Origin of the sequence: Reichenbachiella sp., from assembly GCF_039941815.1 — a bacterium.
In the GTDB taxonomy this organism is placed as follows: Bacteria; Bacteroidota; Bacteroidia; order Cytophagales; family Cyclobacteriaceae; genus Reichenbachiella.
In genome coordinates this window covers 1-230,686 of the sequence record NZ_JBDVDW010000065.1, presented here as the reverse complement: position 1 = coordinate 230,686, position 230,686 = coordinate 1, and the positions used below count along the sequence as shown (strand labels likewise).

At 41.2% G+C, this 230,686-nt stretch carries 216 protein-coding genes, 4 tRNA genes and 1 riboswitch; of the genes, 87 read left to right on the top strand and 133 right to left on the bottom strand.

The genetic code is table 11. From position 1 onward, the window contains the following. Window positions 1–109 precede the first annotated feature (109 nt). On the bottom strand, window positions 110–1,015 hold the full coding sequence (locus ABJF11_RS18150; protein ID WP_348121567.1) for a hypothetical protein: 906 nt from the start codon (window positions 1,013–1,015) through the stop codon (window positions 110–112). Between the two features lie 152 nt (window positions 1,016–1,167). Here ABJF11_RS18150 and ABJF11_RS18145 point away from each other — a divergent pair, with 152 nt between their 5' ends. Then, window positions 1,168–1,821 (top strand): toxin-antitoxin system YwqK family antitoxin, encoded by a 654-nt coding sequence (locus ABJF11_RS18145; RefSeq protein ID WP_348121566.1) that lies wholly within the window; start codon window positions 1,168–1,170, stop codon window positions 1,819–1,821. 187 nt (window positions 1,822–2,008) lie between these two features. Then, window positions 2,009–2,188: a PLDc N-terminal domain-containing protein gene (locus tag ABJF11_RS18140; RefSeq protein WP_348121565.1), complete on the top strand. Its 180-nt coding sequence runs from the start codon at window positions 2,009–2,011 to the stop codon at window positions 2,186–2,188. Window positions 2,189–2,215: 27 nt separating this feature from the next. On the opposite strand, the gene dnaE is transcribed toward ABJF11_RS18140, so the two are convergent. From dnaE to ABJF11_RS18120, 4 genes are all read right to left on the bottom strand, one after another. Beyond that, the gene (gene dnaE / locus ABJF11_RS18135; protein WP_348121564.1) at window positions 2,216–6,430 is read right to left on the bottom strand and encodes a DNA polymerase III subunit alpha; all 4,215 of its coding nucleotides are present in this window, start codon (window positions 6,428–6,430) and stop codon (window positions 2,216–2,218) included. Between the two features lie 611 nt (window positions 6,431–7,041). Beyond that, window positions 7,042–8,445 (bottom strand): rhodanese-like domain-containing protein, encoded by a 1,404-nt coding sequence (locus tag ABJF11_RS18130; protein WP_348121563.1) that lies wholly within the window; start codon window positions 8,443–8,445, stop codon window positions 7,042–7,044. 221 nt (window positions 8,446–8,666) lie between these two features. Continuing rightward, window positions 8,667–10,103 carry an aminotransferase class V-fold PLP-dependent enzyme gene (locus tag ABJF11_RS18125; protein WP_348121561.1) on the bottom strand — a complete coding sequence of 479 codons (1,437 nt, stop codon included), beginning with the start codon at window positions 10,101–10,103 and terminating at the stop codon, window positions 8,667–8,669. A gap of 94 nt (window positions 10,104–10,197) precedes the next feature. Continuing rightward, window positions 10,198–12,924, bottom strand: coding sequence for a TonB-dependent receptor (locus tag ABJF11_RS18120; RefSeq protein ID WP_348121560.1), 2,727 nt, complete (start codon window positions 12,922–12,924; stop codon window positions 10,198–10,200). 569 nt (window positions 12,925–13,493) lie between these two features. Here ABJF11_RS18120 and ABJF11_RS18115 point away from each other — a divergent pair. Continuing rightward, a complete protein-coding gene (locus tag ABJF11_RS18115; protein ID WP_348121559.1) occupies window positions 13,494–14,612 on the top strand; it encodes an acyl-CoA desaturase in 1,119 nt (372 codons plus the stop codon). Here ABJF11_RS18115 and thrC read toward each other — a convergent pair. From thrC to ABJF11_RS18035, 16 genes are all read right to left on the bottom strand, one after another. Beyond that, window positions 14,591–15,892, bottom strand: a complete 1,302-nt coding sequence (thrC, locus tag ABJF11_RS18110) for a threonine synthase (RefSeq protein ID WP_348121557.1) — start codon at window positions 15,890–15,892, stop codon at window positions 14,591–14,593. The two genes, ABJF11_RS18115 and thrC, sit on opposite strands and share 22 nt — an antisense overlap. A gap of 39 nt (window positions 15,893–15,931) precedes the next feature. Continuing rightward, entirely contained in the window at window positions 15,932–16,234 is a 303-nt protein-coding gene (locus ABJF11_RS18105) for a DUF1330 domain-containing protein (RefSeq protein WP_348121556.1), read from the bottom strand. Window positions 16,235–16,240: 6 nt separating this feature from the next. Next, on the bottom strand, window positions 16,241–17,158 hold the full coding sequence (locus ABJF11_RS18100; RefSeq protein WP_348121555.1) for a homoserine kinase: 918 nt from the start codon (window positions 17,156–17,158) through the stop codon (window positions 16,241–16,243). Window positions 17,159–17,169: 11 nt separating this feature from the next. After that, window positions 17,170–19,659, bottom strand: coding sequence for a bifunctional aspartate kinase/homoserine dehydrogenase I (gene thrA / locus ABJF11_RS18095; protein ID WP_348121554.1), 2,490 nt, complete (start codon window positions 19,657–19,659; stop codon window positions 17,170–17,172). 113 nt (window positions 19,660–19,772) lie between these two features. After that, window positions 19,773–21,041, bottom strand: a complete 1,269-nt coding sequence (ilvA, locus tag ABJF11_RS18090) for a threonine ammonia-lyase IlvA (protein ID WP_348121553.1) — start codon at window positions 21,039–21,041, stop codon at window positions 19,773–19,775. A 24-nt stretch (window positions 21,042–21,065) separates the two neighbouring features. Beyond that, window positions 21,066–22,391 carry a pyridoxal phosphate-dependent aminotransferase gene (locus ABJF11_RS18085; RefSeq protein WP_348121552.1) on the bottom strand — a complete coding sequence of 442 codons (1,326 nt, stop codon included), beginning with the start codon at window positions 22,389–22,391 and terminating at the stop codon, window positions 21,066–21,068. A 106-nt stretch (window positions 22,392–22,497) separates the two neighbouring features. Next, window positions 22,498–23,544, bottom strand: coding sequence for a ketol-acid reductoisomerase (gene ilvC / locus ABJF11_RS18080; RefSeq protein ID WP_348121551.1), 1,047 nt, complete (start codon window positions 23,542–23,544; stop codon window positions 22,498–22,500). 40 nt (window positions 23,545–23,584) lie between these two features. After that, a complete protein-coding gene (gene ilvN, locus ABJF11_RS18075) occupies window positions 23,585–24,121 on the bottom strand; it encodes an acetolactate synthase small subunit (protein WP_348121550.1) in 537 nt (178 codons plus the stop codon). Between the two features lie 30 nt (window positions 24,122–24,151). Beyond that, window positions 24,152–25,888, bottom strand: a complete 1,737-nt coding sequence (gene ilvB / locus ABJF11_RS18070) for a biosynthetic-type acetolactate synthase large subunit (RefSeq protein WP_348121549.1) — start codon at window positions 25,886–25,888, stop codon at window positions 24,152–24,154. Window positions 25,889–25,997: 109 nt separating this feature from the next. Then, window positions 25,998–27,668 (bottom strand): dihydroxy-acid dehydratase, encoded by a 1,671-nt coding sequence (gene ilvD / locus ABJF11_RS18065; protein ID WP_348121548.1) that lies wholly within the window; start codon window positions 27,666–27,668, stop codon window positions 25,998–26,000. A gap of 38 nt (window positions 27,669–27,706) precedes the next feature. Continuing rightward, window positions 27,707–28,597 carry a branched-chain amino acid transaminase gene (locus ABJF11_RS18060; RefSeq protein ID WP_348121547.1) on the bottom strand — a complete coding sequence of 297 codons (891 nt, stop codon included), beginning with the start codon at window positions 28,595–28,597 and terminating at the stop codon, window positions 27,707–27,709. Window positions 28,598–28,990: 393 nt separating this feature from the next. Then, window positions 28,991–30,076: a 3-isopropylmalate dehydrogenase gene (gene leuB, locus ABJF11_RS18055; protein ID WP_348121545.1), complete on the bottom strand. Its 1,086-nt coding sequence runs from the start codon at window positions 30,074–30,076 to the stop codon at window positions 28,991–28,993. Window positions 30,077–30,094: 18 nt separating this feature from the next. Then, entirely contained in the window at window positions 30,095–30,250 is a 156-nt protein-coding gene (locus ABJF11_RS18050; RefSeq protein WP_348121544.1) for a hypothetical protein, read from the bottom strand. Window positions 30,251–30,260: 10 nt separating this feature from the next. Next, a complete protein-coding gene (leuD, locus tag ABJF11_RS18045) occupies window positions 30,261–30,854 on the bottom strand; it encodes a 3-isopropylmalate dehydratase small subunit (protein WP_348121542.1) in 594 nt (197 codons plus the stop codon). Then, the gene (leuC, locus tag ABJF11_RS18040; RefSeq protein WP_348121992.1) at window positions 30,854–32,245 is read right to left on the bottom strand and encodes a 3-isopropylmalate dehydratase large subunit; all 1,392 of its coding nucleotides are present in this window, start codon (window positions 32,243–32,245) and stop codon (window positions 30,854–30,856) included. The genes leuD and leuC overlap by 1 nt, the downstream gene beginning before the upstream one ends. Before the next feature lie 18 nt (window positions 32,246–32,263). Beyond that, a complete protein-coding gene (locus tag ABJF11_RS18035; RefSeq protein ID WP_348121540.1) occupies window positions 32,264–33,430 on the bottom strand; it encodes a 2-isopropylmalate synthase in 1,167 nt (388 codons plus the stop codon). A gap of 141 nt (window positions 33,431–33,571) precedes the next feature. Here ABJF11_RS18035 and ABJF11_RS18030 point away from each other — a divergent pair, with 141 nt between their 5' ends. Together ABJF11_RS18030 and ABJF11_RS18025 are read left to right on the top strand one after the other, a co-directional pair. Further along, entirely contained in the window at window positions 33,572–35,119 is a 1,548-nt protein-coding gene (locus ABJF11_RS18030; protein ID WP_348121539.1) for a hypothetical protein, read from the top strand. Window positions 35,120–35,350: 231 nt separating this feature from the next. After that, window positions 35,351–35,752 (top strand): hypothetical protein, encoded by a 402-nt coding sequence (locus ABJF11_RS18025; protein ID WP_348121538.1) that lies wholly within the window; start codon window positions 35,351–35,353, stop codon window positions 35,750–35,752. On the opposite strand, the gene ABJF11_RS18020 is transcribed toward ABJF11_RS18025, so the two are convergent. Continuing rightward, window positions 35,724–36,233 (bottom strand): hypothetical protein, encoded by a 510-nt coding sequence (locus ABJF11_RS18020; RefSeq protein WP_348121536.1) that lies wholly within the window; start codon window positions 36,231–36,233, stop codon window positions 35,724–35,726. The two genes, ABJF11_RS18025 and ABJF11_RS18020, sit on opposite strands and share 29 nt — an antisense overlap. Window positions 36,234–36,338: 105 nt before the next feature. Between ABJF11_RS18020 and ABJF11_RS18015 the strand changes: the two genes are divergently transcribed. The 9 genes from ABJF11_RS18015 (at window position 36,339) to ABJF11_RS17975 (ending at window position 45,897) form a co-directional block, all read left to right on the top strand. Then, window positions 36,339–37,187 carry an AraC family transcriptional regulator gene (locus ABJF11_RS18015; protein WP_348121535.1) on the top strand — a complete coding sequence of 283 codons (849 nt, stop codon included), beginning with the start codon at window positions 36,339–36,341 and terminating at the stop codon, window positions 37,185–37,187. Between the two features lie 94 nt (window positions 37,188–37,281). Next, window positions 37,282–38,421, top strand: a complete 1,140-nt coding sequence (locus ABJF11_RS18010) for a DJ-1/PfpI family protein (protein WP_348121533.1) — start codon at window positions 37,282–37,284, stop codon at window positions 38,419–38,421. Between the two features lie 65 nt (window positions 38,422–38,486). Then, a complete protein-coding gene (locus ABJF11_RS18005; RefSeq protein ID WP_348121532.1) occupies window positions 38,487–39,719 on the top strand; it encodes a sialidase family protein in 1,233 nt (410 codons plus the stop codon). 374 nt (window positions 39,720–40,093) lie between these two features. Further along, on the top strand, window positions 40,094–41,272 hold the full coding sequence (locus ABJF11_RS18000; RefSeq protein ID WP_348121530.1) for an acetyl-CoA C-acyltransferase: 1,179 nt from the start codon (window positions 40,094–40,096) through the stop codon (window positions 41,270–41,272). 122 nt (window positions 41,273–41,394) lie between these two features. Next, entirely contained in the window at window positions 41,395–42,708 is a 1,314-nt protein-coding gene (locus ABJF11_RS17995) for a toxin-antitoxin system YwqK family antitoxin (RefSeq protein WP_348121529.1), read from the top strand. Window positions 42,709–42,778: 70 nt separating this feature from the next. Further along, on the top strand, window positions 42,779–43,723 hold the full coding sequence (locus tag ABJF11_RS17990; protein WP_348121528.1) for a phosphoribosylaminoimidazolesuccinocarboxamide synthase: 945 nt from the start codon (window positions 42,779–42,781) through the stop codon (window positions 43,721–43,723). A gap of 18 nt (window positions 43,724–43,741) precedes the next feature. After that, entirely contained in the window at window positions 43,742–44,119 is a 378-nt protein-coding gene (locus tag ABJF11_RS17985) for an STAS domain-containing protein (protein WP_348121526.1), read from the top strand. 42 nt (window positions 44,120–44,161) lie between these two features. After that, a complete protein-coding gene (locus ABJF11_RS17980; protein ID WP_348121525.1) occupies window positions 44,162–45,076 on the top strand; it encodes a ribonuclease Z in 915 nt (304 codons plus the stop codon). A 5-nt stretch (window positions 45,077–45,081) separates the two neighbouring features. After that, window positions 45,082–45,897 carry a queuosine precursor transporter gene (locus tag ABJF11_RS17975; protein WP_348121523.1) on the top strand — a complete coding sequence of 272 codons (816 nt, stop codon included), beginning with the start codon at window positions 45,082–45,084 and terminating at the stop codon, window positions 45,895–45,897. A 132-nt stretch (window positions 45,898–46,029) separates the two neighbouring features. On the opposite strand, the gene ABJF11_RS17970 is transcribed toward ABJF11_RS17975, so the two are convergent. After that, entirely contained in the window at window positions 46,030–47,121 is a 1,092-nt protein-coding gene (locus tag ABJF11_RS17970) for an o-succinylbenzoate synthase (RefSeq protein WP_348121522.1), read from the bottom strand. A gap of 89 nt (window positions 47,122–47,210) precedes the next feature. Between ABJF11_RS17970 and ABJF11_RS17965 the strand changes: the two genes are divergently transcribed. Beyond that, on the top strand, window positions 47,211–48,425 hold the full coding sequence (locus ABJF11_RS17965) for an S-adenosylmethionine:tRNA ribosyltransferase-isomerase (protein ID WP_348121521.1): 1,215 nt from the start codon (window positions 47,211–47,213) through the stop codon (window positions 48,423–48,425). Window positions 48,426–48,493: 68 nt separating this feature from the next. Here the strand turns inward: ABJF11_RS17965 and ABJF11_RS17960 are convergent, their stop codons facing one another. After that, on the bottom strand, window positions 48,494–49,303 hold the full coding sequence (locus ABJF11_RS17960; RefSeq protein WP_348121520.1) for an ion transporter: 810 nt from the start codon (window positions 49,301–49,303) through the stop codon (window positions 48,494–48,496). 224 nt (window positions 49,304–49,527) lie between these two features. Here ABJF11_RS17960 and ABJF11_RS17955 point away from each other — a divergent pair, with 224 nt between their 5' ends. Continuing rightward, the gene (locus ABJF11_RS17955; protein WP_348121519.1) at window positions 49,528–52,263 is read left to right on the top strand and encodes a triple tyrosine motif-containing protein; all 2,736 of its coding nucleotides are present in this window, start codon (window positions 49,528–49,530) and stop codon (window positions 52,261–52,263) included. Here ABJF11_RS17955 and ABJF11_RS17950 read toward each other — a convergent pair. From ABJF11_RS17950 to ABJF11_RS17925, 6 genes are all read right to left on the bottom strand, one after another. Next, window positions 52,260–52,718 (bottom strand): DoxX family protein, encoded by a 459-nt coding sequence (locus tag ABJF11_RS17950; RefSeq protein WP_348121518.1) that lies wholly within the window; start codon window positions 52,716–52,718, stop codon window positions 52,260–52,262. The genes ABJF11_RS17955 and ABJF11_RS17950 overlap by 4 nt on opposite strands. An 86-nt stretch (window positions 52,719–52,804) precedes the next feature. After that, a complete protein-coding gene (locus tag ABJF11_RS17945; RefSeq protein ID WP_348121517.1) occupies window positions 52,805–54,148 on the bottom strand; it encodes a PhoH family protein in 1,344 nt (447 codons plus the stop codon). Window positions 54,149–54,289: 141 nt separating this feature from the next. Continuing rightward, a complete protein-coding gene (locus ABJF11_RS17940) occupies window positions 54,290–56,128 on the bottom strand; it encodes a peptidase M61 (RefSeq protein WP_348121516.1) in 1,839 nt (612 codons plus the stop codon). An 80-nt stretch (window positions 56,129–56,208) separates the two neighbouring features. Continuing rightward, window positions 56,209–56,658, bottom strand: coding sequence for a GNAT family N-acetyltransferase (locus ABJF11_RS17935; RefSeq protein ID WP_348121515.1), 450 nt, complete (start codon window positions 56,656–56,658; stop codon window positions 56,209–56,211). Next, entirely contained in the window at window positions 56,655–58,253 is a 1,599-nt protein-coding gene (locus ABJF11_RS17930) for a M1 family metallopeptidase (RefSeq protein ID WP_348121514.1), read from the bottom strand. The genes ABJF11_RS17935 and ABJF11_RS17930 overlap by 4 nt, the downstream gene beginning before the upstream one ends. A 65-nt stretch (window positions 58,254–58,318) precedes the next feature. Next, complete coding sequence (locus tag ABJF11_RS17925; protein ID WP_348121513.1) at window positions 58,319–59,467, bottom strand: J domain-containing protein; 1,149 nt, start codon at window positions 59,465–59,467, stop codon at window positions 58,319–58,321. Between the two features lie 75 nt (window positions 59,468–59,542). Between ABJF11_RS17925 and ABJF11_RS17920 the strand changes: the two genes are divergently transcribed. Then, window positions 59,543–61,198 (top strand): VRR-NUC domain-containing protein, encoded by a 1,656-nt coding sequence (locus tag ABJF11_RS17920; protein WP_348121512.1) that lies wholly within the window; start codon window positions 59,543–59,545, stop codon window positions 61,196–61,198. 58 nt (window positions 61,199–61,256) lie between these two features. On the opposite strand, the gene ABJF11_RS17915 is transcribed toward ABJF11_RS17920, so the two are convergent. After that, window positions 61,257–61,805, bottom strand: a complete 549-nt coding sequence (locus ABJF11_RS17915; protein WP_348121511.1) for a DUF1697 domain-containing protein — start codon at window positions 61,803–61,805, stop codon at window positions 61,257–61,259. 81 nt (window positions 61,806–61,886) lie between these two features. On the opposite strand from ABJF11_RS17915, the gene ABJF11_RS17910 reads away from it, so the two are divergent. Then, window positions 61,887–62,405, top strand: coding sequence for a DinB family protein (locus tag ABJF11_RS17910; protein ID WP_348121509.1), 519 nt, complete (start codon window positions 61,887–61,889; stop codon window positions 62,403–62,405). Between the two features lie 86 nt (window positions 62,406–62,491). Here ABJF11_RS17910 and ABJF11_RS17905 read toward each other — a convergent pair whose 3' ends face one another. Next, window positions 62,492–62,974 (bottom strand): Mpo1-like protein, encoded by a 483-nt coding sequence (locus tag ABJF11_RS17905; protein WP_348121507.1) that lies wholly within the window; start codon window positions 62,972–62,974, stop codon window positions 62,492–62,494. Window positions 62,975–63,111: 137 nt separating this feature from the next. Here ABJF11_RS17905 and lysS point away from each other — a divergent pair, with 137 nt between their 5' ends. Both lysS and ABJF11_RS17895 read left to right on the top strand, forming a co-directional pair. Further along, window positions 63,112–64,851: a lysine--tRNA ligase gene (lysS, locus tag ABJF11_RS17900; RefSeq protein WP_348121505.1), complete on the top strand. Its 1,740-nt coding sequence runs from the start codon at window positions 63,112–63,114 to the stop codon at window positions 64,849–64,851. A gap of 158 nt (window positions 64,852–65,009) precedes the next feature. Continuing rightward, entirely contained in the window at window positions 65,010–66,032 is a 1,023-nt protein-coding gene (locus ABJF11_RS17895; protein WP_348121504.1) for an alpha/beta hydrolase, read from the top strand. A 68-nt stretch (window positions 66,033–66,100) separates the two neighbouring features. On the opposite strand, the gene eno is transcribed toward ABJF11_RS17895, so the two are convergent. From eno to ABJF11_RS17655, 48 genes are all read right to left on the bottom strand, one after another. After that, window positions 66,101–67,378, bottom strand: a complete 1,278-nt coding sequence (gene eno, locus ABJF11_RS17890) for a phosphopyruvate hydratase (protein ID WP_348121503.1) — start codon at window positions 67,376–67,378, stop codon at window positions 66,101–66,103. Further along, entirely contained in the window at window positions 67,375–68,487 is a 1,113-nt protein-coding gene (gene carA, locus ABJF11_RS17885; RefSeq protein ID WP_348121502.1) for a glutamine-hydrolyzing carbamoyl-phosphate synthase small subunit, read from the bottom strand. The genes eno and carA overlap by 4 nt, the downstream gene beginning before the upstream one ends. 120 nt (window positions 68,488–68,607) lie before the next feature. Further along, window positions 68,608–69,249: a 50S ribosomal protein L17 gene (gene rplQ, locus ABJF11_RS17880; RefSeq protein WP_348121500.1), complete on the bottom strand. Its 642-nt coding sequence runs from the start codon at window positions 69,247–69,249 to the stop codon at window positions 68,608–68,610. A gap of 1 nt (window position 69,250) precedes the next feature. Continuing rightward, complete coding sequence (locus ABJF11_RS17875) at window positions 69,251–70,240, bottom strand: DNA-directed RNA polymerase subunit alpha (protein WP_348121498.1); 990 nt, start codon at window positions 70,238–70,240, stop codon at window positions 69,251–69,253. A 35-nt stretch (window positions 70,241–70,275) separates the two neighbouring features. Continuing rightward, a complete protein-coding gene (gene rpsD, locus ABJF11_RS17870; RefSeq protein ID WP_348121497.1) occupies window positions 70,276–70,881 on the bottom strand; it encodes a 30S ribosomal protein S4 in 606 nt (201 codons plus the stop codon). A 23-nt stretch (window positions 70,882–70,904) separates the two neighbouring features. Further along, entirely contained in the window at window positions 70,905–71,297 is a 393-nt protein-coding gene (gene rpsK, locus ABJF11_RS17865) for a 30S ribosomal protein S11 (RefSeq protein WP_263052902.1), read from the bottom strand. A gap of 9 nt (window positions 71,298–71,306) precedes the next feature. After that, on the bottom strand, window positions 71,307–71,684 hold the full coding sequence (gene rpsM / locus ABJF11_RS17860) for a 30S ribosomal protein S13 (RefSeq protein ID WP_348121495.1): 378 nt from the start codon (window positions 71,682–71,684) through the stop codon (window positions 71,307–71,309). Between the two features lie 2 nt (window positions 71,685–71,686). After that, on the bottom strand, window positions 71,687–71,803 hold the full coding sequence (gene rpmJ, locus ABJF11_RS17855) for a 50S ribosomal protein L36 (RefSeq protein ID WP_348121493.1): 117 nt from the start codon (window positions 71,801–71,803) through the stop codon (window positions 71,687–71,689). A gap of 57 nt (window positions 71,804–71,860) precedes the next feature. Next, window positions 71,861–72,079, bottom strand: a complete 219-nt coding sequence (gene infA / locus ABJF11_RS17850; RefSeq protein ID WP_073122829.1) for a translation initiation factor IF-1 — start codon at window positions 72,077–72,079, stop codon at window positions 71,861–71,863. A gap of 11 nt (window positions 72,080–72,090) precedes the next feature. Beyond that, window positions 72,091–73,410: a preprotein translocase subunit SecY gene (gene secY / locus ABJF11_RS17845; protein ID WP_348121491.1), complete on the bottom strand. Its 1,320-nt coding sequence runs from the start codon at window positions 73,408–73,410 to the stop codon at window positions 72,091–72,093. Window positions 73,411–73,413: 3 nt separating this feature from the next. Next, on the bottom strand, window positions 73,414–73,860 hold the full coding sequence (gene rplO / locus ABJF11_RS17840) for a 50S ribosomal protein L15 (RefSeq protein WP_348121489.1): 447 nt from the start codon (window positions 73,858–73,860) through the stop codon (window positions 73,414–73,416). A gap of 29 nt (window positions 73,861–73,889) precedes the next feature. Then, window positions 73,890–74,069: a 50S ribosomal protein L30 gene (gene rpmD / locus ABJF11_RS17835; protein WP_348121487.1), complete on the bottom strand. Its 180-nt coding sequence runs from the start codon at window positions 74,067–74,069 to the stop codon at window positions 73,890–73,892. A 4-nt stretch (window positions 74,070–74,073) separates the two neighbouring features. Then, a complete protein-coding gene (rpsE, locus tag ABJF11_RS17830; protein ID WP_084373632.1) occupies window positions 74,074–74,592 on the bottom strand; it encodes a 30S ribosomal protein S5 in 519 nt (172 codons plus the stop codon). A 7-nt stretch (window positions 74,593–74,599) separates the two neighbouring features. Continuing rightward, window positions 74,600–74,950 (bottom strand): 50S ribosomal protein L18, encoded by a 351-nt coding sequence (rplR, locus tag ABJF11_RS17825; RefSeq protein ID WP_348121486.1) that lies wholly within the window; start codon window positions 74,948–74,950, stop codon window positions 74,600–74,602. A gap of 8 nt (window positions 74,951–74,958) precedes the next feature. Then, window positions 74,959–75,510, bottom strand: coding sequence for a 50S ribosomal protein L6 (gene rplF, locus ABJF11_RS17820; RefSeq protein ID WP_348121485.1), 552 nt, complete (start codon window positions 75,508–75,510; stop codon window positions 74,959–74,961). A 10-nt stretch (window positions 75,511–75,520) separates the two neighbouring features. Further along, on the bottom strand, window positions 75,521–75,916 hold the full coding sequence (gene rpsH / locus ABJF11_RS17815; protein WP_348121484.1) for a 30S ribosomal protein S8: 396 nt from the start codon (window positions 75,914–75,916) through the stop codon (window positions 75,521–75,523). Between the two features lie 75 nt (window positions 75,917–75,991). Continuing rightward, entirely contained in the window at window positions 75,992–76,261 is a 270-nt protein-coding gene (gene rpsN, locus ABJF11_RS17810) for a 30S ribosomal protein S14 (protein ID WP_348121483.1), read from the bottom strand. A gap of 1 nt (window position 76,262) precedes the next feature. Beyond that, window positions 76,263–76,820, bottom strand: coding sequence for a 50S ribosomal protein L5 (gene rplE / locus ABJF11_RS17805; RefSeq protein WP_348121482.1), 558 nt, complete (start codon window positions 76,818–76,820; stop codon window positions 76,263–76,265). Further along, complete coding sequence (gene rplX / locus ABJF11_RS17800; RefSeq protein WP_348121481.1) at window positions 76,813–77,136, bottom strand: 50S ribosomal protein L24; 324 nt, start codon at window positions 77,134–77,136, stop codon at window positions 76,813–76,815. Before rplX ends, rplE begins: the two co-directional genes overlap by 8 nt. 29 nt (window positions 77,137–77,165) lie before the next feature. Further along, window positions 77,166–77,534: a 50S ribosomal protein L14 gene (gene rplN, locus ABJF11_RS17795; RefSeq protein WP_348121480.1), complete on the bottom strand. Its 369-nt coding sequence runs from the start codon at window positions 77,532–77,534 to the stop codon at window positions 77,166–77,168. A gap of 3 nt (window positions 77,535–77,537) precedes the next feature. Then, window positions 77,538–77,795, bottom strand: coding sequence for a 30S ribosomal protein S17 (gene rpsQ, locus ABJF11_RS17790; RefSeq protein ID WP_348121479.1), 258 nt, complete (start codon window positions 77,793–77,795; stop codon window positions 77,538–77,540). 11 nt (window positions 77,796–77,806) lie between these two features. Further along, the gene (gene rpmC / locus ABJF11_RS17785; protein WP_348121478.1) at window positions 77,807–78,004 is read right to left on the bottom strand and encodes a 50S ribosomal protein L29; all 198 of its coding nucleotides are present in this window, start codon (window positions 78,002–78,004) and stop codon (window positions 77,807–77,809) included. A 34-nt stretch (window positions 78,005–78,038) separates the two neighbouring features. Continuing rightward, the gene (rplP, locus tag ABJF11_RS17780) at window positions 78,039–78,458 is read right to left on the bottom strand and encodes a 50S ribosomal protein L16 (protein WP_348121477.1); all 420 of its coding nucleotides are present in this window, start codon (window positions 78,456–78,458) and stop codon (window positions 78,039–78,041) included. Between the two features lie 33 nt (window positions 78,459–78,491). Beyond that, window positions 78,492–79,226, bottom strand: a complete 735-nt coding sequence (rpsC, locus tag ABJF11_RS17775) for a 30S ribosomal protein S3 (RefSeq protein WP_348121476.1) — start codon at window positions 79,224–79,226, stop codon at window positions 78,492–78,494. 2 nt (window positions 79,227–79,228) lie between these two features. Continuing rightward, entirely contained in the window at window positions 79,229–79,615 is a 387-nt protein-coding gene (gene rplV / locus ABJF11_RS17770; protein WP_348121475.1) for a 50S ribosomal protein L22, read from the bottom strand. Between the two features lie 11 nt (window positions 79,616–79,626). After that, window positions 79,627–79,902: a 30S ribosomal protein S19 gene (gene rpsS / locus ABJF11_RS17765; protein WP_348121474.1), complete on the bottom strand. Its 276-nt coding sequence runs from the start codon at window positions 79,900–79,902 to the stop codon at window positions 79,627–79,629. 3 nt (window positions 79,903–79,905) lie between these two features. Further along, window positions 79,906–80,730: a 50S ribosomal protein L2 gene (gene rplB, locus ABJF11_RS17760; RefSeq protein WP_348121473.1), complete on the bottom strand. Its 825-nt coding sequence runs from the start codon at window positions 80,728–80,730 to the stop codon at window positions 79,906–79,908. A gap of 11 nt (window positions 80,731–80,741) precedes the next feature. Further along, window positions 80,742–81,029 (bottom strand): 50S ribosomal protein L23, encoded by a 288-nt coding sequence (gene rplW, locus ABJF11_RS17755; protein ID WP_348121472.1) that lies wholly within the window; start codon window positions 81,027–81,029, stop codon window positions 80,742–80,744. Between the two features lie 4 nt (window positions 81,030–81,033). Continuing rightward, window positions 81,034–81,663 carry a 50S ribosomal protein L4 gene (gene rplD / locus ABJF11_RS17750; RefSeq protein ID WP_348121471.1) on the bottom strand — a complete coding sequence of 210 codons (630 nt, stop codon included), beginning with the start codon at window positions 81,661–81,663 and terminating at the stop codon, window positions 81,034–81,036. Window positions 81,664–81,665: 2 nt separating this feature from the next. Further along, entirely contained in the window at window positions 81,666–82,298 is a 633-nt protein-coding gene (rplC, locus tag ABJF11_RS17745; protein WP_348121470.1) for a 50S ribosomal protein L3, read from the bottom strand. Between the two features lie 181 nt (window positions 82,299–82,479). Beyond that, entirely contained in the window at window positions 82,480–82,785 is a 306-nt protein-coding gene (rpsJ, locus tag ABJF11_RS17740) for a 30S ribosomal protein S10 (RefSeq protein ID WP_084373615.1), read from the bottom strand. Between the two features lie 11 nt (window positions 82,786–82,796). Next, a complete protein-coding gene (gene fusA / locus ABJF11_RS17735) occupies window positions 82,797–84,902 on the bottom strand; it encodes an elongation factor G (protein ID WP_348121468.1) in 2,106 nt (701 codons plus the stop codon). Window positions 84,903–84,914: 12 nt separating this feature from the next. Continuing rightward, window positions 84,915–85,382 (bottom strand): 30S ribosomal protein S7, encoded by a 468-nt coding sequence (gene rpsG / locus ABJF11_RS17730; RefSeq protein WP_348121467.1) that lies wholly within the window; start codon window positions 85,380–85,382, stop codon window positions 84,915–84,917. A 15-nt stretch (window positions 85,383–85,397) separates the two neighbouring features. After that, on the bottom strand, window positions 85,398–85,778 hold the full coding sequence (gene rpsL / locus ABJF11_RS17725) for a 30S ribosomal protein S12 (protein ID WP_348121465.1): 381 nt from the start codon (window positions 85,776–85,778) through the stop codon (window positions 85,398–85,400). Window positions 85,779–85,896: 118 nt separating this feature from the next. After that, window positions 85,897–86,235 (bottom strand): DUF3467 domain-containing protein, encoded by a 339-nt coding sequence (locus ABJF11_RS17720; protein ID WP_348121463.1) that lies wholly within the window; start codon window positions 86,233–86,235, stop codon window positions 85,897–85,899. Beyond that, the gene (rpoC, locus tag ABJF11_RS17715; protein ID WP_348121461.1) at window positions 86,225–90,538 is read right to left on the bottom strand and encodes a DNA-directed RNA polymerase subunit beta'; all 4,314 of its coding nucleotides are present in this window, start codon (window positions 90,536–90,538) and stop codon (window positions 86,225–86,227) included. The genes ABJF11_RS17720 and rpoC overlap by 11 nt, the downstream gene beginning before the upstream one ends. 48 nt (window positions 90,539–90,586) lie before the next feature. Further along, entirely contained in the window at window positions 90,587–94,459 is a 3,873-nt protein-coding gene (gene rpoB, locus ABJF11_RS17710) for a DNA-directed RNA polymerase subunit beta (RefSeq protein WP_348121459.1), read from the bottom strand. A 147-nt stretch (window positions 94,460–94,606) separates the two neighbouring features. Then, window positions 94,607–94,984 (bottom strand): 50S ribosomal protein L7/L12, encoded by a 378-nt coding sequence (gene rplL, locus ABJF11_RS17705; RefSeq protein ID WP_348121457.1) that lies wholly within the window; start codon window positions 94,982–94,984, stop codon window positions 94,607–94,609. A gap of 40 nt (window positions 94,985–95,024) precedes the next feature. After that, window positions 95,025–95,555: a 50S ribosomal protein L10 gene (rplJ, locus tag ABJF11_RS17700; protein WP_348121455.1), complete on the bottom strand. Its 531-nt coding sequence runs from the start codon at window positions 95,553–95,555 to the stop codon at window positions 95,025–95,027. A gap of 53 nt (window positions 95,556–95,608) precedes the next feature. Further along, the gene (gene rplA, locus ABJF11_RS17695) at window positions 95,609–96,304 is read right to left on the bottom strand and encodes a 50S ribosomal protein L1 (protein WP_348121454.1); all 696 of its coding nucleotides are present in this window, start codon (window positions 96,302–96,304) and stop codon (window positions 95,609–95,611) included. 16 nt (window positions 96,305–96,320) lie between these two features. Further along, the gene (rplK, locus tag ABJF11_RS17690) at window positions 96,321–96,761 is read right to left on the bottom strand and encodes a 50S ribosomal protein L11 (RefSeq protein ID WP_348121453.1); all 441 of its coding nucleotides are present in this window, start codon (window positions 96,759–96,761) and stop codon (window positions 96,321–96,323) included. A gap of 2 nt (window positions 96,762–96,763) precedes the next feature. Next, window positions 96,764–97,321, bottom strand: coding sequence for a transcription termination/antitermination protein NusG (gene nusG / locus ABJF11_RS17685; protein ID WP_348121451.1), 558 nt, complete (start codon window positions 97,319–97,321; stop codon window positions 96,764–96,766). Between the two features lie 24 nt (window positions 97,322–97,345). Next, on the bottom strand, window positions 97,346–97,534 hold the full coding sequence (secE, locus tag ABJF11_RS17680) for a preprotein translocase subunit SecE (protein WP_348121450.1): 189 nt from the start codon (window positions 97,532–97,534) through the stop codon (window positions 97,346–97,348). Window positions 97,535–97,561: 27 nt separating this feature from the next. Beyond that, window positions 97,562–97,634, bottom strand: a tRNA-Trp gene (locus ABJF11_RS17675). A 113-nt stretch (window positions 97,635–97,747) separates the two neighbouring features. Then, entirely contained in the window at window positions 97,748–98,935 is a 1,188-nt protein-coding gene (tuf, locus tag ABJF11_RS17670) for an elongation factor Tu (RefSeq protein WP_348121449.1), read from the bottom strand. Window positions 98,936–99,140: 205 nt separating this feature from the next. After that, window positions 99,141–99,212, bottom strand: a tRNA-Thr gene (locus ABJF11_RS17665). 13 nt (window positions 99,213–99,225) lie between these two features. Then, a tRNA-Gly gene (locus tag ABJF11_RS17660) sits at window positions 99,226–99,298 on the bottom strand. Between the two features lie 45 nt (window positions 99,299–99,343). After that, window positions 99,344–99,426, bottom strand: a tRNA-Tyr gene (locus ABJF11_RS17655). A gap of 256 nt (window positions 99,427–99,682) precedes the next feature. On the opposite strand from ABJF11_RS17655, the gene ABJF11_RS17650 reads away from it, so the two are divergent. Further along, on the top strand, window positions 99,683–101,581 hold the full coding sequence (locus tag ABJF11_RS17650; RefSeq protein WP_348121447.1) for a M1 family metallopeptidase: 1,899 nt from the start codon (window positions 99,683–99,685) through the stop codon (window positions 101,579–101,581). Between the two features lie 66 nt (window positions 101,582–101,647). Here ABJF11_RS17650 and ABJF11_RS17645 read toward each other — a convergent pair whose 3' ends face one another. Next, window positions 101,648–104,191, bottom strand: a complete 2,544-nt coding sequence (locus tag ABJF11_RS17645; protein ID WP_348121445.1) for a M1 family metallopeptidase — start codon at window positions 104,189–104,191, stop codon at window positions 101,648–101,650. Between the two features lie 90 nt (window positions 104,192–104,281). Between ABJF11_RS17645 and ABJF11_RS17640 the strand changes: the two genes are divergently transcribed. Then, entirely contained in the window at window positions 104,282–107,227 is a 2,946-nt protein-coding gene (locus tag ABJF11_RS17640) for a DUF2723 domain-containing protein (protein ID WP_348121444.1), read from the top strand. 81 nt (window positions 107,228–107,308) lie between these two features. Here the strand turns inward: ABJF11_RS17640 and ABJF11_RS17635 are convergent, their stop codons facing one another. The 17 genes from ABJF11_RS17635 to sufB form a co-directional block, all read right to left on the bottom strand. Beyond that, window positions 107,309–107,692 carry a T9SS type A sorting domain-containing protein gene (locus ABJF11_RS17635; RefSeq protein ID WP_348121442.1) on the bottom strand — a complete coding sequence of 128 codons (384 nt, stop codon included), beginning with the start codon at window positions 107,690–107,692 and terminating at the stop codon, window positions 107,309–107,311. 156 nt (window positions 107,693–107,848) lie between these two features. Then, window positions 107,849–109,396 carry an NAD(P)H-hydrate dehydratase gene (locus ABJF11_RS17630; protein ID WP_348121440.1) on the bottom strand — a complete coding sequence of 516 codons (1,548 nt, stop codon included), beginning with the start codon at window positions 109,394–109,396 and terminating at the stop codon, window positions 107,849–107,851. 53 nt (window positions 109,397–109,449) lie between these two features. After that, complete coding sequence (locus tag ABJF11_RS17625; RefSeq protein ID WP_348121439.1) at window positions 109,450–110,667, bottom strand: NADH-quinone oxidoreductase subunit D; 1,218 nt, start codon at window positions 110,665–110,667, stop codon at window positions 109,450–109,452. Further along, window positions 110,664–111,167 (bottom strand): NADH-quinone oxidoreductase subunit C, encoded by a 504-nt coding sequence (locus ABJF11_RS17620; protein WP_348121437.1) that lies wholly within the window; start codon window positions 111,165–111,167, stop codon window positions 110,664–110,666. The genes ABJF11_RS17625 and ABJF11_RS17620 overlap by 4 nt, the downstream gene beginning before the upstream one ends. 1 nt (window position 111,168) lies before the next feature. Then, window positions 111,169–111,690: an NADH-quinone oxidoreductase subunit NuoB gene (gene nuoB / locus ABJF11_RS17615; RefSeq protein WP_348121436.1), complete on the bottom strand. Its 522-nt coding sequence runs from the start codon at window positions 111,688–111,690 to the stop codon at window positions 111,169–111,171. Between the two features lie 35 nt (window positions 111,691–111,725). Then, window positions 111,726–112,193, bottom strand: coding sequence for an NADH-quinone oxidoreductase subunit A (locus tag ABJF11_RS17610; protein ID WP_348121435.1), 468 nt, complete (start codon window positions 112,191–112,193; stop codon window positions 111,726–111,728). 162 nt (window positions 112,194–112,355) lie between these two features. Continuing rightward, window positions 112,356–114,578: an NADP-dependent isocitrate dehydrogenase gene (locus ABJF11_RS17605; RefSeq protein WP_348121434.1), complete on the bottom strand. Its 2,223-nt coding sequence runs from the start codon at window positions 114,576–114,578 to the stop codon at window positions 112,356–112,358. Window positions 114,579–114,785: 207 nt separating this feature from the next. Next, complete coding sequence (locus tag ABJF11_RS17600) at window positions 114,786–115,079, bottom strand: hypothetical protein (protein WP_348121432.1); 294 nt, start codon at window positions 115,077–115,079, stop codon at window positions 114,786–114,788. A 17-nt stretch (window positions 115,080–115,096) separates the two neighbouring features. After that, a complete protein-coding gene (gene panB, locus ABJF11_RS17595; protein ID WP_348121430.1) occupies window positions 115,097–115,915 on the bottom strand; it encodes a 3-methyl-2-oxobutanoate hydroxymethyltransferase in 819 nt (272 codons plus the stop codon). Window positions 115,916–115,996: 81 nt separating this feature from the next. Next, window positions 115,997–116,551 carry a thioredoxin family protein gene (locus ABJF11_RS17590; protein WP_348121429.1) on the bottom strand — a complete coding sequence of 185 codons (555 nt, stop codon included), beginning with the start codon at window positions 116,549–116,551 and terminating at the stop codon, window positions 115,997–115,999. 76 nt (window positions 116,552–116,627) lie between these two features. Next, the gene (locus tag ABJF11_RS17585) at window positions 116,628–117,044 is read right to left on the bottom strand and encodes a BrxA/BrxB family bacilliredoxin (protein WP_348121428.1); all 417 of its coding nucleotides are present in this window, start codon (window positions 117,042–117,044) and stop codon (window positions 116,628–116,630) included. A gap of 114 nt (window positions 117,045–117,158) precedes the next feature. Beyond that, a complete protein-coding gene (locus ABJF11_RS17580) occupies window positions 117,159–117,473 on the bottom strand; it encodes an iron-sulfur cluster assembly protein (RefSeq protein WP_348121427.1) in 315 nt (104 codons plus the stop codon). A gap of 3 nt (window positions 117,474–117,476) precedes the next feature. Beyond that, the gene (locus tag ABJF11_RS17575) at window positions 117,477–117,908 is read right to left on the bottom strand and encodes a SufE family protein (protein WP_348121426.1); all 432 of its coding nucleotides are present in this window, start codon (window positions 117,906–117,908) and stop codon (window positions 117,477–117,479) included. A gap of 2 nt (window positions 117,909–117,910) precedes the next feature. Continuing rightward, window positions 117,911–119,140: a cysteine desulfurase gene (locus tag ABJF11_RS17570; protein ID WP_348121425.1), complete on the bottom strand. Its 1,230-nt coding sequence runs from the start codon at window positions 119,138–119,140 to the stop codon at window positions 117,911–117,913. A gap of 5 nt (window positions 119,141–119,145) precedes the next feature. Beyond that, window positions 119,146–120,447 carry a Fe-S cluster assembly protein SufD gene (gene sufD, locus ABJF11_RS17565; protein WP_348121424.1) on the bottom strand — a complete coding sequence of 434 codons (1,302 nt, stop codon included), beginning with the start codon at window positions 120,445–120,447 and terminating at the stop codon, window positions 119,146–119,148. A gap of 11 nt (window positions 120,448–120,458) precedes the next feature. After that, complete coding sequence (sufC, locus tag ABJF11_RS17560; protein ID WP_348121422.1) at window positions 120,459–121,214, bottom strand: Fe-S cluster assembly ATPase SufC; 756 nt, start codon at window positions 121,212–121,214, stop codon at window positions 120,459–120,461. Between the two features lie 298 nt (window positions 121,215–121,512). Further along, entirely contained in the window at window positions 121,513–122,958 is a 1,446-nt protein-coding gene (gene sufB / locus ABJF11_RS17555; RefSeq protein ID WP_348121420.1) for a Fe-S cluster assembly protein SufB, read from the bottom strand. Between the two features lie 162 nt (window positions 122,959–123,120). Here sufB and ABJF11_RS17550 point away from each other — a divergent pair, with 162 nt between their 5' ends. From ABJF11_RS17550 to ABJF11_RS17530, 5 genes are all read left to right on the top strand, one after another. After that, window positions 123,121–123,939: a VOC family protein gene (locus tag ABJF11_RS17550; RefSeq protein WP_348121419.1), complete on the top strand. Its 819-nt coding sequence runs from the start codon at window positions 123,121–123,123 to the stop codon at window positions 123,937–123,939. Between the two features lie 87 nt (window positions 123,940–124,026). Beyond that, a riboswitch (SAM riboswitch) is annotated at window positions 124,027–124,137 on the top strand. A gap of 129 nt (window positions 124,138–124,266) precedes the next feature. Further along, entirely contained in the window at window positions 124,267–125,439 is a 1,173-nt protein-coding gene (locus ABJF11_RS17545; protein ID WP_348121418.1) for a PLP-dependent aspartate aminotransferase family protein, read from the top strand. 2 nt (window positions 125,440–125,441) lie between these two features. After that, complete coding sequence (locus ABJF11_RS17540; protein WP_348121416.1) at window positions 125,442–126,620, top strand: homoserine dehydrogenase; 1,179 nt, start codon at window positions 125,442–125,444, stop codon at window positions 126,618–126,620. Window positions 126,621–126,769: 149 nt separating this feature from the next. Then, the gene (locus tag ABJF11_RS17535; RefSeq protein WP_348121415.1) at window positions 126,770–127,390 is read left to right on the top strand and encodes a PAS domain S-box protein; all 621 of its coding nucleotides are present in this window, start codon (window positions 126,770–126,772) and stop codon (window positions 127,388–127,390) included. Between the two features lie 82 nt (window positions 127,391–127,472). Beyond that, a complete protein-coding gene (locus tag ABJF11_RS17530; RefSeq protein ID WP_348121413.1) occupies window positions 127,473–128,630 on the top strand; it encodes a tol-pal system protein YbgF in 1,158 nt (385 codons plus the stop codon). 1 nt (window position 128,631) lies between these two features. On the opposite strand, the gene ABJF11_RS17525 is transcribed toward ABJF11_RS17530, so the two are convergent. Together ABJF11_RS17525 and ABJF11_RS17520 are read right to left on the bottom strand one after the other, a co-directional pair. Continuing rightward, complete coding sequence (locus ABJF11_RS17525) at window positions 128,632–129,699, bottom strand: glycosyltransferase family 4 protein (protein ID WP_348121412.1); 1,068 nt, start codon at window positions 129,697–129,699, stop codon at window positions 128,632–128,634. An 18-nt stretch (window positions 129,700–129,717) separates the two neighbouring features. Further along, window positions 129,718–130,710, bottom strand: coding sequence for an NAD-dependent epimerase/dehydratase family protein (locus ABJF11_RS17520; RefSeq protein WP_348121411.1), 993 nt, complete (start codon window positions 130,708–130,710; stop codon window positions 129,718–129,720). A gap of 117 nt (window positions 130,711–130,827) precedes the next feature. Here ABJF11_RS17520 and ABJF11_RS17515 point away from each other — a divergent pair, with 117 nt between their 5' ends. The 19 genes from ABJF11_RS17515 to ABJF11_RS17425 all read left to right on the top strand — a co-directional run bounded on the left by ABJF11_RS17515 (window position 130,828) and on the right by ABJF11_RS17425 (window position 150,074). Continuing rightward, window positions 130,828–131,772 carry a polysaccharide biosynthesis protein gene (locus ABJF11_RS17515; RefSeq protein WP_348121409.1) on the top strand — a complete coding sequence of 315 codons (945 nt, stop codon included), beginning with the start codon at window positions 130,828–130,830 and terminating at the stop codon, window positions 131,770–131,772. Between the two features lies 1 nt (window position 131,773). Then, the gene (locus ABJF11_RS17510) at window positions 131,774–133,084 is read left to right on the top strand and encodes a hypothetical protein (RefSeq protein ID WP_348121407.1); all 1,311 of its coding nucleotides are present in this window, start codon (window positions 131,774–131,776) and stop codon (window positions 133,082–133,084) included. After that, complete coding sequence (locus ABJF11_RS17505) at window positions 133,077–134,825, top strand: ABC transporter ATP-binding protein (protein ID WP_348121406.1); 1,749 nt, start codon at window positions 133,077–133,079, stop codon at window positions 134,823–134,825. Before ABJF11_RS17510 ends, ABJF11_RS17505 begins: the two co-directional genes overlap by 8 nt. 1 nt (window position 134,826) lies before the next feature. Further along, window positions 134,827–135,591 carry an FkbM family methyltransferase gene (locus ABJF11_RS17500; RefSeq protein WP_348121405.1) on the top strand — a complete coding sequence of 255 codons (765 nt, stop codon included), beginning with the start codon at window positions 134,827–134,829 and terminating at the stop codon, window positions 135,589–135,591. 136 nt (window positions 135,592–135,727) lie between these two features. Beyond that, window positions 135,728–136,339: a sulfotransferase gene (locus tag ABJF11_RS17495; protein WP_348121404.1), complete on the top strand. Its 612-nt coding sequence runs from the start codon at window positions 135,728–135,730 to the stop codon at window positions 136,337–136,339. Further along, entirely contained in the window at window positions 136,336–137,409 is a 1,074-nt protein-coding gene (locus ABJF11_RS17490; protein ID WP_348121403.1) for a DegT/DnrJ/EryC1/StrS family aminotransferase, read from the top strand. Before ABJF11_RS17495 ends, ABJF11_RS17490 begins: the two co-directional genes overlap by 4 nt. Further along, a complete protein-coding gene (locus ABJF11_RS17485) occupies window positions 137,406–138,122 on the top strand; it encodes a WbqC family protein (RefSeq protein WP_348121402.1) in 717 nt (238 codons plus the stop codon). Before ABJF11_RS17490 ends, ABJF11_RS17485 begins: the two co-directional genes overlap by 4 nt. Window positions 138,123–138,261: 139 nt before the next feature. After that, on the top strand, window positions 138,262–139,071 hold the full coding sequence (locus ABJF11_RS17480; RefSeq protein WP_348121401.1) for a phytanoyl-CoA dioxygenase family protein: 810 nt from the start codon (window positions 138,262–138,264) through the stop codon (window positions 139,069–139,071). A 23-nt stretch (window positions 139,072–139,094) separates the two neighbouring features. Beyond that, a complete protein-coding gene (locus ABJF11_RS17475) occupies window positions 139,095–140,087 on the top strand; it encodes a hypothetical protein (RefSeq protein ID WP_348121400.1) in 993 nt (330 codons plus the stop codon). 16 nt (window positions 140,088–140,103) lie between these two features. Next, window positions 140,104–140,754, top strand: coding sequence for a class I SAM-dependent methyltransferase (locus ABJF11_RS17470; protein ID WP_348121399.1), 651 nt, complete (start codon window positions 140,104–140,106; stop codon window positions 140,752–140,754). Beyond that, window positions 140,751–141,224 carry a GNAT family N-acetyltransferase gene (locus tag ABJF11_RS17465; RefSeq protein ID WP_348121398.1) on the top strand — a complete coding sequence of 158 codons (474 nt, stop codon included), beginning with the start codon at window positions 140,751–140,753 and terminating at the stop codon, window positions 141,222–141,224. The genes ABJF11_RS17470 and ABJF11_RS17465 overlap by 4 nt, the downstream gene beginning before the upstream one ends. A 3-nt stretch (window positions 141,225–141,227) precedes the next feature. Continuing rightward, on the top strand, window positions 141,228–142,151 hold the full coding sequence (locus ABJF11_RS17460) for a hypothetical protein (RefSeq protein WP_348121397.1): 924 nt from the start codon (window positions 141,228–141,230) through the stop codon (window positions 142,149–142,151). Continuing rightward, window positions 142,148–143,245: a glycosyltransferase gene (locus ABJF11_RS17455; RefSeq protein WP_348121396.1), complete on the top strand. Its 1,098-nt coding sequence runs from the start codon at window positions 142,148–142,150 to the stop codon at window positions 143,243–143,245. The genes ABJF11_RS17460 and ABJF11_RS17455 overlap by 4 nt, the downstream gene beginning before the upstream one ends. A gap of 2 nt (window positions 143,246–143,247) precedes the next feature. Further along, window positions 143,248–144,162 (top strand): glycosyltransferase family 2 protein, encoded by a 915-nt coding sequence (locus tag ABJF11_RS17450; RefSeq protein ID WP_348121394.1) that lies wholly within the window; start codon window positions 143,248–143,250, stop codon window positions 144,160–144,162. 4 nt (window positions 144,163–144,166) lie between these two features. After that, window positions 144,167–145,117 (top strand): glycosyltransferase family 2 protein, encoded by a 951-nt coding sequence (locus ABJF11_RS17445; RefSeq protein ID WP_348121392.1) that lies wholly within the window; start codon window positions 144,167–144,169, stop codon window positions 145,115–145,117. 74 nt (window positions 145,118–145,191) lie between these two features. Then, window positions 145,192–147,060 (top strand): asparagine synthase (glutamine-hydrolyzing), encoded by a 1,869-nt coding sequence (gene asnB, locus ABJF11_RS17440; protein ID WP_348121391.1) that lies wholly within the window; start codon window positions 145,192–145,194, stop codon window positions 147,058–147,060. Continuing rightward, the gene (locus ABJF11_RS17435; protein ID WP_348121390.1) at window positions 147,057–148,229 is read left to right on the top strand and encodes a glycosyltransferase family 4 protein; all 1,173 of its coding nucleotides are present in this window, start codon (window positions 147,057–147,059) and stop codon (window positions 148,227–148,229) included. Before asnB ends, ABJF11_RS17435 begins: the two co-directional genes overlap by 4 nt. After that, a complete protein-coding gene (locus ABJF11_RS17430; RefSeq protein ID WP_348121389.1) occupies window positions 148,226–149,356 on the top strand; it encodes a hypothetical protein in 1,131 nt (376 codons plus the stop codon). The genes ABJF11_RS17435 and ABJF11_RS17430 overlap by 4 nt, the downstream gene beginning before the upstream one ends. A 40-nt stretch (window positions 149,357–149,396) precedes the next feature. Beyond that, window positions 149,397–150,074: a class I SAM-dependent methyltransferase gene (locus ABJF11_RS17425; protein WP_348121388.1), complete on the top strand. Its 678-nt coding sequence runs from the start codon at window positions 149,397–149,399 to the stop codon at window positions 150,072–150,074. Here the strand turns inward: ABJF11_RS17425 and ABJF11_RS17420 are convergent, their stop codons facing one another. From ABJF11_RS17420 to ABJF11_RS17405, 4 genes are all read right to left on the bottom strand, one after another. After that, window positions 150,075–151,196, bottom strand: coding sequence for a glycosyltransferase family 61 protein (locus ABJF11_RS17420; RefSeq protein ID WP_348121386.1), 1,122 nt, complete (start codon window positions 151,194–151,196; stop codon window positions 150,075–150,077). 14 nt (window positions 151,197–151,210) lie between these two features. Beyond that, a complete protein-coding gene (locus ABJF11_RS17415) occupies window positions 151,211–152,056 on the bottom strand; it encodes a 2OG-Fe(II) oxygenase (RefSeq protein WP_348121384.1) in 846 nt (281 codons plus the stop codon). Window positions 152,057–152,151: 95 nt separating this feature from the next. Beyond that, window positions 152,152–153,099, bottom strand: a complete 948-nt coding sequence (locus ABJF11_RS17410; protein WP_348121383.1) for a GNAT family N-acetyltransferase — start codon at window positions 153,097–153,099, stop codon at window positions 152,152–152,154. A 4-nt stretch (window positions 153,100–153,103) separates the two neighbouring features. Continuing rightward, window positions 153,104–153,979, bottom strand: a complete 876-nt coding sequence (locus ABJF11_RS17405) for a ChbG/HpnK family deacetylase (protein ID WP_348121381.1) — start codon at window positions 153,977–153,979, stop codon at window positions 153,104–153,106. A 151-nt stretch (window positions 153,980–154,130) separates the two neighbouring features. Here ABJF11_RS17405 and ABJF11_RS17400 point away from each other — a divergent pair, with 151 nt between their 5' ends. Genes ABJF11_RS17400 through ABJF11_RS17375 form a run of 6 tightly spaced genes read left to right on the top strand, consistent with a single transcriptional unit; the run spans window position 154,131 to window position 160,632 of the window. Further along, window positions 154,131–155,066, top strand: coding sequence for a polysaccharide deacetylase family protein (locus tag ABJF11_RS17400; RefSeq protein WP_348121380.1), 936 nt, complete (start codon window positions 154,131–154,133; stop codon window positions 155,064–155,066). After that, window positions 155,056–156,054 carry a GNAT family N-acetyltransferase gene (locus ABJF11_RS17395; protein WP_348121379.1) on the top strand — a complete coding sequence of 333 codons (999 nt, stop codon included), beginning with the start codon at window positions 155,056–155,058 and terminating at the stop codon, window positions 156,052–156,054. Before ABJF11_RS17400 ends, ABJF11_RS17395 begins: the two co-directional genes overlap by 11 nt. A gap of 42 nt (window positions 156,055–156,096) precedes the next feature. Then, the gene (locus ABJF11_RS17390; protein WP_348121378.1) at window positions 156,097–157,521 is read left to right on the top strand and encodes an MBOAT family O-acyltransferase; all 1,425 of its coding nucleotides are present in this window, start codon (window positions 156,097–156,099) and stop codon (window positions 157,519–157,521) included. Between the two features lie 3 nt (window positions 157,522–157,524). Continuing rightward, window positions 157,525–158,604 carry a hypothetical protein gene (locus tag ABJF11_RS17385; protein ID WP_348121377.1) on the top strand — a complete coding sequence of 360 codons (1,080 nt, stop codon included), beginning with the start codon at window positions 157,525–157,527 and terminating at the stop codon, window positions 158,602–158,604. A 1-nt stretch (window position 158,605) separates the two neighbouring features. Then, window positions 158,606–159,421, top strand: coding sequence for a glycosyltransferase family A protein (locus ABJF11_RS17380; protein WP_348121376.1), 816 nt, complete (start codon window positions 158,606–158,608; stop codon window positions 159,419–159,421). Beyond that, window positions 159,418–160,632: a hypothetical protein gene (locus ABJF11_RS17375; RefSeq protein ID WP_348121374.1), complete on the top strand. Its 1,215-nt coding sequence runs from the start codon at window positions 159,418–159,420 to the stop codon at window positions 160,630–160,632. Before ABJF11_RS17380 ends, ABJF11_RS17375 begins: the two co-directional genes overlap by 4 nt. Window positions 160,633–160,643: 11 nt before the next feature. Here ABJF11_RS17375 and ABJF11_RS17370 read toward each other — a convergent pair whose 3' ends face one another. Further along, a complete protein-coding gene (locus tag ABJF11_RS17370) occupies window positions 160,644–160,787 on the bottom strand; it encodes a hypothetical protein (protein WP_348121373.1) in 144 nt (47 codons plus the stop codon). A gap of 184 nt (window positions 160,788–160,971) precedes the next feature. Between ABJF11_RS17370 and ABJF11_RS17365 the strand changes: the two genes are divergently transcribed. The 5 genes from ABJF11_RS17365 to ABJF11_RS17345 all read left to right on the top strand — a co-directional run bounded on the left by ABJF11_RS17365 (window position 160,972) and on the right by ABJF11_RS17345 (window position 170,724). Then, window positions 160,972–162,411 (top strand): MBOAT family O-acyltransferase, encoded by a 1,440-nt coding sequence (locus tag ABJF11_RS17365; RefSeq protein ID WP_348121372.1) that lies wholly within the window; start codon window positions 160,972–160,974, stop codon window positions 162,409–162,411. Window positions 162,412–162,415: 4 nt separating this feature from the next. Then, a complete protein-coding gene (locus ABJF11_RS17360; protein ID WP_348121370.1) occupies window positions 162,416–163,549 on the top strand; it encodes a hypothetical protein in 1,134 nt (377 codons plus the stop codon). A 154-nt stretch (window positions 163,550–163,703) separates the two neighbouring features. Continuing rightward, on the top strand, window positions 163,704–169,451 hold the full coding sequence (locus tag ABJF11_RS17355) for a PKD domain-containing protein (protein ID WP_348121369.1): 5,748 nt from the start codon (window positions 163,704–163,706) through the stop codon (window positions 169,449–169,451). A gap of 274 nt (window positions 169,452–169,725) precedes the next feature. Beyond that, on the top strand, window positions 169,726–170,208 hold the full coding sequence (locus ABJF11_RS17350; RefSeq protein WP_348121368.1) for an Lrp/AsnC family transcriptional regulator: 483 nt from the start codon (window positions 169,726–169,728) through the stop codon (window positions 170,206–170,208). A gap of 6 nt (window positions 170,209–170,214) precedes the next feature. Further along, window positions 170,215–170,724, top strand: a complete 510-nt coding sequence (locus tag ABJF11_RS17345) for a phosphoribosyltransferase family protein (RefSeq protein ID WP_348121367.1) — start codon at window positions 170,215–170,217, stop codon at window positions 170,722–170,724. 17 nt (window positions 170,725–170,741) lie between these two features. Here the strand turns inward: ABJF11_RS17345 and ABJF11_RS17340 are convergent, their stop codons facing one another. Next, a complete protein-coding gene (locus ABJF11_RS17340; protein ID WP_348121366.1) occupies window positions 170,742–173,555 on the bottom strand; it encodes an insulinase family protein in 2,814 nt (937 codons plus the stop codon). Between the two features lie 94 nt (window positions 173,556–173,649). Further along, window positions 173,650–174,264: a DUF6134 family protein gene (locus ABJF11_RS17335; RefSeq protein WP_348121365.1), complete on the bottom strand. Its 615-nt coding sequence runs from the start codon at window positions 174,262–174,264 to the stop codon at window positions 173,650–173,652. Between the two features lie 114 nt (window positions 174,265–174,378). Between ABJF11_RS17335 and ABJF11_RS17330 the strand changes: the two genes are divergently transcribed. Then, window positions 174,379–174,789: a (4Fe-4S)-binding protein gene (locus ABJF11_RS17330; protein ID WP_348121363.1), complete on the top strand. Its 411-nt coding sequence runs from the start codon at window positions 174,379–174,381 to the stop codon at window positions 174,787–174,789. Between the two features lie 22 nt (window positions 174,790–174,811). Beyond that, window positions 174,812–175,858, top strand: coding sequence for a 23S rRNA (adenine(2503)-C(2))-methyltransferase RlmN (rlmN, locus tag ABJF11_RS17325; protein WP_348121361.1), 1,047 nt, complete (start codon window positions 174,812–174,814; stop codon window positions 175,856–175,858). Here rlmN and ABJF11_RS17320 read toward each other — a convergent pair. Continuing rightward, a complete protein-coding gene (locus ABJF11_RS17320) occupies window positions 175,855–176,454 on the bottom strand; it encodes a YigZ family protein (RefSeq protein WP_348121360.1) in 600 nt (199 codons plus the stop codon). The two genes, rlmN and ABJF11_RS17320, sit on opposite strands and share 4 nt — an antisense overlap. Before the next feature lie 2 nt (window positions 176,455–176,456). Then, window positions 176,457–177,581, bottom strand: coding sequence for a hypothetical protein (locus ABJF11_RS17315; RefSeq protein ID WP_348121358.1), 1,125 nt, complete (start codon window positions 177,579–177,581; stop codon window positions 176,457–176,459). Between the two features lie 102 nt (window positions 177,582–177,683). Here ABJF11_RS17315 and ABJF11_RS17310 point away from each other — a divergent pair, with 102 nt between their 5' ends. The 3 genes from ABJF11_RS17310 to ABJF11_RS17300 all read left to right on the top strand — a co-directional run bounded on the left by ABJF11_RS17310 (window position 177,684) and on the right by ABJF11_RS17300 (window position 179,451). Beyond that, window positions 177,684–178,079: an FdtA/QdtA family cupin domain-containing protein gene (locus tag ABJF11_RS17310; RefSeq protein ID WP_348121356.1), complete on the top strand. Its 396-nt coding sequence runs from the start codon at window positions 177,684–177,686 to the stop codon at window positions 178,077–178,079. A 1-nt stretch (window position 178,080) separates the two neighbouring features. Next, on the top strand, window positions 178,081–179,034 hold the full coding sequence (locus ABJF11_RS17305; RefSeq protein ID WP_348121354.1) for a GNAT family N-acetyltransferase: 954 nt from the start codon (window positions 178,081–178,083) through the stop codon (window positions 179,032–179,034). 114 nt (window positions 179,035–179,148) lie between these two features. Next, on the top strand, window positions 179,149–179,451 hold the full coding sequence (locus ABJF11_RS17300; RefSeq protein WP_348121353.1) for a hypothetical protein: 303 nt from the start codon (window positions 179,149–179,151) through the stop codon (window positions 179,449–179,451). Here the strand turns inward: ABJF11_RS17300 and ABJF11_RS17295 are convergent. Both ABJF11_RS17295 and ubiE read right to left on the bottom strand, forming a co-directional pair. Continuing rightward, window positions 179,448–180,224 (bottom strand): porin family protein, encoded by a 777-nt coding sequence (locus ABJF11_RS17295; protein ID WP_348121352.1) that lies wholly within the window; start codon window positions 180,222–180,224, stop codon window positions 179,448–179,450. The two genes, ABJF11_RS17300 and ABJF11_RS17295, sit on opposite strands and share 4 nt — an antisense overlap. Then, entirely contained in the window at window positions 180,173–180,895 is a 723-nt protein-coding gene (ubiE, locus tag ABJF11_RS17290; protein ID WP_348121990.1) for a bifunctional demethylmenaquinone methyltransferase/2-methoxy-6-polyprenyl-1,4-benzoquinol methylase UbiE, read from the bottom strand. Before ubiE ends, ABJF11_RS17295 begins: the two co-directional genes overlap by 52 nt. 203 nt (window positions 180,896–181,098) lie before the next feature. Between ubiE and yihA the strand changes: the two genes are divergently transcribed. The 3 genes from yihA to ABJF11_RS17275 are packed head-to-tail and all read left to right on the top strand — an operon-like array spanning window position 181,099 to window position 182,488. Further along, window positions 181,099–181,695, top strand: coding sequence for a ribosome biogenesis GTP-binding protein YihA/YsxC (gene yihA, locus ABJF11_RS17285; RefSeq protein WP_348121351.1), 597 nt, complete (start codon window positions 181,099–181,101; stop codon window positions 181,693–181,695). A 37-nt stretch (window positions 181,696–181,732) separates the two neighbouring features. After that, entirely contained in the window at window positions 181,733–182,170 is a 438-nt protein-coding gene (locus tag ABJF11_RS17280; protein WP_348121350.1) for a DUF5606 domain-containing protein, read from the top strand. A gap of 6 nt (window positions 182,171–182,176) precedes the next feature. Then, window positions 182,177–182,488 (top strand): hypothetical protein, encoded by a 312-nt coding sequence (locus ABJF11_RS17275; protein WP_348121349.1) that lies wholly within the window; start codon window positions 182,177–182,179, stop codon window positions 182,486–182,488. On the opposite strand, the gene fbp is transcribed toward ABJF11_RS17275, so the two are convergent. Further along, complete coding sequence (fbp, locus tag ABJF11_RS17270; protein WP_348121348.1) at window positions 182,485–183,498, bottom strand: class 1 fructose-bisphosphatase; 1,014 nt, start codon at window positions 183,496–183,498, stop codon at window positions 182,485–182,487. The two genes, ABJF11_RS17275 and fbp, sit on opposite strands and share 4 nt — an antisense overlap. Window positions 183,499–183,642: 144 nt before the next feature. Between fbp and ABJF11_RS17265 the strand changes: the two genes are divergently transcribed. Continuing rightward, complete coding sequence (locus tag ABJF11_RS17265) at window positions 183,643–184,929, top strand: aspartate kinase (protein ID WP_348121347.1); 1,287 nt, start codon at window positions 183,643–183,645, stop codon at window positions 184,927–184,929. On the opposite strand, the gene ABJF11_RS17260 is transcribed toward ABJF11_RS17265, so the two are convergent. Both ABJF11_RS17260 and ABJF11_RS17255 read right to left on the bottom strand, forming a co-directional pair. Continuing rightward, on the bottom strand, window positions 184,912–185,772 hold the full coding sequence (locus ABJF11_RS17260; RefSeq protein WP_348121345.1) for a fructosamine kinase family protein: 861 nt from the start codon (window positions 185,770–185,772) through the stop codon (window positions 184,912–184,914). The two genes, ABJF11_RS17265 and ABJF11_RS17260, sit on opposite strands and share 18 nt — an antisense overlap. Beyond that, the gene (locus tag ABJF11_RS17255; RefSeq protein ID WP_348121343.1) at window positions 185,769–186,230 is read right to left on the bottom strand and encodes a low molecular weight protein-tyrosine-phosphatase; all 462 of its coding nucleotides are present in this window, start codon (window positions 186,228–186,230) and stop codon (window positions 185,769–185,771) included. Before ABJF11_RS17255 ends, ABJF11_RS17260 begins: the two co-directional genes overlap by 4 nt. 184 nt (window positions 186,231–186,414) lie before the next feature. On the opposite strand from ABJF11_RS17255, the gene ABJF11_RS17250 reads away from it, so the two are divergent. Continuing rightward, complete coding sequence (locus ABJF11_RS17250; protein ID WP_348121342.1) at window positions 186,415–186,585, top strand: hypothetical protein; 171 nt, start codon at window positions 186,415–186,417, stop codon at window positions 186,583–186,585. Window positions 186,586–186,796: 211 nt separating this feature from the next. On the opposite strand, the gene ABJF11_RS17245 is transcribed toward ABJF11_RS17250, so the two are convergent. After that, window positions 186,797–187,879, bottom strand: a complete 1,083-nt coding sequence (locus ABJF11_RS17245) for a DUF6588 family protein (protein WP_348121341.1) — start codon at window positions 187,877–187,879, stop codon at window positions 186,797–186,799. A 211-nt stretch (window positions 187,880–188,090) separates the two neighbouring features. Between ABJF11_RS17245 and ABJF11_RS17240 the strand changes: the two genes are divergently transcribed. Genes ABJF11_RS17240 through ABJF11_RS17230 form a run of 3 tightly spaced genes read left to right on the top strand, consistent with a single transcriptional unit; the run spans window position 188,091 to window position 190,533 of the window. Beyond that, window positions 188,091–188,720, top strand: a complete 630-nt coding sequence (locus ABJF11_RS17240) for a peroxiredoxin (RefSeq protein WP_348121340.1) — start codon at window positions 188,091–188,093, stop codon at window positions 188,718–188,720. Window positions 188,721–188,758: 38 nt separating this feature from the next. Next, window positions 188,759–189,724: a ribosome small subunit-dependent GTPase A gene (rsgA, locus tag ABJF11_RS17235; protein WP_348121338.1), complete on the top strand. Its 966-nt coding sequence runs from the start codon at window positions 188,759–188,761 to the stop codon at window positions 189,722–189,724. Beyond that, entirely contained in the window at window positions 189,724–190,533 is an 810-nt protein-coding gene (locus ABJF11_RS17230) for a hypothetical protein (RefSeq protein WP_348121337.1), read from the top strand. Before rsgA ends, ABJF11_RS17230 begins: the two co-directional genes overlap by 1 nt. Here the strand turns inward: ABJF11_RS17230 and ABJF11_RS17225 are convergent. Continuing rightward, window positions 190,530–191,471: a glycosyltransferase gene (locus tag ABJF11_RS17225; RefSeq protein ID WP_348121336.1), complete on the bottom strand. Its 942-nt coding sequence runs from the start codon at window positions 191,469–191,471 to the stop codon at window positions 190,530–190,532. The two genes, ABJF11_RS17230 and ABJF11_RS17225, sit on opposite strands and share 4 nt — an antisense overlap. A 67-nt stretch (window positions 191,472–191,538) precedes the next feature. Here ABJF11_RS17225 and ABJF11_RS17220 point away from each other — a divergent pair, with 67 nt between their 5' ends. After that, window positions 191,539–191,919 carry a hypothetical protein gene (locus tag ABJF11_RS17220; protein ID WP_348121334.1) on the top strand — a complete coding sequence of 127 codons (381 nt, stop codon included), beginning with the start codon at window positions 191,539–191,541 and terminating at the stop codon, window positions 191,917–191,919. Window positions 191,920–192,013: 94 nt separating this feature from the next. Next, complete coding sequence (secDF, locus tag ABJF11_RS17215) at window positions 192,014–195,004, top strand: protein translocase subunit SecDF (RefSeq protein ID WP_348121332.1); 2,991 nt, start codon at window positions 192,014–192,016, stop codon at window positions 195,002–195,004. A 51-nt stretch (window positions 195,005–195,055) separates the two neighbouring features. Here the strand turns inward: secDF and ABJF11_RS17210 are convergent, their stop codons facing one another. Then, a complete protein-coding gene (locus tag ABJF11_RS17210; protein ID WP_348121331.1) occupies window positions 195,056–195,925 on the bottom strand; it encodes an alpha/beta hydrolase in 870 nt (289 codons plus the stop codon). A 226-nt stretch (window positions 195,926–196,151) separates the two neighbouring features. On the opposite strand from ABJF11_RS17210, the gene ABJF11_RS17205 reads away from it, so the two are divergent. The 3 genes from ABJF11_RS17205 to ABJF11_RS17195 are packed head-to-tail and all read left to right on the top strand — an operon-like array spanning window position 196,152 to window position 197,654. Continuing rightward, window positions 196,152–196,526 carry a response regulator gene (locus ABJF11_RS17205; protein ID WP_348121329.1) on the top strand — a complete coding sequence of 125 codons (375 nt, stop codon included), beginning with the start codon at window positions 196,152–196,154 and terminating at the stop codon, window positions 196,524–196,526. 31 nt (window positions 196,527–196,557) lie between these two features. Then, entirely contained in the window at window positions 196,558–197,352 is a 795-nt protein-coding gene (locus tag ABJF11_RS17200) for a DUF2520 domain-containing protein (protein ID WP_348121328.1), read from the top strand. Then, complete coding sequence (locus ABJF11_RS17195; protein ID WP_348121327.1) at window positions 197,352–197,654, top strand: hypothetical protein; 303 nt, start codon at window positions 197,352–197,354, stop codon at window positions 197,652–197,654. Before ABJF11_RS17200 ends, ABJF11_RS17195 begins: the two co-directional genes overlap by 1 nt. On the opposite strand, the gene ABJF11_RS17190 is transcribed toward ABJF11_RS17195, so the two are convergent. After that, entirely contained in the window at window positions 197,655–198,497 is an 843-nt protein-coding gene (locus tag ABJF11_RS17190) for a hypothetical protein (protein ID WP_348121326.1), read from the bottom strand. Window positions 198,498–198,525: 28 nt separating this feature from the next. Continuing rightward, complete coding sequence (locus ABJF11_RS17185) at window positions 198,526–199,014, bottom strand: lipocalin family protein (RefSeq protein WP_348121325.1); 489 nt, start codon at window positions 199,012–199,014, stop codon at window positions 198,526–198,528. A 216-nt stretch (window positions 199,015–199,230) separates the two neighbouring features. Between ABJF11_RS17185 and ABJF11_RS17180 the strand changes: the two genes are divergently transcribed. After that, window positions 199,231–201,840 carry an ABC transporter permease gene (locus ABJF11_RS17180; protein WP_348121324.1) on the top strand — a complete coding sequence of 870 codons (2,610 nt, stop codon included), beginning with the start codon at window positions 199,231–199,233 and terminating at the stop codon, window positions 201,838–201,840. Window positions 201,841–201,912: 72 nt separating this feature from the next. Beyond that, a complete protein-coding gene (locus ABJF11_RS17175; protein WP_348121323.1) occupies window positions 201,913–202,248 on the top strand; it encodes a helix-turn-helix transcriptional regulator in 336 nt (111 codons plus the stop codon). 5 nt (window positions 202,249–202,253) lie between these two features. Here the strand turns inward: ABJF11_RS17175 and ABJF11_RS17170 are convergent, their stop codons facing one another. Both ABJF11_RS17170 and ABJF11_RS17165 read right to left on the bottom strand, forming a co-directional pair. Next, window positions 202,254–202,700, bottom strand: a complete 447-nt coding sequence (locus tag ABJF11_RS17170) for a GNAT family N-acetyltransferase (protein ID WP_348121321.1) — start codon at window positions 202,698–202,700, stop codon at window positions 202,254–202,256. Between the two features lie 11 nt (window positions 202,701–202,711). Then, a complete protein-coding gene (locus ABJF11_RS17165; RefSeq protein ID WP_348121320.1) occupies window positions 202,712–204,025 on the bottom strand; it encodes a Na+/H+ antiporter NhaC family protein in 1,314 nt (437 codons plus the stop codon). A gap of 145 nt (window positions 204,026–204,170) precedes the next feature. Here ABJF11_RS17165 and ABJF11_RS17160 point away from each other — a divergent pair, with 145 nt between their 5' ends. Further along, a complete protein-coding gene (locus ABJF11_RS17160) occupies window positions 204,171–206,435 on the top strand; it encodes a UvrD-helicase domain-containing protein (protein WP_348121319.1) in 2,265 nt (754 codons plus the stop codon). On the opposite strand, the gene ABJF11_RS17155 is transcribed toward ABJF11_RS17160, so the two are convergent. Beyond that, entirely contained in the window at window positions 206,432–207,001 is a 570-nt protein-coding gene (locus tag ABJF11_RS17155; protein WP_348121318.1) for a hypothetical protein, read from the bottom strand. The two genes, ABJF11_RS17160 and ABJF11_RS17155, sit on opposite strands and share 4 nt — an antisense overlap. A gap of 158 nt (window positions 207,002–207,159) precedes the next feature. Between ABJF11_RS17155 and ABJF11_RS17150 the strand changes: the two genes are divergently transcribed. Then, window positions 207,160–207,831 carry a TetR family transcriptional regulator C-terminal domain-containing protein gene (locus ABJF11_RS17150; protein ID WP_348121317.1) on the top strand — a complete coding sequence of 224 codons (672 nt, stop codon included), beginning with the start codon at window positions 207,160–207,162 and terminating at the stop codon, window positions 207,829–207,831. Next, complete coding sequence (locus tag ABJF11_RS17145) at window positions 207,828–209,135, top strand: AarF/UbiB family protein (protein WP_348121315.1); 1,308 nt, start codon at window positions 207,828–207,830, stop codon at window positions 209,133–209,135. Before ABJF11_RS17150 ends, ABJF11_RS17145 begins: the two co-directional genes overlap by 4 nt. A 44-nt stretch (window positions 209,136–209,179) precedes the next feature. Here ABJF11_RS17145 and ABJF11_RS17140 read toward each other — a convergent pair whose 3' ends face one another. After that, window positions 209,180–210,640, bottom strand: coding sequence for an aminoacyl-histidine dipeptidase (locus tag ABJF11_RS17140; RefSeq protein WP_348121314.1), 1,461 nt, complete (start codon window positions 210,638–210,640; stop codon window positions 209,180–209,182). A gap of 445 nt (window positions 210,641–211,085) precedes the next feature. On the opposite strand from ABJF11_RS17140, the gene ABJF11_RS17135 reads away from it, so the two are divergent. Continuing rightward, window positions 211,086–212,024, top strand: a complete 939-nt coding sequence (locus ABJF11_RS17135) for a hypothetical protein (protein WP_348121313.1) — start codon at window positions 211,086–211,088, stop codon at window positions 212,022–212,024. Here the strand turns inward: ABJF11_RS17135 and ABJF11_RS17130 are convergent. The 6 genes from ABJF11_RS17130 to ABJF11_RS17105 all read right to left on the bottom strand — a co-directional run bounded on the left by ABJF11_RS17130 (window position 212,021) and on the right by ABJF11_RS17105 (window position 220,875). Next, the gene (locus ABJF11_RS17130) at window positions 212,021–212,254 is read right to left on the bottom strand and encodes a hypothetical protein (RefSeq protein ID WP_348121312.1); all 234 of its coding nucleotides are present in this window, start codon (window positions 212,252–212,254) and stop codon (window positions 212,021–212,023) included. The two genes, ABJF11_RS17135 and ABJF11_RS17130, sit on opposite strands and share 4 nt — an antisense overlap. Before the next feature lie 269 nt (window positions 212,255–212,523). Next, the gene (locus ABJF11_RS17125) at window positions 212,524–215,340 is read right to left on the bottom strand and encodes a ThuA domain-containing protein (protein ID WP_348121310.1); all 2,817 of its coding nucleotides are present in this window, start codon (window positions 215,338–215,340) and stop codon (window positions 212,524–212,526) included. Window positions 215,341–215,357: 17 nt separating this feature from the next. Continuing rightward, entirely contained in the window at window positions 215,358–218,348 is a 2,991-nt protein-coding gene (locus ABJF11_RS17120; protein ID WP_348121309.1) for a G8 domain-containing protein, read from the bottom strand. After that, a complete protein-coding gene (locus ABJF11_RS17115; RefSeq protein WP_348121308.1) occupies window positions 218,345–218,704 on the bottom strand; it encodes a T9SS type A sorting domain-containing protein in 360 nt (119 codons plus the stop codon). Before ABJF11_RS17115 ends, ABJF11_RS17120 begins: the two co-directional genes overlap by 4 nt. A 125-nt stretch (window positions 218,705–218,829) precedes the next feature. Then, complete coding sequence (locus ABJF11_RS17110) at window positions 218,830–220,614, bottom strand: tetratricopeptide repeat protein (RefSeq protein ID WP_348121306.1); 1,785 nt, start codon at window positions 220,612–220,614, stop codon at window positions 218,830–218,832. 96 nt (window positions 220,615–220,710) lie between these two features. Continuing rightward, a complete protein-coding gene (locus ABJF11_RS17105) occupies window positions 220,711–220,875 on the bottom strand; it encodes a DUF5522 domain-containing protein (RefSeq protein ID WP_348121305.1) in 165 nt (54 codons plus the stop codon). A 112-nt stretch (window positions 220,876–220,987) separates the two neighbouring features. Between ABJF11_RS17105 and rocD the strand changes: the two genes are divergently transcribed. Then, on the top strand, window positions 220,988–222,223 hold the full coding sequence (gene rocD / locus ABJF11_RS17100) for an ornithine--oxo-acid transaminase (protein ID WP_348121304.1): 1,236 nt from the start codon (window positions 220,988–220,990) through the stop codon (window positions 222,221–222,223). A 110-nt stretch (window positions 222,224–222,333) separates the two neighbouring features. Here the strand turns inward: rocD and ABJF11_RS17095 are convergent, their stop codons facing one another. Both ABJF11_RS17095 and ABJF11_RS17090 read right to left on the bottom strand, forming a co-directional pair. Next, complete coding sequence (locus ABJF11_RS17095) at window positions 222,334–222,750, bottom strand: CBS domain-containing protein (RefSeq protein WP_348121303.1); 417 nt, start codon at window positions 222,748–222,750, stop codon at window positions 222,334–222,336. Window positions 222,751–222,859: 109 nt separating this feature from the next. Further along, window positions 222,860–223,477 (bottom strand): uridine kinase, encoded by a 618-nt coding sequence (locus ABJF11_RS17090; RefSeq protein WP_348121302.1) that lies wholly within the window; start codon window positions 223,475–223,477, stop codon window positions 222,860–222,862. 193 nt (window positions 223,478–223,670) lie between these two features. Between ABJF11_RS17090 and ABJF11_RS17085 the strand changes: the two genes are divergently transcribed. From ABJF11_RS17085 to ABJF11_RS17065, 5 genes are all read left to right on the top strand, one after another. Beyond that, window positions 223,671–223,952, top strand: a complete 282-nt coding sequence (locus ABJF11_RS17085) for a hypothetical protein (RefSeq protein WP_348121301.1) — start codon at window positions 223,671–223,673, stop codon at window positions 223,950–223,952. Window positions 223,953–223,998: 46 nt separating this feature from the next. After that, window positions 223,999–225,873: an ABC-F family ATP-binding cassette domain-containing protein gene (locus tag ABJF11_RS17080; protein WP_348121299.1), complete on the top strand. Its 1,875-nt coding sequence runs from the start codon at window positions 223,999–224,001 to the stop codon at window positions 225,871–225,873. Between the two features lie 91 nt (window positions 225,874–225,964). Then, a complete protein-coding gene (locus ABJF11_RS17075; RefSeq protein ID WP_348121297.1) occupies window positions 225,965–227,200 on the top strand; it encodes a dipeptidase in 1,236 nt (411 codons plus the stop codon). A 181-nt stretch (window positions 227,201–227,381) separates the two neighbouring features. Continuing rightward, a complete protein-coding gene (locus tag ABJF11_RS17070; protein WP_348121296.1) occupies window positions 227,382–227,591 on the top strand; it encodes a hypothetical protein in 210 nt (69 codons plus the stop codon). 69 nt (window positions 227,592–227,660) lie between these two features. Next, complete coding sequence (locus ABJF11_RS17065) at window positions 227,661–227,846, top strand: PspC domain-containing protein (protein ID WP_348121294.1); 186 nt, start codon at window positions 227,661–227,663, stop codon at window positions 227,844–227,846. Between the two features lie 3 nt (window positions 227,847–227,849). Here the strand turns inward: ABJF11_RS17065 and ABJF11_RS17060 are convergent, their stop codons facing one another. Together ABJF11_RS17060 and nqrF are read right to left on the bottom strand one after the other, a co-directional pair. Next, window positions 227,850–229,004, bottom strand: a complete 1,155-nt coding sequence (locus ABJF11_RS17060; protein WP_348121293.1) for a formimidoylglutamase — start codon at window positions 229,002–229,004, stop codon at window positions 227,850–227,852. Between the two features lie 115 nt (window positions 229,005–229,119). Further along, on the bottom strand, window positions 229,120–230,424 hold the full coding sequence (nqrF, locus tag ABJF11_RS17055; protein WP_348121292.1) for an NADH:ubiquinone reductase (Na(+)-transporting) subunit F: 1,305 nt from the start codon (window positions 230,422–230,424) through the stop codon (window positions 229,120–229,122). Window positions 230,425–230,686: the final 262 nt, after the last annotated feature.

Genomic DNA, 230,686 nt, shown 5'->3' with positions numbered 1-230,686 from the left:
TCGAAATTTACAGATGGTTTTGATCAATAAATATAGGTCAATTTGGGGCATAAATAAAAAAAGCATTGAACAATAGATTCAATGCTTTTTAATTCGAAAAAATGGCTGATTACCTTACCATTTCTGCTCTAATTCTTTTCACTTCTGAGATGATATCCACAAGCATGTCCCTGTTGAGAGTGAAGTTAGGATCTCCCTCTGCGATTTTCTTGTCTATTTCAGCTAGATCTTCTTGATATAGTACTCTTAAGATGTCAAATTCTGCCACTACCTCAGCGATGGTGTCATCACTTTTGAGGTCTTTCAACAATCTTACTACATCATTAAGAGGTTCTTTCTGATCTATGATAATCTTCACCAAAGGTTCCAAAATCAAGTTTCTACTCGCCTCAGGAAGCAGGTCCTCAGGATAAGTGTCGATAACCATTACAGAAAGATAGAGTCCTTCGATATAGCTGCCAGACAATACCAAAGCGATGGTTTGCAGTCTGTCTGTAGCTTCTAATTTCTCTTCGGCAACATCCATGGCATAGTTGATCAGATTAGCCAGGGAATCTCTGTTACCCAAATTTTTCTCAAACCTCTCCATCAATTCCAACTCGAAGGCTGAAGCGATTCCGATTTGATCCGCCAATTTTTGGCAAGCTTCCATGTATTTCAAGGCATCTTGTACTTGATCATAAGAAGATAAATATCCTATATCGGTTGCATATGCACCCAGGTTCATAGCGGCTTTGTCAGTGGAGTTTTCATATTTACTCACATTTTCAATGCTATTAATTAAATCTCTATTGAAATCTGATCCTGTCGCTTGCAGCAGGTAAGGCACCTCAGATGGAGGAGGCATGTCGTGTACTACTTTGTCAATTTCCTCAATAAGCTGATTTTCAGCTTTATCAAAAGCTTCTGCTTCAATTTCAGCTGCTACTTTTTTGGAATTTCCCCCGCAAGAACAAATGAAAACGGTCAACGCAACTGCAAAGCACAGGTTGATGGTTTGTTTATAGTTGATCATAGTTTGTGTTTTATGAATTTCTCAATGCCAATTTTAATATATTTTTGAATGGATATAAAGCGCAGCTTGAAATAATTTGAACCGTTGCGTCCAATTGGAATCAATTTTGATGAAATATGTACTGTATCCACTAAATACCCGCTAAACAAATCATGAATTTGAAATTAAATTCCACATTTCTCATTTTTATTCTAACCCTTCAGAGCCTCACTTTGCTTGGTCAGGGAAAAACAGAGACCTTCTATGCAAATGACCAATTGAAGTTTAGTGGATGGCAAGATCAAAACGGAAAACAAGGTGAGTGGAAATACTATTACCCTTCCGGAAAAATTAATGCAATCGAAAATTTTAAGAATGGCGAACTTTTCGGCGTTTCGATAAGCTACAATGAGAACGGAATTGTCCAAAGCAAGGAACATTGGAGGAATGATTTGCAGGTGGATAGTGCTTTTTTCTACTATGATACCGGTCAGCTGAAAAGGGCAGGCAAATTCGATGAGGGACTTTACTCAGGTGTTTGGTTGTCTTATTATGAAAATGGACAACTTAAAAGTGAAGGCACTTATGCTAATGGCCTGCCTCATGGTTCATGGTTGGTCTATGCTGAAGATGGCGTGCTGACTCAGAAGGGAAACTACCACTTCGGTAGGGAAGACGGTTATTGGGAATTTTATGATGCGGAAGGTCGGTTAAATTATTCAGGCAAATACAAGAATGGCAAAGAGGTAGGCGAGTGGTTTGAGTATTCAAAAAAAGGGAAAAAGAAGCTCTTTTTTGATTATGGAGAAGAAGGGAGCACAGATTAAAATAAGTAATGCAGACAATTCACCCATGAATTTATCTGATCTGGATTGATCCCACTTTCATGACTACCAAGGTCAAGTTTGCAAGGGATAGATTGCAATATTGAGTGATTGACTCGGCTCAACAGGTAGTATGCTACCAAAAAAAATAATATATTAAGGTTCAATCAATTTCAACAAACCGTAATATATGATGGATACTTATTCTATTTTTTACCTCATCGGAGTGATCAGCGCAATCTGGGTGATCTATGAGGTACTGACAAAACAAAAAAGTATGAGCATGGGTAGTAAAGTGATCTGGATCATTTGTGCCCTCCTCTTCAGTATTATTACTGCTTTGGTTTATTATTTCACTAAGAAGAAATAAATATCATTAGCGATAGCTTGGCCTTGGCTAAGCTATCACCTTGTATTGTATCTCATCCATAGCTTCCAATCGTTCTAACAAACCGTTATCAGGTTCTATTTTTACCTTCCTGGATAGCAGATTGACTTGCATATTTTCTTCTTCATCTACAATGTCCAGTTTTAGCAAACTGCTACCTGCGTATTCCGTGGTCAATGATTTGATCTCTTTGATGAGATCTTCATTTACGTCCTGCAGTCTGATCCGGAGGTTCAACCCTTTAGTTTTCTCTTCTCGTATTTCGGTAAGCAAGTGCATAGATTTCACCTTCAGCTCCAATTCTTCTCCTTTCCATCGGTTTTGAACTCCGCATTGGAAATACAAAAACCAGCCGGTTTCGAAGTACTCTTTGAATTTCACGTAGTCGTCTGAGAAAAGAAAAAAGGTAAAGGAGTCTGTAAAGTCCTCCAATGTAATAGTGCCAAATGGCTTGCCTGTTTTGGTCACACGGTGACCCACGGCAGAGACTTGACCAGCGATTTTGATACTGCCCTTTTTCTGCAATTCTGTAAGGTCAGCATTGAGCTCTTTAATCGAAGTATTACAAAACTGATCGATTTCGAATTTGAACTGATCCAGAGGATGGCCTGAGATATATAGGCCAACTACTTCTTTTTCTATTCTCAATTTTTCCAGCTCAGTAAATGGCTCGACAGCGGACACAGTAGGAGTAGGGATGGAAACGCCCGAGTCCCCTCCAAACAATGAGGCTTGCGCACTGGCTTCTTCCAGCTCCATCTTGTTGGCATATTTGATAGCTTTCTCTATCAAACTCGGTTCTCCATCATCAGTGATTAGATATTGTCTTCTGTGATAGACCTCAAAACAATCAAAGCCACCAGACTGAGCTAATGCCTCAAGCGTTTTCTTGTTGACCGAGCGCAAGTTGATACGAGTGACAAAATCAAAGAAGTCCTCAAATTTTCCATTTTCGTCTCGCTCTTCAATAATCGAAATAGCCGCAGCCTCGCCTGCTCCCTTTATAGCACCCATGCCGAAACGAATCTCGCCAGCCTCATTGACTTGAAAGTCCACTCCAGACTCATTCACGTCTGGTCCCAAGACTGGTATTTTTCTTACTCGACACTCCTCCATGAAGAAGCTTACCTTTTCAATATTGCTTTGGTTATGCGTGAGCACAGAAGCCATAAACTCAGCAGGATAGTGGGCTTTGAGGTAAGCTGTATGATAGGCGACCACAGAGTAACAGGTAGAATGCGATTTGTTGAAAGCATAGGCTGCGAAAGCTTCCCAATCCTTCCATACTTTTTGGACCTTGGTCTCATCATGACCTCTTTCCAAACATCCGGCTACAAATTTTGGTTTGAGTTGATCTAGCAAGGCCTGGATTTTTTTACCCATAGCCTTTCTAAGCATATCGGCTTCGCCTTTGGTAAATCCCGCCAATGACTGAGACAGTAGCATGACTTGCTCCTGATAGACTGTGATACCGTAGGTCTCGCCCAAGTATTCTTCCATGCCCTCCAAATCATAGACGATGGGTTCAGCACCCTGCTTACGAGCAATGAAATTTGGGATGTACTCCATCGGTCCTGGACGGTAGAGAGCATTCATGGCAATCAGATCCTCGAATCTATCCGGCTTTAATGATCGCAAATGCTTCTGCATTCCCGGTGATTCAAACTGAAACGTGCCATTGGTTTCGCCGCGTTGGTAGAGTTCGTACGCCTTGGCATCATCCAGTGGTATCTCATCTGGAATGATCTCTATACCGTGTCTCTTTTTTATGTTAGCACAAGCTGTTTTGATTATGGATAGAGTTTTCAATCCCAAGAAGTCCATTTTCAACATCCCAGCATCTTCTACGACACTGTTGTCGAATTGAGTGACCAGCAGATCTGAGTCCTTTGCCACCCCGACAGGTACGTGCTGGGTGATGTCACTAGGGGTAATAATCACACCGCAGGCATGGATTCCTGTATTTCTAACCGACCCTTCCAGTACTCTTGCTTGCTGGATGACTTCGGACTTTAATCCATGACCTGCCTCGAGTGATTGCAGCTCTTTGACCTCTTTGAATGCTTTATCCAGACTGATACCAGGCCGTTCTGGTATGAGTTTGGCGATGGAATCGGTTTCAGGCAGTGGCAGTTCCATGACTCGTCCAGCATCCCTAATAGATGATTTGGCAGCCATCGTACCATAGGTGATGATTTGTGCGACTTGCGTTTTGCCGTATTTTTCTATCACATACTTGATGACTTTGTCACGACCTTCGTCGTCAAAGTCAATATCAATATCGGGCAGTGAAACTCGATCAGGATTTAGAAACCGCTCAAACAGTAGGTCGTAGGCGATGGGATCTACATTGGTGATACCAATACAGTAGGCCACGGCCGAACCAGCAGCAGATCCTCTACCGGGGCCGACGGATACTCCCATATCACGTGCCGCTGTGGTGAAATCCTGTACAATCAGAAAGTACCCCGGATAGCCTGTATTTTCAATAGTTTTAAGCTCAAAGTCAAGCCGTTCCTCTATTTCTGGCGTGATCTCGGTATATCGTTTTTTGGCGCCCACATAGGTCAGGTGACGAAGAAAATTATTTTCTCCGCGCTTACCACCATCTTTTTCGTCCTCGGGATCTTTGAATTCGTCGGGTATATCATAAGCTGGTAACAGCACGTCGCGAGAGAGCTTGTATTCTTCGACTGAATCGATCAGTACCTGGATGTTCTCGATCGCTTCAGGAATATCCGCAAAGAGAGCTTTCATCTCTTCCTGAGTCTTGAAATAGTATTGGTCGTTAGGAAGTGCGTCTCTATAGGCTCGGCCTCGGCCGACTTCATCATTGATATTTTTACCATCTTTTATGCAAAGCAAGACGTCGTGTGCTTTGGACTCTTTTTGATCCAAATAGTAGACATGGTTGGAAGCGATCAGTTTGATATCATGCTTTTTAGAAAAGCCGACGAGGATTTCATTGAGGTGGTTTTCTTCAGCCAATTGATGCCGGTTGAGTTCTATGTAGAGGTCATCACCAAAGAGCTTTTTCCACCAGAGTAGAGCCTCTTCAGCTTTCTCTTCACCTTGGTTGAGGGCTAGAGACGGGACTTCACACCGAAGGCCTCCTGTCAGGCAGATTAGGTCTTCTTTATACTCTTCGATCAGGGCTTTGTCTATTCTAGGATAAAATCCATATAACCCCTCCATATGTCCCAGAGAACAGAGCTTGGATAGATTGTGATATCCATTTTTGTTTTTGGCCATCAGTACGATCTGAGTCATACGATCAGGATTGTCCTTGGTGAACTTTGTGGTTGTGCGATCTTCAGAGATGAAGAATTCACAGCCGAGCACAGGTTTGATTCCCTCTTTCAGTGCTCCTTGTACGAATTGATAGCCTGCATACAAATTTCCCAGATCCGTTAGCCCTACAGCTGGCATGTTCAACTCCTTGGCCTTGGCTATCAGTTGTTTGATTTTTGGGGTGGCCTGTAGGACAGAATACTGAGAATGAACATGTAGGTGACAATAGGTTGCCGTAATGTCCTTTGCTGCCTCCTTATCGGCATTTATACCTTTGCCATCATCTTTGACTGCGAAGTTTGCTGCAGCCAGATCAGGTGCTTCATACTTGATGTTTTCTTTTGCTGTGTCGTCAAGAGGTGCGATGATCCCTTCTGTGACCAGTCCAAAGAAACATTTGGCCGTGGCATCCACATCGTATGCAGCATCGTGTGCGTCTTCAAACCCTACACCGAATAATTTTGTGTGAAGTTCTGTGAGCGTCGGCCATTTAAATTTACCCCCACGTCCGGGAATGGCAACAAACTCCGTCGATTCATCCTTGGTATCGATGGAGGCTACTGCAGCCAGGGCGTTGTCTTTTTCTTTTCTTAAGTATTCGGCACCGACTATGTTAAGATCAAACTCTACATTGTGCCCAATGACGGCTTTGATCTCCAAAAGATCTTTGGAAAAGATTTCAAGGACTTCATTGAGAGGGTGACCTTCTTCCTCCGCTCTTTTGGTAGAAATGCCATGAATCTTCTGGGCGTTAAATGGAATGGTATAACCTTCAGGTTTGACAATGTAATTTTTGTCACTGATTAGTGAGCCGTCATTGGCATGTACCTGCCAGGCTAATTGTACCAATCGTGGCCAATTATCCAGATCTTCTAAAGGAGCATTGTAGTTTTTAGGTAATCCAGTGGTCTCGGTATCGAATATCAGGTACATATTAACTCAATTAGTATTAATTGTAATTTCTGTTAGCAGCAAGAAGTCTAAAGTAGCAGCCTGATTGACTGATAGATTTCTCATTACATTCGAAATGACAAACAAGAAAATTTCTGCTTGAAAATTGGACTTTAAACCTGGATTATGCATTAGATAATCTATTCCAATCATAAAGCACTTTGAAATAGACACTTAACATATATTTATTGAATCACCATAGCGGTGCTATGCCTCTTCAATATAAGTGCCTCTTTCTTTGCGCTTTATGCTTTCATCACAATTCCTAATGCATAATAGAGGTTTAAGATTCCATGCTCCAAGGTATGTTATACATACCCAACAGCCGGTATGAAAGAGTCAATTCCTTGAAAAGTATGGCCAGGGGTGCCTAAAAAAAGGGGCTCCAGATTGGTGCCCCTTTCAATAAGCTAAACCACAATTATTATTAACTATTACCAGTACAAACATACGATCGATGAACACTAGTAATCGGACTAAGAAAGGTTGAAAATGGACTTTATCAATTTATCCTGAAAAAATCTAATACTCAATTATAGAAAACAATCAACCACATCCGGTCACAGCTCTTGATTCCATCTACTTACACTGTATCAAGAAGACGTACACTGGTATTCCCGGACTTCAATTTCTGTTTCACAAATACCCTGATAGCCTTGTTCCACGTTTACAATATTATGAAATCCTCGAGCCTTTAAGATAGACGCGGCTATGACAGACCTAAATCCACTAGCGCAGTGTAAATAAACCTTCTCGTCGGGATTAATTTCAGCCATATTTTCATTGATAAAATCAAGAGGGAAATTAATTGCATCTTTCACATGTCCTACTTCATATTCTGCCGGTTTTCTTACATCCAAAACTCTGAGTTCTCTGCTACTTACTCTGACTTCAAAGACTGTGGGATCAATGGACGTCACAGAATCTATTTTTCTTTCAGCTGCTATCCATGTCTTCATACCTCCTTTCAAATACCCGAGGGTATTATCATATCCCACTCTGGAAAGTCTGGTCAATACTTCTTCTTCCCTGCCTTCATCCGCAAGAAAAACAATGGGCTGCTCCAAATCAGCAATCAAGGCTCCTACCCACACCGCAAATGAGCCATCCAGCCCAATAAAGATTGAATTTGGTATGTGAGATTTGATAAATTCACTTTCGTGACGCGTATCTACTATCAATGCCTTCTGATCGTTGACAATGGTTTCAAATAATTCTAGATCCAGAGGCACTAACCCCGCTTCTAAGACTTTTTCAAAGCTTTGATATCCTGTTTTATTTAGTTTAGCATTTTTTGGGAAATACTGTGGTGGTGGCATGATCCCTTCTATCACTTTATTGATAAAAGCTTGCTTTGACAAATTGCTACTCAAGGCATAATTCGAGTTTTTCTGATTTCCTAACGTATCCCAGGTCTCAGCTGACATGTTTTTCCCACAAGCAGACCCGGCTCCATGTGCAGGGTAAACGAGTACTCCATCGGCCAAGGGCATTATTTTATTAGCTAGGCTGTCATACAAATGGCCTGCAAGATCTTCCTTGGACAATTCTGTCTTGACCGCTAGATCTGGTCTTCCTACATCTCCAATAAACAGGGTGTCTCCAGAAAATATGGCATAATCCTTATCATTTTCATCCATTAGCAAGAAGGTGCTACTTTCCATAGTATGACCCGGCGTGTGCAATACTTTAATTTTGATTTTGCCTATTTCGAATACTTCCCCGTCGAAGGCGATATGGCTTTCAAAGTCAGTTTTCGCGGTAGGTCCAAATACTATTTTCGCACCCGTTTTTTTTGCCAAGTCCACATGCCCAGAAACAAAATCTGCATGAAAGTGTGTTTCAAAGATGTACTTAATGGTTGCTTCATTTTTCCTGGCTTTGGCCAAATAAGGCTCAATTTCTCTCAAAGGGTCAATGATTATAGCCTCATTTTCGCTCTGGATGTAGTAGGCTCCTTGCGCCAGACATCCTGTGTAAATTTGCTCTATCTTCATAATTCTCGTTTTTTAATTGTATTTAATTTGCCTCAGTCTCAGAACAAGGAATCATTTTTTTGTATTTTGATTGGACTGATCTTTCTAACCCCAAATTGGAATTTGGCGCTGTGCTAGTTGAGGGCAGACTGTTTTTATAAAAATTCAGAATGAAATTCTCAACTCCTTAACTAATTGAATATTAAAATTGGTCCGGACAGTCAAACTCGCAGAACTCGTGTTTATAAGGCGAACATTTCCGCTGCTTGAGTCGCATTATTTTCGACCGGAGGTAGCTGCAGCGAAAAATCGTTTGTCATCTCATCATACAGATACAGCTTTTTTAAGACTTTTTTGTTTTGTGCTATGTACTCTATAGCGTCTAAGATGTATTGCAACTCATCGTTGCTGAGGGTGGGGTGCAGAGAAACTCTTGCCCAGCCTGGTTTACCTTCCAGGTTTTTGCGGTCTATTCTATCAGTTAATGATTTTGATTTAGCTTCATCCATATCGAACAAGTAATGACAATAAGTACTTGCGCAAGCCCATCCACCTCTGATTTGAATTCCAAATTTGTCATTCATGATTCTCACCACCGCATTGTAGTGAATATCTTCGATGTTGAATGATACCACGCCTATTCGCTCTGACGACTGCTCTCCTACTATAACTACTCCTTCTATGGCATTCATTCGCTGAAAAGCATGGGTAACCAATTCCTTTTCTCTGACTTCGATATTATCCACTCCCATTTTTTCTTTGAGTTTGATAGCCATGGCCGCACGTATGGCTTGTAAAAAGCCCGGGGTGCCTCCATCTTCTTTGGCTTCGTCGTTGGATGTAAACCCATATTCACCCCATGGATTGGTCCATGTCACATTTCCTCCGCCTGGCACGGTTGACTTGCCAGAATAGAACTTTTTATTAAAAAGCATTACTCCACAAGCCCCTGGGCCACCGAGAAATTTGTGTGGCGAAAAGTAAATGGCATCAAGTGACTGAGCTTCATTCTCCGGATGCATATCTATGGATACATAAGGAGCAGTTGCTGCATAATCTACAAAACAATATCCTCCGTTGCGATGCATGACCTCTGCCATCTGATGGATGGGAGTAATTATACCTGTTACATTGGATCCGGCTGTAAAGGCGCCAATTTTCAACTTTCTATCCTTATACTTGTCCAGGGCCGTTTGCAATGCCAAAAGGTCAATTTTGAGATCTTCTCCCGGAGGTACAATCTCGACATCTGCCTTGGTCTCCATCCATGAAACGTGGTGGGAATGGTGCTCCAGGTGCGAGATAAATACGACAGGTTTGTCCGCATTTTTATCATTTTCCCCCTCGTTTAATCCCAATATCTGCTGCAATCTGATCACAGCTGCAGTCATACCAGGTCCTGCTAGCACTAGTATATCCTCGTCACTGGCATTGACGTGGTTTCTTATGATCTTTTTGGCATGATCATAAGCGGTAGTCATGAGACTGCCAGATTTGTTAGAATAGGAGTGCGTATTAGCCACCCATGGGCCAAATTTAGATTTGATGGCGTCCTCTATCGGCTCATACAATCTACCACTGGCTACCCAATCTGCATATAGCATATTGAAAGACCCAAATGGCGTATCAAATGGTTGGGTAGAACCGATAATGTTTTTTTTTATGTTTTCGAAATTCATGTGATACAAACGATATGGTATAAAAACAGTAAAAGGGATGATAAATCATCCCTTTTACTTAAATAATTTATAAACTCAGATTTTAGAAAAAGATCTAAAATTTGTAATTAAAGCCTAATCTGAAGTTGGTTCCGAACTGTCCCATTTGCTGAACTTCAGAAGAGTATGTAAATCTCTTTTCTGCTTGAGTAGTGCCAGTCGATGCATCAGTCGCATCTTGATACACATCGAAGATATTGTTGACCTTAGCAGACAAACTCAAATTGTTTCCCAATTTGTAGTCAAGGCTAATATCAGTTACAACTTTTGCAGATAGAACCTGTTCGAAAGCTTCACCAAGTGCAGGAGTTGGAGTTATAGTCACCTCACCAAATCTTGTATTAGTCAAACCAATCACAAAATCGCTGATTTCATAACTTAAGCCCAAAATAATCTTAGATTTTGGTCTTGAATTAGTAATCAGACCTGCTTCTTGACTATTGAATATGGAATATCCAAGATCTTCTAATGTTTCGGGCGTGCTGATGGCATCAATCGAAGTCGTGTTGAAATTCGCACCTAATGTGGCCTTGAATTTATCGAACGAATCATAGCTCAATACTACATCAACCCCTTGTGTTTTGGTATCTCCAGCATTAACAAAAAATTGTGCAGCTACCACATTGTTGTCTATTAGAATTTGCTCTACAGCATCAGAACCATCCAAATCTCCATCTAACGTTGAAATTTGAGTAGAGAATAGTACCCGATCATCTACATTAATCTGATATAGATCAACAGAAGCTGAGAAGTTTCTGTTGAGCTGGTATGTCACTCCTGCAGATAGATTAACTGATGTCTCTGCAAACAAATCAGGAACGCCTAATGCTTGAACAGCCGGATTATCATTGGCTAAAGTACCTTGCAGCAATGGTTCATTAGAAGTGGCTACAATAATATACTGTGTATTAGTCAAATACCTCTGATGCAAAGTAGGTGCTCTAAAACCTGTACTATATGAAGCTCTTATAGCTCCTTTAGTTCCAATTTTATATCGTCCACTTGCCTTGTAGGAGAAGTTATCTCCAAAATCAGAAAAGTCTTCATATCTTCCAGCTAATGACAGCAGGAGTGCATCTGTGACGTCGTAATCTACTTGCGCATATGCTGCCACATTGTTTCTGGTAACATCTACTGCTTCATCTGGTTTGATACCCGCAAATGAGTCAGACCCTGACCCATAATATGACAGGGCTTCTCCTTCGTATCCTCTGAAAAACTCTTTCTTGTACTCCAATCCAACCGCTACACCGATGTCATCAGTGATTTGGCCTGAAACGTCGAGGTTTCCTATGGCATTGCTCAAGCTATAGCCTCCATTGTAGAAACTAGTTGGAGAAGTGCCATAAACAGCTAAATAGCTTCTATTAACAGAGTTGTTGATATTGTAATCGACTCTATTAGATCCATAAGTTGCACTAATATCAGCGATCCAGTTTTCGCTCAAACCTAGCTTAAATCCCAAAGAATTAATATGATCTTTAATGTCTGTTTCAAAAGTAGGTTGATACCCGACAAAGTCCTCTGGTCTGGTAGAATACAAACCAGAATTGGCTACATCGCGTCTCCAATATGGGGCTCTGTAGTAGGCAAAACTTTTGCCTGTTCTTCTAGTCATTCCATGAAATGAGTAAAACTCAGAATTTTCTCCGACTGGGTGGCTTATGTTAACAAATAAATCAACCTGCTCTAATTCTGGTTGCCCTGTAGTCATACCTGCATCTGGATTCTCTACTGCCCAATCCTGATAAGAGTCGAACACAGCTAAATCTTGAATATAAGTTGCATCTGTAGCACCTCCCGGGTAAGAAACAAGATCTGTTGGATCTGGAGCTGTGGTAGGCGCATCATTATTCAATACGTCAAACTCACCACCTCTATCGGTAGTCAATTGCTTGTAGTACCCTAACGTCAGATTGATATTTCCACCACTACCGAAACTCATTCCACTATTGATATCTGTACCAAAGTTGAATCCATCACCTTGTGATGTAATTCCTGAATTGGCGCTAATACTTGTATATTCTACATCATCTTTCAAGATCAAGTTAATTACACCGGCGATCGCATCAGAGCCATAAATAGCTGATGCTCCATCTCTTAATACTTCAACTCTTTCGATAGCTGCAGTAGGAATACTTTTTAGGTCGATCCCTACTTCACCTTTACCAGGTGTCCTGTTGAGGTATACCTGCGCACTTTGATTTTTACGTTTTCCATTGACCAATACCAAAGTTCTACTTGGGCCCAAACCTCTCAAATCGGCTGGATCGTAATGCGCTGTTGCATCAGAGATCGCTTGATTTTGAGAGTTGAATGAAGGCACAGTAAAGGTCAGCATTCTTTGAATATCAGGCTGACCACTTCCTCTCAGCTCTGTTACACTAATGTTGTCCATGGGTACGGGTGAGTCCAGGACTGTTCTAGCCTTTACTCTATTGCCAGTCACCACCACCTCATTTAGGCTTAGGCCTTCCTCTAAAGTCACCTTGACGGGTGTAGAAGCTGATGTGGCTGTTACTTCCTGAGTCTCATACCCAACATAACTTACTACCAGCTGCACGGGTAATTTGTCTACTGCAAAAGAAAATTGTCCATTTACATTTGTAGGAGCTCCTTTTCTTGTCCCTTTTATTACCACGCTCACACCTGGTAATCCATCTCCATTTTCATCAGTAACGGTACCTGATACCGTTACCGTCTCCTGCGCCATTAGGCTCAATGGTAAGAGCAGCATAATAAAGCAAACAGCCCCTCTAATTTTTTGTAATTTGTTTTTCATTATAATTGATTTAGTTAAAATAAAACTCGAATCAATCATTGATTTTAACTGAGTAATAGCTGCAACAACTAACCACCAAAAATCAGACTCCATATTTAAGTCAACAAGTAGCCATGTAGTGCTTTTATCAACTCATTACTTTCAATAATTGAGTTTCAATTTTGCAAGTTCTATCGCTTTATAGACATAAATCGGACAAGTCAATCTTACAAACGGCCATAGTCAGGAGTTTTGATCCCTAAGTTGATGTAGTTAGACTATCACTGACTTCTAACCCTCAATTCCTCTATAAACCGGGCATCTCTGGTTCTAGCTGTACAACTACCAACTCAGTACGAGCGTCATTTCTTTAACCTATTCTGCGGACGCCACATTTGAAGGGAAAAAGTGATGATTCTTGTGGGTAATTAAGCAGCTCAGCGGTCTGGGGCGCACATTTGGGATTAGGTAGATCGGCTAAATCTCTTTACTTTTGGGGCTTGGCTAACGAAAAATGTATTCAGAGGTTTCAAATTTGAATGTTTTTTTTGCGTTGTCATTTAGCATCATTCAAAAGACAATCATTCATTATGATCCGGTACAAATTCTCCAAAAAACAAGATCTTGAATTTACAGCCACTTTAAAATCCAGAGTCAATGCCTACTTTCAGGAGAACGGCCTGAATAGGGACGCCAATTCAAAAATGGTAATCAAGTCTATTTGCCTATTCACCTGGTATCTTACGCCTTATTTCATTCTCATATTTGGTGGAATTACCAGCATTCCAGTATTACTTTCCCTCTGGGTGATCATGGGCTTGGGCAAAGCATTTATTGGCACTGCTGTAATGCATGATTCATTGCATGGATCGTACTCCAAAAGTAAGACAGTCAATTTTTGGATGGGTCTATCTGCTATGCTGATCGGCGTGGATTCGTTGATTTGGAAGATTCAACACAACGTGCTACATCATACGTATACTAATATCGAGGATACTGACGAAGATATCCTACCAAGAATTGTTTTCCGTTTTTCACGGAACCAGCCAAAAAAATGGTTTCATAGGTTTCAGCATATTTATGCGCCCCTGTTTTACTGCGTTCCATTGTTGGAGTGGCTTACCACCAAGGACTTTTTGAAGGCATTCGACTACAAGAAAATGAAGCTAATTAAGCCTGGAGCAGAGTTCAGAAAAGAATTTGCAGCTATAGTGCTCAGAAAAATGTTCTACTATGTGTTTCTAGTGGCTGTACCTATGTGGCTGATTCCAATCCCTGCATGGATGACAATGGTAATGATTTTGGTGTCTAGCGGTGTGACTGGCATCATGCTGGCCATGATTTTTCAAACGGCTCACGTGGTGCCTTCAGCAGCTTTCTACAAAGTAGAAGGCGAAGAGGTAGACCACAGCTGGACGGCACATCAGCTACTTACGACTTGCAACTACGGTATGAATGACAAAGTACTGAGCTGGCTGGTTGGTGGTTTGAATTTTCAGATCGAACACCATCTTTTCCCAGATGTCTGTCATGTACACTACCCGCAGCTTGCACCCATCGTACAGCAGACTACCAGTGAGTTTGGTATTCCTTATTATGCTGTGGATACTTTTGGCGATGCGGTAGCAAGTCATTTCCATATGCTAAAAGAGCTTGGCAGAAATGAAGAATACGTAGGTCAACCAGCCTATTTTCCTGCTAAGGCCTGAAGTACGTTCTCTAATTGCTCTAAAGTAGGGTCAAGTTCTATCGCTACTTTTTCTCGGTCTATATAGTCCTGCAATCGTTTGGGTATCTCTACCTGCTGGCCAATAATAGGCTCTACTACGTCATAAAATTTAGCCGGATGAGCGGTCTCTAAAAACACGCCTACAGTTTCCTGCTCGGACAAATATGCTTTCAAACCCAAATAGCCTACTGCACCATGTGGGTCAAGCAGATATCCAGTGTCGTCGTATACCTTTTTTATACAGTCACTAGTTTGCTCATCGGTATAAGAGCAGCCAGCTATCATTGATCGAAACTCCTCTACCGAACCTTCAAAAAGATCATTCATACGATAGAAATTGCTTGGATTTCCTACATCCATGGCATTGGATATGGTCTCCACGGATCTGCGTGGCTCGAATTGTCCTGATTTCAAAAACGATGGCACGATATCGTTGGCATTGGCGGCGGCAACGAATTTTTTGATTGGCAATCCCATTTTCTTTGCGAGGAGCCCTGCTGTAAGGTTTCCATAGTTGCCGCTTGGTACGGAGATAATGAGATCCTTGTCCTTTCCCAGCTTTGCATAGGTCCAAAAGTAGTAGAAGGACTGTGGGATCAATCGCGCCATATTAATGGAATTGGCTGAGGTCAAATTGTATTTTTTCTTCAATTCAAGATTGAGAAAGGCTTCCTTGACAAGCTTCTGACAATCATCGAAGGTGCCCTCTACTTCGCAGGCAGTAATATTTTCACCCAGAGTGGTCAGCTGTTGTTCTTGGATCTTGCTGATCTTCCCTTTTGGGTAGAGTATGACTACTTTGATGTTTTTCATACCCAAAAATCCGCTGGCTACAGCACTACCAGTATCGCCTGAGGTGGCTACTAAGATGGTGGCTTCTTTCTCACTTTGTCGCGAGAAGTAGCTCAGGCATCTAGCAAGAAATCTGGCGCCAACATCTTTAAATGCGCAGGTGGGGCCATGGTACAATTCCAGTGCATGGATACCTTCTTCGATCTCAACGAGGGGTAGCTCAAAGCCTAAGGTGTCTTCTACTATCCTTCTAAGCTCTGCTTCGGGGATCTCATCTTCTATAAACCTTGAAGCCACCTGATAGGCAATTTCGTGCAGGCTCATTTGATGGATATTTTCAAAAAACTCCGCAGGTAGCTGTTGGATGGTCTTGGGCATATAAAGACCGTTATCGTCTGGCAACCCTTGAAAAATGGCTGTTTCAAAACTGACTTCTGCTACTTGCTTATTGGTACTATAATATTTCATTGATTTTATTGCTTATCAACTCTATTTGAACTGATTTGATTAAAATTTCTTCCCCTTGAACATCAGTATTGCACGAACTGACTCGTCTTTCAGGTGTTTGAATCTCATTCTGGTGTCATCCTTTAGAAATTCCTGTAGTTTTTCTTCGGATTCAAAACTCACAATATGAATTTCGTATGGCTTCTCTTCATCGCCGTCGACAAAAGCTTCTTGGCTAGGTCTCACGCGATAAACCATCCTACCGGAATAGGCTTGCATGATTGGGATTACATGGCTCTCAAATTCTTGAAAAACCGATTCCTTACCTTCTTTTACAAATATGAGTTGTGTTATATATATCATAGCTGATCATTTAATCTCACGCACCCCTGATTTTCCAATACGGGACCTATAGGTATAGGCCAATACTCCTGCTTCATCATAGCGAGACTGCATTAAGCTTTTGATCCTTGAGGCAGTCTCCTCTCCACGACTAAAAGCAAAGATGGAAGGCCCGGAGCCTGCTATACTACATCCCAATGCACCTTCGGCTATGGCTTGCGCTTTGACTTCGTCGTATAATGGGATCAATATTTTTCTTATAGGCTCGACAATCACATCCACCATCGATCTTCCAATAAGGTCGTAGTCTGATTCATACAATCCAGAAACCAATCCACCTACATTTCCCCATTGTTGTACGGCAACTGCCAGGTCAACCTGTTTTTTCAGAATTTTCTTAGCGTCAGTGGTCTTCACCTCTACTTGTGGGTGGACCAAAGTGACCCAGAGCTCATCTGGCACCGGTAGCGTAAGTATATCTAATGGCTCATAGCTTCTGACCAGCGTAAATCCTCCCAGTAGATTTGGGGCTACGTTATCTGCATGGGCTTTTTTCGATACTGCTTTTTCGCCTTCCATGGCAAAGGTGACCAGTTGGTCCACAGTAAAGGGTCTGCCGAGTAATTCGTTGACCGCGAATACGGCTCCCGCTGAGCTAGAGGCGCTGGTTCCCATGCCACTACCAGGATTGATGGTCTTGGTGATAGTGAATGAAAACCCTTGCTTGCTTCCTGCATCATCGAGCAGTGCCTGGGCTGCTACGGTGGCTGTATTAACTTTTGGGTCTTTTGGAAGGTCAAAGCCAATGATCTCATCGATCACCAATTGACCATCTTCTCGCTTAGAAACGATCATCTCCTCTCCTATTCCGTCAAGGGCAAACCCAAGCACGTCGTATCCGCAGCCTACATTGGCAACGGTCGACGGAGAAAATACCTTTATCATATCAGACATATCTAGCTGTTTGCGATTCGCATAATATCGGCAAAAATTCCCATAGCTGTTACAGCAGCTCCAGCCCCTGCGCCCTTAATTACGAGTGGCTGATGCTCGTATCTGCTGGTATTGAACAGGACGATGTTGTCGCTGCCTTCCAGGATATAGAAAGGGTGATCTTTGCTTATTTCCCTCAGACCGACAGAAGCTTTACCGTTTTCATACGAAGCGACCACTTTTAGTCTGGCGCCTTTCTTATCAGCATTGCTCAATAAAGTCTGGAAATGCTCATTGTGATTCTCAAGTCGAGAGTAAAAATCTTCTACATCAGTGGCTGCCATGCAGTCCGCAGGCACAAAAGGGTCGCTCTTGATATCTGAGAGCTCTGCCTTGATGCCTGACTCCCGAATCAAGATCAAAATTTTGCGCATGACGTCTACTCCGCTCAGATCTATCGTCGGGTCTGGCTCGGTATATCCTTCTTTGCCGGCTTGCCTGACTACATCTGCAAAGTTGGCGCCCGCCTTAAAATTATTGAAGATGAAATTAAGGCTGCCAGATAGCACGGCTTCAATTCGTCGTATTTTGTCCCCGCTCTTGATGAGATCACTGAGTGTAGTGATCACAGGTAATCCTGCTCCTACGTTAGTTTCATAATAAAACTTCGATTTGAATTCTCTTGCGGTATTCTTTAGTTCTTGATATTTTTCATAAGACGACGAGCAGGCAATCTTGTTGGGTGTGACTACAGAGATATTTTTACTCAAAATATCGTTGTACAGACCTGCGATTTCTTCACTCGCAGTGTTGTCCACAAACACACTATTTCGGAGATTCATATCCTGGATCGATTGGATAAAGCCTTGATTGTCCATATCCTGATCGCTTCCGGTAAGCAACTCTTTCCACTGGGTGAGATCAATACCGTCCTCGTCAAAATACATCTTTTTGCTATTCGCAATTCCTACTATGCGTAAATCGACGCGTTCATTTTCACTGAGATATTCGCGCTGCTCGGCTATTTGTTTGATTAGTGTACCGCCTACGTTGCCGATGCCAACAAGAAATAGGTTGAGGCGTTTCCTTTCTGACAAAAAGAAGCTTTCATGCAGCACGTTGAGTGATTTTCTTAAATGTCGCTCTTCTATCACCACGGTGATGTTTCTTTCGGATGAGCCTTGGGCAATCGCTTTGATATTCACACCGTTTTCGCCTAGTGAGGCAAACATCTGACCGCTGATGCCTACATGATCTCTCATGCGGTCTCCTACCAGAGCTACGATAGCTAGTCCTTCTTCTACTTCCAGCGGATTTACCTTATGTAGACTAAGCTCAAATTGAAATTCTTCTTCAATGGCTTCCTTGCTTGCCGCAACATCATTAGCATCTATTCCTACACATATAGAGTGCTCAGAGGAGGCTTGTGTGATTATTATGACGTTGACTTTGGCTTCTGAAAGTGCTTTGAATAGGCGAAATGAAAATTTAGGAATACCTATCATTCCGCTACCAGACAAATTGAGGAGTGCTATATTCTTGACACTCGACAGCCCCTTTACGAATTGCTTGGAGCCATTAGAGTCAGCGCTGATAGTGGTACCGGCATCTTCGGGTTTGAAGGTGTTTTTGATTTTTATAGGAATATTCTTGTTTAGCGCCGGCTGAATGGTGGGCGGATAGATGACCTTTGCACCAAAGTGCGAAAGTTCCATGGCTTCCTGATAGGAGATCTTTTCTATCGGATGGGCCGAAGACACAGCGCGAGGATCGGACGTCATCATGCCGCTCACGTCTGTCCATATTTCGAAGGTATCTGCGTCTAATGCGGCTGCAAGAATAGCTGCAGTATAATCCGATCCACCCCTTCCTAGTGTGGTGGTTACGTTTTGGCTGTTAGATGATACAAATCCTGGGCAAATCACCAGATCCACCGAGTTCTCAAAAAAGTCTTTGATGTTTTGGTCTGTGACAGAAAAATCAACGATTGCGTTGTTGAAATTACTGTCTGTTTTTATCATGGAGCCGGTATCTCCCCATGCGGTAGTGATACCTTCTGAGTTTAAAAAGTCGACTATGATGGTGGACGATAGTGTCTCGCCCATGCTCAGTACGCGGTCCAGAGATCTGGGTGAAAGTTCTCCGATCAGAAAAATCCCTTTCATGATATCTTCCAGATCATTCAAAAGGATCTTGGTTGTACTCAGCGTTCCGGATTGGTTTTTTACGGGAAGTAACTCTTTGACGGTTTCCAGATGTCTGGCTTCTATCTTTTCAAGCAGCTGCTGATAGGATTCATCGCCGGATGCAGCCATGTCGCTGCATTCATGCAGTAGATTGGTCACACCACCAAAGGCTGATACAACACATACCTGTTTTTCCTTTTTCCCAGCTGATAAAATATCTCTTACCATTCTCAAATTATCCGGGGTACCTACGGATGTACCTCCAAATTTCAACACTTTCATTATTTCCTTTGTTTTCAGATTATAGAATAAAGTCATTGACTTCATTCCAGTTTATTTAAGTTATTACCAATCTATTGCACACTACAAACTATGCTCTGGATCAGAATTATATGATGCATTTCCTATCTAATAGAATGAATCTCTTACTAATCATATTTTTAGACCAGATATTGCATGAGATCTTGCTTCTCATTTAGGTATTCAAAGGCAAAACCTTTGGTTTTCAATCTTCCAAAGAGATCATGCAGGCTGTCTTTATTTTGTAATTCGATACCAATGAGTGCAGGGCCTTGTTCGCGACTATTTTTCTTCGAGTATTCAAAATGAACAATGTCATCGCCTGGCCCTAGCACTTCTCCCAAAAATTCTCTGAGGGCTCCTGCGCGTTGTGGAAATCTGATGATAAAATAGTGCTTGATTCCTTCATAGAGCAATGATCTCTCTTTGATTTCTTCGGTCCGGGTGATGTCATTGTTGCTGCCGCTGACGACGCAGACCACACGTTTGTTTTTTATCTTTTCCTTGTAATAGTCCAAAGCAGCCAAGCTCAGTGCACCAGCAGGCTCTACCACTATGGCTTCCTGATTATAGAGCTGCAAAATCATGGTGCATACCTTGCCTTCTGGCACTAGTATGATGTCATCCAATCCTTCTTTGCAGATCGCCAGTGTTTTTGATCCTACCTGCTTGACCGCAGCTCCATCGATGAAGGTATCTATTTGTGACAGTACCAGATTGTCTCTGGCACTGATGGACTCTTTCATAGCAGGTGCTCCCATCGGCTCTACACCGATGATCTTGGTGTTGGGTGATAGCGCCTTGAATGCAGTAATGGCTCCTGATGCGAGTCCTCCGCCTCCGATTGGTACAATCAGGTAATCTATTGGGCCGTCGGACTCTTCTAATATTTCAAGGGCTACTGTACCCTGGCCTTCTATGACTTTTTCATCGTCAAAGGGGTGCACAAAGGTGGCGTGATTGGCGGTACAATATTGCATAGCCTCAGCATAGGCATCATCGAAGGTGTCTCCGGTGAGCACAACTTCTACCATGTCTTTGCCAAACATTTTCACTTGACTGATTTTTTGCTTGGGTGTAACGTTGGGCATAAATATCGTGCCTTGAATACCCAGCATCTGGCAGGAGTAGGCCACACCCTGGGCATGATTACCAGCACTGGCGCAGACAATGCCATTCTTGCTTTCTTTTTCGTCGAGGCTGGAAATCTTGTTGTAAGCGCCGCGTATCTTATAGGAGCGAACGGCCTGTAGGTCTTCTCTCTTCAGTACAATTTCTGCCTGAAACTGCTCAGAAAAATTCAGGTTTTTCACGAGCGGAGTTCGGATTACAACGTTATTTAGCTTGACCTTAGCGGCTTGTATACCGGCATAGGTGGGTGCTTTTAATTCTGTTTCTACTGCTTCCATAATTCTATCTCTTAGGTCTACCGCTTAGGCCTCTACTTCTTCTTTCACGTCGGAGGTACAAAATTCATTGATCGCATCTGCTATTTTGCTGAAAGTCTCGTGCAACACTTCTTTGTTTTCTTCAAGTAGAGTGATTCTAAATCCTCTAAGTTCGGACTGAAAAGAGGACAGGGGCACCACACATACTCCCTTGGCGGCCAGTAGGTAATAAACAAAGCGCTTGTCTGGCTCACCTACTTTCTCAACCCAAGAATCGGCCAGCTTTTTCACGGATGGGTCATCTATACGGAGGTCTTGATTTTGATTCAAAATCCCTTCTTTGAATACAATAGTATTGTAGAAGGCGCCATTAGTTTTATTAAATGTGACGTAGGGAATGTCGTTCAGATATTGTGATATAATCTCACTGCGCTCTGCAATGTCCGCTCTACGCTGAGCCAGATAGGGCTGATAGTTGGGATGCTCTTGAATCAGCGGCAAGGCCTTTTGCGGAAGGGTTGTAGAACATACTTCTACCATTTTGGCATTTTCTAAGGTAGCACAGTATTTGTTGAATTCCTGATCTGCTTCTCTGTTGTAGAATTCCATCCAACCACATCGGCTACCAGGCCATGGGCAATCTTTTGAAATTCCCTTTAAAGCAATTCCAGGAACGTCTCCCAGTACTTCCGCAAGGGATTTTGTTTTGGTGTCGTTGTATATGATGTTTGTATAGATTTCATCGCTGACAATAAATAAATTGTACGCTCTGGCTATCTCCACTATCTCTTCCAGATACTCTTCTGGATAGACCATACCCGTTGGGTTGTCGGGATTGATGATCAGGATGCCTACGATATTGGGATTATATTTCACCTTGAGTCGCAGGTCGTTGAGGTCTGGGTACCAAAAATTTTCAGGATCCAGATTATAAGTCAGAGGTTCTTTGTTGGAATGTGCGGCTTCCAATGCAGAGTGGGTGGAGTATGCTGGCGATGGCCCTATCACTCTTGAGTAGGAATTCAAAAACTGGTAGAGTTTGCCTATAGCATCTCCGAGTCCATTGAAAAATAGCACATCATCTGCAGTGATCTGCACGCCTCCTTTTAGATTGTTTTTTTGGGCTAGATAGTTTCTTGTTTCTAATACACCTTTGGAATGACAGTAGCCATAGGTCGAGTTTTCATTGACCAGACCTGTCAATATTTCTTTGATCCAAGAAGGCACCACCGCATGTTTCAATATCGGGTCACCGATATTTTCCCAATAGATTTTGTGGCCGAAGGCTTGAAGTGCTTCAGCTTTTTTCACAATGTCTCTGATCTCATAATCGAGCTGGTTGGATCCCTCATGTAGTAGCACTTGGCGCATTTCTCTGATTCTGTATTGAGTAGGGTGTTCGTATTAATAAATTAGTAGTTAGACCTCGTTACCCAAAGAGGGTTCCAAGGTCTAACTATCAAATACCAGTTTCAACTTAGGCGTTTTCTGGTCTCAGTTTTCTAACTGTTGCTCCGGCTTGCCACATTTCTGACTGTTCCAAAGCTTTCAATTCTACTTCCAGCTTTTCTCTATAGTCAGGCTGAGAGTTAGAGTCAATAGACTTTTGTGCTTCTTCGCCGTCTAATACAGATTTGTACAGTTTAGCGAATACTGGCTTGGTGGCTTCATAGAAAGGGTCCATCCAATCAAGTGCACCTCTTTGTGCCGTGGTAGAGCAGTTGGCAAACATCCAATCCATACCATTTTCAGCAATCAATGGGTAGAGAGATTGTGTAGCCTCTTCTACAGTCTCATTGAATGCTTCTGATGGAGAGTGGCCATTTTCTCTCAACACTTCGTATTGTGCTCTGAAAATTCCCTGGATAGCTCCCATTAGAGTGCCTCGCTCTCCAGTCAAATCTGAAGATACTTCTCTATAAAAATCAGTTTCAAACAAATATCCTGACCCTACACCGATACCTAGAGAAATCACTTTGTCTTTGGCTTTGCCAGTAGCATCTTGATAGATTGCGAAAGAAGAGTTCAAACCTCTGCCTTCAAGAAAAAGTCTTCTGAGTGATGTTCCAGATCCTTTAGGTGCGACGAGAATCACATCTACATCTGCAGGAGGCACTATACCAGTCTTATCTTTATATGTTACCCCAAAACCGTGAGAGAAATACAAAGTTTTACCTGGTGTCAGGTGTTTCTTAACTGTATCCCACATTTTGATTTGTGCGGCATCTGATAGCAGGTACTGGATCACAGTCCCCTTCTCACATGCTTCTTCTATTTCGAATAGAGTCTCACCAGGTACCCATCCATCTGCGATGGCTTTGTCCCATGTTTTAGATTCTTTTCTTTGACCCACAATTACATTAAATCCATTTTCTTTTAGGTTTAGTGCTTGTCCAGGTCCTTGAACTCCGTAGCCGATGACAGCTATGGTCTCATCCTTCATGGTATCTAGTGCTTTAGCCAGAGGAAATTCTTCTCTGGTCACCACATTTTCTTCTACTCCTCCAAAATTTAACTTTGCCATTTTACTTGTTTGTTAATTCGTACTTTAAAATATTTTATTGTTAGTAATCTTTTATGCTCAATTGATTCGATTTCGTCTCTTCCAATTCGCGGATATAAGCTTCCGTTTTTCGTTTCGATTTTGAAATCGCCACTCTTCCAGACCTTACAAACTCAAGCAGCCCAAGGGGTTCTAGTTTTTGATATAGTTCGTGGGTATCAGCGATGTGTCCGGTTTTCTCAATGATGATATGATCTTCTTCTATCACAAGAATTCTTGCTCCGCTATTTCTTACTAGTGTTTCTATTTTGTTGCCATTGAGAAAGACGGAAGTTGGCACTTTGTAGAGTGCGATTTCCTGATAGTAGATTTCGTCTTCTTCATAGACAAAAGCACCTAGTACATCTATCAATTTCCTAAACTGCTTCACACAGTTATCCACTTTGTCCTTGGACGTGGTGACTACGATTGAAAATCGACTAATACCTTTCACTTCAGTGGTTGATACATTGAGTGAATCAATATTAATTTTCCTTCTGGTCAGGATAATTGTCAGATGATTGAGCAAACCTGCTTTGTCCTCTGTGAGGACTGACATGGTATATTGTTTTTCCACTTTTATAATCGTTTATGCTTCCAATTTGATCTCCGATACTGACGCTCCAGTCGGTATCATAGGAAATACATTCCCTTCTTTTTCGACGCACACTTCGAGCAGATATGGTCCGTCGTGCTCTAGAAAGACATCTAGTGCTACGCCCAATTCTTTTCTATCCGTCACCTTGTTGCATGGAATACCATATCCTTTGGTAATCATCTGAAAGTCAGGATTAGTGAGTTCGGTAAAGGAGTATCTGCTATCGAAAAACAGTTCTTGCCACTGACGAACCATGCCCAAAAAGTTGTTGTTCAAAATCAATACTTTGACACCGATGTTGCTCTGGAAAATGGTTCCCAGCTCTTGAATGGTCATCTGGAATCCACCGTCCCCTATCACTGCAATCACTTGCTTGTCTGGTCTGCCAATCTTGGCTCCCATAGCTGCTGGTAGCGCAAACCCCATCGTGCCGAGCCCTCCTGAGGTCACATTACATCTGGTATCTGCAAAATCATAGTATCGACTAGCAACCATTTGGTGCTGACCTACATCCGTTACCAACACGGCTTCTCCTTTGGACTTATCTGATATGGCTCTGATCACTTCAGCCATTTTTATGTCCTCCGACTGAGAGAATAAATCTGCCTCACCGACTTTTTCATATTCGACTACATCGCAGGCTTTAAATTCTTCCAGCCACTCTGAATGACTATTGTCTTTGATTTTTTTATTCAAAGCGATCAATGCTGCTTTGGCGTCACAAACAATGGCTACATCGGTCTTCACATTTTTGTCTACTTCTGCTGGATCTATCTCGACATGAATCACCTTGGCCTGCTTGGCATAAGTTTTTAAATCACCGGTCACCCGATCATCGAATCTCATGCCTATTGCGATAAGCAAATCACATTCATTCGTTTTTACATTAGGTCCATAGTTGCCATGCATACCGAGCATGCCCACATATTGAGGGTGCTTGTTAGGTACTGCCGAAAGACCAAGCAGCGTGGAGGCCACTGGGATATCAGCTTTCTCGACCAGTGCCAACAATTCGCTTTGCGCCTGAGAAATCAGCACTCCATGTCCTGCTAGAAGCAATGGTTTTTTTGCTTGGTTGATCAGGGCTGCCGCCTCGTCTATCTTGGACATTTCTATCACAGGATAAGGGTGATAGCTTCTGATTTTCGTGCACTTTTCATACTCGAAATCGAATTCTTCGAATTGCGCATCCTTTGTTATATCGATGAGCACTGGTCCAGGTCTACCTGAATTGGCTATATAGAATGCTCTGGCGATGGCATAGGGTATCTCTTCTGCCTTCGTCACCTGATAGTTCCATTTGGTAACGGGCATAGATATACCCACAACATCCGTCTCTTGAAATGCATCAGTGCCCAGCAGGTGTGAAGCCACTTGTCCGGTGATTGCGACCATAGGAGTAGAATCTATTTGCGCGTCAGCGATACCTGTGATCAGATTAGTAGCACCTGGTCCTGAGGTGGCAAAGCAGACGCCGGTCTTGCCATTGACTCGTGCATATCCTTGTGCTGCATGAGAGGCGCCTTGCTCATGACGAACCAAGATATGATTCAGCTGCTCGACGTATTTATACAACTCATCATAGATGGGCATGATTGCCCCACCAGGATATCCGAAGATGGTATCTACTCCTTCTTCCAACAGGCATCTCAGTACGGCTTCAGAGCCGCTGATGCGTTGAGCGTTGGTTTTCGGTCTAGCCTCTACTTCTAATGTTGACGTGTTCATTATTTATTTTTTTATGCAGTTTCTGGATTTCATTATTTCAATCCACCCTTAACTTGTTTCATTCAATGCTACTCTTTGGTCGATTTATTAATGGTCGACTGTCCACGTTTCATTCGTCAGTTACGCAGCCTTCTGAGGCTGACGATACTTGTTTGATGTATTTCTTTAAGATCCCTTTGTCTGCTTTATATGCTGGCTTAGCCCAAGCCGCTTTTCTTACATCCATTTCTTCTGCTGAAATCTTAAGGTTCATTTCGTTTTTGGTGGCATCAATACTTATGATGTCACCATCCTTGATAAAGGCCAATGGCCCACCTTCCTGGGCTTCTGGAGTGACATGACCTACCACAAATCCATGCGATCCACCGGAGAATCTGCCATCTGTAATCAGGGCAACATCTTTTCCAAGTCCTGCACCCATCACTGCACTGGTTGGTTTTAGCATTTCGGGCATACCAGGAGCCCCTTTGGGTCCTGAGTATCTGATGACGATCACTTCACCTTTTTGCACTTCTTTGCCGATGCCTTCTATGGCCTCAAATTCATCATTGTAGCAGCGGGCTGGTCCTTCGAAGTATTCACCTTCTTTGCCTGTGATTTTAGCTACAGCTCCTTCCGGTGCAAGATTGCCATACAGGATCTGCAGGTGACCTGATTTTTTTATTGGCTCAGAAAAGGAGCGGATTATTTTCTGACCGTCTTTTAATGAAGGCCCCTGCTCGATATTTTCAGCTATCGTTTTTCCAGTCACTGTCATGCAGTTTGCATGCAGATATCCTTCATGAAGTAGTGCTTTCATCACTCCAGGCACTCCACCTACATGATGAAGATCTTCCATGAGGTACTCTCCACTTGGTTTCAAATCAGCGATAAAAGGTGTGCTGTCTGACAAGCGTTGAAAATCATCCAGACCTAACTTCACATCTACAGATTTCGCCATAGCGATCAGGTGAAGTACTGCGTTGGTCGAGCCTCCTAACACCATGATTATTCTAATCGCATTTTCAAATGCTTCCTTGGTCATTATGTCCTTAGGTCTCAGATCTAACTCTAGCAAGTTTCGTACGGCTTGCCCTACACGATAAGTCTCCTGCTTTTTGTCCTCGCTTTCTGCTGGATTAGACGATGATGCAGGCAAACTCATGCCTAAAGCTTCTATCGCGGACGACATCGTATTAGCTGTATACATGCCTCCACAGGCTCCTGGTCCAGGCACAGAGTTTTTAATAATCCCGGCATAGTCTTCATCAGAGATATTATCAGCTAATTTTTGACCATAGGCTTCGAATGCAGAGACGATATTCAGGTCTTTGCCTTTCCATCTGCCTGGCTTCACGGTGCCGCCATAGACCATGAGTCCGGGTCTATTTAATCGACCAAGGGCCATGATAGACCCCGGCATATTTTTGTCGCAACCTACTACCGGGACTACAGCATCATAAAACTGTGCGTTGACAACTGTCTCTATAGAGTCAGCTATGATATCTCTGGATATCAGGGAATATTTCATACCGACAGTGCCATTTGAGATTCCATCACTTACTCCTATGGTGTGAAATATCAGTCCAACCAAATCAGCTTCGCGTACACCCTTTTTCACCTGGTGAGACAGGATGTTGAGGTGCATGTTGCATGGGTTGCCTTCGAATCCTGTACTCACGATCCCAACCTGTGCTTTTTTCATGTCTTCTTCTGAAAGACCAGTTGCAAAAAGTTGTGCCTGAGATGCGGGTTGTGAAGGGTCCTGCGTAATGGTTTTACTGTACTTATTTAATGACATCTGAAGTTTGAATAGATTCTATTTCGTTTGTTAATTATTTACACCAGAGTGAAATCACTGAGCTCAGCATGACTTACGCGCTGTCGATACATGAGAAATAGGTCATAAGCGACCGTCTCTTTCCAGTCGGCAGTGAATTCGATATCGTCAATCGAAGCGATACTGGCTACTTCTGTAGCTGTACCTGTGAAGAAGGCCACTTCTGCTCCTTTCATTTCCTCAGGGGTAAAAAGTTTTTCCACTACGGGATGGCCCAGCTCCATAGCATACTCAATGATGGTAGCTCTCGTGATCCCTGGTAGGATATTTCCCAATGGTGGGGTATAGATTACATCGTCCTTCACGAAGAAAAAATTCTGACCCGATCCTTCTGCTACATATCCCTCGGAGTCGAGCAGGAGTGCTTCGTCAAATCCTTTTCTTTTTGCCTCATTTGAAGCCATGATCGAATTGGTATAGTTGCCGCTTACCTTTGCATCCACTGGTATGGATTTCGGATTTGGCCTTTCGAAGGAGGACACAGTTACTTTTAGCGCTTCATCGCCGAGGTAAGGAGGCCAGTCCCAGGCGGCTATCATCACATGTACTTCGCCGCATGAGAGCAGTTTCATATTAGCGCCGAGATAAATCAACGGTCGTATATAGGCGTTGGTAAGGCCATTTCTATCGAGCAATTCATAAGAGACTTTGACTAATTCATCGACGGACTGACTGAATTTTATACCCATTTTCTCGGCTGAGTACTTTAGTCTTTCGAAGTGCTCTTTAGCTTTGAAGATATTTGGCCCTGCGGCTCCGGCATAGGAACGGATGCCTTCGAATACTCCATTTCCATAGTGCATGGTTTGGCTAAATAGGTCAACTTTAGCTTCAGATGCTTTTACCCATTGCCCGTCGAGGAAAAGGATCGAATTTTCGTTGTAGTACATAATTTTGTCTCTTTAGTTAAAATCGTTTTATCATAAAAAAAGCCTTTCTCGTTGGAGAAAGGCTTTCAGATTTTTTTGTTCTGATATACCCTTCTCATGTCTCACCAATAATGGCAATAGTCACGACGGCTAATACTGGGACAATATTTGTTATCATTTTTTGGGTTAACATTTGGGTATAAAAAAAGCGTCACTCTTTGGGGAATGACGCTTTAGAATATTTTGTTAAACTATTGCATATCATTCCCGACCTGAGGTCACTGTGACCTCAATAATAATCGCTAATGCTATGACAATAATGTTTTTCATTTTTGCTGTTCTTTCGAATTTCAAAGGTAGAGTATTTCATTTTTAACATCCTAATAATCTTGTCTATTTTTAATACTTTTTTATCTAACCCTCTAACACACTGCTGTTTGTGCGTATCAACGCCGCAATCTTATCACCTACTTCTGTCGTAGATTTTGCATTTTCCTTGTTCAAATCCTCTGTGAGGTAACCATCCTCGACGGCCTGATTTACAGCCATTTTAATGGCGTTGCTCTCCTCGATTAGATCGAACGAATACTCTAGCAGCATGGCGGCAGAAAGTATTGCACCGATTGGATTGGCGATGTTTTTTCCAGCGGCTTGAGGGTAAGATCCATGTATAGGTTCATACAACCCAAGGCCATTTCCGACTGAGGCAGAAGCGAGCAGTCCGAGTGATCCGGAAATAACTGATGCCTCATCGGTGATGATATCACCAAACATATTTTCAGTAAGGACTACATCAAAATGTGCCGGATACTGAATGATTTGCATGGCGGCATTATCCACGAACATAAAATCCAATGCTACGTCGGGATACTCAGCGGACATTTCTGTCACCACTTGTCTCCACAATCGCGAGGTGGCCAGTACATTAGCCTTGTCTACCAGCGTCAGTTTTTTTCTTCGGTTTTGAGCTGACTTAAAGGCCAGATGCGCCACTCTTCTGATTTCCGCATCGGTATAGTTGCAGGTATCAAAAGCTGCTTTACCGTCTTCGGATCTTCCTCTGGGCTCGCCAAAATATATCCCACCTGTCAGTTCTCTGAATACTACAAAATCAACACCTTTTATTCGATCTTCTTTGAGTGGAGAGAGGGATAGCAAGGCTTCAAAACTCGCTACGGGTCTGATATTGGCAAACAATCCTAAATTTTTCCTCATGCGTAGCAGACCTTGTTCGGGTCGGACTTTGGCGTTGGGATCGTTGTCATACTTGGGATCTCCAATGGCACCAAATAAGATCGCGTCGGATGCTTTACACACTTCTTCGGTCTCTTTGGGAAAGGGATCTCCACTCTCATCAATGGCCACTGCGCCTATCAGTGCTTCCTTTTTACTAAAAGTATGACCATAGACCTCTTCGATCGCTTCAATCACCTTGACAGCTTGTGCTGTGACCTCGGGCCCAATTCCGTCACCGGATAATATGGCTATATTCTTCTTCACTTATTTCGTCGTATTAGTTTAAACTTCTGCACCAAATGCAAATAGATAATTGCTTCGCTCTCCCAGACATTGAGAGGAAGCCAAAAAGACTCGGCTATTGAGGCTGTCCATGCCGATTTTCACCTCCTTTTTCACTTTCACTTTGTTACTTGCACTTCTTGCTGAATTTTTCATTTGTTTGTTTTTAGAAAATCTGAACTTTGGTTTCAAATTCATTTATCTCTTCCGCTTTGCTGATCAGGAAATCGATATCATCGAATCCATTGGTCATACAATGTTTTTTGTAGGCAGATATTTCAAACCCCTCTGACTCATGGGTACCATCAATCGAAATGGTCTGATTGATCAAATCGACAATTATTTCTTGTTTTGGATTCTCTCCGACAGCTTTAAATATTTTCTGAAGAAACTCTTCCGATACCTGCACTGGAAGTAGCCCGTTGTTGAGCGCATTTCCCTTGAATATGTCTGCAAAGAAACTGGAGACGACTACTTTCAATCCTGAGTCATAGATGGCCCATGCTGCATGCTCTCTACTCGAGCCACACCCAAAGTTTCTTCCAGCGACTAAAATGGTGCCACTGTACCTGGAATCGTTTAAAACAAAGTCTGGGTTGGGCTGATTCTGGTTATCATATCGCCAATCACGAAAAAAATTGTCGCCAAAACCTTTCCGATCAGTAGCCTTCAAGAATCTAGCTGGAATAATCTGATCAGTATCTATATCTTCCACTGGCAGTGGGTAGACGCTCGATTTTATGTTAGTGAATTTTTCCATTAGTTCATCAAGTCTCTAGCGTCTGAAATATAACCGTTGATAGCGGTGGCCGCCGCTGAAAGCGGACTAGCAAGCATGGTGCGCGCACCTGGCCCTTGCCGGCCTTCAAAGTTTCTGTTGGAGGTGGACACACAATAGGCACCTGCTGGTACTTTGTCTTCGTTCATGGCCAGGCATGCAGAGCATCCTGGCTCGCGGAGTTCGAATCCAGCTTCTTTCATGATTACGTCCAGACCTTCAGCCTTGGCTTGCTGCTCGACCTGCTTGGAGCCAGGCACGATCCATGCCTCGATATGATCGGCCTTTTTATGTCCTTTGACAAGGTCAGCAACCAATCTTAGATCTTCTATTCTTGAATTGGTACAGCTACCGATAAATACGTAATCGACTTTCTTACCTATTAACTTCTGTCCCGCTTCCAGTCCCATATATTTCAAAGCTTTTTTGAAACCATCTGTAGCACCTCCGTTGGGATTTGGTACTGACTCATGGATGCCAATTCCCATCCCAGGATTGGTACCATAGGTAATCATCGGATCAATGTCAGCTGCATCAAACGAGTATTCGAGGTCGAACTCTGCCCCTTCTTGTGTTTTAAGATTTTTCCAGTTTGCAACCTGCTTATCAAATGCTTCGCCTTTGGGTGCGAATTCCCGTCCTTTGATGTACTCATAGGTAGTTTCGTCCGGAGCGATCATGCCTCCACGGGCACCCATTTCGATACTCATATTACAAATGGTCATCCGAGCTTCCATGGATAAAGCTTCGATGGTGTCACCGCAAAATTCCACAAAATGACCTGTGCCTCCACTAGTAGATATTTTTGAAATTATGTAGAGAATGATGTCTTTCGAAAGTACACCAGGCTTAAGTGTCCCGTTAATTTCGATCTTCATTTTCTTAGGTTTGTTTTGCAGGATACATTGTGTAGCAAGTACCTGCTCTACTTCGCTAGTACCTATCCCGAAGGCAATAGCACCAAATGCTCCATGTGTAGAGGTGTGGCTATCTCCACAGACCATGGTCATACCAGGTTGGGTGATCCCTAGTTCTGGACCAATGACATGAACAATGCCTTGAAATGGATGGCCCAGACCATAAAGCTCTACGCCAAATTCATCACAGTTTTTGATCAGAGTATCTACCTGATGTTTTGAAAGAGCATCCTTGATCGGTAAGTGCTGATCTTTGGTCGGCACATTATGGTCGGCTGTTGCAATAGTTTGTTTTGGACGAAATACTTTAACATTTCTATTACGCAATCCATTAAACGCTTGAGGGCTGGTGACCTCATGAATGTAATGTCTATCTATATACACCACCTGCGGCCCGTCTTCGACGTTGTGTACCACATGGCTATCCCAAACTTTATCAAATAGTGTTTTTGCCACCTTGTTTTCTCTCACTTTTTACAATTCAACATTGGTCAACAGGTAGTCGCTAAGCATACTTTTGAGCAACTTATCTTCAACTACGTCATGTTTATCTGCCACTTTCAAAAATTCGTGGTAGACTTTCTCTAATTCTTCTTTGGTCAGATTGACATTTAGCTTTTCTATCCTGTAGTTGAGAGCCGCTCGACCACTTCTGGCTGTGAGTACAATTGAAGACTCATTGACTCCTACCTCTGTAGGGTCTATGATTTCGTAATTGTCACGGTTTTTTATCACTCCATCTTGATGTATACCTGATGAGTGTGCAAAAGCGTTGCTTCCTACAATCGCTTTATTGGGTTGCACAGGCATTCTCATAGTTTCTGCTACGAGCTTAGACATGGCATTGAGACGTGTGGCGTTTACTTCAGTATCGGTATTCATCCAATTGTGCTTGCGCATAATCATGACCACTTCCTCTAGTGAGGTATTACCAGCTCTTTCTCCAATGCCATTGATAGTGCATTCGATTTGTCGAGCTCCATTCTGAATACCGGCAATAGAGTTTGCTGTAGCAAGACCGAGATCGTTATGACAGTGCGTGGAGATGACAGCTTTCTCAATTCCTTTCACGTTTTCCATCAGGTATTTGATCTTAGCTCCGTATTCCTCTGGAAGGCAATAGCCCGTAGTATCAGGGATATTTACCACTGTAGCGCCTTCTGCTATGGCGGCTTCGATTACCTGAGCCAAAAACTCATTTTCAGTACGTCCGGCATCTTCAGCATAAAATTCTACGTCCTCGACATATTTTTTAGCCCACTTTACAGCTTGTCGGCTTCGAGCAATTATATCTTCTCTGGTCGTCTTTATTTTTGTAAATACATGCTGATCAGAGGTGCCAATTCCTGTATGTATTCTTGGGAATTTGGCATACTTCAATGCCTCAGCGGCACATTCAATATCTTTTTGTACTGCACGGGTCAAGCCACACACAGTTGTGTTTTTTATTAATTTGGATATCTCAACTACAGATTCGAAGTCACCAGGGCTGGATATTGGAAATCCTGCTTCTATGATGTCAACACCTAAGTGCTCCAATTGCTCTGCGATCAGAAGTTTACCTTTAGTATCCAGTCTACAACCTGGCACCTGCTCTCCGTCGCGAAGTGTGGTATCGAATATGTGTATGCGATTGTCCATAGTTCTTGTTTAATTAAGATACAAAACTAGTTAGCGACAATTCGCTAAAAAATACCTATTATTTATTTAATTACGATTTCTAAAATATGCTTAACACTATTTATTTGTCCATATTTGCACTTAAAACGTATTTCAATTACAATGTCTAAGGAAAGATCGGACGCTTTATTTCAATTGATCAAGTCGCTAAAGAAGAGTGAAAAACGCTACTTCAAATTACACATGGCACGAGCTGAGGACAAGAAGATATCTCGCTTGTTCACCTTGATTGATGCCCAACGAAGCTTTAATGATCAGGAAATACTGGAAACGGATTCCACACTCAAACCTACCCAACTATCCAATTTAAAGGCTCATCTCTATACTAAAATCCTAAATGCACTTCGGGATTATAATTCCAATACTTTGCCTAATATCAAAATTCGCGACATGATCGACCATGCAGAGATATTGTTTAACAAAGGACTCTACCGACAATGTGCCGAGGTGATCCGAAAGGTCAAGAAAATAGCCATTAAAAGCGGAAACCTTGAAATGCAGCTTGAAATACTGAAATGGGAAAAACAGGTGCTTTTCCATACTTCGGGTCGAGAAAACCGTGAGCGTACAAACGAAATTATCGCCGACGTGCAACAAGTGAACAACCGAATTAACAACATCAATTCGTTTTCCAACCTGCAGGTGAAACTACAATCGCTCTATCAAAAAATCGGATTTATAAGAAACGAAAGCGACTACAACAAAATTCAAAATGTATTTGCTGCAAGTTTACCGGTATTCGTAGAGGAGGAACTTTCCAATAGTGAGAAAATCAGTCTATACAATCTTTATGTTGGTTACTACTTCTTTCTGCAGGATTTCGAACAGGGATATTCCTACGCCAGAAAACTGGTGAACCTTTTCAACGAGAATAAGGCATTGATTCAATCTATGCTGGAGTCATACATAGGCAGCCTAAATCATTTGCTGATTGCTCAAAACAAGATGCTGAAATATCGGGAATTTCAGGCAACGACACGTGAGCTCAGAGCGCTTAATAATTTACCTTCTGCTCAGCTCAACGAAAACATTAGAATGAAACTACTCAAGTACACCTTTGTGCACGAGTTTAATCGATTGTTTTTGATGGGAGATTTTGAAAGGGGTGTAAAGCTGATGGAACGTATCAAACCAGGTATGGAGCAGTTTATCGGTCAAATCGATTTGCATTCAAAGGTTATTCTATTCTATAAAACGGCTTGTTTGTATTTTGGAAATGACAATTATTTGACTGCCATATATTGGTTAAATAAAATCATCAATTCCAAAGAGGCTGATTTGCGTGCGGATATCCATGGATTTGCCAGAATTCTCAATCTGATTGCTCACTACGAACTGGGCAACATGGAATTGATCGAATATTATGTACGGTCTACTTATCGTTTTCTTCTCAAAAAAGAAGATTTACATCTCTACCAAAAATACATCCTCAACTTTCTGGTGCGTTTGAAAACTAATATCACACAAGAAGAATTGATCAAACGCTTCCGCGCTTTGCGTGAAAATCTGATCCCATTGACCAAAGATCCATACGAGCGACGTGCATTTATTTACTTTGATATTATCTCCTGGCTGGAGTCGAAGATCGAACGGCGTCCAGTCCAGAACGTAATCAAAGACAAGGCGCTGGTAAGGCTCAGTGAGATTTAAAAACTTTCGAATGGTGGCTGTCAATGATCACGAATTGAACAACTACAACTTGAAAATAAAACTTTCTGATATTACCACTCCCTTCCTTTTAAGACAAAAGTGGGTACGCAAAGTATAAACTGCGCTGAGTCGGACGGTATTTTTTTTGGATTAGTTCAGGAAATTGCCCAAAATACCTACTTGACATAAGAGAAGAAGTGATATAGTATCTTAGTTAACAATTGAAAAAATATGGATCTAATCAAAAGAATACCAAGCTATCTACTGCTTGGGCTGCTGGCATCAGCTATTCCATACTTTGTCACTGTGGCTCTCATCATGGCGACTGGTGACCGAATAGACGGAATGAAAATGGGTGTATTTCCCGGAGTGGTACTCGTGCATGTACTATTTGGCATCTATATCTTAAAATACAAATGGCTACTCAAGAGCGTTTTGATTCTTGCATTGACGGTCTTGGTCTTTTCATTGCTTATGCTACTTATGCAGCTGGGATGGGTGCTAAGACCTGGCTGGGATATTTATGGTTACTGGGATCTAGTTGTTACCAACTACGTTGTTGGGTTTTTCGTTTGGGAGTCTTTCTTTCAAATAGCCCCTCAATTTATGAATAAATCGCAGCCACTAAAATAACAACACCAAAAGCCAGGCTTAGAAATGCATCGACTAGATGATCACTGGTTGAATATTCCTGCGAGGCTAGCTGCTTGCGATTCCCAATATATACCGAAAAAGGGCCACTGTTGGCAGCATGAATGACTTTCAAATACTCATATACCTCCTCTTCCTGGTCTTGACTAAAGGAGAAAGTGTGCCTTTCTCCATCCACATCGTAGAATTCATATTTTAAAAAACTCTTGTTTTCCCACATCACAGCTATGACGGATACTTCTTGCTCTATAAACTCTACACAGGCCTGACATTCATCATCTTCAAGCTTATCAGATTGATAAATAAGCTTCGCTTGAAATTCAACCCCATTTTGAAGTAAAAACTCTTTTGAAGCCTGTTTTGAATTGTCACCAGAAATGTAAAGGACAAATGACTCGTAGGTAGCGTGGAATATTACAAGAACGAACAAAAACAGGACGCCCTTTACTAGTAGCTTGATCATGATTATTAGGGTTAAGTTGTAAAAGTTAGCTTTAGTTGAAGTTACATATTATTACTTAAATCTTTTCTAAAGACACCTCACTCACATTTCCAAGCTATTATATAAGTGGTCAAACACAACATTCGCTATATCGTTGATATTTACATGGTAGAAGATATTAGGATTAAATACCTCGATTTTTCCAATTTAAAGGGAGTCACTGCAAGTACAACCATTTACAACGATCACCAATACCCAAAACATTTTCACGACCACTTCACCGTGCAATGGGTCGAATTTGGAATCAATGACGGGTTTACAGAATCACACACTTACAAAATTGGATGCGAAAGCGTGTTAATTATCAATCCTGGCGAACTTCATGCCGGTAGATCTCTCGAAAAAAAACCATTGAAATTCCATTCTATCCGGATAGAACCGGACTTTTTTAGCAGCTTTTGCCAAAAAAATGAAATCAATTTAAACTCTGATATCAGATTTAGAAACCACCCCTTGGTTGATCCAGTTTTGCAATCTAAAGTCTCTAGCTTTGTCTTTCTTCTAAATATGAGTCGAACTCATGAGGCAGAATCTATGCTGACCGAATGGCTGACCGAACTAATCGTCAAACAGACTAGCTTAGATATCAAATTTTCAAATCAGTCAACGAAGAAATTGACTTCAGTGAGAGAATTTATTTATGATAATTTTCAAAAGAATCTCACTTTGGACCAAATGGCTGAGATCTCGTGTCTGAGTCCATTTTATTTCTCCCGACAATTTAAAAATCAATATGGTCTAACTCCATTCCAATATCTGCGCAATGTGCGGGTAGAAAAAGCTAAGGAGGTACTAAAGGCTAAAAGTATTTCGCAAACGGCGCTGGAAGTTGGTTTTTTTGACCATAGCCATTTTCTACGCAATTTCAAGAAAATAGAAGGCACAACTCCCTCGCAATACCGTAGTACGAAATAAAACAACTCTTCCTTTTGTGTAAAGCGCAATTCTGTACTAGTTATTAATTCATTCTTTGTGCTATTTGGTCATTGTAACTAAACAAAGGTCAAAAATGAAACGATTAATATTCCTTGTGCTCTTCTTATCACTCATATTTAGACTGTGTGCACAAAATGCTATAGTTGACGACCTACCACAAGATCAAATCATCTACTACTGCTCGCCCTGCGGGTGTACAAATGACGGTCAGTATTTCCGATCCTCCGGTAATTGTTCGGCATGCAATATGAGCTTGCAACCCATCTTGCTGAGTAGCCATGTTAGCAGGCCCACAATAGAAAGACCAACAGCGGCCATGCTACTCTTCAACGGTGCAGATGTCATGGATGTATCAGGACCGATTTCTGTATTTGAGCACGCCGGGTTCAATGTTGTGACGTTTTCAAAATCTGCTAATAGCGTCCGCATAGGGATGAATCTAAACCTCACTCCTGATTTCACCCTAGACGCTCTTCCTGATGTGGATGTTCTGATATTTCCTGGTGGGGGTATGGCTGAAAGTAATCCGAGCGACTCAGTCATTGTAAAGTTTATAAAAGACCGTCAGACTAAAACGAAGGTTCTTTTTTCTGTTTGCAGCGGGGCCTTTTTTTTGGGAGAAGCCGGTTTGTTGGATGGGATCAGTTCCACCACCTTCGCCGGGTTGATTCCAAGACTTGAAGAACAATACCCGAAAACTCTAGCTCTTAATAACGTAAAATATGCAGACAATGGAAACATCATCACTTCCGCCGGGCTTTCGTCCGGGATAGATGCCTCATTTCAAGTAGTCTCTAAGTTTTATGGAATAGGTAGAGCACAGGATATCGCAAATCATATGGAATATCCATGGAGCCGAGAGGATGACTATGCAAGATCTCAATTGGCAGACTACTATATTGTAGGGCTTCGCGAGTTGGTCGCTCTATTCTCGGATTCTTTTTACTATTCACAAGGAGATAATAACAGCTGGGAATACAGATACAGGCTAGCACCTGATACCGATATCCAAGAAGCATTGAAGCTGATAAGGCATGAAATTGAAAAAAGAGACGATTGGAGTACTACAATCTCAAACCAAAATTTGCTTGTAGGCATAATGAATCACTCCATACTTGGTAAAGGTCTAATAAAATTGGAGTTGAAATACCAAGATTCTAATCAATCCATAGCCATTCTTAAGGCTCAAAGAATTGAAAAGCAGACTTTTTGAAAACGCATAGAATGAGGAAGATTTTTGATCTGCACTTTCACCACATATTGTTAATTTTTTGTCTTTTGATAAGTCGGTTATGCTTATCCCAAGTCAAATCAACGACCGTCTTCCCTTCTGTTCAGTTCGGGAAGACGGTTACCATTCGATCAGCACTTCGTGGCTTACCGGTGGTAGAACCTCACCTCGCAGCCCACCCCTATGATCCCAATCATCTGCTCGCTGCTGCTATGGTGATTACTTCGACTGATCAGCCCTATGAAAGTGCCAGACTATCCAGCTTTGTCTCACAAGATGGTGGTAAAACATGGAATGAAACCCTACATAACTTTTGGGGATATGACCCATGGACATCGATCTCAGAAGACGGACAAGCCGTTCTTACCTGGCTGGGAACGGAGGGTAGTTTTCAAAACAGGTTTCCTATTCAATTCTTTTATTCAAATGATGGAGGAATTGGTTGGCAAGGTCGACAGACCATTGACTCAGACCACGGGCATGACGGGACAAAAGTAATTGCCTCTGGAAAAGATTTTTATTTCACGTCAGTAAGATTCAATGATGATATGAGTGCTGATGTTGTTCTCTTTCACAGACGCAACTATGGAATCTTTGAAGAAGTGGCCAAAGTGAGTGGTGAAGGCATCAGGCTAAACTTCTGTGAACCGGCAATACTTTCTGATGGTTCGGTAATCGTACCATCCTCTCACTATCTCCGCAAGGCATGGGTCCAACGGTATGATCCAAAATTGATGACATTAAGCAAAAAAAGCATTATTACCATTCGTCCTGGTGGCCAACGAGGCTACATGCGAATGGCCTCAGACACACATACCAACTCTCCCTTCTCTGACAGGCTATATTTTGCAAGAGCTGCAAATGGAGTATGGCTCAACTTTTCTACTGATCAAGGTAAATCCTGGAGTAAAGACATCCGTGTAGATCAATTTGAAAACCAGCTTCCTAGTAAAGCCCTAGTCACAAGTCTGGCGATAAATCGAGACGGACTCTTGGCAATATCTTGGCGTGATAGCCAAAATGACCCCAATCAAGATAAATACGATACCTATTTTGTCTACTCGAAAGACGGCGGAGCTTCCTTTAGTTTGCCAATTCGCATATCTACTGTAAGCACAAATCCAAGAATATTGGACAATGGAGATGTAGCCAATAAATTCCCTGGTGGTGGACATTACATAAATCTTGTAGCCAAATCCAATGGAAGTTTTCAAGTGATTTGGAGTGATAGTCGAAGTGGCTATTTTGAACTGCAGACTTGTGAAATCACTATCCAATAGTGATATGAAAAAATAAAGCCTGCAAACAGCTTATTCGAGAAAGAATCGTTGTTTGCAGGCTTAAACCAACCTAACCTGAAACTAAGGTAGCATCTGCAACGATCACCCGCACCTTTTATCGTCCAATGAGGCGGATTATTCGGTGAGTACGAATTATTTCAAGGTCACCTACCCTTATTCAATAGAAAATTTTGAATAAGGCAACTATTATTCGCTTGAAGTTAAATTTTGTTTGGCAAGTATTGATGATTATTCTGTAGGTATGACTTTCTGAAGTAAACAATTCTTATTTGGCCAAATAATGTAGTTTCTTATCCCTAGAATCAGTTGTCCTATTTATTTTTACGATTGTAAAATATTAACCCAGTAAGAACATGCAAGAAGTATATATAGTCTCGGCTGTAAGAACGCCAATCGGAAGTTTTGGAGGAAGCCTTTCAAGTCTGACCGCGACCAAGCTTGGATCCATAGCCATCACAGGTGCCCTTGAGAAAGCCGGAGTCAAATCAGAATTAGTCGATGAGGTATTCATGGGCAACGTGGTATCTGCTGGCCTTGGCCAGGCACCTGCCCGACAAGCGGCTATCGGAGCCGGTATCGGATACAATGTACCATGTACCACTGTAAATAAGGTATGTGCTTCTGGTATGAAATCTGTCATGCTGGGAGCTCAGAGCATCATGCTTGGCCATGCCGACGTGATTGTAGCTGGTGGAATGGAGAGCATGTCTAATGTCCCATACTATGTACCAAAAGCACGATATGGGCATGGCTACGGACATGGACAACTGCTAGACGGACTCATGCATGACGGCCTGTGGGAGCCGTATCACCAGTTTCCTATGGGTAGCTGTGCAGACAATACTGCCAAGGAAATGAACATCTCTCGCGAAGCTCAAGATGAATTTGCAATCAACTCATACAAGAAAATAGCTGATTCGGTAACCAAGGGATATTTCAAAAATGAAATAGTCCCTGTAGAAATACCACAGCGCAAAGGCGATCCTATCGTCATGTCAGAGGACGAAGAGTATAAAAACGTAAAATTTGACAAGATCCCATCGCTACGTCCGGTCTTCAACAAAGACGGAAGTGTGACCGCGGCCAATGCTTCTACAATCAACGACGGTGCCTCTGCACTAGTCCTTGTAAGCAAAGAGAAAATGGAGGAGTTGGGATTGAAACCTCTAGCCAAAATCAGAGGGTTTGCCGATGCAGCTCAAGAGCCGTTGTGGTTTACTACTGCACCTTCACTCGCCATACCAAAGGCGCTGAAGAATGCTGGAGTTGATAAATCTGACGTTGACTATTACGAAATCAACGAGGCATTTTCGGCAGTAGCATTAGCAAACATTCAAGAGCTGGAGCTAAACCCTGAGCATGTCAATGCATTCGGTGGTGCTGTAGCCCTGGGACACCCACTTGGATGCTCCGGAGCAAGGATCATAACCACATTGAATTCCGTATTGGATCAGAAAGGTGGACAGATCGGTGTAGCTGGTATTTGCAACGGTGGTGGTGGTGCTTCTGCCATTGTCATAGAAAAAGCATAATAAACATCTTAAAAAAGCGTATAAAGACTTTAGATTTGAGGCCACTCAGATCTATAGTCTTTTTTTTGTGTGGCTAGGATTTGCTCAACATTGATGTATCTATTAATCAGCTTGAAAAGTAAATGAAATCTGGTATCCTCCTTTGGTTATGTTTTTTTGTGTTTTGGCAATCCACAGCGCAAGAGGTGGTGCGTAGCTACTACGATGATGAAAAGCGTTCGCTAAAAGAAGAATACTTGGTAGTCCAAAAAGATACAGCTGTATTGGAGGGTCCCTATCAGCAATTCAGTATTGGCGGTCAGGTGATTGTAAAGGGCTCCTATAGCAATGGAAAACGGCAGGGAGAATTTGTGAACTTCTATGAAAACGGAAAGATTCAGCGCAAAACATTCTATCAGGATGGACTCAGACAAGGTACTACTGAAGTATATGACATAGACGGAAATCTCATCCAGCAGGGAAAATTCAGAAACGATTCGTTGGTCGACGAGTTGGTCACTTATTACCCGAATGGGAAAATAAAAAATACAACGGCATTCAAACTAGGCAGGCCTGATGGCCTTGTAAAAGAGTATTACCCAACGGGGGTCATCAAAGAAGAGGTGAACTATAAAAATGGAAAGCAACACGGGATCAACACTACCTATTACAAAACAGGAAAACCAAAATCCAGAATCAACTATACCTACGGCGTGATCGACGGCCTCATGATCAGCTACTATCCAAACGGGGGAATAGATACTGAGGCTAACCAGTCCAACCACTCCCTGCAAGGAGGATATAAAAAGTACTACCCCAATGGCCAAATCAAACTGCAGGGAGACTATGTAAACGGTATGCGCAACGGAAAATTTACCTCCTACTACGAGGATGGAAGTCTGGAGAAGGAGCTCAACATTGTCGATGATAAAATGACAGGAGGAAACCTGACCTACTTCCCCAACGGCCAACTGAAAATAAAGGCCAACTACGGCAACGATGAAAAAAACCGAACAATCGAGGAGTACAATCAAAACGGCGTGCTCATTGCCACCAGGCAATTTCGTGATGATTTTAAATCAGGCACCTGGAAGTACTTTAGTTCGAAAGGAGGTCTCTCAATAAAGGAGAATTATGTTGAGGGAAAATTGGAAGGTAAGCGCCTCATCTATGATGAAAAAGGGCATGTAATAGAAGAGGTGAGCTATGAAAATGGCAAGAAGCATGGGACTGCCACACGCTATTTCAGCAAAGGAAAAAAATCCGAAGAGATGAACTACAAATATGACCGGCTGGACGGTGATTATACTAAATATTTCAAATCACAGGTGCCAGAAATCAAAGGCAGCTATACAAGAAATGAAAAAAATGGTGAGTGGGTCTATTATGACAAAAAAAGCGAGGTGATAAAGAAAGAGAACTATAAGTTTGGACGATTGATTCCCGATAAAAAGTAATTGAAATATCTAAGGTAAGATTTCTCTTCACGTGCGAAATCACATTTATGATTTTGCTTACTTTTGTGCCATGACAAAAGGGCTAAAATCTACCAACTACAAATTCGAAGGACAGACGAAAAAGTACACCGGCAAGGTCCGTGATGTTTATGAGTTTGAAAACCAATTGGTCATGGTGGCTTCCGATAGATTATCGGCATTTGATGTGGTACTACCAGAAGCCATACCTTACAAAGGACAAGTGCTGAATCAAATCGCAGCTCGATTTCTAGATGCTACATCAGACATCGTCCCCAACTGGGTAGAATCTGTGCCCGATCCGAATGTGACTATTGGCAAGCGATGCGAGCCCTTTGCTGTGGAAATGGTGATCCGGGGATACCTCGCTGGACATGCCGCACGAGAGTATAAAGCAGGCAAAAGAGTGCTCTGTGGTGTGGCCTTACCAGAAGGGCTCAAGGAAAACGACAAACTACCCGAGCCGATCATCACTCCGACGACTAAGGCACACGAGGGACACGATGAAGACATTTCGAGAGAAGAAATTCTGGCCCAGGGCATTGTTGAAGAATCTCTATATCTCCAACTAGAAGATTATACACGAAAGCTTTTTGAGCGCGGTACGGCAATGGCTGCTGCCCGTGGGCTCATACTGGTGGATACCAAGTATGAGTTTGGGATGTTTGACGGAAAAATCATTCTTATAGATGAAATTCATACGCCAGACTCCTCCAGATATTTCTATCAGGATACCTACCAAGAGCTTCAGGATAATAATGAGCCTCAGAGGCAACTTTCCAAGGAGTTTGTGCGTCAGTGGTTAATCTCTGAAGGATTTCAAGGAAAAGAGGGTCAAATTATACCCGAAATGACAGAGGAGAAAGTCAATTCTATCTCAGATCGCTATATTGAGCTTTTTGAGAAAATTACTGGAGATGAATTTGAAAGAGTATCGACTGAGAACATAGAAGCTCGTATTCAGGCGAACATCGAAAAATCGATTAAATTACAATAGAAGAGAAAAAATACCATTATGAAGTTTACACTAGACAGACAAGAAAACTACAATACATTGAAGGTGGATGAAGAAAAGCTCGATTCTACCATTTCGCCAGATCTCAAATCCGAATTTTTGACGATTCAGGGACAAGGCATCAAAAACATCATTTTGGACTTGTCTGATGTGAAATACATTGACTCTTCAGGGCTCAGTGCCATCCTTGTGGGCAACAGGGTATTTTCTGAAGTGGAAGGATCTTTTATTCTTACCGGTGTATCTGATCATGCGATGAAGCTTATTAAAATCTCTCAGCTAGATGGCGTACTTGATATCCTGCCTACAGTGGAGGAGGCCGTCGATGCTGTATTCATGAATGATCTTGAGAAAGGTCTCAAAAATGAGGAGGACTAAGTCTTCCTTTCCAATCAGCCAGACTACCTAAACTACATCTTATTGTCCTTTTCTTTAAAAATATTAGGCTCCAATGCGGCCATTGCGGCCCATCACAGACACCAGACATCGCAAGTTCTGACTATGATGCAGGTGCCATTTCTAATAGACTGTGGAGAAGGCACACAGTTGAGACTTAAAAAATTTAAAGTTAAGTCTCAACGCATTGATCATATATTCATCAGTCACCTGCATGGTGATCATTACTATGGATTGATGGGGCTGATCTCCTCGCTCCACCTATATGGTAGAAAAAAACCTTTGAACATCTATGCTCCGCCCGGGCTCAAAGAGATCATTTCTATCCAGCTGAAATACTCCCATTCGATCCTCAACTATGAAATAAACTATCAAGAGTGGACGCCTGGTCAAAGCGAATTGCTGTTTGAAAATGTAAATCTCACCGTACATTCCTTCCCATTGGATCATCGCATTGACTGTTCTGGCTTCTTGTTTCAGGAGAAACCAAAAAAAAGAAAGATCAAAAAAGGTCTGCTTGAAAAGAATATCTCTCCCCTTACGATCATTACGCTGAAAGACGGCAAGGATGTGCTCGACGAAAATGGAAAGATTCTTCTTGAAAATAAAAAATATACTGACAACCCTGCGCGTCAGTGCTCATACGCTTATTGCTCTGATACCAGATACGATGAAAATATCATTCCATATATCAAAGGCGTAGATTTGCTCTATCACGAAGCTACGTTCAAAGAAGATATGAAGGAAAGGGCTGATGAGACGTATCACTCTACTACAATTCAGGCTGGCGAAATAGCAAAAAAAGCGAAGGTAAAAAAACTTCTCATAGGCCACTATTCCACGCGATACAAAGAGCTTGAGCCTATGCTGGAGGAAACACGTACCATATTTGCCAATACTGAACTGGCTCTGGAAGGGGAGACAATTACACAAGAATAGCTAGCATGAAAGCACCTACTTCGGCGTACCTCAACAAAAAAACCAATCTATTTTTGGTCTTGGCGGGCATTTTTATCACAAGCGCACTGCTGGCAGAAATCGTCGGGGTCAAAATATTCTCTGCTGAAACTGCTATTGGAATGCGGCCGGCGCAAATCAGCTTATTTGGTCTGTATGTACTGGACTTTAATCTTACAGCGGGCGTTATCTTATGGCCTGTGGTCTTCATTACCACAGATATTATTAACGAATATTTCGGGAAAGCCGGAGTAAGGAAAATTAGCTTCCTGACCGTTGGACTAATTTCGTTTGCTTTTATTGTGATCTACATTATTTCCAACCTTCCTCCGGCAGACTTTTGGGTAGGTATATACAGCCAGGATCCCGCAGGAAATCCATTCGATATTAATTATGCTTTCAGAGCCATTTTCCGGCAAGGACTTGGGATTATTGTGGGCTCACTGGTGGCCTTTTTGATCGGTCAATTCCTTGATGTCTTCATCTTTCAAAGATTGCGAAGATGGACTGGCCCTAAAATGATTTGGCTGCGTGCAACGGGCTCCACTTTGATATCTCAATTGATCGATAGTTTTGTCGTGCTATTTATAGCTTTTTACTTGCTAGCGCCAGATCAAGCGCAGTGGCCATTTTCCCAAGTGCTAGCAGTGGGATCTATCAACTATATTTACAAATTTGTAGTGGCTATTGTGTTAACACCATTGATCTATCTGGGACATCATTTGATAGACAGGTATCTTGGAAAAGAAAATGCTGAACTCTTGACCCAAGAGGCCGCAGAATCCAGCAAATCCCTAATATAGAATGCAAAAATCTTTCTTAGGTGGGTTGTTCTCAGTGTTAATAAACGAACCAGCGGAACGTTACTTTTACAAAAATTCAAAAAATATTTCGTCTTAATCGAAAATTTTCGATCAACAAAGAGATTTAGTAGACTAATCAAAGCCAAGTGTGATAAAATCCCAACTCAGGGTCTTATTATAAACTATCTCTTCGCCCTGAATCACCAAGGGAGAGTGAATATTGTTTTCAAAAAGCTGACCTGTGCCTAGCCCTTGATGTCCTTGATAATAATGCTGAGCAGTATATTGACAAATCGCATTGAGCCCAACATTCGATTCCAAAGCGGAAGTGATCCACCAGCCTATGCCACGAGCCTCTGCTATGGCTATCCACTCGTCTGTAGCCACAAACCCTCCCAACAGAGAAGGTTTCAAAACCAGGAAATTCGGTTTGATGTCATCAACTAATTCTATTTTATCCCGTGTAGAAAACACCCCGATAAGTTCTTCATCCAAGGCCACTGGCACTGCAGATTTTTCACAAATCAAGCCCATTGCCTCCGGTTGCTTAGGCATGATCGGTTGCTCTATCGAATGCAACTCAAAATGATCAAGCCTCTCAAGTTTTTTTAGTACCTCCTGAGTGGTAAATCCACCATTGGCATCGACTCTCAGTATCAACTCATCAGCGGAGTATCGTGATCGAATATATTTTAATAGCTCGTATTCTACTTCAAAATCCAACGCTCCTATCTTCAACTTGAGACACTTGCACCCATGACTTAGTTTTTCGTCGATCTGGTTTTTCATAAACTCCTGATCACCCATCCAAATCAATCCGTTGATAGGTATTCCATTGTCTCCCTGATAAAAAGAGTTGTCAAAAATTTTGAATTTGCCACCGTGTAATAAGTCTAGTAAAGCAGTCTCCAGTCCAAATCTGATTGCCGGACGTCCTGCCTTGACCAATTGTTTTACCAATTGAAATACTTCTGCTTTATTGGAAGGTTTCGCTAGTTTAGCCAGTTGAGTCTTCAATTCTTCAAGTTCAGACTCGAAATCCACACTATAGTCAAAGCTTAGCCGCTCAATCGTACTCACTTCTCCGAATCCGAAGGTCTTCGAATCACTCTTTTCAAAAATCTTGAGAATCCATGACGTTTTTGTTTTTAGCACTCCACGAGAGGTACCAGCATCGAATTTAAACTTTAGCTCAAGCTTTCTATAATCAAGTATCAATCCCATATCTGTTTTTTTAACCGCAATAAAAATAGCTATTCATATCGCATTATGAGGAGAATAACAGAATTTTGAATCTTAAAATTCATTGACTCATGATGTCAGACTCAACCTCATTAGAAAAATATCTTTACGACCTTCCGCCAGAGCGTATTGCCAAGCACCCTCTCAGCAATCGAGAGGACTCAAAACTATTGTATTATCAAAATGGCAAAACCCAACACAGGTCATTTAGAGAGGTAGCAGATCTCGTACCAGCGGATTCACTTTTGTTTCTCAATAATACCAAGGTGATTGCAGCGCGATTATTTTTCCATAAGGATACTGGTGCCCAAATAGAAGTATTTCTAACTGAGCCCATACTGCCACACCCAGAATTTCAAAAAGCACTCAAGGCCAAAAACAAATGCACCTGGAAGTGCATGATTGGCAATCTAAAAAAGTGGAAGGATGAGAATGTCTTAAAATTAAAACTAAAAGACAATCTTGAAATCGAAGCACGCCTAAGCAGCAGGGAGGAGCAGTATGTAGAATTCAGTTGGGCCGGTGATCAGGAGTTTCTTGAAATCGTAGAGGCGGCGGGTCATGTACCTCTACCGCCATACCTCAATCGAGAAGAAGAGGATGAAGATAAGGTTCGCTATCAAACGGTCTTTTCAGAGTTGGAAGGAGCCGTAGCTGCGCCCACAGCTGGATTGCATTTTACTGAAGAGATTTTAGCCCAACTCGCAGCCAAAGGAGTAGTGCAGGATCGTCTGACCCTCCATGTAAGCGCCGGTACTTTCAGACCTATCAAGGAGGAAAACTTCAAAAACCATGAAATGCATAATGAGCGTATCATAATACGGAGAAAAAATATTGAGAACATTTTGGCCTCTTCGGGACCCATCATACCCGTGGGTACGACTGCACTTCGTACGCTAGAGAGTTTGTATTGGTATGGGGTGAAGCTACACTTGAATGCAGATGTATCATTCAAAATAGAGAAGACCGACCCCTATGAGGCGAGGTACCAAAACATAAACCTGGAGACGGCGCTGAGAGCCATCATTTCTAAAATGGATCAGGAGAATACGGACGAGCTTAAGGGCGAAACAGAAATATATATCTACCCTGGATATGACTTTAGAGTTGCCGATGGATTGTTTACCAATTTTCATATGCCAGGATCTACACTGGTATTACTTATCGCAGCATTCGTTGGTAACGCATGGAAAGATATTTACAAACAAGCACTGGAAAATGACTATAGATTCTTGAGCTATGGAGATACTTCGCTGCTCTTGCGAAACAACCTTCGATCTGACTAATCGTATATAGAAGTAATTTTCCTAGTTTGATTTTAAGATCCCATCACAAACACAGTGGTGGGATTTTTTCATTTCTCACGCTGGAGAAGCTCATCTATTTTGGCGCCTAGATGTTCTATTTGTTCCTGGGACTTTTTGTGTTCTGTCATGATCATTTCCACCATCTTGGCTTCCTCTTCCCGGCTGTCCTGGATATGCAGTTCGTTCATAGTATTCACCACTATCGCTATGAAAATATTGAGTGTTGTATAGGTAGCAATCAGGATAAAAGGTATAAAGAAGAAGTAGGCATATGGAGTCACTTCCATCATTGGACGGGCGATGCCTGAGGACCAGCTCTCCAGGGTCATTATCTGAAATAACGTAAACATAGACTCCCCAATGCCCCCAAACCACTGGGGGAAATCGCTTCCATAAAGATTCGTGGCCAATACAGCAAAAATGTAAAATACCGTCATCAGCAACACCATGATCCAGCCAATACTAGGGATTGATTTGATCAGTGCTTCTATGATTACCCGAAGCTTCGGTACGTTTTTGATAAGACGAAGCGTCCTTAAAATCCTGATGGTTCTAAATACGGAAAACGAACCGGCAGCAGGAACTACTGCTATGGCTACAATTAGAAAATCGAAGATATTCCATGCATTTTTGAAAAATCTGAATCCGAAGGCATAGATTTTCAAGATCACCTCTATGACAAAAATTCCAAGTATAATATTATCCAGCTGATCGAAGAATCCACCATAGCTGTTCATCCATGATTTCGAAGTCTCCATACCGATCGTAATACTGTTCACAACGATCAGTGAAACAATAAAATTTTGGAATTTTGAGCTCTCTAGAAATACTCCTAGTCTTTCCCGGTGATTGGCCATTGTGCTAGTTCTACTACTTTGGTTTCAAAAGAATTGCAAATATAGATTACCTGCCAGACTGCCGACCCTTTTTGTATTAAATATTTGATATTTATGACTTATCAGTAGATGAACAGTCGCATTGCTTCATATCCTAATAATTATAAAAAGTATAAAAACGGTTATATTCTCCATCCTTACTATATTTGACTTCAGCGTGTACATATCATAAAATCATATCCTCCATGATTCCATTTACCTTTAGAGATTTATTGCTCTGCTTCTTGCTACTGACTAGCCTTACAGGACTAGGGCAGTCAGGCGATTTTTTGCTCTCACATTATTCTTTGGATGTCGAAGGATTAGACAATCTGAATTTTGAACTTAAGGTAAATGATGATGGGCAATTGTGCATCGCCAACCGATCTGGTGTGCTGTTATATGAGGGGAACAATTGGGATTTTAAATCTACTCCCAGTGCTGCCTTGTCCATTGATTTTGATTCGCTAGGCAGAATCTATTCGGGTTGTGCAGGAGACTTCGGTAGGTTTGGCTTTCAGGACGGCAAATATCAGTTCATTTCACTCAATCCTAACAAATCTGATGAGAGTTTATACTTCAAAACTGTAGTCAAAGATACAAGCGTATTTTTCATCAGTGAGACCGATGTCATTCGCTATCATATCAACCAGAAGAAATCCTATATCACTTACCTACAGGATCCAGACGAGTATTTTACAAATCTATTTGAGGTAGATGATCAGATCATTGTACAGAGCAATAAGAAAATCTACCGATATCATGACGACCAACTTCTGGATGATTATGATTGGAAACTTCCAGAAGGCGCACGATTTCTATTCTTTGATAAGCATCCCACCAGAGAACAGTATGTGGCTGGGACGACGGATAATAAGGTATATATCTATCGCAACCTGAAGTTTTACGAATGTAAAATGTCGAAGTTTCTTACCAAAGAAGAATCCTTTGTCAACAACGGCGTATGGGTAGATGATGATCATTTTGCGCTGAGTACGCTGGAAGACGGCATCATTCTATACAGCAATCGTAAGTCGAAAATCGTCGATGTAATCAATCATTACAATGGGCTGCCTGATAATGAAATCTATACAATCGGTAGAGATCATGAAGGGGGGCTATGGATCTCCCATGAATTTGGATTGTCACGCTTGGAGATTGGCGTTCCGTTCAGAAGTTTTACCAACTATCATGGCCTTGAAGGCAACTTAAAAGATATATTTTGGTTTGATCGCCATCTCTATGTATCCACGAGCAAAGGGGTTTTCTTTTTAGAACAAAAGCAAAACTATAAAACCACGGTGTATTATGTGCCTGTCAAAGGAAGTAGCACCGCAGAAACTACTACCTCCACTAGTAAAAAGCGAAAAAAGGCACAACGATCCAGAGGAAGGAAAAAAGGACCTACTGCAAGCAAAGCAACCAAATCGAGTACATCGACAAAGTACGTACGAAAAGTAAAAAAAGACCTGATTAGCTCTGGATTTGAATTCACCAAAATAGATGGGATAGAAGCCAAGTGTGAGAAATTTATCCGCTACCAAAATAAACTGCTGGTGGCTTCTTCTAATGGTCTCTACGAAATCAAAAAAGAATATGACAAAAAAGCCAAAGAAAAAGTACACTCAGCTGAATTGGTTGTACATGAGCCTATACGCTTTACCTTTATAGAGAATCATGAAGGCCGATTGGTGATTGCCAATCATTACAACGAAATCAAGCTCTACACGCACAAAGATGAAATATGGGTACAAGAGGATCAGATTGACTTTCATGGTGAGATGGTGCTGAGTGCACTTCACCAATACAATGGCATCACATGGTTTGCCACTCCAAGCCATCTGTACCGCTATGATTCTCTATCTTCCACCTATCAGGATTTCAAGGAATACAAATACCACAACGAATACATTGATGAAGTCCGAATCGCTGCCATTGCCAATCAATTGTATTTGATCAACTCGCTCGGGTATTTCTATTTGGATGGTGCTGCAGATACGATTCTGGAAGATACTTTACTCATGCAGACAATTGGAAGGCCTGTAAAGCATCTACAGGAGCACGGGGGGAAAGTCTGGGTCAACAATGGCGAGAATTGGTTTCAGATCAATCGAAACAGGTCGGTGGTAAAACGTGAAATATTCGGGCTATTTCCTGATATGTCCCTGATTACGAACTATAGAGACAACATCTGGTTGATCAATGACTCTCATGAGTTGCTCAAGTATTATCCAAGCCAGGATGATTCTTTGATTTGGCGAAATCATATGTATCTACGCGAAGCGCGTAGCAACAAGGGTGATGTAAATATCAATGTGCACGGCCCGATGGCGTTCGAACACGACGAAAACTCATTCTATTTTGAGCTTGCCCGGCCTGATTATAGAGGTCTTCTACAGGTAGAGTATCAATACAAGTTAAGTGGCCTAAACGACAACTGGTCCAAATGGTCTACAAACAATCAGATCAACTTTAATTACCTGCCTCCGAGTCATTATGAACTCTCTATCCGATCTCGTGATTCGTTTGGGCAGATACAGGAGTTACAAACGGTGAATTTTACAATCAAGCCCCCATACTGGCAGACGCTGTGGTTTTATGGACTACAGATCATCTTTATGACAGGCCTGGTGTTTGGGTCGGTAATCATGAATAGAAAAGCGCAGCGCAAGTATGTCTTAATTACCGAAGGCCTCACCATACTCACCATAGTCATGGTGATTGAGTTTTTGCAGACTGTCGCTGGAGGCACACTAGGTATAGAGAGTACACCAGTGGTCGATTTTCTGATCGACGTAGTCATCGCCCTGTGTGTATTCCCATTAGAGCAAACACTCAAAAAGGTTATGCGAGTCAGTAAGCAGGGTCCCGGACTAAACGGTAAGAGCTTTCTGGATTTGTTGAGATTCAATAAACCGGCAACGGAGACCGCGAAAAATTAAGATTTCAAAGAGGCTTTTTTGATGAGCAATCTATCTATTGACAGTCTGCCAGAGCCGCCAATCAGGAGAATGATGCATAAACCGATTACGAGTAGATGAAATTCAAATCCTTCACCGCGATTTTCGGAATACCAGTTCATGAAAAAATGATCGTTGACCACGAAATAAATAGCACCTAGCATGACCAAAATCAGACTGCCAGCCATCATCCGAGAGCATAAGCCAAGCAGCAGGGCAATCATACCAAAAAATTCTGCGCAAGACACCAGGAAGGTGACTAAAGGAGGTATACCAAACCATTGGCTGAAAGCCTCCATGGTAGCTGACAGTCCATGGCCGCCCCAGATAGCAAGTATCTTTTGAGCACCATGTGGAAAAATGACTAAGGCCAGGGTCACTCTGGCCACCAAATAAGACCAGTTGTCATCGGTTTGTATAAGTTTAGTTAGCATCATCAAAGCATTAGAGTAAACATCTGAGATGAAATTTACTACACCGATTGCTTCAATGCATACTCAATTATTTTAGTGGCAACCGCTTATCACAAAAGCTCATTAGCAAGATTGGCCAGCTCTGATCGCTCTCCTTTTTCAAGATTGATATTAGCAAATAGTTCTTGCCCTTGCAGTCTATCGACCAAGTAAGACAATCCGTTGCTTTGAGAATCCAGATATGGCGTATCAATTTGATGTATATCTCCAGTGAATACTATCTTGGTATTCTCTCCTGCTCGTGTGATGATGGTCTTTACCTCATGCGGGGTCAAATTCTGAGCTTCATCTACTATAAAATAAATGTTGGACAGACTACGCCCCCTGATATATGCCAATGGCGTGATCAGAAGTTTTTCCTGATTGACCATATCGGTCAGGCGCTTGTACTCCTTGTCGGTTTCTTTATAGTGGTTCTGAATAAACTTCAGATTATCCCAAAGCGGCTCCATATAAGGATTCAATTTTGACTTGATATCACCTGGGAGATATCCAATATCCTTGTTGCTGAGCGGCACAATAGGTCTGGCCAGATAGATCTGCTTAAACTCACGTTTTTGTTCGAGTGCACATGCCAGAGCAAGCAAAGTTTTTCCTGTGCCCGCCATGCCAGTGATCGCAGCCAATCTCACATCTGGATTCATCATACAGTGGATGGCAAAAGCCTGTTCGGCATTTCTAGGTTTGATATTGTATACCGTCCTTTTTTCTACATGGCCCAGCTTCTCTGTCATAGGATTGTAGAAGCTCAGCGCAGAATTTTTCGGGCTTTTCAGGATGTAATATCCATTGTTGTGGAAGGTATAATCCTTTGATACTTTCTTCGGGTCGACCTCGCCCTTCTTGTATAATGCATCTATTGTAGTGGCTGGTACCTTGGCAATCTCATACTTGCCTGTGACCAGCTCGGAAGCATCTTTTATTTTACCAGTCTCATAGTCTTCTGCGAGGATATCCAGAGACTTAGCCTTCAGTCGCAAATTGATATCTTTAGATACCAGTATCACTTTTCTATTCTTCTCCTCTTGCTTCAATCTAAGAGCCGCATTCAATATTTTATGATCATTTTTTCGATCACCAAATACCTTTTCTGCGTCATACTTGGGTTCTATATTGGAGTGCATCAGCACCTTCAACTTGCCCTTGGTACTTCCATTTAGTGGGATCCAATTCTGCAGCATGTGATCCTGAGCCAGACCATCCAGCAATCGGGCGAACTCCCGAGCCTCAAAATTGATCGTGTCGTTTCCTTTTTTGAAATTATCAAGCTCCTCCAGCACCGTTATTGGTATGCCAATGTCGTGCTCTGCAAAGTTCATAATCGCGTCATGCGAAAACAGAATTACTGATGTGTCTAGAACAAATATTTTTTTCTCACTACCTTTCTTCGCCATATCATGTAGGAATTAAGTTCCATAGTAAAATGGAAAATTTTAATTTAATCTACAAGCGAAATATGTGAATATGATAGAAATAAATCTAAGATTTTTTGTTCCTCAGTTTGGACTTCTCAAATGCAACTGGGCTCAAGGTATTTACTTGTTGATCCAAGCCTTTCGAAGGGCCAACTGCTCTTGGGTTGGGTTGTCTACTGGTCTCAATACTGCCTCTATGGATTTTTTGATTTCCTCTGCCTCAGCACTTAATTTAACCTTTTTCAGTTTGTTCTTATCATTTACCCGAAGCACCACGGCTTTGATTTCGTCTCCGACTTGGTGTCGTTGTGTAAAGGCAGCAAACTCCTCTTCATAGTTTTCAATATCGATCTCAATCCCGTCGAATTTGTAAATAATATCTCCTTTCTGATAGCCCATCTGCTTACCAAAGTTGTTCATAAAAGACACAGATTGAATCATTAATCGATTGTCGATTCCATCTACAGAAAAGTTGATGTGACCCATGGTCAACTCAGTTTCTTTTCTCTCTCGTTCGTAGCGGATACCGACCTTTTTAAAAATCTCGTCATAGGGCAATGAGCTTATACCCTCCACATATCTGGTGAAAAATGTGCGAATTTCCGGATATGTCAATTCAGCTATCACATCGAAAAGTTCATCATCTTTAAATGACTGATTCTTGCCATATTTACCAGCCAAATCCTGCATGAGGTTTTGGATCCCATACTCACCACCAGAAAGCTCTCTCAATCTGATATCCAGCGCCATACCTATCAGAGCTCCTTTTTGGTAGACATTAGCATATTCTCCTTTGGTTTCACCCAGACAATTCAAACTTAATTCTGTAAATGGCAGACTATTGTCAAAATTTGCTTTGGATTGATTTATTTTTCCTAGCAAAACGGCTAGGTAATCCTGAAAGGTCATTTCTCCATATTTGACCTGAGCCAGTCCAGCAGAATATTCCGTGACTCCTTCATACATCCATAGATGTTTGGACATTCTAGGGTTGATAAAATCAAAGTTTCCTATTTCCTCAGAATGAATGTTTAGAGGAGTGAGGATATGGAAAAATTCATGAGCGGCTACATCACGAATGATCTGCGCCAATCGGAAAGCGCTTATTTCTGGTAAGCTATAAAATGAAGAATATGAGTGCTCAAGTGCGCCCAGTTTACCTGAGAGCGGATTACTATCGAAAAGGTAAATAATAAATGCGTATCTATCCACTGGTAGTTCGTCGAGGTACTCATGCTGTGCTTTCAGTGTGGGCTCAATCTGCTCCTTTACAAAAATGGGATCCAGTACTTTGTTTGGTGAATAAATTGAAATCAGAATTTGAGCTCCTCCAATTTCGAACGTGGTAGTATCTGGAGCCGCATACATGATAGGGCTATCTGCCAGATCGAAATAGTTTTCGGCTGTATAGATATCTGTAGAATCATTGAGTGACGTTTTGTCAAGAGCGGTGGCTCCATACATCCCTTTAGGGAAGTCAATCTGTAGTTCATAACCCAGATCTTTCATTCCTTGCAGATAGCCGACAAAACCGAAGGTATTAATTACATAGTTTTCATCTTGCTCAATATTGGTTCCTGCCGGCTCAAAAATGAAATTGTCTTTATCAGTATCGAAGGTATCATCTATCCAATAGGTGATACTATGCAGTCTTGTGCTATTTTTTATTAATATTCTATTGTCCGTCAGGACCGTAGTCGGTAATTCGGCTCCGGTCGCATCATAAGCAGTGAAATTCGAAAAAAAGCGGCCAAAGTCATACACGGAGTAAGTCCCAGGGACAATTTTAGGTACTCGAAATTCGATTTCGTCTTGAGATACTTTGGGCACAAGGTAGGTTACCTGCACTCGATCTTCCACTACATTAATCAGATCTATTGAAACCCGATATTTTTCTTGCGCAGCCAAAAAAGACGATGTCCCCATCAATAGGCCAAATAGGTAAACTCTAATTTTCATTCTACCTTTATTTTTAATTCAATATAAAACAATAGCGAGTAAAACCAAGGTCTAGTTTCACAAGCGGTAGCTGATGTAATTCAACTGAGTATTTTCTTGAGCAAAATACGGCTCTCTGCTGTAGGAATTCTTTCGTCTACATCGATAATTTCAAATCCCGAAGAAATAGCAAACCTCAACATATTCTTATGACGGTTTCTAGTCTTCAAAATCACGGAATCGAAACCTTCCTCCTTTGCGAATTTTTCTTGGTATGAGGCCAGTGATTTGGCTATCCCTTGACTTCGGTACTCGGGAAGCACCCCTCCCATCCAGGTATAAAATGAAGAATCTCCGAATTTGTCATATCCAACTTTAAAACCCACTGGTAATTCTTGGGATTCAGCTATTATGATAAGGTGCGTTTTTCCACTGAGTCGTTCCTGATAGATTTGCTCATCATGCGGATTATCAAATTCGGGTATTTGCCTGCTGAGCGCAACAGCCTCCAGAATCGAACCTGGCCTAATATGAAAAGAAATTTTGGTCACCTTTTATGAAATTCACCCAACATAATATTCGAGGGATCTATTGTTAAATCAACTGGTCGATCAATGATAATTTTCACTGTCTGATCTTTTTCTGTGAGAGAAATAGGCTTGAGTACTGTCTTACCATTTTTATATTTCAACAGGATTTCAAAATCCAATTGGTAATTGTAGGCATTAACCTGATGAAAATTGATCACCAGCCGGTCCTTTTTATATCTCCAGTTATAATCTACATTGGGGTTGCCAGGTACATAAAACCATTGATGAAAAAATTTATCCAAAGTAATATTTGTCTGCTCGCTTGCAACAGCTATGAAATCTTCTGTACTCGCATTCCCGGATTGATACCGTTCGTAGAAGGCAACCAGAATCTCATTTAACTTATCCGAGCCAAGCTTGTACTCAAGCATACGAAGTACCCAGGCTGCCTTTTCATAGGTCATGGGATTGAGAATGTCGTCTAGCGCTTTTATATTTTTCTGAACAACAGTTTGACCCGGGAATCTAAATTGATAGTTCAATATATCCTCTTCGTCCTCTTCCAATTTTGCGAGCAGCGCCTGCTCACCTTCGAGCTCCTGAAGATAATAATACGCCAGATAGGTGGAGATCCCTTCGCTGATCCAAACGTGCTCCCACCCTGCCTCACTCAGTGAATTACCAAACCACTGATGGGCGATTTCATGAGCAATTGTTTGATTCATCTCATGACGGCCAGTGAGCGCTCGCTCTGGGTAAAAAATATTACCGGCATTTTCCATCCCTCCAAATCGGGTGGTGGACTCTACCTGATCACATTTCGTATAGGGATAAGATCCCATCAGATTATAGAGCAATTCGAATATTTCGGGAGTATCAGAGAAATCTCCCACGGCTTTGCTCCTTGGTTTATCATATGCCCACACGGTGATCATTCCATTTGGGTCAAGGGTTTCGGTCTTAAACTCTGCCACTCCGATAACCATGACTTTAGAAGGTATTGGTTTCTGGATTTCCCAAACTGTTTTTTTCTGGTTTTTAGATAATTCTACTTCACTCGTCTTTATACCATTTGAGATCACATCATATTTGATAGGTGCAACAACGCTAAATTCGCAGGTAGCCTTCTCAGACGGATGATCAACTACTGACAGCCAGCGATGTGCCCGATTGGGCCAATGTTCTGAGAAAAATGTACGCTGCCCTGCCGAATTTTTTGATATAACCAGGCCTTCGTCCGGTCTACCTGAGTAGAGAATTTTTAAAACAGAAGTATCACCGGGTTGAATAGTCATAGGAGTGAAAATACGGAGTTGATCTTGTAGGTGCTCATAATTTGTCTGCGATTCGTCGAGCAGCAGAGAGCTCACCTCCATGCCGTAGTCTCGTCTGGATCGATGAGCCAGATCTAATATTATTGTATCAGGAACGTATTCAGGATAATAAAGGGTAATCTCGGCGACCACTTGTATCACGTCTGTGGTATCATTCAGTTCGACCTCAAACTGGTAATGCAAAACATCGAAAGCTCTCGGTACAAATCCCTGCGCATAGGAATGAACTGAAAATGTACAGGCAAGAATGAAGAAGATTTGACAGACTTTGATTGGAAGCATGACTCTTTTTTCCAAAAATAGGTTGAATAAATGATTTTCTCACTCAGATTTGATCAACGGTCGAATTAGTCCTTCAAAGAGAAGTACGGGTCGATATCTTTTGCTAAGGCCAAAGCCTTCTCCATTGCTACAGTCCTTCCTAAATTTTTATAGCTTTCTGCTTCAATTTGATAGTGTAGTAGGCTATCAGGCCAGATTTCCTTGGTCCACGCCACGGCACTGATGGCCTCATTATAATGGCCAAGTTTTAAATGAGTTTCTGCGACTTTCATGTATATCTGATAATGCGATGCGGGTACCATATTGGAATTGATCACAATTGGATAAGCGCTGCCAATCGTGATTTCATATTCAGCGGAAGCCATGTCCGCTCCGATCTGGTAGTAATTGAGTGCCATATCGATATCCTTCATCCCGTCCTCATAGAGTGAGCCCATCTCTAAATAGAAACTAGTCGAGCGATAACCGTATAGGTGCATCATTTGAAAAACCCCTAGAGCCTTTCCTATGTCACCCATACCCTGATAGGCTTTTGCGATTTTTTGCAAATAAGAAATTGTATTACTGACAGAATAGTCCTTTAGTAAATCATAATGTGCTATCGCCCCCTCGTAGTCACCATCGGCAAGTAGCTCATCTCCTTTGTTCTTAATTTCTACGAGTAAATAATCTTTGAAATCTCGCATATCCCTTTCTTCAGACCAAAAATGGCCAAGGCTGCTTAGTACATTTAGGCTCTCTTTTAAATCTCCTATCTGATGCGCCTTTTTCACAAGATCGAAGGTCGCTCTTCTCCCAGCTAACAGCTCAGCTTTTTGGCTAGCCTTGTACTCCTCGGCTAGATACATACCTGTCTTCATGATTAGTGCTATTGTAAAAGCAAATAGAAAAGCGTAGGCTGTGGCTTTTAGATTACTCACCCGCGGTTGGGAATATTGTTGTGCATGGCGAGCCGGACGTCTGGTACCATAGGTGGTATGTACTGCAGTCTGAGACACAGTTCCATATTTGAGCATCATGTCAAAGTTGGATCGCTTGTATGGATTGGATAAGGTCTGGTAAGCTTCGTTTACTTGTTTGAAGAGCTCCTCCATCTGCTTGTCTCCCTGATGTTTGTCTGGATGGCAGCTGATAGCCTTTGTCTTATACGCAGATTTTATTTCTGACGCAGTGGCATTGGATGCCACACCCAAGATGTGATAGTAGTTGATCATCTCACAGTTTTGCGTGTCAAATAAAACGTAGGAAATCCAGAAAAAGGTACGAGTAGCTTTTATTTTTACTCGCTCATGCCTGATCAGGACAAAATCATACTGCCAGAAAAATACTATTTGGACTACTTCATCTATGTTTTGAACTTCGTTCGGAACAAGTATGAAAGTTTGCTATCTGAGGCTGAGCTAGGTTTTATATCCAATTTTATGGCATTGTCTGAAGAGGGTCAGTGTCTATATGTAAGGATAAGCAATAGAAAAGGTCAGTTTTTCCGTAAGGAAAAACTTAGTTACGCTGAGATTACAAATTTGGATGCGGCCCATCACGATCTAGTAAAGTCGGGCTTTGCAATACACAAAGAAGCGTTGGAGTTGGAAGAATGCTACCAGCTAATATCGATTTACAACAAACCCGAAGTACTTAGCCTGCTTAAGTCTGGTGGTTTTGAGATCGAAAAGGGGCTGAAGAAGGATGAATTGCTTTTATTTTTAATTGAAACCATTGACTCGTCTAATCTGCAGGACATTTTCTACACCGACTCGATTATCACTCAGGGGAACAGAGAAGAATTGGAAATGATCAAGTTGTTTTTCTTCGGTCATAATCATGGAGACATGTCGGATTTTGTAATTCGAGATGTAGGTCATGCACGATTCATGGAAGTGGATGAGTCGGAGCTGGGTGCATCATTCGATACAAGAGAAGAAGCTGAAGCGGTAATGCAGCTGTCTGTGCTGAGCAAAGAATACTACTTGCTGGAAGAGACCGAATCTCCGTTATATGTACTGGAATGGTTCCAGCAGATAGAAATCAGCTACTTTCTGGGGCTGGATAAAGCTCGAAGAAGGGCAGAAAAACTGATACACAAAGTGGGTTACCATTTGGAGCGAAACAAACATCATGAAGAGGCATTGGAGATCTATCATCTGACGGACTCCTCTCCTATGAGGGAGCGAAAAATCAGGATATACAATAAACAAAAAGCATTTGATCAGTCGCTAACAATAGCCCACGAAATTCTGGATAACCCCAATGACAATAAGGAATATTATATCGCACTAGACGTCATCAATAAGTTGGATAAAAAACTAAAAACAACAACTATTAGGCAAAAGGAAGGTATTAATATTCAGGTAGATGCCTCTTACAAACATAAGGTTGAAAATGGTGCTCTTGCCTATTTTTTATCTCAGGGGTATGACGGCTACCACAGCGAAAATTCGATCGCCAGAAACCTCTTCGGTCTATTCTTTTGGGCTGAAATATACGATCCGCAGTACAACAGCTTACACCAGCCACTGCAACGCAATCCAACAGATATCTATGGTATCGACTTCTATGAGAAACGTAAAGAAGTCATTGAAGAAAAATTGAAAATAAGAACGAAAAAACAGCTTGAGCGAGTGTTAAAAGAAAGTATTGATGCTCACTATGGAATATCAAATCCCTTTGTACATTGGGATGAACAAATGATCACAGCTATGTGGCGATTCCTATCCTTTGCACAGCTGAAGCAAATAAAGGCCTTGCTTGCTGCAATGGTAATTGACCCAAAAAACCGATCTACAGGATTTCCTGATCTATTCGTTTGCAACGAAAAGGAGTATTTTTTCTATGAAGTCAAATCACCAAACGATCATCTGTCAGAGAAACAACTCTTTTGGCTTGAGAGATTTGCAGAATGGAATATCAAGGCGGAAATAGCGCTGGTAGAATGGGTCAACGACTAATATTTTTGATGGGTTGAAAATTTTCAAAGTAGCACTATACACAAAATGAAATGACAAACTATGCTTCATTTTTTAGCATCTGAAGCAGCTTGGTGGTGGTTTTCCAATTCCTTGTCGTGGCTTTCACCTTGAGCTTCCTTTCGATCAGGTTGTTGTCAATATTGGATCTAGCTGCACCATTAGGACAGAAAAAATAGATACGATCGTCTACGCTTATCATCTCATCGGGAAAGATCTCTTTGGTCATTAGATCAGCTATTGCTTCCTGCGCAGGCTCACGTTGAAGAAAGGCAACATACAATTTTGTGATATCTTCTTGTCTGCCATTCAGAAACGGATTGGAGTCAAAAGCCACTTGCCATTCCGCCTTATTACGGACGACCACAGGTACATCAAACCCAAAATTGTCTAATATATTCTGATGTATCTCTGCTTCCAACTGTTCTTTGTCAAGACAGGTGGATTCGAATACAATATTTCCACTTTGGATGTAGGTGCGCAAGTTTTGATAACCTAAGCTTTCAAGTTTAGAGCGCAATTCATCCATCTTTATTTTCTTCTGACCGCTGACATTTATACCGCGGAGTAAGCCTACATATTCTGCCATAATTCAAATGTAAAAAAAAGTACTGGAATTCTAACTCTACCAATTTTCATTCGTTTCAACTGCTGAACTAAAACATATACCATGAAAAATTTATTTTACATTATATTACTTTCTCCATTTCTGGCTGTAGCTCAGCCAACCACCTATCAGCAAGAATTTGCCAATAGCATGAGTTATAGCCAAGATCAGATTGTAAAACTCATCGGTGCCATTCCACAAGAAAAATACACCTGGAGACCGGCAGACGAGGTAAGAAGCATGTCTGAGGTCATTCTACATATTGCAGGATCCACCTATATGCTTTCATCTTCTTTAGGAAAAACTATGCCTGAAGGTCTTGACTTGAAGACTCTTGAAAAATCAACCACCAATAAAGATGAAATTCTGAAATACATCAATGAAGCATATGCCTTTGCTACTGCTGCTGTTGCAGAGGTGAAAGATGAGCAAATGAATGATATGGTAGAATTGTCATTCGGTACCTTCACCAAACGATCACTAATCATGATTATCGCTACACACAGCTACGAGCACAAAGGTCAATTGATCGCCTATACTCGTGTAAATGGCATCGCTCCGCCATGGAGTGGTAGCAACTAAAAGTTATAAAGCTGTCGTAACGAAAAATGAACCGGACTAGTCAGTTGATTTTTCGTTACGACGGCTATCTTATAATCAATTCAGGATTAATAAGGGATATTCAATTTTTTGTAAATGAAATGCATCAACCAGGCCGGTCCTATCAACAGAAATTGCACGTCCTTAAGAAAAGATGGTTTCTTGCCCTCGACATGGTGTCCATAAAATTGCCCTATCCAGGCTATCACAAACACTACCACACTAATTAGCCAAAGTGGCGCTATGCCCAGCTGTTCCACAAATAAGGTGATATACAAAAAGCCCACCACCACTATTGACATACCAAAAAACAACCAAAAGGAAAGGGTAAAATAGTAGAGCAAGACAACCACCAAGATCAAGGTAGCCCAGTTCAAAAAGGGACTAGTCACATTGGGAAGTGCGATTAGCAGCCAGTCATTCGGTATGGACCAAACCAGACCTATTATACTCCAAAATATCACTGGCACGCAGATCCAATGTATGATTTTGTTCGTTTCGTTTTGATGACTTTCGCCATACTCTGAAAGTAATTGATCAATTTTTCTCATCGCACTATTATTTAGCCTATCAATGATAATGATTAATCACTAAACATCCCTGATCATTTCTTCACCAATCATTGATTTTGAATTAATTTTGCGCCCGTCTGCCGAGGACTGGCAGAGCTTTTTTAAAAAATTATATAATGATTCTAAGCGAACAGGAAATTTACAGACGCCAGATCAGAGAAGAACTGATAAAATCTGGTATTGACCCTTATCCATCTGACACTTTCGAAGTGAATGTAACCACAAAGGACATTCATGAAAACTATGAAAAACGAAAGACAGACTATAAGGCAGTTTCTATCGCAGGCAGATTGATGAGTCGAAGAATCATGGGCTCGGCTTCGTTTGCCGAAATACAAGATGCAAGTGGACGAATTCAAATCTATCTCAGAAGAGATGATCTGTGTCCAGGCGAAGACAAAAGCTACTACAATTCAGTATTCAAAAAGATGATGGACATAGGTGACATCATCGGGGTAAAAGGTTACGTGTTTACTACTGAAGTCGGCGAAATATCTATTCATGTCACTGAGCTGAAGCTGCTCACCAAATCACTGAAGCCCCTGCCGATTGTCAAGGAGGCTAAAGATGCCGATGGGAATATGAAAACCTATGATGCTTTTACAGACCCTGAGTTGAGGTATCGTCAGCGATATGTTGACATGATTGTGAACCCTGAGGTTCGTGAAACCTTCGTAAAGAGAACGCAGCTGGTAAACTCCATGAGAAACTTCCTTGCGGACAAGGGTTATCTCGAAGTGGAGACTCCTATTCTTCAACCATTATATGGTGGTGCAGCAGCTCGTCCGTTCAAAACGCATCACAACACGCTGGATATGACCCTGTATTTGAGGATAGCCAATGAGTTGTATCTAAAGAGATTGATAGTAGGTGGGTATGACGGTGTCTTTGAATTTTCCAAAGATTTCAGAAACGAAGGCATGTCAAGGTTCCACAATCCAGAGTTTACGCAAGTGGAACTCTATGTGGCATACAAGGATTATGAGTGGATGATGGAATTGACAGAGGCTATGGTGGAAAAAGTAGCGCTTGATCTACATGGTACTACTGAAGTACAAGTGGGTGAGCATGTGATCGATTTCCAACGACCATGGAAGCGATACACCATGTTTGAAGCTATTGAGCACTTTACAGGTATTGATATCTCAGAAATGGAAGAAGCTGAGCTCTTGGCTACTGCCAAAAAATTAGACATCCCTACGGACGATTCTATGGGCAAAGCAAAGTTGATTGATGAGATCTTTGGTGAAAAATGCGAGGGTCAACTCATTCAGCCGACGTTCATTACGGACTACCCGGTCGAGATGTCTCCTTTGGCCAAAAAGCATAAGTCTAAGCCGGGTTTGGTCGAAAGGTTTGAGGCTGTCGCCAATGGTAAAGAAATATGTAATGCATTCTCGGAATTAAACGATCCAATCGATCAAAGAAAAAGATTTGAAGAACAGCTCGAACTTGGCAAAAGAGGTGACGATGAAGCCATGGTGCTAGACGAAGATTTTCTTCGTGCCTTAGAATATGGCATGCCACCTACAGCTGGCCTCGGGGTAGGGATCGATCGATTGACGATGATGATGACCAACTCTAATTCTATCCAAGATGTGTTATTCTTCCCTCAGATGAAACCAGAGCGGAAAGTAGTAGCACTGACAGAATCTCAGTATGAAGAATTGGGTGTGGCGAAAGAATTGATTCCTATTCTGCAAAAGCTGGGTATGGTAACGACAGAGCAGTTTGCGGAAGCCAAGGATAGCAAACTATTTAATGATGTATGTGGGACTCGTAAAAAGCTAAAGCTAAAAGAGGTGAAAAACCCAGCGTTAGAGGATGTACAGCGGTGGATCGAAAACGCAAGTTAAATATCATTCCCCAAGATTTTAGAAGCCAGCACAATTGTGACTGGCTTTTTTATTTCACAAAAAAAGATGCAGAATTTGACCAATAGAACTTTTATTTTAGCGTTTGTGATTGATGTATGGATTCACATGCACTCAGAAAATATAACAAGCCCATCTGAATGGCTCTGCTAAAGAAATTTTTCAATGTCAAAAAAAATCGAACGCTCATCCTGGGTATTCATGGACTGAGCAACAAGCCTCCGAAAAAGCTTCTGACCAGCTGGTGGAAACGATCGATCAAAGAGGGCCTAGCCAAGATTGACAAGAGTCCTACTCAGTTTGATTTCAAGATGGTATACTGGGCCGATCTGCTACACAAGGAGCCCCTGCAACTAGGGATATCTGACCCTGATGACCCTCTGCATATAGATGAGCCCTACATCGCGGAGAAGAACCTAAGAACTGCTGCTTACAAAGGTGTCTTGCAGAAGGCTAAGAACCTTATTCAGTACATTAAGGAGATATTGTTTTTAAGCCGGCTTGGACTTAACAAGTTTAGACGACCATTTAACATGATTGTCAAAATCGGATTTAAAGATCTGGACACTTACTACAATGAAGAGGTCCCTGAAAATGAGCAGATGTTTCAACCGCTGTTCAAGGAGCGAGTCAGAAAAAGGCTCACTGAGATTATTAGAAAAAACAGAAAAAAGGACGTGCTTATCATAGCGCACTCCATGGGCTCGATCATTGCGTACGACGTACTACTACAGTTGCGTGGTGAAATAGACATAAAAGGGTTTATTTCTATGGGTTCGCCTATGGGTCTGCCATTGATACGAGAAAAGATCATGCAAGATCATGGTCTACCATTCGATGATGAGCCTTTGCCTCCTACACCAGAGGGTATAGAGGCTTGGTATAGCTTTTGTGATCGGGACGATAATATTGGGTCTTTCTACAATTTGGCACATTTCTATCAACCAAATACACAGGGAGTAAAACCAATTGGAAAATTTGTAGAAAACAATTACAAATATTGGGTGACCGACAATGCTCATAAATCATTTGGATATCTCAGATGCAAAGAGGTAGCTCAAGTAGTGAGTGATTTTCTCGTTTCAGGTAGGTCTTCATTTTTTACAAAGAGTATGCAGCTCTTTCGCAGGAAGGGGAAAGACACAAAAAAACCGCAAGGATAACTCCCGCGGTTTTTAGTATGTCTAAGATGATGCCTGATTTATTCAGACCATATTACATGTTCGTTTTATTATGCCTTAGGAAACTTAGCTGTTTCACCAAGTTCTTCTTCTATTCTCAACAACTGGTTATACTTCGCCATTCTATCTGACCTGGATAGTGATCCTGTTTTGATCTGTCCTGCGTTGGTAGCAACGGCAATATCTGCAATCGTAGAATCTTCTGTTTCACCTGATCTGTGAGAAATCACAGCCGTGAAGCCAGCTTTATGAGCCATTTCGATAGCATCCAAAGTTTCAGACAAAGTGCCAATTTGGTTTACTTTGATTAGGATAGAGTTAGCTGATTTCTCTTCGATTCCTCTTTGCAAAAATTTCACATTGGTCACAAAAAGATCATCACCTACAAGCTGACATTTGTCACCAATTTTTTCTGTGAGCATAGCCCATGTAGACCAATCCTCTTCAGCACATCCGTCTTCGATGGAGTCGATAGGATATTTGTCAACTAATTCAGCCAAATAAGCTACTTGCTCCTCGGCGTCTCTAACTTTACCATTCGGCCCTTCGAATTTTGAGTAGTCGTATTTGCCATCTACATAAAACTCCGAAGAGGCACAGTCTAGCCCAATTGTAATATCAGAACCTGGTTCATAACCAGCCGCTTTGACAGCGTCTAGCACACTTTCCAAAGCTTCTTCCGTACCACCAGTGAACGCAGGGGCAAACCCTCCCTCATCACCTACCGCGGTACTCAAGCCTTTGTCGTGCAATATCTTCTTTAATGCATGGAAGGTCTCAGCTCCCATTCTCATGGCTTCAGAGAAAGTCTCAGCACCAACAGGTCTAATCATAAACTCCTGAAAGGCAATAGTTGCATCAGAGTGAGAACCACCGTTGATGATATTCATCATAGGGACAGGGAGTGTGTAGGCATTCGTACCACCGATATATCTGAATAGCGGTAATCCAAGCTCTTCTGCAGCAGCTCTGGCTACGGCCAAAGATACACCGAGGATCGCGTTGGCTCCTAGTTTGGACTTAGTCTCTGTGCCATCAATTTGAATCATTAATTGGTCAATGTATCGTTGGTCGAATACCGATAGGCCAATCAGCTCTTCCTGAATGATGTCGTTTACATTGTCTACGGCTTTTAATACTCCCTTACCCAAGTATTTGCCTTTGTCTCCGTCTCTCAACTCTACGGCTTCGTTTACCCCTGTAGAGGCCCCTGATGGAACAGCGGCTCTACCCAGAATACCACTTTCGGTAATTACATCTACCTCGATGGTTGGGTTTCCTCTTGAATCAAGTATTTGTCTGGCAAATACGCTTTCTATCAAACTCATTTTTTCTTGTGTTTATTAATTAATTGAATGAAATCATCGAATAAATACCTGGAATCATGCGGTCCCGGAGAAGCCTCTGGGTGGTGCTGTACAGAAAAGACTGGTTTGCCCTTTACTCGTATTCCAGCTACGGTATTATCATTCAAGTTAATGTGTGTCAATTCTAAATTGTCGGATTGCTCGACAGAGTCTCTGTCTACAGCAAATCCATGGTTTTGTGAGGTAACCTCACTCAAACCTGTTATCAAATTTTTTACCGGGTGATTCAAACCTCTGTGCCCATGATGCATTTTAAATGTAGTCGCCCCACAAGCTAGGGATATTACCTGATGTCCAAGGCAAATACCAAATAGCGGCTTGCCTTCTTTAAGAATTTCTTTGACTGTCTCTACAGCATAACCCATTTCTGCAGGGTCACCAGGTCCATTGGACAAGAAATATCCATCGGGGTTGTATGCTTTCATTTCAGCAAAAGACGTTTCAGCCGGAAACACTTTGCACTCGCATCCTCGGTCTGTAAAATTGGTAAGAATGGATTTCTTCACGCCTATATCAAGAACCGCTACCTTGTACTGTACCTGATCAGGCGTTAGTGTATAAGGCTCTTTTGTTGATACCTTGGTAGCCAATTCGAGATGGTCCATGTTGGGCACTTCCTTAAGCTCAGCTTTTAGCTTTTCTACTTCGGAAATTTCCGAGGAGATAATTGCATTCATGGCTCCCTGGCTTCTTATACTTTTTACCAGTTTTCTGGTATCAAGGTCAGCAATTCCTACAATATTGTTTTTCTTCAGATATTCATCCAGCGAGCTATCGGCCTCAAATCTGCTATGCATATCAGAGAAATCGTTGATAACCAACCCTTTGATTTTAGGTCCATCTGATTCATTTTCCCTATCAACTGCTCCGTAGTTTCCTATGTGGGAGTTTGTGTTAACCACAATTTGCCCATAGTAGGATGGATCAGTATAAATCTCTTGATAGCCTGTCATGCCTGTATTGAAACAAATTTCACCGCCACTGGTACCAGTGCTACCAATCGATGATCCTTCAAACAATTGGCCGTCTGCTAATAAAAGGTAGGCTTTCTTTTTCTTCTGTATTTTCATAATTCGTTGAGTGCAATCTCTGGGCTTAAATCAGCGCAAATTTTATGAATTTTTAGACATAAAAAAAGCCATCCCGAAACTTATCGGGATGGCTTATATTTCTTAGGAACAATTATCAACTTATTCCTTACCTTCTTTCTTTGAATCATCAGCTGCATCTTCCGATGAATCTTCTTTTGATTCCTCTTCCGGAGTATCAACAGCGTCAGCTTTCACTTCTTCTACAGTCTCCTCAACAACTGCCTCTTCCGCTACTTCTGCAGCTGGAGTTTCTTCTACCACTTCTGCTTCAGACACCACTTCAGCAGCTTTGGTTTCAGCCTTAGCACTATCGCTACCACCTTTTCCTCTTCTACTTCTTCTTGTCTTAGCTTTCTCAGGTGCTGCGTCTTTCAACATCAACTCGTTGTAATCTACCAACTCCATGATACACATCTCAGCGTTGTCGCCTAATCTGGCTCCAGTCTTCAAGATTCTGGTATATCCCCCTGGTCTGCTAGCTACTTTCTCTGCTACTTCTCCAAAAAGGGTAGTTACTGATTCTTTGTTTTGCAGGTATGAGAAAGCTACTCTTCGAGAGTGAGTAGTGTCATCCTTTGCTCTGGTGATCAAAGGCTCTACATATTTTCTCAACGCTTTTGCTTTAGCTACTGTAGTAGTGATTCTTTTATGCAAAATCAAAGAAGAAGCCATATTGGACAGCATGGCACTTCTATGCGATGCTGTTCTGCTCAAATGATTAAATTTCTTCCCGTGTCTCATTTTACTCTTCGTCTAATTTATACTTTGACAAATCCATGCCAAAAGTAAGGTTCTTATCTGCAACTAATTGCTCCAATTCAGCTAACGATTTTTTACCGAAGTTTCTGAATTTCATCATGTCAGAAATCTCTAATCTCACCAAATCTCCCAATGATCTTACATCTGCCGCTTTCAGACAGTTGTAAGCTCTTACTGAAAGATCCAAATCATTAAGATTCGTTTTGAGCAGTTTTCTCATGTGGAGGAGTTCTTCATCCACAGCCTCTGGCTCTCCAGTATCGTGCGTATCCAAGATCATTGTCTGATCCGAGAATAACATAAAATGCTGAATCAAAATGTTTGCTGCTCCTTTCAATGCGTTTTCCGGATGAATAGACCCATCTGTTTCTATGTCCAATATTAATTGCTCATAGTCAGTTTTTTGCTCTACTCTCGTATTTTCAACAGAATACTTTACATTCTTAATCGGCGTAAAGATTGCATCAATCGGAATAAATCCGAAAATCTGTTCTGCAGGCTTATTGTCTTCTGCAGTTACATATCCTCTACCTTTCTCGATTGTCAATTCTATTTCAAACTTCACTTTTTCGTCCAAATGAGCGATTACGTGATCAGGGTTCAATACTTCAAAAGCTGAAGTAGCTCCTCCTATATCGCTTCCTTTGAATTCTTTCTGACCGGAGATGCTAACTACGATTTTGCTTTCTGCAACGTCAGCTATCTTCTTGAATCTTACCATTTTGAGATTCAAAATGATCTCTGACAAATCTTCTACAATACCTTCCATTGTAGAAAACTCATGCAATACTCCTGGGACCTTGATGCCCGTGACGGCATACCCCTCTAAGGAAGATAATAGAATTCTTCTCAGCGCATTACCTACAGTAACTCCGTAGCCTTGCTCCAATGGTTTGAATGTAAACAAGCCATGAAAGTCATCAGCCTTCTCCATCACCACCTTTTCAGGCATTTGAAATGCTAGTATTGACATAGTTAATTCTTTAATATAAAATTTATGGAAATTTATTATTTAGAGTACAATTCAACGATCAACTGCTCTTTGATTGTCTCAGGAATTTCATCCCTAGACGGCAATGTCGCAAACTTGCCTGTCAACTGGCTTGAGTTCCACTCTAACCAAGTGTACTTGCTTACTACACCTCTTGACAAACTCTCAGTCACTGATTGGAGTGATTTAGACTTTTCTCTAACTGACACGAGGTCTCCAGTCTTCAGCGTATAAGATGGTATGTTTACCAACTCTCCGTTGACCAGTACATGCTTGTGAAGTACGAGTTGTCTAGCGCCACTTCTTGTTGGAGCCAGACCAAGTCTGAACACCACGTTATCCAATCTTGACTCTAATAATTGAAGTAATACTTCACCAGTAATACCACCTTTTTTAGAAGCTTTTTCAAACAGATTGGAGAATTGCTTCTCAAGTAATCCGTAAGTGTATTTAGCTTTCTGCTTTTCGGCTAACTGGATGGCATATTCAGAAGGCTTTCTTCTTCTCCCACGTCCATGCTGTCCCGGAGGATACGCCTTTTTCTGCAAAGTTTTGTCTGGGCCGAAGATAGGGTCGTTAAACCTTCTAGCTATTTTCGTCTTGGGTCCGGTATATCTTGCCATTTTATATTAATTCAAAAATATTATTAAACTCTTCTTCTCTTAGGTGGTCGACATCCATTGTGTGGTAATGGGGTGACATCTTTAATCATTGTCACTTCAATTCCTACATTTTGGATTGTTCTAATGGCAGATTCTCTACCCGCACCTGGTCCTTTTACAAAAACCTCTACTTTTCTCAAGCCCTGATCGTATGCTGCTTGCGCACAATCCTGAGCTGCTACCTGAGCTGCATATGGAGTGTTCTTTTTAGAACCTTTAAAACCCATTTTTCCTGCAGATGCCCAAGACACTACCTGACCAGTAAGGTTGGTCATAGATATAATTATATTGTTAAACGAAGCTTTGATGTGTACCTGGCCTATTGGCTCAACCACAACAACTCTTTTTCTTCCTTTATCTTTTCTTTTTTGTGCCATCGTCAAATATTATTTAGTAGCCTTCTTTTTGTTGGCAACAGTCTTTCTTTTACCTTTTCTAGTTCTTGCATTATTCTTGGTATGCTGACCTCTAACTGGAAGACCTTTTCTGTGTCTCAACCCTCTATAGCATCCAATGTCAAGCAATCGCTTGATGTTCAACTGAACTTCTGACTTTAATACACCTTCAACTTTGAAGTTTTCGCTGATTAACGTTCTTACTGCTCCCGCTTCATCATCACTCCAATCATCAACTTTCTTGCTCCAGTCTATGCCTGCTTCAGACAATATTTTTTGAGCTGAGCTACGGCCCAAACCAAAAATATAGGTAAGAGAAATCTCACCTCTTTTGTTTCCTGGAATATCTACTCCTGCAATTCTAGCCATAATTATCCTTGTCTTTGCTTGAACCTAGGGTTCTTCTTGTTGATTACGTAAACTTTACCGTTTCTGCGAATGACTTTGCAGTCAACGCTTCTTTTCTTTACGGATGCTTTAACTTTCATTTCTTATTAATTTTAAACCTACACATACGACCCAAGGGTCATACATATCAGCGATTTTTATTTATAGCGATAAACTATTCTTCCTTTGGACAAATCATATGGCGACATTTCCATTTTCACTTTATCCCCGGGTAAGATTTTGATATAATGCATTCTCATCTTTCCGGAAATATGTGCGATCACTTCATGACCATTTTCAAGTTCAACCCTAAACATTGCATTAGACAATGCCTCTTTGATCGTTCCGTCTTGTTCTATTGAAGCCTGTTTTGCCATTCTAATTTAAATTATGCTACTGCGATGTTCTGAGATCTACCTTTCAACTTTCCAGACTTCATCATTCCTTCGTAGTGTCTCATTAGTAAATAACTCTCAATCTGTTGAAGAGTATCCAATATCACACCAACCATAATCAGTAGTGAAGTTCCTCCAAAAAATTGAGCAAAATTCGTATTCACTCCTGCCATCTGAGCAAATGCCGGCATGATAGCGACAAAAGCTAAGAACAAAGAACCTGGGAAGGTCACACGAGTAAGTACGGTATCAATAAATTCAGAGGTTGCTCTACCTGGCTTTACACCTGGTATAAATCCTCCATTTCGTTTCATATCATCGGCTATCTGATTAGGATTCACCGAAATTGCTGTATAGAAAAACGTAAACAGCATAATCATAATTGCAAAGGTTAGGTTGTATTCCCATGATTGGAAATTAGCAAACGTTGTTGCAATATATTGCATCACATCACTCGAATCCGCGAAGTAACTTCCTACCATAGAAGGTAGAAACATTAGTGATTGAGCAAATATGATCGGCATGACTCCAGCTGAGTTCACCTTTAGTGGAATGTATTGTCTTTGTCCACCATATACTTTATTACCAACTACTTGTTTAGCGTACTGCACTGGTATTCTTCTCACGGCCTGTGTAAGTAGCACGACTGCCATTACTACAAAGAATAGAGCGAGTATTTCTAATAAGAAAAATAACGCTTCATTCATTCCCCTGGTCATAGCCTCTTGCATCAAACTACCTGGGAACCTAGAAATGATACCAATCATAATCAACATAGAGATACCATTTCCTATGCCTTTATCCGTGATTCGCTCACCTAGCCACATACAGAATATTGTGCCGGCAGTAAGGATTGTCAATGACGAAAGCGTAAATAAGAATTTGTTTTCAAGTACTATGGCTTCAGCCGGAATGGCTCCTGCAAGGTAAGCACTACCTTGAGCAAACGTAATTGCGATAGTGAGTACTCTTGTGATTTGATTGATCTTCTTTCTACCACTATCTCCTTCTTTCTGTAGTTTCTGAAAGTAAGGAACCGCCATGGTTAGTAATTGAATCACAATTGAAGCGGAGATATATGGCATGATGCCAAGGCCAAAGATTGAAGCATTACTAAATGCCCCTCCAAGCATGGCGTCTAGAATACCTAGTATTCCACCTACATTATCATCTAGTTTAGAAGGATCGATACCAGGAAGAACAACAAAAGAACCCAGCCTAAAGATGATTAAAAAACCAACTGTATTCAGGATTCTGACCCTTAAATCTTCAATAGTAAAAATGTTCCGTATGGTACTAAAAAACTTCTTCATAGATTACAATGCTGTTGCCTTGCCTCCTGCTTTTTCAATCGCAGCAATGGCTGTTTTAGAGAAATAATGAACGGTAACGTCCACTTTAGCTTTTAGCTCTCCTCTACCCAATACTTTAACTATATCGTTTTTGCCTGCCAAACCATTTTCCATCAAAACTTCGATAGTAATGGCTTTAGCTTTAGTTTTTTCAGCTAATGCCTGAAGCGTGTCCAGGTTAATTGGCTTAGTTTCTACTCTGTTAGGACTTGTAAATCCAAATTTAGGCACTCTTCTATACAAAGGCATTTGACCGCCTTCGAATCCTTTTTTTCTTGAGTATCCAGATCTAGATTTAGCACCATTGTGTCCTCTTGTAGATGTTCCACCTCTTCCGGATCCTTGACCTCTACCAATTCTCTTGTCAGATTTAATCGATCCTTCTGCAGGCTGTAATGTATTTAATTTCATCTTTCTATGATTTCAGAATAGTTCTAAAATTATTTATTCTCAACAGAGACTAAGTGACTGATCTTTCTGATCATTCCTTCAATCTGGGGAGTCAACTCCTTTTCTACAGATCTGTTGATTCTTCCCAGACCCAAAGCTTTGATAGTAAGCTTTTGGTTGTTAGGTCTGTTTATAACGCTTCTTCTTTGTGTAATAACTACCTTGGCCATCTTCTTATCCGTTAAAAACTTTTGACAATTCAACACCTCTTTGGCGTGCTACTGCATAAGGATCTCTCATTTGACTCAATGCATCGAAAGTTGCCTTTACTACGTTATGAGGATTTGAAGAACCCTTCGATTTTGCAAGTACATCATGTACGCCTGCACTTTCTAGTACGGCACGCATAGCTCCACCTGCAATTACTCCAGTACCTGTAGCAGCTGGTTTCAGAAGGACATGTCCTCCACCAAATTTTCCTATGGCATCATGTGGTACAGTTCCTTTAAAGACAGGAACTCTTACCAAATTCTTTTTAGCGTCATCGATTCCTTTAGTGATTGAATCTGTTACTTCATTGGCTTTACCCAATCCATAACCAACAACACCATTTCCGTCACCCACAACAACGATAGCAGAAAAACTAAACCTTCTACCACCCTTTACCACTTTAGCAACTCTTTTGATAGCTACGACCTTCTCTTGAAGTTCGATCTCACTTGCTTTGATTGCTCTTATATTTTGCTTAGACATAATTCAATTAAAATTTAAGGCCTCCTTCTCTAGCACCTTCTGCTAAAGCTTTTACTTTACCGTGATAAGGGTAGCCACCTCTATCAAAAACTACAGCTGAAATACCAGTACCTGTAGCTTTTTCAGCCAATTTCTTACCTACCTCCTTCGAGATTTCAATATTTACATTGGCTTTTTTTCCAAGCTCTGCCGATGATGTTGCTGCAAGTGTATGTCCATTTACATCATCAATCAGTTGAACGTAAATGTCTTTGTTACTTTTAAAAACAGACAATCTTGGTCTATCAGCCGTACCAGTAATCTTATTTCTGATACCTTTTCTAATTCTTAGCCTTCTTTGTTCTTTAGTAATTGCCATGTCTCTTATTATTTAGCAGCAGTTTTACCAGCTTTTCTTCTAATAATTTCACCAACGAACCTGATACCTTTTCCTTTGTAAGGCTCAATTTTTCTTAGGGATCTGATTTTTGCACAAACCTCACCTATCAGTTCTTTGTCAAATGACTCCACGGTCACAATTGGGTTCTTCCCTTTTTGAGTCTCAGCAGTCGCTTTCACCTCCTTAGGGATTTCCATGTAGATATTATGTGAATATCCAAGGCTCAATTCAAGAATTTGTCCTTGTACAGTGGCTTTATATCCAACTCCTACAAGCTCCAATTCTTTTTTATATCCTTCGTTTACACCTTCAACCATATTGTTCAACAAAGAACGATATAAGCCATGAAGTGCTTTGTGTCTTTTTTGTTCAGTTGGTCTCTTTACTGTCAGTGTACCATCCTCGATAGCAAGCGTAAAATCCGTATCGATTTCTCTTGCCAAAGTTCCTTTTGCTCCTTTTACTGTGACCAAACCGCCGTCGATGTTAATATCAACGCCTGATGGTATAGTAATGGGCTTTTTTCCTATTCTTGACATCTTATTCTAATTAATAAACGTAACACAATACTTCGCCGCCCACATTGTGTTGTCTGGCTTCTTTGTCAGTAATCACGCCCTTTGAAGTTGACAAAATTGCCACTCCAAGACCGTTTAGTACCCTGGGTAATGCGTCAGATTTAGCATATTTTCTTAGACCTGGCTTACTAATGCGTTCTAAGCTTACAATCGCAGACTCTTTAGTCTCCGGATTGTATTTCAATGCAATTCTGATTTTCCCCTGGACGCCATCCTCATCGAACTTAAAATTCTTGATGAACCCCTTGTCTTTCAGCACCTTAGTTAGCTCCTTCTTCATGTTAGAGGCAGGCACTTCTACGATTCGATGATTTGCCTTGATGGCATTCCTCAATCTTGTTAAATAATCTGCTATCGGATCTGTCATTACAGTATACTTTTAACCCCCATTTCTTTACGGGGGTGCAAAGTTAGTTAATATTTTATATTTTAAAAACTCTTTTTACCAGCTTGCTTTAGTAACACCTGGAATTTTTCCATCATTAGCCATTTCTCTGAATGTAACTCTTGAGATACCGAATTTTCTCATGTATCCTTTTGGTCTCCCGGTAAGCTTACATCTGTTGTGAAGTCTAACTTTAGAAGAGTTTCGAGGAAGTTTGTCAAGTCCTTCGTAGTCACCAGCAGCTTTTAACTCAGCTCTCTTAGTGGCATACTTGGCTACCAATCTTTCTCTTTTTCTTTCTCTGGCTTTTATTGCTTCTCTTGCCATATCAATTATTATTTTTCTTCACGAAAGGCATACCAAATGCCTTAAGTAGTTCATAACTTTCTTCGTCGGTTTGGGCAGATGTCACGAAAGTGATATCCATTCCAGTAATTTTATTGATCTTATCAATACTAATTTCTGGAAATATAATTTGCTCTTTTACACCCAGAGTATAATTACCACGGCCGTCAAACCCCTTATCCTTAATTCCTCTAAAGTCTCTTACACGTGGTAGAGCGACTGTCATCAGACGGTCAAGAAATTCGTACATTTTATCTCCTCTCAGGGTTACTCTGGCTCCGATCGGCATTCCTTCTCTCAACTTAAAATTAGAGATAGAAGTCTTAGCCAATGTAGGCACAGCTTTCTGACCTGTGATTTGACTTAACTCTTCAACACCAGCATCCACCAATTTCTTGTCAGATACAGCTGCTCCGATTCCTTTATTGACAGAGATTTTCTCTAGTCTAGGCACCATCATTACAGACTTGTATTGAAATTTTTCTTTTAGAGCAGGCACAACGTCCTTCTCATACATATCTTTTAATCTTGGATTAGCCATTGTTGATTACTTCCCCTGTTTTCTTTGAAAATCTTTGCAGTTTGCCATTATCGTCAAGCTTTCTTCCAATTTTGGTCGCTTCACCAGTGGCAGGATCTACGAGCATTAAGTTGCTCATGTGTATTGAAGCCTCAACTTTTTTGATACCCCCTTCAGGGCTTTCTGCTGATGGCTTGGTGTGCTTAGTTACCATATTCAGGCCTTCAACGATCGCTCTATATTTGCTCGGAAATATTTCAAGAATCGCTCCTGTTTTTCCTTTCGAGTTACCTGAAAGGACCTTTACAGTATCTCCTTTTTTGATGTGAAATTTCATGATCTAATCTTTTTCTATGCAATGATAAATTACAGCACCTCTGGAGCCAATGAAACAATTTTCATGAATTGCTTCTCTCTTAGCTCTCTTGCTACAGGTCCGAAGATACGAGTACCTCTTGGTTCTCCACTTTCTGACAATAATACGGCTGCATTATCCTCAAATCTGATATAAGAACCATCTTTTCTTCTTATCTCTTTCTTTGTTCTTACGACTACCGCTTTTGAAACAGTCCCTTTTTTCAAACTGCCTGAAGAAATAGCTGACTTTACAGAAACAACGATTTTATCTCCTACAGAAGCATACCTCTTACCGGTTCCTCCTAACACACGAATACATAGCACCTCTTTAGCACCACTGTTATCCGCTACACTTAGTCTTGATTCTTGCTGTACCATTTGTTATTTCGCTCTTTCTATTATTTCAACCAATCTCCACCTTTTGTTTTTAGACAAAGGTCTTGTCTCCATGATTTTAACTGTATCACCTACACCGCAATCATTGTTTTCATCGTGAGCAGCAAATTTCTTTGTCTTGCTCATGAACTTTCCATACATAGGGTGCTTCACTTTACGTGACACTTCTACAGTGATAGTTTTCGACATTTTGTCGCTTACCACTTTCCCTACTCGTTCTTTTCTTAAATTTCTGGCTTCCATCTCGAACTAACTTATTGTTGGGCGATTTGTTTAGCCCTGATTTCAGTGTTTAACCTTGCTACTAATTTTTTAGCTTCTCTCAATCTCATAGGATTTTCGATCGGCGTAATAGCATGTGCAAATTTCAATTTTGCAAAATTTTCTTTCTCAGCTACCAGCTTGCTTTTCAATTCATCAAGCGATAAGCCTTTGATTTCAGAATTATTCATAATTTCCTGTATTTAAATCAAGAAGGTTTAACCCTTATACTTGAAAGTCTCTTCTTACAATGAACTTTGTTCTTATTGGCAACTTTTGCTGAGCAAGTCTTAGAGCTTCCTGAGCCAATTCTTTGCTCACACCGGCCGCTTCAAATAAGATAGTACCAGGTCTAACAACAGCTACCCAATATTCCGGTGCCCCTTTACCCTTACCCATTCTTACTTCTGCAGGTTTTTTAGTTACAGGCTTGTCTGGAAAAATTCTAATCCAAACCTGGCCTTCCCTTTTCATTGCTCTTGTCATTGCAATCCTGGCTGCCTCTATCTGACGACTAGTAATCCAACCTGGCTCTAGGGACTTGATTCCAAAAGTTCCGAAGGCCAAAGTATGACCTCGCTGAGCAATTCCTTTTACTCTACCCTTCTGTTTTTTCCTGAACTTAGTTCTTTTCGGTTGTAACATCTCTTAAATATTTTGTACCTCTAAAGTGAGGGATTATTGTCTTCTTTTTCTTCTAGGTCCATCGTTATTACCTCCTCGTGGTGCTCTATTTCCACCACTTGGGCCTTGGTTACCCATTCCGATGTTTGGCGAAAGATCTCTCTTTCCATAAACTTCGCCTTTGAATATCCAAACTTTGATACCGATTTTACCATAGATGGTGTGTGCTTCAGATATAGCATAGTCGATATCAGCTCTCAAAGTATGAAGAGGGATTCTACCTTCTTTGTACTGTTCAGTTCTTGCCATTTCAGCTCCACCTAGTCTTCCAGCAACCTTGATTTTGATGCCTTGCGCTCCTACTCGCATTGATGAGGCAATAGCCTGTTTCATTGCTCTTCTGTAAGAAATTCTGGCTTTTAACTGCTGAGCGATTGACTCACCCACTAATGCCGCATCCAATTCAGGTCTTTTAATCTCAAAGATGTTGATCTGCAAATCCTTTCCAGTAAATGCTTTCAATTCTTCTTTGATCTTGTCAACTTCAGATCCTCCTTTTCCTATCACCACACCAGGTCTGGCGGTGTGAATTGTCAAAGTGATTCTTTTAATGGTTCTTTCCACAACAATTTTAGAAATTCCTCCTTTAGGAATTCTGGCTCTGATGTATTTTCTGATTTTGGTGTCTTCTACCAATTTTTCAGGAAAGGTTTTATCGCCATACCAGTTGGAATCCCAACCTTTAACAATTCCTAATCTAAATCCTATAGGGTTTACCTTCTGTCCCATTGTTATTTGTTTTCCGAAGTTTCAGTATTCTTTTCTGCGCTCTCTGCGTTGTGACTATCCACAACCAACGTCACGTGATTAGATCTCTTTCTAATTCTGTGAGCTCTTCCTTGCGGAGCAGGTCTTAGCCTTTTCAAAATTCTTGCACTATCTACAAAAATTTCTTTTACGTATAGGTCTGCTTCTTCAAGCTTCGCATCCTCGTTTTTAGCTTCCCAATTTGAGATGGCAGATAATAATAATTTATCTAATCTAGCAGCACCTTGCTTTGCCTCAAACTTCAGTACGTTTAATGCATGGTTTACTCTTTGGCCTCTTACCAAATCAGCAACCACTCTCATCTTTCGAGGAGAGGTAGGTACGTTTTTTAGTTTTGCTACAGCTTCCATAGTTCAGCTATTTATTTTCTTTTGTCTTTTTTGTTAATATGACCTCTGAAATTTCTCGTAGGAGAGAATTCGCCAAGCTTGTGCCCAACCATGTTTTCAGTTACAAACACAGGGATAAATTTATTGCCGTTGTGTACTGCAAATGTGAATCCTACAAAATCCGGAGATATCATCGACCTTCTTGACCAAGTTTTGATCACTGATTTCTTACCTGATTCGTTCATTGCAACAACTTTGTTCTCAACTCTGAAATCTATATAAGGCCCTTTTTTTAAAGATCTTCCCATTACTTATTTCTTCTTTTTACCAATGATCAACTTGTTAGAATATTTCTTAGGTGTTCTGGTCTTTTGACCTTTAGCAAATACACCTGTACGAGATCTAGGGTGACCTCCTGAAGACTTACCTTCACCACCGCCCATTGGGTGATCCACAGGGTTCATTGCTACACCTCTTACTCTAGGTCTTCTACCTAACCATCTGTTTCGACCAGCTTTACCCAATCTTACATTCATATGATCACCGTTTGATACGGTTCCGATAGTTGCCAAACAAGTAACAAGTACCAATCTCATTTCGCCGGAAGGCAACTTCACAGTGGCATACTTACCTTCTCTTGCCATCAATTGCACGTATGCTCCAGCACTTCTAGCCATTGATGCACCTTTTCCAGGCTTCAATTCCACGTTGTGGATTATTGTACCCAGCGGAATTTCAGACAAGTAGAGTGTGTTTCCCACTTCAGGAGCGACACCTGGGCCAGACAACAATGTCTGTCCGACTTCAATACCAGCCGGTGCAATGATGTATCTCTTTTCTCCATCTGCGTAGAACAGCAGAGCGATTCTTGCAGTTCTCATTGGATCATACTCGATAGACTTCACAACAGCTGGTATCCCAAACTTGTTTCTTTTGAAGTCAATCTCTCTGTATTTTCTCTTGTGTCCACCGCCAACATTTCTGATAGTCATTTTACCAGTATTGTTACGTCCACCATTTCTGTGAACTGCTTTGGTCAAGGATTTTTCCGGAGTAGAGCTAGTGATCTCATCAAATACAGGTGCGACCCTATATCTGGTACCCGGCGTCATCGGTTTTAATTTTCTTACAGCCATTTTCTAACTATTTATACTCCTCCGTAAAAATCAATTATATCTCCTTCAGCCACTTGTACGATTGCCTTTTTGAAAGCACTTGTTCTTCCAGTCACGACTTTCGATTTAGTGTACTTAGATTTTGCGTTGCCTTGGTAAACCATTGTGTTTACACGTTCAACCGTTACTCCGTAAGTTTTCTCTACAGCTTTTTTGATTTCAACTTTATTTGCATCTTTATCTACAATAAAGCCATACTTTCCACTTTCATTAAGTGCAGAAACTTTCTCGGTAACTAGTGGTTTTCTTAGTATACTCATCTTCTTATTTCGTTAATAAGTTCTGAATCTTTTCAATAGAACCTTCACAAAGTATCACATTATCAGCGCTGAGCAAATCATAAGTATTGATTTGTTCTGCTGTTGTTACTTTTGTTTTTTGAAGGTTGTTAGACGACAACACAATGTTCTTATTATCTTCTCCTAAGACCAACAGGGTCTTTTTGCCATTCAAGGCGAGGCTTGTTAATAAGCTTTTGTATTCTTTAGTCTTAGGTGCTTCGAAGCTAAAATCCTCAAGCACAGAAATACTTTTATCAGTTGCTTTATAAGACAAGGCTGATTTTCTGGCCAACGATTTCAATTTCTTATTGAGCTTGAATGAATAATCTCTTGGCTCTGGGCCAAATACTCTTCCTCCACCCCTAAACAATGGCGACTTAATGCTACCTGCTCTCGCGGTACCTGTGCCTTTTTGTTTCTTAATTTTTCTAGTCGATCCAGCAATTTCTGCTCTCTCTTTCGACTTGTGAGTTCCTTGTCTTTGATTAGCTAAGAATTGCTTTACATCTAAATAGATAGCATGATCATTTGGCTCAATGCCAAATATGTCCTTAGCCAAATCAACTTTTCTCCCGGTATCCTCACCGTTTTTATTTACTACGGATACTTTCATGACTATTTCTCTAGAATTACAGTTCCATTCTTAGGCCCTGGTACAGACCCGCTAACTAAAATGAGATTCTTCTCAGGGATAATCTTCATTACTTGAAGGTTAGTCACCTTTACTCTCTCGTTACCAGTTTGTCCAGCCATTCTCATTCCTTTGAATACTCTAGCTGGGTATGATGCTCCACCAATAGATCCAGGTGCTCTCAGTCTGTTGTGCTGACCATGGGTAGCTTGTCCAACACCGCCGAAGTTGTGTCTCTTTACTACACCTTGAAAACCTTTACCTTTTGAATTGGCAATTACATCAACAAAATCCTCCTCTTGGAAAATATCTGCAACGCTTAGTTGTTGTCCTAATTCCACACCTCCTTCAAATTCCACACGGAAATTTCTAAATTCAACTAATTGTTGCTTAGGAGTAGTTTTCGCTTTCGCGAAATGACCTTTCAAGGCTTTAGTTGTGCGTTTTTCCTTACGTTCTCCGTAACCCAATTGCACAGCTGTATACCCGTCAGTCTCTTCGTTCTTAACTTGCGTTACTACGCAAGGACCAGCCTCGATCAATGTGCATGCGACGTTTCGTCCATCGGCACCAAAGATGCTAGTCATCCCAATTTTTTTTCCTATTATACCTGACATTTCAGTATTAAATTTCTTTAATAATTTTCGCCTTTTCGTCCACTTATTCGGAAAAGGAGTGCAAAGATAGCAATTATAAAATTGCAGTCAAACAATTCCCAAACAAAAAAGTAACAATTCCGTAAGGCACAAAAAAAGAACCACGTTCTCACGTGGTTCTCATATTTTACAAGTCTAATTATTAGACTTTAATCTCTACATCTACGCCACTTGGCAACTCTAGCTTCATCAAGGCATCAACTGTCTTTGCACTGTTAGAGAATATATCTACCAATCTCTTATAAGTACACAGCTGAAATTGCTCTCTAGCTTTTTTGTTTACGTGTGGTGATTTCAATACAGTAAATTTTTCTTTTACCGTAGGAAGTGGAATAGGTCCGCTTACCACAGCACCAGTAGACTTTACTGCTCTTACGATCTTTTCAGAAGATTTATCAACCAAATTGTGGTCGTAAGATTTAAGCTTAATTCTAATTTTCTGATTCATATCAATATGCGTTAAACGGCCTCTCCTTTTACCTTTTTAATTACTTGCTCTGCAATGTTCTTTGGAACTGCATCGTAGTGCGAGAATGTCAATGAAGCGGTAGCTCTACCTGAGGTCATCGTTCTGAGGTCAGTTATGTAACCAAACAACTCAGACAACGGCACATCTGCCTTCACCACTTGAGAATTTCCTTTTACGTCCATTCCCTTCATTAAACCTCTACGTCTGTTCATGTCACCTGTGACAGATCCAGTATACTCGTCCGGAGTCACTACTTCAACGCCCATGATAGGCTCGAGTAATACCGGATTCGCTTTTTTAGCAGCTTCCTTAAAACCAATTTTTGCAGCTAACTCAAATGATAATGCATCGGAATCCACGTCGTGGAAAGACCCATGGTACAATTTCACTTTCATGCTGTCCAATGGATATCCAGCAAGTGGGCCATTTTCCATTGCTTGAGTAAATCCTTTCTCAATTGAAGGGATAAATTCTTTTGGAATTACACCACCTACAATTTTGTTGACAAATTGCAAACCTGTTTTCTCGTAATCCTCATCTACAGGAGATAATTCAAACAAGATATCGGCGAATTTACCTTTACCACCTGATTGCTTTTTGTAAACCTCTTTGTGATCTACTAAAGTTTGGATGGCTTCTTTGTAAGCTACTTCAGGAGCTCCCTGGTTGATTTCAACCTTAAATTCTCGCTTCAAGCGATCAATGATAATATCAAGGTGCAACTCACCCATTCCTCTTAAAATGGTTTGACCTGTTTCATGGTCAGTATTAACCACCAAAGTTGGATCTTCTTCAACCAGTTTGGAAATTGCCATTCCCAGCTTGTCAGCATCTGCCTGAGTTTTTGGCTCAATAGCATATCCAATAACAGGATCTGGAAAATCCATAGACTCAAGTACAATTTTGTGCTTTTCATCACAAAGTGTATCTCCTGTTTTGATATCCTTGAACCCTACTACTGCGGCTATGTCACCTGCATGAAATTGGTCAATTTGATTTTGCTTGTTAGCATGCATTTGGAAGATACGAGATATACGTTCCTTTTTGTCGGTTCGTGTATTCCATACATATGATCCTGAATCCAGCGTACCTGAATAGGCTCTTGCAAAACATAAGCGGCCCACGAATGGATCGGTAGCAATCTTAAATGCAAGTGCTGCAAAAGGCTCACTTGCAGATGGCTTCCTCAATGTTGGTTCCTCTGTATCAGGGTTAATACCTTCGATACCTTCTCTGTCCATAGGTGACGGAAGCAATTCCATCACATAATCCAACATCGTCTGAACACCTTTGTTCTTAAAGGCAGAGCCACAGAACATCGGCACAAAATCCAAATTGATAGTTGCTTTTCTAGAAGCAGCAATAATTTCATCTTTCGATATAGATTCTGGATCTTCGAAATATTTTTCCATCAAAGTCTCGTCGTATTCAGCTACTGCTTCTAACAAGCCTTCTCTGTATTGGTCTACTTCATCAACCATATCGGCAGGAATCTCAATCTCTTCGAAAGTCATCCCTTTATCCTCTTCATTCCAAACCATAGCTTTTCTCTCCACGAGATCAACTACTCCTCTGAAACCTTCCTCTGCACCGATAGGCAATTGGAATGGAACTGCTTTAGTTCCTAATCTTTCTTTCACTTGCCCACAAACTTTCAAAAAGTCCGCACCAGATCTGTCCATTTTGTTGACAAATCCTAAACGAGCGACTTTGTAGTTGTCAGCTAGTCTCCAGTTAGTTTCTGATTGAGGCTCAACACCATCAACAGCACTAAACAAGAAAACCAAACCATCTAATACTCTCAAAGATCTATTTACCTCAACTGTAAAGTCGACGTGACCAGGAGTATCAATGATATTGATGTGATATTCTTTTTCTTTGTATTTCCAGAAAACAGTGGTTGCAGCAGAAGTAATTGTAATACCTCTTTCTTGCTCCTGCTCCATCCAGTCCATGGTAGCCGCGCCATCATGAACTTCACCGATTTTATGACTCACTCCCGTATAGTACAGAATTCGTTCGGTAGTAGTGGTCTTGCCTGCATCAATGTGCGCTGCAATTCCAATATTACGAGTCAATGTAAGATCTCTTGCCATTATTTCCTGAAATTAAAATCTAAAATGTGAAAATGCCTTGTTCGCTTCAGCCATTCTGTGAACATCGTCTTTCTTCTTCACAGCAGCTCCTTCACCTTTAGCAGCAGCAATAATTTCACCAGCCAATCTTTCCTTCATTGTCTTCTCTCCTCTGGCTCTTGAGTATGAAATCATCCACTTGATTCCTAATGAAGTTTTCCTATTCGGTCTTACTTCAATTGGAACCTGAAAAGTTGCACCACCTACACGTCTACTCTTCACCTCTACTGAGGGCATGATGTTGTTAAGCGCTTTTTTCCAAGTGTCAAGACCATTCTCACTACTTCTTTCTTCTACCAATGCTACTGCATCGTAAAAGATCGAATAAGCAATACTCTTCTTTCCGTCCACCATGAGGTAGTTCACGAATTTAGATACTAGCGTATCTTGAAATTTCGGATCCGGAAGAATATATCTCTTCTTTGGTTTCGATTTTCTCATCTTTCTTTTAAATTATTATTTTTTTTCTTTTGGCTTCTTGGCTCCATACTTAGATCTTCTCTGTGTACGACCGCTAACACCGGCTGTATCTAAAGCTCCTCTGATGATGTGATATCTTACACCCGGTAAATCTTTCACTTTCCCACCTCTGATCAGTACAATCGAGTGTTCTTGTAGATTATGACCTTCACCTGGAATGTATGCATTCACTTCCTTGCCATTGGTTAACCTTACCCTAGCAACTTTTCTCATCGCAGAGTTAGGTTTCTTAGGCGTGGTTGTATATACCCTGGTACATACACCTCGTCTTTGCGGGCAAGAATCCAATGCAGGAGACTTTGATTTTGATACCAATGTCTTTCTGCCTTTTCTTACTAATTGTTGTATAGTAGGCATTTACTTAAAAATTTATATATTTCAATATCTTCCGAAATTTCGGAACGCAAAAATAGGGATTAAGTATTTCTCAACAAAATATCCTAACCCCTAATTATCTTATATTTATTCTAGTCCATCAGGCCTCGCCAACGGCTCCTCCAAAATTCATTGGAAATTTGGGTGAATCGTCTACGTGCTTTATAGGTCCAAAAGTTTGTTCGTACTTATTAATATTATCCTGAAGCGCCGCAAACAGTCTTTTGGCATGTTCTGGAGTAATTACAACTCTAGACTTAACCTTAGCTTTTGGCACTCCTGGCATCAATCGAATAAAATCAATAACAAACTCTGAATTGGAGTGAGCTATCATGGCCAGATTGGCATAAACTCCCTCTGCAATATCCTCAGACAATTCAATATTTATTTGATTGCCCGCCTGAGCTTTGTCTTGATTTTCTTCTTTTTTACTGCTCATCTACCTGAAACTCTTTAGATTTCTCGAATTCTTCTTTCGAAGAGACTAATGTATCATACTCTTCTTGAGAGGCCACGATCATATCCTGGAATTGTCTCTGTCCTGTACCTGCCGGGATCAAGTGTCCTACAATTACATTCTCTTTCAATCCATTCAAAGTATCTCTCTTTCCTCTAATAGAAGCTTCACTCAATACCTTAGTAGTCTCCTGGAAGGAGGCCGCAGATATGAAACTTTGTGTTCCTAAAGATGCTTGGGTAATACCCTGAAGTGTTGGCTTCGAAACCGCTGGTTCAGCATTTCTCACCTGTACGATCTTCATATCTTTTCTTTTCAGACTAGAATTTTCATCTCTAAGCAACCTGGAGGTGATAATTTGACCTTGTTTCAAGTTTGCAGAGTCACCACAATCAATTACTACTTTCATATCAAGGATAGAATCATTTTCTTCCATGAAGAGCAATTTATCAACTATCTGTCCTGGTAAGAAGGTGGTATCGCCAGCATCCAAGATGTTTACTTTCTGCATCATCTGTCTAACGATGGTCTCAATGTGTTTGTCATTGATTTTCACCCCTTGCAAACGATATACTTCTTGAATTTCGTTTACGAGATATTCCTGAACAGCAGTAGGGCCTTTGATCGCAAGGATATCAGCAGGAGTAATTGCTCCATCAGACAAGGCATAGCCTGCCTTTACGAAGTCATTGTCCTGGACAAGAATGTGCTTAGAAAGGGATACCAGGTATCTCTTTTTCACGCCATCTTTAGATTCGATAAATATCTCTCTGTTGCCTCTCTTGATTCCTCCATAGGTCACTACTCCGTCTATCTCCGAAACTACTGCCGGATTAGATGGGTTTCTTGCCTCGAATAATTCAGTTACTCTAGGTAGACCCCCAGTAATATCACGTGATTTACCCATTGTCCTTGGGATTTTCACAAGAATCTGACCTGCCTTTATTTTATCTCCGTCTTCGACTGCCAAGTGAGCACCAACTGGAATGTTGAATGTATATTCTTCATCTTTAGATTCTACTATAATAGCTGGGTTCTTAGTCTTATCTTTTGTATCGATAATTACCTTCTCTCTGTGACCGGTTTGCTCATCAGATTCTTCCTTGTAGGTAATACCTTCAACGATTGAATCAAATTGAACCTTACCGTCCGCTGCAGATAGAATCACCGCATTGTAAGGATCCCAGTGACATAGTCTATCTCCTTTCTTGACTTTCTTTTTATTCTTAACATCCATGAAAGCACCATATGGAACATGATTAGTAATCAGTGTCTTTCCAGTAGTTTCATCGATGATTCTTATTTCACCTGTACGTCCCATTACCACCTCTACAGCGTCTCCGTCTGGGTTGGTAGTCTTGATCGCTCTCAATCCTTCCACTTCTACAATACCGTCAAATTTGGCAGGAATGGTAGCGTCAACTGCAATGTTTGATGCTGTACCCCCAACGTGGAATGTTCTTAATGTAAGCTGAGTACCTGGTTCGCCAATCGACTGTGCTGCAATTACACCAACTGCCTCACCACTTTGTGCCATTGCACCAGTGGCTAAGTTTCGTCCATAACATTTAGCACACACGCCTTTTTTAGACTCACACGTCAATACTGATCGAATCTCTACGGTTTCGATGGCCGTATCATCAATTTTCTCAGCAATTTCTTCGTTGATTTCAATTCCAGAAGGAATCAGCAATTCTTCAGTAAGCGGATCGTATACATCATGTACAGATACTCTACCAAGAATTCTTTCTGATAATGGTTCTACGATATCCTCGTTGTCTTTTAGTGCTGACACGTCCAGGCCTCTCAAGGTTCCACAATCATCTTCGTTTACCACAACGTCCTGAGACACGTCTACTAGTCTTCTTGTCAGGTATCCAGCATCTGCCGTTTTAAGTGCAGTATCGGCTAGACCTTTACGAGCACCGTGAGTAGAAATAAAGTACTCAATTACATCCAGTCCTTCTTTAAAGTTGGATAGAATCGGGTTCTCAATAATTTCTCCTACAGACCCTTGAAGGTTTTTCTGTGGTTTAGCCATCAATCCTCTCATTCCACCGAGCTGACGAATCTGCTCTCTTGATCCCCTTGCACCTGAGTGCATCATCATATAGATAGAGTTGAACCCCTGGTCTTCTTCTTCCAGTTGCTTCATCAAGGTACCTGTCAACATAGAGTTGATTCTAGTCCAGATATCAATTACCTGATTATATCTCTCGTTGTCGGTAATGAGGCCCATTTGGTAGTTTTGCCATACAGCATCCACCTCTTCTTTGGCCTGAGCAACTAACTGGTCTTTTTCTGCAGGAATGTTGATATCTCCAAGTCCCATAGACAATCCACCTTTATATGCAGACTGGAATCCAAGGTGTTTGATGTCATCAAGGAATTGTGCCGTTCTGGCCATTCCAGAGATTTTGAATACATTCGAGATAATTTGCTGCAATTTCTTCTTAGATAGAAGTTCATCTACAAATCCAACCTCTTCAGGAACCAACTGATTGAATATCACTCTGCCAGCAACGGTTTCTATTATTTTTGATTCTAGTTCACCAGCTGCAGTTCGAACATTGGTTCTTACTTTGATGAATGCATGTTTCGACAGTTTGCCTTCGTTGATAGCAATTTCAACTTCTTCAGCGCTATAGAAAGTCATTCCTTCTCCTGCAACAACTTCTTTGTCTGTACTTCTCTTTCCTTTAGTTACATAGTACAACCCTAAAACCATGTCCTGAGAAGGAACCGTAATCGGTGCTCCATTTGCTGGGTTCAGAATGTTGTGTGAAGCAAGCATCAGTACTGAGGCTTCCAAAATAGCTTCGTGTCCCAGAGGAACGTGAACTGCCATTTGGTCACCATCAAAATCCGCATTGAACGCCGTACATGCCAGTGGGTGTAATTGAATCGCTTTACCTTCAATCATTTTAGGCTGAAATGCCTGAATACCCAATCTGTGAAGTGTAGGAGCTCTGTTGAGCAACACTGGATGTCCTTTGAGTACATTTTCCAGGATATCCCAGATAACCGGATCTTTTCTATCAACGATTTTCTTAGCAGACTTTACAGTCTTAACTATTCCTCTTTCAATTAGTTTTCTAATAATAAAAGGTTTGAATAGCTCGGCAGCCATACCTTTAGGCAGACCGCATTCGTGCATTTTCAGTTCTGGTCCAACTACAATTACAGATCGACCAGAGTAATCAACTCTTTTACCAAGAAGGTTTTGACGGAATCTACCTTGCTTACCTTTGAGCATATCACTCAAAGATTTAAGGGCTCTATTTCCATCAGACCTTACTGCATTAACTTTTCTTGAATTGTCAAAAAGTGAATCCACGGCTTCCTGAAGCATACGTTTCTCATTCCTAAGAATTACTTCAGGGGCTTTGATATCAATCAATCGCTTTAGACGATTGTTTCTGATAATTACCCTTCTATATAGATCATTCAAATCTGAGGTAGCGAATCTACCACCATCCAATGGCACCAATGGTCTCAATTCCGGAGGAATTACTGGAACCATTTTGATGATCATCCACTCAGGTTTGTTTTCTATTCTTGTTTTTGCATCTCTAAACGCTTCTACAACTTTCAGTCTTTTCAAGGCCTCTGCCTTTCTTTGCTGAGAAGTATCTGTAGCAGCCTGATGACGCAATTCGTAAGACAATTCATCTAATTTGATTCTTGACAAAGACATTTCAAGTGCCTCAGCGCCCATCTTTGCGATGAATTTATTTGGATCGTCATCATCCAACAATTGATTTTCTCTCGGCAATTTATCCAGAATGTCGAGGTACTCATCTTCTGTAAGGAAATCATGACGAGCAATTCCATCTTCTTCTTTAGCACCGGGCTGAATTACCAAGTAACGTTCGTAGTAGATGATTTGATCCAATTTCTTGGTTGGAATTCCAAGAAGGTATCCGATTTTGTTTGGTAGAGACTTGAAGTACCAAATGTGAGCGACAGGAACAACCAATTCAATATGGCCCATTCTCTCTCTTCTTACCTTCTTCTCGGTAACTTCAACTCCACATCGATCACAAATAATGCCTTTGTATCGAATTCTCTTATATTTTCCACAATGACATTCCCAATCTTTTACCGGGCCGAAAATTCGCTCACAGAACAATCCACCCATTTCAGGTTTATATGTTCTATAATTGATAGTTTCAGGCTGAGTAACCTCACCATGTGAGCTTTCCAGAATAGATTCGGGAGAAGCCAAACTTACCGTAACTCTCGAAAAGTTGCTGTTTAGCTTTTTGCTTTTTCTGAATGCCATAATTACAATCTTATATGTTAATGGCCCTGGGGCCTTATGATCAATTAATTAGTCTAAAGTAATTTCAAGAGCCAAACCTCTTAATTCGTGAACGAGTACATTAAATGACTCCGGAATATTTGGTTTGTTCATATTCTCGCCTTTTACTATGGCTTCATATGCTTTGGCTCTTCCGATGACATCATCAGATTTGATGGTTAGTATTTCTTGTAGGACGTTGGCAGCACCAAATGCCTCTAGAGCCCATACTTCCATCTCTCCAAAACGCTGTCCACCAAATTGAGCTTTACCACCAAGTGGCTGCTGAGTAATCAGTGAGTATGGTCCGATAGACCTAGCGTGCATTTTGTCATCTACTAAGTGACCCAGTTTCAGCATATAGATCACGCCAACTGTAACAGGCTGATCAAATCTGTTTCCTGAGAGTCCATCGAAAAGATAAGTTCTACCATACTCAGGTAATCCAGCCTCTTTCAATTCAGCGGCTACCTGATCCATGCTAGCTCCATCAAATATTGGGGTAGCATATTTTCTACCTAATTTCAGACCAGCCCATCCTAAGACGGTTTCATAGATCTGACCAATATTCATCCTTGAAGGTACACCGAGTGGGTTAAGACAAATGTCTACCGGGGTTCCGTCTTCCAAGAAAGGCATATCTTCCTCTCTTACGATTTTGGCAACAACACCTTTGTTACCGTGACGACCGGCCATCTTATCACCTACTTTCAACTTACGTTTCTTAGCTACATATACTTTAGCTAATTGGACGATACCTGCAGGCAATTCATCCCCTACTTCCAATGTGAATTTCTCACGTTTGAATATACCGCCTATATCGTGTCTTCTCTTTCCAAAGTTTTTGACTAATTCAAAAACCATTTTATTTACCTTATCGTCGGTTGTCCAATTGTCCAACAAAAGGTCCCCGATTAGGTTTACTTCTGCTTGTACATTATAGTTAGACTCGTCTCTGTAAATGTTCTTTTCTGGAAAGAGATTCTCTTCTATGTTCTTAGCATTGAATTTCACGCCTTTTGACATGATTTCATCGCCAAATTTGTGCTTAACTCCCTGGCAAGTTTTGCCGCCTAGTAGCTCAACAAGCTTTGAAATCATAACAGCTCTCAACTCCTGTAGTTCTTGAGAGTAGTTGTTTTTCAATATTTCAACTTCTCTTTTAGTCTTTGCTCTAAGGTCCTTGTCTTTCTTAGGTCTAGAAAACAGTTTAGTATCAATAACCACACCTCTAAGTGATGGAGAAGCTTTCAAAGAAGCATCTTTCACATCGCCTGCCTTATCTCCAAATATTGCTCTTAGAAGTTTCTCTTCTGGTGTTGGATCTGTTTCTCCTTTTGGAGTGATTTTTCCAATAAGAATATCACCTTCTTTGATTTCAGCTCCTGTTCTGATGATACCATTTTCATCCAAATTCTTGACTGCTTCCTCACTTACGTTTGGAATCTCAGAAGTCAATTCTTCTTCACCTCTTTTGGTATCTCTAACTTCTAATTCAAATTCGTCAATATGAATCGATGTAAATACATCATCTCTTACAACCTTCTCAGAGATTACAATTGCATCCTCAAAGTTGTATCCTTGCCATGGCATAAATGCTACGGTCAAGTTTCTTCCTAGTGCCAATTCACCATCTTCTGTAGCGAATCCTTCGCAAAGAGCTTGTCCTGCAGTTACCTTATCGCCTTTGTAAACGATTGGCTTCAAGTTGATACAAGTATCCTGGTTTGTCCTTCTGAATTTGATCAGATCATAAGTAATGTGCTCTTCATCAAAAGATACTAATCTCTCATCATCAGAAACATCATACTTAACAACTATTCTATTCGCATCAACATCCACAACTTCTCCTTTGCCTCTTGCCAGAATCAGTGAACGAGAATCTAATGCCACTCTTTTTTCTAATCCAGTGCCAACGATCGGTGCCTGAGGCTTCAAAAGTGGTACTGCTTGACGCTGCATGTTTGATCCCATTAGGGCTCTGTTTGCATCGTCATGCTCAAGGAATGGAATCATAGATGCAGCCACAGATACAATCTGATTAGGCGCAACATCCATGTACTTCAAATCTTTAGGCCCTACTACTGGAAAGTCTCCTTCAAACCTTGCTTTGACGGTGTCGTTTACAAAATTTCCAGCATCCGTCAATGGAGCGTTTGCCTGAGCAATATTGAATGTATCTTCTTCTTCAGCGGTCAAATACTTGACATTACTAGTCATGTTTACTTTGCCGCTCTCAACTTCTCTATATGGAGTCTCAATAAATCCCATGCTATTGACTTTAGCATGTACACATAGTGACGAGATCAATCCGATATTTGGACCCTCAGGAGTTTCAATAGTACATAGACGACCGTAGTGCGTATAGTGTACATCGCGAACCTCAAAACCTGCTCTTTCTCTTGAAAGACCACCTGGCCCTAATGCAGACATTCTTCTTTTGTGTGTCACCTCTGCTAATGGATTGGTTTGATCCATGAACTGAGACAGCTGATTTGTACCGAAGAATGAATTGATCACTGAAGAAAGAGTACGCGCATTGATCAAATCAATAGGCTTAAATTCTTCATTATCTCTTACATTCATTCTTTCTTTGATGGTACGAGCCATTCTTGAAAGTCCTACGCCAAATTGAGCATACAACTGCTCTCCAACGGTTCTTACTCTTCTATTACTCAAATGGTCAATATCATCAACTACCGCTTTGGAGTTGATCAATCCAATCAGGTATTTTACTATAAGGATGATATCCTCTGTAGTCAATACCCTTGAGTCGTTACTTAAATCCAACTGCAGTTTACGGTTGATTCTATATCTACCTACTTCACCCAGATCATATCTCTTATCACTGAAAAACAAATTGTTGATAATGTCTCTTGCTGTCTGCTCATCAGGAGCTTCAGTGTTTCTCAATTGTCTATAGATTTGCTCTACAGCCTCTTTTTCAGAGTTTGAGTTATCTTTCTGAAGTGTGTTATAAATGATGGAGTAATCAGTGATATTTACATCCTTTTTGTGCAGAATAATTGACTTGGATCCAGATTCCATGATGGTCTCTATATCCTCCTCACTTAGAATTGAGTCTCTTTCAAGTACTACTTCATTTCTGTCAATAGATACTACTTCACCTGTATCTTCATCCACGAAATCCTCAGTCCAGGTTCTTAGCACTCTTGCTGCTAATTTTCTACCTACGACTTTTTTGAGCTCTTTGGCACTTGCCGGAATCTCTTCTGATAATCCAAATAGGTCAAGTATGTCTTTATCAGACCCATAACCAATTGATCTAAGAAGAGTAGTTACCGGAAATTTCTTTTTACGATCGATGTAAGCATACATCACGTTATTAACGTCAGTCGCGAATTCTATCCAAGATCCTTTGAATGGAATAATTCTAGCTGAATATAGTTTCGTACCGTTGGTGTGCTTGCTTTGTGCAAAGAATACACCCGGCGATCTATGAAGCTGTGAAACTATCACACGTTCTGCTCCATTGATTACGAACGACCCTTTAGAAGTCATGTATGGGATATTTCCCAAGAATACTTCTTGCTCGATGGTTTCAAAATCGTCGTTGTCCTCATCGTTGCAAGACAATTTCAGTTTTGCTTTAAGAGGAACAGAATATGTCAATCCTCTATCGATACACTCATCCACGTTATATTTCGGTGGATCTACCAAGTAATCGATAAATTCAAGTACAAAATTTTCTCTTGAATCAGAAATAGGGAAGTTTTCTGAGAAAACTTTGAAGAGTCCTTCCTGAATTCTTTTTTCAGCGGGCGTTTCCAACTGAAAAAAGTCTTCAAAAGATTGTAATTGAACCTTCAAAAAATCAGGATAGTCAATCACTGATTTTATCGAAGAAAAATTAATTCTTTCGGATTTATTTTTACTAGCCAAGGCCGTACAATTTTATGTGATAATAATGTAAGTAATTGTTTCTTTTTTTTAGAAACAGGAAAAGACCTGATCCCAATCCCGATATGAGTCGGGACTGGGACAGGCCTAATATTTTAGACGTTTTTAAAACTAAAAACCGTCAAATTTTTACTTAAGCTCTACTTCAGCTCCAGCTTCTTCAAGCTGCTTCTTAAGTCCTTCAGCTTCGTCTTTAGCAACACCTTCTTTCACTGCTTTAGGTGCACCGTCAACTAGTTCTTTAGCTTCCTTCAATCCAAGTCCAGTCAATTCCTTAACCAACTTCACGATAGCCAATTTAGCTCCTCCTGGAGATTTCAAGATAACGTCGAAAGAATCTTTCTCAGCAGCAGCTTCTTCACCACCACCAGCGCCAGCTACCATTACTGGAGCAGCTGCTGCAGCAGGTTCGATGCCATGCTCATCTTTCAAGATTTCAGCTAATTCATTTACTTCCTTTACAGTTAGTCCAACCAACTGATCAGCGAATGCTTTTAAATCTGCCATTTTATTTTAGTATTTAATATTTAATAATTTGAAACCAATTTTAACGTTCTGACAACGTTTTGACCAACCCTGAAAGTGTTGTTCCTCCACTCTGTAGAGCAGATACAACATTCTTTGCAGGAGATTGCAACAATCCGATAACCTCGCCAATAAGTTCCTTTTTGGACTTAAGTGTGGCAAGTGTACTCAGATGTTCCTCACCAATAAAGAGATCGTAATCGATGGAAGCTCCCTTTAATTTTGGTCTGTCTGCACTGTCAGCTTTTTTAAATTCTTTGATGATCTTAGCAGGAAGATTAGCACTTTCTGCTCCTGTGAACATCACTCCTGAAAATCCAGTCAACACTTCATCATTCAATGAAGAAAAGTCGGCATCGACTGTTTCCAGAGCCTTTCTAATAAGTGTATTTTTCACCACTTTGTACTCTACACCATTATCAAAACATTTCTGTCTGAAATCATTTATCTCAGCCACAGTTAAACTTGAGGCATCGGTAAAATAGAAATTACTAGTTTCCTTGAATTTCTCTGAAAGTTCTTTGATAACGACTGCTTTTTCTGCTCTAGTCATTTTGTTCTTTATTTAGAATCTTGTCGCAAGCGACATTGATTATAAAAGATCTTTTAAATTCCAGCTGATGCTTTATCAATTGAAACACCTGAGCTCATGGTACTTGATAGGCTTATGCCTTTCATATAGGTACCTTTTGCACTTGCAGGTTTCAATTTATTCACCATATTGATCAACTCCATCGCATTCTCTTTGATTTGCTCAGGAGTGAAAGATGCTTTCGCTACACTCGCGTGAATAATACCAAATTTGTCTACTTTGAAATCAATCTTACCAGATTTCACTTCTTGTACGGCTTTAGCCACATCTAATGTCACGGTACCAGACTTAGGGTTAGGCATCAGTCCTCTAGGGCCCAATACTCTACCTATTCTACCTACTTTGGCCATTACTGTTGGCATAGTCACTATAACGTCGATATCTGTCCAACCTTCTTCGATTTTCTTGATATAGTCGTCAAGTCCTACATGATCAGCTCCAGCGTCTTTAGCTTCTTGCTCTTTATCCGGAGTACACAGTACAAGAACTCTTACTTCTTTACCAGTTCCATGAGGCAGTGTTACCACTCCTCTCACCATTTGGTCTGCCTTTCTTGGATCAACTCCTAACCTAATATCAACATCCACTGAGGCGTCGAATTTAGTTGTAGTGATGTCCTTTACTATCTGCGATGCTTCGTCGATGGAATAATCCTTAGACTTGTCATATCTTTCAGCAGCTAGCTTTTGATTTTTCGTTAATTTTGCCATTTTAATTTAAAATTAATTAGGCCCAAGGGGCTTGACCACTTACTTTTATACCCATACTTCTAGCTGTACCAGCTACTTGTTTCATTGCTGACTCTATTGTAAATGCATTTAAATCAGGCATTTTAGTTTCAGCAATTTCCTTCACTTGATCCCAAGTTACGCTACCCACCTTGTCGCGATTAGGCTCCGAAGAGGCCTTTTTCAGTTTTGCCGCATTCATCAGCAATACTGGCGCAGGAGGAGTTTTTATAACAAAATCAAATGACTTATCGGTATATATTGTAACAAGCACAGGTAATACCTGTCCTGCTTTTTCCTGGGTTCTGGCATTAAATTGCTTACAGAAGTCCATAATGTTGAGACCTTTACTACCTAGTGCAGGTCCTACAGGAGGAGAAGGATTGGCTGCGCCACCCTTTATCTGTAATTTTAAGTAACCACTAATTTCCTTAGCCATTTTTACTCTGTTTTTTCTACTTGTATATAATTAAGTTCTACAGGTGTGTTTCGTCCAAAGATTTTCACCATTACATTTAGCTTCTTTCTTTCTTCGAATACTTCTTCTACTGTACCTGTAAATCCACTGAACGGGCCATCCATTACTTTCACAGTTTCTCCTACTATAAAAGGAGTATCGAGTTTTTCTTCGAACTCATCTACTTCTTCTACTTTACCCAAAATTCGGTTTACCTCATTTTGTCTTAGGGGAACTGGTGTTTTGGAAGGTCCTCCATCGTCGGCACCTAAAAAGCCAATAACTCCTGGTATTTTCGTGATGGTGTGTTGTACTTCGCCGTATTTTAGGTCTGCAGAAATAAGGATATAACCCGGGAAGAAATTTCTTTCTCTCACGCGCTTTTTCCCATTTCTCATTTCATATACCTTTTCAGCAGGTATCATGACTTGAGGAATGTATTCTTCAAGACCCATTCTTGCTATCTCAGTTTCCAAGTAGGTTTTCACCTTTTTCTCTTGTCCACTGACCGCACGAACTACGTACCACTTAAGCTCACTCATAATAGCGGGACTTTTTTTGACTAATTATAGATTATAATACCACTTTAATAGATTATCGAAACCGAAATCTATTATTCCAATGAATATTGCAAAAATCAGGGAAGCGACCAATACCAAAATTGAACTGCTCTGAAGCTCACTGTACTTTGACCATGTAACTTTATGGACCATTTCATCATAAGATTCTTTAAAAAAGTCAATCAATTTTGTCATTACTCAAACCTTTGCTTTAAACATTTGCACGGGTGGAGAGACTCGAACTCCCAGCCAACGGTTTTGGAGACCGCTACTCTACCAATTGAGCTACACCCGTAAAACCTTCAGCCCAAAAGGACTGCAAAATTAGGATTAATTTTGATTATAAACAAATGCGCTTCATTAAAAAATGAAACGCATCTGATAATCTTGTTATATCTGTCTTAGAACTTAATCTAGGATTTCAGTTACCTGACCAGATCCAACTGTTCTACCACCTTCTCTGATCGCAAATCTCAATCCTTTTTCCATTGCGATTTTGTTGATCAAAGTAACTTCGATAGTTACGTTATCACCAGGCATAACCATTTCTACTCCATCAGGAAGCATGATTTCACCTGTAACGTCAGTTGTTCTTACGTAGAACTGAGGTCTGTACTTGTTAAAGAAAGGAGTGTGACGTCCACCTTCTTCTTTTGACAATACATAAACTTCAGCTTTGAATTTTTGGTGAGGGTTAACCGAACCAGGCTTACAAATAATCATTCCTCTTTTGATATCGGCTTTCTCGATACCTCTAAGCAATAGACCAACGTTGTCACCAGCTTCACCTCTGTCCAATATTTTTCTAAACATCTCAACACCAGTGATTGTAGACTTCATGTCTTCTGCACCCATACCGATGATATCAACAGCATCTCCAGTGTTAGTAACTCCTCTTTCGATTCTACCAGTAGCTACAGTACCTCTACCAGTAATAGAGAATACATCTTCTACAGGCATCAAGAAATCTTTGTCGATAGCTCTTTCTGGTAATGGAATGTGGTTATCCACTGCTTCCATCAATTCTTCAACTTTAGCAACCCACTCAGGCTCACCGTTCAATGCACCAAGTGCAGAACCAGCGATTACTGGAATGTCATCACCTGGGAAGTCATACTCAGAAAGCAATTCTCTTACTTCCATTTCAACTAACTCTAGCAATTCTGGGTCATCGACCAAGTCTACTTTATTCATGAACACAACCAAGGCTGGAACACCTACCTGACGAGAAAGCAAGATGTGCTCTCTTGTTTGTGGCATTGGCCCATCAGTAGCTGCTACTACGATGATCGCACCGTCCATTTGAGCAGCACCTGTAATCATGTTTTTCACATAATCGGCGTGACCTGGACAATCTACGTGAGCGTAGTGTCTAGTAGCTGTAGCGTATTCAATGTGTGAAGTATTAATAGTAATACCTCTTTCCTTTTCTTCTGGAGCGTTGTCAATAGAAGAGAAGTCTTTTTGCTCTGCCAGACCCTTGTTCGCAAGAACTGAAGAGATCGCAGCAGTCAAAGTTGTCTTTCCGTGATCCACGTGACCAATTGTACCAATATTCACGTGAGGTTTCGAACGGTCAAAGGTTTCTTTAGCCATGTTTGAAAAATCCTATTTTAGTTAAATATTTAATTATATAAAAAAAGGCTACACATAAATATATAGCACAATTACTCAAACCAATATTCGCCTTTTTTAAATTAAAAGGCTTTCAGACGCTGAGCCAATGACGGGACTTCCCCGAAGGGATGCCTTACGGCAGAACCCGTGCAGATGATCACTCTCTCATCATTGGTCTACTTAGAGCCAATGACGGGATTTGAACCCGTGACCTCTTCCTTACCAAGGAAGCACTCTACCCCTGAGCTACATCGGCTTGAAAAATTAAGAGCGGGAGACGAGGCTCGAACCCGCGACCTACAGCTTGGAAGGCTGTCGCTCTACCAACTGAGCTACTCCCGCTTAATATTTCGACTGACTCAAAAATGAATTTGAATCAGGCCAATGTGGGGGGAGCAGGATTCGAACCTGCGAAGACATAAGTCAACGGAGTTACAGTCCGTCCCAGTTGGCCGCTTTGGTATCCCCCCGTGTTCAATAAAAATGAGAACATTCCCTGACGAAATTAAAGCAATTTTCATCGCCGTTTTTCTTAAGGAAGTGCAAAATTATATGCTTTTGATTCTTATTCAAATTTTTGCAAACTTATTTTCAGCATTATTTATTTTTTTTGACTAACATCGATTTATGTCCGTTAAAACTACATTTTTCAGGTAAAATCAAACATTAATTTTATTACTCCACTAGATCATTAGATTTGCTAAATACTATAAACAATAGAGACCAATGAACAAATACATTACTAAATCTCTTTCACTTGTTGCCTGCTGCAGTGTAATACTATTTGCCTGTACTCCTAAGAGTGAAAGTTCTGAATCTGCAATTATGGATACAAATATGGCTGACGGACACAGTTACGCTAAACCAAACGAGGCGGTGGTAACTCACTTAAACTGGAAAGCCGAGGTAAATTTTGAGTTGCAAAAAATACTCGCAAGCGCTAGTCTCACTCTCAAAACTGCCGAGGATGCAACACAGCTAATTCTGGATACCAAAGACCTTAGCATTAAATCGGTAACTAACGGAAACAATGAAGAACTAAGCTTTGTACTCGGTGAGGTGATGCCACATATCGGTGCTCCTCTTACCATTGATATTACTCCCAGTACCAAAAATGTGATAGTTACCTACGAGACGTCACAAGAGGCTGAGGCCCTGCAGTGGTTGGAGCCAAGTCAGACCACGGATAAGGCGTCTCCTTTTCTATTTACTCAATCACAGGCCATCCTGGCTCGTTCATGGGTGCCTATTCAGGATTCTCCAGGCATTCGATTTACATATGAGGCTGAAGTGACCGTACCGACAGAGTTGTTGGCCTTGATGAGTGCGTCAAATCCTACGGAGAAAAATGAATCTGGGGTCTATACATTTGAAATGAAGCAGGCTATACCTGCCTATCTGCTGGCCTTATCGGTTGGTGATATTGAATTTAGTTCGCTAGGCGATAGAAGCGGTGTATATGCTGAGCCTTCGGTACTTGCAAAAGCCGCCAGCGAATTTGAGGATCTAGAAAAAATGATAAGTGCGGCTGAAGCTTTGTATGGTCCATACAGGTGGGACAGATATGACATAATTGTTCTGCCATCTAGTTTTCCATTCGGAGGTATGGAAAATCCACGATTGACTTTTGCCACTCCGACTATACTGGCAGGGGACAAATCACTTACATCATTGGTAGCGCATGAACTGGCGCATTCGTGGTCCGGTAATCTCGTAACGAATGCCAACTGGAATGACTTCTGGCTAAATGAAGGGTTTACTGTATACTTTGAGTATAGGATCATGGAGGCTGTATATGGTCGTGATTATTCTGAGATGCTTGCACTACTTTCTTTGCAGGATTTGAAAGCTGAAATTGCTGACATGAAGGCTGCTGGAAGTTATAAAGACACGAGCCTTAAACTAGATTTGGAAGGAAGAAACCCTGATGACGGTATGACTTCGATTGCCTACGACAAGGGTTATTTCTTTTTGCGATTGCTAGAGGAAACTGTAGGAAGAGAGAAATTTGATTCTTTCTTAAAAGAGTACTTTACCAGCAATTCTTTTAAATCCATGACTACCAAAGGATTCATCGAGAAACTTCAGACTCAGCTTTTTGATGCATATGAATTAGACATCGAGCCAGCATTTTATGAGGCCTGGATTTATTCACCTGACTTACCGGAAAACTGTCCTACTCCTGTTTCGGATAAATTTGAAAACGTGGATAAGGCTTTAGCTACTTGGCAGGCTAACCAAAGCAAGGAAGAATTGCAATCAGCACACAACAGCGATGATTGGAGCACTCATGAGTGGTTGAGATTCGTGAGGGGTTTGCCTGAGGGTCTGACTTTAGAACAAATGACGGCACTTGATTTAGCTTTTGGTTTTACTTCTACCGGCAATAGCGAAATATTCGATGCGTGGGCGATTCTAATCATTGCCAACAAATATGAAGCTGGGTACGAGCCATTAGAAAAATTCCTGATCAATACCGGAAGAAGAAAATTCTTGATGCCTCTTTACAGAGAATTTGTAAAATCACCAGAAGGAACAGAGATGGCGAAGGCTATATATGAGAAAGCAAGACCAAATTATCATTTTGTAGCAAGTAGCTCTATTGATGAATTGCTAGGGATGTAATCCCGAAGTTGAAACTCATTAAAATTTGTAAAAAGGCTGAATTATTAGTTAATTCAGCTTTTTTTGTTAAATCCTGTTGTATAGTGAGGTCAGTCTCGGATCTTTCTCTTTATCTCGAATCTCCCGAATCAACCGATCTACTCCTTGCAGATCGGACATGAGTACTAAGGCCTGAAACGCCGAGAATCTAGCCATGTAGTTGGAATGATTTCTAGCGACTTGTTCAAACTGAGGTACGGCTGCTTTTCTATATTGATCAGGTGCATTCAGTAATTTTTCAGCATAGGCTTGTATGTAAAAGAAGAGTGTGTTGCCGTCAAGGCCTTTCATGCGATTTTGAAACCAGAGATAAGTGGACTCCTCTTTTTTATCGACGTAGTAATCAGCTAATGTGACTACGATATTGAGTTCGTTTTCCTGACTGTATTTGTTTAGAAAATCAACAGGCAGCTCTGTGTCATTTCTGGTAAACTGAGCAATAGTAGAGGCAACTACCAGGTATGAATCATCTTTGAGTGCCTGGTCGAACAAGGTTCGGTATTTCTTAAATCCTTTTTGCCCGAGGTAGGCAATAGCATAACTACGGACATGCGAGCTTGGATCCTTGATCAGGTTCAGCACCTCGGCCTCATATGTTTTAAGTTTGATTTCCTCATCGATCAGATACTCTAGTGCACGCTGACGGATCATATAATAAGGGTCACTAAACGAGCTGGTGAGTAGACGATCAACCAATTCCTGATTCTCGAATGTATATAAGCTATCCATGGTCTCAACTCTGCTGTAGAGGCTGGCGTCTTTGATAAATTGTGTATAATATTCGCTATCTGTTTTAGGATGATCAATCTCTGCCAGCAATTGTCTTTCGCTATCAAAAATGACTACATCTGGTTTTTGGTTCATCGGGAACTGGTAAGTCTCATAGGCCTCGTTTATTACCACAGGATAACTAAAGTTTTGATCTCCTTTCCAGATGTCAATGAATACGGGTAGACGAAATACTGGAGTTTCGTCCTCTGATTGAACCTGGGCTACGCTCAGCGTAAGTGTGTCATTTTCAAAAGTGTGTCTGACTTCCAATTCCGGATGTCCGGTAAAGAAATACCACTGGTCAAAAAACCAGTTTAGATCTTCTCCCGTCACCTTTTCAAATGCCATTCTCAACTGTGCTACTTCTACAGATTGAAAGGCATTATCGGTGAGATAGTTTTTCAACCCCAGAAAGAAGGCGTCATCGCCTACATAATTTCTAAGCATATGAAGTACGGCCGCTCCCTTGTTGTAAGAGTGGGCGTCGAACATGTCGTCTTGATTGTCATAGAAATATCGAATGAGATTCTTCTGTTCTTCACTGGCTTCAATAAAATAGGATTCATGTTCTATTAGGAAAGTATAATCAGCCTCATCCTTACCATATTTATACTCATTCCATAAATACTCTGAATAGCTGGCAAATCCTTCGTTGAGTGTGAGGTTGGACCAGGACTCGCAGGTAACTAAGTCTCCAAACCATTGATGCATGAGTTCATGGGAAATGATATCGTCCCAATTCTTGTCTATAAGATGTCTATCTGTGACGTTGAGTGCCTCGTAGAAGAGTGAAGCGGATGTATTTTCCATAGCACCAGACACAAAATCTCTTACTACAATCTGATCATATTTTTTCCATGGAAATGGATAGCCGAGCTTGTCGGAAAAGAAGGTGAGCATTTCTGGCGTGTTACCAAAGATGTCTTGGGCATATTGACCGTATCCCTTTTCCATCCAGTAGGCCAACGGGATGCCATTCCATTCTTCGCGAACAATCTCAAATTCGCCGACAGCCATCATAAATAAGTAGGGAGCATGTGGCTGATCCATTACCCAAACGTCTGTTCGCTTTCCGTCAGACTGGTTCACTTGATCTGTAAGCAGGCCATTAGATAAGGTTTGAAATTTGTTATCTACTGTGATACTGATCTTCTGAGTACAACGTTCGTTGGGAATATCTATAGTTGGAAACCAGCCAGAGCTGGCTTCAGTTTCTCCCTGAGTCCAGATTTGCATTGGTTTCTCAGGATTTTTGCCATTGGCATTGATAAAATACAATCCGCGATTCTCTTCGATAGCTTCACTTCTTTCCGGATCTCTTTCATAGGGCTTAGCCACATATTCTATTTCAATTCTAAGGGTGTCATTTCTATCATAAGTGTTCTCAAATAGCACTTGCAGTTCAAGTTCGTCATATGTATACTCTACTTTTTTGCCCTCCAATAGTACGGTTAGAATATCCATACCTTTAGCGTCGAGAGTCAATTTATCCTGTTCGTAGAAAATCGGAGTTAGGCTAAGACTCGCTTTTCCCAAAAGATATCTTTTGCTCCAGTCAAACGATACAGCCAGATCGGTATGAAGTAAATCCCAGCTTCTTGATTCAGATCCTCGATATATTGGCAAACCACTAACTTGTGATTCATCGGAAATTGGAGCGCTGTCAGGGCTAGATTGAGTAAAACCAATTCCCGCCTGTAAGGTCAGGATACTAAAAACCACAAAAGACATCTTCATATTAATCATACCATTCAATTTATATTCTTTTATTTCAAAAAGAAAAGCAATGTATCTATACATACTTTCATTTTTCGCGCCCCAAGATATACTTTATTAGCCTTTTGGTTTGACCATTTATGACTATTTTCGCCAGTTAAATTTCCATTTTATATGAGCCCTTACAACAAACTAAACAATATAACAGGCTGGATCATTTTTATCCTTGCCACCACAGTTTATGCTCTTACGGTCGAGCCCACTGCAAGTTTTTGGGATTGCGGTGAGTTTATTGCCGTGTCTTACAAGCTGGAAGTACCCCACCCTCCAGGTGCACCATTCTTCCTTTTGCTAGGTAGACTCTTCTCATTTTTTGCGATGGGAGATGTAGAGCAGGTAGCTTATTGGATCAATATGCTCAGTGTTGTGAGCAGTGGATTTACCGTTTTATTCTTGTTTTGGTCTATCACACATTTCGCTAAAAAATTAGTTGCAGAAAACACTGATTATTCAAATCTGGTGATTATTGGCAGTGGTATCATCGGTGCTTTGGTGTATACCTTCTCTGATTCATTTTGGTTTTCTGCAGTAGAGGCAGAAGTATATGGTATGTCTTCCTTTTTTACCGCCTTTGTGGTATGGGCGATATTGAAATGGGAAAATATAAAAGATCCTTCTGATGAAAATAGGTGGATGATTCTAATTGCCTATATGGTAGGCTTGTCCATCGGTGTGCATTTGCTGAATTTGGTAACGGTACCTGCACTTGCTTTGATCTATTATTTCAAGAAAAGGGAGCAGGTAACAATGAGAGGTATCATCACAACGATGCTCGCCAGCGGTGCAATTGTATTAATAATAATGGAAGGGGTAATTCCTGGCTTGCCAAGTCTGGCTGGCAAATTAGAAATCATATTTGTCAATAATATTGGCCTTCCGTTTGGATCTGGCATTGTGTTTTTTGCCATTGTCTTTCTGGGAGGACTCGTCTATGGCATCTATCATTCCATTCAATCAAGCAATGTCACTCTAAACACGATACTCGTCAGTTTTGCATTTATACTCATTGGATATTCATCATACTCTATTGTTTTGATTCGTTCGAATTATAACCCACCGATAGATGAAAACAACCCTGAAGATGTACTTAGTTATGTCTCTTATCTGAAGCGGGAACAATATGGTAGCAGACCCTTGCTCAAGGGTCAATATTTTACAGCTGACATTGTGGATCAAAAGAAAGGCGCACCAGTCTATACTAAGGGAGAAGATAAGTATGAGATTTCCGATTATAAATTGGAATATGTATATGATCCCGATCACACTACAATACTGCCTAGAGCCTATAGTACACAGCCGAGTCATGTCCAGCGCTACCGAGAGATATTGGGATTAAAAAATGGCGAAAAGCCAAGTTTTGGAGATAATCTCACCTATATGTTTAAGCATCAGCTAGGTACCATGTATTTCCGCTACTTCATGTGGAACTTTGCTGGTCGAGCATCTGACATCCAAGGAGCAGATTGGGTAGGTCTCAATGATGCGTTCGAAAAAGTACCACCAATGCTGGAGGAGAACAAAGGACGGAATATTTTCTATATGATACCCTTGCTGCTAGGCATAATAGGCTTGGTTTTCCAATATTATAAGGATCCAAAAAATTTCACTTTTGTAGGCATGTTATTCTTTTTAACAGGTGCCGCGATCGTACTCTATCTGAATTCGCCACCTACTGAGCCTCGCGAAAGAGATTATATCTATGCTGGATCTTATTATGCTTTTGCTATTTGGGTTGGAATTGGAATGGTTGCGATTTTCAACTTGTTCTTTGCTTTGCTGAAAAAAGGAATCCCAGCAGCCGCCATCTCATTGGCTCTTTGCTTAGGAGCACCTCTACTAATGGCTACGGAAGGATGGGACGATCATGATAGATCCAACAGATACTTTTCTGTAGACTCTGCCAAAAATTTCTTAGCCTCTTGCGCACCAAATGCCATCATTTTTACTGGCGGTGACAACGATACTTTCCCTCTATGGTATGTGCAAGAAGTCGAAGGTTTCAGAACGGATGTCAGAGTGATAGTATTAAGTTATTTCAACACGGACTGGTATATCGCACAAATGATGCGTGATGCATATGAGTCAAAGCCACTTCCATTCGGTCTGACTTTAGAAAACTACAAGCAAGGCGGGTTAAATGATTACCTACCGTTGGTAGAAAGACAAAACATAAAAGGCGGTACCATGAATGCTGCTCAGTTTATCAAACTAATTAAAGATGAACACCCTGCTTTGGCCGTACCGACTTCGATCAGCAGTTATAATTCGGTGCCTGCCAAAAACTTCTACTTACCAGTGGACTCTGCAAAAGTTGCTGAGATGGGAATCATTCCAGAGCAATTTAGCAGCATGCTATCCGATCGTATGACATGGAGTATGAAAGGACGTGGACTGGAGAAAAAGGATTTGGCCATTCTGGATCTGATTGTCAACAACAATTGGGAACGACCAATCTATTTTAATAATACGTCTGCCTCGAGTGTGAATTTCAACCTAAAAGAATACATGGTTCAAGAAGGCAACGCTTTTAGATTGCTTCCTATTAGAAATACTTACGCTGGTGAAATGTTTGTCGATACTGATATGATGTTTGAAAACATGATGAACAATTTCCATTGGAGAGAATTGGACAATCCCACAGTATACTATTCTGAGGACTACAGGAATTTTGTTTTGAATCACAGAGCTAGTTTCAATACACTAATTGAAAACTTAATCGCTGAAGAAAAAATGGATAAGGCTAAAGAAGCCGTTCTAAAATGTCTGGAGATCATGCCTGATCATGTCATCCGCTACGATCATTTCAGTGTACAGCAGGTGGGCTATCTAATTATCGTAGATGAGATCGACAAAGCTGTGGAAATGGCTGAGCTGATTTCTACTCGATCGGACGAGATGCTGACTTACCTTTTCGATACAGGCAATCTTAATAGATTCGAATTACAGAAAAATTTAATCTCACTTAGTGAATTAGCCCGAATATTCAGAGGGACTGAAAAGCTGGAACTCGCCACTAAGTATGAAGAGCTCTTCAGAAAGCACTATCAGATCGCTCAATAGAAGAAGTAAAATACCTTAAAAATGAAAGAGGCTGCCTGGTAAACCGGACAGCCTTTTTTTTATTCGCTCCTTGCTTCTATTCTATTTTTTCAAAAATTTAAAGGCTTCTTTAAATTGGGAGAAGTCGTCCTTAACCACTACGAAATAATATCCGGAATTGAAATTTTTAACGTTGATTCGATATTTATCACTTCCGATGCTCTCTGCATCCACCTCTACCGTATTTCCGATAATGCTATGCAGCTCAAAAGAGGTATCTCGTAAGGTCGAGTTTCTGATATTGACCACTATATAATCTACAGTGGGATTTGGATAGACTTCAATCTGATTTGAAACGTCTAGATCAATATTTTCAAAGACTATAGCTTCTGCAGTAAAAGTCGAGGCACTTGTGCTGTCTTGAGCCCAAGCTGATGTTGCTGCGAAAAGCAAGATCAATGATCCTATGACTTTTATTTTTTGCATGTGGTCTAAGTTCCAAATTCAATGTTCTACAAATTACGCCAATAGCGGACTTATAGTTTCTATGAATATAATTATTTTTTCGATAAGAAAGATAGAAAGGTTTTACTTTTCGATAAGCCCTAGGGATATTCTCGACGAATTTGTCAAAATACGACTTTATATATGATAGGTTCTTCTTCCAGATTTTTTAACCACCTTCCGGATGGCTTTGGGCAAAAGGTCGATTAGATCAGATGCAATTATCGATTCTTCGATATTTTTCTTAGCATATAGGTCTCCTGCCAGGCCATGGAGATAGGCTCCTAAAACAGTACTTTCAAATCCAGAATAGCCCTGACCGATGAGGGCAGCAATAATACCGGTGAGCACATCGCCACTACCACCAGTAGCCATGCCAGGATTTCCACTTGAATTGAAAATTACCAAACCATCAGCGTTACAAATACTGGAATGCGCTCCCTTAAGAAGGACGTTGACCTTGTACTTTTGTGCAAAACCAATCTGCTTATCGAGTCGTTCAAAATCATCTTTCCAAGGCCCCACCAATCGCCTGAATTCTCCAGGGTGAGGAGTAAGCACAGATCCTTCTGGGATTAGAGATAACCATTCTTTGTTTTCCGCAAGGATATTCAATGCGTCAGCATCTATGACCATAGGATGCTGATAATCGCTCACCAATTTTTTTATGACATTTGCGGTGATGGAATTTGTCCCTATTCCCGGGCCTACAGCTATCACATCATAAGCATCCAAATCATAGAGCGAAGATATCACTTGCTCTTCATTGTCCGCAGACACCATGGCTTCAGGTAATTCTGATTGAAGAATATTGACTCCGCATTTGGGCACGTGGATGGTGAGCAGGCCAGCTCCAGCACGCAAGCAGGCTTTGCCGGCGAGCATTGCAGCACCCATTTTCCCAAAAGCCCCTGCGATGAGCAGATTATGGCCTACTGTGCCTTTATGTGAAAATTTAGCTCTGGATTTAATAAATGAACTAATAAATGCCGGAGTAGATAAATAATAATTGGAAGGCAACGATTGAATATATTCCTCAATCAGTCCTATACTCTTTATGACTAATTCACCACTAAACTCTTGATGGTCGGGTAATAGCAATGACAATTTTGGAATCTGAAAACATACAGTATGAGAAGCTCTCATCACTGCACCTTCATCAAAGAGTTGGTCGCAGCCAAGGCCTGAAGCAATATCAACACTTACCCTGTGCTCACACGGTTCATTGTTTAAATGATTGATCAAATCTGCATGAAGGCCTGTCACTGCTCGACTGAGGCCAGTACCAAAGATGGCATCCACTATCACGGTGTCTTTACTCAATGATGGGAAATTGTCGCCTTCCACAAGAGTCTGTGGAATATTATAGTTCTGAATTACGTCGTAGTTGATTTTGAAATCACGAGAACCGGTTTCTGGATTTCCTATGCAAAATAGGGAAACTGTATACCCAGAATCATTGAGCAAACGGCAAATCACAAGTCCATCGCCGCCATTGTTTCCATTGCCACAAAAAACGACGACAGGATGCTCTGAATCGAATTTTTTGGTGAACCAATGTACAAATTCCTCCGAGGCCCGCTCCATCAAATCAACCGAGTGGATGGGTTCGTTTTTTATTGTAAACTGATCGGCCTGGCGGATTTGCTCAGCGTCCAGAACCTTTAGGCATAAGTTGAAATCCATATCCAAAAATCATTAGGGAATTAAATTTAACGAATTTTGGATTGTAAGTTTTATTATCTGTCGACTTCTCCCATAACAAAATCTAAGGACCCAACAATCGCGATAAGATCAGCTATCATATGGCCTTTTGAAATGGCTGGTAAAATAGACAGATTGGAAAAACTGCATCCCCTTGCTTTACATCTGACGGCTACATCAGATCTACCATCTACGCGGAAATAATATCCTAATTCGCCTTTAGGGTTTTCAGCTCTGACGTATAAGTCTTGAGCCTTGGGTCTGATTTTTTTGGGTACCAACTCTCTGGGATCAAACTCCCGTGTTCTCTTATGGTCACCGGTCAATTTTGTCAAACATTGCTCAATAATTTTCACTGATTGATTGACTTCTTCTACTCGCACCCAGGTACGATCCCAGCAGTCTCCAGTTTGTCCCATGGCGCCGCTGCCAATGGGTACATCAAAATCCAGTTCGGGGTAGACTGAGTAGCCATCGACCTTTCTGTAATCAAGTCTGAGGCCTGACCCTCTTAGTATAGGACCCGTGACGCCGTAGTTGATGGCAAGGTTGCGAGGGATGACTCCGACATTGGCTGTCCTTTCGATGAATATTTTGTTGTTCATCAACACCTCATCCAATTCTTTGAGTTTAGGTTTGAGATAGGAAATGAACTCAGCGCATTTCTCTTCGAATCCAACAGGCAAATCATAATAGAGACCTCCAATCCAAATGTAGTTGTATAACATTCTCGCCCCACTGACCCACTCCAGCAAACGCAGGATATGCTCACGATCTCTCATCACCCATAGAAAGGGAGTGAATGCGCCGATATCCAACCCGTAGGTTCCGATGGCTACAAAATGTGAAGCTATCCTGTTGAGTTCTGCGACCAGCACACGAATGTACTCTACCCGCTTTGGGATTTTGTCTTGTATGCCTAGCATTCGTTCGACACCCATGGCATAGGCGTGCTCGGAGTTCATAGCTCCGACATAATCCATTCTATCTACAAATGGAATCACACCATTCATACTTACAGACTCGGCATGCTTTTCAAAACACCTGTGCAAGTAGCCTAGATGAGGTACGACATTTACCACGATTTCCCCATCGGTGACTACTTCTAGCCTTAAGACACCATGGGTCGATGGATGCTGTGGTCCAATATTAATAACCATTTCTTCTCTTGAAAGATTGGCTTCTGTGTGAACATTGGGTGCGGACTCATTTAAATTTTCCGGACGGTACTTATATTCAATTTCCTGACTCATATCGGATCGTCCTCCTCTCTGATGGTTTTCATCCCTCTATAAGTTTCGGGTTCGACATAGTCCTTGCGCATAGGATGCCCTTCCCAATCTGCCGGCATAAGAATTCGACGTAAGTCAGGATGATTCATGAATTTAATACCAAACAAATCATAGGCTTCTCGCTCATGCCAGTCTGCTGTCTTCCATAGATGGCTCACAGTTTCGATTTCGACTTGGTCTCTTGGTATGAAAACCTTAAGTGTAAGCGCATGTTCTAATGGAATGGAATACAAATTGTAGATCACTTCCATTGTGTTGGCCTCTGGACCGTTGTCTATAGCGGTAAGGCAAGAAAGTAAATCAAATAACGTCTCTGGGTGATCTTTCAATACTTGACAGACTGGTGCTATTTGATTGGCAGCGACCACAATGGCAGTTGGTGTGGTATTCTCATCGATGGACAGTACGGTACCTACTCCTAGTTTTGAGTCAATAAGATTTTTGAATTGTTCTACCTGCATATCACACTTGTTTATCAAGTATATCTTTGAACCCTTCTGGCGCCACAAGGGTCTCACTTTCAATTTTTTCTCGGAGCTTCAGTATCCCACCTATTAGTGCTTCTGGCCGTGGTGGACAGCCTGGCACGTATACATCGACTGGGATTATTTTGTCTACTCCTTTGACCACATGATACCCGTGCTCCCAGTAGGGCCCACCACAATTGGCGCAGCTCCCCATAGATATCACATATCTAGGTTCTGCCATTTGCTCATATAGTCGTCGCACTCGGTCAGCCATCTTGTAGGTCACGGTGCCTGCCACAATCATGACATCTGACATTCTAGGGCTTGCTCTCGGGACTACACCGAATCGATCCAGGTCGTACCCTGAAGCCATCGACCCCATCATTTCTATGGCACAACATGCCAATCCAAATCCCATAGGCCAGATGCTGGACATTCTAGCCCAGTTGGTTATGTCTTCGAGACTGCTGATGATTACACCACCATTATTGAATTGTTGATCCAGGAGGCCTTTCATACTTTAGTTTAAAAGATTAAGTTTTAATTTCATGACTAGCTGTACTTACTATTTAATTGATCGTATAAATTGTCTGGCACGCTAGATTTAGTGTCCTCAATATTTACTTCTGGCTTTTCCCAATTGAGGTAACCTTTGCCCCAGACATAAATAAGACCAAGAGCCAGGATTAGGATAAACAAACTCATTTCTATCATGGCGAGTATTCCCCATTGTCCAGCGGTTTCAGCATTCAACTGTTCGTTGCCAAATACGATTGCCCATGGAAATAGGAATAACAATTCTGTCTCGAATAGCACAAATACCAGAGCGACGACATAAAATCTAATATTAAATTTGCCCCAGGCTGTACCGGTCGGATCCTCACCACATTCATAGGTAGTCATCTTCTCTTCGTTAGGACGGTTTGGCCTTAGCAGTCGACTAAGTACGAGAGGCCCTATGATGGCGACCAGGCCACCAAAAGCAAAAAGTAATAATATCTGATAATTGGTCAATTCCATGTTCTAAAGTTACCACAAACAAAAAAACCTCGCCATAAGACGAGGTTTATAATTTGATATCTACGCGTCTTACAACATTACATGCATCTATTCCAACAACAAATAGAATTTGTTGTCAGTGATTTGAGGGTTTGTATGTTGCAAGTTCTTTTCAACTCAGTATTAGACTATAGTTGCCAGAAGTCTGTTTAGTGTAGTACTAGGACGCATCGCCTCTTCGGCTAGTTGCTCATTTGGCTGATAATAACCTCCTATGTCCACCGGCGAACCTTGGGCAGCAAGTAGCTCTTCGTTGACCTTTTCTTCATTTTCCGCCAGGGCCTTAGACACTTCCGTAAATTTCGCTTTTAGCTCGGCGTCGACATCCTGAGCGGCTAGTGCCTCTGCCCAATAGGTCATGAGGTAAAAATGACTGCCGCGATTGTCAATTTGATTCACTTTTCTGGATGGAGACTTACCCAGGTCTAGGAATTTACCTGTAGCTTCATCTAAGGCGTCTGCTAAGACTTGCGCTTTCGCGTTATCTGTAGATTGGCTCAAGTGCTCTAGTGAAACTGCCAATGCCAGGAACTCACCGAGTGAATCCCATCTCAGATGACCTTCTTCATTGAACTGCTGCACATGCTTAGGTGCTGATCCGCCGGCGCCGGTTTCGAATAACCCACCGCCATTCATCAACGGAACAATTGAAAGCATTTTAGCGCTGGTACCTAATTCCAAAATGGGAAACAAATCAGTCAAATAATCTCTTAATACATTTCCTGTAACTGAAATGGTATCCAATCCTTTCTTTATTCTTTCAAGGGAATATATGGTCGCTTCAACAGGAGATTTGATCAAAATCTCTAATCCATTGGTGTCATGATCTCCTAAGTATTTGTTGACTTTGGTGATCAACTGTGCATCATGTGCTCTATTTTCGTCCAGCCAGAATACCGCAGGGTTCCCTGTGGCTTTGGCTCTGGATACTGCCAATTTCACCCAATCCTGTATGGGTGCGTCTTTGACCTGACACATTCTGAATAGATCACCTGCACCGACAGACTGCTCGATCAACACATGACCAGCGGCATCTGTTACTTTCACTGTACCTGCAGCTGACATTTGGAATGTCTTATCATGCGAACCGTACTCTTCTGCCTTTTGTGCCATGAGGCCAACGTTAGGTACGCTACCCATGGTGGTGGGGTCAAAAGCTCCATTTTTCTTGCAGAAATCTATCGTTTCCTGATACACACCAGCATAACATCTGTCTGGAATAACTGCTTTGGTATCTTGCTGATTGCCGTCTGCATTCCACATTTGGCCTGACGTACGAATCATTGCGGGCATAGACGCATCGATAATTACATCGCTAGGTACGTGTAGGTTGGTGATGCCTTTGTCAGAATTGACCATCGCCAAATCTGGACGGTTTTTGTATACGGCTTCTATCGCTGCTTTGACTTCCGCTTCTTTAGCGTGTCCGGCGACTTTGGCATATACGTCTCCGATACCGTTGGTGGCGGTGACACCCAGGTCTGCGAATAAATCGGCATACTTCTCAAATACGTCAGCATAAAACACTTCTACCACTGCACCAAAAATAATGGGGTCGGACACCTTCATCATAGTGGCTTTCATGTGCAAGGAAAATAGGACGCCTTCAGCTTTAGCCTTTTCGATCTCCTGTCCTATGAAGGACTTCAGGGCAGACATGTTCATCACAGATGCATCAATGATTTCTCCAGCCAACAAAGGTGTTTTTTCCTTGAGTACCTTGACCGAACCGTCTGTTCCTACAAATTCAATTTTCGCATCTGTAGCGGCAGCAACAGTTACTGATTTTTCGCTACCATAGAAATCACCTTCGCTCATGCTCGCTACATGAGATTTGGATTCCTGAGACCAAGCACCCATAGAGTGAGGGTTTTTCTTGGCAAAATTCTTTACGGCTTTTGGTGCTCGTCTGTCTGAGTTGCCTTCTCTGAGCACTGGGTTCACGGCACTACCTAGCACTTTTGCGTAGGCGGCTTTGATATTCTTTTCTTCGTCGTTTTTTGGACTGGCTGGATATTCTGGCAGTTTGTATCCTTTGGCCTGGAGTTCCTTAATCGCTTCTTGAAGCTGAGGGATTGAGGCACTGATATTGGGCAATTTGATAATGTTGGCCTCAGGTGTTTTAGCCAAGCCTCCCAACTCAGCCAATGCATCACCAATTTTTTGATCGTCTGTTAGATATTCCGACAGATTGGCTATAATTCTACCCGCCAGTGAGATATCTCTGGTTTCTACTTCAACTCCTGCTGCTTTGGTAAATGCCTGTACGATTGGCAAAAATGAATAAGTGGCGAGCGCTGGGGCTTCGTCCGTTTTAGTGTAAATGATCTTAGCTGTTTGTGCCATTTTTCTTTCCTTCAATTATTTAGTTACCCAATGTAAATTTTGCAAATAGATCAGCGCAATGGCTGGCAGGGTTATGAGTCTCAGATCGCTCTGAATACAGACTCTGTTGCTCTAAGTGAGCGAATTTAGTAAATGTTTGAAGAATGGGGGAGCGATCAATAAGTTATTCCTAAAATAGGATCGCTGGATTTTAAAAATCTAAAAGAATCATTGACCAAAGACCCAAAAAACGAGCATACCTACAATCACCAAGGAGATGATCATTGCTTTTATTTTTCTGATGATTTCTTTTTTTCTAATCACCTTCAGTCTACGTCTAAAAATTTCTAACTGTTCAGGAGTCGCTTCCTTAAATACGAGAGGCTTTCGTGATATTATTTGATCTGTTATATAGGACTTATCGAAATTCTGATAGCCTCCTCCTTTGCCTCCTTTGAGCAACTGACGATTTTGTTTAGTCGTTTGGGTAGCCCATTTTGAAAAACCCGTTCCTAACATCATATAAGTATAGCTAAGAATTAATAACTCTCTTTATCGCTTGGGAAGTCCTTCGCTTTGACGTCTTTGATATATCCTTGTACGGCTTCGGCCATCACTTGGCTAAGGTCTGCATACTGACGTAAAAATCTCGGTTGGAATTCCTGAGTGATACCGAGCATATCATGAGTGACCAATACTTGACCGTCGACATCCGGGCCTGCTCCTATCCCGATTATTGGGATGTTGACCGTCTCTGCCACTCGCTTAGCGAGTTTGCTTGGAATTTTTTCCAGAACAATAGCATAACAGCCGGTCTCCTCGAGCAACTTGGCATCTGAGATCAATTTTTCTGCTTCTGCATCTTCTTTTGCCCTTACGGTATACGTCCCAAATTTATATATCGACTGAGGGGTTAGCCCCAAATGGCCCATCACGGGTACACCTGCACTTAAGATCCTGGTGATACTTTCTACGATTTCAGATCCTCCTTCAAGCTTTACTGAATGAGCACCAGATTCTTTCATGATTCTGATGGCAGACTTTAGCGCTTGAGTTGAGTTTCCCTGATAGCTACCAAAGGGTAAATCTACTACTACAAAAGCCCTGCTAATGGCTCTGATCACACCTTGAGCATGGTAGATCATTTGATCCAGAGTAATTGGCAGCGTGGTCTCATTACCAGCCATCACGTTGGAAGCTGAGTCTCCTACTAATAAAACATCTATGCCTGCCTGATCCAAAATTCTAGCCATAGAAAAGTCATAGGCTGTAAGCATGGAGATTTTCTCTCCACGGTTTTTCATTTCCTGGAGTTGGTGAGTGGTGACTCGTTTGATGTTGGATTGATGGACGGACATACTTGGGTTCTATGTTCTTTAGTTAAAAGTCAAAGTTATGTCAAAAAGTTTTGACCTAAATCTTAAATTTTGAAGGTACCGTTACTTCCACTTTATGTTGCATCCCATGCTTGGGTGCTGCTCAGTATCTATAGGCAGACCTTTCTCTAGATTGTTGAGAGTTCGACTAAGGTCTTGTCCTGTCACCGGAACCCCGTTGCCTGGTGTGGAGCCATCCATTCTGCCTCTGTATACACAGCGGTCTTCACTGTCAAACACATAAAAATCCGGGGTGCAAGCGGCCTGATAAGCCTTAGCTATAGCCTGCGATTCGTCATACAAATAGGGGAAATTAAAGCTATAATCCTGTGCATGAACCTTCATTAGCTCTGGGCTGTCCTGAGGGTAGTTTGCTACGTCGTTGGAGCTGATGGCCACGAACCCAATCCCTTTGGGTAGGAATTCTTTGGCTAGAGCTACTATTTTTTCTTGAACGTGAATCACATATGGGCAGTGATTGCATATGAACATCACAACGGTTCCTTTCTCAGATTTTACATCGGAATAGGATAAAGTGTTTCCAGAAATGGTATCAGGAAGATTAAATGCAGGCGCAATGGTGCCAAGTGGCATCATGGCAGATTCGGTACGAGCCATATCATCTATTCAAGAGGTGAGATTCAATATTAAAAAAAAGAGCCCAAGGTTTTTACCCCAGGCTCAGTCGTATTTTTTAGCAGAATTCGTCAAAAACCTGTACTAAATGATCGGCGATCATTTCTGCGCTACGGCCTTCTATATGGTGTCTTTCGACAAAATGTGCCAATTCTCCATCCTTAAACAAAGCAATTGAAGGAGACGAAGGTGGATATGGAGAGGTATACTCTCTGGCTTTCTGGACAGCCTCGGCATCTACACCTGCAAATACTGTAGCAAGGTAAGAAGGTTTTTTGCTGCTATTGGCTACCGCCATTTTCACTCCTGGGCGTGCCGCGCCTGCAGCGCATCCACATACCGAATTCACAACCAACAGGGTGGTTCCGCTATGATCGGTCAAATGTTGTTCTACTGCGTCTGCAGTTTTTAGTTCATCGAAGCCTACAGAAGTCAAATCTTCTCGCATTGGGGCTACTAGTTCTTCTGGATACATGGTAATTATTATTTAAATATTCTAATTCTTTCTTTTAACTGCGTCAGCAATAAATCTCTCGCCTTTGATCGGCGATTGTCCATCCATAGACGATAGTTGCAAACGGAAGGTTTTCTACATAAAGCCAAGCTCCAACTTGGCCGCCTCAGACATCATATCAGTTTCGTAGGGTGGGTCGAAGGTCACCTCTACATCCACTTTGCTTACTTCTTCTATTTCTTCTATTCTCTGCTTGATTTCATCGGGTATTGCCTCCGCGGAAGGACAAGCTGGAGAGGTTAAGGTCATGAGCACATAGACGTTGTTGACTGGAAATACATTTATTTCATAGATCAAACCCAACTCATATACATCCACAGGTATCTCAGGATCGTAGACGGTCTTGATCGCAGCCAGTACTTTTTCTTTTAAGCTTTTCTCTTCTGCCATAACTTATTGATTAATTTTTGCTTTCATAGCCAGTGCATAGATCTGCATTTGTTTGATCATAGCGGCAAAACCGTTGGAACGCTGTGTTCCGATAAATCTATTCATCCCGATTTTTTCATGGAAGAACAGATCAGCATTAAGTATATCATCCGGGGTCTGGTTAGACAAAATACGAACGAGCAAGCTTACAAGACCTTTAGTGATCGCTGTATTGCTATCTGCCTGAAAAATTACTTTTCCGTCCAGCATATCAGCATGCAACCATACTTTGGACTGACATCCCTTTACAATATTATCCTCCGTCTGATACTGAGCAGGAAGTTCTGGTAATTTGGCGCCAAGCTCCATGACATAGCCAATCGTCATCTCCATGTCTCCATCGAGCATCCCGAAATCTTCTATAATTTCTTCCTGTACAGAATTGATTGTTGCCATGTCTATTTAAACCTCTTGATGATCGCTTGAAGCGACTCTACAAAATATTTTATTTCTTCTTTGGTGTTGTACACGGAAAATGAGGCTCTTACGGTTCCTTCTATGTTGAAAAAATCCATCAAGGGCTGTGCGCAATGATGGCCTGTTCTAACTGCGATACCTTTTGCATCCAAAAGCTGACCCAGGTCAAATGGGTGTACACCTTCTATGAGAAATGATATCACGCTAGCCTTCTTGGTTGCTGTACCTACAGGCACAAAACCTTCTACGTCTTTCAACAGTTCATTGGCGTATGCCATGAGTTCGTCCTCGTACCGAGCAATATTTTCCTGTCCAAGATCTTCTACAAAATCAATCGCAGCTTTGAATGCAATCACCTCTCCGATATTGGGCGTACCTGCTTCAAACTTGTAGGGAATATCATTATAAGTAGTGCCGGAAAAGCTTACTTCTTTGATCATTTCCCCTCCTCCCTGATAAGGCGGCATGGCTTCCAATACGGTTCTTTTTCCATAAAGAGCGCCTACCCCTGTGGGTCCATATACTTTGTGTGCTGAAAACGCTAAAAAATCACAGTCCAGAGCTTTGACATCCATTTTTACATGGGGTGCTGCCTGGGCCGCATCTATCAGTACTTTGGCTCCAGCCTTATGAGCCTCATTGATTATTTCTTTTACTGGGTTGATGGTACCTAATGCATTGGAAATATAATTGACGGCTACCAGTCGCGTCTTGTCGGATAGCAGCTTCACATATTCATCAAATATCAACTCGCCTTTGTCATTGACAGGAATAACTTTGAGCATTGCTCCATTTTCTTCACATAGCATTTGCCATGGAACAATGTTAGAGTGGTGCTCCAGCCCTGATACGATGATTTCGTCTCCAGCCTTAATGAATTTTCTGCCGTAGGTAGCCGCTACCAAGTTGATCCCTTCTGTCGTTCCCTTGGTAAAGATGACCTCTTCTGCTTCATTGGCATTGATGAACTTTGCTACGGACTTTCGCGTGTCTTCAAAAGCTGTGGTAGCACGTTCTGCCAAGGTATGAATACCACGGTGAATATTAGAATTGTCTGTATTGTAGTAGTGCGTAAGCGCGTCTATCACACATTGCGGCTTTTGAGAAGTAGCCGCATTGTCAAAATATATCAGCGGTTTGCCATTCACTTGCTGATTAAGTATCGGAAATTGTTTTCTTATTTCCTGAATATCGATTGCAGAATCTACCATACTCACTATACGTTCAATCGTGCGATAACCTTGTCAGTTATTTCCATTTTTAACCAGCCAAGATTTACTTTCTCTATTACCTCTGCCACATTGGCAAGTAAGATCATGGAAGTGGCCTTTTCCTTGTCGATCCCTCTGGACCTCAAATAGAATATTGCTTCTTCGTCTAACTGTCCAGTGGTGCATCCGTGCGAGCACTTGACATCATCTGCCCAAATTTCTAATTGAGGCTTGGTATTCACTACTGCATCGTCTGAAAGCAGAATATTTCCATTAGACTGGAATGCGTTCGTTTTTTGTGCTTCCTGTTGCACATAGATTTTACCGTTGAATACCCCACGTGACTGATCGTCCATGATCCCTTTGTAGAGCTCATTGCTATTGCAATTTGGCTTCCGGTGATCTACTGTGGTGTGATTGTCTACATGCGTCTTACCTTTCGTCAGGTAAAGTCCATACATGTTACTTTCACAGCCTTCGCCATCCACTTCGATATGAAGATTGTTTCTCACTACCTCGCCATCCAGGGTAAAGACGTAGGACGAAAATGTACTTGCCCGTTCCTGATATACTCTGGTATTACCAATGTAAACAGCCTTGGGTGATTCTTCTTGGATCTTGTACAAACTCACCTTGGCTCCTTCCTTTACAATGTAGTTTTTGGATTCGTTGATGAATGTGCTTTCATTGCCGAATGATAGGTGGAAATGAACAAAATCGGCCTGACTGTTTTCATTAGCCAGGTAAATGTTTTTAATAAAGCCGTGATTGGCGTTGCCATCATTAATAGAGATATAATAACAAATCACTGGTGAGGCCACTACTTTGCCTTTGGCGATCTGCGCAACTACTCCATCATTGGCGTAGACATTGTTTTGAGCTGCAAACGGATCTGAATCGTCCTTGAAAAGCTCGTCCAAATCATTGGAAGCAGCATAGTCCTTGAGAGATTCTATTTTCAACTGTTCTACCGGTGAAACCACAATAGAGTTTTCATTGTCATATTTGCCATTGACAAAAAACAGTACGTTAGCACCTTCGTGTTTGGCTTTGATATCGTCAATCAAACTCTGAGGGAGTTGATCGATGGCAGAATATTTGGACAGATCAAACTTACTGCTGATAGCCTTTGTCAGTTTGGTAAACTTATACTCTTCAGCTCTCGGCCCTGGAAATCCATTGTCTTTCAGAAAGTTAAGTGCTTTCTTACGGTTTTCTCCCAGCTGAGGAATTGCACTTCCGTTCATGTTGGCGACGAATTGTGCTGCCTGATCTACGAGTTCCTGGCCAAAAATCTTTTTGTTCAAATCGCTCATAATTAAGCTTCTTCTAGTTCTTTGATGATCCAGTCGTATCCTCTTTCTTCCAGCTCAAGAGCCAATTCTTTAGTTCCGGATTTTACGATCTTACCCTTATATAGTACATGTACAAAATCTGGTACGATATAGTCGAGCAGTCTTTGGTAGTGAGTCACTACTACGGTGGCATTGTCGGCAGACTTTAGCGCGTTTACACCATTGGCTACTATTCTGAGGGCGTCTATATCCAAACCTGAATCTGTCTCATCGAGAAGGGCAAGTTTTGGCTCAAGCATGGCCATCTGAAAAATTTCATTTCTTTTCTTCTCTCCTCCAGAAAAACCCTCGTTGAGTGATCGACTCAGAAGAGATTGATCGATTTCTACAAGTGCCATTTTCTCTTTCATTCTTTTGAGGAATGCGACTGCATCTAGTGGCTCAAGTCCCTTATGCTCACGAATCTGATTGAGAGCTGTCTTCATAAAGTTGGTGGTAGTGACACCAGGAATTTCTACGGGATACTGAAACGCTAGAAAAATACCTTCTCTGGCTCTTTCTTCCGCAGCAAGGTCTAAGAGATCCTGTCCCATGTATTCCACTTCGCCACCAGTCACTTCGTAATCCTCTCTACCAGCCAGTACAGAAGCTAATGTACTTTTGCCTGAACCATTCGGTCCCATGATGGCATGTACTTCACCAGGTTTTACCTCAAGGTTGATTCCTCTTAGGATTTCCTTCTCTTCTACGCGTGCCTGTAAATTTTTTATTTTTAGCATTTTCTTAATTCAATAATTAAAATTCAAAGTTCAACTCCGATCTATGGAACAATTCAGCTTTAAATTCTGGCCTTTTTAATTTTTTTCTTAATCCCGAAACTTCTTTAGTTGTCAAGACAATCAATTTTAGAGCGTTAGCCCAATTCGAAAGTTTACTGTCGTCCCAAATAAAAGTCTTGAATGAATTCTTATTTGTCTATAGTCTTAGAATCGAACATGACAGAAAACTTGCCAATATCCCAAATCTCGAGTACTACATTCATTTCGCAAACCTTGATATTAGTACTTTAAATTCAAACTAGCCCACCGAACCCTCAAGCGTCAAAGCCAAAAGTTTTTGAGCTTCAACTGCGAATTCCATTGGCAGCTGATTTAGCACTTCCTTGGCATATCCATTGACGATCAGTGCTACGGCATTCTCTTCATCTATTCCACGTTGTGTACAATAGAAAATTTGATCTTCTCCTATTTTGGAGGTCGTAGCTTCATGCTCTACATGCGCTGTCTTATTTTCAATATCTATGTATGGAAAAGTATGTGCACCGCATAAGTTGCCAACCAGCAATGAATCACACTGTGAGTGATTTCTCGCATTGGTAGCTCTTTTTGATACTTGTACTTGTCCTCTATAACTATTTTGCGAATGACCGGCCGAGATTCCTTTAGAAACGATGCGCGACTTAGTATTCTTACCCAAATGGATCATTTTGGTTCCGGTATCTGCCTGTTGATAATTGTTGGTAACGGCAACAGAATAAAATTCGCCTACGGAGTAGTCTCCTTTAAGAATACAAGAAGGGTACTTCCAGGTTACTGCAGAACCTGTTTCTACCTGAGTCCAGGATATCTTGGAATGGTCTCCAGCGCAAATACCACGCTTGGTTACGAAATTGTAGATTCCACCTTTCCCGTTTTTGTCTCCAGGGTACCAGTTTTGAACAGTCGAGTATTTCACCTCTGCATCTTTGTGTGCTACGATTTCAACAACCGCGGCATGCAATTGATTTTCATCTCGCATCGGAGCGGTACAGCCTTCCAGGTAACTAACGTATGACCCTTCATCTGCAACTATTAGCGTTCTCTCAAACTGACCTGTGTTAGCTGCATTGATTCTGAAATAGGTAGACAACTCCATCGGACACCTCACCCCTTTTGGAATATAGCAGAATGAGCCGTCGGAAAAAACGGCTGAATTGAGTGCCGAAAAGTAATTGTCAGACTTGGGCACTACCGACCCTAAATATTTTTTAATCAGCTCTGGATGCTCTTTTACCGCTTCGCTAAACGAACAAAATATAATTCCAAGCTTGCCTAAAGTATCTTTAAACGTAGTGGCCACGGAAACTGAATCAATGACTGCATCTACTGCCACACCAGTCAATCTCTTTTGTTCGGTGAGTGAAATTCCCAACTTTGCGAAGGTCTCAAGCAATTCTGGATCTACATCATCCAAACTCTCCGGTGTTTTCTTCTGCTTAGGTGCAGAGAAATATATAATGTCCTGATAGTCAATCTTAGGGTAATTAACATTCGGCCAGGTGGGTTCTTTCATGTTCTGCCATTTTGCAAATGCATCAAGACGCCACTCCAGCAACCATTCTGGTTCGTTCTTCTTCTTGGAAATAAAACGAACAATTCCTTCATTCAGCCCTTTAGGGGCCTCATCAGCCTCTAAATCTACAGACCAGCCGTGTTCGTATTCCTTTGAGGTAAATTCCTCTAATATTTGATCATCTTTACTCATTCGGAAATGGAATAATTTAGATTGATTTTAAATAGACTCAAAATTACTACGATATTTCGAGGATGTCGATTCAATACTTATAATTTTTTTTGAAAGTGGTATAGAAGGAATTTATATCCGCACCATAATTTTTTTAGCTTAGCAGTGTATCTGCTTACAAATATGAGAATTGCAACCAAAATTATCATTGTCTTACTGGCGCTACCTTTCTGGAATGGCCCAAACCCTGTATTTGCACAATCTTCGGAGGATGATTTTGTACTCAGCGGAATCACGGTGATAGCCAGAGACGTGAAATTGTCGGCCACCTGGTATAGAAAATACCTGGATATTGCAATCAAGGAATACAAGCCTCGGCAACATGTAAAGATGAAGGCTGGAGACTTTACCTTGTTTATCAAACAAGGTAATAATGTTTTGATCAGATCGCAGCTAAATTTACCTAAGGGAAAGAAGTACATTAATGGGATAGAAAAGATTGGTTTTGCCACAAATAATTTTGAGGCTGTCAAAGAGAATCTTTTGGCATCCGGGCAGAAAATATTGGAAGACGTTACAGTGGATGAAAACCTCGGATTAAGATATTTTTTAACCAGTGATCCCGATGGCAATAAGGTGCAAATTCTGGATCGACCTAACCCTGCCGTTAACCCTGCTGATAGCGTAATTACCGAAGCTGTTTTTTTCTCTGTCATGTCTTCGGACTACATCAATACCATGAGATGGTATGAGCAGAATATCGATTTCACCGAAATCAAAACGGTGAATGAATCAAAAATTCATTACCAAAACTTGCTTCAAAAAGGCCATGTCATTTTTGAGATTATTCACTTGCCTTATGAGTCATTGGAAACGACAGAATTTATGCCCTTGGATCGAGTATTGGCTGGTTTTGATCAGATCGTCTTTAAGAGTGGAGAAGGTAAAATATCCACTTTTGAGCTGGACAACAATGCCAACAAAATCCAATGGCTGAGGTAACTACCAAAAAAATAAAAGCTTACTTTTCTTGGATATGAAATTTTATGGCGTCTATCTTTGTGGCTCGTTCTAATTAATTTATTGGATGACTTATCAAGAAAGGTGGAGGGATTTGGCCCTATGAAACCTTAGCAACCCTTGTCGGAAACGACGTAGAAGGTGCTAACTCCAATCACACAATTGTGTGAGAGATAAGCAGAATGGATAGACTCAAATTAAAAAATATACGATGTCCTTTCTAGCTTGTCTGGAAAGGACATTTTTTTTGTCCATTTCAGACAATGGATCCTTGAAAAGTCTCCTTGTAAACTTTTAACAAATAAAGCCATGCAAGAGACAACAGAAATTTTACACAGTCTTCTCTCCGATCCACTGACCGGAGCACTCTCAACACCTATTTATCAAACATCCACCTTTGTACAAGAGGCACCTGGGGTAAACAAGGGGTTTGACTATAGTCGATCCAACAACCCTACGCGCCAGGTATTGGAGGAGACGATTGCCAAATTGGAAAACGGAGTCAAAGGATTCGCTTTTGCCAGTGGCCTGGCAGCAGTCGATGCTGTAATAAAACTTTGTGAGTCAGGAGATGAAATCGTAGCTGTAGATGATATCTATGGCGGCACTTTTCGTTCATTCGAAAAACTGTATAAGAAATTTGGGATCACGGTGCGCTATACTGACACCACCGAACCTGAAAATATCATCGACAACATCACCCCTAATACCAAACTAATCTGGTTGGAAACGCCTACCAACCCTACTTTGAAAATTGCGGACATCGCAACCATTTCTAAAATTGCTCATTCAAATAATTGCCTGGTCGTGGTGGACAACACGTTTGCCTCTCCCGTGCTACAAAAGCCTCTGGATCTTGGGGCCGATATTGTCTTGCACAGCGCCACCAAATATATCGCGGGACACTCGGATGTGATTGCTGGATTGGTCACCGTGAAAACAGACGAACTGGCTGATGAGATTAAATTTATCCAAAATGCTACGGGTAGTATTTTGGGGCCCTGGGACAGCTGGCTCACCATCAGAGGAATCCAGACGCTAAGTCTTCGTGTAGAAAAACAATGCAGAAATGCAGAAATAATTGCTGAATATCTGGTGAACAAGGCAGAACTTCAAGTAGTGCATTATCCTGGGCTCAAGCAGCACCCCGGGCACATACTGGCTACAAAACAGCAGAAATATTATGGTGCTGTAGTTTCATTTGCCTTTAAGGAGGACACCCTGGAAAAGGCCACCGAGTTCGTGACCAGCACTGAGCTTTTTAAGCTAGCCGAGAGTCTTGGGGGCGTAAAAAGTCTATGTTGCCACCCTGCTACCATGACACACAAAGGCACCCCTGACGACATCCGCAGAGGGGCTGGCATAAACGACTCGCTGGTCAGACTTTCCATAGGCACAGAAGATCCTACGGACCTCATTCAAGATTTGGAGGCTGCCTTCGAGAAGATAAATACTCAAGTGGAATCAGCAATAATTGCCTAGGAATGAAGAATCTAAAGTTAGGAATCTTTGGTTTTGGGTGTGTAGGCCAAGGATTGCACCATGTGTTGCAGCAGTCAGATTCAGTAAATTCTGAAATCGTTAAAATTTGCATCAAAGATCTGAAAAAGTCCAGACCATTGGATGCTTCGTATTTCACGGACAACAAGGATGAGCTGCTGCAAAACGAGGAGATAGATGTCATAGTTGAACTTATCGATGATGCCGATGCTGCGCTTGAGATCGTCACGGCTGCAATGAATGCTGGCAAATCAGTGGTCTCTGCCAACAAAAAAATGATTGCCGAACATCTGGAAACATTACTGGAGCTACAATCAAAAAATAAGGTTTCCTTTTTGTACGAAGCTGCCTGCTGTGCCAGCATCCCGATCATCCGAAATTTGGAGGAGTATTATGACAATGATCTACTGACCTCAGTGGAAGGCATTTTTAATGGCTCCACAAATTTCATTCTTACCAAGCTACTAGCCGATGGTCTGCCGTTTGCTCAAGTACTAAAGGAAGCACAAGATTTGGGTTTTGCCGAAAGCGACCCACGACTAGATGTAGAGGGCATAGATGCAAAGTATAAATTATGCATCCTGCTCTTTCATGCTTTTGGCCTAATCACTAAGCCGGACGATATTTTTAATTATGGTATTTCTAAAATCAATGAATTTGATATTGATTATGCGCAGAAGCATGGATATACAATCAAGCTTATCGCCAAATGTAGAAGGGTCAATGACGCCATAGAGGCCTACTGTATTCCCACTTTTGTGCCTACCGGTTCGGTACTTTCACAAACTAGCAATGAGTACAACGCCGTGATTCTGGAAAGTGCTTTCTCGGAGAGCCAGCTACTCTATGGCAAGGGAGCCGGAGATAAGCCTACTGGATCTGCTGTCCTTTCTGACATTTCAGCGTTGAACTATGACTATAAATATGAATACAAAAAGCAACACAAAAACGATGGGAAATTCGGATTGTCCGAAGATTTTAATCTAAAACTATTTGTCAGGTATAATGGAGTGTCACCCATACTCGAAGACTTTGATAGTATAGAAGAAAAATATTCTAGCGATCGCGGAAACTTTCTGGTGGGACATATCAAACTCCATGAGTTGAAAAAATCTGAATGGCTCGAAGATGATACCATAAACGCGATCCTACTAAATGACTAATCCAAAGATTTCATAATTGAGAACCTGAACCCGATTTGCAGCCGGCGAATCGGGTTCTTTTCCGTAATGCCTCATTTCCAGCAAATTATTTCTTTATCAATTATGATATTAAACTCAGATTGATCAACTTTCGCTTCCAACTAATAGCTATGGAAAAGAAAAAGAGGGCGCGTCTGGAAGAGGCCTTGCAACTATTGGAAGCGGTACAGGATAGTACCACCGTGGCCAATTTGGTGGTGGGTGCTGATTATCGCATCGTATCGTATAACAGACGTTTTCGTGAGTTTTTATTGAAATACTGGTCGCATGAGGTGTCCAAGGGTGAAGTCTCTATCAACTTCGTACACCCAGACAATCTTGATGACTTCAAAAAGGAATTTGCCCAGGCGCTCAATGGTAAAATTGTCCGAGCCGAACACAACTTTAGCACAATTGATGGTCAATCGATGTGGATAGCGGTCGAGTATCATCCCTTCAATAATACATGTGAGAGCGACAACAAAGTGGCGTTGTCATTCAGAAATATTACCAGGGAAAGGCTATACGAGCAAAAAATCACAGCACAGAATAAGAGATTAAAAGAGGTAGCGTACTTATCCGCCCATCAGCTAAGGGGTCCTATTACTTCCATCCTTGGATTAGCCAATCTACTATCAGATGACCCAACGAATTGGAAGGACACAAAACTCTATATAGATAAAATCCGCGGTCTCTCTCAAAAATTGGATAGAGAGATTAGATACCTTGTAGGCAAAACAGAAGAAATTTAAATCCGTTACTTTAGACCCTGCTGTATTTGTCTAGGTTGTATTAGATTTATCGAATAAAGCAGATTCTATCAGAAAATCATTGATGCGAAAATTAATTTTTCTTGTTGTGCTAGCCTTCAGCATTTCGAAGGCGAATGGTAATCCCAACGATAGTATCCCTGTCTTACTTATAGATACAGAAATTCAAATCGAATGTACTGAAGGTATAAACAGCATGTACAATTTCGATTTTAAACGAGCGGATTCACAGTTTCGCTGGCTGCGCGGAAAATATGGTTGGCATCCACTTCCCTATTTCTTGTTGGGTCTAAGTCAGTGGTGGCGGATTGTGCCCAACATACAGGAGACCAAGTATGATTCCGCACTACTTGTGTATTTGGATAGCACTATCGTAATGGCAGAAAATATCTTTGAAAAAGGCAGTCAGGTTGAAGGTGGTTTTTTTCTGTCCGCCGCATATGCTTTTAAAGGTCGGCTTTACGCTGAAAGGCACGCTTGGAGAAAAGCAGCTTCTGCCGGAAAAAATGCAATGAAATATCTGGACTATTGCCGAAATCATGAGGAGTTTGGACCTGAAATATTGTTTGGGGATGCATTGTACAACTATTATTCTGTCTGGATTCCAGAAAATTATCCAATTCTAAAGCCTATCATGATGTTTTTTAGAGATGGAGACAAAGAACTAGGATTGACACAGCTAAAAGATGTCGCAAACAATGCCTTCTTTACTCGGACCGAGGCTCAATACTTTTTGATGCGAATCATGGCTAACGAGGAAAAGGATATGCGCTCAGCACTCTTCACCTCCGAATACCTCCATGAGACTTTTCCCGACAATGCTTATTTTCAAAGATTCTATGCACGTATGCTGTATAGCACGGGGCAGTATGACAGAGCAGAAGTGGTCTCACAATCCATCATAGCAAAAATCGACAGTAGCTATATGGGGTATGAGCAAAACAGTGGAAGGTATGCGGCATTTTTTCTAGGAGAGATCAATTCTCATCGCGATGAACCAGAGGTAGCTGAGCAATATTATAAATTGTGTGTGAAATATGGAGATGAAATAGGGGCTCAGGAAATGGGATATTATTTATACTCCGTACTTCATCTGGGTAGATACGATGCCGAAAGAGGTGACAAAGATTTGGCCAAGGAAAAATTCAAAAAGGTAAAAAAGCTATCCAGCAAAAAAGATAGAACCTATGCGCTGGCCAAAAAATACCTCCAAAGCCTATAACTCAATTGAACAAACCAAGAAAGCTGTCGGTATTAGACTCGGTCGAAAACTCGGCCATTACCTTTGTTCGCCCATTTCTTCCCAGGCTATTTCTCAATTCTATACTTTCGATCAGTTGTTCGAGGCGGTCTTTCCATTCTGCAGGAGTCCGGCAGTGATAGCCATGCTCGCCATCTACTACCACCTCAGAATTTACCCCTACCGGTGACACCAGCACTGGCTTTTCAAGAGCCATAAACTGCAAGGCCTTGAATCCACATTTGCCATTAGCCCATTCTTCATTTTCCATAGGCATAAGTCCAATGTCGATTAAATTCAAGTCCTCTATTTCATGCTCCTTGTTCCAATAGATAAATTCTAGATTATTATGTTCGATCTCAGGAGACTTATCTGCGATCACCAGCAGTTTGAAATTCAAGCTGACAGACAGCTGCAGAACCATATCCAATATTGGTTCGAGATATCTCAAGGATGAGTGAGTCCCTGTCCATCCCACATATAGCTGATCCTTTTCTTTATTACGAGGGACATGTCTATTCGCTGTGTCAATCGTAGTTGGGTTATATACAATCGCGGAGTTAAACAACTTGGCATGATCCATTAGAAACTGATTTCCTGCACTTACCTTATCACTCCAGGAAATAATTTTGTTGACTTTTCCTGAATACTTAAGCCAGCTTATTAATCGATTTTCAACACTCGTGTTCTCCAGCCATATAGCGTCGTCAAAATCATAGATTAATGACTTTTTCCAAACCTTAGCTATGATCCATTCTATTATAGGGAACCCAATTGGCGTGGCTTCTCTATGGACAAATACAAAGTCGTACTTTCTGAGCCAGAGCATGAGCCAAAAACGTTTTAGAAAGCCCAGGAAAATACCAGCTGCTTTTCTTACTAAAAAACCATCCCTGTACAAGATATCCCAGGTATTCTCATCCATAAATGACCGACTGTCGAAATCAATTCTGGCTTTGATGAGCGCAGGATAATACTGCTCAAAACGAAATCTTTGTGATCCAGCAGTGTCCTGAGGATATGGGGTAAGAAAAAGGATTTTTTTTGACATGCTCTTGATACAGGTATGCTATTCTTTCCAGGAGGACGGTAAATTTTTCGTAATTTCTATGTTTTCAAACTTTTTAATAGGCGGACGGGGTGTATTTTTTGCCCAGTGTATCATTTTCTTTAAGCCTACGCTCAGGGGTGTCGACTCATAGTCACCAAAAACTTTTCTGGTTTTACTGTGTGATGCATAGGCATGCTGCACCTCGTTTCGTGCCTCCAGAAAATTTACTTCGCCTTTTACAGACATGAGTTCTTCAATCTTTCGAGCCAGATCCAAAACTGAGGTGTGCTGATTTGCACCCAAATTATATGTGTCATTATAAAGATAGGGCTGTTTTATGCTATTGACAATGACTGGTATCAAATCTCCAATATAGCTAAAAGCTCTAGTTTGGCTTCCATCACCAAAGATGGTCAGAGGCAGATCATTCATCAGCTGGTGTATAAATATGCCAGCTACATTTCTATACTTGTCAGAAATATTCTGCCGCTCTCCATACACATTATGCGGCCTAAATATGATATAATCTAAATCAAACATTTCTTTTGAGAGCTTCAGTTCCTGCTCCACCGCCCATTTGGCCAGACCATAGGAATCTTTTGGGCTAGGAATCATATTTTCGGTTACAGGCGGTTTTTGATCACCGTAGACTGCTATGGAGGAGGTGAAAACGAAACATTTAACCTCATGCTTTACCGCCTCATTGATGAGGTTGACACTCCCGATTAGATTATTTTGATAATTGAATCTTTTGATAAAATGACTAAGTCCCTCAGCCGCATAAGCAGCCAAATGAAAGATATAGTCAATTTGATTTTCATCAAAAATTTGCTTCAGCAGTTTATGATCTGTGATGCTCCCATTCACAAAATGGGCTTGCTTATGCAAATTCCTTTTGCTGCCTCCGCTCAAGTCATCTAATACCAACACCTTATGTCCAGCTGCTATCAGTTGGTCTACCACGTGACTTCCTATAAATCCGGCACCTCCGGTGACAAGTGAAACAGGCATATGTACTAATTTTGGTCAAAAGTAATAAGATATGCTCCAGATGTTTCAGTCGAGCAAAAATCTTAATTCATCGAAATATTAGAATCCAGATAGTTCTAAATACTTTAACTTCGAATCATGGTGAATAATAAGTCCATTTTTATCACTGGGGGTACTGGTACACTTGGTCAATCCTTTATAAAAAAGGTGCTCAATAGCTACAGCGAGGTGGGAAAAATTACAATTTATTCCCGCGACGAAATGAAGCAATATGAGTTGGGCAGACTGTATCCGTCTAATCAGTATCCACAAATAAGGTGGGTTATAGGTGATGTCAGAGACCGGTCCAGGCTGGTTTCGAAAATGGCCGGAGCAGATATCGTGATTCATGCGGCAGCGATGAAGCACATTCCTATCTGCGAAGAGAATCCAGAAGAATGCATTAAAACCAATGTAGAAGGCACCAAAAATGTGATTTTTTCTGCACTTGAAAATGGGGTGAAAAAGACCGTACTCTGCTCTACAGATAAGGCTGTCGATCCGATTTCTATCTATGGAAACTCCAAGGAAGCTGCCGAAAAGTTGTTTCTCAATGCTTCTACCGCCAGCAGCAAGTTTGCCATCATTCGACTAGGCAATATCTGGGGCTCGCGGGGTTCTGTGGTGCCTCTCTTCAAGGAACTTAGTAAAACTGGGGTCATACCTATAACACATCCCGACATGACTCGGTTTTTTTGTAGTGAAAGTCAAACGACTGATAGCCTCATTTATGCTCTGGAACATATGCTCGGCGGAGAAATTTTTATCCCTAAAATGTCGTCCAGAAGAATCGTTGACATTGCAAAAGAAATAGGTCCAGACTGTGCACACCATGTGATAGGATTGCGTGGATTTGAAAAAATAAGTGAGAAACTTATAACTGATACTGAGAAGGAAAGGACCATAGAGAATTCCTCCTATTGGATCGTCCATCACAATAAAGAATCTGTCACCGACTATGATCAATTAATCTCTGCGATAGATCAGAATAGATTGGATAGCCAATTGGCTAACGATGCTCATCTAAAATACCAACTCAATTAGCATGGGCATTCAGGATTTTATCATAACTCCTATTTACTTTCTTCTCTTTCTGACCTTAGCGTATTTTGTTAGGCCACTGTTTACCAATTCCCAAACCCGTCCTTATTTCATTCCGGGTTTACTTATAAAATTTGTAGGCGCCATTGCCTTGGGGCTGATCTATCAATATTATTATGGTGGTGGGGACACATTTACTTTTCACACCCATGGGAGCTATTGGATTTGGCGTGCTTTCATGGACAATCCGGTTGTGGGTATTAAACTTTTGCTGTCCGATGGCGGGTTATATTCCGGTGACGTGTATGAGTATACCTCTCATATTTGGCAGAATCGAAATGAGCAATCATATGTTATTATCAGGATTGCTGCCTTCTTCGACCTGTTTACGGGTGCAACATACTCTGCCACGGCCTTGTTTTTTGCTGCATTTGCGTTCAGTGGTCATTGGGCATTATTCAAGATTTTTCAATCCCTACGGCCTGACAAAACGAGACAATTGGCAATTGCTACTCTTTTTATACCATCAGTTGTATTTTGGGGTTCAGGTATACTAAAAGACTCCATCACATTATCCGCATTATGCTGGATGACTTATTTACTCATCCAGGTTAGCGTGTTTAAGAAGAATACGATAAGAAATTCCATTCTGCTCATATTTTTTGCATGGATGATCTATTCTATTAAAATCTACATTTTACTGTGTTTTTTGATTGCGGCCTCTCTATTTCTATATAGGCTTTTTTCATCGATCATTAAGAATAAAATAACAAGATTCATCGTCGCTCCTTTTTTCATTATCTTTTTTTGTGGAGGGGGATTGTTGGTCATGCAACAAATAAGTAAAGATGATTCCAGATATGCCCTTGATAAAATAGGTGAGACAGCCAAAGTGACGGCATATGATATCCGATATGGCTGGGGGGCACGGGATGGAGAAAACTCGGGTTATACTCTAGGCGAGCTAGATGGAAGTCTTGGAAGTCTACTAGAGTTGGCACCAAAAGGAATAGTGGTTACGCTCTTTCGTCCCTGGCTATGGGAGGTAAAGAACCCACTTATGCTATTGGCGGCACTAGAAAGTTTCTTACTTCTTCTCTTTACATTATATATTGTTTTCAATTTAGGACTGAAAAAAATTCTAGCCACCGTCAGTACACCGGAGATATTGTTTTGCATTAGTTTTTCGATGATTTTTGCCATTGCAGTTGGAGTTAGTACTTATAATTTTGGGTCTTTAATGCGATATAAGATTCCAGTAATGCCATTTTATTTTATCGGACTGATCCTTAGTAATAAGAAAAGTAATGATTAACAATGTAATTTATACATCCATAAAAAGGTCCATCGCCATACTTCCCAAGGGATATGGTGTGAAATCTATGTATCTTTTTTTTGGCATTATAATCAACTCGTTCTTCGACATCATCGGGCTTGCAGCCATCCTTCCAATATTGGCGGCTACCCTGAAGCCAGGTTTCATCTTGGAGAATAAATATACGAGCGCCCTATACAATTACCTTCAGTTTTCAGAGGTGAACTACTTTATAGTTTTTCTTTGCCTAATCATCGTATTATTTATTCTGGGCAAAAATTTGTTCGGTATATGGATTCAGAAAAAACAGGCTGAATTTTGTTGGCAAGTGCATGAAGAGGTTTCGTCATCAGTCCTGAATAAAGCCTACCAAAGAGGTTTCTTGTTCTTTACTCAAAATAATTCTAACCGTCTCCTAAACAGAATTTCAGGTGTCCCTTCCCTTTTTGCTCAAAACCTTATTTTACAGATCATTCAGTTTCTAAATGAAGCTACCATTTTGCTCATTGTGATTTCATCACTGATGATTTACGATGTGCTCATATTAGTCATACTCGCTGTTGTGGTGTTACCCTTCTTTACCATTTTTTATCAAACCAATAAAAAAAGAGTAGCTGAATCTCACGAGCGCATTAATCAATTAGCCCCGTTGATTGCACAGCCAATATTTGAAATTGTTTTTGGCTTTGTAGATGTCGTCATTGGTGGTGTTTTTGAAAATTTTAAATCAAGATTTCTCAATCACATTGCTGAAGCTAAAAAACTAAGAATAAAGCTTCTGGTAATTCAAAGTATACCAAATAGGCTAATCGAAATTTGCGTAATTCTTTCGATAATTACCATGCTACTTTATGGTTTATTTATATTATCTGATATCCCTAAAATACTTACTCTCCTGAGCATTTTTGGATTGGCGGCTTACAGAACTATTCCATCAATCAATAGGTTGCTCCTAGCCACAATCAATATTAAAGGGCAGCAATTCACCCTTGATGTCATAGAGGAAATGCTTCAGGATAAATCTGAAAATATCGCTGACGCTGCCGATGTTCCATTCAAGAATGAAATAAGGATTGAAAACATTAGTTTCAAATTTCCTGATTCATCTCAGCAGGTACTCCAATCAGTCTCGCTTACGATCAACAAGGGTGATGCCGTAGGGATTATTGGTAAATCGGGGTCAGGAAAGACTACCCTTATGAATATCATTTTGGGTTTTTTGAAGCCCACTGAGGGCAATATTCTAATAGATGGAGTGCCTCTAAAAGAGAAAAATATTCCTTCATGGCAAAGAAATATTGGATACGTCAGACAGGACGTTTTCTTGGTAGATGGCAATGTTTTAGAGAATGTTGCATTTGGTATTTCCAAAGAGAAAATAGATGTAAAGGCTTTTGAAATAGCAATAGAAAGAGCCCGATTGACAGAATTTGTGCAACAGTTGCCTGAGAAAGAATACACCAAGATCGGGGAGCGAGGGGCTAAAATTTCTGGTGGTCAAAGGCAAAGAATCGGTATTGCCAGAGCACTGTATCATGGTGCGGAGGTACTATGTTTTGATGAGGCCACGTCTGCGCTGGATAGTGAGACAGAAGAAGAAATCACAGAAGCCATAAGATCCCTTCATTCGACTGATTTGACTATGATAATAATTGCCCATAGGAAAAGTACACTTAAATATTGCGATCGGATTTTGGATATAAACTCACTAAAACAAGCCGACACCGTAAAGGAGAAATGACATGAAAAAGAAAATCAAATCGATTATTAAAAAAATTCTCCATCCTGTCGCTATAAGGGTTGGGTTTATGGATGATGATGAATTGCATGAATTAAAGTCATCTAAAGATTACCTTCTAAAAACCTTTTATAAAGTTGTAAAGACAGCTAACTTCAATCCCAAACATATAGTCGATGTAGGTGCCAATCATGGCAGTTGGACCAGAGAGGCTTTAAATCATTTTCCCAATGCTCAATACAGCATGCTGGAACCACAGGGATGGCTAAAGTCGTCGAGCCAAGATCTATTGGACAAGAATGACAAGATTAGGTTCTATGAACTTGGGGCAGGAAGTTCGACCTCGACACTTCCCTTTACCATTTCAAGCCGCGACGACAGTAGTACATTCAACTGTTCTCAGGAAAAGGCCGCCGAATTTGGTTTCGAACAAATTCAAGTACCAGTGGTCACCTTAAACGAATTTATTTCTAAAGAAAAATTACCTGCCCCTGACATCATAAAAATTGATGCGGAGGGCTTCGATCTTGAGGTCCTAAAAGGTGCATCCGATTTTTATGGAGTGACAGAAGTCTTTCTTGTGGAGGCATCAATAAATTGTAAAGCTTATCACAATAGCTTATCGATTATAGTTTCAGCCATGGATGGCTATGGTTACAAATTGTTTGATATTACTGATTTGAATAGACCTTTTGAAAGCGGCCTCCTTTGGTTAGTTGAATTAGCATTTGTGAAGAAAGAAGGCTTGCTCGATACCCATTTCAGTTGATTGCAATTAACCATTCTCTGATCAATTAATAAATATGGTCTTAAAAATAAGGCAATTAAACAGGTCAATATCAAGTCTTTTCAAGAGTCTTTGGAATTCTATTTACGTGAAGTACCGGAATAATTCAAAAATCTTTGTGATTGGATTTAATAAAACCGGAACAACCTCTTTATACTTTGCCTTAAAAGAGCTAGGATATGTAGTCGGGAATCAGGTAGAGGCTGAAATGATGATAGATGAGATTGCCGAAGAAGACTACAGTTCACTAATCAAGTACTGCAAATCAGCGGAGGCGTTTCAAGACTTCCCATTTTCTACGCCAAATATTTATAAAACACTAGATATCAATTTTCCCGGAAGTAAATTTATCCTAACTATAAGAGACAGTGAAGACCAATGGTTTGATTCTGTGGTTAAATACCACACCAAATTGTGGAGTAAAGATGGACAACTCCAAAAGGCTGAGGAGGATCTAGCAAAAATTTCTTATCTATATGAAGGATATGTCTTAAAAGCTTTAAAATATGTATACGGAGAAGGAAATTATTATGACCGAGAGCTGTATACTGGTATCTATCGCAAACACAACCATGACGTGATGGAATATTTTAAAAACAGACCTAATGATTTCCTCGTGATCAACCTTTCAGACTCAACCAGTTATAATCGATTCTGCACTTTTATTAATCGTAAATCAAGTAGAGATCAATTTGACTGGAAAAACAAAACTTCTGATATTTCGACATGATTAACGTTACAAAAACGGAATTACCGGCATTAGAGGATTACAATAAAAAGCTTCAAGAGATTTGGGAATCTGGCTGGATCACTAATAACGGTAATCAGTTGGTTTCCTTAGAGGAAAAGCTAAAAGACTACCTTGGAGTCAAGCACATATTCCTCGTCAGCAATGGCACTATTGCGCTTCAACTGGCCATAAGAGTTTTGGATCTAAAGAACAAAGAAGTCATTACCACTCCTTTTTCTTACGTGGCTACGCTGAATGCCTTACTTTGGGAAGGCGCCATACCCGTCTTGGCAGATATTGATCCTATCACAGGCAATCTCGACCCCAAACGAGTAAAAGAAAAAATTTCAACCAAAACAAAAGCCATTCTCCCCGTCCATGTATATGGCCAACCTGCAGATATATCTGGATTTTCTGAGTTATCAGCAGAATATGATCTACCCGTAGTATATGACGCGGCTCAGGCATTTGGGTCGACTTATCAGAGTAAGCCTCTGGCTCAATTTGGTACTTTGAGTTGCTACAGTTTCCATGCGACCAAAATATTTCACACCATAGAAGGTGGCGCCATAGCCACCAATGATTCTTCCTTGGCAAGCAAGCTAAATCACCTCAGACATTTTGGACACAAGGGTGACGACTACTATGGTATCGGTATCAATGCTAAAATGTCGGAGATGCATGCAGCCATGGGACACTTGATTCTTCCAATGGTAGATTCTTCAATCGAAAAAAAGAAGAAGATTTGGATGCTTTATGATCAGGCACTCGAACGCACTCATTTGAATTCCAGCCTATCAGAAAATTTTGATTTATGCCAAATTAACTATTCGTATTTTCCATATTTATTTTCTTCTGAAAAAGAGTTAAAACATAAAATGGATCTTCTAGAAAAGCAAAATATAATAGCCAGAAGATATTTTTTTCCATCTTTCACGGCATTACCGCATTTTAAATCGGTACCTATGGCCATTGCCGATGACCTTGCTAAAAGAGTTGTATGCCTACCACTCGGAGATGACATGACCCCTGAGCTGGTAGACCAAATCTGTAAAATTCTAAAGCAATGAAGACTATTGCCATCATGCAACCCTACTTATTTCCATATCTGGGGTATTTTCAGCTGATCCAAGCAGTAGACGATTTCATTTTTTTTGATGATGTCAATTATATAAAGAAGGGTTGGATCAACAGAAATAATATACTCGCCAACGGACAACCTTCCCTCTTTACGGTTCCTATTATCAAAGCAAGCCAGAATAAAAAAATATGCGATAGTTATCCGTTAATCACTGATTCTTGGACTGAGAAATTCGTAAATAGTCTGACTCAAGCTTATAGTAAAGCTCCATTTTTCAATGAGTCATGCTCGCTGGTTCAGAAAGTATTTAAATCCATCGACCCTAAAAATTCCATTGCCGATTTGGCCATTCAGAGTATTAAGAGTGTCCTCGAATACATTGACCTTGAGAAATCCATAATGCTCTCCTCTGAAATTTCTTATAATAGAGAAGGTAGTGGCCCTGAAAAAATAATCAGCATAACAAAAAATCTAGGTGCACAGCATTATGTAAATCCAATTAACGGAAGGGAATTGTACTCGTCAGAATATTTTGACGATCACGGGATAAAACTCTCCTTTATTCAAATGGAAGAGCATTTGAAATACAATCAGCTTAATAATTCTTTTATTCCAAATTTATCAATATTAGATGTCTTGATGTACAACTCGCCAGAAGGCATAAGACAACTACTTACAAAATATACACTACTAGATGGCTAGCACAAAACATCCATCCTGATGGATACACTGAGGTTAATTCATGATTAAAATCAATTTATAGGAGCTCCGTTAGTCTTATTTTTTGGTATATCTTTGAATAGTAATTCCTACTACAAAGAATCACATAATACTACCCACAATGGAAACTTCAAAAATATCGAAACAGGGCAATTGGCTATTTGATGAAGACAGTTTTGTAAATGAGTTTAATGAAACCGGTTCTGTAATTATTGAGAATGTCTTGGAAGGCTCATTTATTGAGCGGATCAAAGAAGAACTGAAATTGGCGCTGGAAAAGGAAGTGCAATATCATGGCACAACAGATTATAGTTTCTATGGCTATGTGCTGGTCAATGCAAAATATGGCGGAGCCTTTTTGGAATTGTTCGACAATGAAAAAATAGTGAAGCCTATCAATGCTATTTTAGGAAAAGGATCTATCGCATACTCATACACCTCCTCGTCCATGCCTCCGGAAAAAGGCAATGACTCAAGCCATATTCATGTAGATAGCCCTATTTACATTCCAAACTATATTCTAAGAATGGGAGTAATTATTCCGTTGACTGATTTTACGGTAGACAATGGCGCCACCTACTACCTCCCCTATTCTCATCTCAAGGAAGAACAACCAGAAGAGGCTGAATTTTATAAAAATGCGAAAAGACTTACCATCAAGGCAGGCTCGGCGTGGTTTTTCAACACTAGACTTTGGCATGCCGGAGGTACTAATTCAACCAACGACTGGAGACACGCGATTACACTCAATATGTGCCGGCCATGGATGAAACAAAGAGTGGACATACCTGGCATTATGGAAGGCATGGACCTCACGAACGTTTCTGAAAGCACCCTTCAAAAGCTTGGCTTCTACAGTCAAATTCCAAAATCATACGATGAGTATTGGGCGCCACCAGAAAAGCGTAAATTCCGACAAGTTAGTGTTTAAGTTTCCTGGTAAGACAATCAAGAGTGAACTATAAGGTCATCAATCTAGACGCACCAGAGATATGGACGCAGTCTCTGAAAGGATGCCCGCATACATTTTATCACACGTGGGTATACTGCCAGGCTATTTCGAAGTCGATGAACGCTCCGATTTATCTATTCGTTGGCCAGGTCGACTCGCAGAAAATGGTATGCACGTACAGCATAAGGGAAAAAGCTGACGGACACCCAGAGCTATATACTCCATACGGTTTTGGCGGCTTCTATTTTAATGGCCAATCAAAACAAGATGAGCTACGAAAATTATGGCTGAAGTTTGCACAAGAAAATCAATTTATCACCGCCTACGTCATGTCACATCCTCTGACTGATCTGGATGACAAATGGCAAAATGTGGCCTATGATCACAGTCCGGTGTACACGTTAGACCTTACGCTAAGCAAAGAAGCGTTGTGGAAAAATATAAGAAAGGGGCACAAGTCTGAATTGAATAAACATTTGAAAGACCTTGCGATTGAATTAGTTACCGATAAATCGATTCTTACAGAGGCATTTATTGAAATTTATAAATCAACAATGGAGCGCGTTGGAGCCTCTGAAGTCTATCATTTTTCGACCGAAACATTAAAGTCACTAATTGAATCCGATCAAGCGATTGTACTTGGTGTCAAAACCGAAAACAAAATAAAAACTGTGACTTTGTTTTTATATACCGATGAGGTAGCAGAATATTTTCTGAGCGCGTCGATCGAGGATGGTGCGGCTTACACTAAGCTTCTCATGTGGAAAGCAGTCGAACATCTTCTGGAAAAAAACATTCCGACACTACACCTTGGTGGTGGTGTACGTCCCAATGACTCTTTAGAAGCATTCAAGAGAAGATTCGGCGGAGAAAAACATGAAATCGTTGTAATCAAGGAAATATTTGACCAGCCTCGCTTTGACTCCCTGTGTGAACGGTTTTTAGAAAAAAATCAAAAACATAGTGATTTCTTTCCCCCTTATTGGAAGAATTGATATTTTGTTCGTTAGTATGACTAAGAAAAAATACTCTGAGATTTATAAGCATTACGAGGATACCTTGCAAAAGCATGGTTCCAATTTTCAAGGCATGGATTGGCCTGATGAGGCTGATTTGCACGCCAGATTTGAAGTCATGCTGGGTCTTCTCAAATATGGACAAAAACCAGACAAAACCGCTTCAGTCCTTGATCTAGGTTGCGGAATAGGGTTGCTCCTAGCGTATTGCAAAAAATTTCATCCTGCATTGGACTTAGACTATTACGGGATTGATATTTCTGAAAAAATGATTGACGGAGCCAAGTCTATACACAAGGATGAATCTTTTGAAGCTCGGGATATTTTGGAGAACCCTTTACCAGATGATTCCTACGATTATATAGTAATGAACGGGCTGCTTACCGAAAAACTTACCCTGCCGCAAGATGCCATGGTTGAATTCGCACAGCAGATAATTCATGCAGCATACAAATCATCAAAAACTGGAATAGCATTTAATGTAATGAGTTCACATGTAGATTGGAAGAGAGATGATTTATTCCACTGGCCTCTGGATGAACTGATGAGTTTTCTTACAAAGGAAATTAGTAGAAATGTAATCTTTAGAATGGACTACGGACTGTATGAATTCACGACCTACGTATTCAAAAACAAAAACACATGAATCCAAAAGTCTCAAAATTGGCTAAGGCGGATATCGAAATTTTCTGCTCCGATCTAAGTAAACTTTCTCAGGAGACCAACTATTTCCCGAAGGAGGCTTTGGCGTATTATGATTCTGTGTACTCACAGAAGCAAATTGAACTTAACTTAGACAGACTCCTGATACTTATTGTAAAAGAGAAAAATGATATTCAGGGCTTACTTCTGGGATCATCACCAGAAGGTGGTGTAGGGACCATCATATGGCTACTGGTCAAACCAACAGTGCAAAAGTCAGGTCTGGGTGCGCTGCTATTTGAATCCGCAATGGACGAATACCGACAAAGGGGCTGCCATAAGGTAAAACTAACAGTCCCTAAAAAAGAAGTAGTTTCATTCTATGAAAAACAAGGAATGAAACTGGAAGGATTTCACCCCAATCACTGGTGGAATATGGACATATGGTCGATGGGAATAAACCTAAAAAATTAAACAATGAACTGGGAAAAAATAGGGCAGGTATACAATGTAAATGGGAAACTTCCATGGGCAAGCTCCCATGCAATGATTCCAACTCCAATAGCTTTAGAAGATCGAATTAGAGTATTTTTTGGTACCCGAGGTACAAACGGAAAAGCATCCATTTCATTTGTGGATCTGGACATAAATGACCCGAGCCAAATTATAGCCGAACATGACCGTCCGGTACTCTCACACGGGCAGGTCGGCTGCTTTGATGATTGTGGCGTATTACCGGGCTGTCTGGTGAAAACCGAGGATAGATTATTAATGTATTACGTTGGATTCAATGTAAGAAATACTGTACCATATAGCAATGCCATTGGGGTCGCAGAAAGTTTTGATGACGGGATAACATTTCAGCGAGTATATGAGGGTGCTGTAGTCGATCGGACAAAAGACGAACCATATTTTTCTGTCTCACCATGTGTGATCTCAGATGGCAAAAGCTGGAAGATGTATTATGCCTCGTGCACAGAATGGATCTCTGTCAACGACAAATACGAAGCGCTCTATCATATTAAAATGGCTAGTTCATCGGATGGGTTCAATTGGGACCGACCCAATATTAGTTGTATCCTTCCATTAAAAGACGATGAGTCGAATGCCAGACCTACCGTATTCATCAAGGATGGCATCTTTCACATGTATTATAGCTATAGAGGCAGTTCAGATTTCAGAGATGGTGTCGATTCCTATAGACTGGGATACGCGATCAGTCAGGATGGAGAACATTGGGAAAGAAAAGATTCTGAATGTGGCATTGGCTTTTCTGAGGATGGCTGGGATAGCAAAATGCTAGCTTATCCATCTGTTCTGGAAGTAGGTCAGTCCACCTATTTGTTTTACAACGGAAATGGTTTTGGCCAGACTGGTTTTGGCATAGCCAAAATGGTATGAATAAGGAATATCTTGAGTCATATCACAATGATGATGAATACAAAATCAAAGCCACGTTAGACGATAGTCAAAACCCGCTACTCTCTGTACTGACCGTCACTTATAATCAAGTGGATTATATAGAAAAGTGCATTGAAGGTTCTATTTCTCAAGATACCAGGTTCACCTATGAAATTCTTGTCGGTGAGGACGGGTCCACAGATGGGACAAGAGAAAAATGCATTGAACTGGCCGACCGTTATCCTGACAAAATAAGGCTATTCCTTAGGGACAGGCAGAAAACCGCAACATTCGATGAAAGTGGTGCTTTCCATTCTACGCTCAACCTATTACTACTGCTAAAATCTGCCCGAGGCAAATATTTGGCTCTGTGCGAAGGAGACGACTACTGGATTGATACTCAAAAACTGCAAAAGCAGGTGGAATTTCTTGAGAGCAATCTGGATTATGTCCTCTGCTTTCACAATACACGATTACTCGAAAATGGAAAGTTCAAAGAAGATTGGAACAAAGGTTTTAGTAGCCCTACCTCAACTATTTTCGACCTTCTAAAGAGCAATTATATACATACGCCCAGTTGTGTTTTTCGAAATCCAGGAGACGGCTTTATTCCCGATTGGTACAATGACGTGGCACTAGGAGATTATGCCTTGTTTTTATTGCTCGCCCAGTCTGGAAAAATCTACCACTTTGATGAAGAAATGGCCGTCTATAGAGTCCATCATAGCGGTATTTGGTCCACCAAGAATATGCAGGACAGAGATGTGCTCAGGTGTGAGCAAATGTTGATTATGGCCAATCATTTTCAGAATGATGAGGTTAGGCAAATTCTAATGGAAAAAGGATTGAATTTTTTTCGCTCGGCTTTCAACCAGATTTCTGTCCACCCTAAAGAAATTAACGCTTTCTTCGACAAAATCTTAAGCCATCTCACCGACGATGTCCTTCGACTACAACTCATCGGTGAAATGCGTAATCTACTCATAGAGCATGCTAATAACCCTTCTGTACCCTATCTCAGTAATACAGCAACTACTCAGAAATTGATTAAGGCTATCATAACGAAGGTGGTGAAAATATTCAAGCGAAAATAAATATGACGAGCTCCATCGCCATAATAATACCGGCATATAAGGCAAAATATCTCAAGAAGAGTATTGAATCCATTCTGGCACAAAATCATACTAACTATAAACTTTATCTCTTCGATGACGACAGTCCCGAGCATTTGGATCCCATCGTAGCACCCTATCTATCGCATGAAAATGTGATCTACCACAAGTTCGATAGTAATCTGGGTGGCACTTCACTTGTGCGGCATTGGACAAGGTGTATCGAAAAAACTACGGAACCATGGATATGGCTGTTTTCGGATGATGATATGGCCACACCCAACTGTGTAGAACAATGGAATCAGGCTCTAACTTCAGATCCAAAAACGGAGGTTTTTAGATTCAAAAAAGAGGTAATCGACGATCAAGGTCATCTTATCAGATCGACATCTGTACCTGATTTCCAGCGAGCCGATGAATTGGCCAAGGCGGTTATCCTCAAAGAACAAGATCTGACCATGCCAGAATATATATTTAGCCGAGAAGCCTATCTGCGACACGAGGGTTTGGTAGACTTCGATATGGCGTGGGGTACAGACATGGCTGCCTGGCTCTTGTTTTCGCAGCCCCATGGAATAAGGACCTTGCAGAAAGCTATAGTTTCTTATAGAATGGGGGGAGAAAATATTTCATCCATCGACACTTCTTCATACTTCAGAAGGAAATTGAAAGCTAGAATTTCCTTCATGAGGTGGTTCGAAACTCAGCCTGATTTTCATTTTACCCACCAGGGTCAACAGCATTCCGCATATTTGAAAGACAATATTTTATGGTATATTAAAAATAATGGAGCTAATCTTAGCCTTTCGGATTTAATATGGCTCATTCCTATTCTGAATAAATCATTAAGTTTAAATACTCTTCAGGTAGGGAATCTATTATTAAAAGCCAAATTCTAGATTTATGAATTCACTGGTTTCTATCATCATGCCCGCGTATAATTGTGAAGAATACATTTGCGAGGCCATTGATTCGATACTTAGCCAATCATATCAGAATATTGAACTGCTGATCGCAGACGATGCCTCTTCAGACGGTACAAAATCCATCATTGAGGGTTATTCTGATTCCAGAATAAAGATGTTTCATAACGATGGTAATATGGGATATCTCCAAACCTGCAATAAATTATTCGAGAAGTGCAACGGGGAATACATTACGTTTCAAGATGCAGATGACTGGTCTGCAAAGGATCGAATTGCCTCACAAGTCGAAGCCATCACGCAGTCTTCATTAGGAATTTGCGGTACATTTTTAGAATTTGTCAATCCAGATGGCTCGCCGGCTACGGCTTCCAAAATCCTACCTGTAAGTGATCAGGATATTCGTGAAAAAATGAGAAGTACTAATCCTTTCTGCGGAGCAAGTATTATGATCACCAAAGATGCATATGAGAAAGTAGGTGGATACGATCCATTCTTCAGTCGTATTGGAAATGAGGATTATTACTGGGCCTCTCGGATAGTGGATAAATATACCGCACTCAATATCGATCGGCCTTTGTACTTCGTGCGGGCGAACCCCAATTCTGTAACCCGAACGATCAAAAATGTAAGACAGCTTTTATCAGTGGAGATCGTGCATTTTTTGATTGAAAATGGAGACAAAATTGAGCATTCCAAGAATTCAATTGATCCTAAGGATCCATTGCTCAAGGGGTTTATTGAGCAACTTGAAAAACCGTTTATTCAAGACGCGAGCCTTATATATAGAAAGGAAGCTGATATGCGTGCATACTATGGTGATTTTGTAGGATCATTCCAATCTGCCCGAAAAGCATTTATGGCTCGTCCCTGGTATTTGATTAATCTGAAATATCTGCTAACCACAGCAACAAGAATTATTAATAAGTAATCAAAACAATGCAATTATGCTGTCAAGTATTATTGCTGATGTAATATCTTCGTGACTAAACTCTTGCTGATATAATGTGCGGAATTGCGGGTGTCTTTAATGGTAATGAGGAATTCAATCAAAAGCTACTTTTGAGTAGTGGCGATAGGCTAAAAGAAAGAGGACCCGATTATCAAGGTCACCTCAGGATTGATCGTCATACGCTTTTCCATTCCAGATTGAAAATCATCGATCTTACAGATAGCGCCAATCAGCCCATGAGCCTAGATCAATACCATCTTGTTTTCAATGGTGAAATCTATAACTTTTTAGCTCTCAAAAAGAAACTTCAACTGCTGGGTGCTCAGTTCAAAACACATTCTGATACAGAGGTCATTTTGGTGGGATATCACCACTGGGGAATAGACCAATTGCTTTTGGAGTTGGATGGCATGTTTGCATTTTGTCTATTTGACGAAAAGGCAAATCAAGTTTTTTTGGTAAGAGACCGGCTAGGCAAAAAACCACTATATTACTTTCAAGAGGGTCAATTACTCTCCTTTTCCTCAGATATTCGAGTGTTACATGATATGCACAAGTCTGCGCTATCTACTAATCTCACTTCGGTTTTCTATTATTTGAGTGAGTTATCCATGCCCCAGCCCTATTCTATTTACAACGAAGTCAGTCAGATAAAACCTGCTCATTATATCCGATTTGACCTAAAATCCGCTACATCAACAGAACAATGCTATTGGCAGGTACCTCTACAAAAGCACACTCTGACTCTAAATGAGACCATAGAGGAGACAGAAGCCTTATTATTGAGCGCGATTAAAAGAAGGCTTGTAGCAGATGTTCCGGTAGGCTGCTTTCTCAGTGGCGGTGTGGATTCCGGGCTGATCGTAGCGTTGGCCGCACAAAATTCTAGTAAGCCTATCAGCACTTTCACTGTGGGTCTTGATTATGCCCCATACAACGAGCTGGACGATGCAAGAATAGTTGCAGATCGATACCAAACCAATCACAATGAAATCGTAGTCAAACCAAATATAACTGAAGATATAGAAGGCCTAATGAAGTATACCGGTGAGCCTTTTGCTGATTCCAGCTTACTCCCCTCATACTACATCACCAAGGAAATCAGCCAGCATATCACAGTAGCCCTATCTGGCGACGGCGGTGATGAAGGCTTTGGTGGCTACAATGACTACGGTCTAGCGCATCGATCAGAGAAATACTATGCGCCCCTGGCCAAATCAAAACTCTCCAACGCAAGAGTCGGTATTGATAAAGTCAAACATCGTCTACTCCGCCGACCTGGTGATAACATGGGCTCCTATCAGCAGTATTTTCAAAAAGAGGATAGTCATAAGCTCTTCAGAGACATGGCATTTTTCCCATCGGATCAGCATGATCTCTGGGCAAGCCTAAGTAACTATTCGCAAGGTCATGATTTTGTTTTGAACTATTGGGATCAGGTCTGGCAAGCCAATCGACACGATACGAAAGTCGATTCACTGATGCAGGCCTCATTGCAAACGCGCTTGCTAAATGATTATCTGGTCAAAGTAGATAGATCTTCGATGATCAACTCACTTGAGGTCAGGTCACCTTTTTTAGATACCAGCCTTCTTTCGTTTGCGATGAATATTCCTCATGAGTTGAAATTTCATAAGGATATCAATAAATTCATATTGAAAAAAATTGCTCAAAAGCATGTTGATCCTAATATAGATCGACGTCCAAAACGAGGATTTGGAATTCCTATACATTTGTGGCTTAAAAAAGAATTGAAAAGCTACAGCCAGGAGGTGATACTTAATAGTCCATTCATCATGGATCATTTTGAAAAGTCTACGGTCGAAAAAATTTTGAAACAGCATCAGTCAGGTGAGAAAATATATACCCATCAGATATGGGCCTTGTTATGTTTGAGTCTATGGCAGAAATCAATCCAATGAGGCGGATACTGTACCTGGCCGACCCAAATTCTATTCACGATATCAAGTGGATGAGCTTCTTTTCACAGCAGGAAGAGTATGAATGTTTCTGCATAGCAAGAAGACATCACGTGAAATCTGAAAGTGACACCGCCACGAAACTAAGTAACGTTCAAATCAATTTTTTAGGTTGTACCTCAGACTATTCAGTGGCAAAGTTCTGGCGCAATCCTGGTCAGGCAAAAGAGATAAAGGCTCTAATTCAACGGTACAAAATCGACGCGTTTCATATTATGTATGCTGAGCCCAATGCGCTGTGGGGATTATATAGAAATAGCTTCAAAATTCCGATGGTGCTCACCACTCGAGGAACTGATGTCCTGCAGACTATTCCCCAATTCCGACAAGGCACCTCACTACTATCGAAGCTGGTATTCAATAGATATAAAAAGGCCTTTGCCAGCTTCGACGAGATATGCGGTACTTCTATAAGGCAATCTGAGTCTATCCATCAAATGTTTGGAAAACAACTTTCTGATTTTCATCTGATCAGAACCGGAGTAGATATTGTAGAACTGAAAAAAACCGTGACTCCTATTGAGGGGAAATACATTTTCTTCCCCAGAGTCATGAGACCTATTTATGATCACGAGTTGGCTCTCCAGGCAATTGGTGGACTGACGGAAAAAATAAGGAAGGAATACAAGTTTGTTTTCATAGGCAAAAATGGCACCGATCAGTCCTATGTTGAAGCATTGAAAACCAAGATTTCTGATCATTCTGTGCAAAAGAATATCCATTTTCTTGATAGTCTTGACAAGGATGAAATGTTTCAATACTACCAGCATGCAAGCTTGGTTGTCATGACACCAAAGTCCGACGGAACACCGGTGAGTGCATTAGAAGCAATGCTCTGTAAGGCTCCTTTGATCATTCCTAACTTGGCCTACGACGAAGAGCTATTCTCGAGCGTCCTCAAATACACGGCCGGAGATGCTGATGATCTTACTCGCAAAATCCAATCGAAATTGGATGACGATGCATCCGATGCTGAAGAAAAAAATCTGCAGGCGGTCATAGCACACGGTGATCGAAAGAAGGAAATGTCTAAGCTGGCTCAAATTTATTCGAATCTGGTTCATGGACCTGCACGTCGAAGTTCTGGAGACACAAAACTCGAAAAGAAATGACTGACAAGAGGGTAGTTTATATATTGTCACCCGAGCCATGGGGTACAAACAAGGTATCAAAGCATCATTATGCGTCGCTTCTTGCCAGGCAAGAAAATCAGGTTTACTTTATCAATCCTCGGTCCGACAATTATCATCTGGAGGAGGTTGAACCCAACCTTTTTGCGATTAACTACACATCAAAAAGGGGATTGAATAAGCTGCCTTGGTTCCTACGTCGTGTTTTTCAGATATGGCTGGCCAAAAGGATCATGAAAAAATTGCAGCTCCCCACACCGGATATCGTCTGGAGTTTTGATCCATACGTCTTTCAAAATTTGAATTGCTTTTCTTCAAAAGCTTTCAAAATCTATCATCCCGTGGATGATCACCTCACTCCGCTGGAATGGACCTGTGCTCAGACAGCTGACCTCATTCTTGCCGTATCTGATATGATTCTAGACAAGTTTGAAACCTTACAAAAACCTCGAGGCTTCATCAATCATGGACTTGCTGATCATTTTGTAGCGCATGCTTCCAGCTATAACCCTCCTGAAAAGGGAAAAATAAAAGTAGGTCTGGTAGGCAATCTCAACTATGCACAGATGGACTACCCTACACTGTTTCGAATAATCGAACAAAACCCGAGCATACAGTTCGTGTTCATCGGTCCATATGCTGTCGACAATCTGTCCGATCGGGTACTTTTTGAAAGCGAAATTCAGCGACTAAGAACCTATGAAAACACGGAATTGCGTGGCCCAGTGGTGTCTGATCAGTTGCCCACTACACTTGATGAAATGGATGCGTTTTTGATTTGCTATGATTCTGAAACGTACAAAAGGCACACTTCTAACTCACACAAAGTACTAGAATACCTCAGCACAGGCAGGCCAATTGTGAGCCACTATATTGATCAATACAAGGACCAGACTGAATTGATATATATGGCTAAAACCAACGATCAACTGCCTAAGGTCTTTAATAAAATTATGAAAGAGATTGAAATCTGGTCCTCACAAGAATTATCAGAAAAACGCTCTACTTTTGCCCGCGAAAATTCTTACAGATTGCAGCTGAATAAAATTCAAGCTGCCGTTTCAAAAGCTGGTTTTTCCTGGAGTAATACAGGGAATGGTAATCTCTAGTTTTAAGCAACTTTGAATTTTTCAACTTGTATATTGACCCATGACATTAAAGGAATACACGGATAAGAGCTGGTATGACTATGCCTATGAGAATATTGAAAGTATCTCTAAAGAGAAAAAAGACTTTACGGTATTCGATATTGGGGCAGGCAACAGCATTTTACGAGAAAAAGTTGAAGGACTAAGTGGGACATGGCGGGGCTTCGATTACGAGCCCAGGCACAGCGACGTGCAACAGCTAAACATGGACCAACCGCTGAGTGAAAACGAAACCGCTTTTAAAGGAGCGCGCCCAGATATAATAGTTTTTCTTGAAGTATTGGAGCATTTGTTCAATCCTGGAATCGCTATCGAAAACATAGGTAAAATGGCCAAATCAGGCACTTATCTCATCTTCTCAACACCGAATCCATTTTGGTCGCCTATCAGACTCAAATTTTTTGTACAGGGAATATTTCCTATGTTTAGAAAATCTGACATGCTGGACAATCATCATGTATACACGGCTTGGCCACATGTCACCGAGCGATTACTTGAAATCAATGGGTTTGAGGTTAAAAAATCTTGTACTCTTGGCTTCAAAGCCAATTTTCCTGGTTTTCAATTCCATCCAATTTACTTTGCTAGAATTATCGTTTTTTTTATTCGTAAAATTTTGGAGACCGGACTGAGTAAATCCAAGGGCATGAGCTACGCTATTGTTGCCCAAAAGAAATAGTCATTGCCTGATATCAATAGAAAGGATGCCAGCTATAGTGGCTAATTCTTTATCCGTCAAGGAAAGTGGTTCGGACTGACTGCCTTCCAAGATCAGAAGATGGTGTGCTAAGCCCAGTGCTTGAGAGAGTTGAAAAAAGCAATGTGCATCCGATCTTCTCCGATCACCTGGGAATAGCTCAATGACCATTGGTTGCTGCTGCGTATATATCAAATTAGTTAGACCCGCTCCATGTACACCTACCACCAGTTTCACCTGGCTAAACAGTTGCACCTGCTCATCAAAGCGCATCTCTTCAAGCACTACAAGAGTTAGATCAAATCGCTCGCATACTTCTTTCTCAGACATCAGCCTACGCGAAGTTTCAGCAGGTCTGGAGATCAAAATTCTCTCGGGATAGGTTTTTGCAACTCTCAACAACTTACTCCTATCATTGAGAAGAAGTATTCCTCTTGGGTCATATAGGTTTAGATGCTTAGTGTCATCATCTCTTTTATGCGGAAAGTCTGGTAAGTATGAGCCTTCTATTTTTACCGATTCACTGATTGCTATCAATTGGTGGTCTTCTATACCAAAAAGCACCGTCAGGGACGATTTGATAAAATCGGGGGCATCCTCAGGGATACCTATATAGATGTGCTCGGACTGGATGGTATTTTGCGACAGAAAAATGGCCAGTCGTGTCAGCCCCTCCATGGTCCAATGATAATAATTAGTACTCAACGCATGACTGAGTGGCACTACGCTCTTGTACTGCAGCTGTATTCCAGAAAACCGGCTAAAAAAAAGACTGCGGTTGATGAAAAGTTTGTTTAGATATTCTTTCTGGAAAAGGACAGATTCAAGTTCAACTTTACCCGCTCTTACCACCACTCCACCAGGATGAAGTACGCCATTTTGAATGGGTAGGTATGAGATTTTACGGAATTTTTGAACGCTGCCGAATACGCTGAGCCATTCTGGTTTTGATTCACCACTAATATGATATTTGTCTAGCGTGTAGTGATATTCTGTAGGATCCAATACTTTGATTTCTTTAGGGTCAGGCTGCATTCGTCCATCCCGAACGGACAGCAGGGAGCCAAAAAGAGTATTGATCATGTGTGCCAGAATATCTTTCACCGCTGAAGTATAAATCATTTGGACCCTCGAAGCATCCGTAGTCCTCGAAGAACAATCGGTGGGATAAATTCTTTGATAATCTCCCGGGTTGTCATCGGTGGCTTGGTATTAAAAGCCGCTTTGTCCTCGTTATCTCCGGCTCTGGGAACGAACAAAGTCTCGTGCTCTCCCTTTTCCGGATTGATCTCACTGCTGGGCCTACCATTGCTATAATAGTATAAAGCGAGCGATTTTCTACTCCTGTCTTCTGGGCAAGTCAGTGGATTTGGATGTCCATGAAAAGAGTAATCTGTTGTCGAAAAAATAGCCAGTGTATTGAACTTGGGTAGAATCTTTCTTTCACATTTTTCTATCTTCTGATCCCATAATTCAAAGTGCCCTCCGTACTCTTCTTTCCAATCTTTGTTCAAATAAACCAACGCATTGATACGTCTATCCAATCCAAATTTTTCGTTCTTTTTAAAATCTGCATGGATTTTCAACAATCCTCCTTTTTTTATTTCGTGCAAACCGCCACCAATAAAATAGGGATCCGGCATCAATACTTCTTCGATACCTGTAAGACCCTGCAGAAAACTTAGAAAGCGTTCTGAATTCAAAAAATGCATAAACTGCCTGGTCTTAGGACCGAATGAGTCTTCGCCTTTGCCAGCAAATTTCTTCTGAATAGAGTCATCAAATTTAATCGCCTGCTCTTTTTCCAAGTCTGGAAACTCAGCAAGCACCTCATCCAACATGGTCGGTTCAAAGAAGTTCTCAAATGATGCATTAGGAAACGGCAATTGAGCCAGATATGATTCTTGCCCTTTGGTAGAATTATAGAACAACTCTTGATATTCCTTACTTATAAATTCACTCATTATTGTCGACTTCAGATTGTTGATAAAAATAAGAAGTACCTATAAATATCTCCTTCGCTTTTAAGAACCATTTCAAAATTGTTGATATTAATCAGTTAAACAAAGTCCAGGTCTCCAAATGTAAAATTAAAGTGCGTCATAGCAAGAGACTCACTGGACTCTTTGGACGTACCCTTCACTAAAAAATTAAGCGCATTTGACTTTACTAGTTTTACTTTGATTTTATCCAGAGCAGGCCTGACCAGATCATTGCTCATCAGTGTGAGTGCAAGGCAGCCCCTGGTCAGCCCATAATACGCCGTCTGGCGAATGATATCCGCCACATGTTCTTTTCGATGTGTCACCAGATCAGCTAGAATTAACATAGGAATGCCTTTTTTTATCATTTTCTTTACTACAGCATATCCCATTATTTCATTGGATCGATTCACTTCGATGATAATATAAGGGTAACTTGAGGCATTTGGTTTGATGCTATATCGCCAATTCAGAAAATCTCTGCTTTTCTTTACCCCATTCGGGCTTTGATGATAGGCTCCTGATTCAAGATAATCTTGATCAAATCCAGAGGCCACTTTCATATTTGCTCTCTTGCCTATCAGAAAGAAAGATAAAGTAGGTAGGACGACAGTATCAGGACATATACCCGTGTAATAGTCAAATTTCTTTAAAAAAATAGGAGTACTCATCGCATTAGTAAAGGTCAGGAAAAAATCTACTTTTTGAGTTTCCAGATTGTCCTTTTCATTTTCAAAATACAGTTTAGAAAAGTATCCTTGCCCACGAATGCCTTTAGAGGTGAGCACCTTCTGAGGAAAAGCTACCAGCACCTCCCGCTCACTCATTTGTATTTTGAAATTGTTGGTAGAAGCCATACCCACCAAATCATCTCCCTTGAGGCACATGATGACGGACGAGCTCTCAAATGGATTGTGCCAATACCAATCTTTCAAAAACTGAGCTGAGATGATCTGATTGTTTTCAGCTTTTATAAGCGCACTTAGCCTCTCAGCGTCATCTGTGGTAGCTTTTTTTATTTCCATCTTGTTAGTCAATTTCTCGAAAAGTGCAGAGTTCAAAATTATCAAATATTGGCTTCTGAGAAAGTAACTTATGCTCTAAAATACATTTATCGATGAAAACACTTTTTTGATCAAAATCGGCAGCATACATTTTTTTGAACTCATGGTCTGGAAGGTATAGGTGAACCATCAGCTCCACTATTTTTGATTGATCTATCTCTTCGACCAGTTGGGTATATGATGCCTTAGATATCCTGCTGGAATCTATATTTAGCTCATGTATAGAGACCAGATACTGGTTGGTCTTATTTGGATATTTCCTGATTATTCTTTTTGAAAGCAATGCATTTAAGGATTGTTTTAAATACTTCAACGGTCGTGAAAACAGCAGTCGAAGATTTAAGTTAGCTGGATTGACCACTCGTATTTTTAGCTGATGCTTTTTTAATACTGGCAGTATGGAATCAAAGACAAATGGTATCATCATCGTATGCTGATGGCTGTCCGAATGTGTCGGTGTCAATCCATAATTATTGAATTTATCCAATTGTGCCTCAAACTCCTCGGCAATATCTCCACGATCCACACGCCCTAGAATGATCCGTCTGATCAGTTGCCCACGGCTCAAAAACCTACCACTGTCATCAATCAGTGTTTTCGCTTCGCTCAATGGAAACCCTTCGGTAATACAGAAATGCAATCCAACAGCTAATCCAGGATTCTTTTTGGCCTGATCTACGGCATGCTCGGTCCCGGGCATATTTACCATCAGTGTGGCAGAAGTTAGATTTCCTGCTTTATAAGTCTCAATTATGGCCTGATTTACAGAGCGTGTCAGACCAAAATCGTCTGCATTTATGATCAGCCTATAGCTACTTACCCTCGAATTTGGATTCGACATGACCTTTGTTAGTTGAGGCTTGAATTTAATATAAAATTACAGCGTAGAGCGTGTTGAATCACATATTTTTGTTAATTATTGCCAGTATCCAACGAAGAATGAAAGTAGTGCATAGAGTCATAGTCGTCACTGACATCACAAATTTTCTAAAATGAAGCGCATATTAAAAAATATGCTGAGTACTTCCTTGCCATTGAGGATTTCTAAGGGCAATCGCTTTGTTTTTGTTTTGCACGAAGTGTCAGATCAGATTCCAAATCCATATGCGCCAGACTATTCTACATCTATAGCGCTATTCAGAAAACAGATTGACCTTCTTTCCGAGCTATTCGACATCATTTCGCTTGATCGATTAGTATCTGACTCTGAACTGGATCCCACTAAAAACTATGCTGCCCTCACCTTTGATGACGGATACATGGGCGTTTTCGAGAATGCTCGGCCCATTCTAAAATCTCAAAATATTCCATACGCTGTTTTTTTCAATAAGTCTGCTGTGGAAAGCAACCAACTTTGGGTTAGCAATGCTGAATTGTCTGTCGACAACGTCGAATATATAGCTGGTCTTCTCAAGGCTGCCAAATGTAGTTTGAAGGATGACCAAGACGCTATTCGGCATATAGTAGCCAATGGTAGTTTTGATGACCAGTTTCTCACGGCCAGTAAACTTCCTCCGCAGCAGAACAAGATTTATATGGGTGTAGAAGAAATCCAACAACTGGTATCGGATCAAGTACTGATCGGCAATCATAGTAGTGATCATCTGGTATTATCCCGCTGTTCGGATCCGGGCCTTTTGCATTCCCAAATCAAGGAGAGTCAGGTTTTTTTAAATGGAATTACAAAGAAGGAAATATCCCATTTTGCAATTCCGTTTGGACACAAAACCGACTACAACGAGGCTACGATCGCAGAGGCGCTGGCTTCTGGACATAAGTATATCTATACAACCAATCCAAATAGGCTCAAGCTGAAGAAACTAACAAAAAAACCTTTTTTGATCCCTAGAATAGGAATTGATAACCGAAGTTTGAAAGAAATACTATTTTACATCAACCGTACATTGATTAAAAATTATGACCTCTGAAATAGTTTTTGAATACAGTCAGTATGAATTCGAAAATGTAGAAGAACTCTCTCAAATGTTCGAATTGTGCTTTGGCTATAAGCCAAATCCAGGCTATTTTCAATGGAAGTACCTTGACAATCCTGCTGGTAAAGCCATAGCCTTTGTGGCAAAGCATGAGGGAACCATTGCTGGTTTTTATGGTGTCATTCCGGAGTGGTATTGGATCGCAGACGAAAAGCAAACCATCTATCAATCCATGGATACCATGACCCATCCTGATTATCAGCGCAAAGGACTTTTTGGTAAGCTCGCAAAACTGACTTATGAACATATCAAGCAGGTCAATGGTTCGATTCACCTGATTGGGTTTCCGGGACACACGTCATATAATGGGTTTGTGAACAGATTGGACTGGGAAGATATTATTCAAATAAAATACCGCTTCGTCTATCGTTTTTGGTTTGGGTTGAGGCACTTGTTCACTAAGTTTCCCCCTATAAAAATTGTAACTACAGACCGACTAGACCAGGATGTATCCGTCTACCTGGACACAAAAAAAAATCGTGCGCTGCCTATAGAAAAGTATATAGACGGCAGTATTCTTCAGTGGCGAATTCTGGATCATCCAATTAGAAAATATAAGTTAGCCAAAATTTTAGTCCATGCTCAGTTGGTGGGCATCGTGGCTTACGAAATGATGGACAACAAACTATTTATCCTAAATCTCGATGTCGATGTCGAGATTCTAAACTCTAGCCATTTAGGCTCACTGTGCAATGAACTGTTGAAAATCGAAAAACAGGCGAATGCTCTTTATACTTTTCAACCGAATCAAAGTTCTTTGGATCAGGCTTACAAAAATAACGGCTTTGCTGTCAACCCTTTCAAGCGAGGACCATTCTCCTACCGAACACCTTTTATAGTGTATGGAGACAAGCAAATCAATGGTATAGACTGGTTCGATGCCTCAAATTTCAATATTCAACCTGTCTTTAGGGACTTTTAAAGATCAATCGAGCCAATCAAAGTTCAGAAAGAATAAAGTTTTATGCTATTCAATTCATTTTCATTTGTCCTCTTTCTACCAATAGTCTTTCTCATCTATTGGAGTCTTCCTACCACCAGGGCAAGAAATGTATTGATCATCCTGGCTAGCTATATTTTTTACGGCTGGTGGGATCCAAGATTTTTAACCTTGATCATCATTAGTTCGCTGGCTGATTATGGGATTGGACTATTATTGCTCAATCAGAATTCTACAAACAAGCGACGCATCCTGCTCCTTTGCAGTCTATTTGTCAATCTGGGCCTTCTCGGATTTTTTAAGTACTACAATTTTTTTATTGATAGTCTGGTAGAAGGATTATTGCTGTTTGATATAGAGGCCAATTTCAAGACTCTGAGTATCATTTTACCCGTGGGCATTAGTTTTTATACCTTCCAGACACTCAGTTATACTATAGATGTCTATCGAAAGAAGATATCCCCCACCCGAGACCTCTTCTCCTTTTTGGCCTACGTTAGCTTTTTTCCACAGCTGGTGGCAGGCCCTATCGAGCGAGCCAAAAATCTATTGCCCCAATTTCAAAGGGAGCAAAAGTTCAGCTATGCACTAGCGATATCGGGATGCAAACTGATTCTTTGGGGTTTTTTCAAAAAAATGGTTATCGCTGATAATCTATCCCCTGCAGTCGAGGCTGTTTTTTCTAATTATCAAACGCTTGGTAGCGCGGAACTCATTCTAGGAGTAGTTTTCTTCGCATTTCAGATCTATTGCGACTTTTCTGGCTATTCAGATATTGCTATTGGAATCGCTCGTTTGTTTAATATCACCTTGAGCAAAAACTTTAATTTTCCATACTTTTCTAGAAGCATTGGTGAATTTTGGCGAAGATGGCACATATCGCTCAATACCTGGTTTCGGGATTACTTATACATTCCATTGGGAGGAAGTGAGGGCGGCAAACCAAAAGTCATCCGTAATGTGTTTATCGTATTCGTGGTAAGCGGGCTTTGGCATGGAGCCAATCTTACTTTTGTGTTCTGGGGCCTACTCAATGCGCTGTTTTTTATACCTTCTATTATCCTTGGATCTAATAGAAAGCATTTGGATACGGTCGCGGAAAATTCTGTTGTGGCCTCCTTTCAAGAAATCATTCAAATGATTTCCACCTTTGGGTTAATTGCTATTACCTGGATATTTTTTAGGTCGGAAACCTGGAGCGATGGCTGGCAATACACGAGCAGGTTATTTCAATTTGCACCCTCGGCTAACCTGTTTGGCCTTTTGATCTACTTGCCATACGTTGGGCTATTGGTCATCATAGAATGGCTGGGTAGACACAAAGATTGTGCTATTGATCACAAGATTGACAATCTCTGGTTAGGCAGGATTTATTATGCCATCATTGCAATTTTTGTAATTCTCTTTGCCTCGTACGACGAACAAGCTTTTATTTACTTTCAGTTTTAGAACATGAAAAAATTTCTGCTTCAATCCTTCTACTTTATAATCCTTACTGCATCATTACTGGAGTTGGGATCAAGATTGATGATGGACAAGACCTATTTCTATGCAATAGATCCATACAAAGGCCCCAGTGCCCTGACCGACGTGAGTATTGCCGATATCTACAAGTCATCACCATCGAGCGTAGATTATCTATTTATAGGTTCTTCTCGTGTGGCTGCAGGTATAAATTCGGATCAATGGAATAGCATACATAGGGAAGATAATATAACCATAAATGCAGGCAGAGGCTTTTTTAGCGGCGGATCTCATTATTTAGCCTTGTCCAATTTGTTGGACAATTACCCTGATTATCTCAAGGGAGCAAAGGTCTATCTGGAGTTGCCAGGTGGAGTCATTTATGCTGAAAACTTTGATGACCACCTATATGACTACTATCCGTCTATGTCTCATTTGGTACTGCCGCATGTGAGTTTTTCAAATTTTCGGGAGCTGGTAGCCAGGCAAAATACTCTATCTGACAAGGCGAACATTACACTTTTATACTTTTCTTCTTTCTACCGAACATTCCCATTTTTCAAGGAATACAAAGGTCGCTTCATCGATAGGTTGGTCAAAAGCAGAATCCAAACCCAGCCTAAGTCAGATTTAGCAAATGCCGGAGGCATTAAAGTAAACTCATCAGAGCTTAGTCAAGCAAAAGAAAGGGCACTGCGTATGACTGAGGATCGAATAAAATATCAAGATGAACAGGAAATACTTACTCTGGATCAATTGAATAACTCTATAGTGGCTCATCTGGCAACACTGATCAGAGAAAATGGTGGAGAAATGATTCTATTTGAAATGCCTCTTCATTCCTCATTCCAAAAAGTGAATCAAACCTCATGGGCCAGAGAAAATAGCAAAGTGTTCAAATCATGGGTCGATCAAGAAGGCATAAGGATCATCGACACTTCTGAGTTTGATATTTCGGACGACGACTTTCCAGACTACTGGCATATGAGTATAACTAAGAGGGCTGAATTTACTAGTTTTATGGCTCAGCGTGATACCTCAGATCATGCACCTTCTCCTAATTATTAACATGCAAGCTCTTGTATCTATCATAATGCCGGCCTACAACGCAGCCAAATATGTAGGTGCTGCTATCCAGTCTGTACTTGATCAATCTTATAATCAATGGGAATTGATCATAGTGAATGATGGCAGCCGGGACAATACTGATGCTGTCATTCGACAATTCAGCGATGACCGTATTGTCTATTTTGAGCAAGAAAATATGGGGGTAAGTGGCGCTCGAAACAAAGCGCTATCTGTTATGCGAGGTGATTATTTCTGCTTTCTGGATGCGGATGACCTCATGCCGACTAATAGTATTTCTTCGAGAATAGAAAAGTTCCGAATGGAGCCAAACCTATCCTTTGTAGATGGAAAGGTAATCTATAAAAATGCGGATTTATCAGAGATCTTAAAGATCTACTTACCTTCTTTTAATGGTGAGCCATTTGATGAGCTGGTACAGCTAAAGGACACTTGCTTATTTGGGAATACCTGGATGGTCAAAAATGAGCCGAATATTCAGTATGTATTCACCCCGGGGCTTACTCATGCAGAAGATTTGTCATTTTATCTATCAATCAGCAAGGGCCGGAAGTACAGCTTTGTGGAAGATGAGGTACTGTGGTACCGCAGAACGGGAAATTCTGCGATGACCAATCTCAAGGGATTAGAAAATGGCTATGTTCATGTCTATCATTTGGTGAAGGATCTGGGCGTTTCTACTCACCGGTTAAACTACTTGAAAAGAAGAATTACCAGGATCATGAGCTTATCGTGGCTAATAGACGCAAAAAATCCGATACAATCCGTTTTATCATTTTTTAGAATGCTGAGATTATGAAAAAAGGATGCATCGTATATATCTACAACTCTTTTCGAGACCCGCTCTTTCAAAATTTGATGCTTCAATACATCAAAACACTGGCTAAGGAAGGAGTCAGATTTCACCTGATTACCTTCGAGCAGCCGCAGTATGCTATCGCTAATGAGGAGCAAATTGAGATAAAAAAAACACTAGCCAAAGAAGGAATACACTGGCATCCATTTGTGCATCGGACAGGTCGTTTTTTGATTGTCAAAAAACTTATCGATTTGTTGTCCGTATCGCTGTCCATCCTACGATTGAAGCTTTCATCGCAAGTGGATAGCATTTTTGCCTTTGCCAACGTGGCTGCAAGTCACAGTGTCATTTATTCCAAATTGCTTGGACTTAATTTATATATCTACTCTTACGAACCGCATGCTGCATTTCTCGCCGAACTGGGAATTTGGAATGTGAATGGGCTAAAATATAGACTCCTCAATTTTTTTGAGCGACTAGCTGCCAAAAACGCTAAAGTGGTATTTACAGGAACAAAATATGGCGTAGAACTAATCCAATCCATTAGCCCAAACACAAAAGCAGTTCGATTGCCCACGTCCGTGGATGAAGAAGAATTTCGCTATCGCGGAGATTCTGCTCAGGCTTGGAAGGAAGAAAATCAAGTGACCCAGCGGGACATCATTTTGTATATTGGGAAGTTTGGAGACTTGTATTACCCCATAGAAAAGCTCGTTTCCTTTTATGAAGCACTCCACAAATTAAATTCTAATTACTTCTTCGTACTCGTGACTTCTCTTGACCTATCGATCGTACATGCATGTATTCAGCGCTCGACTATTCCAAAAGACAGTTTCTATATAGATCAAAATGTGTCCAATGAGATGGTCAAGGTATTGATATCAGCAGCCGATGCGGGAATGAGTATTGTACCTCCACTAGAAAATCAAAAGTACCGCTCGCCTACCAAAGTGGCCGAATACCTACTTTGTGGGCTGCCTTACGTGACTTGTAGAGGAGTCTCTGAAGATGACCTTGTAGCTGAAAAAGAAGAAGTAGGCGTAGTCATCAGTGATCTTGATGCTACCGCGGCTCCTGTGGTCCATAGCGCTGTACAACACTGGACACAAAACAGGGATCTAATCAGAGAAAAATGCAGAGCGGTTGGGGTCAGCTATCGTGGGAAATCAAATGTGGATAAGGTATTCAGGGAGACTTTTTTTGACGACTAGCTAATAGGTCTTCACCAGCCATTCCAAAATTCCGACAGGTCGGAGTCGAAGGCAAATAAATAATGAAATTGATCGATGTGAGAAACTACCACTACCAACGCAGCAATACCTCTGAGGGCGATGAGTCCTTCAAAATGGGTGGGCTTGTTGGTCATTTACTTCGCCTTTTCATATATTGCTTTATCTGGCCAGCAAGTATTACTAATAAATAAGGCAATTACAACTATAACTTTCAATGTTGACCTGAATAATTGTATTCTTCAAGAGGTAGTACTCGACCCAAGTATTAAATTAATCCTTTCACCTATCTTCATATTTTAATAGCGCATATTTCATCAAATGTTATTCAGTAGTGCCGTTTTTCTATTTCTGTTTCTGCCGCTTGTATTAGGCATTTTTTATTCGGTTCCGGTCAAGTTTAGGCATATCATTCTGCTCCTGGCCAGCCTGCTTTTTTACACTTGGGGAGAAGAGAAAATCGTCTTGGTCATGGTCACATCGATTTTCGTGGACTACTCTTGTGGATTACTGATAGCCAAAGGTCATAAACGCCTGGGGCTCATACTTTCTGTACTTACCAACCTATCCTTTCTCGGCTTTTTCAAATATTTCAATTTCACGTTCGATAATTATCACCAACTGATCAACTGGTTGGGAATGGATCAGTCCTGGATGATACAGGTGCCCACCATTGCACTACCGATCGGAATCAGCTTTTATACTTTTCAGACCATGTCGTACACCATAGATGTATATCGTGGCAAAATAGAAGCACAGCACAACTTTCTCAAGTTTGCAACATTTGTTTCCATGTTTCCTCAGTTGGTCGCAGGTCCGATTGTGAGATATATAGATATCAAGGATCAATTGAATTGCGATCAAACCTCAATAAAGAAATTCGAATCGGGGGTCAGGAGGTTTATCGTTGGCCTGTTCAAAAAAACCATGATAGCCAACTCATGCGCATATGTGGCCGACAGTATTTTTCAAATACCCTTTGCTGATTTATCTACAACATGGGCGTGGATAGGAATCATTTCGTACTCCTTTCAGATCTATTATGATTTTTCGGGGTACTCAGATATGGCTATAGGATTGGGTCGAATGTTTGGGTTTAGCTTCCTCGAAAATTTCAACTACCCATACATATCCAAAAACATCCGAGAGTTTTGGAGGCGATGGCACATTTCTCTTTCTTCCTGGTTTCGCGATTATCTATATATCCCTTTGGGTGGCAGTCGCCAAAAAAAATATCGAGTACTCGTCAATTTGATCATTGTTTTTTTTATCACGGGATTATGGCATGGCGCCAGCTGGAACTTTGTAGTCTGGGGCCTCTTTCATGGGTTTTTCATATTATTGGAAAGAGCTTGGCTAGATCGACTTCTGGTTAGACTTTGGTCACCATTACAGCATCTATATACCCTACTGGTGGTCATCGTGGCATGGGTATTTTTTAGAGCAGATGATCTCACTGGCGCGATTAGTTATCTTTCAAAGATGTTCGTCTATTCCGTAGGCGATGCGGCTACCAATAGCTATTTATATTTCTTTCACGTGAATACAGAAGTAATTTTGATCATGCTGACCGCAGCTATCTTCTCTTGCCCGGTAGTCTTGAAACTGAAGAAACTTATTCCAGCACAGCTAGGTCAGAACAATTCCAATTCTAAATACATCTCTGCCGGTAAGATGATTTTTTATGTACTGCTCATGGTCATATCTATGGCATTTGTCTCCTCTGATACCTATAACCCATTTATCTACTTTAGATTCTAGTATTATGAATTCTCAAAACTTATATAGATATGCGCTGATAGGTACCTTTCTGATTATGATCTGGTCACCGCTCATTGGTCTCCTTTTTGGCGAAATCCAAACCGAAAGCAAGCACCCTGACAGGGTAACCGGCTTTAACTTCTCTACAGAAAAGTACGCTGCTACTGCCTATGGTAGCTACAGAATGCTAATGGATTTCAAAAATGAGTCCGATCAATATTTTAGCAAAAATTTTCCGTTGCGTACTAAACTGGTCTCACTTTTCTTGTATATCAAATCCGACCTCTTCGGTAGCAACCCGCTACCAGAGAAAGTAGTAGAGGGACGAAACGGTTGGTTGTTTTTGGGCAATGAAGATGGCGATGTGATCAAGGAATCGGTGGCTATGGAGGTGTTTACAAATTCTGAACTTACCCAAATAGAAAGGAACTTAGAGAGGCGTCATCATTGGCTTGATTCCTTACAAATAAAATATTATGTAGCCATCGCTCCCAACAAACACAATGTATATGCTGAGCAGCTCCCGATCGTAAGGAATACCCGAAACACCAAACCAGAGCAAATCGAAAACTTGCTGCAGCAGCAAGCCAATATTGTCGACTTAAAGTCAGGATTTGGATCAGGATCTCAAAATCTGCTCTACTATAAATCTGATACACACTGGAATGAAGAAGGTGCATATTTGGGCTATTCGACATTAGTAAAAGAAATAAAAACTGATTTTCCGGAAGTCTTCCTGATCCAACCAGCTCACCTGATCAGAAATCAATATCAGTTTACCACCGGAGATTTGGCAAGAATGCTGAGTCTACCCTATTCAGAGTCACATTTTTCACTTGAGTTTTCATTCGAGAAATCTGCACAATTGCTCCCTGATCAACTGACGGTTCCTGATAATTATAAGCGATTGGCCGATGCCTACGAATCCCGTCACAGGACTGATAGAAATCCATTAAAAATTCTGGTATTTGGTGATTCATTCTTTATCAATATGAAAAAATTTATGATAGAAAGTTTTGGTGAAACCATCATAATCAATGCGTACAAATTCGATAAGGAAATCATCCTAAAAGAGCGCCCTGACGTCATAGTTCATGAAATAGTAGAACGAAATATAGATGTGTTGCTAGTGCCTTAAATTCAGGAAGATTTGCTGCCTGATAAATTGATCGGGCAAGAAATTCGCAGGATATAATGAAAAAACGCATACTTATTGGGTAAATAGGTCATTTCATCGAAAAATTGGACTAATACAACCTGCAATTAGATAATTTTGATTTATTAAATAAAACGTGCAATCTTTTGTAGCATTTTTTGCACAAGCATTTAACCTGTTAAATAGTGAAAAAAGGTTGGTAAAGGACAAGCTCATACAGATCTCTCTTTTTGCACTCAGCATGTGGGTTCAGCAGCTCTATGCCCAGTGCCCGACAAGTGCATTCGTGACTAACAGCACTTTTTGCTTGGGAGAAGCAGTACCTATCACTAATAATTCTGTTGATGCCACATCATATACCTGGGATTTTTGTTCAGGCGAACTGGAAGAAACGTTAAGTGTAAGTACGCTCATGACAGTTACACCTGCGACCAGTACCTTTGATATGGCCATCGTAGTGGACGACAATGGAGTAACACATGCTTTTGTCACCTCTTCCGGCACTGACAATCTTGTCCGCGTGGATACGCTTATCAATTATACTACGGCACCTACAATTGTCGACTTAGAAACAACAATAACCGATGCTTCCGGGATCGATATCATCAAAGAAGGTAGCAGCTGGTATGGATTTGTTTCTTCTACCTCTGGTGCTATTTCCAGGCTCACGTTTAGTGATCTTTCTCTCCCTCCCGCCGTCGAGTCACTTACAGGACTCACTGCGGTCAGCAATAGTCGTGGCTTAAAAGTAATCAAAGAAGGCAGTGACTTCTATGTGCTAAACGTAGGTGGAAACTCTTTGCAGGTCATAAAATTTAATGGAGATATTCTTGATGATTCATATTCTGAATTGGTCACTACAGTCACAGGTGCCTCATTTGCCAATGGTATTGACGTCTACAAAGAATGCAATACGTGGTATGGTGTAGTTACCAGCGGAGTGGGTGGCTCCCACCAAATTGCCTTTACCAGTGGGCTTGATATTGCCCCTACGACCAGCGCCATCACAGGAGCTCCTAATGCTGGTGGTGTGAGTATTCTCTATGAGGCTGAAAAGTATTATGCTTTTTCAACCAACATCAGTACTAAGAATGTGGTCCGCTTCGATTTTGGCAGCTCCTTGGCCATCGAACCAACTCCAGTAGATATCGGAAGCTACTCGCTATCTACTTCCACTGCTATGGAGATTGAATTTATCAATGGCCGACATTACGGATTTATCCTGGAGCTTTCAACAAACGAATTGAGTGTAATGTCTTTCGATAGATCTTGTGATCTTTATTCTAATGATGAAACCCCGACTGGCTTCAGTTATTCGGAATCCGGGTCATATGATATTACCCTGTATGCTCATAATTCTAATGGGAATACCACCAGTTCGACTCAAACCATCACAGTCAACTCAACACAAGCCCCTAACATAGACTTCTCCACAACGAATCAATGTATCGATCAGACCAATACGTTTACTTCTATCGATGATGCCGACATTAGTACCTACTCTTGGGATTTTAATGAAGATGATACTGAAGACAGTACCAGCCCAACGCCTGTCTACGATTATTCTCTCGACGGTATTGGCACCTATACCGTTACGCTCGATGTAGTCGGCAACAACGGGTGTTCGAATTCTACTTCTCATGACGTCTCCATCTATGATGCCCCGACGATGACCCCAGATTATGATTATGCAGCTGCAGTTCTTTGTACCAATACGGAGTTCACATTCTCAAACATGACCGATGACACAGGATATGAAGAGGTGCTGGCTTACTATTGGAACTTCAATGATGAAGCCAATTCTACAGAAGCGAATCCAACATATACATTCACCACAGCCGGTACCAAAACCGTCAGCTTGACAGCTTTGATCCCGGGATGCTCCACTATGGTTTATTCCGAAGATATAGAAATTCTGGAAGGTCCGTCTGTCAGCTATTCTTATACCAACAATTGCTATGGTGAGGCCATAGCATTTACAGATGAATCTACCGGAGCGAATATCACTGGATACTCCTGGGATTTTGGCGATGCCAGCGGAACATCTACAGATCAAGATCCCGATTACACTTTTGCCTCTACGGGTGATTATGAGGTGACTCTTACCGTGACCAATATGGCAAGTTGCGAGAATTCAAGTAGTCAGACGATCACTGTTTCGGATGACCCGAAAATAGATTTTTCTACCGTAGACCTGATTGAGAACTTGCCTACTGACTTTACCAGTATTGACTTGACTCAGGCTGATGATGCCATCAACGGCTGGACTTGGGATTTTGATGGACTAGATACTTCCAACGATCAAAACCCCAGTTATACCTTTCCTAGTCCAAATGATTATACAATCAATTTGTCCGTAACTACCGTACAGGGCTGCAATGATTCGGTAGAAAAAGACATTACAATAAGCGAATCCTCTTGCGCCATTTCAGCGTTCGACATTTCTAAGACCATTTTTTGCACCAATGAAGAGTTGGACCTGACCAATAACTCAACGAATGCTGCTTCATATACCTGGGATTTTTGCTCGGGTGAGTTAGAAGAAGCTTTGAGTGTAGAAATGCTCGCCGAAGTGACTCCTGTAACCACGAGCTTTGATATGGCAATAGTGGTGGATGATGATGGGGTAACTCATGCCTTTGTCACTTCTTCCGGTACAGACAATCTAATCCGGGTAGACACACTCATCAATTATAGTACAGCACCGACGGTTGTCGACTTAGAAACAATTATTACTGGTGTTTCTGGGATTGATATTATCAAAGAAGGGAGTAGTTGGTATGGATTTGTTTCGTCCACCTCCGGCGCTATTTCCAGGCTAACGTTTAGCGATCTTTCTCTTGCTCCTTCCGTCGAACCACTTATAGGGCTTACAGCTGTCAGTGACAGTCGTGACTTGAAAATCATCAAGGAAGGCAGCGACTTCTATGTCCTTAACGTAGGCGGAAGTTCTCTACAGGTTATTAAATTCAATGGCGACATTCTAGACAATTCATATACCGAAGTGGTCTCATCGGTTACGGGCGCCTCATTTGCCAACGGTATTGATGTTTATAGAGAATGTGATACTTGGTACGGTATAGTTACTAGCGGATTGGGTGGCACCCATCAAATTGTTTTTGATAATGGTCTCGAGGTGGCTCCCACTACAAGCTCCATTACAGATGCGCCTAATGCAGGAGGGGTAAGTATTCTCTACGAGGCTGAAAAATATTATGCTTTTTCGACAATTATTGGCAGCAGTAATGTGGTTCGTTTCGATTATGGAAGCTCATTGGCCCTCGAACCTACTCCAATAGATCTGGGAACCTACTCGCTGGCTACTTCGACTTCTCTTGAAATTGAACGTATTGATGGCAAACATTACGGGTTTATCATGGAGCTCTCAACTAATGATTTGAGTGTAATGTCCTTCGATAGGGCTTGTGATCTGTATTCTGTGGAAGAGACGCCGACAAGCTTTAGCTATTCGGAAGCAGGTACTTATGATATTACGCTTTACGCCCATCATGCCAATGGAAATGCAACCAGCTCAACCCAAACGATCACAGTAAGTACTGCCGTGGCCCCGGACATAGACTTCTCCACCTCCAACGAGTGTTTAGGTCAAACCAACACGTTTACTCCAGATATTCAGACGTATGCCTCATATTCCTGGGATTTTGATAGCGACGGACTAGAAGACAGCAATGCTATCAATCCTGATTTTATACTTGGAGCGAACGGCGATCACTCCATTGCACTTACAGTCAATGATGGCACTTGTTCTAACCGAGTAGTGGAGACGGTTACAATTTATGATACACCACCAACTCCGTCGTTTTCATATACTACTCCTTCAGATCCAACCCTGTGCTCGGGCTCAATATTTTCATTTACTAACTCATCTGATGAATCGAATCATGTAGGAGCAACCATTTCTTACGATTGGGACTTTGGGGGTGAAGGCAGCAGTACTGACTCAGATCCAGACTTTACGTTTACAGATTCTGGTACTCAGAATGTCGAATTGACCATGTCGATTCCTGGCTGCTCTTCGCAGGCAGATCAAGATATAATTCTACTCGCCGGACCGACAGTTGATTTTTCCTATGAAGACAAATGTCTGGGCGACGTGACCGCGTTTAGCAATCTCACAACAGGCGAGAATATCACAGGGCAAGTATGGGATTTTGGTGATTTGAATGGTACGACTGACCTATCTCCTTCTCATGAATACGAGGCAGCGGGTGACTACAGCGTTTCACTTTCAGTAGAAAACGCAGTCGGATGTAGCAATACCTTGATCACCTCTTTGACCATAGATGATCGACCCACAGCTGATTTTAGTATGGGCGTCGGATGCGAAGGACAGGTCGTAGGCTTTGAAGATAAATCCAGCGTCAGTAGCGCCAATATAGACTTCTATACCTGGGATTTTGGTGGGCTCGGTAGTTCGACGCAAGAGGATCCTTTGTATATATTCGATACGATAGGTGATTACGAAATCAACCTTATCGTTGAAAGTACTTTTGGATGCACCGATGAAATAACAAAAAATTTGAGTGTGCAACAGGCGCCGGTAGCCGACTTCAGTATTGATCTGGGATGTCTTGATGCCACTACACAATTTATCGACCAAACCGTCACTGAGGAAGAGAACCCCATCAACGTTTGGTATTGGGTAATCAATGGTGACGTAGTTCCCAATACTCAGAACCCAACCGAAATATTTGATACGGCTGGCGACTACTCTGCCTCACTCACAATCACTCCGAGCAACCTTTGCGTAAGCTCTATTACTAAAGAATTCACTGTCCATGAGCTTCCTGTAGCCGGTTTCACAACCTCCAATCTGTGCGACAATGAGTTTGCAACGTTTACCGATGCATCTACCTCATCTACTACTTCTATCGAAGCCTACAATTGGACTTTTGGTGACGAAGCCACTGGTAATAGCAATCCAGCAGTGTTCAACTTTGATGAAGCTGGTGATTACGATGTGACGCTGACTGTCATAGATGAAATAGGGTGTGAAAGTACAGCCCAAAGTACGGTTACAATAAATACTTCTCCAGTTGCGGCATTTGAGGTAAACGAAAACATTGGCCAGGTTCCATTATTAGTAGAGTTCACCAATCAATCAGACGGAGCTACCTCGAGCTATTGGCAATTCGGAGACAATGACCAATCCACAAGCAGCGAAACGAATCCCTCTTTCACATATATCGAGCTTGGAGATTATGAAGCCTCTCTCGTAGCTAGCAACGACCTGGGCTGTACTGATACGACGACTTTTGATATTACAGTAGCCGAACCGATCTTGGATTTGGAACTGGTTCAGATCAGCAGGGAAGTGTCAGAAGGGAAAATCAACCTGACGCTAAGTGTAAAAAACAGTGGCAATGTAGTCCTGAATGGGTTTGACATTAGAATAGACCTAAACAACAACGCGTCAATCTATGAGAGATATACTGGTGAGATTAGAAGAAACGAAACCATCACCTATATGCTGAACTTTACGCTATCTGAGGTCGGCAATAATATAAAATATACTTGTATCAGTGTACTTGATTTGGAAGATGCTTATGAGGATATTGATGAAGTAAATAATGAAGGCTGTGTTAATTTTGATCAAAATCTAATCATAGAAGACTCCTATCCAAATCCTGTAAGCAGCGGAGATTCAAATATAAGATTGAATTTAATTTTACCTGCAAAAGGTCCAGTACAGCTCTTTTTGATGGATGCCTCCGGAGGCAACCTATATCAGACCATTCATACAAATACTGAAGCAGGGCTCAATAGCTTTTTCATTGATATATCTTCCTTCAAACAAGGCATGTACTTTATCAAAGTTGTCTACGACAACAAAACGTCGACTCAAAGGTTTGTGAAAATATGATCCTTCAGGTCATCATCAAATTATTTTGACCGTTATACGACATTCCAAATAATATCAGCAAAAAAATCCTTGAAATGTCCGAAAGCAGTCATTTGCCTGTTAAGGGTCGTTTTTTGATAAGGTAGCTTCTTTTCAGGCTTGTTCTCAGAGAGTCAGATAACCACCCGATAACTCGAATAAAAAATATTCTATTGAAATAATATTATTTGTGTATTGAGATAGAATAAATACTAATCTTACTAATTTTGAACCGAAGAATATTTTGCAAATGCTAATGATCGGCAACACGAAAATCGACAAGACAGACCGGAAAATTCTAAAAATTTTACAAGCCAATGGCAAAATTACCAACGCCAAGCTTTCAGAAGAGATAGGATTGTCTCCGGCCCCGACTCTGGAAAGAGTCAAAAAACTGGAAAACTCTGGTATTATCAAGAGCTATCATGCGGAACTGGACTCTGCCATGCTAGGCCTCGGTGTCAATACCTTTGTACAGGTTTCTTTGAAAGGGCATAACAAGCCAAACATCGAAACTTTTCTGGCTAAAATCAGAGACATAGAAGAAATAATAGAATGTCACCATATCACTGGATCAGGTGACTTTATTCTGCGAATTGTAGCCAAAGACATAGCCTCCTACCAGCAACTGATGTTGGAAAAGGTTAGCGATATTGATATTGTCGATAGCTTGCAGTCTATGGTGATACTTTCTACCTTTAAAAATAGTAAGGAAGTACCCGTACCAGCAGATAACTAAGTCTCTATGACAAAAAACAAGAATTTGATTTTGAATGCCATTCAGATCGATCAGCGTATCGTACGAATGGCATACGAAATCTATGAAAACAATCTCGGAGAGAAGCATCTCATCATGGCAGGAGTCTCTGAAAATGGTTTTTTATTTGCCTCCAAAATGAGTGAGGCGCTAGAAGAAATATCTCCACTAAAAACATCCGTAGTTCGAGTCGACATCAATAAGGCGGCTCCGTTCACTGATGAAGTCCAACTCAATGATGTAGCGGAAAAAGAGCTCGAAAAAAAATCTATCGTACTGTTTGACGACGTACTAAACTCAGGAAAAACTGCAGCTTTCGCTCTAAAGGCGTTTCTAAATACTAACATCAAGAAAATAGAAGTGGCCGTCATGGTCAACCGGAGCCACAAGGCCTTCCCTATTTATGCCAAATACAAAGGCTACGAGCTGGCTACTACCATCAACGAGCACGTAGAGGTTATACTCAAAGGCAAAGACAAAGGAGTCTATCTGTACTAGCTTTGCTTAAACTTATCTCAGGGTCGCTCTTCCGGATATAAAACCACCTGTATGTATTTCTTCGTATCCAGATACTTCTGAGCCACACGTTGAATATCTTCCTTGGATAGATCTTCAATACGCTGATCAAGCCATTTTACATCCAGATAGTCATATGCGTTGACATGATAAATCTTCAAGACATTCATCCAGTAGTTATTAGTTTTCCATTTGAGCTCCTGTTCACGGCGTTGAGCCTCTTTAATTTTATTGATGTTTTCATCAGAGATACCCTTCTCCTGAATCTCGCTAATCGCCTCTAATGCTGCCACCACAAGGCTATCCACATTATCAGGACTACAAGGAAAACTGATCGAGAACTCATAATTCTCATAAGGGGATTTGCTTGCCGAGGCAGAAGCTCCCACCCCATAGACACCCCCTTTTTCTTCACGCAATATTTCGATCAGTCGAATATCCAGCACTTCGCTCAGGCACCTTAGATAATAGGCCTCCTCTCTACTATACTTAAACTCATCCGCGAATATCATATTGACGCTACTTTTCGGTTCGGATCCCTTATATATTTTTTCATTCACCATCCCCGCTGGAGGTCTGATGCCCCGATCTACCCATTTTTCAGCCGAAGTGGGAGGAATCGAACCCAAATACTTCTCAAGCAACGGAACGATCACACTTTCATCCACATTTCCCACCAACCAAAAAGTAAAATCACCAGGGCTGGTAAATCGCTCCTTGTAGAAAGCCAAGGCTCTATCCAAGTCGACTTGCTGCAGATCATCTACCGTAGGAATACCTCCCCCACGGAAGTGATTTTGAGAGAGAATTTTTGCCATCTTGTCTTGATAATAGTAATTAGGATCAGACATTACATTAGCCAGGAAGGCCATATTCCTCTGCATGAGGGACTGAAAGGCCTGTTCGTCGCGCCGTACTTCTGTAAAATACAGATATACAAGCTGCATGAGTGTCTCAATATCGTTGGGAGATGCGCTGCCCCGAAACCCTTCTTCCAGATCACTCAAATAAGGCTGGATTCCTACAGATTTGCCTGCAAGCACCTTCTGTAGATCTTTATAGGAGTATTTGCCTATTCCGCTCAACCCAACTATGTTGGTAGCAAAAGATGCAGACCAGTAATCTTCGTCCTCCGCAAGTGAGATACCACCGTTGCGATACGCCATAAACTGAATCTCATCATTTTTATAATCGGTAGACTTAATGAATATTTTCGCGCCATTAGATAGCTCTAAAGTGGTAACATCCAGGTGCTCTATAGAGGCTCTCTTGACAACCTTTCCAGAAACAGGTTCGTCACTAATCAATTGATCATCCAGTACGATATCTTCGATTTTTTCAGGAGCGCTTTCATCCGAAGCTTTTATCCAAGTCAGTAGATCATTTGTGGTAGGTAGTTTGACACCTTCTTTGTCAGGAGCGGTCAGATATACCACACGATTATCTTCCGTGATTTGCTCACCGATTATACCATTGACTTCGTCAAGAGTAATCCCTTCGAGGTACTTTTTTGTGAAATTGTATTCGTATACAATGCCCGGTACAGGTTCTTTCTCCAGAAAATGTCCCACCAGCTCATTTACCATTTGGACCGACTCTGTCTTATCTCTCTCCTTATAAGCACTTTCATAAGCTTCCATCAGGTTCAGCTTTTGTGTCTTCAGCTCTGAGGCTGTAAACCCGTGAAGCTCCACTCGCTTTATTTCGTTCATCAGCGTGCGAATACCACCTTCTATGTCATCCGGTTTTGGAACGGCAAAACCGGAGAATGCATTTTTACTTCTGGTGATAAAGGAACCTATAGAAGTGGAAGCGTATAAATATGGAGGATTGGCTTCTTGCAGCAAATCTCTTAGGCGCTGATTGACCATGGAGGTAAAGAGGGATTGTACCAGAGCTTTCCTATAGTGCGCCCCGGTCAACATGGGTTTTACCTCTGATTTGTACATCACATTGAATATAATATTGGTGGCCTCCTTATCAGAGGCCACTGCCACCAGTGGTTCTGTATTGTCAGGCACGTCAATCTCCACTCTAGGACGAGAGTTTTTCGGATTTTCAAAAGTTGAGAATTTTTCCTTGATTTTCAACTCCATTTGATCCACATCGATATCTCCAACTGCGATGACTGCCATCAGGTCAGGGCGATACCAATCATTATAAAATCTTTTGATGACCTCTGGGCTAAAAGTTTCCAAGGTTTCTTTAGTTCCAATCGGAAGACGTTCAGCATACTTCGAGTCTTTAAAAATAATAGGCAAATATTCCTGAATCATGCGCATCTGTGCACCTTGCCCTAATCTCCATTCTTCTATGACTACACCTCGTTCTTTTTCGATCTCCTCAGACTCAAATAGTAAATTTCCACCCCAGTCCTGTAGTATGGTCAAACCCTGATCGAGAATTTTTTCATCATCAGAGGGTATGGGCAAAATATAGACCGTTTCGTCAAATGAGGTATAAGCGTTTAAGTGTGCACCAAATTTCACCCCAACAGACTGGAGATAGTCTACCAGCTCGTTCTTCGCGAAATGCTCAGACCCGTTGAATGCCATATGCTCGGTAAAATGTGCCAATCCCCGCTGATCATCATCTTCCATCACAGAGCCCGTATTTACTACTAGTCTCAGTTCTACTCTGTTTTCAGGTTTTAGATTCTTCTTAATGAAATATTTCAGCCCGTTGCTCAGAACCCCTTGCCTCACCGCACGATCAAATGGTATTGTCTCTTCGAGCGCAAGATTCTGACCTTGTACTCCAAAGGAGGTCAACAAAAAAACAAGTATTAGGAGCTGTCTTATTACAATATTCATAGTTAGAAATTAATAGATCTTTAAAATTAGGTTGATAATTAATGAAATAGCCAAACACTTTGACCGAAGGCAACTTCCCAACACGAGCAGTAGATTATTGTTTCAGTCGGAAATAGAAGGACGCATAAGTTCTGTTCAATTTCACGAAAGTACAAATTCCATTGACATAAGTGTGAGTATTCCGACCATCTTCTGAGTACAGCGTATAGACAAATTTCTCATCCTTCTTCAGCGTAAGATACTGGGCAAACTGCTGCGAGAAAGTCTCCTCTCGATCACCAGGCACAGAAAAGTATACTTCTGGGACGGAGTAAGTGATGGGGTCAGTACCCATGCTTTCTTTATAGCCGTTGACTTCTACGATATACTCGTTGTTTTCAATCCAGATTTCAGATTTTGTTCGAGAATTGCCGTTGAGTTGACTCTCTGCAGCACCACTAATCAACCGCCCGCCGACATAAAGCTCGTCGAGGCGATAGTTTACCTTGAATGTGAGAAGCATTTTGATAGAGGTCTCACTTTCAATAGAATAAAACATGGAATCTCCTACTATGCGCTTTTCAGCACGCAGGGAGCCAACTTTTTTATCTCCTTTGATTATATCATATTCTAATATTTGCGCAGATACAGAATGCATAAAGCATCCTAAAAGCACAGTAGTAATAAAAATGAAGATTGTTTTTTGACGGGGTAGGAAAATCGTCGTCATTCGATAATAATTACGTTTTGTCTTCAGAATATATCGCGAGGAAAGTTAGTCCAGTTTTGCTAAACGAGAATCTTTAATTGATTAAATTTAATAGCATTCTAAAAATCTAATCACATGGCGACAAAACACTACACCAAAGATGACGTGACTGTCAAATGGCAATCAGATCTCTGCATTCATTCTGAAAAATGTTTTCACGGACTCCCAAAAGTCTTCAATCCCAAGCAGCGGCCTTGGGTGAATATCGACGGGGCCTCTGCGCAGGATATTATTGATCAAGTCAAAAAGTGTCCTTCCGGAGCGCTCTCCATCGCTGGCGATGCAGAAGCAGCTACCATGAGTCAGGAAATAATAGTAGAAACCATGCCCGATGGACCACTAATGGTCTATGGCAATATGAAAATAAAACATGACGGCCAGGAAATCCTGAAAGACAGTAAAGCAACTGCTTTTTGTCGCTGTGGCGCTTCTGACAACAAACCCTACTGTGATGGATCGCACAAAAAAATTGATTTTAAAGGCTAACATTTAGCAGTATCTTTGCGCCATGAGCGAGGCAGCAAGTATGACAGATCTTAGAAAATCATCCAAAAAGGAAATTTCTGAATTCCTGATTGAAATTGGTGAAAAACCCTTTCGTGCCAAACAAATTCACGAATGGATTTGGAAAAAATCTGCAACATCCATCGATGAGATGACCAACTTGTCACTTGCTACCAGAGATAAACTCAAAGAACACTTTGTAATCCGCCCAGCCAAGGTGGAAAAAGAACAAAAGAGTAACGATGGTACCATCAAGTCTGCTCTAAAGCTTCATGACAACCATTTGATAGAAAGCGTCTTAATCCCACAGGACGAACGAATGACCGCCTGCGTTTCTTCACAAGTGGGCTGCTCTCTTAGTTGCAAGTTTTGCGCTACCGGATATATGGATAGAGAGAGAAATCTAGACGCTTCGGAAATATACGATCAGGTAGTAGTCGTGGCCAGGCAGGCAGAGGAAAATTATGAAAAGCCGCTTTCAAACATCGTCTATATGGGTATGGGAGAGCCGCTGCTCAACTATAAAAATGTGATTGATTCCATCGAAATGATCACCTCGCCCGATGGACTGAATATGTCACCAAAAAGAATAACGGTCTCTACCGCGGGTATCGCCAAAATGATAAAAAAGCTTGCCGACGATGAGGTAAAGTTTAATCTGGCACTTTCTCTTCATGCCGCCAACGACGAAAAGCGGAATAAGATCATGCCTATCAACGAATCCAATACTTTGGATGCGTTGCGTCAAGCGCTCAATTATTTTTACAAAAAAACCGGGAATAAAATTACCTTCGAGTACATTCTCTTTTATGATTTCAATGATTCCTTGCAGGATGCAAAAGAATTGTACGAGTTTTGGAAAAGGGTACCTGCCAGGATCAATATCATTGAATACAACCCTATCGCGGAAGCCAGTTATAAAAATGCAGATGCAGATACGCTAGACAATTTTACTCGATTTCTCACAAGTAAGGGAGTAAACGTACATGTGCGACGCAGCAGAGGTAAGGACATAGATGCGGCTTGCGGCCAATTAGCGAACAAAAATTAAAGCTTCCTGGCAATCACCTGCGCCAAACTCAGCTTATCCTTGAGCGCTCCGAACCTCTCAGGATCAATCCTGCCATATAAGGTACAAATTTCGAGATACTCCTGATTTTTGATTTCAACGCCAAAATCATTGACAATCCTCATTACCTCGCTCGTTTTGTCGTAGCCGTATTCAACTTTGAAATCTTCCTTGATTTCTACCACCTCCACGTTGGCCTGACTCAGCGCTTCCTCAGCGGCAGTCTTGTATGCTTGTATTAATCCGCTAACTCCCAATTTGGTGCCTCCGAAATACCTAACCACCACAATCAGTACATTAGTCAATTCAAAAGATCGGATCTGGCCTAGTATAGGATCACCGGCCGAATGATTGGGTTCCCCGTCGTCGTTGGCACGAATCTGCTCTTGGAGCCCACCTCTAATCACATAGGCATAGCAATGATGTCTGGCGTCATGATATTCTTTTCTTAAGGCTTCTAATCTCGACTTGACCTGATCAAGGGAATCTACGTGATAAGCCAGGCTGATAAACTTGCTCCCTTTCTCTTTATAAAACCCTTTGATCTCTGACCGTATCGTTCGGTAAGATTCAGCCATGGTTAGTCAATTCTTTCTAATCCTGCTTCACTCTCTACTGTGAGCCAATCTGTCTCATCAAGATCAATCGTTTTTTCATAATACTCAGCAGCCAAATCCAACTCTTTGTTGCGCTCAGCAATTCTGCCAAGTCCTAAATACGCTATGCTTCTATAATACTCGCCGCGATCCAAATCCTCTTTTCCACTAGATAAGCCTTTCTGATAATAGCTCTTAGCCAAAGCATCCAGGCCCTCAACTTTTTCTGTATAAACTCCTTGAAAAATCTCACCACACATTCTGAAGTAGGGCTTTTTATGAGTTTTTAATTTGGTAATTAATGGTAGGGCATTGTCATAATCTTTGAGCCGCATCAAACATTCTAAATATTTAGCTTGGAAATAATCATTCGCAGGATACATTTTGTGCAACCGCTCCAGGTAATATTTTGCTCGTGTTGTATTGTTTTCGTAGCGTAGCAGGATATAAGATAGATAAAGCGCGGCCTCAATTTTTACGATCTTGCTATGATGAACGGCACTGTCCAACTGAACCAATCCTCGATCGATATCTCCAGATTTGAAAATCCATACAAACGATTTATAAATCGGGTGACGCTCTGGATATTTCTCTCTAAAATAATTGTACAATCCAGATAGAAATAATAGCTCGGAGCTTTCAGCAGTATGCTCCATAGTTTTCTTTATCAAATTATAAGTTTGCTTGGCTTGCGACATGGCTTTGAAACTACTGCCCTCCTGTGCGTAATACTCCGCCAGAAGGCCATGAGCGGACATCTTGAAAAACATGGCTTCCAGATTGTCATTTTCGCGATTACTTATCACCTCAGACAACTCTATAGTTTTTCGAAGATACCTTTCATGTGCTTCGTAGATTGGGCTGGATGTACGGATCGGCTGATCCTGCCATGCCAATCGCATAGCTCTCATCATGGGCACTATGGGGTGATTTGGTAACAAGACCTCCAACGAATCAATGGTTAGCTCCGCCAAATCGAATTGCTGATTGTAAATAAGATCTCCACCACGATCTACCATTTCTAAGAGTTCCGAATTTCCAAAGAGTGGTTTGCTTTGCGCAAAAGTGATATTCGGTAGAGCAATACATATAAAGAATAAAAGTGACATCCTGTAATTCCTAAAATCAGATTTCACTTGTATTAAAGGGAAAGAACTAAATCGGTTTTTTTTAAGCTTAATAATCGACAAATTTGAAATTAAATTTAAGATATGATAGTTCCAAGATTATTTAACCTTCCAGCCATTGAAACTAATGCCCTAATGACTGTTGCTGAAGGTATGAATATTCCTTTCGCAATAAAACGAGTTTACTGGATAACATCCAATAAATTCGACGAAATCCGAGGAGAGCATTCACATAAGTCATGCCAACAACTCTTGGTTTGCATCAGTGGTCAATTAAATATTTCTTTGGAAGATTGCGGTGGAACAAGCTATTCATATTGCCTCGATAGCAGTTCAAAAATGGTGTTGATACCGCCTAATTACTGGTGTAAAATTGAGTACTCTAAGAATAGTGTCGTATTGGTAATGGCCTCTCACGTGTATGACGAGAAAGACTACATTCGTGACTACGAGCAGTTCAAGTCCCAGACTTTGGTATAGGATGTTAACCACCGACGTCATCTACAGCACAGAATTGCCACCCGAGACAGGTTATACAAGTGATTCGATTTTCTATCATCCAGATTATTTATCACAGCTTACTTCAGATGTCGTCAGTTTCTACGCAGTAGATCAATCTACCAGTGAACTCATACTTTCCATTCATTTTCAAATCCTGAATCAGAAGGCCGTTAGTCTGTGGGAGGCTCCATTTGGTGGAATCGAATCCAGCAAATATTCCGACCCGTCAGTTTTGTTTGGTTTTATGAATTACATCTTCGATCAACTCAGGTCTAAAAACATAAAGGAAATCATCATCAAATCTGCGCCTGATTTTCACCGCAAATTTCAACACAATCCTGAATTTTTCACCGAAAAAAACTTTGAAATATATGGCACAGACATAAATCATCATTTGGTGATTACTGAGGCCGATCCGTCAGAGCATTTCTCTACGATGCAGAAAAGAAGATTGAAAAAGAGTCTCTCTGCTAACTTCGAATGCAGGCATGAAGATTCCAGCCGATTGGACACCTTATATTCGTTCATAACCAAGTGTCGAAAACAAAAAAATCATGAGATGCCGGTCAGTTTTGACAGACTGGCAGAAGCCATCCAAAAACTTCCGGATACCTATCATCTGATAAGTATTTATGATGGCAATCAGCTGATTGCGGCTACAGTCAGCGTAGCAGTGAGCAAGGATGTATTGTACAATTTTATGCCTGCGAGCAGTCGTTCTCATGATACCTATAGCCCCATGGTTTTATTGATCGATCAGCTTTATAGATACGGTCGCGAGCATGATTTCAAGGTGTTGGATTTGGGGACATCTATGACTGGGTCTGAGCTGAATTTCAGCCTCATTGCCTTCAAAGAACGTATGGGTGGAATCGAATCCAAGCGAAATATCTATCGAAATATCATCAGCCATGACACATCGTATCACAACTAACGAATAAGTAAATCACCTAAATTTGACTTAATTCCAATAGAAAATTGGGTCTGGACTCCCATTGTAACTATTTTATCTATAAATTCGTTGCTTTCAATAGCATAATCCAAAAAGTTGAAAAAACTCTTTTCCATACTATTCTGCTTATTGTTGAGCTTATCACTCTCCGCATTTACTGAGAAAAATGCGAATGGCAATGGAGGTGGTGCATCATACGGTGATGAAAAAAATTCTGAACCGGAGACCATTGATGCCAAAGCTAAAAAAGAAGCTGAAGAGATGGAAGAAAATACCAATCCAGACGCTGAACCAGATTCTAGCTACTACTCAGTCAACAAATTCAATTTTCTTTTCTACTTTGTGTATAAAATGAAATATATGGATGAAGATGCTGAAAAGACTACTCTTAAAGATTAATATTTCCTCGCTTTTTTTCTAAATGTGGATGGGCCTCCTTCGAAGGTCACATAAATAGTAAAACTGTGTACATTCAGACTTTCTATTCCTGCACTAAAATCATTTTCCTCTGGGTCCAGGACATTTAAGAGCCCGAAGGAATACCTTACTTCTGGAGAAAATTTAAAAAGTGGTTGAAAAAGATCCAATCCCACCCCGACGTCTGCAGAAAGATTAAACTTTTCCAGCAACAGCCGCTCAGTAGAATCCTCCTCCTTTTTATTGCCTGATACTTTTATACTAGGTGTCAAGCCTGCCAGCAAGTAAATGGCTCTGTTTTCCCTTCTCACTGATTTATATTTCAAAAGGATTGGTAGCTCAAAGTAAGTTGGATCTCTAAGTTCTTCCAGCACAGAACCGTTGTCATACCTATAGTCAAGGCCAAGTTGATAAAAGCTAAACGTAGGTGCTACGCGTACATCCAAATATTGGAACAAATGAAAGTTAACAATAAAGCCAATTTTGAAACCGACTTTCTGAGTAGGCAGAATCGAATGAACCGAATCCAAAGCAGGTGTGGTAAACTCATCCGAATACTTCAATCTTAGACGTGAAGAGTGGCCGCCTATGAGAAACCCATAGTGCACTGATTGCTCGTCAAAGTTGGGAAGATTGATACCCCCAGGAAGTTGACACTTAGCATCTTCTGGAACCAAACTCAATCCAATGACAATGCACAGGACTATTTGATAGCAGTATAGATTGAGCTTATGCCAAATGTAAGTGGTTTGCATTGGGTGTTTTTGTAACCTGTTTTTTCTAAAATATCAAGAAAACCTTGACCATGAGGAAATTCCGCAACGGACTCTGGCAAATAAGTATATGCCGCATTGTCACTTGAGACGATTTTTCCAACTAGAGGTAAGATAGCTTTAAAATAAAAACCATATAACTGTTTCATTGGAAATTTGGTCGGCTTAGAAAACTCCAGAACGACTAATTTGCCGCCATCTTTCATTACTCTCCTCATATCAGTCAATCCCTTCTCCAGGTTTTCGAAATTCCTCACTCCAAAGGCAACGATTACCGCATCAAACTTATTGTCTTCGAATAGCAGCTGCTCCGAATCTCCAAGCCTCATTTCAATCTGATCCTCTACGCCTAATTCAATCATTTTCTTGCGGCCAACATCCAACATGCCTTCAGAAATATCAACTCCTATTATTTTGTCTGGATTGAGTTTTAGTGCCTCGATGGCGAGATCACCGGTACCTGTGGCTATATCCAGGATTAATTTAGGCTGATGAGATTTCAGCTGTTTAATAGCCTTCTTTCTCCAAAGTATATCAATCCCTAGGCTTAGGAAATGGTTGAGGAAATCGTAACGCTTGCTGATGTTGTTAAACATGTCAGCGACCTGTTGTTTTTTTGATTTCTCCTGATTTTTGTAAGGCAGTACAGTCAATTGCTTTCTGTTTAATTTTGGTGCAATATTAATCCGATTCGCTGAGATAATTATATAAATTCCAATCTTACAGCATCGATTTGCCGGTACATTCCAATTCTGATCAGTACCATCAGAATCTCTCAACAAATCCATAGAAGAAATAAATCCCCAGAAGGTGGAGTTCTGTTCAGCTTTTAACGATTTTTGCAAAAAACTATCCAATGAAGATTACCAGTTCCGAATTTGTGATCAGCAACACTGATTATACTAAATGTCCTGATCCTGATAAGCCAGAATATGCTTTTATCGGTAGGTCGAATGTAGGCAAGTCCTCTTTGATCAACATGCTCACAGAAAAGAACAAGCTGGCAAAAACTTCTGGCAAACCTGGCAAGACCCAGCTGATCAATCATTTCTTAATCAATAAAACCTGGTTTCTGGTAGATTTACCTGGTTATGGCTGGGCGCAGGTCAGCAAGGAAATGAAAGAACAATGGAACCGAATGACCAAAAATTATTTGGCCCAGCGTGAAAATTTGTACAATGTATTTGTACTGATAGATTCTCGTATACCTCCGCAGAAAATTGACATTGAATTTTTAAACTGGCTGGGCGAACACAAGGTTCCTTTTTCGATTGTATTCACCAAAGCAGACAAGCCCAACAACTCCAAAATACAATCTAATGTTGCCAGTTTTAAAGCGGAGCTAAGTAAATCGTGGGAAGAACTCCCCCCTACGTTTATCACATCTTCCGCCCAGAAAGTCGGCAGGAAGGAATTGTTGGAATACGTGGGTCAAATCAATGAGAGTATTTAATAGTTGTATTAATTTTGCCCTTGACTAACAATAAACTATGGATTTTAACGAAATAGCAACAGTATCTGGTAAAGGCGGCTTATTTAGCGTGGTAGCCCCGACAAGAGGAGGAATGATTCTTGAATCGATGGATGATCAAAAAAAGAAACTCATCGTAAATGCCAACTCCAAGGTCTCCGTTCTTGGAGAGATTTCAATATACACTACAGACAAAGAAGGCTCCCGCCCATTGCAGGAAGTCATGAAGAAAATTCATGCAGAGTTCGAGGGCGACACCGGTCTGGCTTCTGACGCCAACAATGATGAGTTAAAATCTTTCTTGAAATTCATACTACCTGAGTATGATGAAGACAGAGTGTATGCTTCTGATATCAAAAAATTAGTAAAATGGTATCATCTGCTCAGTCAAAATTATCCTGAACTCTTCGAAGAGAAAGAGGAAAAAAAGGAAAAGGAAGAAAAGGCAGACAAATAGCAAACCATGAGTGATACGGTGTCTTCGTGTCGTACGCTTATCATCAAACATTTTCAGCTACCGGAAGAAGAGCTGGCCAATTCTGGCTCGTCCATAGAGGAGTTGGAGCAGTCATTGGCTCGTATTATCCAATATTTAATCGACCAGGATATGCCTCGACTCATGAATGCCTTTTATAAGATCGACTTGGATGAAAACGTTTTTAAACGAATCCTAACCACGGAGCCTACAGATCAGATGTGTAAATCACTGGCTCGAGCCGTCATAAAACGAGAATTGCAAAAAATAGAAACAAGAGAAAAATACAAGGATAATTAGTCTTTCTGCGCGGTTGCAAACTCTTTTCTGTAAGTCTGTGCTTTGTTTACCATATCAGGAGACCCAATAAACAACGGTACTCTTTGATGCAACTCGGTGGGCTGAATCTCCATCACACGTTGCTCACCATCCGTAGCCATGCCTCCTGCTTGCTCAATAATAAAAGCCAGACAGTTGCATTCGTACATTAGGCGAAGTTTGCCATTAGGTGCCTTTTCTGTGCTTGGATACATATATATCCCACCTTTAAGCAGGTTTCTATGGAAGTCAGCCACCAGCGAACCAATATACCTTGCACTGTAGTTTTCTGCCTTGCAATACTGTAGGTACTCTTTGACAGAAGGCTCGAAACTTTGGTAAGATCCTTCATTGATGGAATAGATACTCCCAGCTTTAGGACACTTCATATTTTGATGAGAAAGTAAAAACTCTCCCAAAGTAGGTTCGAAAGTAAAACCGTTGACACCGTGTCCGGTCGTATAGACCAACATTGTAGATGATCCGTATAGTATGTATCCAGCAGCTACCTGATTATCACCTTTTTGAAGTACGTCCTCCATTTGTACAGGAGTCCCGATTGGTGATACTCTTCTATAGATGGAAAAAATAGTGCCTATAGAGACATTCACATCTATGTTTGATGAGCCATCCAATGGATCCATGGCCACCACATAGCGACTATTGGCATTCAGTCTGATCAGGTCATCTTCTTCTTCGGATATGATGGCACAAACTTCGCCGCCGTTTTTAAGCGCTCTGGTAAACCGTATGTCAGCAATGACATCAAGCTTCTGTTGCTCTTCTCCTTGTACGTTGGTGGCTCCGTATGCACCCGCTATATCAAGCAAGCCGGACTTATTTACCTCTCGGTTAATTATTTTTCCTGCCAGGGCTATATCTCTTAGCAATTGAGAGAGCTCACCTGTGGCAAAGGGAAATTCACCTTGCTTGTCATTGATGAATCTATCCAAGGTGGTGCCGATGGTCGATCCGAGTGTTTCCTTATCCATTAAGAAGTTGTTTTGGGTGGTTGCAAAAATAGAAATAATACTTCTAATGTTATGTCACTGTTAAGAGAATCTACCCTCAATTGTCAAGCTTTTATTTTTTTATTGTGCCACCCTAGGTAATTTTGCGACTCTAATTTTTCCTAAATGAAAGTATTCAAATTTGGAGGCGCCTCTGTGAAAGACGCTCCTTCAGTAAAAAATGTAGCTGAGGTTATCAGACAATTTTGCAATGATGAATTGATAGTCATCGTATCCGCTATGGGTAAGACCACAAATGCGCTGGAAGAACTCGTCAAACTATTTTTTGAAAAGGGTGACTGGAAATCAAAATTAGAAGAAATCAAATCGTTTCATTTAGAGATTTCTAATGGTCTGTTTGAGTCTGACCACCAAGTGTTTGAAAGACTAGAGTCCATCTTTTCTGCTATTGCTAAATATCTCAATAATGCAGAAGGAAAGCCGTATATCGAAGTGTACAGTGAGATGGTGAGTCAGGGAGAATTGCTCTCCACTCGCATCATAAGAAACTATCTCAACGAAAATGTACACAAAACGGTCTGGTTGGATGCCCGCAATTATATTAAGACGGATTACAACTATATCGACGCACGTGTAGATTGGGAAATGACCACTCGCAATATCATTGAAAAGATTCCAGTCTTCGCAAAAGACTCTATTGTGATCACTCAGGGATTTATCGGCTCCAACGGAGAGGGTAAAACTACTACTCTGGGACGTGAAGGATCTGATTTTAGTGCCGCCATATTCGCTACAGGGCTAAAAGCGGAATCTGTCACTGTCTGGAAAGATGTACCTGGTGTCATGACTGCTGACCCCAACAAGATGCCCGATGCAGAGATTATTTCTAAACTGAGCTACACGGATGCTTCAGAAATGACCTACTATGGTGCTTCCATTATTCACCCTAGGACCATCAAACCCCTGGCTCAAAATGGTATAAAACTATACGTACGTCCATTTAATTCACCAAATAATCTCGGTACGACCATCGGAGATGAACATGCAGGAATGCACCCCGCTTCATTCATTCTGAAAACTAAGCAAGTATTCGTTGATTTTAAGGTGACCGATTTTACCTTTATTGATGAGAAGAAATTGGGAATGATTTTTAATGCGCTTGACCAACTTAATATCAAGATCAATCTTATGCAGAACTCTGCAGTTAGCTTTTCTATTTGTATTGACAAAAAATTTGATAAGGTAGAAAAGCTGGTAGAGCGGCTAAGTGAGTCATTTCATATCGAAATGCGCGACAATTTGGAAATGCTCACAGTAAAAGGGTATGACCAGTCGGCGCTGGATAAGATATATGAAAGGAAAGAAGTCTTGCTTGAGCAAAAATCTCAGGATGTGTATCACCTACTCTATGTACCTGAAAAAAAACATCGCGACCTAAGTGAAATGAGTTAAAGTACGTTCTATCGCACTTAGATAGGATGATCCAAACAAATTTGCATGAACGAGCAAGGGGTATAAATTAAAAATATCTGTACGTGACTCGTGACCAGGCTGCAACGGAAATGTGTCCTGATAAGCTCGGTAAAACTGCTTACCAAACCCACCAAACATTTGACTGAATGCCAACTCGGCTTCTCGATGCCCATAGTATACAGCAGGGTCAAAAATAAATGCGCGCTGATCCTTTCCAATCAAAAAGTTACCTGACCATAGGTCTCCGTGTATCAAAGAAGGTGACTCCTTAGGAATCAGATCTTTCAATCTAAGAAATAGTTGATCGAATTTGTCTGCCGTTCGTTTAGAAAGCAAATTTTGATCAAATGCCCTTTTTATTTGGGGAGTCAGTCTTTCGAGGATAAAAAAATCATTCCAGTGCTTATGTTTTTTATTGGACTGCGACAGACTACCAATATAGTTGTCATGGTCCAGTCCAAAATTGTCGGCTGTACATTGATGTAAATCAGCGAGTCGTTGACCAAAAGATTGCCAAAAGTCATAATCGGCCACCCCAGACTCTACATACTCCATGCACAGATAATCAACATCTTCTAACTCACCCAGTTGAAAAACAGTAGGAATGGCAATTGTACGAGTAGCAGCGAGAGTATTCAGTCCTTTGGCTTCTGCAGCAAACATATCAGTCGCATTACGATTCCACTTTATAAAATATTTCTTACCAAGAAATTCGAATCTTCCTGCCTGATGAATACATCCTCCACTAACAGGTATAAGAGAAGGAGAAGTCGACCGGCTTCCATCTAGCAGTTGATGAATAACTTCCGTCAGGGAATTCATTTTTCAGCTTCTATGTGCACAATCAATTGATCTATGGATCTTGATACCATTTGAAAAACATTTTCAAAACCATCATAACCACCATAATAAGGATCTGGTACATCTTGTTTTCCATTTGCATCCTGATCAAATTCTCTCAACAAAAACAAATGATCAGTGTTGCCTGTTGTGAGTGATTTCATATCCTGAAAATTCTGCCCGTCCATAGCCAGAATATAATCGAATCGATCAAAGTCCTCTACAATGAGCTTTCGCGCTTTATGATTGATCGGCACACCGTGCACTCGTGCAACCTCAATACTGCGATGATCTGGCTGCTCCCCTACATGATAGGCTGCTGTACCTGCTGAATCTGCCACCATGTCCAAGCCCATCATGCTTGCTTTGTGATTAAATATTGCCTCACCAAGGGGTGAGCGACAAATATTACCCAGACATACAAAAAGTATCTTTTTCATAATTGTGAGTTTAAAAAATGTTTTTTACCATCAAGACCATTCGACATCTTATGCTGTAAATATGAACGAACAATAAAATAGTGTAAACCATTAGTCTATTAATTCAATGGATTCATCGAAATCAAATAGCCCTCTTCTTAATATTATATAATTTTAACTTCGAGAAATCTAAACCATTGATAGTATGTCGAGAAAAGTAAAATCAGAACTAACCTTTATCCTAAAGATATCGCTCTTGTTTCTGATACTATTCGCGAACAAGCTGAATAAATCGCCAGATATACTTACAGCTGCAAAAGATGCGATATCACCAAAAGAGTCCATTTCTGTGATTACAGCGTCGATTCGGGACTAGTACTCGTGTCAATATTTGACCCATTCAAAAAAATAAAATAAAAAAATTAGAACAGGTGGTTACTTTGTGTGTGCTTCTAGTATAAAGAAGTACATAACACAAATTTTATTCATACACCTGTTTAACATTTTTATCAAAAATGAAAAGCCCCGAGATCACAATCGGGGCTTTTCGTTTTAATAGGGTATGGAATTTAAAATGGTTATGTTTCTTATCTAAAACTGAATCCAAGTCCAGCAGTAATCGTATTATATTTCTGTAGCGTGTAATCTGCATGCAACGTAATCACCGCCAGCTTCAATCTGAAACCTGCAGTAGCTCTCATCCCATCACTTTTGTACTCTTCCTGTACAGGATCCACTAGCTCTATGTATGAGCCTGAGATATCGTTGTCTCCCTGAATCTGATAGGTACCTAAAATCTTGAAGTCTGTAGTCACACTATTGTATCCAAACCCTCCGTAGAGTGTAAGAATAGATAGTTTCTTCGAGACCAATATCTGATAAGTCAGTGCATTGACGCTAAACTCTCCACCTTGATTAGTCCCAGGAATCACACTATCAATAAAATCAAGAGTGGTACTGATACGGTTGTAGCCTACCAAGACAGACATGTCGATAGGAATATGCTTGATACCTGGAATCCATTGTTTGAAATCATGCATGATACCCACTCCAAACATTTTGATTTCATAGCCATACTCACTACTTTTTTGAGTAGGCATCCAGCGAATTTTCAAATCTGTGTTTTTTATGAGTCCAATACCTGCTTGAATCATCGGTACAGGTACATATCCATTGATTTCGTCGCCAAGCGGGATGCCGGGAGGCGAAGTAAAGGAACTAGAAGCAGTGTAGCTATTTCCATTTTGATCTGTTCCCGAAAGATTAGTCATCATACCCACCGTGTTGTCTCCGCCAAAAACCGAGGCCAAATCAGCAGACGTGCCATTAGCCAGACTAATATTGTTGTATTCTGAATTTAAGAAGGTGAAAAACAAATCCTCACTTGGTGCTTTAGCAAGACTCACAGTAGCGGTAATATCAAAACCAAGTGGTTTGTGAGGTTTAGCGGTGTTGTACCAGCCATTGGCTACACCGAAACCAATACCTGTAAACATGGGACTCATGTAGGCTCCAATAAGTTTACTGGCATCTTCCTCACCTGCCTTTAAGAAAGGTGTGAGATCTAAAGCTTCAGCATCCTGGAGTGACTGCGCAGATAAGTGCTGACCAGATAGGAACAAAAATGACAAGCACAGTATTAATGTAGATTTGGTAAAATTCAATCTCATAATTAGTAGTTTTTAATTAGTAGTTTAAAAATAAGGCTAATTCCAATAATTACACAATTAAACGATCTAAAGTCTCGTGAAACCTACTTGCAATCAAGCATCGAAATCTATCCACTCATAAATAAAATTGATTTAATATTTCATTCTAACCTTGCCGAAAGACTAATTTTGAACTGTTAAAAAATTAATATTTAAATATTCATAATATATTATGTCATTAGTAGGAAAAAAAGCACCCTTATTTGAAGCCCCAGCGGTAATAAATGGAGAAGAGATAGTCGAATCATTCTCATTGGATCAATACTTGGGTAAGAAAGAAGTTGTATTCTTCTTTTATCCAAAGGACTTTACTTTTGTATGTCCTACAGAAATCTTAGCTTTTCAAGAAAAATTAGCTGAGTTTGAAAAAAGAGGAGTGGCCGTAGTTGGTGCCTCCACAGATACTGAAGAAACTCACCTCGCTTGGTTAATGACTGACAAGAACAAAGGTGGCATCGCAGGAGTAACTTACCCATTAGTAGCTGATACAAGCAAAACTATTGCCAATAACTACGGTGTGTTAGCTGGAGACTGGGATTATGATGAAGAAGGAAACCTTTCATTCAAAGGCCTTCCTATCGCATTTAGAGGCTCATTCTTGATCGACAAGGAAGGTACAGTGAGACATGAAACTATCAATGACCTGCCCTTGGGAAGAAATATTGATGAGATGATCAGATTGGTAGACGCACTTCAGTATGTTGAAAAACATGGAGAAGTTTGCCCTGCAAATTGGGAAGAAGGAAAAGACGCTATGCAAGCCACCAGAGAAGGTGTAGCAGACTACTTGTCCAATCATTAATATTAAGATTAAGCATTACGACAATAAAAAAGTCCTCCATGATGGAGGACTTTTTTATTTTAGCCCTCCAATTCAAAATAATGCAGGGAATAGTTACTAAATCAATGGGCTTGTGGTACTTGGTAGAAGGTTCTGACGGGACGAGCTACCAGTGTAGGCTAAAGGGGAAATTCAAACTCGAGAATAAAAAAATCTCAAACCCTGTAGCCGTTGGTGATAAAGTAGATCTCATCGATGATGAAGGAAACAAAGATGCGAAGATCATAGCTACTATCCACCCCAGACGGAATTATATCATTCGTACTTCTCCAAAGAAAAAAGGTCACGGCCATATCATTGCCAGCAATATAGACTTGGCGGTAATAGTCGCGACAGTGGCCACGCCGCGTACCTCGCTTGGTTTTATTGACAGGTTTCTAGTGACGGCAGAGGCTTTCAGAATTCCTGCCATGGTTTTGTGCAATAAAATAGACCTGCTTTCCCCAGAAGAACTCTCTGGCCTGAAGGAGAAAATGAAAGAGTACGAGAATTTGGGTTACCAAACCGCATTTATCTCGGCCTTGGACAAAAAGGATATCGAATCCTTCAAGAAAAGACTTTCCAACCAAACCACACTCATATCTGGACACTCTGGAGTAGGTAAGTCTACTCTGGTGAATAATCTTATACCTGAAGCGGATCAAAAAACATCCGAAATATCAGAATTCTCTGAAAAGGGAATACATACAACAACCTTCGCAGAGCGGTTTCGCGTTGCAGATGACTCCTATATTATAGATACGCCCGGGATCAAAGAACTCGGACTTGCTGAAATCGAATCTCATGAGCTGAGTCACTATTTTCCAGAATTACGTGAGTTGTTGGGCCAGTGTAAATTCAACAATTGCACGCACACCCATGAGCCAGGTTGTGCAATAGCCAGTGCCTATGAAGAGGGTGAAATTTCTCAAAGTCGATACGACAGTTATTTGAGTATGCTATTGGGTGATGATAACAGGCGCTGATGAAGATACTTGTAGGCAAAGATGAGATACATTATGAGCTGCAAGGCGAAGAGCACGTAGATGGCAACGGTAGACTTATAGACAAACAAGACGACCTTTCAACCGATTGTGACTGGCATCACAAGGGGTACAAAATGCTGCCACTTTTTGATAATACTAATTATTATAGGGCATTTACCGAAAAGGTATCTTCCCTCCTATATAGGAAAATAAAAAAAGGAGGTGTGAACCTCGATGGGCTGTCGCTGGATCGGTACCATAGGAGCATTTCAAACTACAATGAGCATCTAGCTGTAATAGAAGAGACGAAACTAATCCAGGCGGACGAACTTGCCCCTTATTTCGATCAGCTCGAAGTGCTGGTTTCAACCATATGTGGCCTGCCTCTGCAGAGTACAAAACCATACAATGGCGAAAGAGTATTCCATTTTCGCCTCATCCGTCCCAATCAGCTCGATTTTAATCCCCTTCATAAAGATGCCTGGTTGGATGAGCTTCGCGACTGTATCAATATATATATTCCTATATGCGGCAGTAATGAGCATTCCTCTTTGCTATTGGCTGAAGCGTCGCACCTGCTGTCTGAAGACGAGTTTGTTAGAACAAAGCATGGTGCAATAATGAATGGCGTTCAATACAATGTGCCAGGGTTGATAGATTGTAAATCAAGACTAAAATTCGTCAGGCCTAATCCAGGCCCCAATCAAATGCTGATCTTCTCGCCCTATCTGATCCATGGTGGCTCCGTCAATCATAATACGGACCAAACAAGAATCTCTCTGGAAATGCGGTTTTGGAGAAAAAATTAGCCAAATCTTAGTTTGTGATAGAATGATCTGACAATGGAAAAATTGAGCTTTAGCCTATTGAGTATTTTCAGCAAAGTGTAAATCCAAGACGACTCGCCCAAGTCTGTATATAGTAGATGAAACAAATCGAACTCTCGATGATTACCAGAAAGAAAGGACTGCCTCATTTCAAATCGAATCCGATTTAGAAGCGCAATATTCTCCTCTTGACTCCGATTCAAATCACGGATTTTAAGACAGATGAGATAGGTCGAATACAATTGAGGATCGCCTTTTTTGTACCAGTTAGTAGAATATGACCATTGGCTTTTTCTGATTTTAGTAAGTACATCAGACTGATATTGATATTGCCAATTTCTGGCTGACCTGACCCAAAAATCAAAATCTTCATAAGCCAATGATTCATCATAACCCTGCAATTCATCCAGCACCTCTCGCCTCATCATCATGGTGGGCGTAGGTATGAAATAAGTATCGATCACATCAGCATAGATATCTCCTACATGGGAAACTAGTCTGGATTGGTCAAAATGTAAGGCCTGAGGCTCACTATCGGCATTGATATACATGGCGTCTGAGTATATCACACCTACTTCATGGCCCAAAGTCTCAAAAAAGCGTACTTGCTTTTCTACCCTATCCAGACACAACACGTCATCTGCGGCCAAATCAATAATATAGTCTCCGGAGGCCAGTGCCAATCCTGTATTAAAAGCTGTCGTGCTGCCCAGATTCACAGAATGATCCAGGAATGGAACGTCTGATTTCCCACTTAGCCAGGATTTGATTCGTTCTTTGCTGCCATCCGTACTGGCATCGTCTACTATAATCAACTGGATGTTGTCGTACGTTTGATTCTGTACCGAATCCAATGCTTCGCAGAGAAATTTTTGCTGATTATAGCATAGACATATGACTGACACCAAAGGATTATTCATTAGTTCAAAACTAAATATTTGTTTGATTCTTCCATCTAATTAATATTTATATACTTTTGTGGGCTAAATGAATCTGATCACAAACATAGCGAAGTACAAAAGCTTCATTCTTCTGGTAGGTATGCTGGCGGGATTGTGCATTGTTGCGCAGCCTATTGTAAGGTCATATGTAGATTCAGCGATTACTTATCAGGTTGACCAAAAGGCAACAGATTCGGATCAGCAGAAAGATGCAAAGGAGGGAAACCCTAGTGAAGTACAAATTTCTGTATTGGAAGCCGTAACCCCTACTGCTCAACTTCATTTGTCACCTTTAGATTTTACTGTGCAAGATCAGCCTACTGCTGAGGCACCTAGAAGTAAAACTCTGGTAAGTGCAGTTGAAGTATTGCCCGAAAAGCTCCTCAAAGTGCTTTTCAACATTATCATTGCGCCAAACGCACCCTAATCTACCCTATTCGTCGAGAGACATGGCCCTGGCTGCTCACAGCCGCACACTCAGAAAAATTTTACTTAGTAATTACTTTTAAATATTTATAAAAATGAAAAATAAAGGCGGAGTAGTACTGCTTACTATAGTAGTCTCCTTACTTTGTGTTTATTACCTGTCGTTCACTTTTGTGGCGCAGCGAGTAAACCAGCAAGCAATTGATGCTGCTACTGTTGACAATGTCACAGATTATCAAAAGAAGCAACAATACCTGGACTCAGTATGGAATGAGCCCGTGTACAATCTTTTAGGGATTGATTACACGTACAAAGAAATAAAAGAAACAGAACTCAACCTTGGTCTTGACCTTCAGGGTGGAATGCATGTCACGCTTGAAGTTTCTCCGGTAGAAATCATAAAAGGTGTAAGTGGAAACAGCCTCGATGCTGATTTTCTGAAGGCACTCGATATGGCAAAGGAAAGAGTGAAAGGTACACAGTTGGACTTTGTCACTGAGTTTTACAGTGCATTCAAAGAAATTGCCCCGGACAAATCTTTGTCTAGCGTATTTGCTACAGCAGCTAACCGAGGCAGAATAAGCCTAAGCACTCCAGATGCGGACGTGATGGATATCATCAACGATGAAGTAGATGGAGCAATTGTTCGCTCTTTTAATATCCTTAGAACCAGGATTGACAGATTTGGTACTTCTCAGCCTAATATCCAAAGACTACAAGGCACTGGAAGAATTCAGATCGAACTACCAGGTATTGACAATCCTGAAAGGGTGAGAAAACTTCTTCAAGGTGTTGCCAAACTGGAGTTTTGGGAAGTAAACGAAATGCAGGAAATCCTACCTACGCTGCAGGCAATGAACGAAGCTATGGTAAAAGAAATGCAGGCTGCCTTGCCTGAGATTTCGGAAGAAGCAGCGGTAGAAGAATCGTCAGATGATGATTTGGGTGATTTGTTTGAGACCGAAGATGAGAATGATTCTCTTGATGTAAATGATCTGGAGGCTCAGTTGGAAAGTGACAGCACATCTGTAGACTCTACGTTCAATGCTCAGGTATCTCCCCTATTCAATCTGCTACAAGCGCAGTATGGATTGGTATATTACTTGAAAGATACTGCCAAGATCAACAGAATGCTGAAAAACCCTAAGGTACAGCAGGTAATCCCGGCAACAATCAAATTTATGTGGTTGGTAAAACCAATCAAAAATCAGGATGAACTAAACCAGGACGAATTTTTGGAGCTCTATGCGATCAAATCTAGTCGTGGAGGCCAGGCCCCATTGAGTGGTGAAGTAATCGTGGACGCTCGTCAGGAGCTTGACGATAAAGGTCGCCCGGCAATCAGCATGAACATGAATGCTAATGGCGCTAAAAAGTGGAAAAGACTTACTGGTTCTAATGTAAACAGAAGAATAGCTATAGTTCTTGACAACTATGTATACTCAGCACCTAATGTAAATGGTGAGATTCCAAACGGTAGCTCTCAAATCATGGGCAACTTTACGTTGGACGAGGCGAAGGATTTGGCTAACATCCTGAAGGCGGGTAGCTTGCCAGCACCTACTACCATCGTAGAAGATGTAGTGATCGGCCCAACTCTGGGGAAAGTTGCTCAGGAACAGGGTATCCTCTCTATTCTTGCCGGACTAGGAATAGTTATCGTATTTATGGTGGCTTATTATTCTAAGGGCGGAATGATCGCCAACCTTGCACTCTTTTTCAATGTATTCTTCATTCTTGGAATATTGGCGCAGCCATCCATTGGCGCTGCATTGACACTTCCAGGTATAGCTGGTATCGTATTGACGATCGGTATGTCGATCGATGCCAACGTTCTGATTTTCGAAAGAATCAAAGAAGAATTGAAGAATGGAGCTGGAGTAAAACAAGCTATCTCCTCTGGATATAGCAAGGCTTACTCTTCTATTGTAGATGCAAACGTCACCACATTCCTTGTGGGAATTATTCTTTTCTCCATGGGTCAGGGACCTGTAAAAGGATTTGCTATTACCCTTATGATCGGTATTGCCTGCTCGTTCTTCTCAGCAGTATTTATTACCAGAGTAGTGGTAGAATGGATGAGTAAAAAAGGTGATCAAAGTAAAATTTCATTTGTAACCGGGCTCTCTAAAAATGCTCTATCGAATATGAACTTCGACTTCATTTCGAAAAGAAAATTTGCCTACTTATTCTCTACCATATTTATTTCTTTGGGTATCATCGCTATGCTGGTCAAAGGATTGACTTATGGTGTTGACTTTACGGGAGGTAGATCTTATGTGATTTCATTCAACAACCCTGTAGAATCTTCTACTTTGAAAACTGCATTGGGCAGTTCATTTGAAAATCAGGGGGTAGAGGTGAAAACCTACGGTGCACCAAACATATTGAAGGTAACCACGAGTTATTTGATCGGAGATGAAACTGATGAAGCGGATGCGCAAGTCAAAGCTGCATTGATACAAGGTGTTTCTGAATTCAAAAAATTGAGTTACATTCAGGATGACACAAAGCTCTCTGAGGGTCAATTTACTATTGCTAGTTCGTCTAAGGTCGGTGCTACAATTGCTGACGACATCAAAAATGCGTCCACCAAATCAGTGGTATTTGCACTTATAGCTATCTTCCTCTACATCCTGGTTAGATTTAGAAAATGGCAATTTGGACTAGGGGCCATCATTGCATTATTCCATGACACCTTGTTTGTACTTTCTGCATTTGCCATTGCTAACATGCTTGGCATCTCGTTCGAAGTAGATCAGGTATTCATTGCCGCGATGTTGACCATCATTGGATACTCAATCAATGATACTGTGGTAGTATTTGATAGAGTCAGAGAGAATCTGGGAATCAAAGCTGGCAGTGATATGGTAGCAGTATTCAATGAATCACTGAATAGCACAATCAATAGAACCATGATCACTTCTGTGACCACGTTGATCGTGGTATTTGTGTTGTTCTTATTCGGAGGAGCAGTGCTGAAAGGTTTCTCTTTCGCTCTAATCATTGGTATTCTGATTGGAACTTATTCTTCCCTATTCATTGCTACGCCTATAGTAATAGACTTCAATAGCAAGAAAGATTAAGCAAACTGAAATTCAAAAAAGGTCCTTAAACGATTGTTTAAGGACCTTTTTTTATTGCTTTTCTACAAACTTCAAATAGTAATTCAGCAATTGCTGGGGAGCCTCCACTTGAGGATAGTGTCCTATCCCTTCCAAGAGCCAAATATTCTTATCGCTAATAATTTCCTTATAGCGGTCGACCATGACTTGCCCTGATATTGGGTCTTCAGGACCGTTGATCAATGCCAGTGGATTTTGAAATGTTCGCAAGGCCCCTACCCATCTTTCTCTATGCTCAACTCTTTCCTTCATATACCGAATGATTTTGTGTGCAATCCTATGACCATTTTTTCGAGAAACCAGCATCCAATAGTCATCCAGCTCTTTGTCTTTCAGTTGAGAATGAGCACCGAAAATTTTTGAAAATGATTTAACAAACTTTTGCTTGTTTAGCAAGCGGCTCAAAACAAACCCAACCGGACTCATCAATAATTTTTGAATCGGCAGTGGATGATGAGATTCGGGAAAAATACCTCCATTGAGCAGGCAGACAGAAGGTGCTTCGAATGTAGCATCCTCCTGAGTCCGTGCCAGAATTTCCTGTACCACAGTGTCTCCATAATCATGTGCGATAATATGAAATCTGTGAATTCCTTTGGACTTGAGTAGATCCAAAATCAAATCAGCTTGCGTCATGATCGAGTAGGGAAAATTCTGAGGCTTATCAGAATATCCAAATCCAAGCATATCCGGAGCAATCAAGGAAAAATGCCTGGAAAGTGGCTGCCATAATTTCCACCAGTCGTACGACGCGGTGGGGAAGCCATGTACCAATAGCAAGTAGTCCTGACCTACATTCTCCTCTTTATAAACTATCTGATGACTATTCCAGAGAAAAGTATCTGTAGTCTGGTACCATTGATTGGGTGAGCAACATTCCATAAAAAACATTTGATAGTGCTAAAGATAATCTATTCTTCAAAGGGATAGCGATCTGGTATATGGCTGATACCAGATCTATCAGGGTTAAAACTAATATGGCAGCGAGTGTATTTCGAGGTCCGGGGAGGGTGAGATTTTCGATCATATACCAATACAATTGATTACCTTAGTAAAGCCTGACCTCTATATAAAAAATTGATTAAATTAGGATCAAACCAGTTATAAAATGAATATCAAAGTATTATACGTCGACGACGAGGCCATACCTCGATTAATTTTTGAAAAGAGTTTTGAATCCAAGTATTCGATAATGGTAGCCGAATCCGGGCCTGAGGCCTTGAGTAAAATGGCTAATCTTGAAGATGAATTTATTGTGGTGATCAGCGATATGCGGATGGTGGAAATGGATGGGATAGAATTCGTAACTGAGGCGCGTAAAAAATTCCAAAATATCGAATGTTTTATACTTACATCACTAGACCAGGATGATGATATAGAACAAGCCATATCTGACAACCTAGTTAAAAAAGTCTTTAGGAAACCCTTGAATGTAAAGGAGATAGAAATGGCCATCAAAGAGGTCACTGCTGGAGTAACCTGATCCGAATTAGACAATTATTCTACCCAAAGCATTGAGAGGCATCCATCAAAAGATTAAAGTCACTATTATCGGTTCCGGAAGAGTAGCGACGCATTTGGCTCATGCTTTTCATGACAATGATGTTCCAGTCGGGGAAATATTCAGCCGTAGCCTCGATAGAGCCAAGGAACTGTCCGCACACATCCCTAATTCGTCAGCAACTGACTCTCTGGATTTTGCTCAAAGCGAGTCAAAAATATTCCTCTTGGCTATCAAAGATGACGCTATAAGTCGGGCAGTGAATAAAATAAAACTGCCTCCCGGGTCGACTCTTTTTCATACCTCTGGCACTGTGTCTATGAATGTGATGGCCAATAATATAGAGTACTTCGGAGTATTCTACCCGCTGCAGACTTTTGCATCTAACAGAGATATTGATTTCAAAAGAATACCCATTCTCATAGAAGCAAATCATCCGAGTGCCTTGAATCAAGCGAGGGAACTGGCAAAACTGGTGAGTCAGACGGTACAAGAGGTCAAAGAAGCAGAAAGACAGCAGCTGCACGTAGCAGCGGTTTTTGCCAGTAATTTTACCAATCGGATGCTGGCAGCAGCCAAAGAAATACTTGCTGAAACTAGTTTGCATAAAAAAATCCTGCAACCACTGGTAGAGCAGTCCATTGCCAATGTATTTGAAGTAGGTGCTGACCAGGCACTCACTGGACCTGCTCGACGTAATGATCAAACCACTATCGCAAAGCACCTAAAGCTACTTGAATCACAACCCGAACTCGCAGATATCTATCAGCGTATAACTCATATGATAATCACCAAATATCGAGAATAATGGGGGGAGCAGGTTTTATGAAGGATATGATCAATTCGACGAAGAATAACCGATCGCTCGTCAAAGGTGATTCCTATCCGTACGGAAGTTTCGATAAGTCATACATTACAGGATACGCAGCGAGAAAAGACAAGAAAAAAGTCGCTCCACATTTCTTCAAAAAAGCCTCTCCGAAGTACTATAGGCAGTTGAGAGTTGCCATGCATCGCGCGAATAGAGACCATCTTAGAAAGAAACTCATCCTACTGTTCTCCATTGTAGCCGTAGTTGGAATTGGGTCATGGTTTCTGCTATTTGGATGATTACCTAATCCATCTCAACCCAAAATTGAAAGCCTCACCAGCGCCATCCCGTCGGGACCATAGAAAATTAGCGTATGATAATTCCAATTCAAGATTATCCAATAGGAGGTATTTAGTACCTACGCCAAGCTGAGTAAACCATCTCATCCTTCCAAAATCAACCGACTCTACTCCAGGCAGCCTACCGTAGGCAGCAGCATACTGCAGATTACTATAGATAGTCCATTTTGAGCTGGCAAAGTAGCTTACAATCGTGCTGACCGGTACCCTGAAAAAATTGTTTTGAGACGGATCTTCTTTGAATCTATAAAGCAGATCTACTTCAAAAAACAGATTCCATTTGGTACTCATCGAATGGTCATAGAAAAACTGAGTCCACCACGTGCGTCGGTTGTGATTAATGAATCTTGGATTCTCAAGCTGCTCACCATTCAGTGGAATAAGGAATGTGCTCTGAATACTGAAATTGCCCCGATCGGACAGAGGCACAAATTTTATTGTAGGCCCAATACCAGATAATAGCGTGCTGGTGGATACCCCCCCATACCAGGCAGTAGTTGTATTGATTTCCATGCCTACATTGATCCGAGAGGTCTCAGAGATACCGTAGAGAAATCTCAATTGGTGATTCAGAAAAGACTGCCGCTCTCCGAGCTGGATCGTAGTCCCATTTTCGTCCCTGACTTTGGTCTGGGTGTAGAGATTATTGAACAACTTGAATTCCATCTGGCCCTTGCTCAGCAGCACCGATGGGGTATAGCTCTGGAGACCGGATTGGGCAAACGCGCTCGTTCCGATTAGGATAGTGAACACCAGGGCTGGAAGTATTTTGATAGGATTCAACGTACGGTTATTTGAATTAACTATAAGGTCAATCATGTGAAAATTTGCCAACCACTTTCCATTGATAATAATGGGTACTTATTACCATTTCCTCTTCGGTGAGGCTCTCTATGTAGATTTCTGTTTGAGTCTCGGCACCCTCATCAAAGATCAACGTCCTTGATTCTTCATCCAGGCGCCATTCACCTTGTTTTATCTTTTGATTGTCTTCAGCGCCGCAAAGCATCTCTCCACCATCATAGTAGTAAGTGCCGTCTTCTCTAAGTTCGATCTCATCGTCCAGTCTGCAATTTTGAAACCCATTGACTCCCTCTATGGTGAATGCGATAGTCTGCCAGATTCGACTTGACCCACCAAGCAGGAAAGTATTGGCATCGATAGAGCTCGCAGGATACTCATTTGCGAATGTGATTGTGCTGACGTCGGGGTCGGATGAATCTATGCTCTCCTCTACCACTACGCTACATGCAGACAGAAGAAATAGACACGCCCATAAAAAAGATAATTGATGTTTCATTTTCAATAAGTTGAACTACAATATAAATAAATCAAAATCACAGAACTATCACAAGAATATCATATCAACATAAAATCAATAAATAATGTTCTTTGGCTCTTCCAATTGTCTTCAAAACGATCATTCTTTTTATTTTACATACAAATAATGAATAAATGAAACCGAATTCATTTAATTGACGTCTTATTTTTCATACATTTAATGAATAAATAGATTTTGAATCAAGATAATCAATCGAATCACCCACCAAAATGGGCCAATAAGTTGCTGGAATGGTACTGCAGAGAGGATTTGCTAGAAGACCTCCAAGGTGATTTATATGAGTACTACGATAGAAATATCAGTAGAGGGCGTCGATTGGCTAACCTGATTTTTGTCTTAGATGTATTAAAATTTTTTAGGTCATACACTTTCAAAAAACTCAAAAACAAATACAAAATGAATGGTTTCATGTTATTCAATAATTATCTGAAGACTTCTATTCGGAGTCTTTCTAGAAACAAATTGTTCTCTTTCATCAATGTCATCGGATTGGCCATCAGTATGTCGGTTGGCCTGGTGGTCATCACGATGATCGTTGAGAGCAGAAGTTTCGATGATTTTCACGTCAAAGGAGATCAGATCTATCGTGTGGTCAATACCCGTATTGATGCAAAAGGCGAGGAAATGAAAATGGCAACCAGCTCACATTTTCTCAGTCAAAAATTAGACGACGTCGAGGGTTATGGATACAAAACCACCATGCATCGCGGATTTGGTGGTGACGCCGATACCGGAGGTAAGAAACTGGTGATTAACGGTCACTGGGCTTCAAAAGACTTTTTCAACGTATTTACTTTTCCGCTCCTCAAAGGAGATCCCAAAACGGCGCTTTCCGAACCCAACAGTATAATCCTTACCGAAACCACTGCTACCAAGCTTTATGGTGCCGAAGACCCCATGGGAAAAATCCTGACCGTCGATGACACAGAATATCTCATCAGGGGAATTGCCGAAGACCCACCGAAAAATTCTCACTTTACCTTTCAGGCACTGGCCTCTCTCAAGACATTGGCTATACAATCACGCGATAACCCTGACTGGATGAAGTCGACTAATATCTGGAGAACTTACATTTATCTCACCGTACCTAACTCCTCGGCCCATCAGCACCTGAGCGAATCTCTCAATCAAATCTGCAAGACTGAAAACCAACTGATCGATCCCCTAACCATAACGGCTAGATTACAACCGCTCTCTGAAATATTCAACGGCTCACCCTTGAGCAACCAAATCGGGCCAACCGTGCCTACCATGGCAGCTGTGATCTTTGCCATCCTGCCCCTTATTATTCTATTGACGGCTTGCTTCAACTACACTAACCTTTCGATTGCCCGCTCGCTTAGAAGAACAACTGAGGTGGGTATTCGCAGAGTCATCGGGGCCACCCGAGGCAATATCTTCACTCAATTCGTAGTGGAGTCTGTCATCATCGCATTGCTGGCTCTTGTTGTTGCGATGGTTCTGTATTTGCCGTTGAGGGAGCAGTTTTTGATCATGCTGGATGGCGATGGCCTGACACTTCCATTGAACTGGACTGTGATTTTGTTTTTTGTTGTCTTTGCCATATTTGCCGGAGTGATTGCCAGTCTGATTCCCGCAGCTACACTATCCAAATTTCAAGCAGTGACAGTCCTTCGAAGCACATCCAACGTGAAACTTTTTGCCGGGATGACACTCAGAAAAGTATTGTTGATTGCTCAATTCTCCATCTCTACGATACTCATTCTCACTACGATTATTTTAAACAAACAATACTATCACGCAACAAGCTATGATCTTGGGTTTTCAACAGATCAGATATTAAATGTAGAATTGCAAAACAACAACCACCGTCTGGTAGGTTCTATGTTTGAAAGTCTTCCAGAGGTAAAATCAGTATCGAGATGCCGCAATATTGTGCATTCTACGAGAATCAATCTTACAGATGGTAAATACAAAGATCCTATGGATTCAGCCAGAGTACACTTGAATTTTGTGGACGAAAACTACCTACCCAATCACAAATTCAAATTGCTGTCAGGTGAAAATTTCAAAAATCGTCCTGACAGTGCTCAAGAGCAATATATAATTGTCAACGAGACCTTGCTCAAGAGATTTGAGATAGGAGATCCGTCAGATGCACTTGGCGAAAAAATAGAGCTGGATGATCAGTGGTTGTCGATCATAGGTGTAGTCAAAGATTTTAATCACTCGACTTTGGATGCAGCCATTGAGCCATATGCTTTTAGATATAATGCCGCCGAATTTGATTACCTCAATGTCCTCGTGCAATCAAATGACTATCTGGCGACGATCGACAAACTGGAGGCGGAATGGCGAAAGATCGATGAGTTGCACCCATTCTCTGCCACGTTCTATGACGACCACATCGAACAGACCTATATGATGTTTAGCATGCTAATCAAAGTAGTTGGATTTTTAGCTTTGTTAGCCATTTCTATCGCTGCCATGGGACTGTTTGGCATGAGTGTGTATGCGGTAGAAACCAAAATAAAGGAGATCAGTATTAGAAAAGTAATGGGTGCCACAGCTTTCAAGCTGGTCTATATCCTGTCCAAAGGATACGTATGGTTACTAATAATCGCAAGTTTAATCGCCGCTCCTTTGACCTACTTTGTAGTCAACGAGGCTATATTGTCCGAATTTGAGTATTTCACCCCTATGTCTATTTGGGATGTACTTGGAGGGTTAGTGGTAGTGTTTTCAATTGGGTTGGTTATGATCGGATTTCAAACTTATCAGGCGGCACAGACCAATCCTGCTGAGACTTTGAGAAATGAATAAGAAAATAAAAAGGTCAGAGCCCAATAGTCTCTGGCCTTACTCTAGTTTTGAATAGTAAAATGAAATGAATTAATGAAAGGGACTAACATTGGAGAATTTGAAGAACTGGTCTTGCTCACTATTGCCTCTCAAATAGATCAGGCTTATAGCGTATTGATTTGTGATGAGCTCGAACGAGTGACCGGCAGGAAAGTAAAGCTTGGCGTGGTGCATGCCGTACTCAATAGGCTCGAAGAAAAGAATTTGTTGGTATCCCGGCTTGGCGAAGCCACCAAGGCTCGAGGTGGTCGTAGAAAACGATTCTTTGAAGTGTCTGATACAGGCAAGGCTGCACTTATCAAAGCTAAGGAACAAAGAGATCAACTATGGAGTACTATCCCAGGAATTGTATTTGATGGCTTGAAATAGCGCAATTATTTAATCCATTCGCACATGCCATAGTGCTCACTATCCATGCCTAGTTTTTGATAGACTTTCAGGGCATCAGCATTAGTTTTATCTACATATAATCGAATGCCTACAAACTGGTCTGAGGCATTGACCATCTCCTGAATATGTTCATACAAGGCCCTATATACCCCTTGCCCACGAAATTCTTTATTTACAAAAACCGATTGAATCCATAAGATGGTAGCATTGCGCCAGTCGCTCCATTCGAAAGTAGTCAAAAGACTCCCTGCTATTACTCCGTCCACTTCAGCTACAAAATACCATCCCTTTGACTCGTCTTCAAAAACAGCCTTTACCCCCGGGGCAATGATGTTGCGATCCAAAGCTACAGACTCTGTTTCGCGAGCCATTTCGATTTGGAAATTAATAATCTGTTGAGCCTCTGCGGCTATTCCACGTCTAATGTTCATGATTCAATTAATTATTCAGCCATAGCTGAGATTTTCTTATCCCACGGCTTCACTAGAATCGCCAAAATGGCAAATATCAAAAGTAGATATAGATACCAGACATGTCCAGCCAAGTCAAAAAAGTTTATTCTGCCGTCTGTAAACTTCAGCAGAATCAGTACTTGAGCCCCATAGGGAAGCAGTCCTTGTACTATGCACGAAAAGATGTCGATCAGCGCGGCGGCCTTTCTTTTATCAACTTCGTAGGTCTCACTGATCTCTTTAGAAATATCACCTGTGATCAGCAGGGTAACCGTATTGTTGGCAATAGCCAGATTGGTAATCCCGATCAGTGCACCAAGCCCAAACTGAGCAGATTTTTTTCCTTTAACCCATTCCTTCACCTTTCGCAAGGTAAAATTGATACCTCCGTCGTGGGCAGTCATAGCTGCCAGCCCACCACTGAATATGGCTAGCAAAAATACTTCTGTCATTCCCTCAAATCCGCTATAGGTGGTCTTTGCAAATCCCATGAGCGAAAAGCTATCATAGCTCATACCCATAAACCCACTGACTACGATTCCTATAATAAGCACATGAAAAACGGGTACGCCCATCACAGCCAGAATGATCACAAGGAGGTAGGGGATGATTTTGATTAGGTCATAGCTGCCGATCTCTGGTAGAGCCTCTATACCGGTGAGGTCTTTAGTCAGGCCAAAGACCAAAAGTATTACTACAGTGACTATAGCGGCAGGTAAAGCGATGTAGACATTCGCTCTAAATTTATCTTTCATTTTTACGCCAAGTGACTGAGTGGCAGCGATAGTCGTATCAGATATAATCGATAGGTTGTCGCCAAACATGGCTCCTCCTAAGAGGGTGGCAGACATCAGTGCCAGAGAGGTGCCAGACTTATCCGCAAGCCCTACCACTATAGGACCCAGAGCTACAATGGATCCTACCGAGGTGCCTGTGGCGATCGACAGGAAGCTGGCTATTAGAAATACGCCTACTGGCAAAAACTGAATGGAAATAAAATCAAGTCCAAAATTCACGACGGCATCGACTGCTCCCATTTGCTTGGATACAGTAGCAAAAGCTCCAGCCAGCAAGTATATAATGCCCATGGTCATGACTTTCGAATCTCCACAGCCCTCTACTAGCTGCTTAGTCTTCTGCTCAAGGCTATCGCTAAATAAAGCAAAGGCGACCATGATACCGAGAATAACCGCTATTGGTGCAGGAAGCGCATAAAAATCATCCAATATTATGCCTATTCCCAGAAAGGAAAAGATGAATACCATGAGCGGTATCAGTGATTTAAAGCTTCCTTGTTTTTCCATTTCGTCAATATTTGGTGGGGTCTACTGTAAGATCGCTAAGCTATGGATTATACTTTCAAAATGAAAATAGGTTTTACCCGCCTGATCCGTTCCATTTCTCTTGGATGATGTCTAAAAATAATATCTGACTTACTAAATTGCAGCCATGTCAGAAAAAACGGACTTAGAGTATTTGAATGCATTGAATCCACCCCAACGTGAGGCGGTGGAAAACACTGATGGTCCATCTATGATCATTGCCGGAGCAGGGTCGGGCAAAACCAGAGTTTTGACTTATCGGATTGCACATTTGATCAAGGCAAAAAAGGTAGACCCATTCAACATCCTTTCGCTAACATTTACCAATAAGGCTGCCAAAGAAATGCGACAGCGTATCGAAAGTGTAGTGGGCAACGATGCTAGAAATCTGTGGATGGGTACCTTTCACTCCGTGTTTTCCAGAATACTCAGATCGGAAGCTGATCGACTTGGATATCCCAGCCATTTCACCATCTATGATGCCGATGATTCCAAATCGCTGATCAAACAAATTGTAAAATCTTTTGGTCTGGACGACAAACTCTATAAGCCTAACGTCGTGTTTAACCGAATCTCTAGTGCAAAAAATCGATTGGTATCCTGGCAGGAATATATGAACAATCCCATCTATCTGGCGGATGATACCGAGAACGGTAAGCCGGAAATGGGTAAGATTTACAAAGAGTACGCACAGCGATGCTTCAAGGCTGATGCGATGGACTTTGATGATCTGCTATTCAATACTAATGTGCTCTTTCGCGATCATATCGATGTACTCAACAAATATCAGCAGCGCTTTCACTATGTGATGGTGGATGAGTTTCAGGATACCAACATCTCACAGTATGTGATCACCAAAAAATTGGCGGCTGTTCGTCGCAATATTTGTATCGTAGGCGACGACGCTCAAAGTATATATGCTTTTCGGGGGGCAGACATTCAGAACATTCTGAATTTTGAAAAAGACTACCCAGAATTGAAAGTGATCAAGCTGGAGCAAAACTATCGCTCTTCTAAAACCATAGTAAATGCTGCCAATTCGGTCATTACCAACAACAAGAACCAGCTCCGAAAAAGTGTCTGGACGGACAACAACGAAGGCGATCTAATTGAGCTTATCAAGGCCACCACCGACAATGAAGAGGGCAAGCTGGTGGCTTCTGCCATATTCGAATCGAAGGCTAACAACCAATTCAAAAATTCGGACTTTGCCATTCTTTATCGTACCAATAGTCAATCGAGGGCTATGGAAGAAGCCTTGCGGCGAAACAATATCAAGTATCAGATCGTCGGCGGACTCTCCTTCTACCAAAGAAAAGAAATTAAAGATCTACTCGGGTATATCAGATACGCCGTCAATCAAAATGACGAACAGGCCCTGCGTAGGATCATCAATCTACCAAAACGAGGCATCGGAGCCAGTTCCGTAGATAAGCTATTCGTAGCCTCCGCAGAGCAAAACCTCGATCTATGGTCGGTTCTTCAAAATGCGAAAGAGATCATCTCCGGACGTACCGCCTCTGCGATTGACGGATTTGTCACTACCATCAAAAGCTTCAAGCTGGCGGTAGATAAAAAAGATGCGTTCGAAGCAGCCTCTCTCATCGCCAAAAACTCGGGGCTGATGAAAGAGCTCTACGACGACAAGACTATCGAGGGTCGCAATCGCTACGAAAACGTGCAAGAGCTACTAAACGGCATCAAAGAATTTGTGGACAATCCCGAAAACGAGGACAAGAGTATGTCTTCATTCTTACAAGAGATTGCCTTGCTCACGGACGCAGACAATAAAGACAAGGGCGAAGACAAAGATTTTGTGACCATGATGACGATTCACATGGCCAAAGGGCTTGAGTTCAAAAATGTATTTATCGTAGGGATGGAAGAGGACCTGTTTCCATCACAAATGATGATCAGCTCCAGACAAGATCTGGAAGAGGAACGGCGTCTCTTCTATGTGGCAATCACTCGTGCGGAGACCAAACTCTATCTGAGCTATGCACTCACACGCTATAGATTTGGACGGCTGAAAACCTGCGAGCCGAGTCGGTTTCTTGAAGAGATCGACAAGGATTTTATCAAGTATAATCAAAAGATGAGCAGCACTCCGTCGCCAGGGGACCAATATGCAAAGACCTTTATTAGTACGGTGCAGCGATCCACTCCAAAACCGCCGCCCAATCAACTCTTTCACAAACCTTCAGCGGATTTTCGACCTAGTGACACCTCCAAGCTTATCGTGGGCAATAAAGTGGAACACCCAAAATTTGGATTTGGGGAGGTCAAGGAGATAGATATCCAGGGAGCAAACCGAAAAGCACATATTTCCTTTGAAAAGGCAGGAGAAAAGACTCTGCTTTTGAGTTTTGCCAAGCTTCGGATTGTGACTTAGTTCAGCATACCGTTATCAACTACCCCGATAAAGAAGAGCCATAATATTAATTGTGCAACCATAAATCCATTATGGTATTTCATTTTTTTGATATCCAAAGCAATGAAAACAATATACCAAGTCAAATAAGCAAAAAGTGGGATTTGCTCAATTACACTAAAACCAGAAATGTATATGTTTTGGATAATACTGATGACTATGGTAGACATAAACAAGGCATACAACCATCTCCAATTCTCAGCAAAGTAAGCTACCATATCGGTCTCTGTACTTCTTGATCCCGTTGGAAAAAGGAATCTTGCCAGTAGAAAAAGTACAATAGGAAAACTTAATAGAGCAAGCACAATTGGAAGCGTCCATTGCTCAATTTCCTTCGAATACTGATAACTATACCACCAGTCTTGTATAAACACAAGAAATATTACTACAATAAAAATGGTATGAGCTGTGCTAAAATTGGTCTTCCTGTATTGTGCCAACATATCAGCCACACCATTTAGGAGTTGTGCCAGGCCTAATCCCAGGATCAGCGAGATCAAGACAATTACATATTCAAATGGTTCCATAGTGTTGTTCTTAGTTTACCCCAAAATAACAAAAGTCTGTAACAGGGCAAACACGTTATAAGTTCGTGCCGGTATCAGATTCACAAATTAATGATTATTTTTGTCTAATATTAAAACTAAATAATTAGACATGCGTAGAAAGACTTAAAGATTTATAAATGATGGCGGTAAAAGAAAAAAGCACCAAAAAAAAAGATACAGGTAAAGCACCAAGCAGGGATTCTATCATGACAGCCTACATGCAACTGGTACTCGAATCTGAAAAACTTCCTGGTTCTCTCTACAAATTTTGCAAAGATCTGAAAATGTCCGAAGCAGAATTCTATCAGCATTTTGGTAGCTTCGAATCACTCCAAAAAAGCATCTGGGTGGCATTCTTTGACGAAACGATGAAAATAATTTCGAACTCCGAAGAGTATGAGATGTTTAGCAAACGAGAAAAGCTACTCACCTTTTACTTCACCATGTTCGAGATTCTGACACTCAATAGAAGTTATATATTATTCACACTTAAGAGCCCTCTTGATCTGGCTCAACTGGCTCAACTGCGCCTTTCATTTAAAACCTATATGACTTCACTTAGTGAATTGAGTACCAATGACCAGGAACAAGTCAAGCATTATTCTGCAAAAGCAGTTGAAGAACTGGGCTGGGCGCAGTTTCTGGTCATTTTGAGATTTTGGATCAAGGACGACTCCGCCTCTTTCGAGAAGACTGATGTCATGATTGAAAAAACCATCAATACAACCTTTGATCTGGTGGATACCACACCTATTAAGAGTGTCATTGATTATGCCAAATTCTTATTCAAAGAAACCGTAGGCAAATGAAAACCATAGACAAAATACCAGTTGGTAAAATCAGTCGAGCCAGCAAACTCCTCACGACTGGACTAAAAGTAGGGTCCAATCAATTAAAATATTACGGAGAGAAACTGACCAATCCAGCGTCAGCCAGAGAAAATCTGGATAGCAATAATGCTGAAGATATTTACAACGGCTTAAGTCAGCTCAAAGGCAGCTCGCTGAAGGTAGCACAAATGCTGAGCATGGATAAGAATATATTGCCTGAAGCTTATATCGAGAAATTTTCACTAGCACAGTTTTCCGTGCCTCCACTATCGGCCCCATTAGTGGCTAAGACATTCAAAAAGTATTTTGACAAGACACCAGAGGAACTATTTGACAAATTCAACGCTGAATCTACCCATGCTGCTAGTATCGGGCAGGTGCACCAGGCAGAAAAAGACGGAAAGGCTCTAGCCATCAAAATCCAATACCCGGGAGTAGCAGAAAGCGTCTCCTCAGATTTGGCCATCGTAAAGCCTTTTGCCAAGCAACTGCTCAATCTCAAGGGCAAGGATTTGGAGAAATATTTTGTAGAGGTGGAGAGCAAACTCCTTGAAGAGACTGATTATCTACTAGAAGTCAAGCGTAGTATGTCTATTACTCGGGCATGCGCCAAAATACCCCATATCAAGTTTCCCAAATACTATGAAGAATACTCCAACGAGAAAGTAATCACGATGGACTGGATGACGGGAATTCATCTTTCAGAATTCACCAAAAAGAATACAAACCAAATGGCGGCCGATCGACTGGGTCAGACACTTTGGGATTTCTACATGTTCCAAATTCATGGTTTGAAGGAGGTACATGCGGACCCACATCCCGGCAACTTCCTCGTGGATCATGAGCATAATCTTATTGCCATCGACTTTGGGTGCATCAAAGAAATCCCCGACGACTTTTATGTACCCTATTTCGAATTATCGAGAGAAGAGGTCATGAACAATGAAACCTTGTTCGAACAAAAACTGAACGAGCTGGAAATATTGCGCAAGGATGATTCCGAGCAGGAAAGGATTTTCTTCAGCAGCTTTTTCAAAGAGTTGTTGGGGCTATTCACGTTACCTTTTAATCAGGATAATTTCGATTTTGACAACGATGATTTTTTCAATGCTATTGCAGAAAAGGGCCAGCAGCTCTCGAAAAATCCTGAATTTAAAAAAATGAATCAGAATCGAGGGTCAAAACATTTCCTATATATGAATAGGACATTTTTTGGCCTCTACAACCTACTCTATAGTCTCAAGAGTAAGGTTGAAATCAATCATTTTCAAAAGTATATCTGATTAGTAACCCTCCGACTACTTTCTTCGGGGTCGGAGGGATTTTTTTATCTCAGCGGAATATTCTTCAGCGTTTCAAGCAAAAACGGCCAATATTTCTGTACAGAGCTGATCTGAACTTTTTCATCCGGAGAGTGCGCTCCACGAATATTGGGACCGAAGCTGATCATCTCCATTTCTGGATAGTTTGTACCTAGTATGCCACATTCGAGTCCGGCATGGCATGCATTCACATCAGCCTTGTGTCCAAATTGTTTTTCATATAGATCGTCCATCAGCTTTACGATATCCGCCTCAGGTTTTGGGGCCCATCCCGGATAGTCTCCATCCAAACTTGTATCGGCTCCCAGCATTTCCATACTTGCCTGGATATTCAATGCCAGGTCTACTTTTTCAGAATCCACGGAGCTTCTTGTCAGGCATTGGATGCTATAGTTGCCTTCCGCCACTTGCACACGAGCCACATTATTTGAGGTTTGAACTAGCCCTTCCATATCAGGACTCATGCGATAAATACCATTGGGTAACGCATAGACAGCTCTCAGGAGCTTAAATTGAAAATCTTTACTTAGTACTTGTGCAGGTAGGTCGACAGGTTGGATCAAAACCTCCATTTCAGGATCTGTGGTGTCGTGCTCTTCGATAATCAATTCCGCCAAGGCGACAATTTCCTCCTCCAGCTCTTCTTTTTCTGAGGCTAGTATAGATAGTACTGCTACAGACTCACGTGGGATGGCATTTCTCAATCCACCTCCATCAATACTGGATATCCTAATATCAAATTCTGAATCCAAGGCATACAGCAGGCGGTTCATCAGCTTGTTGGCATTGCCCTTGCCCAAGTGGATTTCCATTCCAGAATGTCCACCGGACAATCCTTTGATCGTCAGCTCTAAGCCTATTCTTTCTCCAGCAAGTGATTCTTGGTCGTACGAACCCTCTCCAGTCACATCTACCCCACCGGCACAGCCAATGGTAAGCTCATGGTCGTCTTCGGTATCCAGATTGAGCATGATTTCGGCGTCCAGTAGTCCACCCTTCAAGCCCATGGCTCCTGTCATACCAGTTTCTTCATCGATCGTAAACAGTCCTTCCAATGCCGGATGAGCAATATCTTTAGAGGCCAGTAGCGCCATTATTGAGGCTGCACCGATACCATTATCAGCGCCGAGCGTGGTGCCTTTTGCTTTTACCCAATCCCCATCCACAAACATTTCTATTCCCTGAGTATCAAAATCAAATTCGGTGTCTGCATTTTTTTGATGTACCATATCTATATGGCTCTGTATGGCTACCGTTTTTCGATTTTCCATCCCAGGAGTCGCAGGTTTTTTTATAATGATATTACCCACCTCATCCACGTAAGTCTCCAGGTTTAGGCTTTCGCCAAAATTCTTCACAAACTCGATAACCTTTTCTTCTTTTTTCGAAGGTCTGGGGACTGCGTTGAGGTCAGCAAAACAGTTCCACATTTCTTTCGGTTCGAGATTTCTTACTTCGTTGCTCATTGGGTAATGATTTAATGTTTATTAATTCTGCTAAATTAAGCATTCGCTTAAATTATGAAGCCTAATTAAATACTGATTCTTTACCTATAAACACAAAGAAAGCAGCCATTGCTACTTTCAACTAGAGACAGGCCTCTTGCACCTTAGATTCTTTGCCAGTCTTGACAAAGATCGAGGGCTTTTATCGTCATATAGTTAAACTTTAATTTCGGCTAAAACAAGTACCACTAGAAGGGAGTACCCGATGATCGAAAGTCAACACCTATCTTGAAATATTTCGGCAGGAGTATTATGGAAATGTATTTGATCGTGAGGTATTTTGGCTATCTTCCTACATAAGGGAAGTAAGGAATGTAGAGGTACATCCTTAGCACCCACGACAAAGAAGGGAGTAGTCTTATGACTGCTCTTTTATCCTATATTTTTTACACTTAAATTTTAAAACATGTTTAAATACCAACCTACCTGGGTAGCAGCTTTGTTGCTATCAACACTTACGTTTTTTTCGTGTAGTAATGAAGAAGATAATCCAAGAATTAGTTTAGCTAAACAAGAAGTACATGAGGAAGCTAAGAAGTGTGGAATTATGCACAATAAAGGATTAGATGCAATATATGATGATTTGATAATTGCAGATTCTAATCAAAAGCTTAATTCTATGATTGAATTTCAGGAAGTTACATTCAGTGCCATATTAAAATTCGCTTTAGACAATGATATTAGAATAAAAAATGAGAGGGTTGATGTTGAAAAATTGTCTCTGGAAGTCAATCCCAGCTTTAGAACTTTTGATTTTAGCACTTCTTCTGGTAGAGTTTTAGAAGATAGCATTACTAGTGATGATATATATTCTGATGAGGTTATTGAAAACTTAACTGAGGATCAAACTTCATATTTGAACCAAATATTTCAAGCTGGGATTACTTCTGAAAGCTTATTACTATATAATGAAGCAATTGATAATATTGTAAATGAAGCACTTTTAGATCTTCCAGTAGACGACCTATCTATTATACTCGAAGCGGCCTATATTGGGAAAAATTCGGGAGAGTATTGGGAAGAAAATTTAGATGCATGGCATGAAATGGTAATTGGTATGCAGTTAGAAGATTTAGTAGGTAATAGTCCAGAGAATGGACGAGAACTAGAAGATTTTTCTAACATGTATAGGAGTATATATCAAAGCAATATTTATCAAAGAACATCCGTTTTGGCTCTGTCTCGTTCATCGCAGAGCAAAGCTTGGGGAAAAGGTGTCATGATCGGTGGTATGGATTTAGCATGGGGATTTGGTGGAGCTGTTTTTGGAGGAGCTGGCGGTGCGTTAATTGGTGCAATAGCTGGATCAGGACTCACAGGAATTTTATTTGCCATTGAGTGTTAAACTTTAATTATGAATACTTTTAGACAGAAATTATTGCTATCCGGAGTAGTGTTTTTAAGCACAGGAATTTTAGCTCTTTTTAACGGAAGTCTTTTTGACTTCTTTTTAGAATCTCCTGTATCTCGTTTGTATGGAGTTTTTTTCAGTGGAAGTTTCTCCTCAATTGGAATTATGTTTATAATAATTAGCCTATTTCCAGATAAACTAAAAAGGGAGCTGTGATTCGCCATTAAATGAAGAGCTATAGCGAAGATTTTCCCTAAAGTAAGCAAACCGAAACCGAGGGTGGGTTACATTCTACAGACCCACCCTTTAAAACTAATGAATTCTTTCACCTATTCAACCAATACTAAATAGTAGTAAGACTATACAGTTACTATATAAGGTGTATTGCTTGAAGGGGCCTAGGTAATGTTGCCTCCGTTTTTTTGTGAAATCAAAAAAGACTGTCCTTTTAAGACAGCCTCTTTCTCTAGAATGCAGAATTCACTACCGCACACTACCTTGTTACAAGGATTTTGGTTGTTGTGATCTCTTGATTGTCCTCAATGATTCGCAGCAGGTATAGCCCTGGTTTAAACGATCGAACAATTATTTTTTCATATCCGCTAATGTTTTTACTCAATACCAGAGCCCCACTCAGCTGATAAAACTCCAGATGGGTAATAACGTCTCTGGGACCGTTCAGCTCAATATATTCGTTAGAAGGATTCGGATAAATTCTCCATTTGCTCATCTCATCTCCAATGCCTAAGACAAATTCCGATTCGAAAGACTGCTCAGATTCAGCCGATTTATAGTTCTCATTTCCAGATTGAGTGGCAGTCACCGTTACCGTACCAAAGCTCTCCAGGGTGAGTGTAGTAAGATCAAGTACGGCTGGCCCATCTACACTGAACGAAACTTCGAGTCCTGAGCTTGCCTCTGCGACCAGCTGGAACGGTGCCGATGTCATAGGCAGATCGCTAATGGGCTCAAAGGTGATTTCCTGTTCGGCTTTCTCAATCAAAACCGACCGATCTAACTGAGGCGCAGGGTTGAAGGTCTCATCTCCAGCTTGTGTAGCTCTCAGCACGACTGTACCTGCGCCGGTCAAGGTCAGCACCAGATCATCTAATGTTGCGGGGCCACTCACCACGGTCAGATTGACGTCCAACCCTGATGAAGATGATGCCCCCAGCAAAAGGGGGTCATCTCCAAAGGTCAGGTTCTCAGGTGGATCAAAAGTAATCGTCTGTGCTGATTTGTTTACGTCCATTACATTGAATGAAAGCGAAGTACTGGCAGGCAGATAATCGTCGTTACCAGCCTGAGAGATCTCAATGTCTACCACACCGGTAATTCCTGTCAAGGTCACAGTCTGCTGAGATACAGTGGCAGGGCCAGAGGTCACCTCGTAGACCAGATCTAGTTCGCTAGTGGTACTCGCCACTAGATCGAAAGGATCGTCATCTATGTATTTGTCTTCAACAGACTCAAAGGTAATCTCCTGTTCGATTGGTGCGACTGGCTCAATGACCGGTTCACCTGCCGACCAGAGCACGGCGTTTCTGATCATTTGTGCATAAGTGCTATTCCTATTTACATTTTCTTTCCTTTCTCCGAGTGCCATATATACGACTTTGCCCATTGTACCATCTTCGTTGCCATCATAGATATGAGTAAATCCTGTGGGCCTGGATTGTGAGGTTTCTCCCTGTGGGGGATTGGCACTATTTGAAAACAAAGGAGTAAGCGTATTGACTCCTCTTCCTATTGGAATATCACCGGTATAATCAAAGTTGATATAAAGCTCATCATATACTGAAATATAGGGCAAGGTGGAATAGGGTGTATTGGCATGTGACGGTAGCGGATCTGAATCCCAAACTTCCGGATGTACACTTACGTCGTCATACCCGATCAGATAGCTGGATATAAAATGCCCATGATCAGTAGCATATAGACCAAAATTTGTGAGGTTGGCCGCCCATCCATTGAGCGTGGATTGTGCGCCGAACAGCTCGGTGACTAATACATCTTTGTTTTGACCTTCGTGCATGTCATTGTAGAGGGCATGATGTAGTCCAATCACTCCACCGCCTTGGTCTGCAAAGGTCACTATGGCCTGGAGCATCTCGTCGGTGAGATAATTTGACCAGTGCTTGAAAAAAACCACAACTTTATAATCAGAAAGATAGCTCAGTACCTCCTCTTCATCATTTGGGTCGAACGGCAACTCCTCATCCGATAGATCTAAATCCTCTGCTGCTATTGAGAAATCATCTGCTAGCTCGTTGGCATCTAATACACTCATGAGATCTACATAGTCAGCAGGCAAATTGTCACCATCTCCATGATTACAGGGTACATCATTGTCCTTGTTACCAGGACCGCAATCATCTGGATCAAGTGGCCCTCCATGGATCACAAGCGTAGCTACGGTTGACTCCTTTTTCTCATCGTCTGGGTAGGTTTCCAGAATATTCAAAAAAGTACGGGCGGCATGTGCCACCGTTTGAGGGTACCAGTCTCGAGTGGTCAGTATTCTATTGGTACCCGCATATCCATCGTCTAGAGAGCTGTGAGGACTGGATATTGTCACCCGGTCATTGGGTCTATAGGTGACATCCAGGTCTGATAGAGTAGTACCAGTTTCAGTTTCAGGATAGCCCGCCGAAATCTCACCTTTCAGCAGGCTAAAACCTAAAACCTCATTTGGATCCGTCGTGTCTGGTACTCTCCAAAAAGCAGCCAGGCTAGCGCCATGACATTGCGCCATCACAGGTTTTCCATTGAGCAGTGCTTCCACGGCCAAATCGTTGAGGTGCTCAGCCGTTTGCTGTACGGTAGTGGCTGACACATTTCTTTCTTCTTCGCCTTGAGCGTCATAGTCACCGTCTACCCGATAAGCCAGCGATCCGGTGCCTCCTACTACTACCAGTCCGACGTAGTCATCCATACTTTCGACGGCCAGCAGTCGGCCGGTTGTTTCCCCTAAGGAAAGTATGCTGTTGTTGGACTCATCCCAAGACTCCCCAAACAGGCTTAGAAATTGCTGTTGAAACTCGGAATAGCTGCTACCGGATAGGTCATTAGCTGTATGTATTAAATCATTATAAGGCGACATATACATGGAGAAGTCCATAGTCGATGCGCTTCGGACATCTACTGTATACCCAGCAGCTTCCAGCGCTTCCTTCATCACGATGTATTCAGAGTAGTATGTCTGCTCATGGGCTACAAACATGAGTACGGTCTCAGCGAATGCTGTGGTTGAACTCAACGAAAGACCCGTCATCAAAATTCCAAAAAAGAGACTTTTAGTGTAATTCATAGTTGTGGATTAGTTTTTTATTGATCTTCAGCTCTGATATGTATTTGCATGGTTTCGTTGATGGTGCTTTCAAAACCGGTGTCAAATTCGTTTTCTTCCCATCTGCCTCCCTGAAGCTTTATCCATACCCGATGACTATTTTTATCCTGCCACCAGGTCTCTCCGGTAGAAGCCACCACCTCTGTAAGAGATCCTACCTCTTCATAGACATGATAATTATTCGGATTTCTTTCTTGCTGTATAAAAACTACGGGATCTATTGTACCATCGAATTGTACACCTATCACTTGAGTATCTGAGGTCTCCATCATATTTTCCACCTCCATCAGAAAGTCAGTAGGATGATTGGATTCATCTGGAAATGTGAGTTCATAGATGCCATCTGGCGAGGTAGCAAAGTCTCTCATGTGCTGTAGCGTCCATTCGGGTTGGGCGGTATTGACTTCCCAGGTACCCACCACAGTAGAAAGTGTCAGATCATCGCCAGCATATCTATCGACACGAATTCCCATAAGATCAAAATCTGGAGAGCTTTGCGGGGGCGTAAAACCTACCCCGTGTAGTACAAATGCTGCAAAACCATAAAAGGGACCAGGAACACTTACACCTCCTGCTATATCTGTCCCAAGTGTAATGATATCTACCTCTTTTCCATAGGTAAGAAAGGGCGTATCGTATACAAAATAATTGTCTTCCGGGCCCCAAAACCCATAGGGGTCCCAGAGTGCACTGGCCAGAGTGAAATAGGGATCGGTGGATTGTAACTTGACTCCAGGATGTGAATTCACAAACAGATTGTTGGTATTTCTCACCATTCCTTTATCCACCGCCCTTAAGTAATAGTCATCCGAGGCAAAAATTCCCGCTCTATCATGTTCGGTAACCTCAAAATTAACCAGGATATTATTTTTCATGCTAAAGGCACTATGATAGGTAGCGAATGCAGTCGGCGCAGAGGAGGCATTAAACTGAAAATCTGCGATATCCGGTCTGCCGGTTCCGTTCATCATAAAATTGAGGCTGGTGCCTATGATCAGGCCTCTTTCTATGACACCGTCGGCACCAGATCCGGCGAAAAATCTACCGCAATTGTCGGCTGAGACAAATTCTATCATATCTGTCCATACCCCACGATCCCACGATCCATTGTCCATATTTTTCCAGGTATGAAAGCGTGATAGGGTGAATCTGCGCAAGCGATCACCGGTATTGGTATTGACATCAGTCCTTCCATCCGTGGTGGACCAATATTGCAGTGGAAAGGTGTTGCCCTCATCATCCATCTGAGGGTCGTCCAGATGCAGTCCATCGTTTCTATTGGAGTGTGCTGTATTACCATCAAATTCACCAAAAAGAAGACGGTTGGGCCTGAGAAGTAGACCATCGTCTGCCAGTACTTGTGAAGCCGCACCAAAGGGCTGGTCGGGGAAAGCAAGCCAATAGCCGAAGGTCTGACAATCGGCAGCCACATTGTTGGTCACGATATTGTCCGGATTAGCGATCCAAAATCCAGAAGAGCCGAAGTCACCCACTTCGTGCTCCATGAGTTGAGTGCCAAACGCCGGGTTTCGAACATGCAGTATCAGATTGCCATCTATCACGTTTCTTCGTTCTACCGCATCCTCGGTGAATACGCCATGGCCACGTACATCAAAGACGATGTTGTCACTTACTTCTACTCCGTTGGTAGCATGAATGACTATGCCTCTGTTGGCAGAAGAATTGATTGTGTTTTTTCTAAAAAACTGACCTGTGGCATCAGTCAGGGTTTCAGTACCTGCATAGCTGAGCACATGCCAGTGAAAAGGGTATCTTCTAAGTCTTCCCCGCTGACCAGCACGTTTAAATTCCACCCCTTCTACATGAGCTGAGCCATTGGGCATGATCATGGTGTGCACCCCAAAGCCTTCCGTCTGCCAGAGGTCATCATCAGGCGATTGGATAACAATATTTCTTGTCAAATGACCGACCTCAGCCCGCTCGTCAAGTACAAGCGGAGTAGCAGTAGTCTCAGTATCTGCGATTGGTGGAGTGACCACTTGTGAAGAAGATAAGCTCAAGCCGTCGTCGACAGGATATTGCAGCAGCCCCCACCGATGTGCGTTGAGCGGATCTTCAATTTGCAATTGGTCGTCATTTACACTGGTTAGATTCACTCTTTGCGTCACTGATGCACCAAATCCAGCTTCGTAGTAATCAGTCGGCGCAATCACGATTTCATCTCCTTCCGACCAATCTACCGTCTCTAAAAGGGATAGGTCTTTAGTCCCAGATTCGGCATGGGCATTGATTTTAGTCCAGATCACCTTCGGTGTTTTACCATATAGATCCAGATGCCCGTTCATGACCATAATTCCACGTGTGCCCATTCCCATATTTGAGGCTTCTGTATCGCTGTCATTCAAGGTGATGATGGCTTTGTGCTCAAAAGGTTGGTTGGGCGAACCTATTTTAAAAGTACCCTCTACTACAATCCACTCGCTGGTCAAGGCAAGATCTTGGGTGTCAAACTGCAGAGTTCCTCTTATGGTCAGTCCGCCCAGATTAGGCGTATTTTCATCAAGCAATACAAAGAAATCAGCTGGGATTTCTACTTCGTCTCCAGCCTGTGGTTTGCTTCCTCCCCAGGTATCGGCATCGGACCATAACCTTACGTTTTCTTCACCGAGCACTTGAATCACTTCAGAATAGTGCGGTAGATCACAGCCCACCTCTACGATTTCGGCTCTGTAGAAAAACGGTAATTGATCTGGCTGTACAGTAGCCGAGGCATTTGTAGCTCCAGAGATATTTGTCCAAACTGATTGATCGGGGGATTGCTGCCACTGGATTTCACCACGATATTCATCCGAATGCAGGTCGATTTCATCTCCTAAATTGACTAGTATCGATTGCTGAGCAAAAAGTCCTGACGTAAGGAGCAACAGACCTATCACCCATAGAAATTTCAAGATCTGATTCTGACCAAATATCCGCATATCGAAATCCGTAGCAGTTGTTTCTTTCATCTTTCAATTTTGATTCTGATCGTTTCGGAAGTCCTTTCATTGACGACATGCAACACATAGATTCCAGGTCTTATATCGCGCACGTCTATTTCGGTCATCCGCCGTGTGAGTTGACTTTTGCTGACTATGCGTCCTTGCATGTCCACTAGTCGCGCTTCGGCGTTTGACATGCTGGTTTCAATAACAAAAGCCTCGGTAGTCGGATTAGGGGAAATAGTAAAGTGAGGAGATTTTTCAATACTTGAAATCACCGGGCAGCCTGTACCCTGCCTTACGGCCACTGTCACGGAATGTACCGTTTGTCCGTATAAATGAACGGACGCTAGAAGCATAAATATTGTAATATACCTTTTCATATTTGCACTTTATTAATAGTCCAAATATGAGAGGTAAAGGTCTATTTTGCGATATCCCCAGGGGCTACAAAACGTCTACATATGTAAATAAAAAGTTAAAATCGGTATTTAAGTGCTTCAGAGGACTATTCAGTGAGCAAAGAAGGCGAGTGCTCGAGCTGCCTGATATACTTGTTTAGATCTTGATCTTCTAATAGGTTCAATTTTTTCTTCAACCTATACCTAGCCATTTTCACACTCTTAGCTTCAATATTGAGAAGTGTGGCCATCTCCTGGTTGGCCAGATTCATTCGGATAAGTGCGCACAGCCGAACCTCACTCTGGGTAAGGTTTTCATGATGTGATTTCAGAATATCAAAGAATTGACCATGCACCTCACTGAAATAAGTATTAAAATTCTCCCAGTCTTTTTCCTGCGCCTTATTTATGTTGATCACATTTTTGATCTTTTGTTTTCCAACCCCTTCAAGATCTGTCAAGTGCTGTTCTATTTCTTCAAGTCCATTTTTATGATGGATCATATGCAAGGTATGAGCTGAGAGCTGTGCGATTTTTTTGTCCAATTCTAGCTTAAGAGCCATCTTTTCCTCCTCGAGCTTCTGTTGTTTGAGTTTAGCTCTTGATCTAAAATTGATAAACGCTAATAATGCGATAATGCCCAATCCAGAACCGCCAACCACTAAGGATAGCACCCTGTATTGCTGGATTAGATTCTCTTTATTTAATGAATCAATCTCATGTTGTTTTTTGAGTGTCTCAAGTTTTATTCGCTGGTCGGTGATAGCGTCATTTCTTCGTTCACGACTGATGGTGTCGGCATAAGCCATTGAGTACCCGGCATATTCATATGCTTCTTCAAATCTTTTTTGTTCTCCAAGCACGGTACTCAAAAATTCGCTAGCCTCTGCCAGATATTGACGATTATTAGCTGGCTTCGCTTCCTGCCATCCGATCTTAAGGTAGTATTCGGCGCTGTCCAGCATACCCAATCCAAAATAGTTTTTGCCCAATTCGACATTGACAGTAGATACCGTCCGTGACTGCAGTGCTGGTGACTCCAATGCTTCTCGCAAATAGCTGATCGCCAATCTGTGTTCTTTCTTCTGAAAATAGATGTTACTTAAGTTGATTCCCGCACTCATCCTACTCCTGATATTGTTCGTGGCCACAGAGATGTCGTAGCTTTTCTTATAATAATAAAGCGCACTGTCCGTCATTCCCTGAAGGTTATAAGCACCTCCAATTCCAGTATATGGGCTATGATCATTTTCACTACTTTTCAACTTTAGTGACAATCGATAGTGATCTATGGCCTTGTCATAACTACCCTGTCGCATATATACGTTGGCAATATTGTGCAAGTCACTACCACTTTCTGATTCAAGCCCATTGACCAGTTTATGATCGTAGGCTTCAATAAACCATTCTAGTGCCTCAGAATAATTTCCCTGCATCCCTTGACAAATGCCAATTCCGCTCAAGCAGTAGCTCACAAAAAGAGCTGAATCTTTACGATCAAATATTTCTTTGGCGATCAAATATTCCTGTTTCGATGCGATATAGTCTGCCTTGTGTTGATATCCTTTTGCCAGGTACCAATGCGCCATTCCGCTTTCAAACAAGTCTTGGTCCAGAGACTCTATTTGGTTTTTCAAAATGAATATGGAAGTATCCAAGCGACTTAGATTGTTGTATGCAGCGCCGATATACACTTGTGCCAAGGAAAGTGATTCTTCTTCTTTTTCAGTTTTTGCAATATGATAAGCATTTTGGGCAAGCAGTAAAGCACTATCTCTAACCGATCGTTGGTTATGCGCTTTGGCTAGTGCCTCTTCAAATTTGGAGGACTGACACCATGAAGTATTAGAAATAAATAATAGAAGTATGGGCAGAAATACATTCTTTGACATAGTAACAGGTAGATAACAAATTTGGGATTACAAGAAGAATGCGCAATTCGAAGATAGCAAAATATTCTAATCTGCCTAAAAACGCTATTCTAATACTTACTTTTTCTTAAAACCGTATGGGCAATGCTTGCAACCATTTTTGCAGCAATACCCTCTTTTGAGATGATAGGCTTGAGTGAAAACCATGAGCCCTTGCTCATTGAAGTAATAGTCCTCAGATTCTTCAGGATTTGATTTGTTATCTATGTTTTTCTGACTCAAAGCAAAAGGCTTTCTTTTGTGTTATTCGAAAAGCTTTACCTAATTTTGCACGAAATTAATGAGTTCTATATAAAGAACTCATTTTTGATATAACAACCCAAAATTTTCGATTATGGTGAAAGAACTTACAAGCGAGCAGGCTATAGCCTTAGAGGATAAATACGGTGCTCACAATTATCATCCGCTGCCAGTAGTGCTCTCAAGAGGAGAAGGCGTCTATGTATGGGATTTAGAAGGCAAGAAATATTATGACTTTCTTTCAGCATACTCTGCAGTAAACCAGGGACATTGTCATCCCAAAATTGTTAATGCCTTGACAGAACAAGCTCAAACGCTGACCCTGACCTCTAGGGCATTTTACAATGATGTGCTGGGTGAGTATGAAAAGTATATGTCTGATTATTTTGGGTTCGACAAAATATTGCCAATGAACACTGGGGCTGAGGCTGTAGAAACTGCCATCAAACTGACCAGAAAGTGGGCTTATGAGGTGAAAGGCACTCCTGAAAACCAGGCTAAAATTATTGTCTGCGAAGACAATTTCCACGGCCGGACGACCACGATCATTTCGTTCTCGAATGACGAAGTAGCACAGAAAAATTTCGGCCCCTATACAGGTGGATTCGTAAGGATCCCTCACAATGACATCAACGCACTAAAAGAAGCACTAAAAGACGAAAATGTAGCTGGATTTCTCGTGGAGCCTATCCAAGGTGAAGCTGGCGTTTTTGTACCAGACGATGGCTATTTGACTGCAGCTAGAGAAGCTTGTAAGGAAGCCAATGCCTTGTTTATTGCAGACGAGGTACAAACTGGAATCGCCAGAACAGGAAGAATTCTAGCCTGTGATCATGAAGAGGTGAAGCCGGACATAGTCATCATGGGTAAAGCGCTCTCAGGTGGAGTCTATCCAGTATCTGCAGTGATGGCCGACAATCATATCATGGATGTAATCAAACCGGGACAACATGGCTCTACATTCGGAGGAAACCCTATCGCCGCCAAAGTGGCGATGGCTGCTTTAGATGTAGTAAAAGAAGAAAAACTCGCTGAAAATTCTCAACACTTAGGAGAAATTTTCAGAACTCGAATCAACAAGTTTATTGAGACTACTGATTTGGTAACCGCGGTAAGGGGTAAGGGATTGCTAAATGCAATTATCATCAATGATACTCCAGAGAGTTCAACTGCCTGGGACATCTGTATGGCTCTCCGTGACAACGGTCTGCTTGCCAAGCCTACGCACGGTAATATCATTCGTTTTGCCCCTCCTTTGGTAATGACTGAGGAGCAGCTTCACGAATGTTGTGATATCATCGAAAAGACTATTCGCACATTCGAAAAGTAAAATTCTCGGACAAGGTTTATAGTCGCGACTAAGAGAGGCTGTCTTTAAAATGACTCTTCCTGTTATTCAATTATTGGCAGGAAGAATCACTTTAGGGAGAGCCTCTTTTTTTATGCCTCCAGGAAATATTTGATGATATCGGTAGTGGTCACAATGCCAACAATACCGTTTTCATCAAGTACCGGAAGGGCATGAAACTCTTGTTCGGTAAAAATCTGAGCGGCCTCTCGGATGGTCTGGTCTTGCCCGATAACCACTGGATTGTGTTTCATTACCTGATTGATGGAGAGCATATCGAAAATGGCTTCATCTGCACCTTCCTGTCCTTCTCCAAAAGTATTTCCAAAACTTATCCTAAGAATATCAGTTTGACTGATGATACCTACCAGCTCTGTACCTGATACTACTGGTAAGTGTCGGATATGATTATTAGCAATGATTTCATTGACTTCGCGCAAAGACTGATTGACATTGACGGTCAAAACGTCTTTGGTCATGATTGTGGCTATGTTTTCCCTTTTTTTCATCTGATCTAAATTTTAATTCTGGTATGAAAATAGTTCAGAAAAGAGGTAGGACTCAGGCTACTGATCAGTCAAAAAAGTGATACATATCAACTTACGAACTGAATCGGACTTAAATTTTGCTCTTTAAAAATTCGGTCAGGACACCCAGCCCATTCTTGAGGGAGTCATTGTTGTTGGGTATGATGATATCGGCATCCTGCTTGAACGGTTTGATATATTTTCTGAAGGTCGGCATCACATGCTTGTCGAACCTATAGAGTACATCGTCAAGATCATACCCTCGCTCCTTAGCATCTCTTAGAATTCTCCTTTTCAGCATCAGAAAATCCTTGGCATCTACGAATACCTTAAGGTCAAGCTGAGACATTACCTCCTTGAGATAAAAAACAAAAATCCCTTCTACCACGATGATTGCTGAAGGTTTAAAGGTGAGCATTTTTGGCGTTACCTTGGGATTGTTGAATGTATATTCGAGGCGGGTCACTGTTTCCCCTCTTTTCAATTTGGCCACATCTGAGGCGAACGCTTTCTGATCAATAGACTCAGGTTTATCAAAATTTTGAACCCCGTTTTTGTCTCTTGGCTGCTCCTCCCGTGGTCGGTAATAGTTGTCTTGTGAAACAATACACAAATCAGATTCGTCAAATGATTTACGGAGCTCGTTCAAAAGCAACGTCTTGCCTGAGGCACTTCCGCCTGTGATTCCTACAATATATGGAGTGGGCATGAATAGAATAATTGGTTCCCGATAAAAAAGATATGCAATTTTAGATAAAATACTGACTAGCGCTAAAGAATTGAAATCCAAAAATCCAAGATTCTTTTAAATAGAAGGATTATTTCATGAATCGGCTAGATTAAAATACGATGCTGTGATAAACACTTTAATTTTTTAACTTTATACAAAAATAATTACAACTATGAGTACAGATCATCAAGGACAAGTTGAAAAAATATTAAAAGAGCTGGGTAAAAAGATAGACGATTTGATCGTGGAAGCTAAGGACGCCAAAGACGATATCCGCGAAGAGGTGGAAGAGAAGATCAAGGATTTGAAAAATAAAAAAAGCAAGCTAGACGAAGAGTATCAGTCATTCAAAGAAAAGAATGAAGGAAAATGGGATGAGATCAAAACTCACCTGAGCTCAGCTGCGGAAGAAATAAAAATGGCTGCAGAAGCCGCTTTTAGAAAAAAGGGGTAAACGGCTCATAGGATTGGGTTAGTTTTGCGGAAAATTATTTATCCATATGCCTCCAATTGCCCTTTCTGTAGAGAAGCTTTCCAAAAGCTTCAACGACAAACAACTTTTTGAAAATATCACCTTCGGGATCGATCAGGGCCAAAAAGTGGCACTCGTAGGAGTGAATGGTTGTGGTAAGTCTACTCTGCTCAGTATCGTTGCCAAAAAAATGAACCCGGACGAAGGCGTAGTTTCCTTTCAGCGGGACCTAAAAGTCTCTATTCTGGAGCAATCTCCCGATTTGAGCGGGTATCATACTGTACTTGATTCTATCACTGGTGGAGAACATCCTGAGGCTAAAGTGCTCAGTGAATATTGGAAGCTTATAGAAAACCCTGAGCCTTCTGACAAAGAACAACTCAGGATGCAGGAGCTCATCGAAAGGATCGACAGCCTGAACGCCTGGGATTATGAGCATCGGCTCAAAGAAATACTCGGCAAACTGGGGATCAATGACCTCTCCCATCCAATCAAAGATATGTCCGGTGGTCAACAAAAAAGAATAGCGCTTGCCAAAGCACTTCTTGATGAACCCGACTTCCTGGTGCTGGATGAACCTACCAACCACTTGGATCTGGACATCATCGAATGGATGGAAGAATACTTATCCTCTCAGAATCTTGCCATACTAATGGTGACTCACGACCGATATTTTCTTGATAAAGTCTGCAATCAAATACTCGAAATCGATCAGGGTCAGATTTTTAAATACAACGGCAACTACAGTAACTATCTTGAAAAAAAATCTGAGCGCGAAGATTGGCAGCAACAGGCTAAAGACAAGGCTAAAAATCTACTCTCTAAAGAGTTGGACTGGATGCGTAGACAACCAAAAGCTCGAGGCACTAAGGCGAAATATAGAATAGATGCCTTCTACGAGACTAAAGACAAGGCCAATGTAAACCTGAATAAATCAGAACTTGAAATAAAAATAAGCGGTAAAAGACAAGGCAAGAAGATTCTTGAACTCAACAAAATCTCCAAATCATTTGGAGGCAATCCAATCTTCAAAGACTTCTCCCACATTTTTACAAGAGGAGAGAAAGTAGGAGTAGTAGGAAAAAATGGCACAGGCAAATCTACCTTTCTCAACGTACTTACCGGGGTACTGCCGGCTGACTCTGGCAGTCTGGACAAGGGCATCAATACTTCGTTTGGTTATTATACTCAAGACACGATCCAGGAGGACGGTACCAAGACTGTGATTGATGCAATCAGAGAAATCGCCGAAGTGATCACGCTAGAAGACGGTAGCACGGTCACTGCCTCTCAGCTTCTCAATCAATTTTTGTTTCCTCCTAAATCGCAATACTCTCATATCTCAAAGCTGAGTGGGGGAGAAAAAAGAAGGCTACAGCTGCTCAAAGTGCTGATGGCCAACCCTAATTTTCTCATTCTGGATGAGCCTACCAACGATCTGGACATTGTTACTTTAAATATCCTGGAAGACTATTTGGAGAATTTTGGCGGATGCCTCTTGATTGTCTCTCACGATAGGTATTTTATGGACAGACTTGTGGATCACCTCTTCGTATTGGACGATTCGACCGAAATCCAGGATTACCACGGTAACTACACCGACTATAGACTCGAGCCACCTACAAAAAAAAGCTCTCCAGCTACGGTTCATGCAACAAAGGAAGAGCCGAAACAAAAGTCTGCTGAGAAAAGAAAATTAAACTATAAGGAGAAGCAGGAATTTGAATCAATAGAAAAGGAGATGCCAAAGCTCGAAGGACGAAGGACAGAACTGGAAGCTCTGCTCATATCTGGGGAGACTGATCATGTAGTGCTCACGGAGTGGTCTGGTGAAGTAGAAAAAATCAATGCTCAGCTGGATGAAATGGAGATGAGATGGCTCGAATTATCCGAACTAGATTAAGTACGGTAAAAGCCTGAATAGACCGCTCAGCAAGAATATTTTACCGGCTAGCAATATTGTCTTATTTTCGTCCCAACATTAAAAATTATAAATGATGACAAAATCAGCAATCAACTCCTTCCTAGCCGCTATGATTCTGTTTGCATGTAGCAAACCACAAGAAACAGCCCCTACCGAACCAGACTATAAGGCGCAAGCTGAAGCACTGGCCAAAAAATTTATTATCACGGATGGACATATCGATTTGCCATACAAGTTGGCCGAAGAAGGCTACATGGCTAAAGGTGAATTGCCTGATTTAAGTGGACTGGTCGATGGCAACTTCGATTTTGCCAAAGCCTCAAAAGGTGGACTAGACGCACCATTTATGTCTATTTACATTCCTGCCTCGCTTCAAAAGACGAATGGAGCGTCGAAAACGATGGCCGATTCTTTGATCAGTATGGTGGAACGGATAACCACTACATATCCCAACCATTTTGCACTAGCTGGTGGACCGGCGGACGTTCAAAAGAATTTTGAGCAAGGTCTTATTTCTCTGCCTATGGGCATGGAAAACGGTTCTGGTATAGAAGACAACCTTGAGAATATAAAATATCTATTTGACCGTGGCATTCGCTATATCACACTGACACATTCTAAGGACAACTTGATCTGTGATTCTTCCTACGACCCTAGTCGGACTTGGAACGGTCTTAGCCCATTTGGCCGAGAAGTGGTCAAAGAAATGAACGCACAAGGCATCATGGTTGATATTTCGCATGTATCGGATAGTACATTCTATCAAGTGATGGAGATGACGGATGTGCCGTCTATTGCTTCTCATTCCTCAGTAAGGAAATTTACGCCAGGATTCGAAAGGAATATGAGCGATGATATGATCAAAAAATTGGCTGCTAACAAAGGTGTCATTCAGATAAATTTTGGCTCTACGTTCTTACTTGGCAAATCACTTCTTAAATATGATACGCTAAAGGTGGTGAAAAAAGAGTACATGGCACAAAATCCAGAAGCTTCGGATTCTGCCTGGGCGGTATATGAGAATGATTGGATGGAGTCCAATGATTTCTTTGCTGACGTAAAGGATGCTGCTGATCACATCGATCATGTAGTGAATTTGGTAGGTGTAGATTACGTAGGATTTGGCTCAGATTACGACGGAGTGGGCAATTCGCTACCTACCGGTCTAAAAACCTCGGCTGACTATCCTAAGTTGATCGAAGAACTGCTGAGAAGAGGATATTCAGAAGAAGACATTGAGAAGATCTGCTATAAAAACGTATTCCGAGTTTGGGATGCCGTCCTGACTGCGGCAGGCAAGAACTAAATCAAACCGATCACATTTATGTAAAAGAGTGTCCGTATTCGAGACACTCTTTTTTGTTTTATTTTCTTTTTTACTCATAACTATCTGTAAAACAATGTCTTGAAAAAGTTGGCACAGCTATTGTAAAAATTCTTGCAAGGTCAAAAACTCAAACTTTACTCTAGAATTTAAACTTGCCGTGATGAAGACTTTTGATTCCAGATATTCTAAGATACTCCTGATACTATTAGGAGTGCTTGCGGCTATCATTATTGGTTTCCAATCCAGCGCGGTAGGTTTCGATTCTGATTCTCAGCTTTCCAATCCTTCAATGGACGCTTTGGAGAATCCAACACCATCATTTGACCCTTCTGGCAGTTTGCCATATAAGCTACTCAGCCTCTTGAAATAAATAATTAAAAGCTCCGAGTATTTTTCGATTGATTAAAGAATGATAAATTAGTAATCAAACAGACAAATTATGACTAGACGACTCACAAGATCCTCTGACCGCATGCTAGCCGGTGTATGTGGCGGCATCGCAAACTATTTTGACTTGGACCCCACGCTAGTAAGAATTGGCTATGTAATACTTTCGATATGTTCCATCGGATTTCCCGGAATGTTGGTTTATGCTATCCTATGGCTGATCATGCCAGACCTATAGGGTCTAGGACATTTTCGAATAAGTATTGATCCACCGCTCAGGGATCTCACCCTTAGTTGCCAATTCGTAGTCAGCAAAATCGCAAGGCACGATATAATGTCGATCGTAGATTCCAATATGTGTGGCGTTGGGTACTTCCATCCACCACTTATCAGAAAGTCTACTTTTGTAAAAAACTATGGACTCAGGATCAGCGTCCATGGAGACTACATATTTCATATAGTCGTTGGTCTGAAATCCTTTTTCGTCTTTTCTATTTTTAAACCCTTCAATAAAATACCAGAGCATCGTAGCCACGACCATGGCGCTTGGGTTTTCGGCAGTCTCCTTTTCGGGGTTGTACTCGTAGATCCCAACAGAGCTTAGTTTATCATTCATGCCAGCATACCACATGATCTGGCACGCTTCTTCCCCCGTAAGCCCGAATATTTCGCTGCGATTGCCTCCAGGGCAATAGATAGATTGAATGGCCGACAGATCAAAGCTGAGCATATCTGCTTCTCTAATTAAGGGTTCCATTCTTTTGATATCATCTCTCATGGCTCCCAAGCGGATCGGGATAAAATTGAGCTGCTCGAGTACTTTGGTAGCATTCGCGTTGACGAGATAGGACTGATGAGCGAGTTGGCTATAGTTAAACAGGTAGTTGGGCTCATGTGTAAAAATCTTGTGAACATGGTTCTCATTCGGTTGAGAATTGGTTGTGTCATTCAGATCAAATCTTGAATCGACGCTGAGAATACTCACCATTTTCTCTTCTTCTTCGTATGCCCAATATTGCCCCAGGTCCAAATCATGGGACCCGCCTAACAGAATTGGCAAGATATCATTTGACATGAGATAATGACAGACACTTTGGATACGCTTATAGGTTTCTTCCAGGTCGGGACCGTTGCGTAGATTGCCTAGATCTACTACGTTGCAGCTTCCCTCTCCTTTCTTTAGACTGTATAGTTTTTCTCTAATCAGCTTTACCCCGGTCTCCTCCAACGCCTGACTACCTCTGGTTTCTTTCAATCCTATAATTGCCACATCCATCAGCTTCAATTCGGGCATTTTGTTTTCATTCAGGTAAACTGAATGGATAAAAGAATCGCTCGAAAATTTTTGGTTTGACAGGCTCGGGTCAACGGGATCGAAAAAGAGCTTTAAGTCCATAGCACAGGCATTGTTTTAGTGATGTCCAGATCAAAACTACATAAAAAAACCCTGACTCCCGATAGTAATCGAGACGTCAGGGTTTCCTTTATTTTTATTCGATGGGATGTGTTAACTATCCTCCAAAATCGTCAAATGCTACGTTCTCATCAGGCACTCCCCAATCATCACACATCTTGAGTACGGCCTGGTTCATCATTGGAGGTCCACAGAAATAGAATTCTATATCTTCTGGAGAATCGTGTTGTTTCAACTGATGGTTGATCACTGCATCATGTACGAATCCTAAGAAGCCATCGCCTTCTTTATCATCTATTGATTTCTTTTCTACCCAATTGTCTTCAGGAAGTGGCTCCGACAAGACGATCTCGAATTGGAAATTAGGGAATTCTTTTTCGATTTGTCTGAAATCCTCTTCGTAGAATAATTCTCTCTTAGATCTACCTCCGTACCAGTAAGTCACTTTTCTTCCTGTCTTCAAGGTGTGGAACAAGTGGAATAGGTGAGATCTCATCGGTGCCATACCAGCTCCTCCTCCTACATAAATCATCTCTGCAGGAGTCTCTTTGATGAAAAATTCTCCGTAGGGTCCTGAGATAGTCACTTTGTCACCAGGTTTTCTTGAGAAGACATAAGAAGAACAGATACCCGGATTTACGTCCATCCATGCATTTTTTGCTCTATCCCACGGTGGAGTGGCAATCCTGATCGTAAGCATCACAATATTTCCTTCTGCCGGGTGGTTTGCCATAGAATACGCTCGGAAGATTTCCTCGTCGTTTTTCATTTTCAAATCCCATAGACCAAACTTATCCCAATCTTCCTTGAATTTGTCCGGACCTGCTGGATCTGCTGGGTCTGGCGCGATATCAATGTCTTTGAAATCAACTTCTATTTTAGGTACGTCGATTTGAATATATCCCCCAGCCTCGAAATCAAGATTTTCTCCTTCTGGGAGCCTTACGATAAATGCTTTGATAAAAGTGGCAACATTGTAATTAGAGATCACTTCGCATTCCCACTTCTTGATACCGAATATTTCTTCAGGTATTTCGATATTCATGTCTTCTTTCACTTTCACCTGGCATGCGAGTCTGACATTTTCTTTTTGTTCCGTGCGGCTCAGATGACCCACTTCCGTAGGCAATACATCTCCACCACCGTCGATGACCTTACACTTACACATGGCGCAAGTACCTCCGCCGCCACAAGCCGAAGGCAAGAATATCTTCTGTCCACTCAAGGTTGACAGTAGCGTAGATCCTGCAGACGCGATCACGGGACTACCCGTATCACCGTTGATGGTGATGTTTACATCTCCTGACTGGACAAGTTTGGATTGGGCAAAAAGCAGAATAAATACCAATAGCAAAATTACGATTGTAAAGGCCACTATTGATGTAAATATGATAAAGGACATCTCTCTCTAATTAAAATTTTCCGTCTCTAATTTTCAGGCACAAATATAAAAGAATAAATAGTAAAAAAACCCTGTCGAATACCCATTTAAATGGGCATTCTAAGCAATTAATTACTTTTAGCCTGAAATATGCATTAGATAATCTATTCCAATCATAAAGCACTTTGAAATAGACACTTAACATATATTTATTGAATCACCATAGCGGTGCTATGCCTCTTCAATATAAGTGCCTCTTTCTTTGCGCTTTATGCTTTCATCA

What these genes read in the sequence shown, in the direction of transcription:
- ABJF11_RS18150 (WP_348121567.1), bottom strand. Translation starts at nt 1,015, where the DNA reads ATGATCAACTATAAACAAACCATCAACCTGTGCTTTGCAGTTGCGTTG.
- ABJF11_RS18145 (WP_348121566.1), top strand. Translation starts at nt 1,168, where the DNA reads ATGAATTTGAAATTAAATTCCACATTTCTCATTTTTATTCTAACCCTT.
- ABJF11_RS18140 (WP_348121565.1), top strand. Translation starts at nt 2,009, where the DNA reads ATGATGGATACTTATTCTATTTTTTACCTCATCGGAGTGATCAGCGCA.
- dnaE (WP_348121564.1), bottom strand. Translation starts at nt 6,430, where the DNA reads ATGTACCTGATATTCGATACCGAGACCACTGGATTACCTAAAAACTAC.
- ABJF11_RS18130 (WP_348121563.1), bottom strand. Translation starts at nt 8,445, where the DNA reads ATGAAGATAGAGCAAATTTACACAGGATGTCTGGCGCAAGGAGCCTAC.
- ABJF11_RS18125 (WP_348121561.1), bottom strand. Translation starts at nt 10,103, where the DNA reads ATGAATTTCGAAAACATAAAAAAAAACATTATCGGTTCTACCCAACCA.
- ABJF11_RS18120 (WP_348121560.1), bottom strand. Translation starts at nt 12,924, where the DNA reads ATGAAAAACAAATTACAAAAAATTAGAGGGGCTGTTTGCTTTATTATG.
- ABJF11_RS18115 (WP_348121559.1), top strand. Translation starts at nt 13,494, where the DNA reads ATGATCCGGTACAAATTCTCCAAAAAACAAGATCTTGAATTTACAGCC.
- thrC (WP_348121557.1), bottom strand. Translation starts at nt 15,892, where the DNA reads ATGAAATATTATAGTACCAATAAGCAAGTAGCAGAAGTCAGTTTTGAA.
- ABJF11_RS18105 (WP_348121556.1), bottom strand. Translation starts at nt 16,234, where the DNA reads ATGATATATATAACACAACTCATATTTGTAAAAGAAGGTAAGGAATCG.
- ABJF11_RS18100 (WP_348121555.1), bottom strand. Translation starts at nt 17,158, where the DNA reads ATGATAAAGGTATTTTCTCCGTCGACCGTTGCCAATGTAGGCTGCGGA.
- thrA (WP_348121554.1), bottom strand. Translation starts at nt 19,659, where the DNA reads ATGAAGTCAATGACTTTATTCTATAATCTGAAAACAAAGGAAATAATG.
- ilvA (WP_348121553.1), bottom strand. Translation starts at nt 21,041, where the DNA reads ATGGAAGCAGTAGAAACAGAATTAAAAGCACCCACCTATGCCGGTATA.
- ABJF11_RS18085 (WP_348121552.1), bottom strand. Translation starts at nt 22,391, where the DNA reads ATGCGCCAAGTGCTACTACATGAGGGATCCAACCAGCTCGATTATGAG.
- ilvC (WP_348121551.1), bottom strand. Translation starts at nt 23,544, where the DNA reads ATGGCAAAGTTAAATTTTGGAGGAGTAGAAGAAAATGTGGTGACCAGA.
- ilvN (WP_348121550.1), bottom strand. Translation starts at nt 24,121, where the DNA reads ATGTCAGTCCTCACAGAGGACAAAGCAGGTTTGCTCAATCATCTGACA.
- ilvB (WP_348121549.1), bottom strand. Translation starts at nt 25,888, where the DNA reads ATGAACACGTCAACATTAGAAGTAGAGGCTAGACCGAAAACCAACGCT.
- ilvD (WP_348121548.1), bottom strand. Translation starts at nt 27,668, where the DNA reads ATGTCATTAAATAAGTACAGTAAAACCATTACGCAGGACCCTTCACAA.
- ABJF11_RS18060 (WP_348121547.1), bottom strand. Translation starts at nt 28,597, where the DNA reads ATGTACTACAACGAAAATTCGATCCTTTTCCTCGACGGGCAATGGGTA.
- ABJF11_RS18050 (WP_348121544.1), bottom strand. Translation starts at nt 30,250, where the DNA reads ATGAAAAATTCAGCAAGAAGTGCAAGTAACAAAGTGAAAGTGAAAAAG.
- leuD (WP_348121542.1), bottom strand. Translation starts at nt 30,854, where the DNA reads ATGGAAAAATTCACTAACATAAAATCGAGCGTCTACCCACTGCCAGTG.
- ABJF11_RS18035 (WP_348121540.1), bottom strand. Translation starts at nt 33,430, where the DNA reads ATGGACAATCGCATACACATATTCGATACCACACTTCGCGACGGAGAG.
- ABJF11_RS18030 (WP_348121539.1), top strand. Translation starts at nt 33,572, where the DNA reads ATGTCTAAGGAAAGATCGGACGCTTTATTTCAATTGATCAAGTCGCTA.
- ABJF11_RS18025 (WP_348121538.1), top strand. Translation starts at nt 35,351, where the DNA reads ATGGATCTAATCAAAAGAATACCAAGCTATCTACTGCTTGGGCTGCTG.
- ABJF11_RS18020 (WP_348121536.1), bottom strand. Translation starts at nt 36,233, where the DNA reads ATGATCAAGCTACTAGTAAAGGGCGTCCTGTTTTTGTTCGTTCTTGTA.
- ABJF11_RS18010 (WP_348121533.1), top strand. Translation starts at nt 37,282, where the DNA reads ATGAAACGATTAATATTCCTTGTGCTCTTCTTATCACTCATATTTAGA.
- ABJF11_RS18000 (WP_348121530.1), top strand. Translation starts at nt 40,094, where the DNA reads ATGCAAGAAGTATATATAGTCTCGGCTGTAAGAACGCCAATCGGAAGT.
- ABJF11_RS17995 (WP_348121529.1), top strand. Translation starts at nt 41,395, where the DNA reads ATGAAATCTGGTATCCTCCTTTGGTTATGTTTTTTTGTGTTTTGGCAA.
- ABJF11_RS17990 (WP_348121528.1), top strand. Translation starts at nt 42,779, where the DNA reads ATGACAAAAGGGCTAAAATCTACCAACTACAAATTCGAAGGACAGACG.
- ABJF11_RS17985 (WP_348121526.1), top strand. Translation starts at nt 43,742, where the DNA reads ATGAAGTTTACACTAGACAGACAAGAAAACTACAATACATTGAAGGTG.
- ABJF11_RS17975 (WP_348121523.1), top strand. Translation starts at nt 45,082, where the DNA reads ATGAAAGCACCTACTTCGGCGTACCTCAACAAAAAAACCAATCTATTT.
- ABJF11_RS17970 (WP_348121522.1), bottom strand. Translation starts at nt 47,121, where the DNA reads ATGGGATTGATACTTGATTATAGAAAGCTTGAGCTAAAGTTTAAATTC.
- ABJF11_RS17965 (WP_348121521.1), top strand. Translation starts at nt 47,211, where the DNA reads ATGATGTCAGACTCAACCTCATTAGAAAAATATCTTTACGACCTTCCG.
- ABJF11_RS17960 (WP_348121520.1), bottom strand. Translation starts at nt 49,303, where the DNA reads ATGGCCAATCACCGGGAAAGACTAGGAGTATTTCTAGAGAGCTCAAAA.
- ABJF11_RS17955 (WP_348121519.1), top strand. Translation starts at nt 49,528, where the DNA reads ATGATTCCATTTACCTTTAGAGATTTATTGCTCTGCTTCTTGCTACTG.
- ABJF11_RS17950 (WP_348121518.1), bottom strand. Translation starts at nt 52,718, where the DNA reads ATGATGCTAACTAAACTTATACAAACCGATGACAACTGGTCTTATTTG.
- ABJF11_RS17945 (WP_348121517.1), bottom strand. Translation starts at nt 54,148, where the DNA reads ATGGCGAAGAAAGGTAGTGAGAAAAAAATATTTGTTCTAGACACATCA.
- ABJF11_RS17940 (WP_348121516.1), bottom strand. Translation starts at nt 56,128, where the DNA reads ATGAAAATTAGAGTTTACCTATTTGGCCTATTGATGGGGACATCGTCT.
- ABJF11_RS17930 (WP_348121514.1), bottom strand. Translation starts at nt 58,253, where the DNA reads ATGCTTCCAATCAAAGTCTGTCAAATCTTCTTCATTCTTGCCTGTACA.
- ABJF11_RS17925 (WP_348121513.1), bottom strand. Translation starts at nt 59,467, where the DNA reads ATGATCAACTACTATCACATCTTGGGTGTGGCATCCAATGCCACTGCG.
- ABJF11_RS17920 (WP_348121512.1), top strand. Translation starts at nt 59,543, where the DNA reads ATGCCTGATCAGGACAAAATCATACTGCCAGAAAAATACTATTTGGAC.
- ABJF11_RS17915 (WP_348121511.1), bottom strand. Translation starts at nt 61,805, where the DNA reads ATGGCAGAATATGTAGGCTTACTCCGCGGTATAAATGTCAGCGGTCAG.
- ABJF11_RS17910 (WP_348121509.1), top strand. Translation starts at nt 61,887, where the DNA reads ATGAAAAATTTATTTTACATTATATTACTTTCTCCATTTCTGGCTGTA.
- ABJF11_RS17905 (WP_348121507.1), bottom strand. Translation starts at nt 62,974, where the DNA reads ATGAGAAAAATTGATCAATTACTTTCAGAGTATGGCGAAAGTCATCAA.
- lysS (WP_348121505.1), top strand. Translation starts at nt 63,112, where the DNA reads ATGATTCTAAGCGAACAGGAAATTTACAGACGCCAGATCAGAGAAGAA.
- ABJF11_RS17895 (WP_348121504.1), top strand. Translation starts at nt 65,010, where the DNA reads ATGGCTCTGCTAAAGAAATTTTTCAATGTCAAAAAAAATCGAACGCTC.
- eno (WP_348121503.1), bottom strand. Translation starts at nt 67,378, where the DNA reads ATGAGTTTGATAGAAAGCGTATTTGCCAGACAAATACTTGATTCAAGA.
- carA (WP_348121502.1), bottom strand. Translation starts at nt 68,487, where the DNA reads ATGAAAATACAGAAGAAAAAGAAAGCCTACCTTTTATTAGCAGACGGC.
- rplQ (WP_348121500.1), bottom strand. Translation starts at nt 69,249, where the DNA reads ATGAGACACGGGAAGAAATTTAATCATTTGAGCAGAACAGCATCGCAT.
- ABJF11_RS17875 (WP_348121498.1), bottom strand. Translation starts at nt 70,240, where the DNA reads ATGTCAATACTAGCATTTCAAATGCCTGAAAAGGTGGTGATGGAGAAG.
- rpsD (WP_348121497.1), bottom strand. Translation starts at nt 70,881, where the DNA reads ATGGCAAGATATACCGGACCCAAGACGAAAATAGCTAGAAGGTTTAAC.
- rpsK (WP_263052902.1), bottom strand. Translation starts at nt 71,297, where the DNA reads ATGGCACAAAAAAGAAAAGATAAAGGAAGAAAAAGAGTTGTTGTGGTT.
- rpsM (WP_348121495.1), bottom strand. Translation starts at nt 71,684, where the DNA reads ATGGCTAGAATTGCAGGAGTAGATATTCCAGGAAACAAAAGAGGTGAG.
- rpmJ (WP_348121493.1), bottom strand. Translation starts at nt 71,803, where the DNA reads ATGAAAGTTAAAGCATCCGTAAAGAAAAGAAGCGTTGACTGCAAAGTC.
- infA (WP_073122829.1), bottom strand. Translation starts at nt 72,079, where the DNA reads ATGGCAAAACAGGCTTCAATAGAACAAGACGGAACGATCAAAGAGGCA.
- secY (WP_348121491.1), bottom strand. Translation starts at nt 73,410, where the DNA reads ATGAAGAAGTTTTTTAGTACCATACGGAACATTTTTACTATTGAAGAT.
- rplO (WP_348121489.1), bottom strand. Translation starts at nt 73,860, where the DNA reads ATGAAATTAAATACATTACAGCCTGCAGAAGGATCGATTAAATCTGAC.
- rpmD (WP_348121487.1), bottom strand. Translation starts at nt 74,069, where the DNA reads ATGGCCAAGGTAGTTATTACACAAAGAAGAAGCGTTATAAACAGACCT.
- rpsE (WP_084373632.1), bottom strand. Translation starts at nt 74,592, where the DNA reads ATGTCTAAGCAAAATATAAGAGCAATCAAAGCAAGTGAGATCGAACTT.
- rplR (WP_348121486.1), bottom strand. Translation starts at nt 74,950, where the DNA reads ATGGCAATTACTAAAGAACAAAGAAGGCTAAGAATTAGAAAAGGTATC.
- rplF (WP_348121485.1), bottom strand. Translation starts at nt 75,510, where the DNA reads ATGTCAAGAATAGGAAAAAAGCCCATTACTATACCATCAGGCGTTGAT.
- rpsH (WP_348121484.1), bottom strand. Translation starts at nt 75,916, where the DNA reads ATGACAGATCCGATAGCAGATTATTTAACAAGATTGAGGAATGCCATC.
- rpsN (WP_348121483.1), bottom strand. Translation starts at nt 76,261, where the DNA reads ATGGCAAGAGAAGCAATAAAAGCCAGAGAAAGAAAAAGAGAAAGATTG.
- rplE (WP_348121482.1), bottom strand. Translation starts at nt 76,820, where the DNA reads ATGGCTAATCCAAGATTAAAAGATATGTATGAGAAGGACGTTGTGCCT.
- rplX (WP_348121481.1), bottom strand. Translation starts at nt 77,136, where the DNA reads ATGAAATTTCACATCAAAAAAGGAGATACTGTAAAGGTCCTTTCAGGT.
- rplN (WP_348121480.1), bottom strand. Translation starts at nt 77,534, where the DNA reads ATGGTACAGCAAGAATCAAGACTAAGTGTAGCGGATAACAGTGGTGCT.
- rpsQ (WP_348121479.1), bottom strand. Translation starts at nt 77,795, where the DNA reads ATGGAAGCCAGAAATTTAAGAAAAGAACGAGTAGGGAAAGTGGTAAGC.
- rpmC (WP_348121478.1), bottom strand. Translation starts at nt 78,004, where the DNA reads ATGAATAATTCTGAAATCAAAGGCTTATCGCTTGATGAATTGAAAAGC.
- rplP (WP_348121477.1), bottom strand. Translation starts at nt 78,458, where the DNA reads ATGTTACAACCGAAAAGAACTAAGTTCAGGAAAAAACAGAAGGGTAGA.
- rpsC (WP_348121476.1), bottom strand. Translation starts at nt 79,226, where the DNA reads ATGGGACAGAAGGTAAACCCTATAGGATTTAGATTAGGAATTGTTAAA.
- rplV (WP_348121475.1), bottom strand. Translation starts at nt 79,615, where the DNA reads ATGGAAGCTGTAGCAAAACTAAAAAACGTACCTACCTCTCCTCGAAAG.
- rpsS (WP_348121474.1), bottom strand. Translation starts at nt 79,902, where the DNA reads ATGGGAAGATCTTTAAAAAAAGGGCCTTATATAGATTTCAGAGTTGAG.
- rplB (WP_348121473.1), bottom strand. Translation starts at nt 80,730, where the DNA reads ATGGCTGTAAGAAAATTAAAACCGATGACGCCGGGTACCAGATATAGG.
- rplW (WP_348121472.1), bottom strand. Translation starts at nt 81,029, where the DNA reads ATGAGTATACTAAGAAAACCACTAGTTACCGAGAAAGTTTCTGCACTT.
- rplD (WP_348121471.1), bottom strand. Translation starts at nt 81,663, where the DNA reads ATGAAAGTATCCGTAGTAAATAAAAACGGTGAGGATACCGGGAGAAAA.
- rplC (WP_348121470.1), bottom strand. Translation starts at nt 82,298, where the DNA reads ATGTCAGGTATAATAGGAAAAAAAATTGGGATGACTAGCATCTTTGGT.
- rpsJ (WP_084373615.1), bottom strand. Translation starts at nt 82,785, where the DNA reads ATGAATCAGAAAATTAGAATTAAGCTTAAATCTTACGACCACAATTTG.
- fusA (WP_348121468.1), bottom strand. Translation starts at nt 84,902, where the DNA reads ATGGCAAGAGATCTTACATTGACTCGTAATATTGGAATTGCAGCGCAC.
- rpsG (WP_348121467.1), bottom strand. Translation starts at nt 85,382, where the DNA reads ATGAGAAAATCGAAACCAAAGAAGAGATATATTCTTCCGGATCCGAAA.
- rpsL (WP_348121465.1), bottom strand. Translation starts at nt 85,778, where the DNA reads ATGCCTACTATACAACAATTAGTAAGAAAAGGCAGAAAGACATTGGTA.
- ABJF11_RS17720 (WP_348121463.1), bottom strand. Translation starts at nt 86,235, where the DNA reads ATGAGCAGTAAAAAAGAAGAAAATCAAGACAAAGCTCAGGCGGGCAAT.
- rpoC (WP_348121461.1), bottom strand. Translation starts at nt 90,538, where the DNA reads ATGGCATTCAGAAAAAGCAAAAAGCTAAACAGCAACTTTTCGAGAGTT.
- rplL (WP_348121457.1), bottom strand. Translation starts at nt 94,984, where the DNA reads ATGGCAGATTTAAAAGCATTCGCTGATCAGTTGGTTGGACTAACTGTA.
- rplJ (WP_348121455.1), bottom strand. Translation starts at nt 95,555, where the DNA reads ATGACTAGAGCAGAAAAAGCAGTCGTTATCAAAGAACTTTCAGAGAAA.
- rplA (WP_348121454.1), bottom strand. Translation starts at nt 96,304, where the DNA reads ATGGCAAAATTAACGAAAAATCAAAAGCTAGCTGCTGAAAGATATGAC.
- rplK (WP_348121453.1), bottom strand. Translation starts at nt 96,761, where the DNA reads ATGGCTAAGGAAATTAGTGGTTACTTAAAATTACAGATAAAGGGTGGC.
- nusG (WP_348121451.1), bottom strand. Translation starts at nt 97,321, where the DNA reads ATGAGTGAGCTTAAGTGGTACGTAGTTCGTGCGGTCAGTGGACAAGAG.
- secE (WP_348121450.1), bottom strand. Translation starts at nt 97,534, where the DNA reads ATGACAAAATTGATTGACTTTTTTAAAGAATCTTATGATGAAATGGTC.
- tuf (WP_348121449.1), bottom strand. Translation starts at nt 98,935, where the DNA reads ATGGCTAAAGAAACCTTTGACCGTTCGAAACCTCACGTGAATATTGGT.
- ABJF11_RS17650 (WP_348121447.1), top strand. Translation starts at nt 99,683, where the DNA reads ATGAACAAATACATTACTAAATCTCTTTCACTTGTTGCCTGCTGCAGT.
- ABJF11_RS17645 (WP_348121445.1), bottom strand. Translation starts at nt 104,191, where the DNA reads ATGTATAGATACATTGCTTTTCTTTTTGAAATAAAAGAATATAAATTG.
- ABJF11_RS17640 (WP_348121444.1), top strand. Translation starts at nt 104,282, where the DNA reads ATGAGCCCTTACAACAAACTAAACAATATAACAGGCTGGATCATTTTT.
- ABJF11_RS17635 (WP_348121442.1), bottom strand. Translation starts at nt 107,692, where the DNA reads ATGCAAAAAATAAAAGTCATAGGATCATTGATCTTGCTTTTCGCAGCA.
- ABJF11_RS17630 (WP_348121440.1), bottom strand. Translation starts at nt 109,396, where the DNA reads ATGGATTTCAACTTATGCCTAAAGGTTCTGGACGCTGAGCAAATCCGC.
- ABJF11_RS17625 (WP_348121439.1), bottom strand. Translation starts at nt 110,667, where the DNA reads ATGAGTCAGGAAATTGAATATAAGTACCGTCCGGAAAATTTAAATGAG.
- ABJF11_RS17620 (WP_348121437.1), bottom strand. Translation starts at nt 111,167, where the DNA reads ATGCAGGTAGAACAATTCAAAAATCTTATTGACTCAAAACTAGGAGTA.
- nuoB (WP_348121436.1), bottom strand. Translation starts at nt 111,690, where the DNA reads ATGAAAGGCCTCCTGGATCAACAATTCAATAATGGTGGTGTAATCATC.
- ABJF11_RS17610 (WP_348121435.1), bottom strand. Translation starts at nt 112,193, where the DNA reads ATGGAATTGACCAATTATCAGATATTATTACTTTTTGCTTTTGGTGGC.
- ABJF11_RS17605 (WP_348121434.1), bottom strand. Translation starts at nt 114,578, where the DNA reads ATGGCACAAACAGCTAAGATCATTTACACTAAAACGGACGAAGCCCCA.
- ABJF11_RS17600 (WP_348121432.1), bottom strand. Translation starts at nt 115,079, where the DNA reads ATGATGTTAGGAACGGGTTTTTCAAAATGGGCTACCCAAACGACTAAA.
- panB (WP_348121430.1), bottom strand. Translation starts at nt 115,915, where the DNA reads ATGTCCGTCCATCAATCCAACATCAAACGAGTCACCACTCACCAACTC.
- ABJF11_RS17590 (WP_348121429.1), bottom strand. Translation starts at nt 116,551, where the DNA reads ATGGCTCGTACCGAATCTGCCATGATGCCACTTGGCACCATTGCGCCT.
- ABJF11_RS17585 (WP_348121428.1), bottom strand. Translation starts at nt 117,044, where the DNA reads ATGTATCCAGAAGAACTAGTAGCCCCAATGCGAGAAGATTTGACTTCT.
- ABJF11_RS17580 (WP_348121427.1), bottom strand. Translation starts at nt 117,473, where the DNA reads ATGGCAGAAGAGAAAAGCTTAAAAGAAAAAGTACTGGCTGCGATCAAG.
- ABJF11_RS17575 (WP_348121426.1), bottom strand. Translation starts at nt 117,908, where the DNA reads ATGGCAACAATCAATTCTGTACAGGAAGAAATTATAGAAGATTTCGGG.
- ABJF11_RS17570 (WP_348121425.1), bottom strand. Translation starts at nt 119,140, where the DNA reads ATGGTAGATTCTGCAATCGATATTCAGGAAATAAGAAAACAATTTCCG.
- sufC (WP_348121422.1), bottom strand. Translation starts at nt 121,214, where the DNA reads ATGCTAAAAATAAAAAATTTACAGGCACGCGTAGAAGAGAAGGAAATC.
- sufB (WP_348121420.1), bottom strand. Translation starts at nt 122,958, where the DNA reads ATGAGTAAAGATGATCAAATATTAGAGGAATTTACCTCAAAGGAATAC.
- ABJF11_RS17550 (WP_348121419.1), top strand. Translation starts at nt 123,121, where the DNA reads ATGAGAATTGCAACCAAAATTATCATTGTCTTACTGGCGCTACCTTTC.
- ABJF11_RS17545 (WP_348121418.1), top strand. Translation starts at nt 124,267, where the DNA reads ATGCAAGAGACAACAGAAATTTTACACAGTCTTCTCTCCGATCCACTG.
- ABJF11_RS17540 (WP_348121416.1), top strand. Translation starts at nt 125,442, where the DNA reads ATGAAGAATCTAAAGTTAGGAATCTTTGGTTTTGGGTGTGTAGGCCAA.
- ABJF11_RS17535 (WP_348121415.1), top strand. Translation starts at nt 126,770, where the DNA reads ATGGAAAAGAAAAAGAGGGCGCGTCTGGAAGAGGCCTTGCAACTATTG.
- ABJF11_RS17530 (WP_348121413.1), top strand. Translation starts at nt 127,473, where the DNA reads ATGCGAAAATTAATTTTTCTTGTTGTGCTAGCCTTCAGCATTTCGAAG.
- ABJF11_RS17525 (WP_348121412.1), bottom strand. Translation starts at nt 129,699, where the DNA reads ATGTCAAAAAAAATCCTTTTTCTTACCCCATATCCTCAGGACACTGCT.
- ABJF11_RS17520 (WP_348121411.1), bottom strand. Translation starts at nt 130,710, where the DNA reads ATGCCTGTTTCACTTGTCACCGGAGGTGCCGGATTTATAGGAAGTCAC.
- ABJF11_RS17515 (WP_348121409.1), top strand. Translation starts at nt 130,828, where the DNA reads ATGGTGAATAATAAGTCCATTTTTATCACTGGGGGTACTGGTACACTT.
- ABJF11_RS17510 (WP_348121407.1), top strand. Translation starts at nt 131,774, where the DNA reads ATGGGCATTCAGGATTTTATCATAACTCCTATTTACTTTCTTCTCTTT.
- ABJF11_RS17505 (WP_348121406.1), top strand. Translation starts at nt 133,077, where the DNA reads ATGATTAACAATGTAATTTATACATCCATAAAAAGGTCCATCGCCATA.
- ABJF11_RS17500 (WP_348121405.1), top strand. Translation starts at nt 134,827, where the DNA reads ATGAAAAAGAAAATCAAATCGATTATTAAAAAAATTCTCCATCCTGTC.
- ABJF11_RS17490 (WP_348121403.1), top strand. Translation starts at nt 136,336, where the DNA reads ATGATTAACGTTACAAAAACGGAATTACCGGCATTAGAGGATTACAAT.
- ABJF11_RS17485 (WP_348121402.1), top strand. Translation starts at nt 137,406, where the DNA reads ATGAAGACTATTGCCATCATGCAACCCTACTTATTTCCATATCTGGGG.
- ABJF11_RS17480 (WP_348121401.1), top strand. Translation starts at nt 138,262, where the DNA reads ATGGAAACTTCAAAAATATCGAAACAGGGCAATTGGCTATTTGATGAA.
- ABJF11_RS17470 (WP_348121399.1), top strand. Translation starts at nt 140,104, where the DNA reads ATGACTAAGAAAAAATACTCTGAGATTTATAAGCATTACGAGGATACC.
- ABJF11_RS17465 (WP_348121398.1), top strand. Translation starts at nt 140,751, where the DNA reads ATGAATCCAAAAGTCTCAAAATTGGCTAAGGCGGATATCGAAATTTTC.
- ABJF11_RS17460 (WP_348121397.1), top strand. Translation starts at nt 141,228, where the DNA reads ATGAACTGGGAAAAAATAGGGCAGGTATACAATGTAAATGGGAAACTT.
- ABJF11_RS17455 (WP_348121396.1), top strand. Translation starts at nt 142,148, where the DNA reads ATGAATAAGGAATATCTTGAGTCATATCACAATGATGATGAATACAAA.
- ABJF11_RS17450 (WP_348121394.1), top strand. Translation starts at nt 143,248, where the DNA reads ATGACGAGCTCCATCGCCATAATAATACCGGCATATAAGGCAAAATAT.
- ABJF11_RS17445 (WP_348121392.1), top strand. Translation starts at nt 144,167, where the DNA reads ATGAATTCACTGGTTTCTATCATCATGCCCGCGTATAATTGTGAAGAA.
- asnB (WP_348121391.1), top strand. Translation starts at nt 145,192, where the DNA reads ATGTGCGGAATTGCGGGTGTCTTTAATGGTAATGAGGAATTCAATCAA.
- ABJF11_RS17435 (WP_348121390.1), top strand. Translation starts at nt 147,057, where the DNA reads ATGAGGCGGATACTGTACCTGGCCGACCCAAATTCTATTCACGATATC.
- ABJF11_RS17430 (WP_348121389.1), top strand. Translation starts at nt 148,226, where the DNA reads ATGACTGACAAGAGGGTAGTTTATATATTGTCACCCGAGCCATGGGGT.
- ABJF11_RS17425 (WP_348121388.1), top strand. Translation starts at nt 149,397, where the DNA reads ATGACATTAAAGGAATACACGGATAAGAGCTGGTATGACTATGCCTAT.
- ABJF11_RS17415 (WP_348121384.1), bottom strand. Translation starts at nt 152,056, where the DNA reads ATGAGTGAATTTATAAGTAAGGAATATCAAGAGTTGTTCTATAATTCT.
- ABJF11_RS17410 (WP_348121383.1), bottom strand. Translation starts at nt 153,099, where the DNA reads ATGGAAATAAAAAAAGCTACCACAGATGACGCTGAGAGGCTAAGTGCG.
- ABJF11_RS17405 (WP_348121381.1), bottom strand. Translation starts at nt 153,979, where the DNA reads ATGTCGAATCCAAATTCGAGGGTAAGTAGCTATAGGCTGATCATAAAT.
- ABJF11_RS17400 (WP_348121380.1), top strand. Translation starts at nt 154,131, where the DNA reads ATGAAGCGCATATTAAAAAATATGCTGAGTACTTCCTTGCCATTGAGG.
- ABJF11_RS17395 (WP_348121379.1), top strand. Translation starts at nt 155,056, where the DNA reads ATGACCTCTGAAATAGTTTTTGAATACAGTCAGTATGAATTCGAAAAT.
- ABJF11_RS17390 (WP_348121378.1), top strand. Translation starts at nt 156,097, where the DNA reads ATGCTATTCAATTCATTTTCATTTGTCCTCTTTCTACCAATAGTCTTT.
- ABJF11_RS17385 (WP_348121377.1), top strand. Translation starts at nt 157,525, where the DNA reads ATGAAAAAATTTCTGCTTCAATCCTTCTACTTTATAATCCTTACTGCA.
- ABJF11_RS17380 (WP_348121376.1), top strand. Translation starts at nt 158,606, where the DNA reads ATGCAAGCTCTTGTATCTATCATAATGCCGGCCTACAACGCAGCCAAA.
- ABJF11_RS17375 (WP_348121374.1), top strand. Translation starts at nt 159,418, where the DNA reads ATGAAAAAAGGATGCATCGTATATATCTACAACTCTTTTCGAGACCCG.
- ABJF11_RS17370 (WP_348121373.1), bottom strand. Translation starts at nt 160,787, where the DNA reads ATGACCAACAAGCCCACCCATTTTGAAGGACTCATCGCCCTCAGAGGT.
- ABJF11_RS17365 (WP_348121372.1), top strand. Translation starts at nt 160,972, where the DNA reads ATGTTATTCAGTAGTGCCGTTTTTCTATTTCTGTTTCTGCCGCTTGTA.
- ABJF11_RS17360 (WP_348121370.1), top strand. Translation starts at nt 162,416, where the DNA reads ATGAATTCTCAAAACTTATATAGATATGCGCTGATAGGTACCTTTCTG.
- ABJF11_RS17350 (WP_348121368.1), top strand. Translation starts at nt 169,726, where the DNA reads ATGATCGGCAACACGAAAATCGACAAGACAGACCGGAAAATTCTAAAA.
- ABJF11_RS17345 (WP_348121367.1), top strand. Translation starts at nt 170,215, where the DNA reads ATGACAAAAAACAAGAATTTGATTTTGAATGCCATTCAGATCGATCAG.
- ABJF11_RS17340 (WP_348121366.1), bottom strand. Translation starts at nt 173,555, where the DNA reads ATGAATATTGTAATAAGACAGCTCCTAATACTTGTTTTTTTGTTGACC.
- ABJF11_RS17335 (WP_348121365.1), bottom strand. Translation starts at nt 174,264, where the DNA reads ATGACGACGATTTTCCTACCCCGTCAAAAAACAATCTTCATTTTTATT.
- ABJF11_RS17330 (WP_348121363.1), top strand. Translation starts at nt 174,379, where the DNA reads ATGGCGACAAAACACTACACCAAAGATGACGTGACTGTCAAATGGCAA.
- rlmN (WP_348121361.1), top strand. Translation starts at nt 174,812, where the DNA reads ATGAGCGAGGCAGCAAGTATGACAGATCTTAGAAAATCATCCAAAAAG.
- ABJF11_RS17320 (WP_348121360.1), bottom strand. Translation starts at nt 176,454, where the DNA reads ATGGCTGAATCTTACCGAACGATACGGTCAGAGATCAAAGGGTTTTAT.
- ABJF11_RS17315 (WP_348121358.1), bottom strand. Translation starts at nt 177,581, where the DNA reads ATGTCACTTTTATTCTTTATATGTATTGCTCTACCGAATATCACTTTT.
- ABJF11_RS17310 (WP_348121356.1), top strand. Translation starts at nt 177,684, where the DNA reads ATGATAGTTCCAAGATTATTTAACCTTCCAGCCATTGAAACTAATGCC.
- ABJF11_RS17305 (WP_348121354.1), top strand. Translation starts at nt 178,081, where the DNA reads ATGTTAACCACCGACGTCATCTACAGCACAGAATTGCCACCCGAGACA.
- ABJF11_RS17295 (WP_348121352.1), bottom strand. Translation starts at nt 180,224, where the DNA reads ATGCAAACCACTTACATTTGGCATAAGCTCAATCTATACTGCTATCAA.
- yihA (WP_348121351.1), top strand. Translation starts at nt 181,099, where the DNA reads ATGAAGATTACCAGTTCCGAATTTGTGATCAGCAACACTGATTATACT.
- ABJF11_RS17280 (WP_348121350.1), top strand. Translation starts at nt 181,733, where the DNA reads ATGGATTTTAACGAAATAGCAACAGTATCTGGTAAAGGCGGCTTATTT.
- ABJF11_RS17275 (WP_348121349.1), top strand. Translation starts at nt 182,177, where the DNA reads ATGAGTGATACGGTGTCTTCGTGTCGTACGCTTATCATCAAACATTTT.
- fbp (WP_348121348.1), bottom strand. Translation starts at nt 183,498, where the DNA reads ATGGATAAGGAAACACTCGGATCGACCATCGGCACCACCTTGGATAGA.
- ABJF11_RS17265 (WP_348121347.1), top strand. Translation starts at nt 183,643, where the DNA reads ATGAAAGTATTCAAATTTGGAGGCGCCTCTGTGAAAGACGCTCCTTCA.
- ABJF11_RS17260 (WP_348121345.1), bottom strand. Translation starts at nt 185,772, where the DNA reads ATGAATTCCCTGACGGAAGTTATTCATCAACTGCTAGATGGAAGCCGG.
- ABJF11_RS17255 (WP_348121343.1), bottom strand. Translation starts at nt 186,230, where the DNA reads ATGAAAAAGATACTTTTTGTATGTCTGGGTAATATTTGTCGCTCACCC.
- ABJF11_RS17250 (WP_348121342.1), top strand. Translation starts at nt 186,415, where the DNA reads ATGTCGAGAAAAGTAAAATCAGAACTAACCTTTATCCTAAAGATATCG.
- ABJF11_RS17245 (WP_348121341.1), bottom strand. Translation starts at nt 187,879, where the DNA reads ATGAGATTGAATTTTACCAAATCTACATTAATACTGTGCTTGTCATTT.
- ABJF11_RS17240 (WP_348121340.1), top strand. Translation starts at nt 188,091, where the DNA reads ATGTCATTAGTAGGAAAAAAAGCACCCTTATTTGAAGCCCCAGCGGTA.
- rsgA (WP_348121338.1), top strand. Translation starts at nt 188,759, where the DNA reads ATGATGGAGGACTTTTTTATTTTAGCCCTCCAATTCAAAATAATGCAG.
- ABJF11_RS17230 (WP_348121337.1), top strand. Translation starts at nt 189,724, where the DNA reads ATGAAGATACTTGTAGGCAAAGATGAGATACATTATGAGCTGCAAGGC.
- ABJF11_RS17225 (WP_348121336.1), bottom strand. Translation starts at nt 191,471, where the DNA reads ATGAATAATCCTTTGGTGTCAGTCATATGTCTATGCTATAATCAGCAA.
- ABJF11_RS17220 (WP_348121334.1), top strand. Translation starts at nt 191,539, where the DNA reads ATGAATCTGATCACAAACATAGCGAAGTACAAAAGCTTCATTCTTCTG.
- secDF (WP_348121332.1), top strand. Translation starts at nt 192,014, where the DNA reads ATGAAAAATAAAGGCGGAGTAGTACTGCTTACTATAGTAGTCTCCTTA.
- ABJF11_RS17210 (WP_348121331.1), bottom strand. Translation starts at nt 195,925, where the DNA reads ATGGAATGTTGCTCACCCAATCAATGGTACCAGACTACAGATACTTTT.
- ABJF11_RS17205 (WP_348121329.1), top strand. Translation starts at nt 196,152, where the DNA reads ATGAATATCAAAGTATTATACGTCGACGACGAGGCCATACCTCGATTA.
- ABJF11_RS17195 (WP_348121327.1), top strand. Translation starts at nt 197,352, where the DNA reads ATGGGGGGAGCAGGTTTTATGAAGGATATGATCAATTCGACGAAGAAT.
- ABJF11_RS17185 (WP_348121325.1), bottom strand. Translation starts at nt 199,014, where the DNA reads ATGAAACATCAATTATCTTTTTTATGGGCGTGTCTATTTCTTCTGTCT.
- ABJF11_RS17175 (WP_348121323.1), top strand. Translation starts at nt 201,913, where the DNA reads ATGAAAGGGACTAACATTGGAGAATTTGAAGAACTGGTCTTGCTCACT.
- ABJF11_RS17170 (WP_348121321.1), bottom strand. Translation starts at nt 202,700, where the DNA reads ATGAACATTAGACGTGGAATAGCCGCAGAGGCTCAACAGATTATTAAT.
- ABJF11_RS17165 (WP_348121320.1), bottom strand. Translation starts at nt 204,025, where the DNA reads ATGGAAAAACAAGGAAGCTTTAAATCACTGATACCGCTCATGGTATTC.
- ABJF11_RS17160 (WP_348121319.1), top strand. Translation starts at nt 204,171, where the DNA reads ATGTCAGAAAAAACGGACTTAGAGTATTTGAATGCATTGAATCCACCC.
- ABJF11_RS17155 (WP_348121318.1), bottom strand. Translation starts at nt 207,001, where the DNA reads ATGGAACCATTTGAATATGTAATTGTCTTGATCTCGCTGATCCTGGGA.
- ABJF11_RS17150 (WP_348121317.1), top strand. Translation starts at nt 207,160, where the DNA reads ATGATGGCGGTAAAAGAAAAAAGCACCAAAAAAAAAGATACAGGTAAA.
- ABJF11_RS17145 (WP_348121315.1), top strand. Translation starts at nt 207,828, where the DNA reads ATGAAAACCATAGACAAAATACCAGTTGGTAAAATCAGTCGAGCCAGC.
- ABJF11_RS17140 (WP_348121314.1), bottom strand. Translation starts at nt 210,640, where the DNA reads ATGAGCAACGAAGTAAGAAATCTCGAACCGAAAGAAATGTGGAACTGT.
- ABJF11_RS17135 (WP_348121313.1), top strand. Translation starts at nt 211,086, where the DNA reads ATGTTTAAATACCAACCTACCTGGGTAGCAGCTTTGTTGCTATCAACA.
- ABJF11_RS17130 (WP_348121312.1), bottom strand. Translation starts at nt 212,254, where the DNA reads ATGGCGAATCACAGCTCCCTTTTTAGTTTATCTGGAAATAGGCTAATT.
- ABJF11_RS17125 (WP_348121310.1), bottom strand. Translation starts at nt 215,340, where the DNA reads ATGAATTACACTAAAAGTCTCTTTTTTGGAATTTTGATGACGGGTCTT.
- ABJF11_RS17120 (WP_348121309.1), bottom strand. Translation starts at nt 218,348, where the DNA reads ATGAAAGAAACAACTGCTACGGATTTCGATATGCGGATATTTGGTCAG.
- ABJF11_RS17115 (WP_348121308.1), bottom strand. Translation starts at nt 218,704, where the DNA reads ATGAAAAGGTATATTACAATATTTATGCTTCTAGCGTCCGTTCATTTA.
- ABJF11_RS17110 (WP_348121306.1), bottom strand. Translation starts at nt 220,614, where the DNA reads ATGTCAAAGAATGTATTTCTGCCCATACTTCTATTATTTATTTCTAAT.
- rocD (WP_348121304.1), top strand. Translation starts at nt 220,988, where the DNA reads ATGGTGAAAGAACTTACAAGCGAGCAGGCTATAGCCTTAGAGGATAAA.
- ABJF11_RS17095 (WP_348121303.1), bottom strand. Translation starts at nt 222,750, where the DNA reads ATGAAAAAAAGGGAAAACATAGCCACAATCATGACCAAAGACGTTTTG.
- ABJF11_RS17090 (WP_348121302.1), bottom strand. Translation starts at nt 223,477, where the DNA reads ATGCCCACTCCATATATTGTAGGAATCACAGGCGGAAGTGCCTCAGGC.
- ABJF11_RS17085 (WP_348121301.1), top strand. Translation starts at nt 223,671, where the DNA reads ATGAGTACAGATCATCAAGGACAAGTTGAAAAAATATTAAAAGAGCTG.
- ABJF11_RS17080 (WP_348121299.1), top strand. Translation starts at nt 223,999, where the DNA reads ATGCCTCCAATTGCCCTTTCTGTAGAGAAGCTTTCCAAAAGCTTCAAC.
- ABJF11_RS17075 (WP_348121297.1), top strand. Translation starts at nt 225,965, where the DNA reads ATGATGACAAAATCAGCAATCAACTCCTTCCTAGCCGCTATGATTCTG.
- ABJF11_RS17070 (WP_348121296.1), top strand. Translation starts at nt 227,382, where the DNA reads ATGAAGACTTTTGATTCCAGATATTCTAAGATACTCCTGATACTATTA.
- ABJF11_RS17065 (WP_348121294.1), top strand. Translation starts at nt 227,661, where the DNA reads ATGACTAGACGACTCACAAGATCCTCTGACCGCATGCTAGCCGGTGTA.
- ABJF11_RS17060 (WP_348121293.1), bottom strand. Translation starts at nt 229,004, where the DNA reads ATGGACTTAAAGCTCTTTTTCGATCCCGTTGACCCGAGCCTGTCAAAC.
- nqrF (WP_348121292.1), bottom strand. Translation starts at nt 230,424, where the DNA reads ATGTCCTTTATCATATTTACATCAATAGTGGCCTTTACAATCGTAATT.